The sequence below is a fragment of the Cellulosimicrobium sp. ES-005 genome (assembly GCF_040448685.1).
Classification (GTDB): Bacteria; Actinomycetota; Actinomycetes; order Actinomycetales; family Cellulomonadaceae; genus Cellulosimicrobium; species Cellulosimicrobium cellulans_G.
This window is the reverse complement of sequence record NZ_CP159290.1, coordinates 1,947,066-2,172,980: the sequence shown is the minus strand read 5'-3', so window position 1 is coordinate 2,172,980 and position 225,915 is coordinate 1,947,066. Positions and strand designations below refer to the sequence as shown.

At 75.2% G+C, this 225,915-nt stretch carries 216 protein-coding genes, 1 tRNA gene and 2 riboswitches (1 of these 219 cut by a window edge); of the genes, 133 read left to right on the top strand and 84 right to left on the bottom strand.

What is annotated here, in order from left to right; translation table 11 throughout:
• Nucleotides 1-26: 26 nt before the first annotated feature.
• The 5 genes from ABRQ22_RS09535 (at nt 27) to ABRQ22_RS09515 (ending at nt 5,580) form a co-directional block, all read left to right on the top strand.
• Nucleotides 27-1,343 carry a UDP-glucose/GDP-mannose dehydrogenase family protein gene (locus tag ABRQ22_RS09535; protein WP_253049254.1) on the top strand — a complete coding sequence of 439 codons (1,317 nt, stop codon included), beginning with the start codon at nt 27-29 and terminating at the stop codon, nt 1,341-1,343.
• 65 nt (nt 1,344-1,408) lie between these two features.
• On the top strand, nt 1,409-1,888 hold the full coding sequence (locus ABRQ22_RS09530) for a CAP domain-containing protein (RefSeq protein ID WP_253049256.1): 480 nt from the start codon (nt 1,409-1,411) through the stop codon (nt 1,886-1,888).
• Between the two features lie 130 nt (nt 1,889-2,018).
• Entirely contained in the window at nt 2,019-3,113 is a 1,095-nt protein-coding gene (locus ABRQ22_RS09525; RefSeq protein WP_253050680.1) for an ABC transporter permease, read from the top strand.
• Nucleotides 3,110-4,921, top strand: coding sequence for an ATP-binding cassette domain-containing protein (locus ABRQ22_RS09520; RefSeq protein ID WP_353709348.1), 1,812 nt, complete (start codon nt 3,110-3,112; stop codon nt 4,919-4,921). The genes ABRQ22_RS09525 and ABRQ22_RS09520 overlap by 4 nt, the downstream gene beginning before the upstream one ends.
• Nucleotides 4,918-5,580: a TetR family transcriptional regulator gene (locus tag ABRQ22_RS09515; protein ID WP_353709347.1), complete on the top strand. Its 663-nt coding sequence runs from the start codon at nt 4,918-4,920 to the stop codon at nt 5,578-5,580. The genes ABRQ22_RS09520 and ABRQ22_RS09515 overlap by 4 nt, the downstream gene beginning before the upstream one ends.
• Nucleotides 5,581-5,673: 93 nt before the next feature.
• On the opposite strand, the gene ABRQ22_RS09510 is transcribed toward ABRQ22_RS09515, so the two are convergent.
• Genes ABRQ22_RS09510 through ABRQ22_RS09500 form a run of 3 tightly spaced genes read right to left on the bottom strand, consistent with a single transcriptional unit; the run spans nt 5,674 to nt 7,599 of the window.
• Nucleotides 5,674-6,762 (bottom strand): hypothetical protein, encoded by a 1,089-nt coding sequence (locus tag ABRQ22_RS09510; RefSeq protein ID WP_353709346.1) that lies wholly within the window; start codon nt 6,760-6,762, stop codon nt 5,674-5,676.
• The gene (locus ABRQ22_RS09505) at nt 6,759-7,163 is read right to left on the bottom strand and encodes a hypothetical protein (protein WP_353709345.1); all 405 of its coding nucleotides are present in this window, start codon (nt 7,161-7,163) and stop codon (nt 6,759-6,761) included. The genes ABRQ22_RS09510 and ABRQ22_RS09505 overlap by 4 nt, the downstream gene beginning before the upstream one ends.
• The gene (locus ABRQ22_RS09500; RefSeq protein WP_253049267.1) at nt 7,156-7,599 is read right to left on the bottom strand and encodes a hypothetical protein; all 444 of its coding nucleotides are present in this window, start codon (nt 7,597-7,599) and stop codon (nt 7,156-7,158) included. The genes ABRQ22_RS09505 and ABRQ22_RS09500 overlap by 8 nt, the downstream gene beginning before the upstream one ends.
• A 245-nt stretch (nt 7,600-7,844) precedes the next feature.
• Here ABRQ22_RS09500 and ABRQ22_RS09495 point away from each other — a divergent pair, with 245 nt between their 5' ends.
• The 9 genes from ABRQ22_RS09495 (at nt 7,845) to ABRQ22_RS09455 (ending at nt 16,098) form a co-directional block, all read left to right on the top strand.
• A complete protein-coding gene (locus ABRQ22_RS09495; protein ID WP_141388065.1) occupies nt 7,845-8,024 on the top strand; it encodes a hypothetical protein in 180 nt (59 codons plus the stop codon).
• Between the two features lie 162 nt (nt 8,025-8,186).
• Complete coding sequence (gene thrS / locus ABRQ22_RS09490) at nt 8,187-10,187, top strand: threonine--tRNA ligase (RefSeq protein ID WP_353709534.1); 2,001 nt, start codon at nt 8,187-8,189, stop codon at nt 10,185-10,187.
• Between the two features lie 129 nt (nt 10,188-10,316).
• Entirely contained in the window at nt 10,317-10,859 is a 543-nt protein-coding gene (locus tag ABRQ22_RS09485) for an HIT domain-containing protein (RefSeq protein ID WP_353709533.1), read from the top strand.
• A complete protein-coding gene (pgsA, locus tag ABRQ22_RS09480; RefSeq protein ID WP_253049269.1) occupies nt 10,859-11,521 on the top strand; it encodes a phosphatidylinositol phosphate synthase in 663 nt (220 codons plus the stop codon). The genes ABRQ22_RS09485 and pgsA overlap by 1 nt, the downstream gene beginning before the upstream one ends.
• On the top strand, nt 11,521-12,495 hold the full coding sequence (locus ABRQ22_RS09475) for a phosphatidylinositol mannoside acyltransferase (protein WP_253049271.1): 975 nt from the start codon (nt 11,521-11,523) through the stop codon (nt 12,493-12,495). The genes pgsA and ABRQ22_RS09475 overlap by 1 nt, the downstream gene beginning before the upstream one ends.
• Nucleotides 12,496-12,497: 2 nt before the next feature.
• Nucleotides 12,498-13,703 (top strand): glycosyltransferase family 4 protein, encoded by a 1,206-nt coding sequence (locus ABRQ22_RS09470; protein ID WP_353709532.1) that lies wholly within the window; start codon nt 12,498-12,500, stop codon nt 13,701-13,703.
• Nucleotides 13,700-14,350: a hypothetical protein gene (locus tag ABRQ22_RS09465; RefSeq protein WP_253049272.1), complete on the top strand. Its 651-nt coding sequence runs from the start codon at nt 13,700-13,702 to the stop codon at nt 14,348-14,350. Before ABRQ22_RS09470 ends, ABRQ22_RS09465 begins: the two co-directional genes overlap by 4 nt.
• 180 nt (nt 14,351-14,530) lie before the next feature.
• A complete protein-coding gene (gene pdxS / locus ABRQ22_RS09460; protein WP_308202263.1) occupies nt 14,531-15,472 on the top strand; it encodes a pyridoxal 5'-phosphate synthase lyase subunit PdxS in 942 nt (313 codons plus the stop codon).
• Between the two features lie 62 nt (nt 15,473-15,534).
• Nucleotides 15,535-16,098 (top strand): NUDIX domain-containing protein, encoded by a 564-nt coding sequence (locus ABRQ22_RS09455; protein ID WP_253049274.1) that lies wholly within the window; start codon nt 15,535-15,537, stop codon nt 16,096-16,098.
• 52 nt (nt 16,099-16,150) lie between these two features.
• On the opposite strand, the gene ABRQ22_RS09450 is transcribed toward ABRQ22_RS09455, so the two are convergent.
• Entirely contained in the window at nt 16,151-16,702 is a 552-nt protein-coding gene (locus tag ABRQ22_RS09450) for a hypothetical protein (protein ID WP_353709344.1), read from the bottom strand.
• A 201-nt stretch (nt 16,703-16,903) separates the two neighbouring features.
• On the opposite strand from ABRQ22_RS09450, the gene pdxT reads away from it, so the two are divergent.
• The 11 genes from pdxT to ABRQ22_RS09395 all read left to right on the top strand — a co-directional run bounded on the left by pdxT (nt 16,904) and on the right by ABRQ22_RS09395 (nt 29,075).
• Complete coding sequence (gene pdxT / locus ABRQ22_RS09445; protein ID WP_353709343.1) at nt 16,904-17,554, top strand: pyridoxal 5'-phosphate synthase glutaminase subunit PdxT; 651 nt, start codon at nt 16,904-16,906, stop codon at nt 17,552-17,554.
• A 6-nt stretch (nt 17,555-17,560) separates the two neighbouring features.
• Nucleotides 17,561-18,322, top strand: a complete 762-nt coding sequence (locus ABRQ22_RS09440; RefSeq protein ID WP_141388083.1) for a YebC/PmpR family DNA-binding transcriptional regulator — start codon at nt 17,561-17,563, stop codon at nt 18,320-18,322.
• Nucleotides 18,323-18,532: 210 nt separating this feature from the next.
• The gene (gene ruvC, locus ABRQ22_RS09435; RefSeq protein WP_353709342.1) at nt 18,533-19,102 is read left to right on the top strand and encodes a crossover junction endodeoxyribonuclease RuvC; all 570 of its coding nucleotides are present in this window, start codon (nt 18,533-18,535) and stop codon (nt 19,100-19,102) included.
• Between the two features lie 155 nt (nt 19,103-19,257).
• Entirely contained in the window at nt 19,258-19,896 is a 639-nt protein-coding gene (ruvA, locus tag ABRQ22_RS09430) for a Holliday junction branch migration protein RuvA (protein ID WP_353709341.1), read from the top strand.
• Between the two features lie 2 nt (nt 19,897-19,898).
• Nucleotides 19,899-20,975 carry a Holliday junction branch migration DNA helicase RuvB gene (gene ruvB, locus ABRQ22_RS09425; protein WP_253049284.1) on the top strand — a complete coding sequence of 359 codons (1,077 nt, stop codon included), beginning with the start codon at nt 19,899-19,901 and terminating at the stop codon, nt 20,973-20,975.
• Nucleotides 20,976-21,184: 209 nt separating this feature from the next.
• On the top strand, nt 21,185-21,634 hold the full coding sequence (yajC, locus tag ABRQ22_RS09420; RefSeq protein ID WP_253049286.1) for a preprotein translocase subunit YajC: 450 nt from the start codon (nt 21,185-21,187) through the stop codon (nt 21,632-21,634).
• Nucleotides 21,635-21,712: 78 nt separating this feature from the next.
• Nucleotides 21,713-23,737 carry a protein translocase subunit SecD gene (secD, locus tag ABRQ22_RS09415; protein WP_253049288.1) on the top strand — a complete coding sequence of 675 codons (2,025 nt, stop codon included), beginning with the start codon at nt 21,713-21,715 and terminating at the stop codon, nt 23,735-23,737.
• Nucleotides 23,737-24,852 carry a protein translocase subunit SecF gene (gene secF, locus ABRQ22_RS09410; RefSeq protein ID WP_253049290.1) on the top strand — a complete coding sequence of 372 codons (1,116 nt, stop codon included), beginning with the start codon at nt 23,737-23,739 and terminating at the stop codon, nt 24,850-24,852. The genes secD and secF overlap by 1 nt, the downstream gene beginning before the upstream one ends.
• Nucleotides 24,849-25,454 carry an adenine phosphoribosyltransferase gene (locus tag ABRQ22_RS09405; RefSeq protein WP_353709340.1) on the top strand — a complete coding sequence of 202 codons (606 nt, stop codon included), beginning with the start codon at nt 24,849-24,851 and terminating at the stop codon, nt 25,452-25,454. Before secF ends, ABRQ22_RS09405 begins: the two co-directional genes overlap by 4 nt.
• Nucleotides 25,455-25,528: 74 nt before the next feature.
• Nucleotides 25,529-27,874, top strand: a complete 2,346-nt coding sequence (locus ABRQ22_RS09400) for a bifunctional (p)ppGpp synthetase/guanosine-3',5'-bis(diphosphate) 3'-pyrophosphohydrolase (RefSeq protein WP_253049293.1) — start codon at nt 25,529-25,531, stop codon at nt 27,872-27,874.
• A gap of 94 nt (nt 27,875-27,968) precedes the next feature.
• Complete coding sequence (locus ABRQ22_RS09395) at nt 27,969-29,075, top strand: ATP-dependent DNA ligase (protein WP_353709339.1); 1,107 nt, start codon at nt 27,969-27,971, stop codon at nt 29,073-29,075.
• A gap of 41 nt (nt 29,076-29,116) precedes the next feature.
• Here the strand turns inward: ABRQ22_RS09395 and ligD are convergent, their stop codons facing one another.
• The 4 genes from ligD to ABRQ22_RS09375 all read right to left on the bottom strand — a co-directional run bounded on the left by ligD (nt 29,117) and on the right by ABRQ22_RS09375 (nt 33,605).
• Nucleotides 29,117-30,193, bottom strand: a complete 1,077-nt coding sequence (gene ligD / locus ABRQ22_RS09390) for a non-homologous end-joining DNA ligase (RefSeq protein ID WP_353709338.1) — start codon at nt 30,191-30,193, stop codon at nt 29,117-29,119.
• Nucleotides 30,194-30,203: 10 nt separating this feature from the next.
• A complete protein-coding gene (locus tag ABRQ22_RS09385) occupies nt 30,204-30,836 on the bottom strand; it encodes a hypothetical protein (RefSeq protein ID WP_353709337.1) in 633 nt (210 codons plus the stop codon).
• A 100-nt stretch (nt 30,837-30,936) separates the two neighbouring features.
• Entirely contained in the window at nt 30,937-32,850 is a 1,914-nt protein-coding gene (locus ABRQ22_RS09380; protein ID WP_353709336.1) for a DUF349 domain-containing protein, read from the bottom strand.
• A complete protein-coding gene (locus ABRQ22_RS09375; protein ID WP_353709335.1) occupies nt 32,847-33,605 on the bottom strand; it encodes a peptidylprolyl isomerase in 759 nt (252 codons plus the stop codon). The genes ABRQ22_RS09380 and ABRQ22_RS09375 overlap by 4 nt, the downstream gene beginning before the upstream one ends.
• Nucleotides 33,606-33,815: 210 nt before the next feature.
• On the opposite strand from ABRQ22_RS09375, the gene ABRQ22_RS09370 reads away from it, so the two are divergent.
• From ABRQ22_RS09370 to ABRQ22_RS09360, 3 genes are all read left to right on the top strand, one after another.
• The gene (locus ABRQ22_RS09370; RefSeq protein WP_353709334.1) at nt 33,816-34,625 is read left to right on the top strand and encodes an MBL fold metallo-hydrolase; all 810 of its coding nucleotides are present in this window, start codon (nt 33,816-33,818) and stop codon (nt 34,623-34,625) included.
• Between the two features lie 73 nt (nt 34,626-34,698).
• A complete protein-coding gene (gene hisS / locus ABRQ22_RS09365; protein ID WP_353709333.1) occupies nt 34,699-36,093 on the top strand; it encodes a histidine--tRNA ligase in 1,395 nt (464 codons plus the stop codon).
• A 44-nt stretch (nt 36,094-36,137) separates the two neighbouring features.
• Complete coding sequence (locus ABRQ22_RS09360) at nt 36,138-36,806, top strand: M23 family metallopeptidase (protein WP_353709332.1); 669 nt, start codon at nt 36,138-36,140, stop codon at nt 36,804-36,806.
• A 69-nt stretch (nt 36,807-36,875) separates the two neighbouring features.
• On the opposite strand, the gene ABRQ22_RS09355 is transcribed toward ABRQ22_RS09360, so the two are convergent.
• Genes ABRQ22_RS09355 through ABRQ22_RS09345 form a run of 3 tightly spaced genes read right to left on the bottom strand, consistent with a single transcriptional unit; the run spans nt 36,876 to nt 40,214 of the window.
• Nucleotides 36,876-37,664, bottom strand: coding sequence for an energy-coupling factor transporter transmembrane component T (locus ABRQ22_RS09355; protein WP_353709331.1), 789 nt, complete (start codon nt 37,662-37,664; stop codon nt 36,876-36,878).
• Entirely contained in the window at nt 37,661-39,475 is a 1,815-nt protein-coding gene (locus ABRQ22_RS09350) for an ATP-binding cassette domain-containing protein (protein ID WP_353709330.1), read from the bottom strand. Before ABRQ22_RS09350 ends, ABRQ22_RS09355 begins: the two co-directional genes overlap by 4 nt.
• A 13-nt stretch (nt 39,476-39,488) precedes the next feature.
• Nucleotides 39,489-40,214, bottom strand: coding sequence for an ECF transporter S component (locus ABRQ22_RS09345; RefSeq protein WP_353709329.1), 726 nt, complete (start codon nt 40,212-40,214; stop codon nt 39,489-39,491).
• A 110-nt stretch (nt 40,215-40,324) separates the two neighbouring features.
• Nucleotides 40,325-40,444: riboswitch (TPP riboswitch) on the bottom strand.
• A 183-nt stretch (nt 40,445-40,627) separates the two neighbouring features.
• Between ABRQ22_RS09345 and ABRQ22_RS09340 the strand changes: the two genes are divergently transcribed.
• Nucleotides 40,628-42,289, top strand: coding sequence for an Rv2578c family radical SAM protein (locus ABRQ22_RS09340; protein ID WP_353709328.1), 1,662 nt, complete (start codon nt 40,628-40,630; stop codon nt 42,287-42,289).
• A gap of 61 nt (nt 42,290-42,350) precedes the next feature.
• Here ABRQ22_RS09340 and ABRQ22_RS09335 read toward each other — a convergent pair whose 3' ends face one another.
• Nucleotides 42,351-42,665, bottom strand: coding sequence for a DUF1330 domain-containing protein (locus ABRQ22_RS09335; protein WP_353709327.1), 315 nt, complete (start codon nt 42,663-42,665; stop codon nt 42,351-42,353).
• 35 nt (nt 42,666-42,700) lie between these two features.
• Entirely contained in the window at nt 42,701-43,168 is a 468-nt protein-coding gene (locus tag ABRQ22_RS09330) for a PPOX class F420-dependent oxidoreductase (protein ID WP_353709326.1), read from the bottom strand.
• A gap of 205 nt (nt 43,169-43,373) precedes the next feature.
• Here ABRQ22_RS09330 and aspS point away from each other — a divergent pair, with 205 nt between their 5' ends.
• Entirely contained in the window at nt 43,374-45,170 is a 1,797-nt protein-coding gene (gene aspS / locus ABRQ22_RS09325; protein WP_353709325.1) for an aspartate--tRNA ligase, read from the top strand.
• Between the two features lie 217 nt (nt 45,171-45,387).
• On the opposite strand, the gene ABRQ22_RS09320 is transcribed toward aspS, so the two are convergent.
• Entirely contained in the window at nt 45,388-47,634 is a 2,247-nt protein-coding gene (locus tag ABRQ22_RS09320) for an MMPL family transporter (RefSeq protein WP_353709324.1), read from the bottom strand.
• 126 nt (nt 47,635-47,760) lie between these two features.
• Here ABRQ22_RS09320 and ABRQ22_RS09315 point away from each other — a divergent pair, with 126 nt between their 5' ends.
• The 8 genes from ABRQ22_RS09315 to ABRQ22_RS09280 all read left to right on the top strand — a co-directional run bounded on the left by ABRQ22_RS09315 (nt 47,761) and on the right by ABRQ22_RS09280 (nt 56,373).
• A complete protein-coding gene (locus ABRQ22_RS09315) occupies nt 47,761-49,227 on the top strand; it encodes a replication-associated recombination protein A (protein ID WP_353709323.1) in 1,467 nt (488 codons plus the stop codon).
• A 196-nt stretch (nt 49,228-49,423) separates the two neighbouring features.
• Nucleotides 49,424-50,050, top strand: a complete 627-nt coding sequence (rpsD, locus tag ABRQ22_RS09310; RefSeq protein WP_047234514.1) for a 30S ribosomal protein S4 — start codon at nt 49,424-49,426, stop codon at nt 50,048-50,050.
• 249 nt (nt 50,051-50,299) lie between these two features.
• A complete protein-coding gene (locus tag ABRQ22_RS09305; protein ID WP_253049331.1) occupies nt 50,300-50,695 on the top strand; it encodes a DUF948 domain-containing protein in 396 nt (131 codons plus the stop codon).
• Entirely contained in the window at nt 50,695-51,054 is a 360-nt protein-coding gene (locus ABRQ22_RS09300) for a hypothetical protein (RefSeq protein ID WP_253049333.1), read from the top strand. The genes ABRQ22_RS09305 and ABRQ22_RS09300 overlap by 1 nt, the downstream gene beginning before the upstream one ends.
• A gap of 72 nt (nt 51,055-51,126) precedes the next feature.
• The gene (gene alaS / locus ABRQ22_RS09295; protein ID WP_353709322.1) at nt 51,127-53,814 is read left to right on the top strand and encodes an alanine--tRNA ligase; all 2,688 of its coding nucleotides are present in this window, start codon (nt 51,127-51,129) and stop codon (nt 53,812-53,814) included.
• Nucleotides 53,811-54,347, top strand: coding sequence for a Holliday junction resolvase RuvX (ruvX, locus tag ABRQ22_RS09290; RefSeq protein WP_353709321.1), 537 nt, complete (start codon nt 53,811-53,813; stop codon nt 54,345-54,347). Before alaS ends, ruvX begins: the two co-directional genes overlap by 4 nt.
• The gene (gene mltG / locus ABRQ22_RS09285) at nt 54,344-55,498 is read left to right on the top strand and encodes an endolytic transglycosylase MltG (protein ID WP_353709320.1); all 1,155 of its coding nucleotides are present in this window, start codon (nt 54,344-54,346) and stop codon (nt 55,496-55,498) included. Before ruvX ends, mltG begins: the two co-directional genes overlap by 4 nt.
• Entirely contained in the window at nt 55,495-56,373 is an 879-nt protein-coding gene (locus ABRQ22_RS09280; protein ID WP_353709319.1) for a shikimate dehydrogenase, read from the top strand. Before mltG ends, ABRQ22_RS09280 begins: the two co-directional genes overlap by 4 nt.
• A gap of 49 nt (nt 56,374-56,422) precedes the next feature.
• Here ABRQ22_RS09280 and ABRQ22_RS09275 read toward each other — a convergent pair whose 3' ends face one another.
• Nucleotides 56,423-57,115, bottom strand: coding sequence for an A24 family peptidase (locus tag ABRQ22_RS09275; RefSeq protein ID WP_353709318.1), 693 nt, complete (start codon nt 57,113-57,115; stop codon nt 56,423-56,425).
• A gap of 177 nt (nt 57,116-57,292) precedes the next feature.
• Between ABRQ22_RS09275 and aroC the strand changes: the two genes are divergently transcribed.
• The 3 genes from aroC (at nt 57,293) to aroB (ending at nt 60,335) form a co-directional block, all read left to right on the top strand.
• Complete coding sequence (gene aroC / locus ABRQ22_RS09270) at nt 57,293-58,510, top strand: chorismate synthase (protein ID WP_353709317.1); 1,218 nt, start codon at nt 57,293-57,295, stop codon at nt 58,508-58,510.
• Nucleotides 58,510-59,115, top strand: coding sequence for a shikimate kinase (locus ABRQ22_RS09265; protein WP_253049344.1), 606 nt, complete (start codon nt 58,510-58,512; stop codon nt 59,113-59,115). The genes aroC and ABRQ22_RS09265 overlap by 1 nt, the downstream gene beginning before the upstream one ends.
• A gap of 101 nt (nt 59,116-59,216) precedes the next feature.
• Nucleotides 59,217-60,335, top strand: coding sequence for a 3-dehydroquinate synthase (aroB, locus tag ABRQ22_RS09260; RefSeq protein WP_353709531.1), 1,119 nt, complete (start codon nt 59,217-59,219; stop codon nt 60,333-60,335).
• 27 nt (nt 60,336-60,362) lie between these two features.
• Here the strand turns inward: aroB and ABRQ22_RS09255 are convergent, their stop codons facing one another.
• Both ABRQ22_RS09255 and ABRQ22_RS09250 read right to left on the bottom strand, forming a co-directional pair.
• Nucleotides 60,363-61,145: a glycerophosphodiester phosphodiesterase family protein gene (locus ABRQ22_RS09255; protein ID WP_253049346.1), complete on the bottom strand. Its 783-nt coding sequence runs from the start codon at nt 61,143-61,145 to the stop codon at nt 60,363-60,365.
• The gene (locus tag ABRQ22_RS09250) at nt 61,142-62,164 is read right to left on the bottom strand and encodes an alpha/beta hydrolase (protein ID WP_353709316.1); all 1,023 of its coding nucleotides are present in this window, start codon (nt 62,162-62,164) and stop codon (nt 61,142-61,144) included. Before ABRQ22_RS09250 ends, ABRQ22_RS09255 begins: the two co-directional genes overlap by 4 nt.
• Before the next feature lie 122 nt (nt 62,165-62,286).
• Between ABRQ22_RS09250 and ABRQ22_RS09245 the strand changes: the two genes are divergently transcribed.
• The 24 genes from ABRQ22_RS09245 (at nt 62,287) to ABRQ22_RS09130 (ending at nt 87,874) form a co-directional block, all read left to right on the top strand.
• Complete coding sequence (locus tag ABRQ22_RS09245) at nt 62,287-62,733, top strand: type II 3-dehydroquinate dehydratase (protein ID WP_353709315.1); 447 nt, start codon at nt 62,287-62,289, stop codon at nt 62,731-62,733.
• Between the two features lie 94 nt (nt 62,734-62,827).
• Nucleotides 62,828-63,478, top strand: a complete 651-nt coding sequence (locus tag ABRQ22_RS09240; RefSeq protein ID WP_353709314.1) for a hypothetical protein — start codon at nt 62,828-62,830, stop codon at nt 63,476-63,478.
• Nucleotides 63,475-63,966 (top strand): hypothetical protein, encoded by a 492-nt coding sequence (locus ABRQ22_RS09235; RefSeq protein WP_353709313.1) that lies wholly within the window; start codon nt 63,475-63,477, stop codon nt 63,964-63,966. Before ABRQ22_RS09240 ends, ABRQ22_RS09235 begins: the two co-directional genes overlap by 4 nt.
• Nucleotides 63,967-64,076: 110 nt before the next feature.
• Nucleotides 64,077-64,640: an elongation factor P gene (gene efp, locus ABRQ22_RS09230; protein ID WP_021482610.1), complete on the top strand. Its 564-nt coding sequence runs from the start codon at nt 64,077-64,079 to the stop codon at nt 64,638-64,640.
• 28 nt (nt 64,641-64,668) lie between these two features.
• The gene (gene nusB / locus ABRQ22_RS09225; RefSeq protein WP_253049354.1) at nt 64,669-65,088 is read left to right on the top strand and encodes a transcription antitermination factor NusB; all 420 of its coding nucleotides are present in this window, start codon (nt 64,669-64,671) and stop codon (nt 65,086-65,088) included.
• A 184-nt stretch (nt 65,089-65,272) separates the two neighbouring features.
• Nucleotides 65,273-65,932 (top strand): bifunctional pyr operon transcriptional regulator/uracil phosphoribosyltransferase PyrR, encoded by a 660-nt coding sequence (gene pyrR / locus ABRQ22_RS09220; protein ID WP_353709312.1) that lies wholly within the window; start codon nt 65,273-65,275, stop codon nt 65,930-65,932.
• A complete protein-coding gene (locus tag ABRQ22_RS09215) occupies nt 65,929-67,020 on the top strand; it encodes an aspartate carbamoyltransferase catalytic subunit (RefSeq protein WP_353709311.1) in 1,092 nt (363 codons plus the stop codon). The genes pyrR and ABRQ22_RS09215 overlap by 4 nt, the downstream gene beginning before the upstream one ends.
• A complete protein-coding gene (locus ABRQ22_RS09210) occupies nt 67,017-68,381 on the top strand; it encodes a dihydroorotase (protein WP_253049360.1) in 1,365 nt (454 codons plus the stop codon). The genes ABRQ22_RS09215 and ABRQ22_RS09210 overlap by 4 nt, the downstream gene beginning before the upstream one ends.
• Nucleotides 68,378-69,082 carry a hypothetical protein gene (locus tag ABRQ22_RS09205; protein ID WP_353709310.1) on the top strand — a complete coding sequence of 235 codons (705 nt, stop codon included), beginning with the start codon at nt 68,378-68,380 and terminating at the stop codon, nt 69,080-69,082. The genes ABRQ22_RS09210 and ABRQ22_RS09205 overlap by 4 nt, the downstream gene beginning before the upstream one ends.
• Nucleotides 69,083-69,144: 62 nt before the next feature.
• The gene (gene carA / locus ABRQ22_RS09200) at nt 69,145-70,338 is read left to right on the top strand and encodes a glutamine-hydrolyzing carbamoyl-phosphate synthase small subunit (protein ID WP_253050700.1); all 1,194 of its coding nucleotides are present in this window, start codon (nt 69,145-69,147) and stop codon (nt 70,336-70,338) included.
• A 2-nt stretch (nt 70,339-70,340) separates the two neighbouring features.
• Nucleotides 70,341-73,712 (top strand): carbamoyl-phosphate synthase large subunit, encoded by a 3,372-nt coding sequence (gene carB, locus ABRQ22_RS09195; protein WP_353709309.1) that lies wholly within the window; start codon nt 70,341-70,343, stop codon nt 73,710-73,712.
• Nucleotides 73,709-74,578 (top strand): orotidine-5'-phosphate decarboxylase, encoded by an 870-nt coding sequence (gene pyrF / locus ABRQ22_RS09190; RefSeq protein ID WP_353709308.1) that lies wholly within the window; start codon nt 73,709-73,711, stop codon nt 74,576-74,578. The genes carB and pyrF overlap by 4 nt, the downstream gene beginning before the upstream one ends.
• A gap of 119 nt (nt 74,579-74,697) precedes the next feature.
• Complete coding sequence (locus tag ABRQ22_RS09185; protein WP_353709307.1) at nt 74,698-75,588, top strand: tyrosine-protein phosphatase; 891 nt, start codon at nt 74,698-74,700, stop codon at nt 75,586-75,588.
• A 221-nt stretch (nt 75,589-75,809) separates the two neighbouring features.
• Nucleotides 75,810-76,121 (top strand): integration host factor, actinobacterial type, encoded by a 312-nt coding sequence (gene mihF, locus ABRQ22_RS09180; RefSeq protein WP_021482878.1) that lies wholly within the window; start codon nt 75,810-75,812, stop codon nt 76,119-76,121.
• Nucleotides 76,122-76,182: 61 nt separating this feature from the next.
• Entirely contained in the window at nt 76,183-76,857 is a 675-nt protein-coding gene (gene gmk, locus ABRQ22_RS09175) for a guanylate kinase (protein ID WP_353709306.1), read from the top strand.
• Between the two features lie 176 nt (nt 76,858-77,033).
• Nucleotides 77,034-77,312 (top strand): DNA-directed RNA polymerase subunit omega, encoded by a 279-nt coding sequence (gene rpoZ / locus ABRQ22_RS09170; RefSeq protein ID WP_047234226.1) that lies wholly within the window; start codon nt 77,034-77,036, stop codon nt 77,310-77,312.
• Nucleotides 77,313-77,419: 107 nt separating this feature from the next.
• Nucleotides 77,420-78,709 carry a bifunctional phosphopantothenoylcysteine decarboxylase/phosphopantothenate--cysteine ligase CoaBC gene (gene coaBC / locus ABRQ22_RS09165; protein WP_353709305.1) on the top strand — a complete coding sequence of 430 codons (1,290 nt, stop codon included), beginning with the start codon at nt 77,420-77,422 and terminating at the stop codon, nt 78,707-78,709.
• 63 nt (nt 78,710-78,772) lie between these two features.
• A complete protein-coding gene (gene metK, locus ABRQ22_RS09160; protein ID WP_353709304.1) occupies nt 78,773-79,969 on the top strand; it encodes a methionine adenosyltransferase in 1,197 nt (398 codons plus the stop codon).
• Nucleotides 79,970-80,105: 136 nt separating this feature from the next.
• Nucleotides 80,106-82,430, top strand: a complete 2,325-nt coding sequence (locus ABRQ22_RS09155) for a primosomal protein N' (RefSeq protein WP_353709303.1) — start codon at nt 80,106-80,108, stop codon at nt 82,428-82,430.
• Complete coding sequence (locus tag ABRQ22_RS09150) at nt 82,427-83,077, top strand: HAD family phosphatase (RefSeq protein WP_353709302.1); 651 nt, start codon at nt 82,427-82,429, stop codon at nt 83,075-83,077. The genes ABRQ22_RS09155 and ABRQ22_RS09150 overlap by 4 nt, the downstream gene beginning before the upstream one ends.
• A gap of 545 nt (nt 83,078-83,622) precedes the next feature.
• Entirely contained in the window at nt 83,623-84,576 is a 954-nt protein-coding gene (gene fmt / locus ABRQ22_RS09145; protein ID WP_353709301.1) for a methionyl-tRNA formyltransferase, read from the top strand.
• Complete coding sequence (locus tag ABRQ22_RS09140) at nt 84,573-86,291, top strand: transcription antitermination factor NusB (protein ID WP_353709300.1); 1,719 nt, start codon at nt 84,573-84,575, stop codon at nt 86,289-86,291. The genes fmt and ABRQ22_RS09140 overlap by 4 nt, the downstream gene beginning before the upstream one ends.
• A gap of 87 nt (nt 86,292-86,378) precedes the next feature.
• The gene (locus tag ABRQ22_RS09135; protein ID WP_253049387.1) at nt 86,379-86,606 is read left to right on the top strand and encodes a helix-turn-helix transcriptional regulator; all 228 of its coding nucleotides are present in this window, start codon (nt 86,379-86,381) and stop codon (nt 86,604-86,606) included.
• Complete coding sequence (locus ABRQ22_RS09130; RefSeq protein ID WP_353709299.1) at nt 86,603-87,874, top strand: HipA domain-containing protein; 1,272 nt, start codon at nt 86,603-86,605, stop codon at nt 87,872-87,874. Before ABRQ22_RS09135 ends, ABRQ22_RS09130 begins: the two co-directional genes overlap by 4 nt.
• Nucleotides 87,875-87,971: 97 nt before the next feature.
• Here ABRQ22_RS09130 and ABRQ22_RS09125 read toward each other — a convergent pair whose 3' ends face one another.
• A complete protein-coding gene (locus ABRQ22_RS09125) occupies nt 87,972-88,577 on the bottom strand; it encodes an N-acetyltransferase family protein (RefSeq protein WP_353709298.1) in 606 nt (201 codons plus the stop codon).
• 52 nt (nt 88,578-88,629) lie between these two features.
• Here ABRQ22_RS09125 and rpe point away from each other — a divergent pair, with 52 nt between their 5' ends.
• The 8 genes from rpe (at nt 88,630) to ABRQ22_RS09085 (ending at nt 95,308) form a co-directional block, all read left to right on the top strand.
• On the top strand, nt 88,630-89,298 hold the full coding sequence (rpe, locus tag ABRQ22_RS09120; protein WP_353709297.1) for a ribulose-phosphate 3-epimerase: 669 nt from the start codon (nt 88,630-88,632) through the stop codon (nt 89,296-89,298).
• A gap of 213 nt (nt 89,299-89,511) precedes the next feature.
• Nucleotides 89,512-89,637, top strand: a riboswitch (FMN riboswitch).
• 158 nt (nt 89,638-89,795) lie between these two features.
• Nucleotides 89,796-90,920, top strand: a complete 1,125-nt coding sequence (gene ribD / locus ABRQ22_RS09115) for a bifunctional diaminohydroxyphosphoribosylaminopyrimidine deaminase/5-amino-6-(5-phosphoribosylamino)uracil reductase RibD (protein WP_353709296.1) — start codon at nt 89,796-89,798, stop codon at nt 90,918-90,920.
• A complete protein-coding gene (locus tag ABRQ22_RS09110; protein ID WP_353709295.1) occupies nt 90,920-91,555 on the top strand; it encodes a riboflavin synthase in 636 nt (211 codons plus the stop codon). Before ribD ends, ABRQ22_RS09110 begins: the two co-directional genes overlap by 1 nt.
• Nucleotides 91,556-91,608: 53 nt before the next feature.
• Nucleotides 91,609-92,988 carry a 3,4-dihydroxy-2-butanone-4-phosphate synthase gene (gene ribB, locus ABRQ22_RS09105; protein ID WP_353709530.1) on the top strand — a complete coding sequence of 460 codons (1,380 nt, stop codon included), beginning with the start codon at nt 91,609-91,611 and terminating at the stop codon, nt 92,986-92,988.
• Nucleotides 92,985-93,452 carry a 6,7-dimethyl-8-ribityllumazine synthase gene (gene ribH / locus ABRQ22_RS09100; protein WP_253049397.1) on the top strand — a complete coding sequence of 156 codons (468 nt, stop codon included), beginning with the start codon at nt 92,985-92,987 and terminating at the stop codon, nt 93,450-93,452. The genes ribB and ribH overlap by 4 nt, the downstream gene beginning before the upstream one ends.
• A 73-nt stretch (nt 93,453-93,525) precedes the next feature.
• The gene (locus ABRQ22_RS09095; protein WP_024839663.1) at nt 93,526-93,789 is read left to right on the top strand and encodes a phosphoribosyl-ATP diphosphatase; all 264 of its coding nucleotides are present in this window, start codon (nt 93,526-93,528) and stop codon (nt 93,787-93,789) included.
• 109 nt (nt 93,790-93,898) lie between these two features.
• Entirely contained in the window at nt 93,899-94,753 is an 855-nt protein-coding gene (gene hisG / locus ABRQ22_RS09090) for an ATP phosphoribosyltransferase (protein WP_253049399.1), read from the top strand.
• Nucleotides 94,754-94,813: 60 nt separating this feature from the next.
• A complete protein-coding gene (locus tag ABRQ22_RS09085; RefSeq protein ID WP_253049401.1) occupies nt 94,814-95,308 on the top strand; it encodes a PH domain-containing protein in 495 nt (164 codons plus the stop codon).
• Nucleotides 95,309-95,403: 95 nt separating this feature from the next.
• Here ABRQ22_RS09085 and ABRQ22_RS09080 read toward each other — a convergent pair whose 3' ends face one another.
• Complete coding sequence (locus tag ABRQ22_RS09080) at nt 95,404-97,314, bottom strand: DEAD/DEAH box helicase (protein ID WP_353709294.1); 1,911 nt, start codon at nt 97,312-97,314, stop codon at nt 95,404-95,406.
• A gap of 400 nt (nt 97,315-97,714) precedes the next feature.
• Between ABRQ22_RS09080 and ABRQ22_RS09075 the strand changes: the two genes are divergently transcribed.
• From ABRQ22_RS09075 to ABRQ22_RS09025, 11 genes are all read left to right on the top strand, one after another.
• Nucleotides 97,715-98,341: a CDP-alcohol phosphatidyltransferase family protein gene (locus ABRQ22_RS09075; RefSeq protein ID WP_253050704.1), complete on the top strand. Its 627-nt coding sequence runs from the start codon at nt 97,715-97,717 to the stop codon at nt 98,339-98,341.
• Complete coding sequence (locus ABRQ22_RS09070; protein WP_353709293.1) at nt 98,338-99,309, top strand: DUF881 domain-containing protein; 972 nt, start codon at nt 98,338-98,340, stop codon at nt 99,307-99,309. The genes ABRQ22_RS09075 and ABRQ22_RS09070 overlap by 4 nt, the downstream gene beginning before the upstream one ends.
• Nucleotides 99,306-99,638 (top strand): small basic family protein, encoded by a 333-nt coding sequence (locus tag ABRQ22_RS09065; RefSeq protein ID WP_021483549.1) that lies wholly within the window; start codon nt 99,306-99,308, stop codon nt 99,636-99,638. Before ABRQ22_RS09070 ends, ABRQ22_RS09065 begins: the two co-directional genes overlap by 4 nt.
• Nucleotides 99,635-101,017 carry a DUF881 domain-containing protein gene (locus ABRQ22_RS09060; protein ID WP_353709292.1) on the top strand — a complete coding sequence of 461 codons (1,383 nt, stop codon included), beginning with the start codon at nt 99,635-99,637 and terminating at the stop codon, nt 101,015-101,017. Before ABRQ22_RS09065 ends, ABRQ22_RS09060 begins: the two co-directional genes overlap by 4 nt.
• A 177-nt stretch (nt 101,018-101,194) precedes the next feature.
• Entirely contained in the window at nt 101,195-101,677 is a 483-nt protein-coding gene (locus tag ABRQ22_RS09055) for an FHA domain-containing protein (RefSeq protein ID WP_047234767.1), read from the top strand.
• Nucleotides 101,674-102,435 (top strand): MerR family transcriptional regulator, encoded by a 762-nt coding sequence (locus tag ABRQ22_RS09050; RefSeq protein ID WP_353709291.1) that lies wholly within the window; start codon nt 101,674-101,676, stop codon nt 102,433-102,435. Before ABRQ22_RS09055 ends, ABRQ22_RS09050 begins: the two co-directional genes overlap by 4 nt.
• 109 nt (nt 102,436-102,544) lie before the next feature.
• Complete coding sequence (locus ABRQ22_RS09045) at nt 102,545-103,018, top strand: bifunctional nuclease family protein (protein WP_024839673.1); 474 nt, start codon at nt 102,545-102,547, stop codon at nt 103,016-103,018.
• A 212-nt stretch (nt 103,019-103,230) separates the two neighbouring features.
• On the top strand, nt 103,231-103,821 hold the full coding sequence (locus tag ABRQ22_RS09040; RefSeq protein WP_253049411.1) for a MerR family transcriptional regulator: 591 nt from the start codon (nt 103,231-103,233) through the stop codon (nt 103,819-103,821).
• Nucleotides 103,822-104,017: 196 nt separating this feature from the next.
• A complete protein-coding gene (locus ABRQ22_RS09035; RefSeq protein WP_353709290.1) occupies nt 104,018-107,416 on the top strand; it encodes a pyruvate carboxylase in 3,399 nt (1,132 codons plus the stop codon).
• A gap of 79 nt (nt 107,417-107,495) precedes the next feature.
• Nucleotides 107,496-108,332, top strand: a complete 837-nt coding sequence (locus ABRQ22_RS09030; protein WP_353709289.1) for an MBL fold metallo-hydrolase — start codon at nt 107,496-107,498, stop codon at nt 108,330-108,332.
• On the top strand, nt 108,329-108,592 hold the full coding sequence (locus ABRQ22_RS09025; protein WP_253049417.1) for a DUF2510 domain-containing protein: 264 nt from the start codon (nt 108,329-108,331) through the stop codon (nt 108,590-108,592). The genes ABRQ22_RS09030 and ABRQ22_RS09025 overlap by 4 nt, the downstream gene beginning before the upstream one ends.
• A 59-nt stretch (nt 108,593-108,651) precedes the next feature.
• Here ABRQ22_RS09025 and ABRQ22_RS09020 read toward each other — a convergent pair whose 3' ends face one another.
• The 6 genes from ABRQ22_RS09020 to ABRQ22_RS08995 all read right to left on the bottom strand — a co-directional run bounded on the left by ABRQ22_RS09020 (nt 108,652) and on the right by ABRQ22_RS08995 (nt 114,569).
• Entirely contained in the window at nt 108,652-109,905 is a 1,254-nt protein-coding gene (locus tag ABRQ22_RS09020; RefSeq protein WP_353709288.1) for a phospholipase D-like domain-containing protein, read from the bottom strand.
• Nucleotides 109,906-110,007: 102 nt separating this feature from the next.
• Entirely contained in the window at nt 110,008-110,277 is a 270-nt protein-coding gene (locus ABRQ22_RS09015; RefSeq protein WP_277515497.1) for a Rho termination factor N-terminal domain-containing protein, read from the bottom strand.
• Nucleotides 110,278-110,380: 103 nt separating this feature from the next.
• Entirely contained in the window at nt 110,381-110,746 is a 366-nt protein-coding gene (locus ABRQ22_RS09010) for a PQQ-binding-like beta-propeller repeat protein (protein ID WP_353709529.1), read from the bottom strand.
• A 1,132-nt stretch (nt 110,747-111,878) separates the two neighbouring features.
• On the bottom strand, nt 111,879-112,943 hold the full coding sequence (locus tag ABRQ22_RS09005; RefSeq protein WP_353709287.1) for a tyrosine-type recombinase/integrase: 1,065 nt from the start codon (nt 112,941-112,943) through the stop codon (nt 111,879-111,881).
• Nucleotides 112,944-113,056: 113 nt separating this feature from the next.
• A complete protein-coding gene (locus tag ABRQ22_RS09000; RefSeq protein ID WP_353709286.1) occupies nt 113,057-113,761 on the bottom strand; it encodes a histidine phosphatase family protein in 705 nt (234 codons plus the stop codon).
• 229 nt (nt 113,762-113,990) lie between these two features.
• Nucleotides 113,991-114,569, bottom strand: coding sequence for a hypothetical protein (locus ABRQ22_RS08995; RefSeq protein WP_353709285.1), 579 nt, complete (start codon nt 114,567-114,569; stop codon nt 113,991-113,993).
• Between the two features lie 74 nt (nt 114,570-114,643).
• On the opposite strand from ABRQ22_RS08995, the gene ABRQ22_RS08990 reads away from it, so the two are divergent.
• On the top strand, nt 114,644-115,033 hold the full coding sequence (locus tag ABRQ22_RS08990; protein WP_253049431.1) for a hypothetical protein: 390 nt from the start codon (nt 114,644-114,646) through the stop codon (nt 115,031-115,033).
• 202 nt (nt 115,034-115,235) lie between these two features.
• A complete protein-coding gene (locus tag ABRQ22_RS08985) occupies nt 115,236-115,658 on the top strand; it encodes a hypothetical protein (protein WP_353709284.1) in 423 nt (140 codons plus the stop codon).
• Between the two features lie 48 nt (nt 115,659-115,706).
• On the opposite strand, the gene ABRQ22_RS08980 is transcribed toward ABRQ22_RS08985, so the two are convergent.
• The gene (locus tag ABRQ22_RS08980; RefSeq protein ID WP_253049437.1) at nt 115,707-116,231 is read right to left on the bottom strand and encodes a putative immunity protein; all 525 of its coding nucleotides are present in this window, start codon (nt 116,229-116,231) and stop codon (nt 115,707-115,709) included.
• A gap of 268 nt (nt 116,232-116,499) precedes the next feature.
• Here ABRQ22_RS08980 and ABRQ22_RS08975 point away from each other — a divergent pair, with 268 nt between their 5' ends.
• A complete protein-coding gene (locus ABRQ22_RS08975; RefSeq protein WP_353709283.1) occupies nt 116,500-117,258 on the top strand; it encodes a DinB family protein in 759 nt (252 codons plus the stop codon).
• Between the two features lie 6 nt (nt 117,259-117,264).
• On the opposite strand, the gene ABRQ22_RS08970 is transcribed toward ABRQ22_RS08975, so the two are convergent.
• On the bottom strand, nt 117,265-118,098 hold the full coding sequence (locus tag ABRQ22_RS08970; RefSeq protein ID WP_353709282.1) for a class I SAM-dependent methyltransferase: 834 nt from the start codon (nt 118,096-118,098) through the stop codon (nt 117,265-117,267).
• Nucleotides 118,099-118,189: 91 nt separating this feature from the next.
• Here ABRQ22_RS08970 and ABRQ22_RS08965 point away from each other — a divergent pair, with 91 nt between their 5' ends.
• Nucleotides 118,190-118,630 (top strand): pyridoxamine 5'-phosphate oxidase family protein, encoded by a 441-nt coding sequence (locus tag ABRQ22_RS08965; protein ID WP_353709281.1) that lies wholly within the window; start codon nt 118,190-118,192, stop codon nt 118,628-118,630.
• Between the two features lie 25 nt (nt 118,631-118,655).
• Here the strand turns inward: ABRQ22_RS08965 and ABRQ22_RS08960 are convergent, their stop codons facing one another.
• The 3 genes from ABRQ22_RS08960 to ABRQ22_RS08950 all read right to left on the bottom strand — a co-directional run bounded on the left by ABRQ22_RS08960 (nt 118,656) and on the right by ABRQ22_RS08950 (nt 121,540).
• Nucleotides 118,656-119,405, bottom strand: coding sequence for a hypothetical protein (locus tag ABRQ22_RS08960; RefSeq protein WP_353709280.1), 750 nt, complete (start codon nt 119,403-119,405; stop codon nt 118,656-118,658).
• Nucleotides 119,406-119,555: 150 nt separating this feature from the next.
• Complete coding sequence (locus ABRQ22_RS08955; RefSeq protein WP_353709279.1) at nt 119,556-120,194, bottom strand: FMN reductase; 639 nt, start codon at nt 120,192-120,194, stop codon at nt 119,556-119,558.
• 158 nt (nt 120,195-120,352) lie between these two features.
• The gene (locus ABRQ22_RS08950; protein WP_253049444.1) at nt 120,353-121,540 is read right to left on the bottom strand and encodes an LLM class flavin-dependent oxidoreductase; all 1,188 of its coding nucleotides are present in this window, start codon (nt 121,538-121,540) and stop codon (nt 120,353-120,355) included.
• 368 nt (nt 121,541-121,908) lie between these two features.
• Here ABRQ22_RS08950 and ABRQ22_RS08945 point away from each other — a divergent pair, with 368 nt between their 5' ends.
• The gene (locus ABRQ22_RS08945; protein WP_021483180.1) at nt 121,909-122,253 is read left to right on the top strand and encodes an RNA polymerase-binding protein RbpA; all 345 of its coding nucleotides are present in this window, start codon (nt 121,909-121,911) and stop codon (nt 122,251-122,253) included.
• Nucleotides 122,254-122,421: 168 nt separating this feature from the next.
• On the opposite strand, the gene ABRQ22_RS08940 is transcribed toward ABRQ22_RS08945, so the two are convergent.
• The 10 genes from ABRQ22_RS08940 to ABRQ22_RS08895 form a co-directional block, all read right to left on the bottom strand.
• The gene (locus tag ABRQ22_RS08940) at nt 122,422-123,240 is read right to left on the bottom strand and encodes a polyprenol monophosphomannose synthase (protein ID WP_353709278.1); all 819 of its coding nucleotides are present in this window, start codon (nt 123,238-123,240) and stop codon (nt 122,422-122,424) included.
• A complete protein-coding gene (gene lnt, locus ABRQ22_RS08935) occupies nt 123,237-124,850 on the bottom strand; it encodes an apolipoprotein N-acyltransferase (RefSeq protein WP_353709528.1) in 1,614 nt (537 codons plus the stop codon). Before lnt ends, ABRQ22_RS08940 begins: the two co-directional genes overlap by 4 nt.
• 438 nt (nt 124,851-125,288) lie before the next feature.
• On the bottom strand, nt 125,289-126,929 hold the full coding sequence (locus ABRQ22_RS08930) for an amidohydrolase family protein (protein ID WP_353709277.1): 1,641 nt from the start codon (nt 126,927-126,929) through the stop codon (nt 125,289-125,291).
• A 127-nt stretch (nt 126,930-127,056) separates the two neighbouring features.
• Nucleotides 127,057-130,032, bottom strand: coding sequence for a DEAD/DEAH box helicase (locus ABRQ22_RS08925; RefSeq protein ID WP_353709276.1), 2,976 nt, complete (start codon nt 130,030-130,032; stop codon nt 127,057-127,059).
• 88 nt (nt 130,033-130,120) lie between these two features.
• On the bottom strand, nt 130,121-131,236 hold the full coding sequence (locus ABRQ22_RS08920) for a diacylglycerol kinase family protein (protein WP_353709275.1): 1,116 nt from the start codon (nt 131,234-131,236) through the stop codon (nt 130,121-130,123).
• A 43-nt stretch (nt 131,237-131,279) separates the two neighbouring features.
• On the bottom strand, nt 131,280-132,023 hold the full coding sequence (gene tatC, locus ABRQ22_RS08915; protein ID WP_253050706.1) for a twin-arginine translocase subunit TatC: 744 nt from the start codon (nt 132,021-132,023) through the stop codon (nt 131,280-131,282).
• Nucleotides 132,024-132,059: 36 nt separating this feature from the next.
• The gene (tatA, locus tag ABRQ22_RS08910) at nt 132,060-132,326 is read right to left on the bottom strand and encodes a Sec-independent protein translocase subunit TatA (RefSeq protein WP_353709274.1); all 267 of its coding nucleotides are present in this window, start codon (nt 132,324-132,326) and stop codon (nt 132,060-132,062) included.
• A 57-nt stretch (nt 132,327-132,383) separates the two neighbouring features.
• Nucleotides 132,384-132,710 carry a hypothetical protein gene (locus ABRQ22_RS08905; protein ID WP_353709273.1) on the bottom strand — a complete coding sequence of 109 codons (327 nt, stop codon included), beginning with the start codon at nt 132,708-132,710 and terminating at the stop codon, nt 132,384-132,386.
• 10 nt (nt 132,711-132,720) lie between these two features.
• A complete protein-coding gene (locus ABRQ22_RS08900) occupies nt 132,721-133,734 on the bottom strand; it encodes a WYL domain-containing protein (protein WP_253049460.1) in 1,014 nt (337 codons plus the stop codon).
• Nucleotides 133,727-134,827, bottom strand: a complete 1,101-nt coding sequence (locus ABRQ22_RS08895) for a WYL domain-containing protein (RefSeq protein WP_353709272.1) — start codon at nt 134,825-134,827, stop codon at nt 133,727-133,729. The genes ABRQ22_RS08900 and ABRQ22_RS08895 overlap by 8 nt, the downstream gene beginning before the upstream one ends.
• Before the next feature lie 36 nt (nt 134,828-134,863).
• Here ABRQ22_RS08895 and ABRQ22_RS08890 point away from each other — a divergent pair, with 36 nt between their 5' ends.
• From ABRQ22_RS08890 to ABRQ22_RS08845, 10 genes are all read left to right on the top strand, one after another.
• Complete coding sequence (locus ABRQ22_RS08890; RefSeq protein WP_353709271.1) at nt 134,864-136,033, top strand: DUF3866 family protein; 1,170 nt, start codon at nt 134,864-134,866, stop codon at nt 136,031-136,033.
• Nucleotides 136,030-136,830, top strand: a complete 801-nt coding sequence (locus ABRQ22_RS08885; protein ID WP_353709270.1) for a DUF4129 domain-containing protein — start codon at nt 136,030-136,032, stop codon at nt 136,828-136,830. The genes ABRQ22_RS08890 and ABRQ22_RS08885 overlap by 4 nt, the downstream gene beginning before the upstream one ends.
• A complete protein-coding gene (locus ABRQ22_RS08880; RefSeq protein ID WP_353709269.1) occupies nt 136,827-137,423 on the top strand; it encodes a hypothetical protein in 597 nt (198 codons plus the stop codon). The genes ABRQ22_RS08885 and ABRQ22_RS08880 overlap by 4 nt, the downstream gene beginning before the upstream one ends.
• Complete coding sequence (locus tag ABRQ22_RS08875) at nt 137,420-138,427, top strand: MoxR family ATPase (protein WP_253049470.1); 1,008 nt, start codon at nt 137,420-137,422, stop codon at nt 138,425-138,427. Before ABRQ22_RS08880 ends, ABRQ22_RS08875 begins: the two co-directional genes overlap by 4 nt.
• Nucleotides 138,424-139,779 carry a DUF58 domain-containing protein gene (locus ABRQ22_RS08870; protein WP_353709268.1) on the top strand — a complete coding sequence of 452 codons (1,356 nt, stop codon included), beginning with the start codon at nt 138,424-138,426 and terminating at the stop codon, nt 139,777-139,779. The genes ABRQ22_RS08875 and ABRQ22_RS08870 overlap by 4 nt, the downstream gene beginning before the upstream one ends.
• Nucleotides 139,776-140,330 carry a hypothetical protein gene (locus tag ABRQ22_RS08865; RefSeq protein WP_353709267.1) on the top strand — a complete coding sequence of 185 codons (555 nt, stop codon included), beginning with the start codon at nt 139,776-139,778 and terminating at the stop codon, nt 140,328-140,330. Before ABRQ22_RS08870 ends, ABRQ22_RS08865 begins: the two co-directional genes overlap by 4 nt.
• 103 nt (nt 140,331-140,433) lie before the next feature.
• Nucleotides 140,434-141,012, top strand: coding sequence for a DNA starvation/stationary phase protection protein (locus tag ABRQ22_RS08860; protein ID WP_253049476.1), 579 nt, complete (start codon nt 140,434-140,436; stop codon nt 141,010-141,012).
• 178 nt (nt 141,013-141,190) lie between these two features.
• The gene (locus ABRQ22_RS08855) at nt 141,191-141,679 is read left to right on the top strand and encodes a VOC family protein (RefSeq protein ID WP_353709266.1); all 489 of its coding nucleotides are present in this window, start codon (nt 141,191-141,193) and stop codon (nt 141,677-141,679) included.
• Between the two features lie 735 nt (nt 141,680-142,414).
• On the top strand, nt 142,415-143,857 hold the full coding sequence (argG, locus tag ABRQ22_RS08850; RefSeq protein ID WP_353709265.1) for an argininosuccinate synthase: 1,443 nt from the start codon (nt 142,415-142,417) through the stop codon (nt 143,855-143,857).
• A gap of 142 nt (nt 143,858-143,999) precedes the next feature.
• Nucleotides 144,000-144,656 carry a YigZ family protein gene (locus ABRQ22_RS08845; RefSeq protein ID WP_353709264.1) on the top strand — a complete coding sequence of 219 codons (657 nt, stop codon included), beginning with the start codon at nt 144,000-144,002 and terminating at the stop codon, nt 144,654-144,656.
• A 155-nt stretch (nt 144,657-144,811) separates the two neighbouring features.
• On the opposite strand, the gene ABRQ22_RS08840 is transcribed toward ABRQ22_RS08845, so the two are convergent.
• A complete protein-coding gene (locus tag ABRQ22_RS08840) occupies nt 144,812-145,375 on the bottom strand; it encodes a hypothetical protein (protein ID WP_353709263.1) in 564 nt (187 codons plus the stop codon).
• A 437-nt stretch (nt 145,376-145,812) separates the two neighbouring features.
• On the bottom strand, nt 145,813-147,234 hold the full coding sequence (locus ABRQ22_RS08835; protein ID WP_353709262.1) for a UTP--glucose-1-phosphate uridylyltransferase: 1,422 nt from the start codon (nt 147,232-147,234) through the stop codon (nt 145,813-145,815).
• Between the two features lie 94 nt (nt 147,235-147,328).
• Between ABRQ22_RS08835 and ABRQ22_RS08830 the strand changes: the two genes are divergently transcribed.
• On the top strand, nt 147,329-148,870 hold the full coding sequence (locus ABRQ22_RS08830; protein WP_353709261.1) for a lipase maturation factor family protein: 1,542 nt from the start codon (nt 147,329-147,331) through the stop codon (nt 148,868-148,870).
• Between the two features lie 36 nt (nt 148,871-148,906).
• On the opposite strand, the gene ABRQ22_RS08825 is transcribed toward ABRQ22_RS08830, so the two are convergent.
• Together ABRQ22_RS08825 and ABRQ22_RS08820 are read right to left on the bottom strand one after the other, a co-directional pair.
• On the bottom strand, nt 148,907-149,527 hold the full coding sequence (locus ABRQ22_RS08825) for an L-threonylcarbamoyladenylate synthase (RefSeq protein WP_154798692.1): 621 nt from the start codon (nt 149,525-149,527) through the stop codon (nt 148,907-148,909).
• Between the two features lie 77 nt (nt 149,528-149,604).
• Nucleotides 149,605-150,585, bottom strand: a complete 981-nt coding sequence (locus ABRQ22_RS08820) for a pyridoxal-phosphate dependent enzyme (protein WP_353709260.1) — start codon at nt 150,583-150,585, stop codon at nt 149,605-149,607.
• A gap of 94 nt (nt 150,586-150,679) precedes the next feature.
• Between ABRQ22_RS08820 and ABRQ22_RS08815 the strand changes: the two genes are divergently transcribed.
• Genes ABRQ22_RS08815 through ABRQ22_RS08805 form a run of 3 tightly spaced genes read left to right on the top strand, consistent with a single transcriptional unit; the run spans nt 150,680 to nt 153,624 of the window.
• On the top strand, nt 150,680-151,588 hold the full coding sequence (locus ABRQ22_RS08815; protein WP_353709259.1) for a LysR substrate-binding domain-containing protein: 909 nt from the start codon (nt 150,680-150,682) through the stop codon (nt 151,586-151,588).
• A 48-nt stretch (nt 151,589-151,636) separates the two neighbouring features.
• Nucleotides 151,637-152,767 (top strand): Dyp-type peroxidase, encoded by a 1,131-nt coding sequence (locus tag ABRQ22_RS08810; RefSeq protein ID WP_353709258.1) that lies wholly within the window; start codon nt 151,637-151,639, stop codon nt 152,765-152,767.
• Nucleotides 152,764-153,624, top strand: a complete 861-nt coding sequence (locus tag ABRQ22_RS08805; RefSeq protein ID WP_253049496.1) for a family 1 encapsulin nanocompartment shell protein — start codon at nt 152,764-152,766, stop codon at nt 153,622-153,624. Before ABRQ22_RS08810 ends, ABRQ22_RS08805 begins: the two co-directional genes overlap by 4 nt.
• A gap of 43 nt (nt 153,625-153,667) precedes the next feature.
• Here the strand turns inward: ABRQ22_RS08805 and ABRQ22_RS08800 are convergent, their stop codons facing one another.
• On the bottom strand, nt 153,668-154,522 hold the full coding sequence (locus tag ABRQ22_RS08800) for a UbiA family prenyltransferase (RefSeq protein WP_353709257.1): 855 nt from the start codon (nt 154,520-154,522) through the stop codon (nt 153,668-153,670).
• Between the two features lie 147 nt (nt 154,523-154,669).
• Between ABRQ22_RS08800 and ABRQ22_RS08795 the strand changes: the two genes are divergently transcribed.
• From ABRQ22_RS08795 to ABRQ22_RS08775, 5 genes are all read left to right on the top strand, one after another.
• A complete protein-coding gene (locus ABRQ22_RS08795) occupies nt 154,670-155,806 on the top strand; it encodes a 3-oxoacyl-[acyl-carrier-protein] synthase III C-terminal domain-containing protein (protein ID WP_253049500.1) in 1,137 nt (378 codons plus the stop codon).
• On the top strand, nt 155,803-156,363 hold the full coding sequence (locus tag ABRQ22_RS08790) for an isoprenylcysteine carboxyl methyltransferase family protein (RefSeq protein WP_353709256.1): 561 nt from the start codon (nt 155,803-155,805) through the stop codon (nt 156,361-156,363). The genes ABRQ22_RS08795 and ABRQ22_RS08790 overlap by 4 nt, the downstream gene beginning before the upstream one ends.
• A 10-nt stretch (nt 156,364-156,373) precedes the next feature.
• A complete protein-coding gene (locus ABRQ22_RS08785; protein ID WP_253049503.1) occupies nt 156,374-157,486 on the top strand; it encodes an FAD-dependent monooxygenase in 1,113 nt (370 codons plus the stop codon).
• Nucleotides 157,487-157,516: 30 nt separating this feature from the next.
• Nucleotides 157,517-158,065 (top strand): hypothetical protein, encoded by a 549-nt coding sequence (locus ABRQ22_RS08780; RefSeq protein ID WP_253049505.1) that lies wholly within the window; start codon nt 157,517-157,519, stop codon nt 158,063-158,065.
• Nucleotides 158,066-158,130: 65 nt separating this feature from the next.
• Nucleotides 158,131-158,490: an ACT domain-containing protein gene (locus tag ABRQ22_RS08775; RefSeq protein WP_253049507.1), complete on the top strand. Its 360-nt coding sequence runs from the start codon at nt 158,131-158,133 to the stop codon at nt 158,488-158,490.
• A gap of 69 nt (nt 158,491-158,559) precedes the next feature.
• Here ABRQ22_RS08775 and ABRQ22_RS08770 read toward each other — a convergent pair whose 3' ends face one another.
• Genes ABRQ22_RS08770 through ABRQ22_RS08750 form a run of 5 tightly spaced genes read right to left on the bottom strand, consistent with a single transcriptional unit; the run spans nt 158,560 to nt 167,269 of the window.
• Nucleotides 158,560-159,279, bottom strand: a complete 720-nt coding sequence (locus tag ABRQ22_RS08770; RefSeq protein ID WP_353709255.1) for a GNAT family N-acetyltransferase — start codon at nt 159,277-159,279, stop codon at nt 158,560-158,562.
• The gene (locus ABRQ22_RS08765) at nt 159,276-161,597 is read right to left on the bottom strand and encodes a penicillin acylase family protein (RefSeq protein WP_353709254.1); all 2,322 of its coding nucleotides are present in this window, start codon (nt 161,595-161,597) and stop codon (nt 159,276-159,278) included. The genes ABRQ22_RS08770 and ABRQ22_RS08765 overlap by 4 nt, the downstream gene beginning before the upstream one ends.
• A 1-nt stretch (nt 161,598) precedes the next feature.
• Nucleotides 161,599-164,133: a GNAT family N-acetyltransferase gene (locus ABRQ22_RS08760; protein WP_353709253.1), complete on the bottom strand. Its 2,535-nt coding sequence runs from the start codon at nt 164,131-164,133 to the stop codon at nt 161,599-161,601.
• Nucleotides 164,130-165,704 (bottom strand): SidA/IucD/PvdA family monooxygenase, encoded by a 1,575-nt coding sequence (locus tag ABRQ22_RS08755; RefSeq protein ID WP_353709252.1) that lies wholly within the window; start codon nt 165,702-165,704, stop codon nt 164,130-164,132. Before ABRQ22_RS08755 ends, ABRQ22_RS08760 begins: the two co-directional genes overlap by 4 nt.
• Complete coding sequence (locus tag ABRQ22_RS08750) at nt 165,701-167,269, bottom strand: pyridoxal-dependent decarboxylase (protein WP_353709251.1); 1,569 nt, start codon at nt 167,267-167,269, stop codon at nt 165,701-165,703. The genes ABRQ22_RS08755 and ABRQ22_RS08750 overlap by 4 nt, the downstream gene beginning before the upstream one ends.
• Nucleotides 167,270-167,454: 185 nt before the next feature.
• On the opposite strand from ABRQ22_RS08750, the gene ABRQ22_RS08745 reads away from it, so the two are divergent.
• The 5 genes from ABRQ22_RS08745 (at nt 167,455) to ABRQ22_RS08725 (ending at nt 174,138) form a co-directional block, all read left to right on the top strand.
• A complete protein-coding gene (locus ABRQ22_RS08745; RefSeq protein ID WP_353709250.1) occupies nt 167,455-169,131 on the top strand; it encodes an FAD-dependent oxidoreductase in 1,677 nt (558 codons plus the stop codon).
• A 49-nt stretch (nt 169,132-169,180) separates the two neighbouring features.
• Nucleotides 169,181-170,716 (top strand): ATP-binding protein, encoded by a 1,536-nt coding sequence (locus tag ABRQ22_RS08740; RefSeq protein WP_353709249.1) that lies wholly within the window; start codon nt 169,181-169,183, stop codon nt 170,714-170,716.
• Entirely contained in the window at nt 170,713-172,026 is a 1,314-nt protein-coding gene (locus ABRQ22_RS08735) for a low temperature requirement protein A (RefSeq protein ID WP_353709248.1), read from the top strand. Before ABRQ22_RS08740 ends, ABRQ22_RS08735 begins: the two co-directional genes overlap by 4 nt.
• A gap of 302 nt (nt 172,027-172,328) precedes the next feature.
• Nucleotides 172,329-172,802, top strand: a complete 474-nt coding sequence (locus tag ABRQ22_RS08730; protein ID WP_154798684.1) for an HNH endonuclease — start codon at nt 172,329-172,331, stop codon at nt 172,800-172,802.
• A gap of 196 nt (nt 172,803-172,998) precedes the next feature.
• Nucleotides 172,999-174,138, top strand: a complete 1,140-nt coding sequence (locus ABRQ22_RS08725; RefSeq protein ID WP_353709247.1) for an endonuclease/exonuclease/phosphatase family protein — start codon at nt 172,999-173,001, stop codon at nt 174,136-174,138.
• Here ABRQ22_RS08725 and ABRQ22_RS08720 read toward each other — a convergent pair.
• Nucleotides 174,114-174,824 (bottom strand): nucleoside/nucleotide kinase family protein, encoded by a 711-nt coding sequence (locus ABRQ22_RS08720; protein WP_253049527.1) that lies wholly within the window; start codon nt 174,822-174,824, stop codon nt 174,114-174,116. The two genes, ABRQ22_RS08725 and ABRQ22_RS08720, sit on opposite strands and share 25 nt — an antisense overlap.
• Before the next feature lie 140 nt (nt 174,825-174,964).
• Between ABRQ22_RS08720 and ABRQ22_RS08715 the strand changes: the two genes are divergently transcribed.
• Nucleotides 174,965-175,537 carry a dihydrofolate reductase family protein gene (locus ABRQ22_RS08715; protein WP_353709246.1) on the top strand — a complete coding sequence of 191 codons (573 nt, stop codon included), beginning with the start codon at nt 174,965-174,967 and terminating at the stop codon, nt 175,535-175,537.
• Between the two features lie 18 nt (nt 175,538-175,555).
• On the opposite strand, the gene ABRQ22_RS08710 is transcribed toward ABRQ22_RS08715, so the two are convergent.
• Nucleotides 175,556-176,341 (bottom strand): helix-turn-helix domain-containing protein, encoded by a 786-nt coding sequence (locus ABRQ22_RS08710; protein WP_353709245.1) that lies wholly within the window; start codon nt 176,339-176,341, stop codon nt 175,556-175,558.
• A gap of 172 nt (nt 176,342-176,513) precedes the next feature.
• Here ABRQ22_RS08710 and ABRQ22_RS08705 point away from each other — a divergent pair, with 172 nt between their 5' ends.
• Genes ABRQ22_RS08705 through ABRQ22_RS08695 form a run of 3 tightly spaced genes read left to right on the top strand, consistent with a single transcriptional unit; the run spans nt 176,514 to nt 179,617 of the window.
• Nucleotides 176,514-177,563: an ABC transporter substrate-binding protein gene (locus ABRQ22_RS08705; RefSeq protein ID WP_353709244.1), complete on the top strand. Its 1,050-nt coding sequence runs from the start codon at nt 176,514-176,516 to the stop codon at nt 177,561-177,563.
• Nucleotides 177,563-179,338 (top strand): siderophore-interacting protein, encoded by a 1,776-nt coding sequence (locus ABRQ22_RS08700; RefSeq protein WP_353709243.1) that lies wholly within the window; start codon nt 177,563-177,565, stop codon nt 179,336-179,338. The genes ABRQ22_RS08705 and ABRQ22_RS08700 overlap by 1 nt, the downstream gene beginning before the upstream one ends.
• 57 nt (nt 179,339-179,395) lie before the next feature.
• Complete coding sequence (locus ABRQ22_RS08695) at nt 179,396-179,617, top strand: DUF4440 domain-containing protein (protein WP_353709242.1); 222 nt, start codon at nt 179,396-179,398, stop codon at nt 179,615-179,617.
• 13 nt (nt 179,618-179,630) lie between these two features.
• Here the strand turns inward: ABRQ22_RS08695 and ABRQ22_RS08690 are convergent, their stop codons facing one another.
• Entirely contained in the window at nt 179,631-180,131 is a 501-nt protein-coding gene (locus ABRQ22_RS08690) for a hypothetical protein (RefSeq protein ID WP_353709241.1), read from the bottom strand.
• Between the two features lie 438 nt (nt 180,132-180,569).
• On the opposite strand from ABRQ22_RS08690, the gene ABRQ22_RS08685 reads away from it, so the two are divergent.
• Both ABRQ22_RS08685 and ABRQ22_RS08680 read left to right on the top strand, forming a co-directional pair.
• Nucleotides 180,570-182,186, top strand: coding sequence for an ATP-binding cassette domain-containing protein (locus ABRQ22_RS08685; RefSeq protein ID WP_353709240.1), 1,617 nt, complete (start codon nt 180,570-180,572; stop codon nt 182,184-182,186).
• A gap of 90 nt (nt 182,187-182,276) precedes the next feature.
• Nucleotides 182,277-183,068, top strand: coding sequence for a hypothetical protein (locus ABRQ22_RS08680; RefSeq protein ID WP_353709239.1), 792 nt, complete (start codon nt 182,277-182,279; stop codon nt 183,066-183,068).
• A 7-nt stretch (nt 183,069-183,075) separates the two neighbouring features.
• On the opposite strand, the gene ABRQ22_RS08675 is transcribed toward ABRQ22_RS08680, so the two are convergent.
• The 4 genes from ABRQ22_RS08675 to ABRQ22_RS08660 are packed head-to-tail and all read right to left on the bottom strand — an operon-like array spanning nt 183,076 to nt 185,753.
• Nucleotides 183,076-183,615, bottom strand: coding sequence for a hypothetical protein (locus ABRQ22_RS08675; protein ID WP_353709238.1), 540 nt, complete (start codon nt 183,613-183,615; stop codon nt 183,076-183,078).
• A gap of 34 nt (nt 183,616-183,649) precedes the next feature.
• Nucleotides 183,650-184,051, bottom strand: coding sequence for a hypothetical protein (locus ABRQ22_RS08670; RefSeq protein WP_353709237.1), 402 nt, complete (start codon nt 184,049-184,051; stop codon nt 183,650-183,652).
• 7 nt (nt 184,052-184,058) lie between these two features.
• Nucleotides 184,059-184,937, bottom strand: a complete 879-nt coding sequence (locus ABRQ22_RS08665; protein ID WP_353709236.1) for an RNA polymerase sigma-70 factor — start codon at nt 184,935-184,937, stop codon at nt 184,059-184,061.
• A 57-nt stretch (nt 184,938-184,994) separates the two neighbouring features.
• On the bottom strand, nt 184,995-185,753 hold the full coding sequence (locus ABRQ22_RS08660; protein ID WP_353709235.1) for an SDR family oxidoreductase: 759 nt from the start codon (nt 185,751-185,753) through the stop codon (nt 184,995-184,997).
• 133 nt (nt 185,754-185,886) lie between these two features.
• On the opposite strand from ABRQ22_RS08660, the gene ABRQ22_RS08655 reads away from it, so the two are divergent.
• The 3 genes from ABRQ22_RS08655 to ABRQ22_RS08645 are packed head-to-tail and all read left to right on the top strand — an operon-like array spanning nt 185,887 to nt 187,859.
• The gene (locus tag ABRQ22_RS08655; protein ID WP_353709234.1) at nt 185,887-186,483 is read left to right on the top strand and encodes a GNAT family protein; all 597 of its coding nucleotides are present in this window, start codon (nt 185,887-185,889) and stop codon (nt 186,481-186,483) included.
• 33 nt (nt 186,484-186,516) lie between these two features.
• Nucleotides 186,517-187,023 carry a VOC family protein gene (locus tag ABRQ22_RS08650; RefSeq protein WP_253049556.1) on the top strand — a complete coding sequence of 169 codons (507 nt, stop codon included), beginning with the start codon at nt 186,517-186,519 and terminating at the stop codon, nt 187,021-187,023.
• Between the two features lie 20 nt (nt 187,024-187,043).
• A complete protein-coding gene (locus ABRQ22_RS08645) occupies nt 187,044-187,859 on the top strand; it encodes a MerR family transcriptional regulator (protein WP_253049558.1) in 816 nt (271 codons plus the stop codon).
• 112 nt (nt 187,860-187,971) lie between these two features.
• On the opposite strand, the gene ABRQ22_RS08640 is transcribed toward ABRQ22_RS08645, so the two are convergent.
• A complete protein-coding gene (locus ABRQ22_RS08640; protein WP_253049561.1) occupies nt 187,972-188,388 on the bottom strand; it encodes a VOC family protein in 417 nt (138 codons plus the stop codon).
• 137 nt (nt 188,389-188,525) lie between these two features.
• Between ABRQ22_RS08640 and ABRQ22_RS08635 the strand changes: the two genes are divergently transcribed.
• Nucleotides 188,526-189,545 (top strand): WYL domain-containing protein, encoded by a 1,020-nt coding sequence (locus tag ABRQ22_RS08635; RefSeq protein ID WP_353709233.1) that lies wholly within the window; start codon nt 188,526-188,528, stop codon nt 189,543-189,545.
• A 79-nt stretch (nt 189,546-189,624) separates the two neighbouring features.
• Here the strand turns inward: ABRQ22_RS08635 and ABRQ22_RS08630 are convergent, their stop codons facing one another.
• Nucleotides 189,625-190,467: a helix-turn-helix transcriptional regulator gene (locus ABRQ22_RS08630; RefSeq protein ID WP_353709232.1), complete on the bottom strand. Its 843-nt coding sequence runs from the start codon at nt 190,465-190,467 to the stop codon at nt 189,625-189,627.
• Nucleotides 190,468-190,568: 101 nt separating this feature from the next.
• Here ABRQ22_RS08630 and ABRQ22_RS08625 point away from each other — a divergent pair, with 101 nt between their 5' ends.
• Nucleotides 190,569-191,333, top strand: a complete 765-nt coding sequence (locus tag ABRQ22_RS08625) for an SDR family NAD(P)-dependent oxidoreductase (protein ID WP_353709231.1) — start codon at nt 190,569-190,571, stop codon at nt 191,331-191,333.
• Nucleotides 191,334-191,366: 33 nt separating this feature from the next.
• Here the strand turns inward: ABRQ22_RS08625 and ABRQ22_RS08620 are convergent, their stop codons facing one another.
• The 11 genes from ABRQ22_RS08620 to ABRQ22_RS08570 form a co-directional block, all read right to left on the bottom strand.
• Entirely contained in the window at nt 191,367-192,164 is a 798-nt protein-coding gene (locus ABRQ22_RS08620; protein ID WP_353709527.1) for an SCO1664 family protein, read from the bottom strand.
• 41 nt (nt 192,165-192,205) lie between these two features.
• Nucleotides 192,206-192,754, bottom strand: a complete 549-nt coding sequence (locus ABRQ22_RS08615; protein ID WP_253049571.1) for a DUF3090 domain-containing protein — start codon at nt 192,752-192,754, stop codon at nt 192,206-192,208.
• Between the two features lie 55 nt (nt 192,755-192,809).
• A complete protein-coding gene (locus ABRQ22_RS08610; protein WP_353709230.1) occupies nt 192,810-193,529 on the bottom strand; it encodes a histidine phosphatase family protein in 720 nt (239 codons plus the stop codon).
• Between the two features lie 58 nt (nt 193,530-193,587).
• The gene (locus tag ABRQ22_RS08605; RefSeq protein WP_353709229.1) at nt 193,588-194,181 is read right to left on the bottom strand and encodes a hypothetical protein; all 594 of its coding nucleotides are present in this window, start codon (nt 194,179-194,181) and stop codon (nt 193,588-193,590) included.
• A complete protein-coding gene (locus ABRQ22_RS08600) occupies nt 194,178-194,801 on the bottom strand; it encodes a TetR/AcrR family transcriptional regulator (protein WP_353709228.1) in 624 nt (207 codons plus the stop codon). Before ABRQ22_RS08600 ends, ABRQ22_RS08605 begins: the two co-directional genes overlap by 4 nt.
• A gap of 110 nt (nt 194,802-194,911) precedes the next feature.
• The gene (locus ABRQ22_RS08595) at nt 194,912-195,517 is read right to left on the bottom strand and encodes an ATP-binding protein (protein WP_353709227.1); all 606 of its coding nucleotides are present in this window, start codon (nt 195,515-195,517) and stop codon (nt 194,912-194,914) included.
• A 109-nt stretch (nt 195,518-195,626) separates the two neighbouring features.
• Nucleotides 195,627-195,700 (bottom strand) — tRNA-Pro (locus tag ABRQ22_RS08590).
• A 69-nt stretch (nt 195,701-195,769) separates the two neighbouring features.
• A complete protein-coding gene (locus ABRQ22_RS08585) occupies nt 195,770-197,146 on the bottom strand; it encodes an MFS transporter (RefSeq protein WP_353709226.1) in 1,377 nt (458 codons plus the stop codon).
• The gene (locus tag ABRQ22_RS08580; RefSeq protein ID WP_290444584.1) at nt 197,143-197,787 is read right to left on the bottom strand and encodes a GntR family transcriptional regulator; all 645 of its coding nucleotides are present in this window, start codon (nt 197,785-197,787) and stop codon (nt 197,143-197,145) included. Before ABRQ22_RS08580 ends, ABRQ22_RS08585 begins: the two co-directional genes overlap by 4 nt.
• A 143-nt stretch (nt 197,788-197,930) precedes the next feature.
• Nucleotides 197,931-198,713, bottom strand: coding sequence for a DUF899 family protein (locus tag ABRQ22_RS08575; RefSeq protein ID WP_353709225.1), 783 nt, complete (start codon nt 198,711-198,713; stop codon nt 197,931-197,933).
• Nucleotides 198,714-198,941: 228 nt separating this feature from the next.
• Entirely contained in the window at nt 198,942-199,778 is an 837-nt protein-coding gene (locus ABRQ22_RS08570) for an alpha/beta hydrolase (RefSeq protein ID WP_253049619.1), read from the bottom strand.
• 191 nt (nt 199,779-199,969) lie between these two features.
• Here ABRQ22_RS08570 and ABRQ22_RS08565 point away from each other — a divergent pair, with 191 nt between their 5' ends.
• The 4 genes from ABRQ22_RS08565 to ABRQ22_RS08550 all read left to right on the top strand — a co-directional run bounded on the left by ABRQ22_RS08565 (nt 199,970) and on the right by ABRQ22_RS08550 (nt 206,081).
• Nucleotides 199,970-201,487: an MFS transporter gene (locus ABRQ22_RS08565; protein ID WP_353709526.1), complete on the top strand. Its 1,518-nt coding sequence runs from the start codon at nt 199,970-199,972 to the stop codon at nt 201,485-201,487.
• 198 nt (nt 201,488-201,685) lie between these two features.
• Nucleotides 201,686-202,432 (top strand): cohesin domain-containing protein, encoded by a 747-nt coding sequence (locus ABRQ22_RS08560; protein ID WP_353709224.1) that lies wholly within the window; start codon nt 201,686-201,688, stop codon nt 202,430-202,432.
• A 95-nt stretch (nt 202,433-202,527) separates the two neighbouring features.
• A complete protein-coding gene (locus ABRQ22_RS08555) occupies nt 202,528-204,378 on the top strand; it encodes an amidase family protein (RefSeq protein ID WP_353709223.1) in 1,851 nt (616 codons plus the stop codon).
• A 134-nt stretch (nt 204,379-204,512) separates the two neighbouring features.
• The gene (locus tag ABRQ22_RS08550) at nt 204,513-206,081 is read left to right on the top strand and encodes a GDSL-type esterase/lipase family protein (protein WP_353709222.1); all 1,569 of its coding nucleotides are present in this window, start codon (nt 204,513-204,515) and stop codon (nt 206,079-206,081) included.
• Nucleotides 206,082-206,234: 153 nt separating this feature from the next.
• Here ABRQ22_RS08550 and ABRQ22_RS08545 read toward each other — a convergent pair whose 3' ends face one another.
• The 14 genes from ABRQ22_RS08545 to ABRQ22_RS08480 all read right to left on the bottom strand — a co-directional run bounded on the left by ABRQ22_RS08545 (nt 206,235) and on the right by ABRQ22_RS08480 (nt 218,761).
• Nucleotides 206,235-206,783: a hypothetical protein gene (locus ABRQ22_RS08545; protein ID WP_253049627.1), complete on the bottom strand. Its 549-nt coding sequence runs from the start codon at nt 206,781-206,783 to the stop codon at nt 206,235-206,237.
• Nucleotides 206,784-206,903: 120 nt separating this feature from the next.
• On the bottom strand, nt 206,904-208,001 hold the full coding sequence (locus ABRQ22_RS08540) for a hypothetical protein (protein WP_353709221.1): 1,098 nt from the start codon (nt 207,999-208,001) through the stop codon (nt 206,904-206,906).
• Nucleotides 207,998-209,533 carry a ribosome biogenesis GTPase Der gene (gene der, locus ABRQ22_RS08535; RefSeq protein ID WP_353709220.1) on the bottom strand — a complete coding sequence of 512 codons (1,536 nt, stop codon included), beginning with the start codon at nt 209,531-209,533 and terminating at the stop codon, nt 207,998-208,000. Before der ends, ABRQ22_RS08540 begins: the two co-directional genes overlap by 4 nt.
• Nucleotides 209,534-209,616: 83 nt before the next feature.
• Complete coding sequence (locus ABRQ22_RS08530; RefSeq protein WP_253049634.1) at nt 209,617-209,988, bottom strand: DUF1801 domain-containing protein; 372 nt, start codon at nt 209,986-209,988, stop codon at nt 209,617-209,619.
• 76 nt (nt 209,989-210,064) lie between these two features.
• Complete coding sequence (locus ABRQ22_RS08525) at nt 210,065-210,973, bottom strand: DMT family transporter (protein WP_353709219.1); 909 nt, start codon at nt 210,971-210,973, stop codon at nt 210,065-210,067.
• A 56-nt stretch (nt 210,974-211,029) separates the two neighbouring features.
• Nucleotides 211,030-211,734: a lysophospholipid acyltransferase family protein gene (locus tag ABRQ22_RS08520; RefSeq protein ID WP_353709218.1), complete on the bottom strand. Its 705-nt coding sequence runs from the start codon at nt 211,732-211,734 to the stop codon at nt 211,030-211,032.
• The gene (cmk, locus tag ABRQ22_RS08515) at nt 211,731-212,501 is read right to left on the bottom strand and encodes a (d)CMP kinase (protein ID WP_253049639.1); all 771 of its coding nucleotides are present in this window, start codon (nt 212,499-212,501) and stop codon (nt 211,731-211,733) included. Before cmk ends, ABRQ22_RS08520 begins: the two co-directional genes overlap by 4 nt.
• Nucleotides 212,498-212,860, bottom strand: coding sequence for a chorismate mutase (gene aroH / locus ABRQ22_RS08510; RefSeq protein ID WP_087472142.1), 363 nt, complete (start codon nt 212,858-212,860; stop codon nt 212,498-212,500). The genes cmk and aroH overlap by 4 nt, the downstream gene beginning before the upstream one ends.
• A gap of 75 nt (nt 212,861-212,935) precedes the next feature.
• A complete protein-coding gene (locus ABRQ22_RS08505) occupies nt 212,936-213,985 on the bottom strand; it encodes a pseudouridine synthase (RefSeq protein WP_353709217.1) in 1,050 nt (349 codons plus the stop codon).
• Nucleotides 213,982-214,758 (bottom strand): SMC-Scp complex subunit ScpB, encoded by a 777-nt coding sequence (locus ABRQ22_RS08500; protein WP_353709216.1) that lies wholly within the window; start codon nt 214,756-214,758, stop codon nt 213,982-213,984. The genes ABRQ22_RS08505 and ABRQ22_RS08500 overlap by 4 nt, the downstream gene beginning before the upstream one ends.
• A complete protein-coding gene (locus ABRQ22_RS08495; protein WP_253049646.1) occupies nt 214,755-215,666 on the bottom strand; it encodes a ScpA family protein in 912 nt (303 codons plus the stop codon). Before ABRQ22_RS08495 ends, ABRQ22_RS08500 begins: the two co-directional genes overlap by 4 nt.
• Nucleotides 215,650-216,513, bottom strand: coding sequence for an AAA family ATPase (locus tag ABRQ22_RS08490; protein WP_253050717.1), 864 nt, complete (start codon nt 216,511-216,513; stop codon nt 215,650-215,652). Before ABRQ22_RS08490 ends, ABRQ22_RS08495 begins: the two co-directional genes overlap by 17 nt.
• Nucleotides 216,514-216,748: 235 nt before the next feature.
• Entirely contained in the window at nt 216,749-217,702 is a 954-nt protein-coding gene (gene xerD / locus ABRQ22_RS08485) for a site-specific tyrosine recombinase XerD (RefSeq protein WP_253049648.1), read from the bottom strand.
• 30 nt (nt 217,703-217,732) lie between these two features.
• Complete coding sequence (locus ABRQ22_RS08480) at nt 217,733-218,761, bottom strand: heme o synthase (RefSeq protein WP_308202244.1); 1,029 nt, start codon at nt 218,759-218,761, stop codon at nt 217,733-217,735.
• Between the two features lie 354 nt (nt 218,762-219,115).
• Between ABRQ22_RS08480 and tkt the strand changes: the two genes are divergently transcribed.
• The 5 genes from tkt to pgl all read left to right on the top strand — a co-directional run.
• A complete protein-coding gene (tkt, locus tag ABRQ22_RS08475; RefSeq protein WP_353709215.1) occupies nt 219,116-221,278 on the top strand; it encodes a transketolase in 2,163 nt (720 codons plus the stop codon).
• 115 nt (nt 221,279-221,393) lie between these two features.
• Nucleotides 221,394-222,533: a transaldolase gene (tal, locus tag ABRQ22_RS08470; RefSeq protein ID WP_353709214.1), complete on the top strand. Its 1,140-nt coding sequence runs from the start codon at nt 221,394-221,396 to the stop codon at nt 222,531-222,533.
• Nucleotides 222,534-222,678: 145 nt separating this feature from the next.
• The gene (zwf, locus tag ABRQ22_RS08465) at nt 222,679-224,220 is read left to right on the top strand and encodes a glucose-6-phosphate dehydrogenase (RefSeq protein WP_253049653.1); all 1,542 of its coding nucleotides are present in this window, start codon (nt 222,679-222,681) and stop codon (nt 224,218-224,220) included.
• Nucleotides 224,221-224,332: 112 nt separating this feature from the next.
• Nucleotides 224,333-225,250, top strand: a complete 918-nt coding sequence (opcA, locus tag ABRQ22_RS08460; RefSeq protein ID WP_353709213.1) for a glucose-6-phosphate dehydrogenase assembly protein OpcA — start codon at nt 224,333-224,335, stop codon at nt 225,248-225,250.
• Nucleotides 225,247-225,915, top strand: the 5' portion of a protein-coding gene (gene pgl / locus ABRQ22_RS08455) for a 6-phosphogluconolactonase (protein ID WP_353709212.1). Its footprint extends 120 nt past the window's final position; the window shows 669 of its 789 coding nt (coding positions 1-669); its start codon is at nt 225,247-225,249; its stop codon lies off the right edge, out of view. Before opcA ends, pgl begins: the two co-directional genes overlap by 4 nt.

Below are 225,915 nucleotides of genomic sequence, written 5' to 3'. Positions count from 1 at the left end.
CGGCGGCGACGAGCAGGGGGAACGGCATGAGGATCTCGGTGATCGGCTGCGGCTACCTGGGCGCGGTGCACGCGGCGTGCATGGCGACGCTGGGGCACGACGTGGTCGGGGTGGACGTCGACGCCCGGAAGGTGGGGTCGTTGCGCGACGGGCGGGCGCCGTTCTACGAGCCGGGGCTCGACGGGATGCTCGCGGAGGCGCGGGCCTCCGGACGGCTCACCTTCACGACCGACCTCGCCGCGGCGGCCGACGCCGAGGTCCACTTCGTGTGCGTGGGGACGCCCCAGCGCGCCGACTCGTACGCCGCCGACCTGTCGTCCGTCGACGCAGCCTTCCGGTCGCTCGTGCCGCACCTCGACGCGGACGCGGTCGTGGTGGGCAAGTCGACGGTCCCCGTGGGGACGGCCGCGCGGCTCGCGGACGAGCTCGCCGCGGTCCGTCCCACCGCGACGCTCGTCTGGAACCCCGAGTTCCTGCGCGAGGGGTTCGCCGTCCAGGACACGCTGCGACCCGACCGGCTCGTCTACGGCGTCCCGGACGACGCGGCGGGCGCTCGTGCGGTCGAGGCGCTCGACGCGGTCTACGCCGCGGCCCTCGGCGAGGGTACGCCGCGGCTCGTGGTCGACCGGGCGACGGCCGAGCTCGTCAAGGTCGCGGCGAACTCGTTCCTCGCCACGAAGATCTCCTTCATCAACGCGATGGCGGAGCTGTGCGAGGTCGCCGGGGGAGATGTGACGCTCCTCGCCGACGCGATCGGCCTCGACGAGCGGATCGGGCGGCGCTTCCTCAACGCCGGGCTCGGGTTCGGCGGCGGCTGCCTGCCGAAGGACATCCGCGCGTTCATGGCACGGGCCGAGGAGCTGCACGCCGACCCCGCCGTCAGCTTCCTGCGCGAGGTCGACTCGATCAACCTGCGCCGGCGCGAGCGCATGGTCGACCTCACGGTCGGCGTGCTGGACGGGCGTCCGCTGGCCGGCGCGCGCGTCGCCGTCCTCGGTGCGGCGTTCAAGCCGGACAGCGACGACGTCCGCGACTCGCCAGCGCTCGACGTCGCGGAGCGGCTGCACCACCGGAGCGCGCGCGTGGTGGTGACCGACCCGCGCGCGCTGGCCAACGCGCGCGCCAAGGCCCCCTCGCTGGGCTTCGCCGAGACCGTCGAGGAGGCGGTGGACGGTGTGGACGCCGTGCTGGTCCTCACCGAGTGGCAGGAGTACCGGGACCTGGACCCGGGCAAGCTGTACGGCCTCGTGGCGGCCCCCCGCGTGGTCGACGGCCGCAACGCGCTCGACGCGACCGTGTGGCGCGAGGCGGGGTGGACGTACCGCGCGCTCGGCCGGCGGTGAACGGCGGCCCGGCGGCACGCGCCGGTTCCGGGCCCCGTGCCGGAGCGCGTCGGCTCGCGGCGCTGGTGACGACGCTCGCGAGCCTGTCCCTCGGGGCCTGCGCGCCGGGCCACGACGGTGGGCGCGGGGCTCCGAGCGCCGACGACCCCGCGGCGGCCCGGCCCTGGGAGCCGACGGAGTACGCCGCCCGGCTGCTGGCGGAGACGCAGGAGGAACGCGACGAGGCGGGGGTCCCCCGGCTGGAGGAGAGCGGCTGCGCGACCGAGCAGGCGCTGTCCCGTGCCACGGCGCTCGTCGGCGCCCCGCTCGAGCACGCCCCCCTCGACGAGGTCGTGACGGACTGCGCTCCTGCGAGCGGCACCGCGGCGGAGAACCTCAGCCGGGCCAGCGCCGCGCCGGCCGCGGTCGTCGACGCGTGGATGGGGTCCCCCGGGCACCGGGCGAACCTCCTGGACCCGACGCTGACGTCCGTCGGGATCGCGTGCGTCGCGGACGCCACCGAGGGCGCCGGCGGTCTCGTCTGTGCCCAGGTGTTCCTCGGCTGACCGGCGACCCGAGCCAGGTCCGCACGCCCTTGACCCCTCGACCGCCGCGTCCTATCGTCTGTTTTCAACAGGTGATGAATTCGACCGCGTGCCGGGGCGCGGTCAGGGCCGGGGAGGCATCGTGCGCGCGATGGTCGTCAAGGAGTTCCGCGAGCTGCGCCGGGACCGGCGCACGGTCGCGATGCTCGTCGGGATGCCGTTGCTCCTGCTCGTCGTGTTCGGGTTCGCGGCGAACTTCACGGTCGAGACGCTGACCGTCACGGCCGTGGGCCCGGGTGCCGAGCAGGCGGTCGCCGCGATCGAGGCGAACCCGGCCGCCGCCGACGCGCTCGACGTCGTGAGCGTCGACCCCGCGGGGACGGACGCCGACGCCCGCGCGGCGCTGCGCGACGACCGCAGCGACGTCGCGGTCGTCGCGCCCGCACCGGGGGACGACCGCCCGACCGTCTACGTCGACGGGTCCAACCTCTTCGCCGCGCAGTCGGCGAAGGTGCTCGTCGCGTCCCTCGGGGACGCCGTGGACTCGGAGATCCTCTTCAACCCCGACCTCGACACGTCGTGGGTGATGGTGCCCGCGCTGATCGGCCTCATCCTCACGTTCATCGGGACGATCATCACGTCGATCGGGCTCGTCAAGGAGCGCGAGGCGGGGACGTTCGAGCAGCTCGCGGTGATGCCGCTCGGCCCCGCCGCGGTGATCCTCGGCAAGATCACGCCCTACTTCCTGCTCGCCTGCCTCGACATGGTCGCGGTGACGCTGCTCGGGATGTGGATCTTCGACGTGCCGTTCGCCGGACCGGTGGCCCCGTTCGTGGTGGGAGCCGCGCTGTTCCTCTTCGTCGTGCTCGGCATCGGCGCGCTCATCTCCACCGTGTCGCAGACCACCGGGCAGGCGGTGCAGGTCGCGCTCATGACGATGCTCCCGCAGGTGCTGCTCTCGGGCATGATCTTCCCGCTCGACGCGATGGCGGCAGGGGTGCGCTGGATCGGGTACCTCCTGCCCCTCACGTGGTTCACCGAGGTCTCGCAGGGCGTGATGGTCCGCGGGGCGTCGTGGTCCGCGCTGTGGCTGCCGCTCGCCGTGCTCGCGGTGATGGCCGTGGTCGTGTTCGGGATGGCCGTCCTGCGGCTCTCGCGCGAGCTCTCGCCCGCACGGGAGCACCGCCGACGCCGCGCGGACGCGCTCGCGGCCGTCGCACCCACGACGAGCGGGACGGTCCGGTGACCTGGGGCGCACGCGGTCTCGACGTCACCTTCCGCCCCGGGCGCGGGCACGTGGTCCGCGCCCTCGCGGGCGTGGACCTCGACCTCCCGCGCGGACAGGTCACCTCGGTCGTGGGCGGCGACGGCGCCGGCAAGACCACGCTGGTGCGCGCGCTGCTCGGGCAGCTGCCGGTCGCCGGCGGCACCGTGGACGTCCCGGCGCGCGACCGGGTCGGCTACCAGCCGTCGTCCAGCGGCGTGTGGCCCGGGCTGACCGTGGCGGAGAACGTCGAGCTCGTCGGCGACGCGTACCGCATGCCGGCCGCGCGCCGGGACCGGCGCGCGGACGAGCTGCTCGAGCGCGCGGGGCTCGCCGAGGCGCGGAACCGGCTCGGGTCGCAGCTCTCCGGGGGGATGCGGCAGAAGCTCGGCGTGTGTCTCGCGATGCTGCACGAGCCGGAGGTCCTGCTCCTCGACGAGCCGAGCACCGGCGTCGACCCGGTGAGCCGCGTCGAGCTGTGGCGGCTCGTGGCCGAGTCGGCGGCGTCCGGCGCAGCCGTCCTCGTCACGACGACCTACCTCGACGAGGCCGAGCGGGCGGCCGACGTCGTCGTCCTCGACGCCGGTACGGTCCTCGCCGCGGGGACGCCCGACGACGTGCGCGCCGCCGCCCCCGGCCGGATCACCGTCGCGTCCGTCGCGCCCGCGGGCGCGGCCGACCGGTCGTGGCGACGCGGCCGGACCGTCCGCACCTGGTGGCCCGACGGCTCGTCCTCGCCGACCGGGGGTCCCGTGGACCCCGACCTGGAGGATGCCGTCGTGGCCCTCACGCTCGGTCGCGGCGCGCACGGCACGGCCGGCGCGGAAGAGGCGCACGGCACGGACGACGCCGCCCGCGACGCGGTGGGCCCGGCGCCGCACGGCCCGGGCTGGCTCGCCGCCGGGGCGGACGCTCCCCTCGTGCGGGTCGACGGCGCCGAGCGGCGGTTCGGGGACGTCGCGGCCGTCGACGACGTCTCGCTCGTCGTGCGCCCCGGCGAGGTGGTGGGCCTGCTCGGCGCGAACGGCGCGGGCAAGACGACGCTCCTGCGCATGGTCCTCGGCCTCGACCGGCTCGACGGCGGGCGGGTCGAGGTCCTCGGCGCACCGCCGGACCGCGCGGGCCGCCGGGCGGTCGGCTACGTCCCGCAGGGCCTCGGGCTCTCCGGCGAGCTGAGCGTCGAGGAGAACGTCGAGTTCGTGGCGGCGGTGTACGGGGTGCGGGACGTGCCGATGCTGCCGCCGGCGCTCGCGGCCGTCCGCCGTCGGCCCGTGGCGGAGATCGGGCTGGGGCGCCGGCGCCAGCTCGCGTTCCACTGCGCCCTGCTGCACGCGCCACGCCTGCTGGTCCTCGACGAGCCGACGTCCGGCGTCGACCCGCTCGCGCGGGCGCGCGCGTGGGACGCGATCCACGCGCAGGCGGACGCGGGCGTCGGGGTCCTGGTGACGACGCACTACCTCCAGGAGGCCGAGCAGTGCGACCGCCTGCACGTCCTCTCGCGCGGACGCTCCGTGGCGTCGGGGACCGTCGCCGACGTCGTCGGTGGGCGCGAGGCGGTCGTCGTGCGGTCCCGGGAGTGGCCGGCGGCGTTCGCGGCGCTCGACGCCGCGGGCCTGCCCGTCATGCTCGACGGCCGGGCCGCGCGCGTCGCGGGGACGACGCTCGCGACGGTCCGGGACGCGCTCGCTGCGGCGGGCGTGGTCGCGACCTGCGACGTCGTCCCGGCGACGCTCGAGGAGACCATGGTGCTCGTGGACCGCGCGGCCACGACCCGGGCGGGAGCGGCGTGACGGGCCGGCGGGGGCGGCGCCCGGGCGGGTCCGACACGCGGTCCGACGTCCTGTCCGCCGCGCGGGACGCGTTCGCGGAGCACGGCTACGACCGTGCGACCGTCCGCGACATCGCGGCCCGGGCGGGCGTGGACGCCGCCATGGTGCACCACTGGTTCGGGACGAAGGAGAAGCTCTTCCAGGCAGCCGTCGACGTGCCCTTCGACCCGCAGGAGCTCCTGCTCGACGGTGCGCCCGAGGACATGGCGCGACTGGGGGAGCACGTCGTGCGCACGCTGCTGCGCGCCTGGGACTCCCCGCGCGGCCGGGTCGCCCTCGCGCTCCTGCGCTCGGCCACGAGCTCCGAGCGGGCGGCGCGGATGCTGCGCGAGTTCGTGCTGGCCCGGGTCGTGCGGCCGACCGTCGCGCGGAGCGAGGCGGACCCGCACCGGGCCGCGTGGCGCGGCGCGCTCATGGCGAGCCAGCTCGCAGGGCTCGTCGTCGCGCGGTACGTGCTCCGGGTCGAGCCGCTCGCGGGGTCTCCCGCGGAGACCGTGGTGCGGGCGGTCGGGCCCACGATCCAGGGCTACCTCACCGGTCCGCTCCCGGGCGTCGTCGCCGAGACCGCTCGTGGCACCGGGAACGTTGAGATTTCAACTGAGAGGCATGTTGCGCCGTAGGTGGTCTGTCTGTAGGTTGAGGCCCGCCGGCCGAGGCTCGGCGCGGGGCCAAGCGCGCAGGGGGAGCTTGGCGTCGAGCCACGGCGGCCCGTCTCAGACGCCCACGAGGACGCGGGTCGTCCCCTCCCGGTTCGTCCGGTCGCGCAGCGCACGACCCAGCCGGCGGAGCGCGTCGTCGTCGGCGAGGAGCCCGGACCAGTCGTCCGGGTCGTCGCTCGGGGCGTCACCCCGGGTCTTGCGGATCGCGGCGACCTGGAGCTGGTAGGCGAGGATCACCTCGCGCGGGCTCCCGGGCACGGCGATCCGTACGTGGTCCACGTCGTCGCGGCGCGAGTGGAGCGCGAGCGTGGTGAGCCCGTCGAAGATCTCGATGGTCCGGTGGTACTCGTCCACCGCGGCGCTCGAGCCGCGCAGGCCGCCGTCGCCCACGACGGCGCGGAGGAACGTGTGGAGGTAGCCGAGGTCGCGTCGGCGCTCGCGCGCGAACGCGGCGGACGACGCGAGCTGGCCCACGATGCCGGCGGTGAGCAGGATCGTGGCGGCGAGCACGAGGTACCGCGTCCGCAGGCCGAGGACCAGGTACGGCTCGGTGCTGCCCGGCTCGTGCTGCACCATCGCCACGAAGCTGACGACGGCCCACACGACGGCGACGACCGCGCCCGCCCCCGCCACGTCCATGCCCCAGCGCAGCCGCAGCGGCCGGTCCGAGCGCGTGCGCAGGCAGGAGACGGCGAAGGTCGCGGTCGCCGTCAGGAACGTCCCGTAGTAGAGCGCCCAGTAGCCCCACATGAGGGGGCGGTCGTGGACCTGCGCGTCGAGGTCGTGGGTGGCCCACGGTCCGCTCGCCGCCGCGAGGGCGACCAGGGCGGTCCCCACGGCGACGGCCGCGAGCGCCACGTGCCGGGTGCGCGGAGCCCGGCCGGTGGTCGCGCTGTAGGCCCACACGCCGACGAAGAGACAGCCGATGACGAGCGCGACGTGCTTGGCGACCTCGTGCGTCCCTCCGGGGGCGTGCTCCTTGAGGAGGTCGGCCACGACCGGCGCCCGCAGCGCGTTCGCGACCGCGACGAAGCCCAGGCCGAGGGGGAGGGCCGCGTCGGCGCGCGTGCGCGCGCGCAGGCCGGTCCACACGGCCGCGGTGGCGAAGAGCGCGACGACGAGGACGTCGAGGGCGTGGTTCACCGGTACAGCTCCAGGGACGTGAGCCGGGTCCCCGAGCTGCCGTGGGACGCGATCGAGATCATGAGCTCGCTCGCGAGGCGCTCGACGCGCAGCTCGTCGGGGTCCTCGTACCCGTCGCGGCACGCGCCGACGCGGGGGGCGCCCGCCGTGGCGGCCGCGTCGAGGACGTGCACGAGCTCGTGCGCGACGACGTGGTCGCGGTGCGGGCCGGGCAGGGTCTGGCGCGCGTCGACGAGCACGAGGTCGCGCTCGGGGAAGGCGAGCCAGAGCCCGCTCACGCCGGGGCCGAGGTCGCCCTCGACGACCTCGAGGGGCCGGCCGCGTACCGCCGCGACCAGACGGCAGGCCTCCTCGAGGCTGCGTGCGCGGTCGAGTCCCGCGGCGCGCAGGAGGTCATCCACGGCCGTCGTCCGACGCGGGCGGTGTCACGGGAGGCAGCTGCTCCAGGCGTCGCACGCGGTCGACGATCTCGATGATCGCCCGGACGTTCTCGGGCGACAGGCCCTGGGCGCGCAGCGCGAACTGCTCGACGCCCTCGTCGGCGAGCGCGGCCCGGAGGCGGTCGTCGGGGTTCTCCTCGGGGTCGACGAGGCTGCCCGTGCTCACGTGGAAGAACGCGGCGATGCCCTCGACGACGCGCAGGCTGGGCGAGGTGCGGTGCCCGCCGCGCAGCGCGCTGAGGTACGCCTCGTTGATCGAGTACCCGCGCTCCGTCATCCACTGAGCGGCCTCGCGGTTGGTCACGGGCCGTCCGCCGCGCCCGCGGGCGAAGAGCTCGTTGAGCCGCCGGCGGAAGACCCGCGCCGTCCGCTCGCCGGGTGCCACGTCGTCGTCCATGGCGACGATTGTGACAGGCTGCGGCACGTGGCGGCACGTGGCGGCACGTGGCGGCACGTGGCGGCACGTGGCGGCACGTGGCGGCACGTGGCGGCACGGGCGCGGTGCGGGTGCACGGTGCGGGCGGCCGACGTCGCGGCTCCCGTCGCGGGGCGCCGCGGGCGCGGGTAGCGTTCCGGACGGGCGCGGGACGGTCCGACGCCCGGGCGCGGGACGCGCGCACCACCACCCTCGAGGGAGCCGACATGAGCGAGCAGACACCGAAGGACGAGGGGGGCCTCGGCGACCTTCTCGGCAAGGCGAAGGAGTTCCTCACCGACGACCGGATCGACGACGTGGCGGAGAAGATCAAGTCCGTCGCCCCGGACTCGGTCGACCAGCACGTCGACACCCTGGCCGAGAAGGCCAAGGAGGCGAACGACTGACCTGCAGGTCGGTACGATCGAGGGGCGCCGTCCACGACGGCGCCCTTCGTGCTGTCGGGCAGGGCCCGCCGGCCGCAGGACCTCGACCGGGCGCGCGCCGCGCGCCTCCCGCCAGCAGATCGGAGCACGGACGTGTCTGACGTCGTCTCGTCACCCCTCACCATCACCCTCGACGCCGAGGAGACCACGGTGACGACGGGCACGACGGGGACGGACCTGTTCGCCGCTCGTCGCGACGTCGTCGTGATCCGCGTCAACGGCGTCCTCAAGGACCTCGACACGCCGGTCGCCGACGGCGACGTGGTCGAGGGCGTGACCGTCGACTCGCCGGACGGGCTCGCGGTGCTGCGCCACTCGGCGGCGCACGTGCTCGCCCAGGCGGTCCAGCAGGTCAACCCGGACGCGAAGCTGGGCATCGGCCCGCCGATCACGGACGGCTTCTACTACGACTTCGACGTCGAGACGCCGTTCACGCCGGAGGACCTCAAGGCCCTCGACAAGGCGATGTCGCGGATCGTCAAGGAGGGCCAGACCTTCCGCCGCCGGGTCGTGACCGAGGACGAGGCGCGGGCAGAGCTCGCGCACGAGCCGTACAAGCTGGAGCTCATCGGGCTCAAGGGCTCCGGCACCGCGGACGACACCGAGGGCGCGAGCGTCGAGGTCGGTGGCGGCGAGCTGACGATCTACGACAACGTGCGCGGCGCCGGGCGCGAGAGCGAGACGGTGGTCTGGAAGGACCTGTGCCGCGGCCCGCACCTGCCGAGCACGCGCCTGATCGGCAACGGCTACCAGCTCATGCGCTCGGCCGCGGCCTACTGGCGCGGCAGCGAGAAGAACCCGCAGCTCCAGCGCATCTACGGCACGGCGTGGCCGACGAAGGACGAGCTCAAGGCGTACCTCGAGCGACTCGCGGAGGCGGAGCGGCGCGACCACCGCCGGCTCGGCAACGAGCTCGACCTGTTCTCCTTCCCGGAGGAGATCGGCTCGGGCCTGCCGGTGTTCCACCCCAACGGCGCGACGATCCGCATGGAGATGGAGGAGTACTCGCGCAAGCGGCACGTCGAGGCCGGCTACTCGTTCGTCAGCACGCCGCACATCACCAAGGCGAACCTGTTCCAGACGTCGCGCCACCTCGACTGGTACGCGGACGGGATGTACCCGCCGATGCACCTCGACGAGGAGCTGGACGACGAGGGCAACGTCAAGCGCGCCGGCCAGGACTACTACCTCAAGCCCATGAACTGCCCGATGCACAACCTCGTGTACCGCTCGCGCGGGCGGTCGTACCGCGAGCTGCCGCTGCGCCTGTTCGAGTTCGGCACGGTGTACCGCTACGAGAAGTCGGGCGTCGTGCACGGCCTCACGCGGGCCCGCGGCTTCACGCAGGACGACGCGCACATCTACACGACGCGCGAGCAGATGCGCGACGAGCTGAGCTCGCTCCTGTCGTTCGTGCTCGACCTGCTGCGCGACTACGGGCTCGACGACTTCTACCTGGAGCTGTCGACGCGCGACCCGGAGAAGTCGGTGGGCGACGACGCGACGTGGGAGGAGGCGACCGAGGTCCTACGCCAGGTCGCCACGGAGTCAGGCCTCGAGCTCGTCGCGGACCCGGGCGGTGCGGCGTTCTACGGCCCGAAGATCTCGGTCCAGGCGAAGGACGCGATCGGCCGCACGTGGCAGCTCTCGACGATCCAGCTCGACTTCTTCGAGCCGGAGCTGTTCGAGCTCGAGTACACGGCGTCCGACGGCACGCGCCAGCGCCCGGTCATGATCCACCGCGCGCTGTTCGGCTCGATCGAGCGGTTCTTCGGCATCCTCGTCGAGCACTACGCGGGCGCGTTCCCGGCGTGGCTCGCGCCCGTCCAGGTCGTCGCCGTCCCGGTCGCGGAGCCGTTCAACGACTACGTGGCCGACGTCGTCGCGCAGCTCCGGGCCCAGGGCATCCGCGCGGAGGTCGACTACTCCGACGACCGCTTCGGCAAGAAGATCCGTAACGCGAGCACGCGCAAGGTGCCGTTCGTCCTCATCGCGGGCGGCGAGGACGCCGAGGCGGGCGCCGTGTCGTTCCGCTACCGCGACGGCCGGCAGGACAACGGCGTGCCCGTCGCCGAGGCGGTCGAGCGCATCGTCGCCGCCGTCCGCGACCGCGTCCAGGTCTGACGGCGCGTGAGCGACGAGCGCACGGGGGCGCCCGGCGCGGCCGAGGAGGCCGCGCCGGGCGCCGTCCCCGACCCCGGCACAGGCGCGACGGTCGAGACGCCGGACGCCCACCCGCGGTTCGACGACGGCCTGGACCGGCTCTGGACGCCGCACCGCATGGTGTACATCGGCGGGCAGGACAAGCCGGCGGACGACTCTCGCGGGCAGTGCCCGTTCTGCCGCATCCCGGACCGCTCCGACGAGGACGGGCTGATCGTCGCGCGCGGCGAGACCGCGTACGTCGTGCTCAACCTCTACCCGTACAACCCCGGCCACCTCATGGTCGTGCCCTACCGCCACGTGTCGGACTACACGGACCTCACCGAGGCGGAGACGGTCGAGGTCGCGCACCTCACGCAGACCGCGATGCGCGTCGTGCGCGAGGTGTCGGGACCGGACGGGTTCAACCTGGGCATGAACCAGGGCGCCGTCGCCGGGGCCGGCATCGCCGCGCACCTGCACCAGCACGTGGTGCCGCGCTGGGCGGGCGACGCCAACTTCCTGCCGATCGTCGCGCAGACCAAGGCCGTGCCCGAGCTCCTCGGCGACACCCGGGCGCGTCTCGCCGCCGCCTGGCCGGACCTCGCGGGGCCGGGCGGAGCGGGTGGCCCCGCGGACGGGGAGGGTGCCTGATGTTCGGACGCCTGCGCGCGCTCACGACCCGTCTGTTCACGCCGCTCGCCGCGCTCCTGCTCCGCCTGGGCGTGAGCCCGGACGCGGTGACGGTCGCCGGGACCCTCGGCGTCGTCGTCGGCGCCCTCTGGCTCTTCCCGACCGGACACCTCTTCGCCGGGGTGATGGTCGTCATGGTCTGCGCCTTCGCCGACGTGCTCGACGGCGTCATGGCGCGCCGCGCGGGCCGGTCCGGCCCGTGGGGCGCGTTCCTCGACTCGACGCTCGACCGGCTCGCGGACGCGGCCGTGTTCGTCGGCCTCACCCTGTGGTTCGTCCGGGCGGACGACCCGCGCCTGACCCCCGACCTCGCTGCCTGGGGGACCGGCGTCGCGCTCGCGTGCCTCGCGCTCGGCGCGGTCGTGCCCTACGCCCGTGCCCGGGCCGAGAGCGTCGGCATGACGGCACAGGTCGGGATCGCGGAGCGTGCCGACCGGCTCGTCGCCGCGCTCGTCGCCGCCGGCATCGTGGGCCTGGGCGTCCCGCCCGTCGTGCTCGTCGTCGTCCTCGGGCTGCTCGCGCTCGCGAGCGCGGTCACCGTCGTGCAGCGGGTCGCCACCGTGCGCCGCCAGGCCCTCGCGCTGGTGGCCGCACGCCCCGAGGAGAAGGAGGACGGTCGCTGATGGCCCTCGACGCCGGCAAGGCGTTCACGTTCGCCTGGCGCAACGCGCGCAAGGTCCCCGAACCGGTCCTGCGCGGGCTGTTCACCGCGATCGCCGACGTGACGTGGCTCCTGCGCGGCGGGGGAGTGCGCCAGCTCGAGCGCAACCTCGCGCGCGTGCGCCCCGAGCTCGCGCCGCGGGCCCTGCGCCGGCTCTCGCGCGCCGGGATGCGCTCGTACATGCGCTACTACCGCGAGGCGTTCACGCTGCCCGCCTGGGGCCCCGAGCTCGTCCGGGCCCGGGTGCGGGTGGTCGGGCTCGACAACCTCGCGCCGCACCTCGACGGCGACCGGAGCCCGGTGCTCGCGCTGTCCCACCAGGGCAACTGGGACCTGGCGGGTGCGTACGCGACGCCGAACATCGCGCCCGTGCTCACGGTCGCGGAGCGGCTCGAGCCGGAGGAGCTGTTCGAGGAGTTCCTCGCGTTCCGGAACTCGATCGGCCTCGAGATCCTCGCCCTCGGCGACGGCGACGTCTTCCGCGACCTCGTCCGCGGGGCGAGCAGGCCGGGACGGATCATCCCGCTGCTCGCGGACCGCGACCTCACCCACCGTGGCGTCGAGGTCGACCTGTTCGGCCACCGCGCGCGCGTCGCCGCCGGCCCCGCGGCGCTCGCCGTGACGACCGGCACGCCGCTCGTCCCCGCGGGCATCTACTACGAGCGCCTCCACGGTGCGCGCCGACGCGCCGCGCGGTCGCCCTGGGGCCTCGTCATCCGCTTCTTCCCGAGGGTCGAGGTCGCGCAGGACGTCCCCCGCGCCGAGCGGGTGGCCGCCGCGACCCAGGGCTGGGTCGACGCGCTGAGCGTCGCGATCCGCGAGCACCCCGAGGACTGGCACATGCTCCAGAAGGTGTTCGTCGACGACCTCGACCCCGAGCGGTACGCCCGGACCCGGGTCGCGGCGGGCGAGCAGGACGCGGAGCGCGCCGCATGAGCCTGCGCGTGGGGATCGTGTGCCCCTACTCCTTCGACGCGCCCGGCGGGGTCCAGTTCCACGTCCGCGACCTCGCCGAGGCGCTCATGGCCCAGGGTCACGAGGTCTCCGTCCTCGCTCCCGCGGACGACGACACCCCGGTCCCCGAGTACGTGACGCCCGCAGGAGGCGCGGTCCCGGTCCGGTACAACGGCTCGGTCGCGCGCGTGACGTTCGGGCCGCGCACCGCCGGCCGGGTCCGCCGCTGGCTCGAGGCGGGCCGCTTCGACGTGCTCCACATCCACGAGCCGGTGAACCCGTCGCTGAGCATGGTCGCGCTGTGGATCGCGCAGGGCCCGATCGTCGGGACGTTCCACACCTCCATCGTGCGTTCGCGCGCCCTCCAGGTCGCCTACCCGCTCGTCCGGCAGAGCCTGGAGAAGATCGACGCCCGCATCGCGGTCTCGGAGGACGCGCGCCGTACGCTCGTCGACCACCTCGGCGGGGACGCCGTCGTCATCCCCAACGGGGTGTACGTCGACACGTTCGCGTCCGCGACCGCGAACCCCGCGTGGCAGGGGACGCCCGACGCGCCCACCATCGGGTTCCTCGGACGCCTCGACGAGCCGCGCAAGGGCCTGCCCGTGCTCGCGGCGGCGATCCCGGCGATCCTCGAGAAGGTCCCGGGCGCACGCTTCCTCGTCGCCGGACGCGGCGACGACGGCCGTGAGGCCGCGATCGAGGCGCTGGGGGCGCACGCCGCGTCCGTCGAGTTCCTCGGCGGCGTGAGCGACGAGGACAAGGCGAGCATGCTCGCGTCCGTCGACCTGTACATCGCGCCGCAGACCGGCGGGGAGAGCTTCGGCATCGTGCTCGTCGAGGCGATGAGCGCCGGCGCGTGCGTCGTCGCGAGCGACCTCGGCGCGTTCCGCCGCGTGCTCGACGACGGCGCCGCGGGCGCGCTGTTCGCGGTGGGCGACCCGGACGCGCTCGCCGCCGCGGTGCTCGACGTGCTCGCCGACCCGCCGCGGCGCGACGCCTACCGCGCTCGGGCGAGCGAGTTCGTCCGGCGCTTCGACTGGTCCGCCGTGACCGCGCAGGTGCTCGCCGTCTACGAGACGGTGCTCGCGGCGTCCGAGGCGGTCATCCCGGTCCACGAGGACCCGCGTTCGCGCCGGGGCGGTCGCCTCCTGGGCCGGGCGCGCGACGACGAAGGGGCTCGCCCGTGACCTGGTCCGAGATCACCGTCCTCGTCCTCGTGGTCGCCGCGCTCGTGGCGTGGGTCCTGTGGGTCGCCGCGTCTCGGCTCGACCGGCTCCACCGCAAGGTGATGGCCTCGCGCCTGGCGCTCGACGCGCAGCTCGTGCGGCGTGCCTCGGCCGCCGTCGACCTGGCGGCCTCCGGCGAGCTCGACCCGGCCAGCTCGATGCTCGTCGCCGAGGCCGCGCACGCCGTCCTGGACGACGACGACGACACGCGCCGGCTCGCGGACCAGGTGCCCGGCCTGGCGGGCGGCGAGGGACCCCGGCCCCGACGCCTCCTCGGCGGCATGGCCGAGTCCCGCGCCCTCGCCGAGAGCGACCTCACGGCCACGCTGCGCTCGGCCCTCGAGGACGCCGACGACGTCGCCGAGCTCCGGTCGGGTCCCGTCGGCGACGAGCTCCTCGGCACGCTCTCCGCGGCCTGGTACCGCGCGCAGCTCGCCCGGCGGTTCCACAACGAGGCCGTCGCGCAGGCCGAGCGGGTGCGGCGCAAGTGGTGGGTGCGCCTGTTCCACCTCGCCGGGCACGCCCCGATGCCGGCGACCGTCGAGCTCGACGACGCCGCACCCGACGCCCTCGTGCGCCCGGCCGCGTCCGCCACGACGCCGGACTGACCCCCCGTGCCGGCGGGTGTCAGCGCGCTCCGCGCGAGCCCCGGCGGCCCGGTCGGGTGGACGCCCCGGCGATAGGATGGGAGCGCGTGGGAGCATGTGCCGTCGAGCCTGTTCGACGGCGTCCGCGCGCGTGCGCGCGACGTTCCCCTGACCTGAAGGTGTGAGGTACCGGTGACCAACGTGGCCGACCAGAACGTCCCTGCCGAGAGCGCCCCGGGCGCCGCGACCGCGGAGGGCGCCGGCGCCGTCGGCACCGCCAAGGTCAAGCGCGGGATGGCCGAGATGCTCAAGGGCGGCGTCATCATGGACGTCGTCACGCCCGAGCAGGCGAAGATCGCCGAGGACGCCGGCGCGGTCGCGGTCATGGCCCTCGAGCGCGTCCCCGCGGACATCCGAGCGCAGGGCGGGGTCTCGCGCATGTCCGACCCCGACATGATCGACGGCATCATCGAGGCCGTCTCGATCCCGGTCATGGCGAAGGCCCGCATCGGCCACTTCGTCGAGGCGCAGGTCCTCCAGTCGCTCGGCGTGGACTACGTCGACGAGTCCGAGGTGCTCACGCCCGCCGACTACACCCACCACATCGACAAGTGGCAGTTCACGGTCCCCTTCGTGTGCGGGGCGACGAACCTCGGCGAGGCGCTGCGCCGCATCGCCGAGGGCGCGGCGATGATCCGCTCGAAGGGCGAGGCGGGCACCGGCGACGTCTCCAACGCGACGACGCACATGCGCACCATCCGCGCCGAGATCCGCCGCCTCGCCTCGCTCCCCGAGGACGAGCTGTTCGTCGCGGCGAAGGAGCTCCAGGCGCCGTACGACCTCGTCCAGGAGGTCGCCGCCACGGGCAAGCTGCCCGTCGTCATGTTCACCGCGGGCGGCATCGCGACGCCGGCGGACGCCGCGATGATGATGCAGCTCGGCGCCGAGGGCGTCTTCGTCGGCTCCGGCATCTTCAAGTCCGGCAACCCGGAGCAGCGTGCCGCCGCGATCGTCAAGGCGACGACGTTCTACGACGACCCGGACGTCGTCGCGAAGGTCTCGCGCGGTCTGGGCGAGGCGATGGTCGGCCTCAACGTCGACGAGCCGGCGCGGTCGATCCAGTTCGCCGAGCGCGGCTGGTGACGGAGCGCGCCACGGGCCTGCCGTCCGTCGCAGTGCCGGCGACGGACGGCTGACGCGCGCGCATGGCCGAGGCCGCCGGAGCGCCGTCGTCCCTGGGACCCGACTGGGTTCTCGGGGACGACGGGCTCTACTTCCGTCGGGGCGCCCGCGTCCTGCTCCTCGACGACGCCGACCGGATCCTCCTGGCCCGCGGGCACGACGTGGACCAGCCCGAGCGCTCGTGGTGGTTCACCATCGGCGGGGGCGTCGACCCCGGTGAGAGCGACCGCGACGCGGCGCTGCGCGAGGTCCACGAGGAGACCGGGATCCGGCTCGACCCGGACGCGCTCGTGGGTCCGGTCTACACGCGCAGCGCGATCTTCGACTTCTACCGCCGGCACTGCCGCCAGGACGAGGTGCTCTACCTCGCGCGCACGGACGGCACCACCGCCCGCGGCGAGCTGAGCCGGGACGGGTGGACCGACGTCGAGCACGACGTCGTCGACGAGATGCGCTGGTGGTCGCTCGACGACCTGCGCGGCGTCGAGATCGAGGTGTTCCCCGAGGGCCTGGCCGACCTCGTCGCGCCGCTGCTGCGCGGGTGGGACGGCGTCACGCACCACCTCGGGACAGCTCGCGAGGACTGAGGTCCGGGCCGACGCGGCAGTCCCGCCGCGGCGCGCGAGTGCCTGCCCGGTGCTACGGACGACGGGCGACGACCCGCCACACGATCCCGCCGACGAGGAGCCCCAGACCGAGGACCGCCCCGCCGATCGCGACGAACCACAGCAGGATCGTGCCGCCGACCGTCGCGAAGAACTCGCCGAACCGCCAGCCCTCGGTGACGACGAACGTCGCCCCGGGGGACGCGTCGCCCTGGGCGACGGCCACGGTGCACGTCTGGGCCGACGGCGAGGTCACCTCGGCGACGGTCGTCGCCTCGTGCGAGCCGAAGCCGGAGCTCCCGGAGACGGAGGGGTGCCGCACGTCGAGGTCGCCGTCGGGGCAGGTCACGGTGACGTCGTCGGCGTCGAATCCCTCGGCGCCGATCGGCACGACCGCCCACACGCTGAACGGTCGACCGCCCGAGAGCGCGACGTCCGCCTCGCCCGGGACGTCGCCGGAGGCGAGCGCGGCCGAGCCGGGGGCGCCCGTGCTGTCGACGACGCCCGTCGGCAGCGCCCGCAGGAAGGTCGTGGCGCCCAGGACGCCGGCGACGAGCGCGACCGCCAGCAGGACCGCGCCGACCACGATCAGGACCGTCGCGCCGCGCGTGCTCCGCGGCGGACGGGGCGGGAGACCGGGGTACGGGACCGAAGGACCGGGATACCCGGACGGCGGCTGGGCAGGATACGGCGGTGTCGGTCCGGGGCCGGGCGGAGTGGTCACGACGGCGAGGCTAGCAACCGGTGTGGCGGGGTGCGGGCGGCGACGGACGTATCATTCCCGTTCGTGACGACCACGATCGGAGTCCTGGCGCTGCAGGGCGACGTGCGCGAGCACCGCGCCGCGCTCGAGGCCGCCGGCGCGCGCACGGTCGGCGTGCGGCGCCCCGAGGAGCTCGCCGCGGTCGACGGGCTCGTGCTCCCCGGGGGCGAGTCGACCACCATCGAGAAGCTCCTGCGGATCTTCGAGCTCGACGAGCCGCTGCGCGCACGCATCGCCGAGGGCCTGCCGGTCTACGGCTCGTGCGCCGGCATGATCCTGCTCGCGGACCGCATCCTCGGCGGCACGGCCGACCAGCGGACCATCGGCGGGCTCGACGTGACGGTCCGGCGCAACGCCTTTGGCCGGCAGGTCGACTCGTTCGAGACCGACCTCGCGTTCGCCGGCATCGCCCCCCAGGACGGCGGTCGCGCCGGGGCCGAGGGGGCGGGCACCGTGCACGCGGTGTTCATCCGCGCGCCGTGGGTCGAGGAGGTCGGCCCGGGCGTCGACGTGCTCGCGCGCATCCCCGATCACGAGGCGCCCGGCATCCCCGCGGCCGCCGCCGGTAGGATCGTCGCAGTCCAGCAGGGATCGCTGCTCGCCACCTCGTTCCACCCGGAGATCTCCGGGGACGCGCGCGTGCACGAGCTGTTCGTCAGAATCGCGAAGGGGTAGGAACGCATGTCAGGGCACTCCAAGTGGGCCACGACCAAGCACAAGAAGGCGGCCATCGACGCCAAGCGCGGCAAGCTCTTCGCGAAGCTCATCAAGAACATCGAGGTCGCGGCGCGCACCGGCGGCGGTGACCCCGCGGGCAACCCGACGCTGTTCGACGCCATCCAGAAGGCGAAGAAGTCGTCGGTCCCCAACGACAACATCGACCGCGCCGTCAAGCGCGGGTCCGGCACGGGCGCCGACGCCGTCGACTACCAGACGATCATGTACGAGGGCTACGGCCCCAACGGCATCGCCGTCCTGGTCGAGTGCCTCACCGACAACAAGAACCGGGCGGCCTCCGAGGTCCGCCTCGCGTTCAGCCGCAACGGCGGCAACCTCGCCGACCCGGGCTCCGTGTCCTACCTCTTCTCGCGCAAGGGCCTCGTCGTCGTGCCGAAGGCGGACGGCGTGACCGAGGACGACGTCATGCTCGCCGCGCTCGAGGCGGGCGCCGAGGAGGTCACCGACTCCGGCGAGGTCATCGAGGTCCTGTGCGAGGCGAGCGACCTCGTCGCCGTGCGCACGGCGATCCAGGAGGCGGGGCTCGAGTACGACTCCGCCGACTCGATCTGGCACCCGTCCATGGAGGTCGAGGTCGACGCCGACGGCGCGCGCAAGATCCTGCGCCTCATCGACGCGCTCGAGGACAGCGACGACGTGCAGAACGTCTACGCGAACTTCGACGCGTCGGACGAGGTCATGGCGGAGCTCGAGAACGACGACTGACCGCTGGGTTCGCCCGAGGTGAGGTCTGGTCGCCCTGGGTGCGGGGTGGGTGGGACGCGCGCGGTCTACCATCCGCCGCTCGTCCCTCGCGGCTCCCGCCAGGCCCGCCACGACCGCGCGCGTCCCACCCACCCCGCCGGTGTCGGCTCACCTCGGTGCGTGCCCGCGAGGCGCCGAGGTTCCGTCGTCGGCTCGTGGGAGGCTAGCGGGGTGCGCGTTCTCGGTGTGGATCCTGGGCTGACCCGGTGCGGCGTCGGGGTGGTGGACTCCGCGCGGGGGCGGCGGGCCGAGCTCGTGGCCGTCGGCGTGATCCGGACGGACCCGGACCTCAGCGTGGACCTGCGGCTGCTGCGGATCGCGGAGCGGCTCGACGCGTGGTTCGACGAGCACGTTCCGGACGTCGTCGCGGTCGAGCGCGTGTTCGCCCAGCACAACGTCGGGACCGTGATGGGCACGGCCCAGGCCGCGGGTCTCGCGATGGTCGGCGCGGCAAAGCGGGGCGTCCCCGTCGCGCTGCACACGCCGTCCGAGGTCAAGGCTGCGGTCACGGGGAGCGGGCGCGCGGGCAAGGAGCAGGTCCAGCGCATGGTCGCGAGCATCCTGGGGCTCGCGGAGCCGCCGAGGCCCGCGGACGCCGCCGACGCGCTCGCGCTCGCGATCTGCCACCTGTGGCGACCCTCGGGCGCGCTCCAGGGCGGCGAGCGGCACGAGCTGACGCCGGCGCAGCGTGCCTGGGCCGCGGCCGAGCACGCGGCGAAGGCCCGGCGGGCACCGCGCTGACGGCGCCCGTGTCGGTCGGCCGGGGCGTGGGCGCACCTTGCTAGAGTGACCGCGGTCGTACGGGTGTTCGACACACCTTCTCGGCGCCGTCCGCGGTCGTCGCGCCGGCGGACCATCGGACCAGGTCGGCGGAGCCGACCGGGAGAGGAGCCTGGGTGATCGCGTCGCTGAGCGGAGTCGTGGCGAGCGTCCAGCTCGACCGCGCCGTGCTCGAGGTCGGGGGAGTGGGCTACCTCGTGCACGCCACGCCGGCGACCCTCGCGGGCCTGCGCGTGGGCGAGGACGCTCGGCTCGCGACGAGCCTCGTGGTCCGCGAGGACTCCTTCACCCTCTACGGGTTCGCCGACGACGACGAGCGGACCGTCTTCGAGACCGTCCAGACCGTCAGCGGCGTCGGGCCGCGGCTCGCGCTCGCGATGCTCGCGGTGCACACGCCCGACGCCCTGCGACGCGCCGTGGGAGGTGGCGACATCGCCGCCCTGGTGCGTGTCCCCGGCATCGGCACCAAGGGCGCGCAGCGGATCGCGCTCGAGCTGGGCGACAAGCTCGGGCCGCCCACCGGGGCCGACGCCCCCGGGGCGGGCGCGCCGGCCACCGGGACCGGCCCGCGCCCGGTCGACGACCGTCGGGACCAGGTGGTCGAGGCGCTCGTCGGGCTCGGCTGGAACCTCAAGGCCGCGGACGACGCCGTCTCCACCGTCCTCGCCGAGGCCGGTGTCGACGTCGTCGAGGCGCCCGACGTGGCCGGCGCGCTGCGTGCCGCGCTGCGCGTCCTCGGCGGACCGAGGGGCTGACCGTGGCGAACTTCGACCAGGTGGGCGTGGACGGCTTCGGCGGGGACGGCACGTTCTCGTCCGAGCGGATCGTCGCGGCGGGAGCGGACGACCTCGAGCGCGCCGCCGAGGCGGCGCTGCGCCCCCGCAGGCTCGAGGAGTTCGTCGGGCAGGCCGTCGTGCGCGACCAGCTCTCGCTCGTGCTCCAGGCCGCGCTCGCCCGCGGGAGCTCGCCGGACCACGTGCTGCTGTCCGGGCCACCCGGGCTCGGGAAGACGACGCTCGCCATGATCATCGCGGCGGAGCTCGGGACGTCGCTGCGCGTCACGTCCGGGCCGGCGATCCAGCACGCCGGGGACCTCGCGGCCGTCCTGTCCTCGCTCGAGGAGGGCGAGGTGCTCTTCATCGACGAGATCCACCGCCTCGCGCGGCCCGCGGAGGAGCTCCTCTACATGGCGATGGAGGACTTCCGGGTCGACGTCGTCGTGGGCAAGGGCGCGGGCGCGAGCGCGATCCCGCTCTCGCTGCCGCCCTTCACCGCCGTCGGTGCCACGACGCGCGCGGGCCTGCTGCCGGCGCCGCTGCGCGACCGGTTCGGGTTCACCGGGCACCTCGACTTCTACTCGAGCGAGGAGCTCGAGCGCGTGCTCTCCCGGTCCGCCGGGCTGCTCGGCGTCGTGCTCGACCCGGACGCCGCGCGCGAGATCGCCGGTCGCTCGCGGGGCACGCCCCGCATCGCCAACCGCCTGCTGCGGCGCGTGCGCGACTGGGCGCAGGTCCGCGGCGACGGGAGCATGGACCTCGCGGCCGCGCGCGCAGCGCTCGAGGTCTACGAGGTGGACCCCATCGGCCTGGACCGCCTCGACCGGGCGGTCCTGACGGCCCTGTGCACGCGCTTCAACGGCGGCCCGGTCGGGCTGACGACGCTCGCCGTGACGGTCGGCGAGGAGGCGGAGACGGTCGAGACGGTCGCCGAGCCGTACCTGGTGCGCGAAGGTCTGATCGGACGGACTCCCCGGGGCCGGGTCGCGACGCCCGCCGCCTGGGCGCACCTGGGGCTCACGCCGCCGCGCGAGGGCGGCACCCTGTTCGACGCCTGACGGCGGTCCCGTCGGGAGCCCGGAGGCGAGCCCGTCCGCGCGTCCGGCGCGCGTCCCGTGACGACGGTCACAGGTGCGCCGAACGTGGTCCTAGAATGGGTGGGGCCCGAGCGGGCGGAACTCCCCGGCGGGACGGCTCGTTGGTGAACCGTGCGCGCACGCCTAGACTGCGCGCAGATCCCGCACAGAACAGGACACGAGACTCCGTCATGGATATCAGCTTCATCCTCATCCTCGCCCTCGCGGCGGGCGCGATGTTCCTCATGACCAGCCGCACCCGCAAGCAGCAGCGCGAGGCCCAGAACTTCCGGGCGAACCTCGCCCCCGGGCAGGAGGTGATGACGGGTTCCGGCATGTTCGGCACGATCGTCGACGTCGACGAGGACGCCGACGTCATCACGATCGAGTCGACGCCGGGCAACCAGTCCCGGTGGCTCCGGGCCGCCATCGCGAAGCTCGTCGACCCGCCGGTCGAGCCCGAGGAGGAGGAGTCGGCGTCCGACGAGGCGACCGACGGCGACGCGCTCTACGGCAGCGCGCCGTCCGGGTCCAAGGAGGACGTCGACGACCTCGTCGTCCCCGACGACCTGTCCGGCCTGACCGGCGGGCCCACGGACAAGGACCGTGACCGTCGCGACGAAGGCACCGAGAGCAAGTGACCGTGCGCCGGTCGCCCCGAGCGACCGGCGCCTGACCTGGTCGGCCTCCCGGCCGACCGCACGAGAAGAGACAGACAGTTGGCCAACTCCAGCACGCGCCGTTCCCGGCCCGTCCGGACGATCGTCCTGTTCCTGCTCCTGAGCGTCGTCCTATTCGGCGTGCTCTTCGCAGGGACCAAGACGGACGGCCGCTCGGCGGACAACCCGGGAGGCGCCTCCTTCGCCCCTGCGCTCGCGCTCGACCTCGAGGGCGGGACGCAGATCGTCCTGCAGCCCGTGACGGAGGACGCGTCCGCAGTCACCCCCGAGACGATCAACCAGGCGATCAACGTCATCCGCCAGCGCATCGACGCGCAGGGCGTCTCCGAGACGGAGATCACGAGCCAGGGGCGCGACAAGATCGTCGTCGGCATCCCGGGCCAGCCGTCCCAGGAGACGATCGACCTCGTCAGCGCCTCGGCGCAGATGCGGTTCCGGCCGGTCCTCGCGGTCGGCATGCCGACCGCGACGCCCGCCGAGGACGCGACGGGCGACGAGGCGGCGACGGAGGAGAGCGCGGACCCCGCGACCGAGTCCGCGGACCCCGCGACCGACGAGGCGACGGACCCCGCGGCGGACGAGGCCACGGACCCGGCTGCTGACGAGGCCACCGATCCCGCGGCGGACGAGGCGACGGACGCCCCCGCCGACGACGCGACGACCGGGACCGACACGGAGGCGACCCGCCCGGAGAACCCCAGCGACCTGGCGCAGATCACGCCGGAGCTGCAGGCGGAGTTCGACGCGCTCGACTGCACCCTGCCGGAGAACCAGGTCGGCGGCGACAGCGGCCCGACCGACTCCGCGTTCGTCTCGTGCGCCGACGACGGCTCGGCCAAGTACATCCTCGGCCCAGTCGAGATCGAGGGCACCGACATCTCGAACGCGAACTCCGGCCTGCGCGTCGGGCAGAACGGCGTCGTCACGAACGAGTGGGTCGTCAACCTCGAGTTCGACTCCGAGGGCACCAAGGAGTTCCGCGAGGTCACCACGCGCCTCACGTCGCTGCCGGCCCCGCAGAACCAGTTCGCGATGGTCCTCGACGGGCTCGTCATCTCCGCCCCGGTCTCCCAGGCCGTCATCCCCGACGGCAAGGCGGAGATCTCCGGCAGCTTCACGCGCGACTCGGCCGCGACGCTCGCCAACCAGCTCAACTTCGGCGCCCTCCCGCTGACGTTCGAGGTGCAGAGCCAGGAGCAGATCTCGGCGACGCTCGGCAGCGAGCAGCTCCAGAAGGGCCTCATCGCCGGAGTCATCGGTCTGCTGCTGGTGTTCATCTACTCGCTCTTCCAGTACCGGATGCTCGGGTTCCTCACCATCGCGTCGCTCATCGTGGCGGGCGTGGTCACCTACCTGACCATCGCGCTCATGTCATGGGGGATCGGCTACCGGCTCTCCCTGGCGGGCGTCGCGGGCCTCATCGTCGCGATCGGCTTCACCGCGGACTCGTTCATCGTGTACTTCGAACGTATCCGCGACGAGCTGCGCGACGGGCGCACGCTCCAGCAGGCGGTCTCCAAGGGCTGGGGGCGTGCCCGCCGCACGATCCTCGCCGCGAAGGCCGTCAACCTCATCTCCGCGATCGTGCTCTACTTCCTCGCGGTGGGTGGCGTCCAGGGCTTCGCCGTCACACTCGGTCTCACGACGATCATCGACGTCGCCGTCGTCTTCTGGTTCACGCACCCGGTGATGGAGCTCGTCGCGCGCGTCCCGTTCTTCCGGGACGGGCACAAGTGGTCGGGCCTCTCGCCGGACCGGCTCCAGACCCGCGGACCGCGCTACGTGGGCGCGGGGAAGGTGGTCGGGCCGGGTCAGCCCGCCGACCGTCGCACCCCCACGGCCGCGCAGGAGCCCACCGGTGCGAAGGGCGAGGACGAGCTCGTCCTCGCCGGCTCCGCCCCGCGGACGCCGGCGCGCACCGAGGACGGACGACGACTGACGATCGCCGAGCGGCGCGCGGCCGAGCGTCGCGCGGCCGCCCAGGAACCGGCACCCGGTGGAACGGACGGGCCGGCGGACGCCGCGCCGTCCGCCATCGACGGTGAGAACGAGGAGAACCGCTGATGGCCGCCCGTAGCTTCGCGCAGTGGGGCAACGACCTCTACACGGGGCGCAAGTCCTACCCGATCGTCCAGCAGCGCAAGCGCTGGTTCATCGTCGTGGGCGTCCTCAGCCTGCTGTCCGTCATCGTGATCGCCGTCCAGGGGCTCAACCTGGGTCTCGACTTCCGCGGCGGCTCGGAGTTCACGGTCACGAGCATCACGGACAAGTCACAGGAGCCGGCCGTCGACGCCGTGCACTCGGTCGCGCCCGACGCCGAGCCGCGCGTGTCGAGCGTCGGCGAGAGCGCGCTGCGCGTCCAGACCGCCGAGCTCGCCGACGAGGACCAGGTCAACGCGGTGCGCCAGGCGCTGGCGGACGCCTACGGCGTCGACGTGAACGAGGTCGCGAGCGCGTTCGTCGGCCCGACCTGGGGCGCCGACGTGTCGTCGCGCGCGCTGTGGGGCGTCGTCGTGTTCATCGGTCTGGTCGCGGTCTTCATGGCGATCTACTTCCGCGCCTGGCGCATGTCGCTCGCCGCGATCATCGCGCTGCTCGCCGACCTGCTCATCTCGGCGGGCGTCTACGCCGCGGTGGGGTGGGAGGTCACGCCGTCGACGATCATCGGGTTCCTCACGATCCTGGGCTACTCGCTGTACGACAAGGTCGTGGTCTTCGACAAGGTCCGCGAGAACACGGCGGGCATCCTCGACCAGACCCGCAGCACCTACGCCGAGCGGGCCAACCTCGGTGTGAACCAGACGCTCGTCCGGTCGATCAACACCGGAGTCGTCGCGCTGCTCCCGGTCGCGGGCATCCTCTTCATCGGTGCCTTCGCCCTCGGTGCGGGGACGCTGCGGGACATCTCGCTCTCGCTCTTCGTCGGCATCGCCGTGGGCACCGCGTCGTCGATCTTCCTCGCGACGCCGCTCGAGGTCTGGCTCCGCACGCGGGAGCCGGCGATCGCCGCGCACACGCGCAAGGTCGAGGCGCTGCGCGCCGAGCGGCTCGCGGACGCGGGCGAGGAGTCGGACGACGACGCCGTGCTCGCCGCGGCGGGCGTGGCGGGTCACCGTCAGCTCCAGCCGGGCGAGCACCTGGGCAACAAGGCGCAGCCGCGTCGCCGTCGTCCCCGATGACGGACCTGCACCACACGCCGACCGGCGAGGTGGACGGCCTGCGGGCCGTCGGCCTCGCCGGTCTCGGCGCACAGCGGGCCTCCCGCGTGCTCGAGCTCGTCCGCGCCGTGCCCGACTACCCCGGGCCCGGCATCACGTTCCGCGACATCACCGGGCTCCTCGCCGACGGCGCCGCCTTCGGGCACGTCGTCGAGGCGCTCGGGGACGTGGCCCGCGCGGCGGGCGGCATCGACCTCGTCGCGGGCATGGAGGCGCGGGGCTTCCTGATCGGAGCCCCGCTCGCGACGCACCTGGGCGTCGGCTTCGTGCCGCTGCGCAAGGCCGGCAAGCTGCCGCCGCCGACGGACGCCGTGACCTACGACCTCGAGTACGGCACCGCGACGATCGAGCTCCGGTCGGGAACACTGCCGCCCGGTGCGCGTGTTCTGGTGGTGGACGACGTGCTCGCGACCGGGGGCACGGCGGCCGCAGGCGCCGAGCTCGTCGAGCGCGGGGGAGGCGTCGTCGTCGGCCTCGCGTTCCTCCTGGAGCTCGAGGGACTGGGTGGTCGGGAGCGGCTCGCGGGCCGCGACGTGGCCACGCTGGTCCACGTCGAGTCGTAGGATTGCCACTCCGGTCGTCTCGGCTGGTCGCCGACACGGTGTCGGCGATCGCCGGCCTGCGGAAGGAGGCGCGCATGAGCGAGAACACCCGGACGTCGCGCGCCCCGGAGAAGGCGGGCGCGCAGCCCGCTCCCGGCGCGGGCGGTTCCGGCGGTCGCGGGGTGCGGTCGCGCCTCGTCCGCTTCGGTGCCCGACCGAACGCGGGCAGCCCCGCGCTCGAGCCCGTGCTCCAGGCCGTCCGCACCAACCACCCCCGGACCGACCTCACGGTCATCGAGCGCGCCTACGAGACCGCGGAGCGTGCGCACCGGGGTCAGCTGCGCAAGAGCGGCGACCCGTACATCACGCACCCGGTCGCCGTCGCGACGATCCTCGCCGAGCTCGGCTTCGACGGGTCGACGCTCGCCGCCGCGCTGCTGCACGACACGGTCGAGGACACCGACTACTCGCTCGCGCAGCTCACCGAGGAGTACGGCGAGGAGATCGCCATGCTCGTCGACGGCGTGACCAAGCTCGACAAGGTGACGTACGGGGACGCCGCGCAGGCCGAGACGGTGCGCAAGATGGTCGTCGCCATGGCGCGCGATATCCGCGTGCTCGTCATCAAGCTCGCCGACCGCCTGCACAACGCGCGCACCTGGAAGTACGTGTCGTCGTCGTCGGCGGGCCGCAAGGCGCGCGAGACGCTCGAGATCTACGCGCCGCTCGCGCACCGGCTCGGCATGAACACGATCAAGTGGGAGCTCGAGGACCTGTCCTTCCAGGCCCTGTACCCCAAGGTCTACGACGAGATCGTGCACCTCGTGGCGGAGCGGGCGCCGGCGCGCGAGGAGTACCTGGCCGTCGTACGGGAGCAGGTCACGGCGGACCTGCGCAGCGCGAAGATCAAGGCGACGGTCACCGGCCGGCCCAAGCACTACTACTCGATCTACCAGAAGATGATCGTGCGCGGGCACGACTTCGCGGAGATCTACGACCTCGTCGGTGCGCGCGTCCTCGTGGACAGCGTCCGGGACTGCTACGCGGCGCTCGGCGCGCTGCACGCGCGGTGGAACCCCGTGCCCGGGCGGTTCAAGGACTACATCGCGATGCCGAAGTTCAACATGTACCAGTCGCTGCACACGACGGTCATCGGCCCCGGCGGCAAGCCGGTCGAGATCCAGATCCGCACGCACGAGATGCACCGGCGCGCGGAGTACGGCGTCGCGGCGCACTGGAAGTACAAGGAGACCGCCAAGTCGGGCGGGAAGACCGCGAAGGACGACACCGCCGCGAACGACATGCGGTGGCTGCGCCAGCTCGTCGACTGGCAGCGCGAGACGGCGGACCCCGCGGAGTTCCTCGACTCGCTGCGGTTCGAGATCGGCGGCGCCGAGGTCTACGTCTTCACGCCCAAGGGCGACGTCATGGCGCTGCCCGCCGGCTCGACCCCGGTCGACTTCGCGTACGCGGTGCACACCGAGGTCGGGCACCGGACCATGGGCGCGCGCGTCAACGGGCGCCTCGTGCCGCTCGACTCGACGCTCGAGAACGGCGACTCGGTCGACGTCCTCACCTCGAAGTCGGAGAACGCGGGCCCGAGCCGGGACTGGCTCGCGTTCGTCAAGAGCCCCCGCGCGCGCAACAAGATCCGCCAGTGGTTCTCCAAGGAGCGCCGCGAGGAGGCCGTCGAGCACGGCAAGGACGCGATCGCCAAGGCGATGCGCAAGCAGAACCTGCCGATCCAGCGCCTGCTGTCGCACGAGTCGCTCGTCGCGCTCGCCAACGAGCTCCGCTTCGCCGACGTCACGGCGCTGTACGCCGCGATCGGCGAGGGGCAGGTGTCGGCGGCGAACGTCGTCTCCAAGCTGGTCCAGGCGATGGGCGGCGAGGAGGGCACGGTCGAGGACGTCGCGGAGACCGCGCGCCCCGGGCACACCGCGCGCCGCGTGCGGACCGGCGACCCGGGAGTCATGGTCAAGGGCGTCGACGACATCTGGGTCAAGCTCGCCAAGTGCTGCACCCCCGTCCCGGGCGACGAGATCATCGGGTTCATCACGCGCGGCCAGGGCGTGAGCGTGCACCGCGCGGACTGCGGGAACGTCGTCGGGCTGCGCAACCAGCCGGAGCGCATCGTGGACGTCTCGTGGACCACCGGCAGCAACGCGATGTTCCTGGTCCAGATCCAGGTCGAGGCGCTCGACCGGGCGCGCCTGCTCTCCGACGTCACGCGCGTCCTGTCCGACAACCACGTGAACATCCTCTCGGCCACCGTGTCGACCTCGAACGACCGCGTCGCGATGTCGCGCTTCGTCTTCGAGATGGCCGAGCCGGCGCACCTCGCGCAGGTGCTCAGCGCGGTCCGCAAGGTCGACGGCGTGTTCGACGTCTACCGCATCACCGGGACGAAGGCCGCCGAGGCGACGCAGCTCCCGGCCTGACCCGGCGCCGCCCGCCCGCGCAGCGCGGCATCCCGGAGCGGCGCCCCGGCCGCGTCGTCGTGCCGCGCCGCGCGCCCGGTGGCAGCATCGGCACATGGACCTGCCCGTGATGCCTCCCGTGCTGCCCATGCTCGCGAAGTCCGTGCCGGCGGTGCCCGAGCCCGACGCGGTCGAGGGCGGGTACGTGTACGAGCCGAAGTGGGACGGGTTCCGCGCGATCGTGTACCGCGACGGCGACGAGGTACGGCTCGACAGCCGCAACGCGCGACCGATGGAGCGCTACTTCCCGGAGGTCGTCGAGGCGGTGCTTGCGGCGCTCCCGGCGCGCTGCGTGGTCGACGGCGAGATCGTCGTCGCGCGCGGCGGTCGCCTCGAGTTCGAGGTGCTGCAGCAGCGCATCCACCCGGCGGCGTCCCGCGTGCGCCTCCTCGCCGAACAGACGCCGGCCGCGCTCGTCGTCTTCGACGTGCTGGCCCTCGGCGACGACGACCTGACGGGTCAGCCGCTCGCGCGCCGCCACGAGGTGCTGGACTCCCTCGGCCTCGACGGCCCGGACGTGCACGCCACCCCGCGGACCCGCGACGTCGCGGTGGCGCGCGACTGGTTCGACACGTTCGAGGGGGCGGGCCTGGACGGCGTGGTCGCCAAGCCGCTCGACGGGACGTACCAGCCGAACAAGCGCGCGATGCTCAAGATCAAGCACGGGCGCGAGGCGGACGTCGTGCTCGCCGGGTACCGGCTGCACAAGACGTCGACGCCCGCGAAGCCGCTGCTCGGGTCGCTGCTGCTCGGCCTGTACGACGACGCCGGCCAGCTCCAGTTCGTGGGCGTCGCCGCGTCGTTCCCGGCGGCGCGCCGGGCGGCGCTCGTCGCCGAGCTCGCGCCGCTCGTCGTCGAGCCGGGCACGCCGGAAGCCGACGCGCACCCCTGGTCCGGCTGGGAGAACCCCGCGGGCGAGCGGATGCCCGGCGCGGTGTCGCGGTGGAGCTCCGGCAAGGACCTGTCGTTCACGCCGCTGCGCGTCGAGCGCGTCCTCGAGGTCGCGTACGACCACATGGAGGGCACACGGTTCCGGCACACGGCCCAGTTCCGGCGCTGGCGCGACGACCGCGACCCGTCGTCGTGCACGTACGACCAGCTCGAGGAGCCGGTCAGCTACGACCTCACCGACATCCTGCCAGGCGCTCCCGGCGTCGACTGACGGGTGGGTCGTGCCGCGGCCGGGCGTCGGGACGCTCGGGGCTAGGCGCGGGGCCGGTCGCGATCCTTGCTCGGTTGGACGCGCTTGGGCTCGCCCGGCATCTTCGGGTACTCCGGGGGATAGGGGAGGTCGCCGAGCCCGTGCTCGGCCTCGTCCCTCCGGGACAGCTCGAGCGCTGCCTCGAGCGACGCCCCCGCGTCGTCCCGGTCGGCGCGCAGCGGCGTGAAGAGGTCGCCTACCTCGGCGAAGCGCGCGGGCATCGACAGCACGTCGAAGTCGTCCGGGTGGACGTCGCCGAGCTCCTCCCAGCGCAGCGGCGCCGAGACGGTCGCGCGCTGGTTGGAGCGGATCGAGTACGCCGAGGCGATGGTGCGGTCGCGCGCCATCTGGTTGTAGTCGACGAAGATCTTGGCGCCGCGCTCCTCCTTCCACCACTTGGTGGTGACCTGGTCGGGGAGGCGACGCTCGAGCTCGCGCCCGATCGCGATCGTCGCGCGCCGCGCGGCGACGAAGTCCCACTCGGGCGCGATCGGCACGAAGACGTGGATGCCGCGGCCGCCGGACGTCTTCGGGTAGCCGGGCAGGCCCAGCTCGTCGAGCAGCTCGCGCAGGTGCGGCGCGACGCGCACGGCGTCGTCGAAGTCGGTCCCGGGCTGGGGGTCGAGGTCGATGCGGAGCTGGTCCACGGCCTCGACGTCCTCGCCCCGCACGGGCCACGGGTGGAAGGTCAGGGTCCCCAGGTTCGCGGCCCAGGCGACGACGGCCAGCTCGGTCGGGCACACCTCGTCGGCGGTCCGCCCGCTCGGGAAGGCGATGCGGGCGGTGCGCACGTAGTCCGGCGCGCCCTTGGGGACGCGCTTCTGGTAGAACGCGTCGCCGGTGTTGTCGGTGCGCGTGCTCATCCGTGCACCCTCGAACACGCCCTTGGGCCAGCGTTCGAGCGTCGTCGGACGGTCGACCAGGGCGCCGAGGATCCCGTCCCCGACGCTGAGGAAGTACTGCACGACGTCGAGCTTGGTCACCCCGCGGGCAGGGAAGACGACGCGGTCCGGGCTCGTGACGCGCACGGTCCGGCCGCGGACGTCGAGCTCGACGGGAGGGGTCGTGGCTGCGGCCATGCCGACCAACCTAGACCGGGTCCTCCTCCCCGGCGAGCAGGAGCGCGAGGGTGCGCCGTGCCTGCGGCCGTCCGGCCCACCGGTGGCGCAGCTCGAGCGACCGGGTCGCGACCCGCGGCTCCAGCCCGCACACGTCGCGTAGCCGGCGGAGGGTCGTGAGCGCCTCGGCGGGCTCGCAGCGCGTGGCGACGTCCAGGGCGGTCCGCACGACCGACGTCACCAGCACCCCCGCGACCAGGGTGCGGTCGTCGCGCAGCACGTGGGACTGGCGCGGAGCGCGTCCCGCGAGCGGCGCGGGACGGTGCCGACCGGGCGGGTACACGACGTCGAGCACGCGCGGCGCGGTCGACCCGCACAGCACCCAGGCCGCGGCGCTCCCGGCGAGGACGGTCCCCGGCGGGACGAGGTCGCGGACGGCGAGCGCGCGGAGGGTCGGCGTGTCCGGCACCCGCGCGGGCGCGCCGACCTCGCCCCAGAGGCGGCGGAGCGCGCCGGACCGCACGAGGTCCTGGAAGGCCGCGCGCCCCCCGACGTCGGCCGGGACGACCAGGAGCCCCACATCCGTGGTGCGGGGCGCGAGGAGGCGCGCCAGGGTCGCGGCGGCTCCGGCAGCGGGTGCGGCGGTGGGAGGGGCGGGAGGCATGCGCACACCGTGCACCATCGGCCCGGGCACGCGGAAGGGGCCGGCGCTCGCCTGTGGACGAGTGCCGGCCCCTCCGGACCGAGAGCAGAAGGACGGCGCGTCAGCCGCGCGAGTCCTCCGCCGCGCGCACGACCTGCTCGAGCCAGGCGCGGCGCGCGGTCAGCGCGGTCTCGAGATCCTTGACCGCGCGGGCGTCGCCACGGGACTGCGCGGCCGCGAGGTCCGCCTCGAGGCCCTCGATCGCCGCCTCCAGCTGCGCCGCGGCACCCTCGGCGCGCGCACGCGTCTCGGGGTTGGTCCGCGTCCACTGCGCCTGCTCGGCGTCGCGGACGGCGTTCTCGACGGCGCGCAGGCGACCCTCGACGCGCTGCAGGTCGCCGCGGGGCACGCGGCCGGCCTCCTCCCACCGCTCCTGGAGGTCGCGCAGCGCGGCCTTCGCCGCCCCGAGGTCCTTGACCGGGACGAGCTTCTCCGCCTCGGTCAGGAGCGCCTCCTTGACCTCGAGGTTGGCGGCGTACTCCGCGTCCGTGGCCGAGTTCACCGCGTCGCGGGCCTGGAAGAACGTGTCCTGCGCGGCGCGGAACCGGGCCCACAGCGCGTCGTCGTCCTTGCGGCTCGCACGTCCCGCGGCCTTCCAGCGCGCCATGAGGTCGCGGTACGCGCCGGCGGTCGGGCCCCAGTCGGTGCTCGACGAGAGCGCCTCGGCCTCGGCGACCAGCTTCTCCTTGGCGGCCTTGGCGGAGGCGTTGCGCTGCTCGAGCTCGGCGAAGTAGTGCCGGCGCTCCCGGTCGAACGCGGTCCGCGCGTGGCTGAACCGCTTCCAGAGGGCCTCCTCGCTCGCCCGGTCGATGCGCGGGCCGGAGCGCTGCGCCTCCTTCCAGCGGTCGAGCAGGCCGCGCAGCTCCTCGCCGGCGGGACGCCACTGCATGCGGCTCGGGTCGGTCGCGGCGATCTTCTCGGCCGCCTCGATGATCTCGGTCCGCGCCTCGAGGGCCGCGGCCTTCGCGGCGGCCCGCTCCGCCTCGAGCTGGCCGCGGCGCTCGGCCGCGGCACCGCGCAGCGACTCGACCTGCGCGCGCAGGCCGTCGAGGTCGCCGACGGCGGACGGCTCGGCGGTCTCCTCCGTCAGGCGGGCGATCGTCTGGTCGATCTCCTTGACCGACAGGTCCGTGCTCGTCAGCCGCGCCTCGAAGAGCGCGACCTTCGCCTGGAGGTCGAGGTAGCGCCGCACGTACAGCGCGAGCGCCTCGTCGGTGTCGACGCCGGGGAACTGACCCACGGAACGCTCGCCGGCGCTCTCGCGGACGTAGACGGTGCCGTCCTCGTCGACTCGGCCGAACTCGGCCGCGGCCTTCGCCGCCGCGGAGTCGTCGGCGAGCGCCGGGACGGCGGGCACCTCGGGCACGGCGGCCGGCGCGGCCGGGGCGCCCCCGGCCGCGGGAGCGGGCTTGCGCGGCGGGCGGGGTACGGCCGAGGGCTTGGGGCGCGGGCCCGGCCGCGGGGCGGCGGGCTTCGCCGCAGCCGGAGCCTCGGCGGAAGGCGCGGTCTCGGTCTCGGCCTCGGCGGGTGCCGGGTCCTCGGCTGTCTCGGCGTCCTGCGCGACGGTGGTCGACGCGTCGCCGGGCTCGGTCTCGACGGCGGCCTCGTCCGTCGGCTCGGCGCCGGCGGCGGTCTCGGCGACGGCCGGCGCGGTCTCCTCGCCGCTCGGCGCGGAACCCGGCGCGTCGGCTGCCTCCGAGGCAGCGTCCGGCCGCTGCTCGGTGACGACAGGCTCCTCGGCGGGTTGCTCGGTCGTCGGCGCCTCGGCGGGCTCCTCGGCCGCGGGCTGCTCGGCCGCGGGGACCGGGGTCTCGGTCGTCGAGACCTCGCTCGCGTCGGCGCTCCCGGCGGAAGCGTCGGTGACGGCCGCGGAATCCGTCGTCTCCACGTCTGTCGCGTCGACCCGTCCGGTCTCGCTCGCCTCCGCGGGCTCCGGTGCCGGTGCGCTCGCCTGGTCCTTGGCGGGATCGCTCACTGGGTCTCAACTCCTTCGATGGTGACCGGGGTGGCGGGGGACCCGTCGCCGGATCCGTCCTGCGTCCCCGCGTCAGCGACTGCCTGGACGACGTCCAGGCCGGACGTGATGGTGCCGAACACCGTGTAACCACCCGCCGCGTCGGACGGGATGGTCGAGTCCTCGTAGACGAGGAAGAACTGGGAGCCCATCGACTCGGCGTTGCCGCCCTGGCGCGCCATGGCGACGGTCCCCGCGGGGTACACGTCGTCGGACGGAGGGTTCTCGATGGGGCCGAACGAGTAGCCCGGGCCGCCGGTTCCGGTGCCGGTCGGGTCGCCGCACTGGAGCACGTAGATGCCGGACGTGGTGAGGCGGTGGCACGTCGTGCCGTCGAAGTACCCGGACTCGGCGAGGGACACGAAGCTCGCGACGGCCTGCGGCGCGTCCGCTCCGTCGAGGGTGAGGGTGATGTCGCCCGCGCTCGTGGTGAGCGTCGACGTCCAGTCGCGCCCCTCGGCGGCGGAGGCCGGGGGCAGGGTGTGCTCGCCGGACGCCGACGGAGCGGTCGCGTCGCCGTCGCCGCCGGCGTCGGTGCCGGGTGCCTGGGTGGCGGACAGCGCCCACCACACGGCGACGCCGATCACGACGAGCGCCGCGACGACGCCGACGATCGACCAGGTCCGCTGGCGCTTCGCGCGGAGCTGGGCCACGTGGCGGTCCCACTTCTCCTCACGACGGCGCGCCTGCTCGCGCTCGCGACTCTTCGTCGACACCCCAGCTCCTTCGTCCGGCGCCGTCGTGGCGCGCACGGTCGACCCCGGTGCGGCCGCGGTCGGTACGGGACAGTCTAGGCACCGAGCGCCCTGGTGGCGGGTGGATTTGCCGCGCGCAGGTCACGGTCCGGTATCGACCGCTCCGGCCCCGCCCGGGCGCGAGCCCGTCGCCGGAGACCGGGCGAGGCGGCGCGGGCTACCCTCGGGCGCGTGGACCGACCCCGTGGCAACCCGCCCACGCCCCCGTCCGACGCCCCCTCCGACGAGCCCGGTGCCGAGCCCCGCGACGTGCCCGCCGTGACGGTGCGCGTCGTCGTGGCGCCCGTCTTCGGGACGAACTGCACGGTGCTGAGCGCCCCGGGCGGCGACTGCGTCGTGGTCGACGCCGGCGCGGGGGTGGTGGACGCGGTCGTCGCCCTGGTCGAGTCCGCGGGGCTCGTCCCGCGCGCCGTGCTCGCGACGCACGGGCACGTGGACCACACGTGGGACGCCGCGGCGCTCGCGGACCGGTTCGACGTGCCCGTCGTCCTGCACGCGGCCGACGCCTACCGGCTCGCCGACCCGTTCGGCAGCCTCGAGCACGGCTCGCCCACCGGCGACCGGGGCGCGCGCTCGCTCGTCTCCGGTCCGCTCGGCGCGGCCCTCGCCGCGGCCGGGGCCCGGCCGGAGGACTACCGCGAGCCGACCCGCGTGGAGACGTTCGACGTCGCGGCGGGTGAGGAGCGGGTGCTGCGCTGGGGCGACCTCGTGCTGCGCGCCGTCGGGGCCCCCGGGCACACCGAAGGGTCGACCCTCTACCTCGTGGGCGAGCCCGGGACGGGGATCGTGCTCAGCGGCGACGTGCTCTTCGCGGGCTCGGTCGGCCGCACGGACCTGCCCGGCGGGGACGGCGCGACGATGGCCCGCACGCTGCGCGACGTCGTCGGGCGCCTCGACCCCGCGTGGGACGTGCTGCCGGGCCACGGGCCCGCGACCGCGGTCGCGCGCGAGCTCGCGACCAACCCGTTCCTCGCGGCCTGACGTGCGCGGGCCGGCCCGTCCGTCGGCCGGGACGATGCGGACGACCGTGCCAGCGTCTGGGAAGATCTGACCCATGGCCAGGCCCACACCCCTCTCCGGTTTCCCCGAATGGCTCCCCGACGGTCGGATCGTCGAGCAGCACGTCCTCGACACCCTGCGCCGCGTGTTCGAGCTGCACGGGTTCGGGGGGATCGAGACGCGCGCGGTCGAGCCGCTCGACCAGCTCCTGCGCAAGGGCGAGACGTCCAAGGAGGTCTACGTCCTGCGGCGCCTGCAGGAGGAGGCCGGCGACGCCGACGACACCCGCCGGGACAAGGGCGACAAGCAGCTCGGCCTGCACTTCGACCTCACGGTCCCCTTCGCGCGCTACGTGCTGGAGAACGCCGGGCACCTCGCCTTCCCGTTCAAGCGCTACCAGATCCAGAAGGTGTGGCGCGGCGAGCGCCCCCAGGACGGACGCTTCCGCGAGTTCACCCAGGCCGACATCGACGTCGTCGGCGCGGGCGAGCTGCCGTACCACTACGAGGTCGAGCTGCCGCTCGTCATGGCGGAGGCGCTCGGCGCGCTGCGCGACATCGGCGTGCCCGAGGTCCGCGTCCTGGTCAACAACCGCCGGGTCGCCGAGGGCTTCTACCGCGGTCTCGGGATCGACGCCGTGGACGAGGTCCTGCGCCAGATCGACAAGCTCGACAAGATCGGGCCGGAGAAGGTCGCGGGGCTCCTCGTCGCCGAGGCGGGCACCACCCCGGAGCAGGCCGAGGCGTGCCTCGCGCTCGCGGCGATCAGCGGGAGCGACACGGGCGTCGTCGACCGCGTGCGGGCGCTCGCGGCCGAGCACGGCGTGGTGAGCGATCTGCTCGAGACGGGTCTCGGCGAGCTCGGCGCGCTGGTCGAGGCGGCGAGCGTGCGCGCCCCGGGCGTCGTCGTCGCCGACCTCAAGATCGCGCGCGGGCTCGACTACTACACGGGCTCGGTCTACGAGACCGTGCTCGTCGGGCACGAGCAGCTCGGGTCCATCTGCTCGGGCGGCCGGTACGACACGCTCGCGTCCGACGGCGCGAACACCTACCCCGGGGTCGGCCTGTCGATCGGCGTGTCCCGCCTCGTGTCGCGCCTGCTCTCGGCGGGCCTGGTCCGGGCGACGCGCTCCGTGCCGAGCGCCGTCGTCGTCGCGGTGACGAGCGAGGAGACGCGCGGCGCGTCCGACGCCATCGCGACCGCGCTGCGGTCGCGGGGCGTCCCGGTCGAGGTCGCGCCCGCCGCCGCCAAGTTCGGCAAGCAGATCCGCTACGCCGACCGGCGCGGGATCCCGTTCGTCTGGTTCCCGGGGCGCGCCGAGGAGGACGGGACGCGCTCGCCCGACCAGGTCAAGGACATCCGCTCGGGCGAGCAGGTGGACGCCGACGCCGCGACGTGGGCGCCGCCCGCCGAGGACCTGCACCCGCGGGTGGTGCCGGCGGGCGGCTGACGGACCGACCGGACGGCGTGCGGGGCGAGGGGAGGCGCGACGACGTGGCGGACGCGGTCGAGCTCGCCCTGCCGTTCGCGGGCACGTGGCTCGTGCAGAACAGCCCGGCGCGGCGCGTCCCGAGCCACGGGACGCACCTGTTCGCCACGACCTACGCGATCGACTTCGTCGCGGTCCGCGGCCGCCGCACCGCGGACGTGCGCGACTGGCGCACCGCGCTCGGCACCGAGCCGCCTGAACGGTTCCTCGGCTTCGGCCTGCCCGTCCTCGCGCCCGGCACGGGCACGGTCGTCGCGGCGCACGACGGCGAGCGCGACCACGAGGCCCGGCGCTCGCCGCTCGCGCTGCTCGGGTACGCGCTCACGCAGGCGTCCCGGGCGCGTGCCGGCGGCGCGGCGCTCGCGGGCAACCACGTGGTGCTCGCGCTCGACGTCCCGGGCGTGTTCGTGGTCCTGGCCCACCTGCGTCGCGGGTCGGTCGAGGTGCGCCCCGGGCAGCGGGTGGGGCCGGGCGACGTGGTGGGTCGGTGCGGGAACTCGGGGAACTCGACGCAGCCGCACGTGCACGTGCAGGCCATGGACGGGCCCGACGCGCACGTCGCGCGCGGCGTGCCGCTCGCGTTCCGCTCCTATCGCGAGCACGGGCGTGACGGCGGCGTCCGTGCGGTCGCGCTCGGGGTCCCGGGCGAGGGGACGGTCGTCGAGCCCGCGTGAGGCTGCTCGCCCGTTGGCCGGTCGATCGGTCGGCCGGGTTCGCCCGGGAGCGTCGGCGGCGGTGTCGCCTCAGGCAGTGAGCGCGCCGATCCCGGTCACCCACCCCCCGAGGACGCCCGCCGCGACCACCGCGCCGGCGACGGCCAGGACGGCGCCTGCCGCGACGACGTCGGGCACGCCGAGCGGGACGGGCCGTGAGGACGTCCGGGGTCCGGAACCCAGCCCGCGCGACTCGAGCGCGACCGTGAGCCGCTCGGACCGGCGCACCGCGCCGACGAGGAGCGCGAAGGCGGCCGCACCGAGCGACCGCGGCGACCGAGGGAGCGTGCCCCGGCGCCGCCGGGGGTCGCGGACCGCCTGGGCGCAGCGGATCGTGTGCCACGCGTCGGGGAGCTCGACGAGGAGCCGGTGCGCGGCGAGCACCGCGAACGTCCAGGTCGCGGGCAGGCGCGCGTGCTGGTGCAGGCTCGTCATGAGGCGGACGGGGTCGGTCGTGAGGACGAGCGCGAGGGACAGCGCGCCGACGAGCAGGGTGCGCAGCGCGAGCGCCGCGCCGATCGTCAGCCCGTCCGCGCCGACGGTGAGCGGACCCAGCGGGACGGCGTCGCCCCCGGGCCGGGTGGCGACGTTGACGACCAGGAGGCTCGTCGCGAACACCGCGAACGGGACGTGGGCGAGCGCGAGGGTCCGCACGGGGACGCGTCCGAGCGTCAGCAGCGCGGTGACGGTGAGCACCCAGCCGATCGTCGGGGTCACCGGGTCGGTGACGAGGAGTGCGGCCGTCGAGACGACGAGCACCGTCGCGAGCTTGACCGTCGGGTTCCAGCGTTCGAGCGCGGTCGGGCGGGGGCCGGTCACGGGGCGACCTCCGCGGCGACCGCGGCCGTGGGCGCGAGTCTCGCCGTCCCGGGATCGGCGCCCGGCACGACGTCGTGCCGGGCGTCGAACGCCGCGTCGAGCGCGCGGACGAGCGCCCCCGGGTCGACGCCGCGACCGCGGCCTACGCGCGCCCACCAGTCGAGCAGCGGGGGTCGGCGCAGGCCCGCCAGCGCGCACAGCGCGTCGTCGGCGAGGACCGCCGACGGCTCCGCGACCGTGGCGAGCGTGCCGTCCACGACCACGGCGACCTGGTCGGCGAGCGCCGCGACGAGCGAGAGGTCGTGCGAGACGACGACCACGGCGCCGCCCGCGTCGGCGCGCCCCCGCAGCACGTGGGCGACCGTGGCGGCCTGGGCCCGGTCCAGCCCGAACGTGGGCTCGTCGGCGAGGAGGACCGGCGGGTCCAGGACGGTCGCGGTCGCCAGGGACAGGCGCCGCTGCTCGCCGCCCGAGAGCCGGTACGGGTTCGCGTCGGCGAGGTGCGCGAGCCCGAACGCGGCGAGGGTCCGGGCCACGCGCGCCTTGACGTCGTCGACGCGGGCGAGCCGGGCCGACCAGGCGACCTCCTCGCGCACCGTGCGGGCGACGAGCTGGTGCTCGGGGTCCTGGAACACCATCGCGACGGGCTCGCCCGTCGCGGTCGCCACCTCGCCCGTGGTGCGCTCGAGCCCGGCCAGGCCGCGCAGGAGCGTTGACTTGCCGCCCCCGTTGGGACCGACGACGGCGAGCACCTCGCCCGCGCGGACGTCCAGGTCCACACCGCGCACGACGGCCGGGTCGTCGCTCCGGGACCGCCCGGCGCGGAGTCCGCTGCGGCGGACGGAGAGACCGCGCGCCCGGAGCGCGACCGGTCGCGCCGTGCCGGACGGGGGCCGGTCCGTGGTCGTCGAGCGCGACGGCGAGGACCGCACGAGGTCGACCAGCCAGTCGTCCGTCTCGGGGGAGCCGAGCGCCCCGGGCGCGCCCGCCTGCTCGAGGCGGACGGCGAGGGGTAGCCAGCACCCCAGCCCGGAGAGGTCGTGCGCGTGCTCGCGCAGGACGCGGTCGGTGGGGCCGTGCGCGACGACCCTGCCGTCGCGCCCGAGGACCAGGGTCGCGTCCGGCAGCGCGCCCAGGTCGTCCAGGCGGTGCTCGACGAGCACGACCGAGCGGTGCCGCGGCGCGGCGTCGTCGCCGCCGTCGGGTCCGGGGCGGCGCGCGAGGCCGGCGACGAGGGCCCCGACGTCGTGGGCGGCGGCGGGGTCCAGCAGCGCGGTGGGCTCGTCGAGGACGAGGAGCTCCGGCTCGGCGACGAGCGCCGCGGCGACCGCGACGCGCTGCGCCTCGCCGCCCGACAGCGCGTGGGTCGCGCGGTCGTGCAGGTGCGCGGCGCCGACGGCGGCGAGCGCCGCGGTCGCGCGGGCGTCCGTGGTGCGGGGGTCGGCGCCACGGTTCTCGAGCGCGAACCGCAGCTCCTCGTCCACGCGCGCCAGGCAGAGCTGGTCGCCGGGCCGCTGCTGGACGAGGCCCACGCGGGCGGCGAGCACGGGCGGTGGCACCTCGCGCGGGTCGGCGCCGGTCACGCGGAGGCCGCCCAGGACGACGCCCGGGAGGGTGTGCGGGACGACACCGACCAGCGCGCGCAGGAGGGTCGACTTCCCGCACCCGGACGGGCCGAGGACCAGCAGGCTCGTCCCGGCCGGGACGGTGACGTCGACGCCGTCGAGCACCCGGGTGCCATGGTGCCCGAGGTGCACGGTCACGTCGGCGGCGGTGACAGCGTCGCGCGCGTGCGCGGTCACGTCAGCCACGTGCGCGGTCGCCTCACCCACGGCGGGCCGCGCCGATCGCGAACGCGTCGAGGGTGCCCGTGCGGGCGAGCGCGTCGCCGAGGAGGCGGGCCGCGAGGCCGCACAGCACGACGCACGACACGACCTGGATCCCGAGCCGGAGCATCGCGTAGTCCTGACCGATCCAGCCGAAGCGCACGGCGTTGAAGGCGAACGTGACGAGGGCCGCGCTCACGCCCGACGCGACGAAGACCCACCATCCGAACCGGCGGTAGCGCGTGAGCGCGAACGGCAGCTCGGCGCCGACGCCCTGGACCAGGCCCACGACGAGCAGCAGCGGCCCCGCGGGGGACGCGAGGAAGACGACCTCGACGAGCGCGGCGAGGGTCTCGGCAAGGATGCCGACCCCCGGCTTGCGCACGATGTACGTGGCGAGCGGGCCGACGACGATCCACGCGCCCGCGAGGACGTTCGCGGCGAGGTCCGCGAGGGGGCCCATCGCGAGCTGGAGCGGGGCCCAGAGCTGGACGAACGCCCAGTACACGAACCCGAAGACGACGCCGAGGACGGCGACGAGCACCGTCTCGTGGAGCGTCAGCCCGCGGCGCCGTGCGGGGCGCCCGGTCGGGCGGACCGCGAGACCGGGCACCCCGCCGGCCGACAGGTCGGCCGGCACGCCGGCCGATCCGGTGGGCGGCTGGTCGGTGGGTGCGGCGGCGGTCGGGGTCGCCTGCTGCGGGGTGGTGCGGGGCTCGGCCATGCGGGTTCCCTCCGTCGGGCCCCCGGGGCGAGGGGTGCACGACGGCGCGCCACCGCCGGGCCCGGCGCGCCCGGCCGCGTGCGGGGCGCACGGGCACGAGCGCGCAGGGGACGGTGACGTCGGCCCTGCTCCCTTCGCTGGTACGAACCAGATCAGGTTCCACGGGTCTGCAGGTGGGACGGGTGTCCGGCCTGCACTCTCAGCGCTCGTGCGCTCCCCGGGGGCGTTCGGCCCGACCCTAGGCCCTCGGGGCCACGCGGACAATCCCGGCGTCTCAGCCCGCGGGACGGGCCCTGGGCCGCCCGTGCACCGGCCCTGCGCAGGGTGCGGGTCGCCGCTGACGCGGAGCAGGCGTCCCCCGGGGAGGACCGCGGGGCTTGACCTGGAGATCGAACACCTGTTCGAATGTGCGGGTGAGGTGGGACGGACAAGCGCTCGGCGCGGACGACGGCGCTCTCCCGGGGCTGGAGCGGGCGGGCCTCGTGCGCAGCGTGCGCACGCCCGACTTCGCGGGCATCACGTTCCACGAGGTGACGGCCAAGAGCGCGCTGTCGAAGGTCCCGGCGATGTCGCGCATGCCGTTCCGCTGGACGGTCAACCCGTACCGCGGGTGCAGCCACGCCTGCTCCTACTGCCTCGCGCCGTCCACCCCGGTGCTGCTCGCCGACGGCACGCAGCGACCGATCGGCGAGCTGCGGGTCGGCGACGAGATCGTGGGGACCGCGCCGCACGGCGCCTACCGGCGCTACGTGCGCACGCGCGTGCTCGACCGCTGGACCACCCGCAAGCGCGCGTACCGCGTGACCCTCGCGGACGGCACGCGCCTCGTCGCGAGCGGTGACCACCGGTTCCTCACCGAACGGGGCTGGCGCCATGTCGTCGGCGGGGCCGGGCGCCGCGCCCACCTGGCGCTGGGCGACGTCCTCGTCGGCCCGGGGGCGGCCGCGCTCGCGGGCGGCCGGGTCGCGCTCGAGGGCCGGGACGTCACGGGCGACGAGGCGCTGCGCGTCGACTCGCTCGAGGCGCTCGACGGGCCGGGGGAGGAGACCGAGCTCGTCGACATCACCACCGGGACGCGGGACTTCGTCGCCGCCGGGGTCGTGAGCCACAACTGCTTCGCCCGGCCCACCCACCAGTACCTCGACCTCGACGCGGGCGACGACTTCGACCGCGAGGTCGTGGTCAAGGTGAACGTCGACGAGGTGCTGCGCGCCGAGCTCGCCCGCGCGTCGTGGGGCCGCGAGCCCGTCGCGCTCGGCACGAACACGGACCCCTACCAGCGGGCCGAGGGGCGCTACCGCCTCATGCCGGGCATCATCGACGCGCTCGCGGGCTCCGGCACGCCCCTGTCGGTCCTCACCAAGGGCACGCTCCTGCGCCGCGACCTGCCGCTCCTCGCCGACGCCGCCTCGCGCGTCGAGGTCGGGATCGGCGTCTCGCTCGCGCTGCTGGACCCGACGCTCCAGGCGAGCGTCGAGCCGGGCACGCCCTCACCGCGCGCCCGCCTCGACCTGATCCGCGCCGTCCGCGAGGCGGGCCTGCCGTGCGGCGTCATGGTCGCGCCCGTGCTGCCGTGGCTCACCGACTCCACGCGCGCGCTGACAGACCTGCTCGACGCCGTGAAGGACGCCGGGGCCACGGGGGTCACCGTGCTGCCGCTGCACCTCAAGCCCGGGACGCGCGAGTGGTACCTCGGTTGGCTCGCGCGGGAGCACCCGCAGCTCGTCCCCGGCTACGAGCGGGTCTACGCCCGTGGCGCGTACGCCTCGAAGGCGTACCGCTCGTGGCTGTGGGACCGCGTGCGCCCGATGCTCGAGGCGCGCGGCTTCTCGGTGTCCGGCCACCGCGGTCCCGCGGGCGTCGAGGGGCGGTACCGCCGGGGCGAGCTCGGCGGTCTCGGGGACGGTCACCGCGACCCGGGGCCGCCGACGGACGGCGCCTACCCGAGGGGGAGCCTCGCCGGGTCGCCTCAGGAATCGGACGGGCGCGGCCACGGCGGCGCGCTCGCGGGCATGCCGGTCGACGGCGGGGGTCTGGACGTCGTCGGCGGGGGAGTGGAGCAGGTCCTGTTCTGACCTGGTGGCACCGTCCGGGCGACACCGCGACCGCGACGCCGGCGCGCGTCCGGCGGCTGGATCAGGAGGGCTGGTCGCGGTGCGGGACGGCACCGACACGGACGATGTCCGTCCGTGCCACAGCCCGGTCCCTGAGGTCGGCCAGCGCCACCCGGGCGGGGTCGGCCAGGTACGCGGCGAGCGCGTCGTCATCGGGCAGCTCGATGACCTGCACCTCGGTCGGCAGCGACGCCTCCTGACCGGGCAGCGCGCGCACGCGCGACAGCACGCGCCCGCCGTGCGCGGGCACGAGCGCGAGGACGTCGTCCTCGTACTCGCTCAGCAGGTCGGCGCTGCCCTCGGTGGGCCACAGCATCACGCACAGGGTGATCGGCATGGTCGGCACGCTACGCCGCCGCGCCGGCGGGATCGTCAGCCGTCCGCGAGGCGCGCCGGGAACCCGCCCGTCGCGACCGGGCCCCAGCGCGTGATCGTCAGGCGCACGAGCGACTTGCCCTGCGTCACCATGGCCTCGCGGTACTCGTCCCAGTCCGGGTGCTCGCCGCTGACGGAGCGGTAGTAGTCGACGAGCGGCTCGACGGACTCGGGCAGGTCGATCACCTCGGCCTCGCCGTCGACCTGCACCCACGGGTCCGAGAAGCGCTCGCCCAGCGAGAGCAGCGACGCGCGCGGGTCGCGACGCACGTTGGCCGCCTTCGCGCGCTCCGGGTAGGTCGACACGACGACCCGGCCCGCGTCGTCGACCCCGTACGTGACGGGGCTGAGCTGTGGCCGCCCGTCGGCGCGCGTCGTGACGAGGACGCCGTCGTGCCGGGACCGCAGGAACTGCTCGAGCTCGTCGCGCTCGACGCGCCGGTTCGTCGCGATGGTGCGTGCCACGATCACCCCTTCTGTGCGGGCGGCGGGCCGGTCGGCGCGCGCCGGTGCCGCCGGCCCGGACGCACGACACGGTCGGAACGCTGGTGGAGCGGCGGCACCGCCACGGTATCCGGTCGAGCAGCGCGCCCGCCCGCACTAGACTCGTCCGGACGCGCGCCCGCCCCGGGAGCGCGACCCCCCACCGCCCACCTGGAAGGAACCCTCCGTGCTGCGCACCCGAACGGCCGGCTCACTGCGGGCCGAGCACACCGGTCAGACCGTCACCCTCACGGGCTGGGTCGACCGTCGGCGCGATCACGGAGGCGTGGCCTTCATCGACCTGCGGGACGCGTCCGGCATCGCCCAGGTCGTCATCCGCGACGAGGCCGTCGCGCACCCGCTGCGCAACGAGTTCGTCCTCCAGGTCACCGGCGAGGTCTCGCGCCGGCCCGACGGCAACGAGAACGCGGCCCTGCCCACGGGCGAGATCGAGGTCGTCGCGAGCGACGTCGTCGTGCTCAACACGTCCGAGGCGCTGCCGTTCCAGGTCTCCACGGCGCTCGCGGACACCGAGACGATCGGCGAGGAGGCGCGCCTCAAGCACCGCTACCTGGACCTGCGCCGCCCCGCGCCCGCGCACGCGCTGCGCCTGCGCGCCAAGGTCAACCAGGCCGCGCGCCGCGTGCTCGACGCGGAGGAGTTCGTCGAGATCGAGACGCCCACGCTCACGCGCTCGACGCCCGAGGGTGCGCGCGACTTCCTCGTGCCCGCGCGTCTCGCGCCCGGCTCCTGGTACGCGCTGCCGCAGTCGCCGCAGCTGTTCAAGCAGCTCCTCATGGTCGCGGGCATGGAGCGCTACTACCAGATCGCGCGCTGCTACCGCGACGAGGACTTCCGCGCCGACCGGCAGCCCGAGTTCACGCAGCTCGACGTCGAGATGAGCTTCGTCGAGCAGGACGACGTCATCGCGCTCGCCGAGAAGATCCTCGTCGCGCTGTGGGAGCTCATCGGATACACGATCCCGACCCCGATCCCGCGCATGACGTTCCACGACGCCATGCGCCTCTACGGGTCGGACAAGCCGGACCTGCGGTTCGGCAACCCGCTCGTCGAGCTCACGGACTACTTCGAGGACACGCCGTTCCGCGTGTTCCAGGCGGAGTACGTCGGCGCGGTCGTCATGGCGGGCGGAGCGTCGCAGCCGCGTCGCCAGTTCGACGCGTGGCAGGAGTGGGCCAAGCAGCGCGGCGCTCGCGGCCTCGCGTACGTGACGTTCGGCGAGGACGGCACGCTCGGCGGCCCCGTCGCGAAGAACCTGTCCGACGCCGAGCGCGAGGGTCTGCGCGACGCGACCGGCGCGCAGCCGGGCGACGCCGTGTTCTTCGCCGCGGGCAAGACGTCGGACTCGCGCGCCCTGCTCGGCGCCGCGCGCCAGGAGATCGCGAAGCGCACGGGTGCCATCGACGAGGACGCCTGGGCGTTCGTCTGGATCGTGGACGCGCCGCTGTTCAAGCCGACGGGCGAGGACGACGACGTCGATCTCGGCAACTCCGCCTGGACCGCCGTGCACCACGCGTTCACGTCGCCCACGCCCGACTGGGTCGACACGTTCGAGCAGAACCCGGGCGAGGCGCTCGCGTACGCGTACGACATCGTCTGCAACGGCAACGAGATCGGCGGCGGCTCCATCCGTATCCACCGCCGCGACGTGCAGGAGCGCGTGTTCGACGTCATGGGCATCGGGCCCGAGGAGGCGCAGGAGAAGTTCGGCTTCCTCCTCGACGCGTTCAAGTTCGGCGCGCCGCCGCACGGCGGGATCGCGTTCGGCTGGGACCGCATCGTCGCGCTGCTGACGAAGTCGGACTCGATCCGCGACGTGATCGCCTTCCCGAAGTCGGGCGGCGGGTTCGACCCGCTGACGCAGGCGCCCGCGCCGATCACGCCCGAGCAGCGCAAGGAGGCGGGCGTCGACGCGAAGCCCGTACCGAAGAGCGACCCGGGCGAGCCGACGCCGGAGGCGTGACGACCCGCACCGCGCGCGAGGGCGCGCCGACCCGCGACGACCGGGTCGGCGCGCCCTCGCGCGTCGTACCGAGCCTCGGCCGCTGGGCGGACCACCCGGCCCGGGCGGAGCGGGACGGCTGGGACGTCCTGGACGTCGTGGCGCGCGACGACGCGCTCGTCGGAGGAGTTCGAGCGCCGCTGAGGGCGGCGTCCGGCGGTGCGGCCCGCGCGGACGCTCAGTGCGTGATCGCGAGCCTGCGGTGCACCCAGCGCAGCGGGCGGGGCGCCCACCAGTTGAACCGGCCGAGCAGCGTCATCGTCGCGGGGACCAGGAGCAGGCGGACGATCGTCGCGTCGATGAGCACCGCGACGGCGAGCGCGAACCCGACCTCCTTGATGACGAGGAGGTCGCCGAAGACGAAGCCCGCGAAGACGACGATGATGATCGCCGCCGCGGACGTGATGATCCGCCCGGAGCGCTGGAGCCCGAGGCGCACCGCCTCGTCGTTCGGGTGGCCGGCGTCGAAGAGCTCCTTGACGCGCGCGAGCAGGAACACCTCGTAGTCCATCGCGAGGCCGAACGCGAACGCGACGACCAGCGCGACCACGTAGGTCTCGATCCCGCCGACCGAGGAGAAGTCGAGCAGGCCCTCGAGGTGCCCCTCCTGGAACACCCACACGAGCACGCCGAGCGAGGCCGCGAGCGAGAGCGCGTTCGTGAGCAGCGCCTTGACCGGCACGACGACCGATCCCGTCATGAGGAACAGCAGCACGAGCGTCGCGCCCACGACGATCCCGACGGCCCACCACACGCGCTCGCCGAGCGCGTCGAGGAAGTCGACCTGCCCGGCCGCCTGCCCGGTGACCCACACCTCGAACCCCGGGTCGGTAGCACGGACCTCCCGCACGACCGACACCGCCTCAGGCCCGCCGGCGTCGTCCGCGTCGACGTGCACGCCGACGACGGCGTAGTCGCCGAGCGGTGCCGCGGGGTCGACGCTCGCGACGCCGTCGAGCCCCGCGACCTCGTCGGCCCACGCCTGGGCGTCCTCGACGCTCGCGTCGACCACGGCCACGACCTGGGCGCTCTCGCTCGACGGGTACTGCGCGGCGAGCTCGTCGACGAACTCCCTCTGCGGGGACCCCTGGGGCAGCAGCTCGATGCCCGAGTTGCGCATGTGCAGGCCGAGCACGGGCAGCGCGAGGACGACGAGCACGACGACCGTCGTCAGCAGCACCCACACCGGGTGGCGCTGCACGCGCGCGGCGAGGCGGGAGAAGGCACCCTCGTCGGACTGCACGTCCGCGGTCCGGGCGAGGACGCGGCGCAGACCGGGGATCCGGCCGAGGATCCCCGGCTTCGCGAGGCGGCGGCCGGAGAACGCGAGGAGCGCGGGGACGAGCGTGAGCGCCGTCGCCACCGCGACGAGGACGACGCCGAGGCCGCCCGCGCCGACCGACCGCAGGATGTCCGGGCGGAACACCATGAGCCCGGCGATCGAGATCGCGACCGTGAGCGCCGAGAACGCGACCGTGCGGCCCGCCGTCTCCATCGTCCGGATCAGCGCGGCGTGGACCACGCCGTCCCCGCGACGTCGGCGCAGGGACGGGTCGTCGCCGGCGGCGACCAGCCGGTGCAGCTCCTCCCGGAACCGCGACACGACGAGCAGCCCGTAGTCGATCGAGAGCCCGAGCCCGAGCAGGGTGACGACGTTGACCACGGACGCGTCGACGTCGAGCACGTACGTGAGCCCCAGCAGCACGCCCAGGCCCGTCCCGATGGACGCGACGGCCCCCGCCATCGGCATCGCGGCGGCGAGGAAACCGCCGAAGACAAGCACCATGATGAGCAGCGCGACCGGCAGCGCGACCTTCTCGCCCGTCGTCAGGTCCTCCTCGACCTGCCCCGTGATGGCGTCGACGATGAGCGCGTTCGAGCCCACGAGGCCCGTCGCGTCCCCGGCCGCGTCCGGAGCCGCCTCCGCGAGGACGCCGGGCACCGCCTCGAGCTGCTCGACGACGCGCTCGGCCACGGCGTCCGTGCGCTCGGCGTCGAGGTCGGTGCGCAGCGTCACCACGGTGAGGAACCCGTCCCCGTCGCTCGCGACGAGCGACTGCGCGGCCGGGTCCTCGACCCCGCCGGGGATCACGTACGGGTTGATGACCGTGTCCACGCCCTCGATCGCCACGAGGTCCGCGTTCACCCCGGTCATGGCCTCCACGACCTGCGCGTCCCCCGGGTCGACCTCGCTCACCAGCAGCGTGATCTCGGGACCGCCCTCGTCGTTCTCGGCGAGGATCTCGGTCGCGCGCTCGCTGTCCGAGCCGGGGATGGAGGGCGCCCCCGTGGTCACCCGGTCGAACACGCTCTCCCCGTGCACGCCGAACAGCGCGAGCGCGAACCCGAGCCCGGTGAGGACGACCCACACGACGACCGTGAGGCGGGGATGGCGGGCGACACGACGACCGAGGCTCGAGAACACGAGCGCCAGCATCCCATCCGTCCGCGCCGCGTGTCAGATCCCTCGCGGCGCTGTGGACGACGTTCACCCGACCTCCCCACGCCGGCGGCGTCCGGGCGCGTGGGCGGCGGTGCGTAGGCTCGGGGCATGTCCACCGGTGATCTGTTCGGCGGCGACCTCTTCGGCGCCGCCACCTCCGGCGCGCAGGGCACGCCGCGACCCGGACCGGGGGCCCCGCTCGCCGTGCGCATGCGTCCCGCCGCCCTCGACGAGGTCGCGGGCCAGGCGCACCTGCTCGTCCCCGGCTCGCCCCTGCGGCGCCTCATCGAGTCGGACGCGTCCGGCGGCCGGGCCGCGCCCGGCTCCGTCATCCTCTGGGGCCCGCCCGGCACGGGCAAGACGACGCTCGCCTACCTCATCGCGACCGCGTCCGGCCGCCGCTTCGTCGAGCTCTCCGCCGTCACCGCGGGCGTCAAGGACGTGCGCACCGTCGTCGAGGACGCCCGCCGCCGCCTCGCGACCGGCGGCGAGGAGACCGTCCTGTTCATCGACGAGGTGCACCGCTTCTCCAAGTCCCAGCAGGACGCGCTCCTGCCGAGCGTCGAGAACCGCTGGGTCACGCTCGTCGCGGCGACCACCGAGAACCCGAGCTTCTCCGTGAACTCGCCCCTGCTCTCCCGCTCGCTCCTGCTCACGCTCCAGCCCCTCGGGGACGACGACGTCCGCGCCCTCGTGCGCCGCGCCGTCGCCGACGACCGGGGGCTGGGTGGTCTCGTCGCGCTCACCGACGAGGCGGAGGACCACCTCGTGCGCCTCGCGGGCGGCGACGCGCGCAAGGCGCTCACCGTGCTCGAGGCGGCGGCCGGCGCCGCGCTCTCCGACGCCCCGGTCCCGGTCCCCGTGGCGGCCTCCGAGGACGCGACGACCGACGAGGACGGCGAGCCCGGCCCGGCGGACGGCTCGCCGGTGAGCGTGGACCTCGAGGCCGTCGAGCGCGCCGTGGACGTCGCCGCCGTGCGCTACGACCGCGACGGCGACCAGCACTACGACGTCGTGTCCGCGTTCATCAAGTCGATGCGCGGCTCCGACGTCGACGCCGCCCTGCACTACCTCGCCCGCATGATCGCGGCGGGGGAGGACCCGCGCTTCATCGCCCGACGCATCGTCATCGCCGCCGCGGAGGACGTCGGCATGGCCGACCCGTCCGCGCTCCAGACCGCCGTCGCCGCGGCCCAGGCCGTCCAGCTCATCGGCATGCCTGAGGGACGGATCGTCCTCGCCGAGGCCGTGGTGCACCTCGCGACCGCGCCCAAGTCCAACGCCGCCTACCTCGGCATCGACGCGGCGCTCGCGGACGTGCGTGCCGGGAAGGCCGGGTCCGTCCCGCCGCACCTGCGCGACGCGCACTACCCCGGTGCCAAGCAGCTCGGGCACGGCACCGGGTACCGGTACGCGCACGACGCGCCCCACGGCGTCGCGGCGCAGCAGTACCTGCCCGACACGCTCGTCGGGTCGCGGTACTACACGCCGACCGACCGCGGGTACGAGCGCCAGGTCTCCGACCGCCTCGGGCGGATCCGGGACATCCTGGCGCAGGACGAGCCGGCGCGCTGACCCGTCGGGGGATCGCCGCCCCGGGCGTGCGGTAGACTTCTCAGGTTGCCTTCACGGTGACCACCTGGGACCTCGGCCCCGACCCGCACTCTCCCTCGGAGAAGCGCGCGGTCCATCGGCTGGTCCCGCACCCGGACCCGGACTCCCGGGACCAGGTGTGACGTCAGTACCCACACGACAGGAATGAGATATCGCTGTGACGTCTGTCAAGCGTTCGCGCCGCCAGGTCCGCCTGAGCCGCGCCCTGGGCATCGCCCTCACCCCGAAGGCCGTCAAGCACTTCGAGAAGCGCCCGTACCCCCCGGGTGAGCACGGCCGCGCCCGCCGCCGCACCGAGTCGGACTACGCGGTCCGTCTCCGCGAGAAGCAGCGTCTGCGCGCCCAGTACATGCTCCGCGAGAAGCAGCTCGCGCGTGCGTACGAGGAGGCCCGCAAGGACAAGGGTCTGACCGGTGAGGCGCTCGTCGAGAACCTCGAGACCCGTCTCGACGCGCTCGTGCTGCGCGCCGGCTTCGCCCGTACCATCCTGCAGGCGCGCCAGGCGGTCACGCACCGCCACATCCTCGTCGACGGCAAGATCGTGGACCGCCCGTCGTTCCGCGTGAAGCCCGGCCAGACCCTCCAGGTGAAGCCGAAGAGCCAGGCGACCACGCCGTTCCAGGTCGCGGCCGCGGGCGCGCACCGCGACGTCCTCCCGGCCGTCCCGGGCTACCTGGACGTCCAGCTCGAGAAGCTGAGCGCGATCCTCACGCGTCGCCCGAAGCGCGCCGAGGTCCCCGTGCAGTGCGAGGTCCAGCTCGTCGTCGAGTACTACGCTCGCTGACCCTCGCTCCGGACGCCTCGCTCACCGCTTCGTCGGCGAGCGAGGCGTTCGTGCGTCCGGACCGGTACGCGCGCCGCACCGCGGCGACGGCGTCGTCGTGTCGTGCCCGACGGCGGTCCCCGCCCTGGTGCGGGTAGTGTTTCGCGGAGTCGTGGGCACGTCCGCGAGGACCCCGCGACGAGGAGGACCGTCCCGCGCACGACGCGCGACGTCCGTGCACGACGCACCCTGACTGGCACTGGAGGAAGAATGTCCCTGGGAGACGTGGCCGGCCTCATCGCAGCCATCGCGTTCGTGCTGCTCGTCGGCCTGCTCGCCGTGCCGCTCCTCAAGCTCGGCCGCGTGCTCGACGAGGCGCGCGCGAGCATCAAGGAGGTGACGGACCATTCGGTCCCGATCCTCGACGAGGCCGCGACCACGGTCGCCACGACCAACAGCCAGCTCGTCAAGGTCGACACGATCACGACGTCGGCCGCCCAGGTGAGCGAGAACGTGTCCGCGCTCACGGGGCTGTACGCCGCGACGTTCGGCGCCCCGCTGGTAAAGGTCGCCGCGTTCACCTACGGCGTGCGCCAGGCGGCCGCCCGCTCGTTCGGCCGACGCCGTTCGTCGGACGGCACCGGACGTGCCGAGGGATCGCGCTGATGCGCCGCGTCTTCTGGATCGGCGTCGGGGTCGCGATCACGGTCGTGGTCGTCGTCCGCGGGAAGAAGATCCTCGCGCGGTACGCACCCGCGTCGCTCGTGGACCAGGCGACGGAGCAGGTCAACGGTCTGGGCGAGAAGGTCGTCGAGATCGCCCGCGACTTCCGCACCGAGTTCACGCTCGCGCGCGACGCGCGCGAGCAGGAGCTCATGGCGGCGCTCCTCGCGGAGGGCCAGGAGGACCCGGACGTCGTCCGAGCGCGGCGCGCGGCCGGCCGCCACACGCGCCCGGCCGCGGGAGACCCCAGCCCGTTCGACGACACGGACGACGTCGAGGACCTCCTCGGTTACTCCTTCTAGGACCCGCGCGGCCCGGCCGCCGCGACCCACAGCAAGCACCCCGCACGACCCACCGACTGCCCGAAGGACATCATGCGCACCGCCGAGATCCGCAAGCGCTGGCTCGACTACTTCGCCGACCGCGACCACACCGTCGTGCCCTCGGCGTCGCTCGTCTCCCCGGACCCGTCCACGCTGTTCACGATCGCGGGCATGGTCCCGTTCATCCCGTACATGACGGGCGAGCAGACCCCGCCCTGGGACCGCGCGACGAGCGTCCAGAAGTGCGTGCGCACGCTCGACATCGACGAGGTCGGCAAGACGACCCGTCACGGCACGTTCTTCCAGATGAACGGCAACTTCTCCTTCGGTGACTACTTCAAGGAAGGCGCGATCACCTACGCGTGGGACCTCGTCACGGGTTCGCGCGAGGAGGGCAAGTACGGGTTCGACCCGGAGAGCGTCTGGGTGACCGTCTACCACGACGACGACGAGGCGCGGCAGCTCTGGAAGCGCATCGCCGGCCTGCCGGACGAGCGCATCCAGGCCCGCGGGAAGAAGGACAACTACTGGTCCACGGGCCAGCCCGGTCCCGCCGGCCCGTGCTCGGAGATCTACATCGACCGCGGCCCGGAGTTCGGTCAGGAGGGTGGCCCCGTCGTCGACGAGGACCGCTACCTCGAGATCTGGAACCTCGTGTTCATGCAGTACGCGATCGACGACGTGAAGTCCAAGGAGGAGTTCCGGATCGTCTCGGAGCTCGCGCGCAAGAACATCGACACGGGCATGGGCCTGGAGCGCGTCGCCTACCTGCTCCAGGGCAAGGACAACCTCTACGAGATCGACGAGGTGTTCCCCGTCATCGCGGCCGCCGAGGCGCTCTCGGGCCGGCGCTACGGCGCGAACCAGGAGGACGACGTGCGCATGCGCGTCGTGGCCGACCACGTCCGCTCGGCGCTCATGATCATGAGCGACGGCGTGCGTCCCTCCAACGAGGGTCGTGGCTACGTCCTGCGCCGCCTGCTCCGCCGCTCCGTGCGCGCGATGCGCCTGCTCGGCGTCGAAGACCGCGCGATGCCCGCGCTGCTCCCCGTGAGCCGCGACGCGATGGCGCCGTCGTACCCGGAGGTCGCGACCGACTTCGAGCGCATCTCGAACGTCGCCTACACGGAGGAGGACGCGTTCCGCCGCACCCTCACCTCGGGGACGACGATCCTCGACACGGCCGTCTCGAAGGCGAAGTCCGCGGCGGGGACCGGCGGGGTGCCGGTGCTCGGGGGCGACCAGGCGTTCGCGCTGCACGACACCTACGGCTTCCCGATCGACCTCACGCTCGAGATGGCCGCCGAGCAGGGCGTCCAGGTCGACGAGAAGGCGTTCCGCGCGCTCATGGCCGAGCAGCGCCAGCGCGCCCGGGCCGATGCGCTCGCCAAGCGCTCGGGCGGGGTCGACACGGCCGCCTACGAGTCGCTCGCGTCGGAGCTGTCCGCTCCGGTGGAGTTCCTCGGCTACACCGAGTCCTCGGCCGCCGTGCGCGTGGCCGGGCTGCTCGTCGACGGCGTGCCCGCGCCCGCCGCGACCGCGCCCGCCGACGTCGAGGTCGTGCTCGACCGCACGCCGTTCTACGCGGAGGCCGGCGGCCAGCTCGCCGACCACGGCACGATCGTGCTCGACGGCGGCGCGACCATCGAGGTCGACGACGTCCAGCGCCCGATCAAGGGCCTGTCGGTGCACCGCGGCCGCCTCGTCGAGGGGACCGCGGCGCTCGGCGACCCGGGCACCGCGACGATCGACCGTGACCGTCGCAAGGCGATCAGCCGCGCCCACTCGGCGACGCACATGATCCACAAGGCCCTCCAGGAGTCGCTCGGCAAGGACGCGACCCAGGCCGGGTCGGAGAACGCGCCGAGCCGCATCCGGTTCGACTTCCGGCGCTCGTCCGCCGTTCCGGCGGGCGCGCTGTCGGAGATCGAGGAGCGGGTCAACACCCAGCTCCAGGAGAACCTCGAGGTCACGGACCAGCTCATGCCGATCACCGAGGCGCGCGCGCTGGGCGCGATGGCGCTGTTCGGCGAGAAGTACGGCGACGTCGTGCGCGTCGTGTCGATCGGCGGCGACTGGTCGCGCGAGCTGTGCGCGGGCACGCACGTGCGGCAGACGGGCCAGCTCGGCCTCGTCACGCTGCTCGGCGAGTCGTCGATCGGCTCGGGCGTGCGTCGCGTCGACGCCCTCGTCGGCGACGGCGCGTACGGCTTCCAGGCCAAGGAGCACGCGCTCGTCGGCCAGCTCACCGGTCTGCTCAACGTGCGGACCGAGGAGCTCCCGGACCGCGTGGGCGCGCTCGTGTCCCGCCTGCGCGACGCGGAGAAGGAGCTGGCGCAGCTCCGGCAGTCCCAGCTCCTCGCGGTGGCGGGCACGCTCGCCGCGGGTGCGGAGCTCTCGGGCGGCACGCGCGTCGTCGTGCACGACGCCGGCGAGGTCGCCTCCGCGGACGACCTCCGTGCGCTCGCGCTCGACGTGCGCGGCCGCCTCGGCGAGTCCGAGCCGGCCGTCGTGGCGGTCGGGGGGGTCGCGAAGGACCGCCCGCAGGTGGTCGTCGTGACCAACGCGTCGGCCCGTGCCGCGGGCCTTCGCGCCGGCGTGCTGGCCAAGGCGGCCGCCCAGACCCTGGGTGGTGGTGGCGGCGGCAAGGACGACATGGCCCAGGGCGGCGGCACGGACGTGTCGGCGCTGCCGGCCGCCCTCCAGGGCGTGCGCGACGGCGCCGCGGCGGCCGCGTGACGGCCGTCCCTCCACCGCCCGGTGACGACGGGCGCGTCCCCCTCCCGCGGGGGGCGCGCCTCGGCGTCGACGTGGGCAGCGTGCGCGTCGGCCTCGCGGCGAGCGACCCCGACGGGCTCGTCGCGACGCCCGTCGAGACGCTCGCGCGCGACACGAAGGCCGGGGCTGCGGTCCCGGCGGACGTCGCGCGGATCGCCGCCGAGGCCGACGAGCGCGGCGCCCAGGTGGTCTACGTCGGCCTCCCACGGCACCTCTCCGGTGGCGAGGGTGCCGCCGCCCAGGGGGCGCGGGCGTACGCTGGACTCGTGGCACGCGCCGTCGCGCCGGTGCCGGTCCACCTCGTCGACGAGCGGATGACGACGGTCAGCGCGCACCAGGCGCTGCACGCGTCGGGGCGCGCCGGTCGCAAGCACCGGAGCGTCGTCGACCAGGCAGCCGCCGTTATCATTCTGCAATCCGCTCTCGACGCCGAGCGGGGCGCGGGGGCGCGCGCCGGAGAACCTGTAGACCCGACAGGAGACCACCGACCGTGACCGACCTGTTCGAACGGCCCGCCGTCCAGGGCGAGCAGCAGCCCGCGCGCTCGTCGCGCTCGGAGCAGCGCGCCCGCCGTGCGGCGAAGAAGCGACGCCAGCGCCGGCGTCGCCGCGCCCTCGTGGTGCTGCTCGTCTCCCTCCTCGTGGTGGGCGGCGCGGGGTACCTGCTGCTCGACAACGCTTCCGACCTCTTCGGGTTCGACAACCCGCTCGAGGCCAAGGACTTCGAGGGCCCGGGCACCGACCCGGTCGACGTCGTCATCGAGCCCGGCTCGACCGGCCGCGACATGGGCGCGGTGCTCACCGAGGCCGGCGTCGTCGCCAGCTCGGCGGCCTTCGCGAAGGCGTTCGAGGAGAACCCGAACGCGGGGAAGATCCAGCCGGGCACCCACACGCTGCTCCTCGGCATGTCGGCCAAGGACGCCGTCGCGCGCCTCGTGGCGAACGACTCGCGCGTCGAGACCAAGATCACGATCCCCGAGGGCTACACGGTCAAGCAGATCCTCGAGCGCTCGTCGTCGGTCACCGGGATCCCGGTCGCGGACTTCGAGGCGGCGATGGCCGACACCGCCGCCACCGGCCTGCCGGCCGAGGCCAACGGCAACTACGAGGGCTGGCTCTACCCCACGACGTACGTCCTCGAGCCGGGAGACGTCAACGCGACAGGCATCATCCAGGGCATGGTCAGCCAGACCACGAGCGAGCTCGCCGATCTCGGGGTCCCGCCGGAGCGCTTCCAGGAGGTGCTCACGATGGCGTCGATCGTCGAGTGGGAGGGGAAGAACGCGGAGCAGCGCGGGATGGTCGCGCGCGTGATCTACAACCGCATCGAGGACGGCATGCCGCTCGGCATGGACGCGATCGACGTCTACGGGCTCGGCAAGCCGGCCGACCAGATCACGACCGAGGAGTTCCAGAACCCCGACCTGCCCTACGCGTCGCGCGTCCACCAGGGCCTGCCCCCGACGCCGATCGGCAGCCCGAGCCGCGAGAGCGTGGAGGCGGTCATGAACGCCCCCGAGGGCCCCTGGCTCTGGTACGTGACCGTCAACCTGGACACGGGCGAGACGAAGTTCACCGACACGTACGCCGAGTTCGAGCAGTTCAAGCAGGAGTACCGGCAGTGGCTCGCGGAGAACGGCGGGTGAGCGCCGCGCGCGCTCCGCGACGGGCGGCCGTCCTCGGCCACCCCGTCGCCCACTCGCTGTCCCCGGTGCTGCACCGGGCCGCGTACGAGGCGCTCGGCCTCGACGGCTGGTCGTACGAGGCGATCGACACGACCGAGGAGCAGCTCCCGGCGCTGGTCAACGGGCTCGACGCGTCGTGGGCGGGCCTGAGCCTGACCATGCCGCTCAAGCACGCCGTGATCCCGCTGCTCGACCACGTCGACCCGCTCGCGAGCGTCGTCGGCGCGGTGAACACGCTCGTCGTGCAGCCCACGGGCGGGCGGCGCCCGACGTTCGTCGGGACGAACACCGACGTGCACGGTCTCGTCGCCGCGCTCCGTGAGGGACTGGGGGAGCGGGGTGCCCGGACTGCCGTCGTGCTCGGCGCCGGCGCGACCGCCGCGTCGACGCTCGCGGCCCTCGCCGAGCTCGGCTGCACCGCGCCGACGGTCCTGGTGCGCTCGCTCGGGCGCACGGGCACCCTCCAGCGCGCCGCGCACCGCATGGGCGTCGAGCCGCGTTTCGAGATCCTCGACCCGTCGTCGCCCGCGCTCGTCGCCCGCCTAGCGCAGGCCGACGCGGTCGTCGCGACCCTTCCATCGCGTGCGGCCGACCCGGTGGCCGAGGCGCTGGCACAGGCGGCCCCGCGCGTGACGGGAGTGCTGCTCGACGTCGTCTACGACCCCCGTCCCACGGCGCTCTCGGCCGCCTGGGCTGCGGCGGGAGGCATCGTCGTGGGCGGCGAGCGCATGCTCCTGCATCAGGCGGCCGAGCAGGTGCGCCTCATGACGGGAAAGGTGGCCCCGCTCGCCGCGATGGACCAGGCGCTCGAGGCCGCGCTCGGCGTCGCGGCCTGACGGCCGGTCGGAGACCGTCGGACAGGGTCGCGCGCGCCGGACGCCGCTGTCAGGCGATCGCGTACGCCCGGAGCGCTGCGCCGCCGAGCACGGCGGAGACCCCCGCTCCGACGACCATGAACGGGCCGAAGGGGACCGCGGTGTCACGGCGCGCGCGCTGCGTGACGACGAGCGCGAGCGCCCACACGCCGCCGAGCACGAACGGCAGGACGAGACCGGCGACGAGCTCGCCCCACCCGAGCCAGGCGAGCGGCGTGCCGAGCATCCCCGCGAGCTTCACGTCGCCGAAGCCGAGGCCCGGCGGGTAGGCGATCCGGAGCGCGGCGTAGGCCCCGAAGCCCAGGACGCCGCCGGCGACGGCACGGCCGAGGGCGGCGCCGTCACCGGTGCCGGCCGCGCCGGCGCCGATCAGGAGCACGGACGCGAGCCAGGACGGCAGGACGATCACGTCGGGCAGCCGGTGCGTGCGCGCGTCGACCACGGCGACGACCGCTCCGGCCGCGGCCACGAGCACGAGGGCCGGGGCCCACGACGGACCCGACCACCACGCCGCGCCGGCCGCGGCGAGCCCCGCGAGGACGGCCCCGAGCCGCCCGGCGATCCGGAGCTCGCGGACGAGGTCGTCGCCCCGGAGTCGCACCCAGGGCGGCTCGTCGTCGGCCGTCACACGCTCGACCGCCTCCGGTGCGGCGACCCGCGCCGGCGTGCCGTCCGTCGTCGTCCCGTCCCCCTGCTGGACCATGCGCGGCACCGTAGCGTGCCCGCCACCGCGCGCGCCGCCGTCGTCCACAGCGGGCCGGACGGTGTCTCCGCCTCCCCGATCCCCGGGTGTCGGCCGTCCGGGACCTCGTCGGCGACCGCCGGTCCGCACTGCGGGCGCCCGCCGGGACGTGGGTGCCGACGTGGGAGGATGGCGATCATGCTGCGTTGGTTGACATCGGGTGAGTCGCACGGTGAGGCGCTGGTCGGGATCCTCGACGGGCTGCCTGCTGGCGTCGAGCTCACGACGGACGACGTGAAGGCCGCGCTCGCGCGCCGTCGCCTCGGGTACGGGCGCGGGTCGCGCCAGAAGTTCGAGCAGGACGTGCTGCGTGTCCTGGGCGGGCTGCGCCACGGCGTGACCCAGGGTGGCCCGATCGCGCTCGAGATCGCGAACTCCGAGTGGCCCAAGTGGGTCGACGTCATGTCCGCGGACCCGGTGCCGCCCGAGGCGCTGCTGGTCGACGCCGGCACGGGCGACGCGCGCGAGATCGCGCGCAACCGTCCGCTCACGCGCCCGCGCCCCGGCCACGCCGACCTCGTGGGCATGCGCAAGTACGGCTTCGATGACGCCCGCCCCGTGCTGGAGCGCGCGTCGGCGCGCGAGACGGCGACGCGCGTCGCTCTCGGCGCGGCGGCCGCGAAGTTCCTCGAGCAGGCGCTGGGCGTCCGCCTCGTGTCGCACGTCGTCGGCATCGGTCCCGTCGAGGTCCCCGAGGACGCCGCGGTGCCGGGGCCCGACGACGTCGCCGCGCTCGACGCCGACCCGGTGCGCTGCTTCGACGCCGCCACGTCCGCGGCGATGGTCGCCGAGATCGACGCGTGCCAGAAGGCCGGTGACACGCTCGGCGGCGTCGTCGAGGTCCTGGCCTACGGCGTCCCGTCCGGGCTCGGCACCTACGCGCAGAGCGACCGGCGCCTCGACGCGCGGCTCGCCGCGGTGCTCATGGGCATCCAGGCCATCAAGGGCGTCGAGGTCGGCGACGGCTTCCGCACCGCGCGCCGCCGCGGGTCCGCCGCGCACGACGAGATCGAGCGCGGCGCCGACGGCCTGATCCACCGCCTGAGCAACCGTGCGGGCGGCGTCGAGGGCGGCATGTCGAACGGTGAGGTCGTGCGCGTGCGCGCCGCCATGAAGCCCATCTCGACGGTGCCGCGCGCGCTCGCGACGGTCGACGTGGTCACGGGCGAGGTCGCCAAGGCCCAGCACCAGCGCTCGGACGTGTGCGCCGTCCCGCCGGCGGCGGTCGTCGCCGAGGCGATGGTCGCGCTCGTGCTCGCGGAGCAGGCGCTCGAGAAGTTCGGCGGTGACTCCGTCGCGGAGGTCCGCCGCAACGCCGAGGCCTATCTCGCCGCGATCCCGGAGCTGCAGCGCTGATGACGCCCGTCCCTCCGGGCACGCGCCCGGTCGTCGTCCTCGTCGGCCCGCCCGGCAGCGGCAAGTCGACGGTGTCGCGCCACCTCGCGGACCTGCTGGGCCTCGCGCAGCGCGACACGGACACCGACGTCGAGACCACGGCGGGCAAGCCGGTCGCCGACATCTTCGTCGACCACGGCGAGCCGCACTTCCGCGAGCTCGAGCGCGAGGCCGTGACGACGGCGCTCGCGACCCACGACGGCGTGCTCGCCCTGGGCGGCGGCGCCGTCCTCGACGAGCACACCCAGGCCGCCCTCGCGGCGTACGTCGCGGCGGGCGGCGCCGTCGTGTTCCTCGACGTGAGCCTCGCGCACGCGGCCCCGCGCGTCGGGCTCAACCAGTCCCGCCCGCTCCTGCTGGGCAACCCCCGGGCGCGGTGGGCCGCCCTCATGGAGGCGCGTCGCCCCGTCTACGAGCGGGTCGCGACGCTGCACGTCGTCACCGACGCGCGCACGCCCGCGCAGGTCGCCCAGGAGATCCGTGCGCACCTCGCGGGCGGCGCCGACGCGGACCGCGCCGCGGCGCCCACCCCCGCCGACACCCCGGCCGAACAGGAGAACGCGTGAGCGACACGACCCCCGCCCCCGACGCCCAGGCTGGCACCCGGGCAGCCACCGAGCCCGTCGACGGGCCGACCGACGCGCAGCCCACCTCCGTCCCGACGCGCGTGCGGGTCGCCGGGGACCAGCCGTACGACGTCGTCGTGGGACGGCACCTGCTCGGCGAGCTGCCCACCATGCTCGGCGACCGGGTGCGCCGCGTGCTCGTGGTCCACCCCGCGGCCCTCGCCGCGACGGCGGAGGTGATCCACGAGGACCTCAAGGCGTCGGGGTACGAGGCGTACGTCGCGGAGGTCCCGGACGCGGAGGAGGCCAAGACCGCGCAGGTCGCGGCGTTCCTGTGGGGCGTGCTGGGGCAGCTGGACTTCACGCGCACGGACGCGGTCGTGACGGTCGGCGGCGGCGCGACGACCGACCTCGGCGGGTTCGTGGCCGCGACCTGGCTGCGCGGCATCCGCGTGGTGCACGTGCCGACGACGCTGCTCGCGATGGTCGACGCGGCGGTCGGCGGCAAGACGGGCATCAACACCGCCGAGGGCAAGAACCTCGTCGGGTCGTTCCACCCGCCCGCGGGCGTGCTGTGCGACCTCGCAGCGCTCGAGTCGCTCGGGCGCTGGGACTTCGTCGCCGGCATGGCGGAGGTCGTCAAGACGGGCTTCATCGCCGACGAGCGCATCCTCGAGCTCGTCGAGGAGCACGCGGACGCGCTGAGCGCGTGGGGCACGCGCCCGACCACGGACGAGACGTGGGCCGTCGTCGCCGAGCTCGTAGAGCGCTCGATCGCGGTCAAGGCGCGCGTCGTGGGGGAGGACCTCAAGGAGGCCGGCCTGCGCGAGATCCTCAACTACGGGCACACGCTGGGCCACGCGGTCGAGCTCACGGAGCGCTACCAGTGGCGCCACGGCGCGGCGGTGTCCGTCGGCATGGTGTTCGCGGCCGAGCTGTCGCGCCTCGCCGGGAAGCTCGACGACGCGGTCGTCGAGCGGCATCGCGCGATCCTGGGCTCGCTCGGGCTGCCGCTCACGTACCGCGGCGACCGCTGGGAGCATCTCCTGTCCGCCATGCGCCGCGACAAGAAGTCGCGCGGCGACCTCCTGCGCTTCGTCGTGCTCGACGACGTCGCGCGGCCCACGCGGCTCGAGGGCCCGGACCCGACGCTCCTCGCCGCGGCGTACGCCGAGATCGCGGCCGACGCGCCGGTGGGACGCGGCCCCGTCGCCCTCTGACGCGGCGCCCGGGGAGCCCGGAGCCGCTCACGCCCACAGGCCGCGTGCGCGGAGCACGTCGCGCAGCAGGTCCGCGCGGTCGGTGACGATCCCATCGACCCCGAGGTCCAGCAGTCGGTGCATCGTCGCGCGGTCGTTCACGGTCCACGCGTGCACCGCGACGCCCGCCCGGTGCGCGGCCCGGACGAACCCCGAGTCGACGACGCGCACCCAGCCCCCGCGCACGGGGACCTGGAGGCAGTCGACCGAGCGCGCCGCGAGCCGGGCCAGGGCGTCGGTCCGCGCCCGCCCGGCGAGGAACATGCCCAGGACCGCGCCCCGCGCCCCCGACACGGTGACGGGGCGCGAGAGCCGTGCCACCGTCGCCTCCCGGCGCGACGCCGCGAACGACGCGACGCACACGCGGTCGTGCGCGCGCGTGCGCTCGATCGCCCGCGCGACCGGCTCGGCGGCCGCCGCCGACTTCACATCGACGTTCACGCGCAGGTCCGGCCACGTGCCCAGCACGTCCTCGAGCGACGGCACGGGCTCGGTCCCGCCGATCCGGGCCGCGCGCACGGTCCGCCACGGGAGGTCGGCGACGAGCCCGCGCGCGTCCGTCGTGCGGTCCAGCGACGCGTCGTGGAGCGCGACCGCCACGCCGTCCGACGTCGCGTGGGCGTCCGTCTCGACGTACCGCAGCCCGAGGTCGCGGGCGGCGGCGAAGGCCGCCATGGAGTTCTCCAGGCCCGCGCGCGAGAAGCCGCGGTGCGCGAGCGCGACGAACGGCGCCTCCAGGTAGCCGCCGGTGCGGCCCGCGGCGACGCTCACGCCGCCACCCGCACGACGCGCTCGTCGAGCCAGCCGGCGAGGGCCCCCAGGTAGCTCGCGCGCGGTCCGTCGGCGGAGAGCGTGAGGTCGTGCACCGCGCAGGGGACGACGAGCTCCGTCACGTCGCGCCCGAGCCGCGGGGCGAGCCGGGCGATGTGGGCGACGTCGAGCACGGTGTCGCTCGCGTCGAGGTCCCGCTCGCGGTCCGGGCTCGTCGGGTCGTCCGTCCCGGACCGCTCGGCCCGGGCGACGAGCACCGGGCACGCGACCTCCAGGCCGCGCGCCACGCGCGCGTGCCCCTGCCGCACCGCCCGCAGCCAGCCGGCCCGCACCGGCACGCCCTCGGGGCGCTTGAGCGTGGTGTCGAAGGTCCACCGGCCGCCCCGGTCCGCGAGCAGGTGCCCGGTGTACGCGGAAGGCCCCGCGCTGACGACCGTCAGCGGGCTCCACGGCCCGACGGCGTCCAGCACCCGCGTCCCCACGGTCCGCTCGACCCACGACGCGCGCAGGTCGAGGAACGGGCTGTCGAGCACGAGCGCGTCGCACCCGCCCCCACCCCGGTGGGCGTGGGCCCACAGCGCCGCGACCAGGCCGCCCGTCGAGTGCGCGTGCACGACCACCGGGCCCGGCGTCCGCCGCGCGGCCGCGACCGCCACGCCGAGGTCCGCCGCCGTCTCGCGCAGGTCGTCCACGTAGTGCGGCACCTGCCCGGGACGCAGCGACCGGCCCGCACGCCGCAGGTCGACGCCCAGCGCGTCCCACCCCGCCTCGGCGAGCGCCCCGACGACGTGGTCCTGGAAGACGTAGTCGTTGTAGCCGTGGACGAGGACGACCGTCCCGACAGCGCGTACCGGCCGGTGCGCGCGCCGCACGAGCGTCAGGACCGGCGGGACCGCCTCGCGCGCGCTGCCCGGGGTGGCGACGCCCGGCAGCCGCGGGGCCGGGAGCCCGAGCGACTCCCACCCCTCGACCAGCGCGTCGGGCTCCCAGCGGGCACGGGGGACGGCGACGAGGCTCACCCCGCCAGCGTGCCCGACGGCGCCGGCCGCCGCGCGTCGAGAAGCCCGTCGCGTGCCGTGGGCCCGACCACGGCACGAGCACCCACGCGCCGCGCCCCGCGGCGCCGCTAGGCTCGGGCGCCATGGAACGCGTGCTGGTCCTCAACGGACCCAACCTCGGCCGGCTCGGAGTGCGCGAGCCGGAGATCTACGGCTCGGCGTCGATGTCCGACCTCCAGGAGTCCGCCCTCGCGTGGGGGAGCGCGCTCGACCTCACGGTCGACGTGCGGCAGACCGACGACGAGTCCGAGCTGGTGGGCTGGCTCCACGAGGCCGTCGACGCCCGCGCCCACGTCGTGCTCAACCCGGCCGCGTTCACCCACTACTCCTACGCGGTGCGCGACGCGGCGGCGCAGGTCACGACCTCCGGCCTCCTGCTCGTCGAGGTGCACCTGAGCAACCCCGCGGCGCGCGAGGCGTTCCGCAGCCACTCCGTCGTCGGCGCGGTCGCCACGGGGACGATCGCGGGGTTCGGGTTCGACTCGTACCGGCTCGCGCTCGAGGCGCTCGCGGCCCGGCTGCGGGGCTGACGCGGCGCCCTCCCGTGCCGACCGTCGGCCTTGATCCCTCTCCATCAAGCCCCCATGCTTGATTCGATCCCCTCAAGGGCCTAGCCTGGATCGCATGTTCGTCCTCACCGTCGACCAGCGCGGGAGCACGGGGCACCCGGACCGGGTGCCCGAGGTGCTCGCGCGCCTGGGCGAGCTCCTCGACGCACGCCCCGGCGTCGTGGTGCCGTTCGACCGCACCGTGGGCGACGAGGTGCAGGGCGTGCTCGACGACGCCGACACCGTGGTCGAGGTCGTGCTGGACCTGCTGCGCGACGGCGGCTGGAGCGTCGGCGTCGGCGCCGGGAGCGTCGACGAGCCGCTGCCCGCGGTCTCGCGCGAGGCGTCGGGGGAGGCGTTCGTGCGGGCGCGCGAGGCGGTCGAGCAGGCCAAGTCGCGCGCGGCGACGGCGCCCGTCGCCGTCCGGGGCGAGCCGCCGGCGCGCGCCGCCGAGGTCGAGGCGCTCCTGCGCCTCCTCGCGGCGGTCGTGGACCGGCGTACCGCGCCGGGGTGGGAGGCCGTCGACACGCTCGCGCGCGTGGGTGGCACCCAGAAGGATGTGGCCCGCGTGCTCGGGGTCTCCGAGCAGGCCGTGAGCCAGCGGCTGCGCGTCGCGCTGTGGCCCGAGGAGGCGGCGGTGCGGCCCGTGGTGGCGAGGCTGCTGGGCGAGCTCGGGGCGAGCCGACGGGGTGAGCCGTCGGAGGATCTGCGGGAGGGCGGGAGATGACGGACCCGGTGTCGGTCGTGCTGGTCGTGCTGGTGTGGGTCGTGGCGCTCGCGGTGAGCGTCCTCGGCGGAGGGACCGTGACGCAGTGGGTGCTGCGCGCCGCTGCCCGCTCCGGCGACCCGGCCCGGGCGGGCTCCCGGCGGGCGGGGCGCGTGAGGTCGCGGGCCGCCGCGGCGGACCCGGCCTCCGTCCCCGTCCCCCCGCCGCCGCCTCCCACGACGGGACCCATCGGGACCGAGGCCGTGAAGGCGCTGCGCGGTGGCACGTGGATCGGGATCCTCGAACGGTTCGCCATCACCGGCTGCCTCCTCGCCGGGGAGCCCGGCGGGATCGCCTTCGTCGTGGCGATCAAGGGCCTCGGGCGCTACCCGGAGCTGCGGGAGCACCCGGTCGCGTCCGAGCGGTTCGTCATCGGCACGCTCGCCTCGATGTGCTGGGCGGCGACCGTGGGCGTGGTCGCGAACGCGGTCCTCGTCGCGCTCCGGTAAGATCGTCAAGGCCCATTTCCGCATCCCGTCCTCGAGGACCCTGTCGTGCCGTCCCGGCACGCGGCTCCGCGTGGGGCGGAGACCGCAGACCCTCCGACAGGAAGACGAACGTGGCGACCACCAACGACATCAAGAACGGCACCGTGCTGCGACTCGACGGCCAGCTGTGGACCGTGATCGAGTTCCAGCACGTCAAGCCCGGCAAGGGTGGCGCGTTCGTCCGCACCAAGATCAAGAACGTCATGACGGGCAAGACGATCGACAAGACGTTCAACGCCGGCCTCAAGATCGAGACGGCCAACGTCGACCGCCGTGACTTCCAGTACCTGTACCAGGACGGCGCGGACTACGTGTTCATGGACACCTCGACGTACGACCAGATCACGGTGGGTGCCGAGATCGTGGGCGACGCCAAGGACTACATGCTCGAGAACCAGAACGTCCTCATCGCGTCGAACGACGGCCAGCCGCTCTACATCGAGCTGCCCGCCTCGGTCGTCCTCGAGATCACGTACACGGAGCCGGGCCTCCAGGGCGACCGCTCCACGGGTGGCACCAAGCCGGCCACGCTCGAGACGGGCGCGCAGATCCAGGTCCCGCTCTTCCTCGAGCAGGGCACCAAGGTCAAGGTCGACACGCGCGACGGCTCGTACCTCGGCCGCGTGAACGACTGACCGCCGGCACGACGGGCTGACGACACACATGGCCGCACGCACCAAGGCGCGCAAGCGCGCGCTCGACGTCCTCTTCGAGGCGGAGCAGCGCCAGGTGGACCCGGCGACCCTCCTCGCGGAGCGCGTCGCCGACCCCGGCACCGCGCAGACCGCCCTGCCGCAGTACGCGGTCGACATCGTCGAGGGCGTGCTCGCGCACCGCGACCGCATCGACGAGCTGATCGAGACGTACTCCCACGGGTGGACGCTCGAGCGAATGCCGGCGGTCGACCGGGCCCTGCTGCGCATCGGCGGCTGGGAGATCCTCTTCAACGACGACGTCCCGGACGTCGTCGCGATCGACGAGGCCGTCGACCTCGCGCGCTCCCTGTCGACCGACGACTCGCCGTCGTTCGTCAACGGGCTGCTCGCCCGCATCGTCGAGATGAAGCCGACGATCACGGCCTGAGCGCTCCACGGCCCTGCTGCGGGCCGGCGCGACCCTCGACGCGGCGTCGGTCACGGGTGTGACCGACGCCGCGTCTTATCCGGCGGGACGCGTACCCGCCGCCGCGGCCCGCGGCGGTAGGGTGGGTGACCGTCAGACATCCTTTAAGGCCCGTCCCGTGAGGCGGGGAAGGAGGTCGCCGGACATGAGCTCTGGCGCTGCTGTGCCCACACCACCCCCATCGACCCCGGAGACGACGCCCGAGGCCGGGACCGTCGTCCTGACGGCCGCCGACATCTCCCGCGCGCTGACGCGCATCGCCCACGAGATCGTGGAGCGCAACAAGGGGGCCCACGACCTCGTCCTCCTCGGGATCCCGACGCGCGGCGTCCCGCTCGCGACGCGGCTCGCCGAGCGCCTCGCCGCGATCGAGGGGACGCCCGCCGACGGCGCGCCGGACCCGCACGCCATCGTCGGCGAGCTCGACGTGACGATGTACCGCGACGACCTGCACCGCCACCCGACGCGGACGATCGGCGCGACGCGCCTGCCCGGGTCGGGCATCGACGGCAAGGTCGTGGTCCTCGTCGACGACGTGCTGTACTCCGGGCGCACGATCCGGGCCGCGCTCGACGCGATCAGCGACCTGGGCCGCCCGCGTGCCGTGCAGCTCGCCGCGCTCGTCGACCGCGGCCACCGCGAGCTGCCGATCCGCCCCGACTTCGTCGGGAAGAACCTGCCGACGTCGACGTCCGAGCGCGTCAGCGTGCGCCTCGCCGAGGTCGACGGCGCGCCCGCGGACGGGTCCTCGACGGACGCGGTCGTGATCCGGTCCGCCACCACCGGGACGGAGGCCCCCGCATGAGGCACCTGCTGTCCACCCAGGACCTCGCGCGCGCCGACGCGGTGCGCATCCTCGACACGGCCGCGCAGATGGCCGCGACGCAGGCGCGCGAGATCAAGAAGCTCCCGACGCTGCGCGGCCGCACGGTCGTCAACCTCTTCTACGAGGACTCGACGCGCACCCGCATCTCGTTCGAGACGGCGGCCAAGCGCCTGTCGGCCGACGTCATCAACTTCTCGGCCAAGGGCTCGAGCGTGTCCAAGGGCGAGTCGCTCAAGGACACGGCGCTGACCCTCCAGGCGATGGGCGCGGACGCGGTCGTCGTGCGGCACCAGGCGTCCGGCGCCCCGCACCTGCTCGCCCACGCGGGCTGGCTCGACGCCGCGGTCCTCAACGCCGGCGACGGCACGCACCAGCACCCGACGCAGGCGCTGCTCGACGCGTACACGCTGCGCCGCCACCTGTCCGGGACGGGCCTCACCGCTCCCGGCGCGAGCGGCCCGGACGACGCCGCCGCGCGCGGCGCGGGCCTCGACGGGCGTCACGTGGCGATCGTCGGGGACGTGCTGCACTCGCGCGTCGCGCGCTCCAACGTGCACCTGCTGCACACGCTCGGTGCGCGCGTGACCCTCGTCGCCCCGCCGACGCTCCTGCCGGTCGGCGTCCAGACGTGGCCGTGCGCGGTCTCCTACGACCTCGACGCGACCCTCGCCGGCGACACCGCGCACGGCGGCCCGGACGCCGTGATGATGCTGCGCGTGCAGCGCGAGCGCATGAGCGGCTCGGGTGCCGGCGGGGGAGCGTTCTTCCCGAACCCCCTCGAGTACAGCCGCAAGTACGGGCTCGACGCCCGGCGCCTCGGGCTGCTCGCCGAGCACGCGATCGTCATGCACCCCGGCCCGATGAACCGCGGGCTCGAGATCTCCGCGCAGGCGGCGGACTCGCCGCGCGCCGTCATCGTCGAGCAGGTCGCGAACGGCGTCGCCGTGCGCATGGCCGTGCTCTACCTCCTCCTCGCGGGCAGCGACGAGACCGACGCCGCCCCTGCCACAGCCGTCCCGCACCCGCCCGTCCAGCCTCCCGTCGTCGAAAGGGTCCCCGCCTCGTGAGCAGCGCCGCAACCACCACGTACGTCCTGCGCGGCGCGCGCCCGCTCGGGGGCGACCCCGTCGACCTCGTGCTCTCGGGCGGCGTGATCGCCGAGATCGCGCCGGTCGGTGCCGCGCGGGCTGGGTCCGCGGACGACGAGACGGTGGTCGTCGACGCGACCGGCCTCGTCGCGCTGCCCGGCCTGGTCGACCTGCACACGCACCTGCGCGAGCCGGGCCGCGAGGACGCCGAGACGATCGAGTCCGGCACCCGCGCCGCCGCGGCGGGCGGGTTCACCGCCGTGCACGCGATGGCGAACACGACGCCCGTCGCGGACACGGCCGGCGTCGTCGAGCAGGTGTGGCGCCTCGGGCGCGACGCGGGCTGGGTCGACGTGCACCCGGTCGGCGCCGTCTCCGTCGGCCTCGCCGGCGAGCAGCTCGCCGAGCTCGGCGCGATGGCCGACTCCGCCGCGCGCGTGCGCGTGTTCTCCGACGACGGCAAGTGCGTCGACGACCCGATCCTCATGCGACGGGCGCTGGAGTACGTCAAGGCGTTCGACGGCGTCGTCGCCCAGCACGCGCAGGAGCCGCGCCTCACCGAGGGCGCCCAGATGAACGAGGGCGTCGTCTCTGCCGAGCTCGGCCTCGCGGGCTGGCCCGCGGTCGCCGAGGAGGCGATCATCGCGCGCGACGTGCTCCTCGCGGAGCACGTGGGCTCGCGCCTGCACGTGTGCCACCTGTCCACCGCGGGCTCGGTCGAGATCGTGCGCTGGGCCAAGGGCCGCGGGATCGACGTCACGGCCGAGGTCACGCCGCACCACCTCGTCCTCACCGACGACCTGGCGCGCGGCTACGACCCGACGTTCAAGGTCAACCCGCCGCTGCGCACGGCCGCGGACGTCGAGGCGGTGCGCGAGGGCCTGGCCGACGGCACGATCGACATCGTCGCGACCGACCACGCGCCGCACGCGCGCGAGGACAAGGACTGCGAGTGGGCGGCGGCAGCCTTCGGCATGACCGGCCTGGAGACGGCGCTCAGCGTCGTCCAGCAGACCATGGTCGACACCGGCCGACTCACGTGGGCCGACGTGGCGCGCGTGCTCTCGAGCGCGCCCGCGCGCATCGGCCGCATCGACACCGGCGCGCGCGCCCAGGGCCGCCCGCTCGAGGTCGGCGAGCCCGCCAACGTGACGCTCGTCGACCCGGCCGCGCGCCGGGTCGTCGACGGTGCGGGGCAGGTCACGGCGAGCACCAACACGCCGTTCCAGGGCCGCGAGCTGCCCGGCGCCGTCGTCGCCACGTTCCTGCGGGGGCGCGCGACCGTGCTCGACGGCGCACCCGTCCCGGCACCCGCGGACGCGCAGGGGGTGGGGGCGTGAACCTGCCCCAGCCCGTCGCGGTCGGCATCTGGGTCGTCCTCGGCGTCGTCCTCCTGACGCTCGTCCTCGTCGGCCGCCGGCGCCTCGTGCGTCGCTCGGCCGGCGTCGTCCCCACGCCCCCGGCGGTGCCCGCCGAGGCCGCGCGGGGTGCCGTGGTGCTCGGGCCGCTCGACGCGCTCTACGTGTCCAGCACGCTCGCGGGCGACTGGCTCGCCCGCGTCGGGGCCCACGGGCTCGGCGACCGGTCCCAGGCCCAGGCCACCGTGCACGACGGCGGCCTGCTGATCGAGCGCAGCGGCGCCCCGGACCTGTGGGTGCCCGCCGCCGCGGTCGGGGGCGTGGCCCTCACGCCCGGGATGGCCGGCAAGTTCGTCGGCAAGGAGGCCATCGTCGTCGTGACGTGGACCGTGCCCGGGGAGCCGGTCCCTGCCGACGCGCCCGAGGCTCCGGCGAACCCCGAGGTTCGGCTCGACACCGGCCTCCTGCCCCGCCACGACCACGACGTCGCGCGCCTCCTGGAGGCCGTCCGCGGCCTCGCCGGACGAGCCGACGCCGACCGCGACGAACCCGTAGCCGCCGGCACGCACGAGCGACGACCCGGGGCGCCGAGCGGCGCCGCCCCCGCAGACCCCGCAGACCCGGCGCCGACGCGCGAGAGCGCGGCCCCCGGCACCGACGAGAACGACGAGGAAGCACCGTGACCGCCCCAGTGAACACAGCGACCACCCTGGCCTCAGCGACCGCACCGCCCGCCGAGCGGGCCCTGATCGTCCTCGAGGACGGAACCGTGCAGACCGGGCGCGCCTACGGCGCGCGCGGCACCACGGTCGGCGAGATCGTCTTCAACACCGGCATGACCGGCTACCAGGAGACGCTCACCGACCCCTCCTACCACCGGCAGATCGTCGTCATGACGGCGCCCCACATCGGGAACACCGGCGTCAACGACGAGGACCCCGAGTCGGGCAAGATCTGGGTCGCCGGGTACGTCGTGCGCGACGCGGCCCGCCGCGCGTCGAGCTGGCGCGCGCAGCGCACCCTGGACGAGGAGCTCGCCGCGCAGGGCGTCGTCGGCATCAGCGACGTCGACACGCGCGCCCTCACGCGCCACCTGCGCGAGCTCGGCGTGATGCGCGCCGGCATCTTCTCCGGGGACGCGCTCGTGCGCGACGGCTACCCGCGCACCGTGGAGGACCTCGTCGCCGAGGTGAAGGCGGCGCCCGCGATGGCCGGCGCCGACCTCGCGCGCGAGGTGAGCACGGACACGGCGTACGTCGTCGAGCCCTTCGAGGGCACGACGCCCGACGGCGAGCCCGTCGCCACCGTCGTCGCCGTCGACCTCGGCATCAAGTCCATGACGCCGCAGCGCCTCGCCCAGCGCGGCGTGCGCGTGCACGTGGTCCCCGCCGCGTCGACGATCGAGGACATCGAGGCGTACGCGCCCGACGGCGTGTTCTTCTCCAACGGCCCGGGCGACCCCGGGGCGGCGACGCACGAGGTCGAGCTGCTGCGCGGCGTCCTGGACCGCGGCACCCCGTTCTTCGGGATCTGCTTCGGCAACCAGATCCTCGGACGTGCCCTCGGGTACGGCACGTACAAGCTCGCGTACGGACACCGCGGCATCAACCAGCCCGTCATGGACCGCCGCACCGGCAAGGTCGAGGTCACCGCGCACAACCACGGGTTCGCCGTGGACGCGCCGCTGGACGGCGAGTCCGTCGCCCCGCACGACGGCGGCCGCTACGGGCGCGTCGTCGTGTCCCACGTCGGGCTCAACGACCAGGTGGTCGAGGGGCTCGAGTGCCTCGACCTGCCCGCGTTCTCCGTCCAGTACCACCCCGAGGCCGCGGCCGGCCCCCACGACGCCGCGTACCTCTTCGACCGCTTCGTCGAGCTCATGGCGTCCCGACGCGCTCAGAGCTCCGCAGCCGCCGACCAGAACACCAAGGAGAGCTGACCGTGCCTCGCAGAACCGACATCTCCAGCGTCCTGGTCATCGGGTCCGGCCCGATCGTCATCGGCCAGGCGTGCGAGTTCGACTACTCCGGCACCCAGGCGTGCCGCGTGCTCAAGGAGGAGGGCCTGCGGGTCGTCCTCGTGAACTCGAACCCGGCCACGATCATGACCGACCCCGAGTTCGCCGACGCGACGTACGTCGAGCCCATCACGACCGAGGTCCTCACCTCGATCATCGCCAAGGAGCGCCCCGACGCGCTCCTGCCCACGCTCGGCGGGCAGACCGCGCTCAACGCGGCGATCGCGCTCGACGAGGCGGGCGTCCTCGCCGAGTACGGCGTGGAGCTCATCGGCGCGAACATCGAGGCGATCCAGAAGGGCGAGGACCGCCAGCAGTTCAAGGACGTCGTCGAGAAGTGCGGCGGCGAGTCGGCGCGCTCGGTCATCGTCCACACGGTCGACGAGGCCGTCGCGGCCGCGGGCGACCTCGGCTACCCGATGGTCGTGCGCCCGTCGTTCACGATGGGCGGCCTCGGCTCGGGCTTCGCGTACGACGAGGAGGAGCTGCGCCGCATCGTCGGGCAGGGCCTGCACTACTCCCCGGTGACCGAGGTGCTCCTCGAGGAGTCGATCCTCGGCTGGAAGGAGTACGAGCTCGAGCTCATGCGCGACAAGCACGACAACGTCGTGGTCGTGTGCTCGATCGAGAACGTCGACCCCGTCGGCGTGCACACGGGCGACTCGATCACGGTCGCGCCGTCGCTGACGCTCACGGACCGCGAGTACCAGAAGCTGCGCGACATCGGCATCGCGGTCATCCGCGAGGTCGGCGTCGACACGGGCGGCTGCAACATCCAGTTCGCCGTCGACCCGGACACGGGGCGCGTCATCGTCATCGAGATGAACCCGCGCGTCTCGCGCTCGTCGGCGCTCGCGTCCAAGGCCACCGGGTTCCCCATCGCGAAGATCGCGGCGAAGCTCGCCGTCGGCTACACGCTCGACGAGATCCCCAACGACATCACGCAGGTCACGCCGGCCTCGTTCGAGCCGACGCTCGACTACGTCGTCGTCAAGGTGCCGCGCTTCGCGTTCGAGAAGTTCCCGGCCGCCGACCCGACGCTCACGACGACCATGAAGTCCGTCGGCGAGGCCATGGCGCTCGGGCGCAACTTCACGGAGGCGCTCGGCAAGGCGCTGCGCTCGATCGACAAGGGCGGCTCGGTCTTCCACTGGGACGGCGACCCCGTCTCCGGCGCGGACCTCGACGACCTCCTGGTGCGCATCGCGCGCCCCACGGAGAACCGGATCATCGGCGTCCAGCAGGCGCTGCGCGCCGGGGCGAGCGTGGAGCAGGTGTTCGAGGCCACGAAGATCGACCCGTGGTACCTCGACCAGATCCAGCTGGTCAACGAGGTGGCGGCGGCCGTCGCCGACGCGCCCGCGCTCACGGAGGACGTGCTGCGCGAGGCGAAGAAGCACGGCCTGTCCGACGCGCAGGTCGCGCGCCTGCGCGGCATGGGCCCCGCCGGCGAGGCGACCGTGCGCGAGGTGCGCTACGCGCTCGGCGTGCGCCCCGTCTACAAGACGGTCGACACGTGCGCGGCCGAGTTCGCGGCCCGCACGCCGTACCACTACTCGTCCTACGACCTCGAGACCGAGGTCGCCCCGCGCGAGCGCGAGGCCGTGATCATCCTCGGCTCGGGCCCCAACCGCATCGGCCAGGGCATCGAGTTCGACTACTCGTGCGTGCACGCGGCGCTCACGCTGCGCGAGCGCTACGAGACGGTCATGGTCAACTGCAACCCGGAGACGGTCTCGACCGACTACGACACGTCCGACCGTCTCTACTTCGAGCCGCTCACGTTCGAGGACGTGCTCGAGGTCTACCAGGCCGAGCTCGCCGCGGGGCCGGTCAAGGGCATCATCGTGCAGCTCGGCGGGCAGACGCCGCTCGCGCTCGCGCAGCGCCTCGCGGACGCGGGCCTGCCGATCCTCGGCACGAGCCCCGAGGCGATCGACGCCGCCGAGGACCGCGGGGAGTTCGGCCGCGTGCTCGTCGAGGCGGGCCTGCCCGCCCCGGCGTTCGGCACGGCGCGCTCGCTCGACGAGGCGAAGGACGTCGCGGCCGGCATCGGCTACCCGGTGCTCGTGCGCCCGTCCTACGTGCTCGGCGGGCGCGGCATGGAGATCGTCTACTCGGCCGAGCAGCTCACGGGCTACGTCGAGCGTGCGCTCGCCGCGGCCGCCGCCGAGGACCGCACGGCAGGCACGCTGCCCGCGCCGCTGCTCATCGACCGCTTCCTCGACGACGCGATGGAGATCGACGTCGACGCGCTCTACGACGGCACCGAGCTGTTCCTCGGCGGCGTGATGGAGCACATCGAGGAGGCGGGCATCCACTCCGGCGACTCGGCGTGCGTCCTGCCGCCCGTGTCCCTCTCGGAGCAGGAGATCGAGCGCATCCGCCGCTCGACCGAGGCCATCGCCCAGGGCGTCGGGGTGCGCGGCCTGCTCAACGTGCAGTACGCGCTCGTCTCCGACGTGCTGTACGTCCTGGAGGCCAACCCGCGCGCGTCGCGCACGGTGCCGTTCGTCTCGAAGGCGACGGGCACGTCGCTCGCGAAGGCCGCGGCGCGCGTCATGGCGGGCGAGTCGATCGCCGAGCTGCGGGCCGCGGGCGTGCTGCCCGCCGAGGGCGACGGCGGCACGCTCCCGCTCGACGCGCCGATCGCGGTCAAGGAGGCGGTCCTGCCATTCAAGCGCTTCCGCACCGCGGACGGCGCCGTCGTGGACACGGTGCTCGGCCCGGAGATGCGCTCGACGGGCGAGGTCATGGGCTTCGACCGTGACTTCCCGCACGCGTTCGCCAAGTCGCAGGCCGCCGCGTTCGGCGGGCTGCCGACGTCGGGCCGCGTGTTCGTCTCGGTCGCGGACCGCGACAAGCGCTCGATCGTCTTCCCGGTCAAGCGCCTCGCGGAGCTCGGGTTCGAGATCCTCGCGACGGACGGCACGTCGAGCGTGCTGCGCCGCAACGGCATCGCGTCGCGCGTGGTGCGCAAGTTCTCCGCTGGCCGCGGCGCCGACGGGGAGCCGACGATCGTCGACCTCATCACGGCCGGCGAGGTGGACATGGTCATCAACACCCCGTCCGGCCAGGGCGCGCGCGCCGACGGCTACGAGATCCGCGCCGCCACGACGGCGGCCGACAAGCCGATCGCGACGACGGTCGACCAGCTCGCCGCGGCGGTGCAGGGCATCGAGGCGGTTCTCGCGGGCCCGTTCGCGGTGGCCAGCCTCCAGGAGCACATGGCGGGCGAGGGCCTGACGGCCGGCGTCACGCTGCCTACCGCCGCCGCGGAGCGGGTGGGCGCGTGAGCGGGGGCTTCGGCGCGCGGCTCGCTGCCGCGACGGACGACCACGGGCCGCTGTGCGTCGGGATCGACCCGCACCCCGGCCTGCTCGCGGACTGGGGCCTGCCCGACGACGCGGCGGGGCTGCGCGAGTTCGGGCTGCGGGTCGTCGAGGCGGTCGGCGGGCGCGTGGCGGCGGTGAAGCCGCAGTCGGCGTTCTTCGAGCGGCACGGGTCGCGCGGCGTCGCGGCGCTCGAGGAGGTGCTGGCGGCGGCCCGCGCGGCGGGCACGCTCGCGATCATGGACGCCAAGCGCGGCGACATCGGCTCGACCATGGCCGCCTACGCCGACGCGTACCTGCGCGACGGCTCCCCGCTGGCGGCGGACGCGCTGACGGTCTCGCCGTACCTCGGCTTCGGTTCGCTCCAGCCCGCGGTGGACGCCGCCCTGGAGACCGGGCGCGGGCTGTTCGTGCTGTGCCTCACCTCGAACCCCGAGGGGGCCGAGGTGCAGCACGCGCGCCGCGGCGCCGGAGCCGACGTGGAGTCGGTCGCGGCGCACGTGGCGCGCGAGGCCGCGCGGCTCAACGCGCCCGTCGTCGAGTCGGGCGACGCGCTCGGACCGGTCGGGCTCGTCGTCGGTGCGACCATCGCCGACGCCGCGGCCCGCACCGGCACGGACCTCGCGGCGGTGCGGGGCCCGCTCCTGGCCCCCGGCGTGGGTGCGCAGGGCGCGGGAGCGGCCGAGCTCGCCGCCGTGTTCGGGGACGCGCGGCGCCAGGTGCTCGCGTCCTCCTCGCGCGGCGTCCTGCGTGCAGGACCGGACGCCGACGCCCTGCGCGCCGCGGCGCGAGCGGCCACGGACGAGGCGGCGCAGGCCCTGCGCGGCTGAGAGACCGACCCGGGCGGCGGGGCCGGCACCTGCGGGTGCCGGCCCCGCCGTCGTTCCGGGACGTGGTCGGCGAGGGTCCGGGCACGCTGGTCGTCGTCGTGCCGTGCGAGACTGCGCCCATGACCTCCCACGACACGTCCCACGACGCGGGCCCGCGCGGCTCCGGCACGCCCACGGAGGCGGCTGCCGCCGTCCCCGCACCCGAGGGCGCGGCCGTGCCGGGCGCGCTGGACCTGCCGGGCACGTGGAACGCGCGCGACGTCGGAGGCCGGGCGGTCCCGATCGGCCACGACGAGCCCCTGCGCACCGGCGTCCTGCTGCGGACGGCGAGCCTGTCGCGCCTGACCCCGGCGGGCCAGGCGGCGCTCTCCGACCTCGGGGTGACGACGGTCCTCGACCTGCGCGGGGACGACGAGCTCGAGCGCGACGGTGCGGACGCGGTGCCGGGCGGCGTGCGGGTGCTGCGCCGCGGCATGGACCCCGCGCAGGGCCTGCAGGCCGGGGGCGGCGGGGGAGCGTCGGCCGACCCCGCGGCGCTGATCGCGGGCCTGCTGGCGGCGGACGACCCGACCGCGGTCGCGCGCCGCATGATGCACGGCGTGTACGCGACGTTCGTCCAGGACCCGGGCATCCGCGCGACGGTCGGGCGCGTGCTCGGCGAGGTCGCGTCGTCGGACGGCGCCGCGGTCGTGCACTGCTCGGCGGGCAAGGACCGCACCGGGTGGGTGGTCGCCCTCGCCCAGTACGTCGCGGGCGTCGGGGAGGAGGACCGCCGGGCGGAGTACCTCGCGAGCCGGTCGGCCGTGGGTGGACTCGCCGCGCTCGTCCCGCCCATCCCGGGCCTGTCCCCGGACGCGCTGGCCCCGGTCCTCACGGTGGAGCCGGAGTACCTCGAGGCGGCGTGGGAGCTCGCCGCCCGCGAGCACGGGAGCGTGGACGGCTACCTCGTCGCGTGCGGGGTGACCACGGCCGTGCGCGACGCGCTCGTCGCGCGCCTCGTGGCGTCCTGACGGTCCCCTCGGTCACCTCACGACGCCCCTCGCTGCGCCGACGGCGCGCGACGCGCCCTGCCCAGTCGTTGCCCGATCGGTCGAGGCTCGCTACTTTCGAGGGGTCGGCTCCGTGCGTCGGCGCAGGTCGCCCGGGTGATTCACCCGATTAGGGCTCCTCGTCGGGGCACGCCGGGACGACTGAGTGGGCCCATCCGCCTGACGACGAGTAGGTGACTTGCGTGGCACTTCCACCCCTGACCCCAGAACAGCGCGCGGCGGCGCTCGAGAAGGCCGCAGAGGCCCGACGCGTGCGCGCCGAGGTGAAGAACAGGCTCAAGTACTCCCAGGGCTCCCTGAAGGAGGTCATCGAGCGCGGGCAGACGGACGACATGATCGGCAAGCTCAAGGTGGTCTCGTTGCTGGAGTCCCTGCCCGGCGTGGGTAAGGTGAAGGCTCGGGCGATCATGGAGGAGATCGGGATCGCCGAGACACGTCGTGTCCGCGGCCTCGGCCCCCACCAGTCCGCGGCCCTCATCGAGAGGTTTGGCTGACATTTCCGCGCACCCGTCCGACCCGACGCCGCACGCCCCCGCCGAGGGGACGTCGGCGTCGGTGGTCTCACCCGGCCCCGCCCGCCTGACCGTCCTTGCCGGTCCGACCGCCGTGGGGAAGGGGACGGTGTCGGCGGACATCCGGGCCCGGTACCCGGAGGTGTGGCTGTCCGTGTCCGCCACCACGCGCGACCCGCGGCCGGGGGAGGTGGACGGCGTCCACTACCTGTTCGTCGGCGCCGACGAGTTCGCCCGCATGGTCGCGGACCGGGAGCTGCTCGAGTGGGCGGTGGTGCACGGTCGCAACAGCTACGGCACGCCCCGGCGTGCGGTCGAGGAGAAGCTCGCCGCGGGCGTGCCGGCGCTCCTGGAGATCGACCTCCAGGGCGCCCGCCAGGTGCGGGCCTCGATGCCCGAGGCGCGCTTCGTGTTCCTCGCCCCGCCGAGCTGGGACGAGCTGGTGCGCCGGCTCGTCGGCCGCGGCACGGAGGACGCGGAGGAGCGCGAGCGTCGGCTCACGACGGCGCGGGTCGAGCTCGCGGCGGAGTCGGAGTTCGACCACGTCATCGTCAACGACGAGGTGCACCGCGCGACGGACGAGCTCGTGCGCGTCATGGGGCTCGAGCCCCGGCCCGTCGTGGGCGGGACGGGTGACGCCGCGCGGTCGGCGGATCCCGCGCCGCCCGAGCGCACCGAGCAGCGCACCGAGCAGCACACTCAGCAGCACACCGAGTAGACTGTCCTGCGGTGCCCGCGCGCGGGCCCGCTCCCCGGTGGGCCGCAGGCCCGGTCCGCGGACCCGGCGACTGCCCGGGGCCGCGCCGCCCGGCCCCGGACGGAGCGGTCGGCGCGCCGCCGCCATCGACCAGCTGCAGCCGTCGGCTGCAGACCCTTGAACCCACGGAGCGAACTGTGTCCGGAACCGTCGCCGCCCCCGAGGGCATCACCGACCCGCCGATCGACGACCTGCTGGAGCACGTCGACTCGAAGTACGCGCTCGTCATCTACTCGGCCAAGCGCGCGCGCCAGATCAACGCGTACTACTCGCAGCTCAGCGAGGGCCTGCTGGAGAACGTCGGGCCGCTGCTCGAGACGCGCAACCAGGAGAAGCCGCTGTCGATCGCGATGCGCGAGATCAACGCGGGCCTGCTGACGATCGAGGCCGAGCCCGACGAGGCCGACGAGGCCTGAGCCCGTACGCCGCGCCCCTCACGACGAGGGCGCGGCGTTCGTGCGTCCACGGCCGTCCGCCCCCGGGGTGGACGCGGAGTTCGAGCGGGACCGGCGGGAGGAGCGACATGCGGATCGTGCTCGGGGTGAGCGGCGGGGTCGCGGCGTACAAGGCCGTGCTGCTGCTGCGGCTGCTGCGCGAGCGAGGGCATCGGGTGCGCGTGGTGCCCACGGCGTCGGCGCTGCGGTTCGTGGGCGCGCCCACGTGGGAGGCGCTGTCGGGCGAGCCCGCGACGGACCAGGTGTTCGAGGACGTGGAGCACGTGCCGCACGTCGCGCTGGGCCAGGGCGCCGACCTGGTGGTCGTGGCGCCCGCGACCGCGGACCTGCTCGCGCGGGCGGCGTCGGGCCGGGCGGACGACCTGCTGACCTCGACGCTGCTGACCGCGCGCTGCCCGGTCGTGATGGCGCCCGCGATGCACACCGAGATGTGGGAGCACCCGGCCACGCGCGCGAACGTGGCCACGCTGCGCGAGCGCGGCGTGCACGTGATCGAGCCGGCGTCGGGCCGTCTGACGGGTGCCGACACGGGCCCGGGGCGCCTGCCCGAGCCCGACGAGATCGCGCGTGTCGCCCTGGCCGTCGCGGGGGGCGCCGACGACGAGGCGGGCGCCAGCGGGGAACCGGCGCCGGTGCGCGACCTCGCGGGTCGTCGGGTCGTGGTCTCCGCGGGCGGCACGCGCGAGCCGATCGACCCGGTCCGCTTCATCGGCAACCGGTCCAGCGGGCGCCAGGGGGTCGAGCTCGCGCGGGCGGCGCGGGCGCGGGGCGCCCACGTGACGCTCGTCGCGGCGAACCTGGCCCCGGACGTCGCCGCGCTGGTGCGGGACGCCGGCCTGGACGACGTGGTCGGGGTCGAGACGACGGCCCAGCTGCGCGACGCGGTGCGCGCCGCGGCGGCGTCGGCGGACGTCGTCGTGATGGCCGCTGCGGTCGCGGACTTCCGCCCGGCGCACGCACCCGGGGCGAAGATCAAGAAGGTGCCGGGCCGCGGGCCGGAGCCGATCGCGCTCGTCGAGAACCCGGACGTGCTCGCCGAGCTCGCGCACGACCGGCTGCGCGCCGGCCAGGTCGTCGTGGGGTTCGCGGCCGAGACGGGCGACGCGGACGGCTCGGTGCTCGACCACGGCCGGGCGAAGGCGCGCCGCAAGGGCGCGGACCTGCTCGTCGTGAACGCGGTGGGCGAGAGCCTCGGGTTCGGCGTCGACGCGAACGACGTGACCGTCGTCGACGGGTCCGGCGACGTCGTCGCGACGGCGGGGGGCACCAAGCGCGCGGTGGCGGACGCCGTGTGGGACGTCGTCGCGGGCCGGGTGGCCGCGGCGACGGCGGACGACGGGGTCGCACGGGTCGAGTGACCCGCGTCTCGTCTCGCCTACCGGATGCCCGCGCCCACGCCTCGGGACAGTAGGCTGTGCGGCATGGCTGATCTGCGTCTGTTCACGTCCGAGTCCGTCACCGAGGGGCACCCGGACAAGGTCTGCGACCAGATCTCCGACTCCATCCTCGACGCGCTCCTGACGCAGGACCCGACGTCCCGCGTGGCGGTCGAGACAATGGTCACCACGGGCCTCGTGCACGTCGCGGGCGAGGTGACCACGGACGCGTACGTCGAGATCCCGCAGATCGTGCGCGACGTCGTGCGCCGCATCGGGTACACGTCGTCCGCGATCGGCTTCGACGCGGACTCGTGCGGCATCTCCGTGTCGATCGGGCAGCAGTCGCCCGACATCGCGCAGGGCGTCGACAAGAGCCTCGAGGAGCGCGACGACCAGCGCGACCACGACCCGCTCGACGCGCAGGGCGCGGGCGACCAGGGCCTGATGTTCGGGTACGCGAGCGACGACACGCCGAGCCTCATGCCGCTGCCGGTCTGGCTCGCGCACCGCCTCGCGGAGCGTCTCGCGCTCGTGCGCCGCGACGGGACGGTGCCGGGCCTGCGCCCGGACGGCAAGACGCAGGTCACCATCGGGTACGACGGCGACCGTGCGGTCACGCTCGACACCGTCGTCCTGTCCACGCAGCACGACCCGGACGTGCGGCAGGACGCGCTGCACCGGCTCGTCGCGGACGACGTCGTCGCGCCGGTCCTCGAGGCCGCGGGCGTCGACCTCGACACGCGCGAGACGCGCCTGTTCGTCAACCCGACGGGCACCTTCGTCGTCGGCGGCCCGCAGGGCGACGCCGGCCTGACGGGCCGCAAGATCATCGTGGACACCTACGGCGGCATGGCCCGCCACGGCGGCGGCGCCTTCTCCGGCAAGGACCCGTCGAAGGTGGACCGCTCCGCCGCGTACGCGACGCGCTGGGTCGCGAAGAACGTCGTCGCGGCGGGCCTCGCGCGCCGCTGCGAGGTGCAGGTCGCGTACGCGATCGGCAAGGCGCACCCCGTGGGCCTGTACGTGGAGACGTTCGGCACGGAGAAGGTGCCGGTCGAGCGCATCACGGCCGCGATCCGCGAGGTGTTCGACCTGCGGCCCGCGGCGATCATCCGCGACCTGGACCTGCTGCGCCCCATCTACGCCGCGACGGCCGCGTACGGGCACTTCGGGCGCGAGCTGGACCAGTTCACGTGGGAGCGCACGGACCGCGTCGCGGACCTGCAGTCCCAGGTGTGACGAGCCCGGCCCGGCTTCGCACGGCCGCGCCGGCTCGCCTGCCGGTCGACCTGCTGGCGTGCCCGAGCGTCCGCGCGCTCGGCGAGGTGCCGCCCGCCCGCCCGGTCGTGACGGCGGCGCGTGGTTCGATGACGTCGTGAGCGAGCCCGAGGACACGGCGCAGGCGGTGCAGGACACCCTGCCGGGCGTCTCGGCGCCCGCGGCACGGCGCCCGGCCGTCCCGGCGTCCCAGCAGGTCGCGGCGCACCTGCCCGTCGCGCGCCTGGCGCTCGACCTGGCGCCCCCGCACCTGGACCGCGCGTTCGACTACCTCGTGCCCGCCACGATGTCCGACGACGCGCAGCCCGGCGTGCGGGTCAAGGTGCGGTTCGCCGGACGCGACGTCGACGGGTACGTCCTGGAGCGGACCGAGCGCTCCGACCACGACGGCCGCCTGCTGCCGCTGCGCCGGGTCGTCTCGCCGGAGCCGGTGCTCTCGCCGGCCGTGGCGCGGCTCGCGCGCTCGGTCGCCGACCACTACGCGGGCACTCTGTCGGACGTGCTCCGCCTCGCCGTCCCGCCCCGGCACGCGCGCGCCGAGCAGGCGCTCGCGGCCGCCGTCGCCGCGGCACCCGGGAGCGGCGCCGCGGGGGGCACGACGCCGGTGGGCGAGTCCGGCGCGGCACACCCCGCCCCGTCAGAGGCCGCAGGGTCCGGTGCGGCGTCCGGCGGGTCCGTGTGGGCCCCGTACCGCGCCGGCGCGGCGTTCCTCGCGCACGTCGCGGGCGGGGGCGCGCCACGGGCGGTGTGGACCGCGCTGCCGGGCCTCGCGCCGCCCGCCCCTCCTGCCTCGGTGCCGGGGCCGGTCGAGCGCGGGAAGGGTGCCGCGCGGGTGCGCCGGGCGGCGGACCCGCTGCCCGTGACGCACTGGGCCGCGGCCGTCGCGGAGGCGGTGCGCGCGGCCCGGTCGGGCGGCCGGGGGGCGCTCGTCGTCGTGCCCGACGCGCGGGACGTGGACCAGGTCTGCGCCGCCCTGGACGCCGCGGGGCTGCCCCCGTGGGACGCCGCGACCGGGGGCGAGGTGGTGCGCCTCACCGCGGACGAGGGACCGGCGCCGCGGTACCGCGGCTTCCTCGCGGTGCTGCACGGCCGGGCGCGGGTCGTCGTGGGGACCAGGGCGGCGGCGTTCGCCCCGGTGGCGGACCTCGGTCTCGTGGTGTGCTGGAACGACGGCGAGGACACGCTCGCCGAGCCGCGTGCCCCCTACCCGCACGCGCGCGAGGTGCTCGCGCTGCGCAGCGACCAGGAGGGTGCCGCGTTCCTCCTCGGGTCGCACGGCCGCACGGTCGCGGCGCACGCGCTCGTGACCCGGGGCTGGGCGCACGATCTGGCGGCGCCGCGCGATGTCGTGCGGGCACGGGCGCCCCGGGTCCGCGCCCTGACCTCCGTGGAGCTCGCCGCCGAGGGCCCGGGCGCCGCGGCCCGCATCCCGACCGCGGCGTGGCGCGCGGCTCGCTCCGCGCTCGAGCAGGGGCCGGTGCTGGTGCAGGTGCCCCGCTCGGGGTACGTGCCCGTCGTCGCGTGCGGGCGCTGCCGCACGCCGGCGCGCTGCACCGTGTGCCACGGCCCGCTCGCGCTGTCCGGCCCGCAGGCGACGCCGCAGTGCGCGTGGTGCGGGGCGCTCGCGGGCGGCTGGTCGTGCGCGGAGTGCCACTGGACGGGGCTGCGGTCGGTGCGCGTGGGGTCGCAACGCACGGCGGAGGAGCTGGGACGCGCGTTCGCGGGCGTGCCCGTGCAGGTGTCCGGCGCGGCCGCGGCGGGCGGCGTGCTGGGCGCGGTGTCGTCCCGACCGGCGCTCGTCGTCGCGACGCCGGGTGCGGAGCCGGTCGCCGAGGGCGGGTACGCGGCGGCGCTCCTGCTCGACGCCGCCGTGAGCACCGCGCACGTCGGGCTGGACGTCGCGCAGGACGCGCTCGCGCGCTGGCTCGCCGCGGCGGCGCTCGTGCGTCCGGCGACCGCGGGCGGGCAGGTGCTGCTCGTCGGCGACGCCGCCCCGGCGCCGACCAACGCGCTCGTGCGCTGGGACCCGGCGCTCCTCGCGGACCGGGAGCTCGACGAGCGGGCCGAGCTGTCCCTGCCGCCCGCCGTCCGGGTGGCGGCGGTGACGGGGGACCGCCCGGCCGTCGCGGCGCTGCTGGGGCGGGTGGAGCTGGCGCGGCCCGACGCCGTCCTCGGTCCCGTGGAGGTGCCCGCGCCCCCGCCGCGCGGGCGGGCGCCGGGGGCGGGCGGCCCAGGGAGCGGGGCCGTCGACGGCCCGGGGCCGGGGATGCTGGACGCCCCACCCGTGCGCGCCGTCGTGCGGGTGCCCGTGCGCGACGGCCGGCGGCTCGCGCGTGAGCTCGCCGCGTCCCTCGCGGTGCGGTCGGCGCGCCGGGAGCCGGGTAGCGTGCGGGTGGAGCTCGACCCGAAGGAGATCCTGTGACGACTCACCACCCCGCGCCGACCAGCGGCACCCCCGAGCGCGCGATCGACGCCGTGCTGTACGACTTCGGCAACGTGCTGGTGGGCTGGGACCCGTACGGCGCGTACGCCGGGCTGGAGCGGGAGGTGGTCGACGCGTTCTTCGCCGACGTCGACTTCCGGGTCCTCAACCACGAGCGCGACGCCGGGGCCACGTGGGCGGACGCGCGCGCCGCCGTCGCGGCGTCCCACCCGCACCACGTGGCGCTCCTGGACCGCTACGTCGCGGAGTTCCCCGCGACGCTCACCGGCCCCGTGGAGGGCTCCGAGGAGCTGGTGCGCGAGCTGCGCGACCTCGGGCTGCGCCTCTACGGGCTGACGAACTGGTCCGCCGAGCTGTACCCCCACGCCGGGCCCGCCGCCCCGGCCACGACCCTCATGGAGGACGTCCTCGTCTCCGGGCGCGAGGGTCTCGCCAAGCCCGATCCCGCGATCTTCGCGCTCGCGGTCGACCGGTTCGGCCTCGACCCGGCGCGCACGCTCTTCACCGACGACAGTCCCGCGAACATCGACGCCGCGGCCCGGCTCGGCCTGCGCACGCACCTCTTCGACGGCACGCCCGGCCTGCGCGCCGCCCTGCGTGACCTCGGCGTGCCCGTCGCGCGGTGACGGTCGCCGCGGGCGTCCGTGGCGCGTCCCGCACCGCGCGGGCCGGAGGTGGTCGACCGGGGTCCCTGGGCTGACGGGCGCCGACCCTTCCGCGGGTGCGCGGCGTCTGCTGGGATGAGAGCCGTGCTCCCCGCTCGGCGACCGGCCCTCATGGCGTCCGCGCTGCTCGTGGTGGCGGCGCTCGCGGCCTGCTCCGACGGCGCGCCGAGCGCGACCGCACGGTGGCACGTCGCTCCGGACGCGGACCTCGCGGGGGACGTGCTGCCGATCGTGGTCGAGCACGGCGCCGCCTGCGAGGAGTACGCGGGCGTCGACGTCGTCGAGAGCGACGACGCGGTCGAGATCACCGTGCGGGTGGTCGTCCGGCGACCGGAGGAGGGTTCGTGTGCCCCGAGGCGGCGATCTCGCGCCGGGTGGACGTCCCCTGGACGTGCCGCTCGGCGCGCGGACGGTGGGCGGACCAGGGCACGAGGAGACTCCCGCGCTCGGGTAGCGCGGCTCCCGACCGCGCGGTCGGGAGCGCCGCGCGACCTAGACTCGGGCCCATGCGCCTGCTGTTCGCCGGGACCCCGGATACCGCGGTCCCGTCCCTCGACGCCCTCCTCGACTCCCGCCACGACGTCGTCGCCGTCCTCACGCGCGCCGACGCGCCGTCGGGCCGGGGACGGCGCCTGACCCCGAGCCCCGTCCGCGTGCGCGCGGAGGAGGCCGGGATCCCCGTGATCACCGACCGCCCCCGCGGCGAGGAGTTCCTCGCGCGCCTCGCGGAGCTCGACGTCGACGCGGCACCCGTCGTCGCGTACGGGGAGATCCTGCGCCCCGACGTGCTCGCCGTGCCGCGGCACGGGTGGGTCAACCTGCACTTCTCCGTCCTGCCGGCCTGGCGCGGCGCCGCGCCCGTGCAGCGCGCGATCATCGCCGGGGACGAGGTCACCGGCGCCACGACGTTCCTCATCGAGGAGGGCCTGGACTCCGGCCCCACCCTCGGCACGACGACCGAGACCATCCGTCCTCGCGACACCGCCGGGGACCTCCTCGGCCGCCTCGCCGTGTCCGGCGCGGGGCTGCTCGTCGCGACGCTCGACGCGCTCGAGGACGGGACCCTGCGCCCGCAGCCCCAGCCCGCCGACGGCGTCTCCCACGCCGCGAAGCTCACGCCCGCCGACGCGGAGGTGCGCTGGGACCACCCGGCGCTCGCGGTCGACCGCCTCGTGCGGGGCTGCACCCCGGCGCCGGGCTCCTGGACCACGGTCCCCGGTCCCGACGGCGCGCGCGCCCGCCTCGGCCTCGGCCCGGTGACGCCGCGCCCCGACGTCACGGACCTCGCCCCCGGGCAGGTGCGCGCCGGGAAGAAGGAGGTGCTCGTCGGCACCGCGACGCACGCCGTCCGGCTCGGGGACGTCGCGCCCGTCGGCAAGAAGCAGATGCCCGCCGCCGACTGGGCGCGCGGGGCACGCCTCCCCGAAGAGCTCGTGCTCGGCGCGGAGGTCGCCCGATGAGCGGCGGCACGCCCGCGGACCGCGACCGCGACGCCATGGACCGCCCGCCGTCGACCAGGGGATCGAACGCACGTTCGAACGATCGGGCGAACGGACCCGCGCGGGACGACCGCGAGTCGAACGCGCGTTCGAATGCGCGCGGAGAGGCCGAGCGCAACGGCTCGAACGCCCGTTCGAACAGGTCCGCCGGTGGCCAGGACCGCCGTGCCGACGCGCGCCGCGACGCCCGCGGCCGCCAGCGCGGCGCCGCCCGCTCCCGGGGCGAGACGTCCCGCAGCGCGCACGCACCCTCCCAGCGCCGCAAGGGCACCGACCCTGCCCGCGCCGTCGCCTACGACGTCCTGCGCCAGGTCGACGGATCCGACGCCTACGCCAACCTCGTCCTGCCCCCGCTGCTGCGCGAGCGCGGCATCCGCGGCCGCGACGCCGGGTTCGCCACCGAGCTCGCCTACGGCACCCTGCGCCTGCGCGGGCGCTACGACGCGATCCTCGCGCTGTGCCTCGACCGCCCCCTCGACCGCCTCGACCCGCCCGTGCTCGACGTCCTGCGGCTCGGCGCGCACCAGCTCCTCGGCATGCGCGTGCCCCAGCACGCCGCCGTGTCCGAGACCGTCGGCCTGGCCCGAGAGCGCACCGGCGCCGGCAGCGCCCAGCTCGTCAACGCCGTCCTGCGCCGCGTCGCCCGCACCCCCCTCGACGACTGGCTCACCACCATCGCCGACGACGCCCCGGACGCCCTCGCGGCGCTCGCGGCTACCCAGAGCCACCCCGTGTGGATCGCCCGCGCTCTGCGCGACGCCCTCGCCGGCAACGGGCGCCCCGTCGACGAGCTCGACGCCCTCCTCGCCGCCGACAACGACGCCCCCCGCGTCACGCTCGTCGCCCGTCCCGGCCTCGCCGCCCCCGACGAGCTCTCCGACGGCGACGACCGCGTCACCCCCGCCCGCTGGGCGCCCACCGCCCTCACCCTTGACGGTGGCGACCCCGCCGCGTTCGGCGCCGTGCGCGACGGCCGCGCCGGCGTCCAGGACGAGGGCAGCCAGCTCGTCGCGCTCGCGCTCGCCGCCGCACCGCTCACCGGACCGCAGCCCGGCTCCACCGGCGACGACGCGCGCTGGCTCGACCTGTGCGCCGGCCCCGGCGGCAAGGCCGCGCTCCTCGCGGCGCTCGCGGCCGAGCGCGGGGCACGCCTCGTCGCCAACGAGGTCCAGCCGCACCGCGCACGCCTCGTGGAGAACGCGCTCGCCGCCGTGCCCGCGGACGCCGTGGAGGCCGTGCGCACGGGCGACGGGCGCGCCGTCGGGCAGGACGAGCCGGGTGCGTACGACCGCGTGCTCCTCGACGCCCCCTGCACCGGCCTCGGTGCGCTGCGCCGTCGTCCCGAGTCCCGGTGGCGGCGCACCCCGGCGGACCTCGCGACCCTCACCGGGCTCCAGCGCGAGCTCCTCGACTCCGCGCTCGACGCCGTCCGGCCCGGGGGAGTGGTCGGGTACGTCACGTGCTCGCCGCACCTCGCCGAGACCCAGGTCGTCGTCGCCGACGTGCTCCGCCGCCGCGACGACGTCGAGGTCCTCGACGCCCCGGCCGTCGTGCGCGACGTCGTGCGCCCCGAGGCGCGCGACGCGATCGAGCTCGGCGACCGCCAGGACGTCCAGCTCTGGCCGCACGTCCACGGCACCGACGCCATGCACCTCACGCTCCTCCGTCGCGTCTGACCAGGCCACAGTGCCTTTGTCAGGATATTCGGCGGAAGTCCGTGTCATGATAGTCGGACATGGTTCGCTGGCAGGAGGGAAGACGCGATGACAGGACACTGGACGGGCGCCCGGAGCGCGCGCGACATCGGCGCGGCCGTCCGCAGGGTACGGCGAGCGCAGGGCATCACTCAGGCGGAGCTCGCCGACGACCTCGGAATCACTCGCCAGTATCTCTCCGAGCTCGAGAACGGCGTCGACAACCTCTACATCACCCGGCTCTTCGAGGTCCTCGACCACCTCGACATCTCCCTCCGCCTCGAGGACCGATCGTGAGACGGGCCGAGGAGCTCGACCTCTGGCTCTACGGGACTCACGCCGGGCGCTTCACGCGACGACGAGACGATCGCGTCGACCTCACATGGACAGACGAGGCCTACGAACGGTGGGGGATCGGCGCGCGAACGCTGTCCCACCTCCTCCCGATGGAACCCGACGAACCACCACACCCCGCCCGGGCCACCGCATGGCTCGACGGGCTCATGCCCGAGGGCCGCGCCCGCGACCAGATGGCCATGGAAGCCGCCGTCGACCCCGAGGACCACCTCTCGTTCTTCACGGCGTACGCAGGCGACACCATCGGGGCCGTAGAGCTGCGCCCTCCAGGCCAAGCCGGCCATCGATCCGTTCCCGCCGAACGGCTCGACGACGCCGCGGTCGCCAGGCTCCTTCGAGAAGGCGTCGCGCGATTCGGCGGCGTCGGACGAAGCAAGCACCTCACCAGCTCCCTGCCCGGCATGGAACCCAAGATCACCCTCCTCCACGACGAGCACGGCTGGGCCCGCCCCCACGGATCCGCCCCCACCACCCACATCCTCAAGGTCGCCCGCCCCTCCGACTCACCCACCGCCGACCTCGTCAACACCGAAGCCGCCGCCCTCGACCTCGCCCGCCGCGTCGGCCTCACCACCGTCGACGCGCACGTCACCGAGTTCGACGGCGAACGCGCCATCGTCGTCACCCGCTACGACCGCATCCCCGACCCCCGCGAACCCAGCGGCACCGCCCGCCTCCACCAGGAAGACGCCGCCCAGGCCCTCGGCATCAACACCCGCGACCCCGAACGCAAGTTCCAGCACGGACGCCGCTTCCCTTCCCTCGCCGCCATCGCCCGCACCCTCCGCGACGACGGCACCCGCCCCGACCCCCTCCTCGCCCTCACCACCTTCAACCTCGCCCTCGGCAACACCGACGCCCACGCCAAGAACATCTCCGTCCTCCGCCACGCCGACGGCACCGTCCGCCTCGCCCCCGCCTACGACGTCTCCATGCACCTCCACCACGACCACGCCTCCCGCGTCTTCGCCATGGACGTCGCCGGAGAACGCGACATGGACCGCCTCACCGCCGACCACCTCGTCACCGAAGGCACCACCTGGGGCCTGCCCCGACGCCGCGCCCAGCGCGCCGTCACCCAGACCCTCGACGCACTCCTCGCGGCGCTCGCGGACGTCGACCGCGACGCCCACCCCGGCGTGAGCCGCCACGCCTGGCGCACCGTCGAGCAGCGCACCACCGACCTCCGCCGAGGCATCCTCGCCTGATCCCGGCTCGCCGAGGTAGAGCCCTGGTCGTGCCCGACGGCACGACCACGCCTCTACCTCGGCGCGTCGGGCGGGCTGTGAGGGTCTCGTCGCCGGGTCAGAGGGAGCGCTGGAGCAGGATCGTGTCGACCCAGCGGCCGTGCTTGAAGCCGACGGCGGTGAGGCGGCCGGTCTCGACGAAGCCGAAGCGCCGGTGGAGGGGGAGCGAGCCCGCCGCCTCGGGGACGTCGGCGACGACCGAGACGACCTGCCGGACGCCTGCGGAGACGCACGCGTCGAGCAGCGCGCCCAGCAGCGCGGTGCCGATCCCGTGCCCGGTGTGGTCGGGGTCGAGGTAGATCGTGTCCTCGGCGGTGTGTCGGTACGCGGGCTTCGGGCGCCATGCGGACGCGTAGGCGTAGCCAGCGACCACCGGGTGGCCCGTGCCGTCCGGACCTGGCGGCCCGTCGACCTCGGCGACGAGGAACGGCAGGCCGCGAGCGGTGACGTCGTCGAGCTTGCGCTCCCACGCGGGGACGTCCCAGACCTCCTCCTCGAACGTCACGCACGTGTCGCGGACGAAGGGCGCGGCGATCGCGGCGACGCGGCCGAGGTCGGCCCGCGTGGCGGCGCGCACCCGGACGCCCGCGGGGACCGGTGTCGGCCCTGTCGGCCCTGTCGGCGCAGGTGGGCGTCGGGTGCCGGGGGAGGGGAGGCTGCTCACGGGACGAGCCTACGAGCGTCGGGGGCGGGCGGAGGCACCCTAGGCTGGAGCCATGGCAGCCCTCATCGCACCGAGCATCCTGTCCGCCGACTTCGCGAACCTCGAGCGCGACCTGAACGCCATCTCGACGGCGGACTACGCGCACGTCGACGTCATGGACAACCACTTCGTGCCGAACCTCACGCTCGGGCTGCCGGTGTTCGAGCGCCTGGCGCAGGTGTCGCCGGTGCCGATCGACGCGCACCTCATGATCGAGGACCCGGACCGCTGGGCGCCGGCGTACGCGGAGGCGGGTGCCGCGTCGGTGACGTTCCACGCCGAGGCCGCTGCCGCCCCTGTGCGGCTCGCACGCGAGCTCCGGCGCCTCGGGTCCCGTGCAGGCCTCGCGCTGCGCCCTGCGACGCCCGTGGAGCCCTTCCTGGACCTCCTGGCGGAGGTCGACATGATCCTCGTCATGACGGTCGAGCCGGGCTTCGGCGGGCAGTCGTTCATCGAAGGGACCCTCCCGAAGATCCGACGGGCGCGCGAGGCCGTGAGTGAGTCCGGGCTGGACGTGTGGATCCAGGTCGACGGGGGAGTGTCGCGCACGACCATCGAGCGGGCGGCCGACGCGGGGGCCAACGTCTTCGTCGCCGGGTCGGCGGTGTACGGGGCGGAGAGCGTGCCGGGTGAGATCCAGGCGCTGCGCGAGCTGGCGGAGGCGTCGGCGCACGCACACTGACGACCGGCCGAGAGGGAGCCCGCACTTCGGGCTCCCTCTCTCGTAGCGACAAAAATAGTGTGCCAAGCGGTCATGACGACCCCGACCTACCGAGGCCGGTCACCACACAGCACGGAGGGGAGGGGTCGTTCGGTCACGTCTGCTCGGCAGGCGGACAGGCGGGCCCCGGGGAATGCGCGAGTAGCATGCTCGGTTGGAAGCAGCAGTACGCACGAACGTGCTCCGGGGTCGGTGCAATTCCGAGCCGGCGGTGACAGTCCGCGACCCGCGCCCACGCGCGGTTGACCTGGTGGAACTCCAGGACCGACGGTGACAGTCCGGATGGGAGGAAGCACGTGCGGCGCGGCCACGCCTGGGCGTGGTGCTCCGGCGACCCGTCGGAGCACCCGTCCGTGACGGCGACGGCCTCGCCGTGGTGAGCGACGCCGTCGGGCCCGTCCAGGCCTGACCCCGCCGCCCGCCCTCACCCCGGAGCACGCGTGCCCGGGAGGAGGACGATGGGCGAGCACCCCAGGACCCTGACGATCGACGCCGCGATGACGCGCGCGCTCGAGCTCGCGGGACGCGGACCCGCGCACGGACCCAACCCCCGGGTCGGCTGCGTCCTGCTGGGGCCCGCCCCGCACGGCCCTGCCCTGCCCGACGGCGCCGCGCCCGACTCGGTGGACCCGCACCCGCGGCCGGTCCTCGCCGAGGGATACCACACAGGTGCGGGGACGCCGCACGCCGAGGCCGCCGCCCTCGCGGACGCCCGGGCGCGCGGCGTCGACGTCACCGGCGCGACCGCCGTCGTGACGCTCGAGCCGTGCGCCCACACCGGCCGCACGGGGCCGTGCGCGGACGCGCTCGTGGCCGCGGGGGTGGCCGAGGTCGTGCACGCCGTCGACGACCCGAACCCCGTGGCGACGGGTGGTGCGCACCGCCTGCGCGCGGCCGGGGTGCGCGTCGTGCGCGGCCTGCGCGCCGCCGAGGGCGAGGAGCTCCTCCGGGTGTGGCTGACGTCCGTGCGACGCGGTACGCCGTACGTGACGCTCAAGACGGCGACGACGCTCGACGGGTACGTCGCGGCCGAGGACGGCACGAGCCGCTGGATCACCGGGCCGGCGGCCCGCGAGCACGCGCACCGCGTGCGCGCCGAGGTCGACGCGATCGTCGTCGGCACGGGCACGCTCCTCACGGACGACCCGGCGCTCACCGCACGGGTGCGCACGCACGACGCCGCGAGCGCCGAGGCCCTCGCGGCGCACCAGCCCCTGCGGGTCGTCGTCGGGCTGCGGGGGATCCCGCCGGCGGCGCGCGTGCGCGGGGAGGGCGGCGAGCTGCTGCACCTGCTGACGCGCGACGTCGGGCACGTGCTGGAACGGCTCGGGGAGCGCGAGGTGCGGCACGTGCTCGTGGAGGGCGGCCCGACGCTCGCGACGGCATTCCTCGCGGCGGGCGTGGTGGACGAGCTGCACGCGTACGTGGCCCCGGTGCTGCTGGGGAGCGGTCGGCGGGTCGTGGACGGGCTGGGCGTGGCGACGATCGCCGACGCGCACCGGTTCCGCACGGTCGAGGTGAGGCGGGTCGGGGACGACGCGCTGGTGGTGTCCAGGACGAGCACGGAAGGACGGGTCGGCTGATGTTCACGGGGATCGTGGAGGAGATCGGGAAGGTTCGGGACGTCGGGTTCCCGGGCGGCGAGGGAGCGGATGCGGTGCTCACGGTGGAGGGGCCGCTCGCCACGTCGGACGCGGCGCCGGGGGACTCGATCGCGGTCAACGGGGTGTGCCTGACGGTGACGGGCCTGGGCGGCGACGGGTCGTTCACGGCGGACGTGATGCCGGAGTCGCTGCGCCGGACCGCCCTGGGCGACCTCGTGGCGGGCTCGCCGGTGAACCTGGAGCGTGCGGTGCGGGCGGACGCGCGGCTGGGGGGTCACGTGGTGCAGGGTCACGTGGACGGTGTGGGGACGCTGGTGAGCCGCGACCCGGGCGAGCGCTGGGACGACCTGGTGTTCTCGGCGCCTGCGGGCTTGACGCGATACGTCGCGGAGAAGGGCTCGATCGCGGTGAGCGGGGTGTCGCTGACGGTGACGCGGGTGGACGGCGGGACGTTCGGCGTCTCCCTCATCCCGACGACGCTCGAGGCGACGATCCTCGGCGGGCTCGTCCCGGGCGACCGGGTGAACCTCGAGGTGGACGTGCTCGCGAAGTACGTCGAGCGCCTGCTCCAGTCGGGCTCCGGTGCCGGCACCACCTCCGGGAGCGCGTCGTGACGGGCGGACGCGCGCCGTCCGCGAGCGCCGCCGTGCCGGAGGGGTCGGGGGGCGTGCGCCTGGGGTCGGTCGAGGAGGCGCTGGCGGAGATCCGGGCGGGGCGGCCGGTGCTGGTGGCGGACTCGCCGGACCGGGAGAACGAGGCGGACGTGGTGTTCGCGGCGCAGGGGGTGTCGGCGGAGTGGGTGGCGTGGACGATCCGGCACTCGTCGGGGTACCTGTGCGCGCCGATGCCGGCGTCGCGGGCGGACGCGCTGGAGCTGCCGTTGATGGTGCCGCACAGCCAGGATCCGCGGCGCACGGCGTACACGGTGACGGTGGACGCGGCGACGGGGGTGACGACGGGGATCTCGGCGGAGGACCGGGCGCGGACGTTGCGGGTGCTGGCGGATCCGGCGTCGGGTCCGGTGGACCTGATCCGGCCGGGTCACGTGCTGCCGTTGCGGGCGGTGCCGGGGGGTGTGCTGCACCGTGCGGGGCACACGGAGGCGGCGGTGGACCTGGTGCGCCTGGCGGGGAGGGGCGAGGTCGGGGGCATCGCGGAGCTGGTGCACGACGACGGGACGATGATGCGGCTGGGGGACGCGGCGGCCCTGGCGGAGCGTGACGGGCTGGTGCTCCTCACGATCGCGGACCTGGTGGCGTGGCGGCGCGTGCACGACCCGGCACCGGCGGCGGCTGTGGAGGTGCCGGACCGTGAGGCGCTGGCGCGGCGGGTGCACCGGACCGCCTCGGCGGAGCTTCCGACGGCGCACGGCCGGTTCCGGGTGGTGGGGTACCGGGACCTGCGGACGGGGGCGGAGCACGTCGCTCTCGTTCCTGCGGTCGCCCCGGCCGGCTCGGTAGACCGCGGTGAGGCCGGTGCGGAGGCCGCGAGCGCCGTGGGGCCGGAGGTGGTGCCGGTGGTGCGGGTGCACTCGGAGTGCCTGACGGGGGACGCGTTCGGGTCGTTGCGGTGCGACTGCGGTCCGCAGCTGCAGGCGGCGATGGGGCGGGTCGCGGCGGAGGGCGGTGCGGTGGTGTACCTGCGGGGGCACGAGGGGCGTGGCATCGGGTTGCTGGCGAAGATCGGGGCGTACGAGCTGCAGGACGCGGGTCTGGACACGGTGCAGGCGAACCTGGAGCTGGGGTGGCCCGTGGACCGCAGGGAGTACGGGGCGGCGGCGGCGATCCTGGCGGACCTGGGGCTGTCGCGGGTGCGGTTGCTGACGAACAACCCGGCGAAGGTGACGGGGCTGGTGGCCTCGGGCATCGACGTGGTGGGGACGGAGCGGATCGAGGTGGGTCACGGTGAGCACAACCGGGCGTACCTGGTGACGAAGAAGGTGGCGATGGGTCATCTGCTGGACACGGTGGCGGTCCCGGACGGGGCTGCCCGGGGAGGGCCGGACGACGGGTCCGGTGCCGAGGAGTCGAAGGAGGACGAGGGATGAGCGGGGCAGGTGCGCCGTCGATCAGCGTGGACGGGTCGGGGCTGCGGGTGACGGTGGTCGCGGCGAGCTGGCACACGGAGGTGATGGACGGGTTGCTGGCGGGTGCGCGCCGGGCGTTGGCGGCGGCGAACGTGTCGCACGTGAGCGTGGTGCGGGTGCCGGGGTCGTTCGAGCTGCCGGTGGCGGCGGCGCGCGCGGTGGAGCACGGCGCGGACGCGGTGGTGGCGCTGGGGGTGGTGATCCGTGGGGGGACGCCGCACTTCGAGTACGTGTGCCAGGCGGCGACGTCGGGTCTGACGGACGTGAGCGTGCGGACGGGGGTGCCGGTGGGGTTCGGCGTGCTGACGTGCGACGACGAGCAGCAGGCTCTGGACCGGGCGGGGCTGGAGGGGTCGCGCGAGGACAAGGGTGCGGAGGCCGCGGAGGCGGCGGTCGCGACGGTGGTGGCGCTGCGCGACCTGTGACGGACCGGGTCGGGGCGTGCCCGCTGGGCGGACCGCGCCCCGGCCCTGCCCGGGCGGCGGATACCCTGGGCGCGTGAAGACGTTCGAGTCCCTGTTCGCGGAGCTGTCCGAGAAGGCCACGACGCGACCTGCCGGTTCCGGCACGGTCGCGGAGCTGGACGCCGGCGTGCACGCGATCGGGAAGAAGGTGGTCGAGGAGGCCGCCGAGGTGTGGATGGCCGCCGAGTACGAGGGCGACGTGAAGACGGCGGAGGAGATCTCCCAGCTCCTCTACCACCTGCAGGTCCTCATGCTGGCGAAGGGTCTGAGCCTGCAGGACGTGTACGAGCATCTGTGAGCGGCCGTGCCGGTGAGCGTCCCCGCTCCCGGCCGCGAGCGCCGCTCGCCCCTCGCACGTCCCTGCTGTTCCCCGCTCCTTGCCCGATCCCCTGAACGAAGGTCCTGTCATGCTGCGTATCGCCGTCCCCAACAAGGGGTCCCTGTCCGAGCCCGCCGTCGAGATGCTGCGCGAGGCGGGGTACCGCCAGCGTCGTGACTCGCGCGAGCTGGTGCTGGCCGACCCGGACAACGATGTCGAGTTCTTCTTCCTGCGCCCGCGCGACATCGCCGTGTACGTGGGGTCGGGCACGGTCGACGTGGGGATCACGGGCCGCGACCTGCTGCTGGACTCGGGCGCGGACGCGGTGGAGCACATGCAGCTCGGGTTCGGGGGGTCGACGTTCCGGTACGCGGCCCCGGCGGGCACGGTGACGTCGCTGGAGCAGGTGCAGGGGCTGCGCGTCGCGACGTCGTACGAGGTGCTGGTCGAGGGGCACCTGCGCTCGCACGGGGTGGAGGCCACGGTCGTGCACCTGGACGGCGCGGTGGAGTCGGCGGTGCAGCTCGGGGTGGCGGACGTCGTCGCGGACGTCGTCTCGACGGGCACGACGCTGCGGGGCGCGGGCCTGGAGGTGTTCGGCGACCCGATCCTCGTGTCGGAGGCGGTGCTGATCCGTCCGCGCGCGGTCGCGGAGGCGGACGTCCCGGCGGGGGTGGAGGTGCTGAGCCGGCGCCTGCAGGGCGTGCTCACGGCGCGCCAGTACGTCCTCATGGACTACGACGTGCCGGTGTCGCTCGTGGAGCGTGCGGTCGCGATCACGCCGGGCCTGGAGTCGCCGACGGTGTCGCCGCTGCACGACCGCGACTGGGCGGCGGTGCGGGCGATGGTGCGTCGCGACCAGACGAACCAGGTCATGGACGCCCTGTACGACGTGGGTGCGCGTGCGATCCTCGTCACCCGGATCCACGCGTCCCGCCTCTGACACCGCTCGCCCCGGGGCGCGGCGCCGGTGGGCGTCGTGCGGGTGTGAGACGGTGGCGGCATGAGCACCGACCCGTTCCCTGATCCTGGCCTGCCGGGGGAGCGCCACGACGACCCCTACCGGCCGTTCCGGCCCCGGTTCGGCCTGGTGTCGGCGTGGGCGACGGGTGTCGTCGTGGTCGGCGGGTGCGTCGTCGTCGGGCTGTCGGCGACGGGCCCGCTCGGCACGTCGTGGGTGAACCGCCTCTCGCTGGCCGCGTTCGCCCTGTTCGCGGCGTGGCTGCTGTGGCGCCTGGGGGGCGTGCACGCTGTCCCGACGCGCGAGGGGCTGCGGGTGCGCAACGTCATCTACACGCGTGAGCTCGAGTGGGCGCAGGTCGTGTCCGTCCGGTTCGGCTCCGGCGACGCGTGGGTGCGCCTGGACCTCGCGGACGGGTCGACGCTCGCCGTCATGGGGATCCAACGGGCCGACGGCGCGCGCGGGGACGCGGAGGCGCGCCGCCTGGCGGCACTGGTCCAGGCGCACGGCGAGGCGCACGAGGGCCCGCGGACCTGACGCGCGACGGCACAGGGGCAGAACACGGACGGCCCCGGATCCAGCGGATCCGGGGCCGTCCCTCTGCTCGCGTCGCCGACGGCGACGCGGGTGCGTCAGTACGCCGTGCGATGACGGGGCTTGCGCTCGCCCCGGTCGTCGGCGCGGTCGAAGCGGTCGCGACGCTCGTCGCGACGGCCCGACGGGCCGTGACCGCCGCGCGGGCCGCGCGAGGCGGGCGCGCCCTCGTCCACGCGGATGCGCAGCGCCTTCCCGGCGACCCGGGCACGGGAGATGCGGTCCATGGTCTCCGCGTCGAGCGGCGCGGTGATGTCCACGAGGGAGAACGACGGGAAGATGTCGATCTTGCCGACGTCCGACCCGGCCAGGCCGGCCTCGTTCGTCAGCGCGCCGACGATCCCGCCGGGCATCACGCCGTCCTTGTGGCCCACGGACAGGCGGTAGCGGGTCCCGACGGCGTCGCGGCGGATGCCGCGCGTGCCGTCGCCCTCGCGGCGGCCCGACGCGCGCTCGCCGCGCGGGCGCTCGCCCGTGCGCTCGGTGCGGCGTGCCTTCGCCTGCTCGCGCGCGGCGGCGCGCTCGGCCTCGAACCGCTCCTGCTCCTCGCGGGCGCGGGGGCCGTCGTCGCCGACCGCGAGCGCCGCCATGGCCGCCGCGAGGTCGACCGGGTCGACGTCGTGCTCGGCGAGGAAGGTGCGCACCATGTCGGCGTACATGGACAGGCGGCCGGCCTCCTGGCGGGCCGGGACCTGGCCGAGGAGGGTGCGGACCTTGTGCGCGGACACGTCCGCGGGGGAGGGGATCTCGATCTCCTGCAGCGGGGTGCGGGTCGTGCGCTCGATGGCGCGCAGACGGCCCCGCTCGTGCGGGGTGACGAAGCTCAGGGCCTCGCCGGTGCGTCCGGCACGGCCGGTGCGGCCGATGCGGTGCACGTACGCCTCGGGCTCGCCCGGCAGGTCGAAGTTCACGACGAGGCCGATGCGGTCCACGTCGAGGCCGCGCGCGGCGACGTCGGTCGCGACGAGGACGTCGAGCGCGCCGGAGCGCAGGCGCTCGACGATCTTCTCGCGCTCCTTCTGCGCGACGTCGCCCGAGATGGTGGCGGCGGAGATGCCGCGCTCGACGAGCGCGGACCCGACCTCCTCGGCGGCGCCGCGCGTGCGGGTGAACACGATCGCGGCCTCGGCGTCGGAGGTGGCGAGGACGCGCACGAGCGAGCCGGTCTTGTGCCGGAACGGGACGACGGCGTACGTCTGGCGCACGCTCGTCACCGTGGAGGACTGGCGGGCGACGGCGATCTCGACCGGGTCGGTGAGGTGCTCGTTCGCGACGCGGCGGATCGGGGCGGGCATCGTCGCGGAGAAGAGGGCGACCTGACGCTCGCGCGGGGCGCGGGAGAAGATCGTGTCGACGTCCTCCGCGAAGCCCATGCGCAGCATCTCGTCGGCCTCGTCGAGGACGAGGAAGCGCACGTCGTCGAGCACGAGGGTGCCGCGCTCGATGTGGTCGATGACGCGCCCGGGCGTGCCGACGACGACCTGCGCGCCGGCCGCGAGCGCCCGCTGCTGCGGCTGGTAGGGCGAGCCGCCGTACACGGCGACGACGTCGACCTTGGGCAGGTGGGTCGCGAACGACTCGACGGCGTCGGCGACCTGCATGGCCAGCTCGCGCGTCGGGGTCAGGACGACGGCCTGCACGCGGCGCAGGGACGGGTCGATCGCGGCGAGCAGCGGGAGGCCGAACGCGGCGGTCTTGCCGGTGCCGGTCTGCGCGACGCCGGTGATGTCGCGGCCGGCGAGGAGCGCCGGGATGGCCTCGGCCTGGATCGCGGACGGGGTGACGAAGCCGAGGTCGGCGACGGCGCGCTCGAGGGGAGCGGGCAGGCCGAGGTCGGCGAAGACGGGACCGGCGGGAGCGGCCGGCTCGGGGCGCGTGCGCTCCGCGCGCTCGGGGGCGTCGGCGGACTGGTCGAGGGCGTGCGAGGGCGCGAGGACGTCAGCAGTCATGAAGGGGTGAGGACCGTTCGTTTCGGGGTGTGGAGTGGCGTGCGGTCACCAGGACGGTTCTCGCAGGTCGCACTCCCGAACACACCAGGCCGGCCACCAGGACGATCAGGGACGATCGAGGGGGACGGCCGCTCTCACGGACACACGCGGGACGAGCGACGAACTCCAGAGGTGTGCCCATCCTACCGGAGGTCGCGGCGGGCTCGCGGGCCGGCCCCGGTGACCTCCCTCACCGCGGCCGCCACCCGGTCGCCGGGCACGACGGACGAAACGGGTGATTTCCGCCCGCCGCGGGCGCCGCGCCGCGAAATGAGGGCCCGGGTGCGCGGGCCCGGTACGTAGGATGGTCCGCGCGCGGCAGGTCGCCGCGACGGCGCGACGTGAGCACGGGGCGGTGGGTGTGTCAGCAGGGCAGCAGGTCAGCTCCCGCGTCCTGACCGTCCCGAACGTCATCAGCCTCCTCCGGCTGCTCCTCGTGCCCGTGTTCGCGGTCCTCATCGTGCGCGGCGACGACGTGTGGGCGCTGGTCGTGCTCGCGGTGTCGGGGGCGTCGGACTGGCTCGACGGCGTCCTCGCGCGGCGCCTGGACCAGGTGAGCCGCCTCGGGCAGATGCTCGACCCGGCCGCGGACCGGCTCTTCATCCTCGTCACCCTCCTGGGGCTCGCGTGGCGCGACGTCGTGCCCGTGTGGCTCGTCGTGGTCATCGTGGGACGCGACCTGCTCCTCGCCGGTCTCCTGCCGCTGCTGGCGCGCCACGGGTACGGGCCCCTGCCGGTGAGCTTCGCGGGCAAGGCCGGGACGTTCGCGCTGCTGTACGCGTTCCCGCTCCTGCTCCTGGCCGAGATGCCGGGCTGGCTGGGCGACGTCGCCGCGGTCACCGGGTGGGCGTTCACCTGGTGGGGCGTGGGGCTGTACTGGCTCGCGGGCGCGCAGTACGTGCTGCAGACCCGTTCGCTCGTGGTCCGCGACCGGGCGGCCGCCGCGGAGGGCGACGAGACCGGCACGACGACGCGGGAGGCGCCGTGAGCGAGAACCGTCAGGACCCGGGTGGCGCCGCGCGCCGCGCCCCCGTCGACGCGTCGATGACGCTCCTCAACGAGGTCATGCACCGCCCGCTCGACCCCGGGTACGCGGACGCCGCGGCGCGCCGGGCCGCCGGGCGGGCGCCGCACCGTGGTCGCACCGGCACGTTGGTCCTCGTCGCCCTCGCGGTCGCGCTCGGAGTCGTGACGACGGCGGCGGCCGTCGAGCTGCGCGCCCCGCAACCGGGCGTCATCGCGGCGCGCGAGACCCTGGAGCAGGAGATCCTCGACCGGCAGGGCGCCGCGGAGGAGCTCGCCGCCCGCGGGGCGGAGCTGTCCGCGGAGATCGAGCAGCTCCAGGGCGCGGCGCTCAGCGGCGCGAGCGCCGACGTGCTGCAGGGACTCCAGGCGGAGGGCGCGCTGACCGGCACGCAGGCGGTCGAGGGCCAGGGCGTCGTCGTCACGCTCGACGACACGAGCGGCGGCCTGTCCTCCGACACCGTGGACTCGAGCTCGCTCGTGCACGACTCCGACCTGCAGCGCGTCGTCAACGCGCTCTGGGCCGGCGGCGCGGAGGCGGTCGCGATCAACGACCAGCGACTCACCGGGCTCTCGGCGATCCGCTCCGCCGGGGACGCGGTGCTCGTCGACCTGCAGCCCCTCGTCGGCCCGTACCGGGTCGAGGCGATCGGGGACCCGGACTCCCTGCGCACCTCGCTCCTGCGCTCCGGCACGTCGGACTACCTGCAGATCCTGGGCACCCAGTACGGCATCCGGTCGAGCGTGACGACGCAGAGCCGCCTCGACCTGCCCGGCCGGCCCGCGCCCACGCTGTTCTTCGCGAAGGCCCCGGCGGCGACCGTAGACTCCGACACGCCCGCCGGGAGCACCGACGGCACGACGGACGGCACGACCGACGGGTTCGGGACGGGCCCGGAACCGCACGAGACAGGGCAGGAGATCGTCGAATGATCGCAGTCGTCGGACTGGTGGTGGGCATCGTCGCGGGCCTCGTCCTGCAACCCACCGTGCCCGTGTCGCTGCAGCCCTACCTGCCGATCGCCGTCGTGGCCGCGCTCGACGCGCTGTTCGGGGGCCTGCGGGCCCGGCTCGACGGGCTGTTCGACGACAAGGTCTTCCTCGTCTCGTTCCTCTCGAACGTCGTCGTCGCCGCCCTCATCGTCTTCCTCGGCGACCAGCTCGGCGTCGGGAGCCAGCTCTCCACCGCCGTCGTCGTCGTGCTCGGCATCCGCATCTTCTCCAACGCCGCCGCGATCCGGCGCCACATCTTCAAGGCGTGAGCGTGACCCGCGACCCCCAGGACCCGCGCGACGCGGCCACCGACGACGTGACGCCGGACCCCGCCCCGGACGACGCCCACGAGACCACGGACCCGACCGCCCGGCGGACCGCCGGCGACGCCGCGACCGCCCGGCCGTCCCCCGCGGACCCGGACGAGGGCGCCGTCGAGGCGGACAGCGAGCCCGAGCGTCAGCCCGAGGGCCAGGAAGAGCCCGCCGCCGCGCACGCGGGCACCGGCGATGCGGTCGACGGCGCGCCGGACGCGACCGGCGTCGAGGACGACGCCCCGACCGACGGTCCCGCGCGCGAGCCCGACGCCGCTAGCGGGGCAGCGGACCGGGACACCGACCAGGACGACGCGATCGGCGACGACTCCTCGGTCGACGACGAGCGCGGCGAGCCCTCGACCCCCGTGACGGGCGAGGAGCCCGAGGACGACCCGACCGGCACCGCACCGCCGGAGAACAGCGACGAGGACCCGGAGACCCCGGACCGCGCCCCCTTCGCCGCGGCCGACGCACCGCACCCCGCCCCGCCGCACGACGACACGACCACCGGCGGCTCCGCCAGCACCGACGCGTCGTCGCCGGCGGAGCCGCCCGCGACGACCGGGACGATCGGCGCCGTGGGCCGCCACGGCGCCCCCACCCGGCCGGAACCGCGGGGCCTGCGCGGGCTCGGCCGCGCGCTGCGCCCCCGCGCGTCCCGGTCCCAGATCGTCGTCGGCGTCCTGTGCGCGCTCCTCGGCTTCGCGCTCGTGGTCCAGGTGAGCCAGACGCAGGAGGACCAGCTCTCGTCCCTGCGCCAGAGCGACCTCGTGCGCCTGCTCGACGACGTGACGCAGCGTTCCGGCGAGCTCGAGGACCAGGTCTCCTCGCTCGAGTCGACGCGCGACGAGCTGCAGTCGGGGACCGGGCGCGAGCGCGCGGCGCTCGAGCTCGCCGAGCAGCAGGCCGAGACGCTCGGCATCCTGTCCGGTCGGCTCCCCGCGGAGGGCCCGGGCGTCGAGATCGAGGTCGTCGAGGGCGCGGAGGCGCTCGACGCGTTCTCGCTCTTCAACGTGCTCGAGGAGCTGCGCAACGCGGGCGCGGAGGCGATGGAGGTCAACGGGGTCCGTCTCGTGGCGAGCAGCTACTTCGAGGACTCTGCCGAGGGCGTCGTCGTCGACGGGCAGACGATCTCCTCGCCGTACCGGTGGAACGTGATCGGCGACCCGTCCACGCTCGAGACGGCCCTCGAGATCCCCGGCGGCGCGATGGCGTCGCTGCGCGCCGACGGTGCGCGCACGACGATCACCCAGCAGGACCGGGTCGAGGTCGCCGCGACCGTCGAGCCCGCTGCGCCGCAGTACGCCACCCCGGTCCCGGCCGACGAGTGACCGCGGCTTCCCGCATCCCCGCAGGCCGGGGTAGGTTGGGACGACCGTGGGTCGCGCGCACCGCGTGACCTGCGGGTGTAGTAGTTTTCGAGCACGATTCCCGCGCGGCGGGGCCACGGCCCCGCGGTGCGGTGTTCCGAGGTCGAGCACGACGTGCGTGAGCCCCGAGGAGGCGAGATGAGTGTCCCAGGCGGTCCTGAGGTGCCGAACCGGGCGGGTAGCGACACGACGGTCAGCTTCGGCCGGATCGAGGCCCCGATCGAGGAGGGCGTGCAGCCCGGCGGCCTGAGCCCCGAGGAGCACGCCGCGGTCGCGGCCCTGCCGCGCCACTCCGCCCTGCTCATCATGCAGCGCGGTCCCGGGCAGGGGTCCCGCTTCCTCCTGGACGCCGAGCGCACCGTCGCCGGCCGGTCGGAGCGCGCGGACATCTTCCTCGACGACGTCACCGTCTCGCGCAAGCACGCCGAGTTCGTGCGCGAGGGCGAGCACTTCCTCGTGCGCGACGTCGGGTCGCTCAACGGCACGTACGTGAACCGCAGCCGCATCGACGCCGTCGCGCTCTCGACGGGCGACGAGGTGCAGATCGGCAAGTACCGGCTCACGTTCCACGCCAGCCCGCACGCGGGGGCACCGGCGGGCGGCACGGCCCCCCGGTCGTGAACGCCTCGACGGGCGCGGCGCACGCCACGGTCCCCGAGCCCCCCGACGGCACGGAGCCGTGGCCGCAGGGCATCTCGCGCCGCGCGACCATGCGCATCTCCGACGTGCTGCGCGCGCTGCGGGCCGAGTTCCCGAACGTCAGCCACTCCAAGCTGCGCTTCCTCGAGGAGCAGGGCCTCATCGAGCCCGTGCGCACCGCGTCGGGCTACCGCCAGTACAGCCCCGCGGACGTCGAGCGGCTGCGGTTCGTGCTCGTCGAGCAGCGCGACCGGTACCTGCCGCTCAAGGTCATCAAGGAGCGCCTCGCCGCGCTCGACGCCGGCACCGAGGTCGAGGTCCTCGCCCCGCGCCTGGCGACGAACGACGGCGAACCCGGCTCGGCGACCGTCCGCCAGCGGTACACGGTGGACGCGCTCGTGTCCGCGGCGGGGGTGGAGCGCGACCTCGTCGAGGGGCTCATCGAGGCCGGCGTGCTGCGCCAGGCGCCCGGAGGCCAGCTCGACGCGCGCTCGCTCGACGTGGTCGTGCTGGCCGCCGGCCTGTCGGAGTACGGCATCGAGCCGCGGCACCTGCGCTCCCTGCGCACCGCCGCCGACCGGCACGTGAGCCTCGTGCACCAGGTCGTCTCCCCGTGGCGCGGGCAGCAGAGCGCGTCCGCCCGCGCCCACGCCGGCACCGTGGCCTCGGAGGTCGGGGAGCTGTGCGCGCAGCTGCACACGGTGTTCGTGCGCCAGGGGATCGACGACCTCACGCGCTGACCGTCGCACCGGTTCCCCGGTCCCGCGAGGCACCCGGACGAGACGGGCCTCAACCCCTGCCGGATGACGGAGGGCGACGTACCGTGGAGTGGTGAGCGACGACGTCCCGATGGTCCCCGTCGAGGTGCTGGGGGTCCGTCAGCAGCAGCGCGACCAGGAGATCGTGGTGCTGCTGCTCGACGACGCGTCCGAGCTCGTCGTGCCGATCGTCATCGGACCACGGGAGGCGAGCGCGATCGCCATGGCGCAGGCAGGCCTGCCGACACCGCGGCCCATGACCCACGACCTGCTGCGGGACCTCCTCGACGCCGTCGGGGTGCGCCTGGAGCGGGCGGAGATCGTCGCGCTCGACGGCGGCATCTTCTTCGCCGAGCTGGTCCTGAGCAACGGGGTCCGGCTCGACTCGCGCGCCTCGGACGCCATCGCCGTCGCGGTGCGCACCGGGAGCCCGGTGCTGTGCTCGGCGGAGGTCGTCGCGACGGCGGGGGTCGAGGTCGTCGACGTCGCGCAGCAGGAGGAGGTCGAGAAGTTCCGCGACTTCCTGGACCACGTCCAGCCGGAGGACTTCTCGGTGGACGAGTAGAGGGCGGTCCGCGCGGGACGGGCCGACCGTCGGGCGAGGACCAGCCCTCCGGACACAACGGACAAGGCAGACGTTCGACCTCAGGTCGAGGGTTGGGCGGCCGGACCGCCGGACGTGCGGGCGCGACACGCCCGCACGCTCGGGTCGTCGGTCGTTGACGACCCCCGACGGCGCCCATAGCGTGGTCGTGGACATCACCCCAGGAGGCGACAGTGAACAGCAGCGGTGAGGCGAGCGTCGGTGCCGGCGCGGCAGTTCCCCACGGTGCGCAGGGCCTCCTCTTCGGGGAGGACATCACCGAGCAGGACACCACGACCGGCTACCGCGGCCCGACCGCGTGCCGCGCCGCAGGCATCACCTACCGCCAGCTCGACTACTGGGCCCGCACCGGGCTGGTCGAGCCCACCGTGCGACCCGCCTCGGGGTCGGGCTCCCACCGCCTGTACAGCTTCCGGGACATCCTCGTCCTCAAGGTCGTCAAGCGGCTCCTGGACACCGGGGTCTCGCTGCAGCAGATCCGCACGGCGGTCGAGCACCTGCGCGAGCGCGGCGTCGACGACCTCGCGCAGATCACCCTCATGAGCGACGGGGCGAGCGTGTACGAGTGCACGTCCCCCGACGAGGTCGTGGACCTCGTCCAGGGTGGTCAGGGCGTCTTCGGCATCGCGGTCGGGCGCGTGTGGCGCGAGGTCGAGGGCACGCTCGCCGAGCTGCCCACCGAGTCGCTCGACGACGAGGACGACACGACGGCGAGCCCGCAGGACGAGCTCGCGCAGCGCCGTCGGGCCCGCTCCGCCGGCTGACGACCGCGAGCGCCGCCGGCTCCTGAGGCGGGCGGGGAACACCGGGCCCGCCGAGGCCGGACGCCGTGACACCCGGCTGTGGAGCACGTCACAGTCGGTGCGACGGCCTGCCCCGTGGGGCCGTGGGAGGATCGCCCGGTACGCGGCGCGTCACGCTCTCCCCGGCAGCGCCGCACGGTCGACGGATGGAGTGCCGGTGTTCTCGAAGGTCCTGGTCGCCAACCGCGCGGAGATCGCCGTCAGGGCGTTCCGCGCCGCCTACGAGCTGGGGGCCCGCACCGTCGCGGTGTTCCCGCAGGAGGACCGCAACTCCGAGCACCGGCTCAAGGCCGACGAGGCGTACCTCATCGGGGAGCCCGGTCACCCGGTGCGTGCGTACCTCGACATCGAGGAGATCGTGCGCGTCGCGCGCGAGGCGGGGGCGGACGCGGTCTACCCGGGGTACGGGTTCCTCTCGGAGAACCCCGACCTGGCGCGCGCGTGCGCGGATGCCGGGCTGACGTTCGTCGGTCCGCCGCCGGAGGTGCTCGAGCTCGCGGGCAACAAGGTGCGCGCGCTCAAGGCCGCGCGCGAGGCCGGGCTGCCGGTGCTCGCGTCGAGCGAGCCGTCGTCGGACGTCGACGAGCTCGTCGCGGAGGCGGACGCGATCGGGTTCCCCGTGTTCGTCAAGGCGGTCGCCGGCGGCGGCGGTCGCGGGATGCGCCGCGTGGACACGCGGGAGGACCTGCCCGAGTCGCTGGCTGCCGCGATGCGCGAGGCCGACGGCGCGTTCGGTGACCCGACGGTGTTCCTGGAGCAGGCGGTGCTGCGCCCGCGGCACATCGAGGTGCAGATCCTCGCCGACGGCGCAGGGAACGTCGTGCACCTGTACGAGCGGGACTGCTCGCTGCAGCGCCGGCACCAGAAGGTCGTCGAGATCGCGCCGGCGCCCAACCTCGACCCGGCGGTCCGGGACGCGCTGTGCGCGGACGCGGTGAAGTTCGCCCGGCACATCGGGTACCAGAACGCGGGCACGGTCGAGTTCCTCGTGGACACCGTGGGGGAGCGCGCCGGGCAGCACGTGTTCATCGAGATGAACCCGCGCATCCAGGTAGAGCACACCGTGACCGAGGAGGTCACCGACGTCGATCTCGTCTCGGCGCAGATGCGCATCGCGTCGGGGGAGACGCTGGAGGACCTGGGCATCCGGCAGGAGGACGTGCGCGTCAACGGCGCCGCCCTGCAGACCCGCATCACGACGGAGGACCCGGCGAACGGGTTTCGTCCCGACACGGGCCGCATCATCGCCTACCGCTCCCCGGGCGGGGCGGGGGTGCGGCTCGACGGCGCGACGGCGACGGCCGGGTCCGTCGTGTCGGGCCACTTCGACTCGATGCTCGTCAAGCTGACGTGCCGCGGCCGTGACTTCCCGACGGCGGTGCGGCGCGCGCGGCGGGCCCTCGCCGAGTTCCGCATCCGCGGCATCCGCACCAACATCCCGTTCCTGCAGGCCGTGCTCGCGGACCCGGAGTTCGTCGCGGGCAACGTCGCGACGTCGTTCATCGACGAGCGGCCCGAGCTGCTGGCCGCGCGCGAGAGCGCCGACCGGGGCACGCGCCTGCTCGCGTACGTGGGGGACACGACGGTCAACCGCCCGCACGGCGAGCCGCGGCGCACGACGGACCCCGCGACGAAGCTGCCCGCGGTCGACCTGTCGGTCGCGCCGCCGCCCGGGACGCGCCAGCAGCTCCTCGAGCTGGGCCCCGAGGGCTTCGCGCGCGCCCTGCGGGGCGAGCAGCGGCTGCGGGTCACGGACACCACGTTCCGCGACGCCCACCAGTCCCTGCTCGCGACGCGCGTGCGCACGCACGACCTGGCCGCCGTCGCGCCGTACGTGGCGCGGGCGACGCCGCAGCTGTGGTCGGTCGAGGCGTGGGGCGGGGCGACGTACGACGTCGCGCTGCGGTTCCTCGGCGAGGACCCGTGGGAGCGGCTCGCGACGCTGCGCGAGGCGATGCCGAACCTCGCGATCCAGATGCTCCTGCGCGGCCGCAACACGGTCGGGTACACGCCGTACCCGACGCGCGTCACCGAGGCGTTCGTCGCGGAGGCCGCGGCGACGGGCATCGACGTGTTCCGCATCTTCGACGCGCTCAACGACGTCGACCAGATGCGGCCCGCGATCGAGGCGGTGCGCGCCACGGGCACGACCGTCGCGGAGGTCGCGCTGTGCTACACGGGCAACCTGCTGGACCCGGCCGAGGACCTGTACACGCTCGACTACTACCTGCGCCTCGCGGACCGCATCGTCGGCGCCGGCGCGCACGTGCTCGCGATCAAGGACATGGCGGGGCTGCTGCGCCCCGCGGCGGCGACGCGCCTCGTGACCGCGCTGCGCGAGCGCTTCGACCTGCCGGTGCACCTGCACACGCACGACACGTCCGGCGGTCAGATGGCCACGCTGCTCGCCGCGGCGGCCGCGGGCGTGGACGCGGTGGACGCCGCGAGCGCCGCCATGGCGGGCACGACGAGCCAGCCGTCGCTGTCGGCGCTCGTCGCGGGCCTGGAGCACACCGAGCGGGACACGGGCCTGTCGCTGACCGCCGTCGCGGACCTGGAGCCGTACTGGGAGGCGGTGCGTCGCGTCTACGCGCCGTTCGAGTCGGGGCTGCCCGGGCCGACGGGGCGCGTGTACGAGCACGAGATCCCGGGCGGGCAGCTGTCGAACCTGCGCCAGCAGGCGATCGCGCTGGGCCTGGGGGACAAGTTCGAGCAGATCGAGGCGATGTACGCCGCGGCGGACCGCATCCTGGGGCGCCTGGTGAAGGTGACGCCGTCGTCGAAGGTCGTGGGCGACCTCGCGCTGCACCTCGTGGCGGCGGGCGCGGACCCGGCGGAGTTCGCGGCCTACCCGCAGGCGTTCGACATCCCGGACTCGGTGATCGGGTTCCTCGGCGGCGAGCTCGGCGACCCGCCCGGGGGTTGGCCCGAGCCGTTCCGCTCGCGCGCGCTCGCCGGACGTGCCGCGCGCGGCGGCGTGACCCCGCTCTCGTCGGAGGACGAGGCCGAGCTCGCGCAGGCCGGGGAGGTGCGGCGCCGGCGGCTGAACCACCTGCTGTTCGCGGGCCCGACCAAGGAGTTCGAGCAGGTGCGCCTGGCGTACGGCGACGTGTCCGTGCTCGACACCCCCACGTACCTGTACGGGCTCGAGCCCGGCCAGGAGGTCGCGGTCGCGCTCGGCAAGGGCGTGCGCCTGCTCGTGGGGCTCGAGGCGATCGGGACGCCCGACGAGCGGGGCATGCGCACGGTGATGTTCACCCTCAACGGTCAGCTGCGCCCGATCCAGGTGCGCGACCGTGCGGTCGACGTCGACGCGCGCACGGCGGAGAAGGCGGACCCGTCGCAGCCCGGGCAGGTCGCGGCGCCGTTCGCGGGCGCGGTGACGCCGGTCGTCGTGGCCGGTGACGTCGTCGAGGCGGGGCAGACGGTCGCCACGGTCGAGGCGATGAAGATGGAGGCCGCGATCACGACGCCCGTCGCGGGCACGGTCCAGCGCGTCGCGATCGGGGCGGTGCAGCAGCTCGAGGGCGGCGACCTGGTCCTCGTCGTGGGCTGAGCGGTGGGCGCTCTCGTGATCGGGGTGGCAGCCTGAGGCGACGGCCGTCGCGCCGGGCAGGGTGAGCTGAGGAGGATCCATGCGAGTCACGTTCCACGGCCACGCGTGCGTGTCGGTGCGCCACGGCGGGCAGGTCGTCGTGATCGACCCGGGCACGTTCAGTGACGCGGCGACCGCGCTGCGCGACGCCGACACGGTGCTCGTCACGCACCAGCACCCGGACCACGTCGACGCGGCCGCGCTCGGCGCCGCCCTCGCCGCGCGGCCCGGGCTCGTGGTGTGGGGGCCCGAGGCGGTCGTCGCCGCGCTGCGGCCGTCGCTGCCGGAGGGCGCGTCGGCGCGCGTGGTCGTGCCGGGTGACGGGCTGGACCTCGGCGGGCTGGAGGTCGTGGTCGGCGGCGGGCAGCACGCGGTGATCCACCGTGACGTGCCCCGGATCGCGAACGTGACGTACCTCGTCCGCGGGGACGGCGCGACGCTCCTGCACCCGGGCGACTCGTTCGACGCGCCCGACGACGCCGCGCTCGAGGGAAGGCGGCTCGACGTGCTCCTCGCACCGGTGGCCGCGCCGTGGCTCAAGCTCGCCGAGACGATCGACTTCGTGCGCGGGCTCGACCCGCGCGTCGTCGTCCCGATCCACGACGCCCTGCTCTCGGCGGCCGGGCACGGCCTCGTCGACCGTCTGCTCGGCGAGCAGCGCACCGGCGGGACCTACGCGTACCGGCCCCTCGCGCCCGGCGAGGCGCTCGACGTCGCCGCGGGGAGCCTGGACGGGACCGCGGACGCCGCGGCGCGGGCCCTGCGCGACGAGCACCCCGAGTACGGGGAGGTGACCCTGCTCGAGGCCGACGAGACCGTGCCCCCGCGCCCCGAGGAGGAGGCGGCCGACGTCGCCCGCGCGGAGACCGGCCGGTGAGCGGCCCCCCGGTGCCAGGCTGGTATCCGGACCCGTGGGGCGTGCGAGCCGAGCGGTGGTTCGACGGGCGCGCGTGGACGCCGCACGTCCGGGACCGTCCCGCGGGCGCGGGCGGCCCTCGCACGATGCACCCCGGGGCGATCGTCGCGATCGTGCTGGGCGTGCTCCTCGCCCTCGCGGTCGTCGCCGCCGTCGTGGTGTTCTTCGTCCTCATGGTGCAGGGCGTCGTCTGCGGCGAGGCTCCCCACTACTGCGACTGACGCGGCGCTGGTCCCGCGCCGGGCCCGGTCGGGACTCGTGACCCGTGCGGGCCCGCGCGTCAGAGCAGCGGACGCAGGGGCGTCAGGACGACCTCGCTGAGCTTCGCCGCCACCGAGCGGGAGTCCCACTCGGCGAGCGTCAGCTCGCGCGAGTTCGACAGGTCGACCTCGAACACCTTCTCCATCTGCTCGGCCACCCCGGGGTCGGTGATCTCGAGGTTCACCTCGTAGTTGCCCGTCAGGGAGAGCCGGTCGATGTTCGCCGTCCCGATCGTCGTCCACGCGCCGTCGATCGTCGCCGTCTTCGCGTGCACCATCGCGTCCCGGTACAGGTGGATGCGCACCCCGCCCTTGAGCAGCGCCGTGTACAGGCCGCGCGAGAGCCAGTCGGCGAGCACGTGGTTGGAGCGCTCGGGCACCAGCACGCGGACGTCGACCCCGCGGGCGGCGGCGGCGAGGAGCGCCGCGAGGATCTCCCGGTCGGGGATGAAATATGCCTGCGTGATGTAGACGTGCGAGCTCGCGCGGTCGATCGCGTCGAGGTAGATGCCGCGGATCGGGAAGACGAGGTGCGCGGGTGCGTTGCGCGCCGCGCGCAGGCGCGGCTCCCAGTGCACCGACCCCGGGTCCGCGAGGAGCGGCTGGCCGGGCTTGCGGTTCGCGTTCCAGAAGTCGACGAACGCGTTGCGCAGCTCCCACGCGCTCGGCCCCACGAGGCGCACGTGCGTGTCCCGCCACTGCGTCGCGTACAGGGCTCCGAGGTTGTACCCGCCGACGAAAGCGATCTCGTCGTCGACCACGAGGATCTTGCGGTGGTCCCGGCCCGACTTGCGCACGTTGAGCATGAGCACGCCCGGGCGGAACACCGGGTAGCGGATCACGTGGATCGGCTCCGGCAGGTCGAAGAACGACTGCGGGACGACGAGGTTGGCGAACCCGTCGTAGACGACGAACACCTCGACGCCGCGGTCGCTCGCCTCGACCAGCGCCTGCTTGAACTCCTCGCCGAGCGCGTCGGCCTTCCAGATGTACGTCTCCAGCAGGATGCGGCGCTGCGCCTCGCGGATCGCCCCGAGCATCTCCCGGTACACGTCCTCGCCGTACGTGAAGACCGTGGTCGTGGTGCCCGCGACCTCCACGTCGGCGGGGGAGGAGCGGGGGAACGACGCCTCGGTCGTGTTGCGACGCTTGCGGATCGCGTCGGCGGTGACGAGCACGCCTGCCACCGTGACGGGCGCCGCGACGGCGACCACGAGCGCACGGGAGAGCAGACGGCGGGCGGTGCGCAGGGCGGAGTCGGCGGACAGGTGCACGGACTCACCGTAGCGGGCGCGCCTCCCGGCGCGACCCGAGGGCGTGCGCGCCGCGGGTGAGATCTCGCACCCCCACCGCCGCCGGGGTCGACGAGCGTCCGGTCAGTGGGAGCGCAGGGCCTTGATCAGCTCGGCCTTGCGCATCGAGGAGCGGCCCTCGATGCCGATCTCCGCGGCGCGCTTGCGCAGCTTCTCGACCGTCCAGTCGTCGTAGTCGCCGGCCTTGCCGCCCTTGCGGCCGACGCTCCGGCGGGACGAGCCCGCCGCGGCGTTCGCGATGCGCGCCGCCTTCTCCTTCGAGTCGCCCTCGTCCCGCAGCTTCTCGTACAGCTCGGGGTCCTTCACGCTGGGTCCCGGGTCGCGCTTCGGCACGGCGTCCTCCCTCGTCTCGGCCCGGCCGCATCGGGGCGCGGCCGGTCTCCCGTCAGGCTCGCCCCGACGCCGCGCGCTCGCACGCGGACCTCGCGCGGGCACCTCACCCGAGCACGACGACGCGCGACGTGCCCGGGTCCACGTGCACGACCCGCCCCGTCACCGCGGCGAACCCGTGCGGGTCCGCGTCGTACCCGGCCTGCCAGCGCACCCCGCCGTCGTGGAGCGACAGGCCGACCAGGAGCGAGCGCCGCGAGGAGTCCGGGTCGGGCACGACCACGGCGAGCGTCGCGCCGTCGGAGAACGCGGCCGTCACGCCGCCCGCGAGGTCCGGCCGGGTCCCGGGCTCGCCCGCGGACGTTCCCGGGGTGGACCCCGACCACGACCACACCCGCTCGCCCGTGCGGGCGTCCAGGGCGACGAGCGCGCCGCCGGTGGCGAGGACCGCGCGGTCGTCCGCGAGCGCCACGGCCTGCACGACGGGCACGTCGGCGCGCCACAGCTCGCGCGGGGCGCGAGCCACGCCGCCGGGGACGCGAGCGCGCGCACCCCGCCCGGGGTCGTGACGAGCCAGGTGGTCGCGTCGCGGCCCGGTCCGGCGAGCGGGACGAGCAGCCGCCCGGAGACGGCGACGCGGACCGTTCCGTCGGGAGCGAGGAGCTGGGTGGACCCGGTGCGGTCCGGGGGTCGGGCGGTCGTGCGCCAGAACGTGCCGTCGGCGCGGGGCGTGACGGTCGTCGTGATCGCTTCGCCGGCGGCGTCCAGCCGGGTCCCGGCGAGAGTGAGGACTGCGCTGAGGCGGCAGCCGCGCACGACGAGCAGGTCGTCCTCGACGGTGACGGCGGCCTGGCCGGCGACCTGGGGCCGGCACATCGCGGTGCGCTCCGCGTCGTCGGGCCGGACCTCCTGCTGCCAGCGCACGCCTGCGGTGCGGGCGTCCTGGAGCGCGAGGTGGACGACGCCGCCGGTGCGCGACCAGCGCAGCACGGTCGCGCCGGGGGCGGGGACCGCGCGCCCGAGCTCGTCGCCGAGGGGGACCGGGTCCGTCGTCGGTCCTCCCGGGCCGAGGACGTGCGCGACGGGTGCGAGGGCGGGGCCGGTCAGGCACGTGATGACAGCCGGGTGGGGAGCCGGGGCCGACGTCTCGTCGGCGGCAGGCCCGCACCAGGCCGTCGGGTCGAGCGCCCGCCAGCGCCGCGCGCCGGACCCGACGTCGTACGCCTCCACGCCCGCGCCGGTGACCACGGCGAGGGCCGCGTCGTCGCCGTCACCGACCACGGACAGCCGGGGCGCGGCGGCGTCCGTCTCCCAGTCGGGCGCCGGCGCCACCGCGAGGGAGGCGACGGCGCCGGGCCGGGCCAGGCGTTCCCGCTCGGCCGTGGTCGTGCGCCACGTCCCGACGGCGACGAGGGCGAGGACGAGGAGGACGAGCGGCGCGACGACGCGCAGGAGCAGCGCACGTCGTCGGGCCGGTGCCGCGGGCCCGTGGGCCCCCTCCGCGGGTGCGCCGCGCCCGGCCGGCGCGGGCTCGTCGTCCGGGACGAGCTCCACCCGGTGGAGCGAGGCCATACCGGTGACGCTACGCGCCCGCCGGGCCGGCGTCAGGTCTCGGCGGGCTCGAGCGCGGCCGAGAGGGGGTGGGCACGGATCGCCGCGGCGAGCTCGCCCTCGATCCGGTCGAGGTACACGCCGGTGGTCGCGATGGACGCGTGCCCGAGGAGCTCGGCGACGACCTTGACGTCCCACCCCTCGGCGGCGAGGAGGGTCGCGGTCGTGTGGCGCAGGGCGTGCGGCGTCGCCTCGCGCCGGTACTGCGCGGGCATGCGCGCGACGCAGCGTCGCAGGAGGCCGCGGACGGCCTGCGCGTCGATGCGGCGGCCCCGCCAGGACAGCAGGAGCGCGCGCCGCGCGTCCGGGTCGTCCGGGCGGCGGGCGAGCAGTGCGGGGCGCAGGCGCTCCAGGTACTCCTCGAGCGCCGCGGCGAGCGGGGGAGAGAGCGTCACGGTGCGGACGTGCCCGCCCTTGCCCTGGATGCGCCAGCGCGTCTGGTCGGGCTCGCGGGAGAAGTCGTCGAGGTTCGCGCGCTCGAGCTCGGAGACGCGGGGGCCGAGGACCAGCAGGAGCGCGACGACGAGTCGGTCGCGCAGCTGGAGGTCCTGGTCGCGGCGCGCCGCCGCGGCCGGGTCTCCTGGGGCCCGGGCGGCGGAGACCTCGAGCAGCGACGCCGCCGACCCCGCGGACAACGCGGTGCGCGCGACGCGCAGGCCGTCGCGCACGCGGGCCGGGGGAGAGGCCCACTGCATCGGGTCGGCCTGGACCCACCCCTCGCGCGCCGCGTGGGAGAAGAAGCGGGTGACGGACTGGCGGAACCGGTTGACCGTCATGGCGGAGCGGCCCGAGCTCCCCGGCTTGCGCGACGCGTCCGCGTACCGGCCGTCGGGCGTCGTCTGGTAACGCAGGAGGACGTCGTCGACGTCCTCGCCGGCGACGTCGTCCAGCACCCGGGTCGGGCCGGCGAGCCGCGCGAACTCGGCCACGTCCCGCTCGTAGCTGCGGCGCGTCGTCGGCGACAGGACGCCCCGGAGGGTCTGCGCGGCCACGGACGCGAGGTAGCGGTCGGCCGCCTCGGCGACGGTGATCCGCTCGAGGCGGGGCGGGGCGACCATGAGCGAGCCTCCTTCGGGGTGCGGTCGCGGCCAGCCTAGGTCGTGCCACCGACAACGACGCGGCCGGGCGGCGCCCTGACCTGCACCGACGCCGGAACCGCGGGGTCGACGGCTCAGTGCCCCTCGTCGAGGTGCGCGACGTCCCCGACGCTCAGCACGGCACGGTTGTGAAAGAACCCGTCCTCGCGCAGGGTCGTGATGCTCCCGGAGGCGACCGGGAACGCGACGTGCCCGGCGGCCTCGACCGGCATCCCGATCCACGCCGCGACGACGAACGTCGCCGCGAACCCGTGCGTGACCACGACCTGGTGGTCCGCGGCGCGACGGAGCAGATCCGTGGTCGCCGCGTACACGCGCAGCGCGACCTCGAGCCTCGTCTCCGCGCCGACGATGCCCACGTCGTGCCGCAGGCGGTCGCCCACGGCCGGCGGCGGCACGAACCGGGCGTCAAGCCAGGACTGTGGCCGCCCGCCGGCGTCGCCGTAGGACGCCTCGCGCAGCCGCGCGTCCGGCGACGGCACGACGCCGAGCGCCTCGCCGATCGCGGTCGCGGTGCGGCGCGTGCGCAGGAGGTCGGACGTGACGACGTCGACGGCGGCGTCGTGCTCGATCCGGGCACGCAGCGCCGCGGCGACCAGGGCCGCCTGCCGTGCGCCGCGCGCGGTGAGGTCGGAGTCGTGGACGCCGCCGACCAGGCCCGCGACGTGGTGCGTCGCCTCGGGATGGGTCACGACGTGCACCGTGCGCTCGCGCGCGCCGACGACGTCGGGCAGGGGCGGGGGAGGGAAGGCGGTCCGGGAGCGGGTGGAGTCGAGCACGTGCCCAGGCTGACACACGCTCGGGCGTCGGGACGCCGGAGGCGGTGCGGTCGGCCAGAGGGCAGGGGACCGGGCGTGGGCGCGATCCCGGCGTGGGCTCGGTCGGACGCAGCGACGTGCCCGCCGCTGGTTACCGGACCGCGGCGGACTGCCGAGGCCCGCCGGCCCGGCGATGCTGCGTCACCATGCTGTTGACCTAAACACAATGGTTTGCGTTGTATGTCCGATTCTAGGCATCGTAGCCCAGCGTGCGGTCGCGCACCAGACGTCGTCGAGGCGCTCGGACGCCTGGCGCGATCGACGGCTCGAGCTCGTCCCGTGGCGCGTCGACGTCGTCGGGCCCGGACCGCGGCGCCCGCGCGGGGGACACCGAGCGCCAGACCCACACGGCGACGGTCGCCGCGCCGGCGGCGGCACCGACGAGCACGAACGCCACGAGAGTCAGGACGAGGGCCGGGACCCAGGCCAGCGTCACCAGCGTCGCCGTGACGAGGCGTCGCGGACGACGGCCGTCCGGTGCGAGCCCGGTGAACGGCGACGTCGCCGCGAACGTCCTGGAGACGGTTCCTGACGACGCCCGGGACGGCGCGAGCGCCACCAGACCTGCGAGCGGCCGCCGGCCGGCGCGTCGGTCCGTGCTCGGTGCGCCCGGGCGGCGCATGCCGAGCCGGGGTGCGTACGTCGTCGTGCTCATGACGAAGGGGAGTGTGCGCGGGCCCTCCGTGATGCGTCGGAGCGACTCGTCCGACCTCAAAATGACATAATGTACATTATCGGCGCCCTGTCGGTGCAGGTGTCCGTAGCTCACCAAGGCTTCGCGCTGACGGACGATTCTCGGGAAGCCACCGTCAGTGCAGTCATCGCACCCGGGATACTTCATCCGTGAGCTCGCAGGCAGGAATCCCACAGGCACCGCGGTCGGTCCCGTGGTGGCGTGCGCTGCTCGGCCTGTTCGTGGCCGTCCTCGGCACCGTCGCGCTGTTCGTCCCGGCCGCGCTCTCGTTCGGCGTCGCGAAGGACTTCCAGAACGGCACCTGTCGGGAGTCGGGGCCGATCCCTGACACGTGCGACCACACGGCAGCTCAGGGGTATGCAGAGTCGATCGTGATGCTGGTCGCGCCCACCGTCGTCGGGCTCCTCATCACACGCCCCAGGCACGTGGGCAAGGTCGTTACCGTCATCCTCGCCGTCGCCCTGGTCATCTACCTGCTGCTGACGTTCACCGGCGAGACCACCCCACCGCCACCGGTCGAGCCGACCTACGGCGCGTAGTGGTCGTCACGGGGGTCGAGAGGGTCGCCCTTCTCGGTCTGCCGACGGATGTCGAGACGTGACGCCCGGGCGACGTACCAGCCGATCAGGAGGGCCAGGACGATGATGCCGCCACCGAGCACGAGCCACCCGCTGCCGTCCCCACCACCTCCATGAGCCCGACCGTACCGCGCCGGTAGGGCCGGGGTGTCTACTGAGACCTATGGATTCCTCAGGCGTCGCTCCGACGAGCCGGTGCGCGATCGACGCCGTCACGGCGCTGCGCCTGGTGCGCGACGACGTCGGCCTCGGTGCGCGGCGCCCGCTCGTCGGCCCCGTCGTGCTGCGCAGCCACGCGCTGTCGATGCTCTACCGCGACGTGCGCCGCGGCGTGCTCGACGAGACGACGGCACGCGCACGCCTGGAGGGCCTCGCCACGCTGAAGATCCGCCTGCTCGGCGACCGCGTGTCGCGGGCCACGGCGTGGCGGATCGCGCGCGAGCTCGACGCGGACGACACGGCGCTGACCGAGTACGTCGCCGTGGCCGTGCTGCAGGCCGACGTCCTCGTCGCCGGCGACGAGCGCGTCGCGGCCGCCGCGGACGGCCGGGTTCCCCTCGTCTCCTACGACGACCTCCTGCGCTGAGTCCCCCCGCGACGACCGCTCCGGTCTCGCCTGCCGACCGGTCCGGTCTCAGTCGTCGAACACGTCCCAGCAGATCGCGCTGCGCCGCCTCTGGTCGTCGAGCACGAGCTCGCGCAGCTCCGCCGGGATGCGCTCGCGCTGCCAGTCCCGCTCCGCGAGCCGTGCGGCCTCCGGGTCCTCGCCCCGGGCGGCGGCGTCCGCGGCGGCAGCCCGGATCGCGTAGGCCGCGGCGCCGAGGTCGTGCGCCGCGACGTGCGCGACCGCGACGGCCTGCCCGGCCGCGAGCGCCGCGAACTTGACGGGTGCGGGCTGGTCGCGGCCGGCGGCGTTGGCGACGAACGCGGTGCTGTGGGCGGTCTTCATGGGGACGTCGCCGCGGATCCAGGCGCGGGCGACGTCGAGGGCGTCGCGGGGTCGGGTGTCGTCGGGCCGGGCGTGCTCGAAGATCGGCAGGACGTGCTCGGTGCAGTCGACGGCCCACTGGGCGAGCTGGCGGTGGTGGTCGTCGGTGAGGGTGCCGCCGCGGCGGACGGTGACGAGTCGCGGGTCGCGTGCGGTGGGCAGGATCGGCATGGTCCGATGCTCCCGCAGGTCGACGCCTGCCGACCACCCTGGTGGCCGTTGCGACGAGAGCGGTGGGGTTGCGGGGTCGCGTCCCCCTCTGGTGGGCGTGGGTGGCGGGGCGTACGGTGCGTTCGTCGTCCCCGCTCGTCGTGACCGTCGCCGAGGTGCACGCCCCTCCCCCGCCCGGGTGCCCCCGGTGCGGCGCTGTCGCCGCACGGAGGCCGCTCCCCCGGGCTGGTCGGCTGCTGCGGGCGGGTCGCTCCCCGAGGAGGCGTTCATGGCCCGGTTCACCCGCTCTGACGACCTGCGCGGCGCGAGGTTCGACGGTGCGGACCTGCGCGGTGCGCGGTTCGTGGAGTCCGATCTGTCCGGTGCGGTGATGCGGGGCGTGCAGGTGGAGGGTGTCGACATCGACGCGCCCTGGCTCGCGGACGGCGACGCGTCGTTCCGGGTGAACGGGGTGGACGTGACGGGTTTCGTGGAGGCGGAGCTGGACCGCCGGTTCCCGGGCCGGGAGCTGCGTCGTGCCGGTGACCCGGCGGGGCTGCGCGCGGCGTGGTCGGCGCTGGAGTCGACGTGGGCCGCGACGCTGGACCGGGTGGCGGCGCTGCCCGCGAGCGCCGTGGACGTGTCGGTGGACGGTGAGTGGTCGTTCGCGCAGACGGTGCGGCACCTGGTGCTGGCGACGGACGCGTGGTTGGGGCGGGCGGTGCTGGGGATCGCGCAGCCGTTCCACCCGTTGGGTCAGGCGGGGCCGCAGGCGGCGGAGGACGGGCTGGACCTGTCGTTGTTCGTGACGGGGACGCCGCCCTACGGGGAGGTGCTGGAGGCGCGTGCGGGCCGGGTGGCGATGGTGCGGGAGTTCCTGGCGGGCGTGACGCCGGAGGAGCTGGTGGTGGTGCGGCGCAACCCGTGGTCGCCGGAGTATCCGGAGACGACGTTGTCGTGCCTGCACGTGATCCTGGAGGAGGAGTGGGAGCACCACCGCTTCGCGGTGCGGGACCTGGAGGCGGTGGAGGCGTCCTGGGGTGCGTGAGGAGGTCTATCGTCCGCCGTCGACGACGTGGTCCTCCGGGTACGACGGCTCCCCGCCGGTCGATGCGACGTCTGTGGTGGGGCGGCGGTACACGGACACGTGGGAGCGGGACTCGGCTGTGAACGGCTCCCCTGCCCATCCGGCGTGCCGGGTCTCGGGCTCGAGCCCGGCGAGGCGGGCCATGAGGTCGAGCTCGGCGGGCCAGACGTACCGGTGGGGCGAGCGTCCTACCGTGGCGCTGCCGTCGTCGTCGAACTGGACGTGGTGGGACACGACGCGCTGGTGGAGGACGTCGTAGGTGTCGACGCCGAGGTAGCCGGGCTCGTCGTGCCAGACGGTCGCGGTGCGCCCGGGCGGGAGGGCGCGCAGCTCGGGGACCCAGAGCTCGACGACGAACCGGCCCCCGGGGGCGAGGTGGCGGGCGGCGTTGCGGAAGCACTCGACCTGGGCTTCCTGGGTGAGCAGGTTCGAGATCGTGTTGTCCACGAGGTAGACGAGCGCGTGCTCCCCCGGCACCCGGGCGGTGGCCATGTCGCCGACGACGACGGGCAGGGTCGTCTCGTCGGCCTTCTCACGCAGCCGGGCGACCATGTGCCGGGAGATCTCGATGCCGGTGACGGGCACGCCGCGTGCGGCGAGCGGGATCGCGACGCGGCCGGTGCCGACGGCGAGCTCGACGGCGCTCCCCCGGCCTGCGAGCGCCGCGAGCCGGTCGACGGCGGGGTCGAGGACGTCGGGGGCGAACATGCCCTCGCCGGGGGTGTCGTACCGGGCGGCGGCGACGGCGTCCCAGAGGCGTTCCTGGTCGGTGCCGGCGAGGTCGGTGCGGGGGTGGGCCATCGGGTCGACGGTGCCAGGTGGCGTCTGCGGTGGTCCAGGGTTTTCGTGTCGTCGCGCCTCGTGTCGGGAGCGCGGCCGCTACGGTGGCGGCATGGATCGTGAGGCGTTCGTCGGCTATGTCCGTTCGCAGGGGTGGGGCGTCGTGGCGTCGTTGGGCGACGACGGCGGGCCCCAGGCCGCGTTCCTCGCGGTGGCCGCGACGGGCGCGGGCGAGCTGGTGTTCGACGCGCGCGCGACGTCGCGCAAGGTGGCGAACCTGGCCCGGGACGCGCGGGTCGCCGTGACGGTGGGCGGGACGGACGGGACGACGCTGCAGTGCGAGGGCCTGGCGGACGTCCCGGTCGGGGCGGACCGGGACCGGTGCGCGGCGGCGTACGCTGCGGCGTTCCCGCAGTTCGCCGCCTCGCTGACCGACGAGGGCATCGTGCTGCTGCGCGTCGCGGTGACGTGGGCGCGGTACGGGGACTTCCGCGACGGCCGGTCCGTCATGACGGAGCTCGACGTGACCGGGTGGGGTCCGCTCGCGGACTGACGGCCGCCCGTCCTCGATCGACTCCTCAGCCGAGCAGCGCCTGCTTCGCGCGCGCGAACTCGGTGTCGGTGAGGTCGCCGGCGCGGTGCAGGGCGGCGAGCCGTTCGAGGCGGCCGACGAGGGCTGCTCCCCCATCGCCCGTGGTGGCGCTCGCGGCGGGTGCGCCGCGCCCGACGACGCGCCACAGCGCGCGGGCGAACACGCCCGGGCGCCGGGTGGTGCCCGCCTGGCCGGGGTGCAGGCGCGGTACGCGCGGCGAGGGCACGGTCCGGTCGTCGACGACGATGCTCCCGGGGCGCGTGTCGGCGAGCGAGCGGGCGAAGCGTGCGAACCGGGCGGACGACCCGTCGAGGAGGACGGCGCGGGTGGTCCGGGCCCCGGGGTGCTCGTCCCGCCAGGTCACGACGACGGTGGGCCCGTCGCCGGTGACGGTCACGACGGGTCGCCCGGCGGGCTCGAGCACGGTGTCGTCGCCGCGGACGAGGCGCAGCCGTGCGCCGTCCCACACGAGCCGGCCGCCCGCGACGTGGAACATGGCCGGGTAGCGGGGCGCGGCGGCGAAGCGCGACGTGTCGGGCGCGCGGCCGGGGATCGTGACGACGCCGACGGTCCGCCGTCGGGGCGGGACCGCGGGGGTGGTTCCGTGCGCGTGCGCCGCGAGGGTCTCCACGACGGGGACCGCGACCGTGACGGGGGCGACGGGCTCGGCACCGGGCTCCGGGGCGGGTCCTGCCGGGTGCTGCCCGGCGTGGTCCTCGGTCGCGCTCGTGCTCATGGTGCTCCCCCGTCGTCGTCGGTCCTCCGATCCTGCCGCGCGACCCCTGCGGAGAGCAACCCCTCGGGTGGTGTCGCCGCAGGTCAGGGAGACATGAGCGCGCCCCCGGCCGGGAGCACCGGTGGCCGGGGGCGCGCAGCGTGGGGGCGGTCAGAGCCCGCCGAGGAGCGCCGTGAAGTCGGGCGTGGCGGCGAACGGGTCGGCGGGCCCGGAGTTCTTGCGCAGGGCGACCTTCTCCGCGAGCTCGCGGCCCGCGCGCGCGATCCGGGCGGGCAGACCGCCACCGGAGTCGGACTCGGCGGCCGCCCAGTCGTCGGTGGCGGCGAACACGGACGTCGTGGCGACGTCGGCCCGCAGGTAGGTGAACAGCGGGCGCAGGGAGTACTCGAGCGCGAGCGAGTGGCGGGCGGTGCCGCCGGTCGCGCCGAGCAGGACGGGCGTGCCGGTGAGCGAGTCCTTGTCGAGGACGTCGACGAACGACTTGAGCAGCCCGGAGTACGTGGTCGTGAACAGCGGGGTCGTCACGACGATCCCGTCGGCGGCGGTGAGGCGCTCGAGGACCCCGGCGAGGTCGCCCGTGGGGAACCCGGTGAGCATGGCGTCCACGACGGCGTGCGCGTGGTCGCGCAGCTCGACGGTCTCGACCTCGGCGCTCACGCCGAGACCCTGCAGCTCGCGCACCGTGGCCTCGCCGAGCCGGTCGGCGAGCAGGCGCGTGGAGGACGGCTTGGACAGCCCGGCGGACACCACGACGAGGCGGCGGTCCGGGGCGGGGGTGCTGGCGGTCATGCGGTGCTCCTGAGGTCTGGCGTGCGGTGCGGGTGCGGCCCGTCACCGGGCCGGGTGGTGCGGTCGCCCGGGTGCGCGGGGCACCTGTCGACCGTACTCCGTCGGGCGGGTGGTCGTGCGGCTCGTGCGCCCGGGTGGGCGCGGGCCGCGAGGTCCGGCTACAGGCCGAACGCGGCGCCGGCCTTCGCCGGCTCCTGGTCGTCCTCGGCGGTGCGCCCGGTCCAGCGGTCCTCGGTGCCGCCGACGTGCGCGGCGCCCTCGGTCCCGGAGGCCCTGGCGGCGGCGACGCGCTCGGCGTGGCTCGGCGGGTTCGCCGGCACGTGCGCGGGGCGCGCGGCCTCCATCTCCTTGCGGAGCACGGGCACGACCTCGCCCGCGAGGAGGTCGATCTGCTCGAGCACCGTCTTGAGCGGCAGGCCGGCGTGGTCCATGAGGAACAGCTGGCGCTGGTAGTCGCCCACGTGCTCGCGCATCGCGGCGTACCGGTCGATGACCTGCTGCGGGGAGCCGACGGTGAGCGGCGTCTCGCGCGTGAAGTCCTCCATCGACGGGCCGTGCCCGTACACGGGCGCGTTGTCGAAGTAGGGCCGGAACTCGTCCCACGCCTTCTGGGAGTCCTTGCGCATGAACACCTGGCCGCCGAGCCCGACGATCGCGGTGTCCGCGGGGCCGTGGCCGTGGTGCTCCCAGCGCTGGCGGTAGAACTGCACCATCTGCTTCGTGTGGCTGATGGGCCAGAAGATGTTGTTGTGGAAGAACCCGTCGCCGTAGTAGGCGGCCTGCTCGGCGATCTCGGGGCTGCGGATCGACCCGTGCCACACGAACGGCGGCACGCCGTCCAGCGGCCGCGGGGTCGAGGTGAAGCCCTGCAGCGGGGTGCGGAACTTGCCCTCCCAGTCCACGACGTCCTCGGTCCACAGGCGGCGCAGCAGCGCGTAGTTCTCGATCGCGAGCGGGATCCCGTTGCGGATGTCCTGACCGAACCACGGGTACACCGGGCCCGTGTTGCCGCGGCCCATCATGAGGTCCATGCGGCCGTCCGAGATGACCTGGAGCATCGCGTACTCCTCCGCGAGGCGCACGGGGTCGTTCGTCGTGATGAGGGTCGTGGACGTCGACAGGACGATGTTCTTCGTCACACCGGCGAGGTAGCCGAGCATGGTCGTCGGCGAGGACGGCACGAACGGCGGGTTGTGGTGCTCGCCCGTGGCGAAGACGTCCAGGCCCGCCTCGTCCGCGTGCTTCGCGATCGTCAGCATCGAGCGCACGCGCTCGGTGTCGTCGGGGGTCCGGCCCGTCGTGGGGTCCGTCGTGACGTCGCCGACGGTGAAGATGCCGAACTGCATGGTGTGCTCCCGTGAGTCCTAGGTCGATGCGTTTGCATGTACATGCGCCTCAACCGGGTGTCCCCCGGGTTTGTTCCCGGGCCCTCCCGGCACGGGTGTGAGCGTGCGCACGTCGGGGGCCGTGGCGACCGTGACGAGTTGCGTCGGGCATCGAAACCCGGGAGCCTGGGACCGCGACGCGCCGAGGCGGACCGGCTCGACGCCGTGGGCGGCGGCCAGGCCGTGGACACACCCCGCGACGTTCACCGGACCTTCACGGCGTGCCGGAACACCGACCGACGGTGAGGCGTTGCCTCTCGTAGACCGGGCCGCTGCCCGCACCCACCGGGCGCGCCCACCCACCCCCGAAGACCCCTCAGGAGGACACCATGGCCGACCGTTCGCTGCGCGGGATGAGCATCGGTGCGAAGAGCATGGAGTCGGACGAGGGCGTCGACTTCGCCCCCCGCTTCCAGGCGCACTACGACTGCCCCAACGGGCACACCATCATCCTGCCGTTCTCGACCGACGCCGAGGTCCCCCCGGTGTGGGAGTGCCGCTGCGGCGCCGAGGCGCTCCTGCGCGACGCCGAGCGCCCCGAGCCCAAGGCCGGCAAGCCGGCCCGCACCCACTGGGACATGCTGCTCGAGCGGCGCACGATCTCCGAGCTCGAGGAGCTGCTCGACGAGCGCCTCGGCCTGCTGCGCGCCGGCAAGCTGCGCCGCAGCGCCTGACCGCCCGCGACCACTGAGAGGCCCGGACCCCCGCGGGGGTCCGGGCCTCTCTGCGTCGCGGCCGGGGCCGTCGCCCTCGCACGGGCCCGTGCGCGCCGACGCGGCCCGGCACGGCACGGACTCGCTCGGCACGTCGCGGACTCACGCGGCCCGCACCACGGCGACGCCTCAGCGCGTGCCGCGCCGCCCCGCGACCGACCGCGCGAGGCTCGCGAGCTGGGCCGCGCGCCGTCGAGCACCCCAGACCGTGACCTTCCACAGCGCCTCGGTGACGATCGCGCGGCTCATCTTCGACCGCCCCGCCGTGCGCTCGACGAACGTGATCGGCACCTCCGTCGCGCGACCCCCCGCCCGCACGACTCGCCACGCCATGTCGACCTGGAAGCAGTACCCGTGCGACTCGACGCTCGCGAGGTCGACGGCGCGCAGCGCGGACGCGCGGTAGGCGCGGTAGCCCGCCGTCGCGTCGCCCAGGTGCAGCCCCAGCGCGAGGCGCACGTACGCGTTGCCCGCGCGCGAGAGCACCTCGCGGTGCCGCGGCCAGTTCTCCACGCGCCCGCCCGGGACCCAGCGCGACCCGATGACGAGGTCCGCGCCGTCGTGCGCGCCGTCCCCCGTGGCGGGGCCGAGGGCGGCGAGCAGGGACGGCAGCTGCTCCGGCTGGTGGGAGCCGTCGGCATCCATCTCCACGAGCACGTCGTACCCGGCGTCCAGGCCCCACCCGAACCCCGCGACGTACGCGGCGCCCAGGCCCTCCTTCCCGGCCCGGTGCAGCACGTGCACGCCCGGGTCGACGGCGGCGGCGGCGTCGGCGAGGTCGCCCGTCCCGTCCGGGCTGGCGTCGTCCACCACGAGCACGTCCGCGTCCGGGACCGCGGCGCGCAGGCGTGCCAGCGTGCCCGGCAGGGTCAGCGCCTCGTCGTACGTGGGCACGACGACGAGCACGCGCCCGCCCGGGACGCCGCCCTCCCCCGCAGGCCCGCTCACGGCGCCTCGTCTCCGGCCGGGGCCGCGGCGGTCGGGGTGCGGCGCTCGCGGACCGCGGTGACGACGCCCGCGGCGAGGAGCCCGAGGGCGAGGAGCTCGACGACGCGGCCCGGCCAGTCCCCCGCCCGCACGGCGGGCGTGAGGCTCGTGCGCAGCGGCAGGTCGGCGACCATCTGGTCGGCGGTGAACAGGTCGGTGCTCTGCAGGAGCTCGCCGTCGGGGGCGATGACGCCGCTGACGCCGACGGTCGAGACCTGCACGGTCGCGCGCCCGGTCGACACGGCGCGCAGGCGCGACATCGCGAGCTGCTGCGTGGACTCGGCGGTGTACCCGAAGGAGGCGTTGTTGGTCTGGACGACGAGCACCTCGGCGCCCGCGTCCACGGCGTCGTTCACGAGGCCGTCGTAGGCGACCTCGAAGCAGATGACGACGCCGAGCGGCACGGTGCGCCCGAGGCGCTCGGACGCGAGGTCCACGACCCCGGTCTCGGTGCCGCGGATCATGTCGATGGTGACCCGGTCGACCTGGTCGGAGAAGATCCGCAGCAGGGACCGCAGGGGGATGTACTCGCCGAACGGCGCGGGGTGCTGCTTGGCGTAGCGGTCCACGACGCCCGCGCCGGGCTCCCACAGCAGCGACACGTTGTACCGGCCGCCGGTGTCGGGGTACTCCTGCGCGCCGACGAGGATCGGGGCCTCGACCTCGCGCGCGGCGTCGTCGATGGCGCGCGCCACGTCGGGCGCGGTCTGCGGGTCGAGGTCGGAGCCGTTCTCGGGCCACAGCACCACGTCGAGGTCGCCGGGCTCCACCTGGTCCAGCAGCGCGACCGTCCCCTGCAGGTGGTTGTTGAGCACCTCGGCCCGGTTCGCGAACGACCCGAGCCCGGGCTCGCCCACGTTGCCCTGCACCGCCCCGACGGCGAGCGTGCCGGCCTCGGCACGCGTGTCGAGCGGCACGAGCAGGGGCGCGGCCACGAGCGCACCGGCCACGGCGGCCGGGACGACGGCGCCCGGGACGACGGCGCCCGTGACGACGTCGCGGCGGCGCACCAGCGCGAGCACCGCGACCGCGAGCAGCGACCCGGCGAGCGCGACGAGCAGGGACACGAGGACCTCGCCCCCGAGCCAGGCCGCGCGCCCGAGCGGGGAGTCCGCCTGGGAGAACGCGAGCCGGCCCCAGGGGAAGCCGCCGAACGGGACCTCGGTGCGCGCCTGCTCGACGCCGACGAACAGCAGCGCGAACGCGACGGCCTGCGCCCCCGGGCGCCCGGCCAGCCACGACCACCGGCGGGCCCAGGCCCAGGCGGCACCGAGCACGGCGACGAAGCACGCCTCCATGACGGACAGCGCGACCCACGGCACGGTCTCGGTCGCGTAGTTGGCCCACCACAGGTGCGGCAGGAAGAACGCCAGACCCCACACGAGCCCGACGAGGAAGCCCCAGCGGGCGCCGTCGCGCCGCAGCCCCCAGAACAGCGCGGCGACGCCGACGAACGCGAGGGGCCACCACCCGCGGTCGGGGAAGGCCGCGTCGGTGGCGAGGCCGCCCGCGAGGGCCAGGAGGAGCGAGAGCGGCCGCGACGGGGGCCCGACGGGGCTGCCGCCGTCCACCACCGCGGGGGTCCCGCGTCCGTTCTCGGCGCGCACCGGCGCGGGGGGCGCCGGGGACGAGGCGTGCGACGACGGGGTCTCCGGTCCTGAGGTGGCCGGTCCTGCGGGGCGGGGTCGCCCGGCCGGGGTGGCCGCGGGCTCGGGGGCGTGCACGGGTGCACCCTACGCCACGCACCTGCGCGGACCGGGGTCCGCGGCGTCGGCCCGGCGGGTGATCCGCAGGCGGCCCGAGGGTGGTGTGTGCGGGCTCGCACGCCCTTCGGCCCGTACGCCGCCGCCACCGGCGGAGCACGTTTTCTACTGAGCGCGCGAGCCCGGCCAGGTACCCGGCGCGGAACGCCGAGGGGTCGTCGTCGGTGGCTGATCCCCCTGCGGCCGCGGGGGCCGGAACACCCTGTCGAACCTACTCCGGCTCACGGCCCTGTCAAGCGGTAGCGGTCACACGAACGTGTCGAACAGGGGGACGCCGTCGCGCACCGTCTGCAGGCACCGGGGTCGCGGCACGTCGGGGCCGAGCTCCGGCAGGAGCGGCTGCCCGGCGCGCGCGTCCGTGCTCCACGACGACGTCGTGCGCCCGAGCGCGCCCTGCACCACGAGGTGCTCGCCCCGCCACACCGCGAGGTGCGCGGGCGCCCCGACGCGCAGCTGGCCGGCCCCCGTGTGGTCCAGGCCCGCGATGCGCCACCCGCCGCGCGTGTGCGCGCGGAACGCGGCCCGCGCCGAGATCTGCTGGTCGGGGTCCACGTGCGACATCGCGGCCAGCACGCCCGCCCACGGGTCGAGGCGCGTGACGGGCGCGTCCGACCCGAACGCGAGCGGGACGCCCGCCCCCGCCAGGTCCGCGAACGGGCTCAGGCCCTCGGCCCGGGTCGCGCCCACGCGCGCCGCGTACATGCCCTGCGGCCCGCCCCACGCGGCGTCGAACCCCGGCTGGATGCTCAGGCTCACGCCGAACAGCAGCAGCGACGCCAGCGCCGTCGCGTCCACGAACAGCGCGTGCTCCACCCGGTGCCGCGCCGCGCGCACCGCGCCCTGGCCGTGGACCTGCGCGGCGACCTCGAGCCCGAGGACGAGCTCGTCCATCGCGCGGTCCCCGATGACGTGGAAGCCGCCCTGCGTGCCCGCCGCCCCGACCGCGGACAGGTGGTTCGCGATCTGCTCCGCGCTCAGGTAGAGGTTCCCCCGGTCGGTGGGGTCGGGCCCGTCCTGGTAGGGCAGGCGCATCGCCGCGGTGCGCGACCCGATCGACCCGTCCACGTTGAGGTCGCCCGCGAGCCCCGTCAGTCCCGGCACGTCCGCGAGGACCTCGCGCGCGTCGTCGACCGTGGTGCACAGCTCGCCCCGGTACCCGACGACGTGCGCCAGCCCCGAGGACGCGTCGCTTGTGAGCGCGAGGAGCTCGCGCAGCCCGGCGCGCGTGTCGATGTGCGGGGCGCTCATCTCGTGCACCGACACGATCCCCTGCTCCGCCGCCGCGCGCAGCGCCGCCCGGTACAGGGCGGTGCGCCGCGCGGGCGACACGTCGCGCGCGACGTCCCGGGCGACGTGGTGCGCCTCCCCCGTGACCCAGCCCGACTCGTCCCACCCGGGGCGCTCCGCCAGGGCGCAGCGCCGCGCGAGCGTCGTGGAGACCACGGCGGAGTGCACGTCGACCCGCGCCGCGTACACCGCGCGCCCGCCCGCGGCCGCGTCGAGCTCGTCGCGCGTCGGCGGACGCCCCTCGGGCCAGGACCGCTCGTCCCACCCGAACGCCAGCACGACGTCGTCGTCCCCGACGCCCGCCGCGGCCTTCGCGACCGCCTCCAGCGCCGCCGCGAGCGTCGTCACGCCGGCGCTCGCGGACAGGTCGACGCCCGCGAGGGCGAGCCCGATCTCGAACAGGTGGACGTGCGCGTCGACGAACCCGGGCGCGACGAGCGCGCCGTCGAGGTCGATCACGCGGTCGGCGCGGGCGGCGAGCCCGTCGGCCGTGTCGTCGGCGCCGATCCAGGCGATGACGCCGTCGTCGACGAGGAGCGCTTCTGCGAACGGGTCGGCCTGGGAGTGGATCACGCCGCCGCGGTACAGGGTTGAGGCCACAATCCTTCACGATACCGCCACAACCGCCCGAACCTCGCCGTTCCGGCGCGACGTCCGCGCAGGTGGCGGCGGGTGTCGCGCACGTCACGCGCCCGCGCGGGCTCCCGGCGGTGCGGGCGCGGGCGGCTCAGACGCTCGAGTACGCGACGACGCCGCGCCGCAGCTTCTCGATCGCCTGGTGCGCGGTGCGCCGCACGGCGGGCGTGGGCGCGGCGGTCGCGACCTGGTCGAGGACGTCGATCACCTGCTTGCACCAGCGCACGAAGTCGCCGGCCGCGATCTCCGAGCCGCGCAGCACGGCGTCGAGGCTGCGGCCCACGGCCCACCGGTGCACGGCGGTGACGAGGCCCTCGTCGAGGGCGCCGGTGGCGTCGATGTCGTGGGCCTCCTCGAGGTCGTCCACCTCGGACCACACGCGCGTGGTCGCCTCGAGCGCACGGGCGAGCGTGCCGTGCGGCCCGCCGGGGACGTCGGGCTCGCCGCGGTCCTCACGCCGTCCCGCGTACACGCACGTGGACACCACCGCGGCGAGGGCGGGGGCGTCGAGGTCCTCCCACACGCCGCGGCGCAGGCACTCGGCGAGCAGCAGGTCGTTCTCGGCGTACAGGCGCCGCAGCCACTGTCCGTCGCGCGTGACGCGCAGCCCGGCCCGCCCCGCGCGGTCGCGCTCGCCGCCGGCCCGGGCCCCGTGGGCGGGCTCCTCCGCGTCCAGGGCGTCCTCGAGCGGTGCGGCCGGGTCGTCCGCGACCTCGCCGGGGGCGAGGTAGCCGAGCGTGAGCAGGACGTCGCAGATGCGGTCGAACACGCGCGCGATGGACCCGGTGCGGCCCTCGACGCGGCGCACGAGCTGGTCGTGCTCCTTCTTGAGCCGGGCCCACCGCTCGGCCCAGCGGGCGTGGTCCTCGCGGTCGGGGCAGTCGTGGCACGGGTGGGCGCGCAGCTGCGCGCGCAGGCGGGAGAGCTCGGCGTCGTCCGCGGCGGCGGACCGGGTGCGGGTGGTGCGCCCGGGTCGCGTGCCGGGCTCGTCGAGCGCCCCGAGGGCGTTGCGCAGCGTGGACGCGAGGTCGCGCCGCTGCGCCGGGACGCGCGGGTTGAACGACTTCGGCACCCGGACCGTGGCGACGGTGCGGATGCCGCCGGGCGCGTCGGCCACGGTGAGCTTCTTCACCTGCCGGTCCTGCGTGAGCACGGTGGGGCGCGGGCCGTCGAACCCGGCCCCCTCCCCCGGGTCGAGCACGACGACGTAGCCCGCGCGCCGCCCCGACGGCACCTCCACCACGTCCCCGGGCCGCAGCCGCTCGAACGCGGCCACGACCTCCGCGCGCCGGGACCGGCTCGCGGCGCGCGACAGGTCGCCCTCGCGCGCGGTGATGCGCCGCCGCAGCGCCGCGTACTGGGCGAAGTCGCCCCGATCGCACGTCATGGCCTGCGCGTACCCGTCGAGCGCCTCGGCGTGCGCCTGCGCCTGCTTCGCGAGGCCGACGACCCCGCGGTCGGCCTGGAACTGCGCGAACGACGTCTCCAGCACCTCGCGCGCCCGGTCGCGCCCGACCTGCGCGACGAGGTTGACCGCCATGTTGTACGTGGGCCGGAAGCTGGAGCGCAGCGGGTACAGGCGCTTGGACGCCAGGCCCGCGAGGTGCACGGGGTCGAGGCCCGCGTGGTCGACGACGACGGCGTGCCCCTCGACGTCGATGCCGCGCCGCCCCGCCCGGCCGGTGAGCTGGGTGTACTCGCCGGGGGTGACGTCGACGTGCGCGGTCCCGTCCCACTTGACGAGCTTCTCCAGCGCGACGGACCGGGCGGGCATGTTGATGCCGAGCGCGAGCGTCTCGGTGGCGAACACGACCTTGACCAGGCCGCGGTTGAACAGCTCCTCGACCGTCTCCTTGAACACGGGCAGCAGGCCGGCGTGGTGCGCCGCGATCCCGCGCGCGAGCGACTCCGTCCACGTCCAGTACCCGAGCACCTCGAGGTCCTCCGCGGGGATGGTCTCGGTGCGTTCCTCGGCGACGCGCCGGATCTCCGCCTCCTCCGCGGGCGAGGTGAGGCGCAGCCCCGCCGCGAGGCACTGCTGCACGGCGCCCTCGCACCCGGCGCGGGAGAAGATGAAGTAGATCGCGGGCAGCAGCCCGTCCGCGTCCAGGGCGTCCACGACGGCGAACCGCGCCGGGGTGCGGCGCGCCCCGAGCCCCGACCGGTCGGGACCGGGGCGCCGCCCGCCCCGCCCCCGGTACCCGCGGTCGCCCGCGCCGCGCCGCCCGCCCGGGCCCGACGCGCTCGTGCGCGGGGCCGCGCGGAACGCGGCCAGCAGGTCCGGGTTGATGGGCGGGTTCACGCCCGGGTCCGTGGGGTCCACGTGCCCGGCGTAGAGGTCGAGCAGGTCCGCGCCGAGCGCCCGCCCGCCGCCCGCGTGCGCGACCCCGGTCGCCGGGTTCGCCGACGCGACGAGCACGTGCTGCCACAGCGGCACGGGCCGGCGCTCGCTGACGACGACGGTGGTGTCGCCGCGCACCATCTCCAGCCAGTCGCCGAACTCCTCGGCGTTCGACACGGTCGCGGACAGGGACACGAGCTGGACGTCGTCGGGCAGGTGGATGATGACCTCCTCCCACACCGGCCCGCGGAACCGGTCGGCGAGGTAGTGCACCTCGTCCATGACGACGAACGCGAGGCCGTCGAGCGTGCGCGAGCCCGCGTACAGCATGTTGCGCAGCACCTCGGTCGTCATGACGACGACGGGCGCCTCCCCGTTGATCGTCGTGTCGCCGGTGAGCAGACCCACGGAGTCGGCGCCGTAGCGGCGCACGAGGTCGCCGTACTTCTGGTTCGACAGCGCCTTGATCGGGGTGGTGTAGAACGCCTTGCGCCCGCCCGCGAGGGCGAGGTGGACGGCGAACTCGCCCACGACCGTCTTGCCCGCGCCCGTCGGCGCGGCGACGAGGACGCCGCGGCCCTCCTCGAGCGCCTCGCACGCGCGCTCCTGGAAGTCGTCGAGGGGGAAGTCGAGGACCTGCCGGAACTCCGCGAGCCGGGTGCGGGACGCCGCCTGGCGGGCCCGGGACGCGGCATAACGGGCGGCGGGCGATTCAGCGGCCGTCATGGTGCCAGCCTACGGTCCACCGCCGACCTCGCCGGTCGGCGCGCGGGCCGCCTCGCCGACCGGCCGCCTCCCGGTCGCCGGCGGGGTGTCAGCGCTGCGCGGCGGGACGGGCCGGGGCGTCGAGGACGTGCAGCGCGCCCGGGACGACGTCGACCCGCAGCGGCAGGGGGCCGAGGTGCTCCCCGTCGGCGAACGCGTGCGGCGGGGTCGCGCCCGCCTCGGTCGCCGCGACCGTCACCGACGTCGCGCGCAGCGTCCCCACGCCCGGGTTCGCCAGGTGCCGCCCCGCGTACATGCCGGGGAAGATGCGCGTCGCGCCCCAGCGCCCGAACGGGCCTGCGACGACGACGTCGAGGAGGCCGTCGTCGAGCGCCGCGCCCGGCGCGATCCGGATGCCGCCGCCGATCCGCGGACCGTTCGCGACCGACACGAGCGCGCCCGGCGACTCCCACACCACGGTCCGCCCGCCCTGCGTGCCGCCGCCGTCGGGGCTCGTCCCGACGGCGGCGCCGTCGAGCAGGAGGGGCGCCCCGGCGAGCAGGTCGGGCAGCTGGTCGCCCGCGGGGACGCCGTGCAGCGTGACCCGGTACCCGTAGGGGCGGTAGCGCGTGATCTCCGTGAGGGCCGAGCGCGCGTACCGGGACCGGCCGCGGGGCCACGTGGCCGCGTTCGCGTGCGCGTTGACGGCGGCGTCGATCCCCGCGGACAGCACGCCCGCGTACCAGCGGGGCGCTGCCAGGTGCTCGCCCGTGACGCGCGCGGCGTCGACCGCGCGCACGGACGGCGGCGCGCTCGCCGAGGACACGGTGCTCGTGGCGGTGCCGAGGGCCGCGAGGAGGGCGTCCACGCACCGGTCGGTGCGGGTCGTGGGCAGCCCGAGGCCGTGCGCGAAGTCGTTGCCCGTCCCGACCGCGACGATCCCGAGCGGGACGCCGGTCCCGGCGGTCGCGTTGACGCCGAGGTGCACCATGCCGTCCCCGCCCACGACGACGAGCGCGTCCACCCCGGGCCGTGCTCCCGCGCCGTCGCCGCCCGGGCCGCGCACGGCGGCGTCGGCCGACTCCTGGGCGAGGGGCAGGCTCGGGGCGCTGAGGTCGACGACGGCGTGCCCGGCGGCGCGCAGCGCGTCGGCGGTGCGGTCCCCGGCCGCGCGGCCGCGGCCGCGCCCCGCCGTCGGGTTGACGACGAGGGCGACCGTGCTCACGCGCGACCCCCGCGCCCGCGGGGGCGCGGCCGGGGCGGGGCGCTCACAGGGCGAGCCGTGCGGCGTCGAGCTTGTCGACGCGCCGGTCGTGGAGGTAGCTGATGCCGAGTGCCGCGAAGTACAGGCCGCAGATCGGCAGCGCCACGAAGATCATCGTCAGCGCGTCCGGGGTCGGGGTCATCACGGCCGCGAACACGAAGGCGATGAGCACCGCCCACCGCCAGCCCTTGGCCATCGCGGACGCCCGCAGGATCCCGGCCGCGTTGAGCGCGACGAGGACGACGGGCAGCACGAACGCGAGTCCGAACGCCAGCACGAGGCGCATGACGAAGCTCAGGTAGCCCTGCGCGTCGGCCAGGTTGGTCGCGCCGTCGGGCACGAACCCGGCGAGGATGTCGACCGCGTGCGGCAGCACCCACCAGGCGAGGAACGCGCCCCCGAGGAACAGCGGGACCGACGCACCGAGGAACGCGAACGCGTACCGCTTCTCCCGGGTGGTCAGGCCCGGTGTGATGAACGCCCACAGCTGGTAAAGCCACCACGGGCAGGTGACGATGACGCCGAGGAAGAGGGAGACCTTGACCTTCATGTCGAGCGCGGAGGCCAGGCCCGAGAAGTTCAGGCTGATGACCTTGCCCTGCTCCTCCGCCGCCTTGAGCAGCGGCGCCTGCAGCGCCTCGAGCAGCGGCTCGTAGAGGAACCACCCGACGATCGCGCCGACCACGAGGCCGCACGCGGCGAGGAACAGCCGCTTGCGCAGCTCCAGGAGGTGCTCGCGGAGCGGCATCCGCCCCTCGGGGTCACGGGACGTACGTGACACCGACTATCCCTTCGAGGTGTCGCCCGGTTCGGGCGACGTCGTCCCTCCGGTCACGGTCGGCGAGGACGTGCCGGTCGACGCGGACGACGACCCGGCGCCACCCGCCGCGGGCGGCGTGGCGTCGTCCTCGCGCAGGTCCTTGACCTCGCTCTTGAAGATCTTCAGCGACTGCCCGACGCTCTTGGCCAGGTCGGGGAGCCGACGCGCACCGAACAGGAGCAGGATGACGACGACCAGCACGATGATGTGCCAGGGCTTGAGCATGCCCATGGGCTAACTCCTCCTCGAGGCGAACGGCGCTACGCGAGCGAGTCTACGTGGTGAACCCTACGCGTTGAACCGGCGCCAGCGGGACCAGACCTGCTCGTCGCGCCGGCGCCGCTGGACACGCCGCTCCGCCCGCTCGGCGCGCAGCAGGTCCACGCGCTCCTGGAGCGCGACCGGGTCGTCGAACAGGGTCGGCGCGGTCGACGGCTGCGCCTCCTCCAGGGCGCGCGACAGCTCGTCCGCCCGCGCGCTCATGTCCGCCGCCACCTGCGACGCGCGCGACAGCTCGCGCCCCAGCCCCTTCACGGACCGCCACAGGCGCCGCGCGAGGAAGAACGCGCCCACGAGCGTGCCCACGACGAGCAGCGTCCAGACCCAGAACCACATGCCGCCCACCCTAGCCAGCAGCCGTGCCGCCGGACGCGACGCCGCCCGACGCGCCGTCGGGCTCGCCCGGCAGGTGCGCGTACGCGGACAGGGCGGCGCTCGCGGCCTCGCGCACGTCGCGCGCGACCGAGGCCGGCTCGACGGCGAGCACGTGCCGCGCCCGCTCCGTGAGGAGCTGGCGCAGCCACACCGGGTTGGTGACGCGCAGGCGCACCTCGAACGCGCCGTCGGGCAGGTTGCGCACGGACTCGACGGGGACCTGCTCCGCGACGGCGCGCGCGGGGCTGGCGAACGTGATCGTCGCGAGCGGCGCGTCGCCGGTGGGCGTGAAGTCGACGTCGGGGTCGACGTCGTGCCCCTCGACGGGCTGGTCGAGCTCGGTGGCGGCGAGGATCCGGTCGACGCGGAACGTGCGCCGGCCCTGCGCGCGGTGGCACCAGGCGAGCAGGTAGGCGTGCTCGTCCTGGGTGTGCAGGGACACGGGGTCGACCTCGCGCTCCGACTCCTCGTCGGCGGCCGTCACGTACCGGATGCGCAGGCGGTGGCCCGCGACGAGCGCGCTCGTGATCGCCGCGACGACGCGCGGGTCGCCCTCGGGGGCGAGCTGCACGTCGAGCGCCGCCGCCGCCTCGCCCGTCGCGTCGGTGAGCTTGCGCAGCACCGACTCGACGACGCCCGCGCGCTCGGGGTCGGCCTGCACCGCCGCCGTCTCCCGCATGGCGCGCAGCGCCGCGATGAGCGCCACCGCCTCGCGCGTGCCCAGGCGCAGGGGCCGGGTCATGCCGCGCGCCTCGGTGAGCCGCACGACGCCGCGCTCGATCGAGTCGGCGTCGAAGTCGATGAGGTCGTCCGGCCAGTACCCGGGCGTGCCGGACACCCACAGGGCGTCGACGTCGTCCAGGACCTGGCGCTCGCTCACGCCGAAGTGCCGGGCGAGCTCGCCCACCGGCACCGGGCCCGCCCCGTCCAGGTACGCGACGATGCCCAGCAGGCGCACCAGCCGGTCGTCCGCGCGCTCAGCCACGCCCCGCCACCTCCGTCGACCCCTCGCCCTGCCCGGAACCCGGCACGGGTGCCGACGACGATCCCAGCGCCGCCGCGTCCCGCAGCCGGCGCACGACCGCCGCGCGCAGGTCCGGCGGCCCGAGCACGAGCACCGCGTCGCCGTACCCCACGACCTCGTCCGCCAGCGCGTACCGCACGTCGTACGCCACCTCCAGCACGTCGCGGCCCGCGCCGTCGCCCGCCCGCGCGTCCGGCACCGACCCCACGACCGTGCCGCGCGCCCGCAGCGCGCCCGCACGCTCCGGCACCACCGCCAGACGCGCCACCCCGCCCGCGTCGCGCGTGCCCAGCGCCGCGTCCACGTCCACCTCCGCCGGCACCTCGAACGCGTCGCGCGGACCCGTCGCCCGCACCCGGCCCTCGACCCGGCTCAGCCGGTACGACCGCGGCGCCCCCCGGTCCAGGTCGAACCCCACGAGGTACCAGCCGCCGCGCCGCGCCGCGATCCGCCACGGCTGCGCCCGCCGCGCCCGCACCTCGCCCGTGCTCGCCGCCCGGTACGTGAACGACACCGCGCGCCGCGCCGAGATCGCGTCCATCAGCGTCGCGTACGCGTCCCCCACCGGCCGCACCTGCGGCGCCAGACCCGCCACCACGTCCATCGCGGTCTCCCCCGCGCCCGCCGCCCGCAGCTTCGTCAGCGCCCGCGAGATGTCCGTCCGCAGCGTCTTGTCCTGCCAGAACTGCGCCGCCAGCGCCAGCACCCCCAGCTCCGCCGGCGTCAGGTCCACCGCGGGCAGCGCGTACGCGTCCTGGTCGATCCGGTACCCCACCTCGTCCGCGTGCCCGCCCGCGTCCACCGTCACGATCGGGATCCCCAGGTCGCGCAACGTGTCCTTGTCGCGCTCGAACATCCGTTCGAACGCGTCCGGGGACGGGGCGTCGCCGTATCCCGCCACGCTGACGCGGATCTGCTGCTTCGTCATCGACGCGTTCGTGTTCACCAGCGCGATCACCAGGTTCAGCAGACGCGCGGCCGGGTTCGTCGGCGACGACCCCGACGACGACGGCGCAGGGTCGGGCACGGACGAGGGGGGCGTGGGCTCGGACATCGGGCACCACGCTAGTCGGTCGATAGGGTGTGCCGCGTGATCACGTGGCGGACCGCGACCGTGGTGTCGCACGCGAAGACCTGGACCGGCGCCCAGGAGCTGCACGTGCGGCTCCACACCCCCCTGCCCGGGCGCGACGACGACCCCGACGCGACCGTGCGCGCCCTCGCCTACACCCAGCTCGTCGGCACCCCCGGACCCGGCGACCACGTGCTCCTCAACGTCTCCGCCCTCGCCCGCGGCCTCGGCACCGGCGGGTACGCCCTCGTCGTCGGCCCCGCCCAGCCCGGCACACCCCTCCCGCCCGACCCCGCGCCCGGGCCCGGCCACCTCGTCAAGGCCCGCTACACCCCTCTCCAGGCCCTCGTCCTCGGCGTCGACGAGCAGGAGTCCCCCCACCACGACACCCTCCGCGACGCCGACGACCTCGACGGCACCCCCGTCGTCGTCGCGGACCTCCACTCCGCCCTGCCCGCCGTCGTCGCCGGCGCCCGGCACGCCGCGGCGCTCGCAGGCCGCCCCACGCCACGGGTGGCCTACGTCATGACCGACGGCGGCGCCCTCCCCGCCGCGTTCTCCCGCACCGTCGCCACCCTGCGCGACACCGGCTGGATCGACACCTGCCTCACCGTCGGGCAGGCGTTCGGCGGAGACCTCGAGGCCGTCACCGTGCACACCGGACTCCTCGCCGCCCGCCACGTCACCGGCGCCGACCTCGTCGTCGTCGCCCAAGGACCCGGCAACCTCGGCACCGGCACCCGCTGGGGCTTCTCCGGCGTCGCCGCCGGCGAGGCCCTCAACGCCGTCGCCGCCCTCCGCGGCCGCCCCGTCGCCTCCCTGCGCGTCTCCGGCGCCGACGCCCGCGACCGCCACCTCGGCGTCTCCCACCACTCCCTCACCGCCTACGGCCGCGTCGCCCTCGCCCCCAGCGACGTCCCTGTGCCCGTCCCCGCGCCCGACCTCGAAGCCCTCACCGGGTGGGGCGCCGACCTCACCCGCCGCGTCACCCAGCAGGCCGCGACCCTCGCCGCCCCCACCGGGCGCCACCACCTCGTCGCCGTCCCCGCCGACCCCGACCTCCTCGACGCCCTCCACGACGCCCCCGTCCGGCTCTCCACCATGGGCCGCGGCCTCGACGCCGACCCCGCCGCGTTCGTCGCCGCCGCCGTCGCCGGAGTCCACGCAGAGTCGCTCCGACCCGCATGACCGCACCGCAGGGGGACGACCACCGCCGGCCCGGACCGGCCCGCTTCGCCGCCGTCACGGCGCTGGCGCTCGCGGCCGTGCTCGCCGCGGCCGTCGGCGCGCCGTGGGGCTGGGACGCGCCCGGCTGGTTCGACGACGTCGCGCGGGACCCGGTCGCGCCGCCGCCGGACACCGCCGCGACCGACGTCCTGTCGCAGGAGCGGGAGGACCTCCGGGCACTGACCGACACCGGGGGCCTGTCGTTCGACACGTACCTGCTCTGGTCCCTGGGCGCGGTCGTGCTCGTGGTCCTCGTCGTGCTGGCGCGCCGCTACCTCCCGGCCCTCCTCGTGCGGCGACGCCGACGCGACCTCCTCGTCACGGCGCCGGGCGACGTCTCCGTCCACGCTGCGGAGGACCCGGTCGTGCCGGAGCTGCGGGCGGCGGTCGAGCGGGCGCACGACGACCTGCGTGCGCCGGACGCGGACCCGCACGACGCCGTCGTCGCCGCCTGGGTCGCGCTCGAGCGCGCTGCGGAGCGGGCAGGCACCCGGCGCGACCCCGCACAGACGCCCACGGAGTTCACGACCGCGGTCCTGGCGAGCACCCGGGTGGACGCGGACGCGGTCGCGACGCTGCGCGGCCTGTACCACCGGGCCCGGTTCGGCGAGACGCCGCTCGGGGAGAGCGACCTGGAGGCGGCGCGCGCGGCGCTCGCCCGCATCGCGGCGGACCTCACGACGCGGGTCGTCGGCACCGGGGACCCCGCCACGGCCGCGTCCCACGACCGCCCGCTCCACGACGAGGCGCGGCCGTGAGGGCGCGCGGACGCTGGGACCGGCTGCGCCCGGCGGACCGGCGCGCCCTGCTCGCGGCCACCACCGCCGTCGGGTTCGGCGTCGTCCTCGTGCTGCTCGGCTCCTCGCCCGCGCACGCCCTCATGCTCACCGCCCTCGGCGTCGCGGGCGTCGTGCTGTGGCACCGCACCGGGTACGCCGGGGACACCGTGTGGCCGCGCGTCCCCGACGTGCGGCGCGACGGCAACCGGCGCGACGTGTCCGACCTCGGCTGGTCGGTCCTGGGCCGCGACGGACGCGTCACGGTCGGCGCCGCCCGCCGGGTGCGCCACCTCACGGAGCGTCGCCTGTCACGCCACGGGATCGACGATCTCGCCGACCCCGGAGCCGCGACCGACGTGGCCCGTCTCCTCGGCCCCCGCGTCGCGCGCACCGTCCATGACCTCGTCGCCGACGGGCGCCTCCCCACGCCCGCCGAGCTCGACGCCTGGCTCGCTGCGCTCGACCGGCTCGACCGGCTCGACCGGCTCGACCGGCTCGACCGGCTCGACCGGCTCGACCCGACGACCATCCACGACCGCCCGGACCGCCCCGACGGAGGGACACCCCGATGACCGCCGACCCCGCCCCCCGCACCGCCGGACCGGGCACGACCCTCGACGTGCCCACCGTCGCCGCGCACGGCCGCGCCGTCCTCGACGAGGTCGCGACCGCCGTCGTCGGCGCCCGCGAACCCCTGACCCTCGCGCTCGCCACGGTCCTCGCCGGCGGGCACGTGCTGTTCGAGGACGTCCCCGGGCTCGGCAAGACCCTCGCCGCCCGCAGCCTCGCCCGGGCCCTCGGCCTCGACTTCACCCGCCTGCAGTGCACCCCCGACCTCCTGCCGTCGGACGTCACCGGGTCCTCCGTGTACGACCCCGCGACCCGCACGTTCGAGTTCCGGCCCGGGCCCGTCTTCACCGGGCTGCTGCTCGCCGACGAGATCAACCGCACCGCCCCCAAGACGCAGTCCGCGCTGCTCGAGTCCATGGCCGAGCGCCAGGTCACCGTCGAGGGCACCACCCACGCGCTGCCCCGCCCCTTCCACGTCGTCGCGACGTCCAACCCCGTCGAGCACGAGGGCACCTACCCGCTCCCCGAGGCGCAGCTCGACCGCTTCATGGTGCGTCTCTCCGTCGGGTACCCCGGCCGCGACGAGGAGCGCGAGGTCCTCACCCGCCGCATCGCCCGCCGCCACGACGACCCCGTCGTGCGCCAGGTCGTCGACCGCGACACCGTCCTCGCCATGCAGGCCGCCGTCGAGCAGGTCGACGTCCACCCCGACGTCGTCGCCTACTGTGTCGACCTCGCCGCCGCCACCCGCACCCACCGCGACCTCGAGGTCGGCGCGTCGCCCCGCGGCTCGCAGAACCTCGCTCTCCTCGCCCGTGGCGTCGCCGTCCTCGACGGACGCGACGTCGTCCTGCCCGAGGACGTCAAGCGCGTCGCCGTCCCCGTGCTCGCCCACCGCCTCACCCTCACCCCCGGGGCCTGGGCCGCCGACCTGCGGCCCGAGACCGTCGTCGCCGGCATCCTCCAGACCGTCCCCGGACCCGCCACCGTCGGCGACCGCGGATGAGCACCACCACGGCGGACCGCGACACCGACGCGCCCCGCTGGCGCACCACCGTCCACCTCGCCGCCGGCGTCCTCCTCGGCACCACCCTCCTCGCCCTCGGCGTCCTCCTCCGCCGCCCCGACGCCGCCCTCCTCGGGGTCGCGCCCCTCCTCGGCGCCGTCTGGGGCTGGACCCGCCGCCCCCACGGACCCGTCACCGTGCGCGTCGTCCTCGACGCCGACGCCCCACCCGGCACCCTCGCAGCCCGCACCGTCGCCGACGTGCCGCCCGGCGTCGAGCTCCTGCGGCTGCGCGCCCTCGCCCCCGGTGGCCTCGTTACCGAACGCCTGGTCCGCACCACGGCCGGAACCCGCGAGCTCACCTGGCGCGCGCCCTCGGCGCGCACCGGCGTCACCGACACCCTCCGCGTCGACTACGCCGCCTACGGGCCCGACGGCGTCGAGGAGCAGGTCCCCCGCGTCGCCCGCGGACCACGCCGCCTCGTCCTGCCCCGCCCGCTCCCGCTCGGACGCCTGCCCATCGCCTCCCGCCTGCGCGGCCTCTCCGGGCCCCACACCTCCCGACGCCCCGGCGACGGCACCGAGCTCCGCGACGTCGACGTCTTCCGCCCGGGCGACCGGCTCCGCCGCATCGACTGGCGCGCCACCGCCCGCCGCTCACCCACCCTCGACACGCTGTACGTCCGCCGCACCTTCGGCACCGCCGAGGCGACCGTCGTCCTCGTCGTCGACTCCCGCGACGAGGTCGCCCCCGACCTCGCCACCTGGAGCGGCGTCGGCGCCCAGCGCCCCGACGAGGCCACCTCCCTCGACCTCGCGCGCCACGCCGCCGCGTCCGTCGCCCAGACCGTCCTCGCCGACGGCGACCGCGTCGCCCTCGACGACCTCGGCCGCCTCGCCCGGCCCGTCCGCGCCGGCGGAGGACGACGCCACCTGCGCCGCGTCCTCCACGGCCTCGCCCTCGCCCGACCCGTCGGCGACCCCTCCGCGCGCCTCCGCCCGCCCCAGGTGCCCGCCGGCGCCGCCGTCTACCTCTTCTCGACCCTCCTCGACGACGAGGCGCCCCGCCTCGCACGCCAGTGGCACGACACCGGGCACGTGGTCGTCGTCGTCGACGTCCTCCCACCGGTCTCCCTCGCCGAGGTCGACGACCACGTCGCGACCGCCTGGGCCGTCACGCGCCACGAGCGCGCGGACCGCGTGGACGACCTGCGCGAGCGCGGGATCGTCGTCGCTCGCTGGCACGACGGCACACCCGGCGCCGACGGCGCTCGCGGAACGCTCGAGCTCGCGGCACGACGGCTCGACCGGCAGGGCCCCGGTCGACCGGGCCCTCTCGGGGGTGCCCGATGAGACGCCTCGTCCGACGCGAGGTCGTCACCGCAGGGCCGCGTCCCCGCCTCGAGGTCGAGACCGGGCGCGCCGTCGCGGGCTGGTGGCCGCGCGTCGTCCTCCTCGTCCTCGCCACCGCCTTCACCGGAGCCGCGCTCCAGACGACGGGTCTCGCACCGTCGTTCGTCGGGGGCACCGCCGTCGCCCTCGGGACCGCGACGGCCTTCCTCCCCGCGCCGCCGGTCCCGCACGTGCTCGTGCTCCTCGGCGGCCTCCTCCTGATCGTGGAGGGGGACGGCCCCTTCGACCCCATCGTGTTCGCGCTCCTCCCGCTGGGCCACCTCGTCCTGCGCGCCGCCTGGTGGGCGGACCACGTGCCACCCGACGCGCGCGCCGAGCTGCGGGCGGTCCTGCCGGACCTCCGTCGGGTCGTCGTGCTGCAGGCCGCGCTGCTCGTGGTGGCGCTCGGCGTCCAGGCGGTCACCGCGCGAGAGGTCTCGTCCGCGGTCGCGACCGCGCTCGGCGGTGTCGTCGTGCTGGGCCTCGTGCTGCTCGTCACGCCGCGGGACTGACCTCGCCCTGCGAGCGGCCGAGGACCGCCCGACGATGGCGGGGACGGCACCCGAGACCGTCCCGCCGCCGCCGCGGCGCACGAACCGACCCGAGGAGGCACCCATGGCCGCTCGCTCCGACCTGCCGAAGTACACCGTCCCGTCGCTCACCCCCGAGGAAGGGGCGAAGGTCGCCGGGATCCTCCAGGAGCGCCTGCACGCGCTCAACGACCTGCAGCTCACGCTCAAGCACATCCACTGGAACGTCGTCGGGCCGCACTTCATCGCGGTGCACGAGATGATCGACCCGCAGGTCGACGCCGTCCGCGCGATGGTCGACGCCGTCGCGGAGCGCATCGCGACCCTCGGCGTCTCCCCGAAGGGCACTCCCGGCGCGCTCGTCGCGGAGCGGACCTGGGAGGACTACTCCCTCGGCCGCGCCTCGACCATCGCCCACCTGGGGGCACTCGACGAGGTGTACGTCGGGGTCATCACGGCGCACCGCGAGGCGGCGTCCGCCACCGAGGGCCTCGACGACGTCACGAACGACCTGCTCATCGGACACCTGCACGACCTCGAGCTGTTCCACTGGTTCGTCCGGGCGCACCTCGAGTCGACCGGCGGCGACCTCTCCACCGACGGCGCGCGCACCGAGACGGGCGCGGCGCGCAAGGCCGAGCAGGCGGCCGCCGGCCAGCCCTGACGCCCGCTCCCCTGCCGGACCGCTGCTCCACAGCTCAGAGCCGGCCGCGCGCCACGGTCCACCCGACCCGGCGCGCGGCCGGCTTTTCCGTGCTGTGTGGTGAGTTGTGTCCGGTGGGTGGGGTTGGTTGAGGGCGCTTGGCACACTATTTTTCTCCGATGTGACGTAGTGTCGCCGGATGAGCGACAACACTCCTCGCCAGCCCACCGTCCGCCAGCTCCGTCTCGTCGTGGAGGCGGAGGACTACGACGCCGCTCTCGCCTTCTATCGCGACGTCCTGGGCCTCCCCGAGCGCATCGCGTATGCCGACGGTGAGGAGGACCGGGTGGCGATCCTCGACGTCGGGCACGCGACGCTCGAGATCGCGAACCCGGCCCACAAGCGGGCGATCGACGACGTCGAGGTCGGGCGCCAGGTGGCCGGCCACCTGCGCGTGGCGTTCGAGGTGGACGACGCGCGGGCCGCCACCGAGCGCGCGGTCGAGGCCGGGGCAGACCTCGTCGCTCCCCCGACCCGCACCCCGTGGGGCTCGCTCAACTCACGGCTCGACGCCCCCGCCGGCCTCCACGTCACCCTGTTCCAGGAGCTCGGCGGCGAGGAGGGCGTCCCGCCCGGCGTCGTCGCCGAGCCCGGGACCGGCGACGATCCCGCTGCCGACGGGCGCTGACGCCTCGACCCACGCCCGCCGGACCTGCTCGAAGCGCGTCGGCAGCGGAGCCCGCACGGCGCCGTAGCGGGCGTTCGTCCGGTGCACGAACCGCCGCCACGAGAGCACGAGACCCTGCTTGGTGATGGGCAGGCCGCTGGAGACGGTCACGCCGTTGTCGTGCGTGTGGTGCACCGTGAGCAGCAGCGCGCGCGGCACCGACCCCTCGAGGTCCGCCGCGAGCACCTCGCGCACGGCCATCCAGCGCCGCAGCACGACGACGACGCTCGCGCTGAGCACGTGCTCGCGCACCGTGCGGTGCTTGCCGTGCGTGAGCACGACCCTCCCCTCCCCCGCCCGCGCCGTCGCGGGGCCGAGGTCGATCGCGTCGGCGGTGCAGCGCAGCAAGTCGCCGTACCGGGCGCCCGTCGCGCGCGTGAGCCCCGCGATCACGGCGAGCCGCACCGTCTCCGGCTTCGCCGACTCGACCATCGCCTCGGTGGCGAGCGTCCGCCACACCCACTCGGCCTCGTCCAGCGAGACCGTCGGCCGGGGATAGCGAGACGGGGAGGCCGCGGGGTCGGCACCCGTGCGGTCGGGGCCTTCGGAAGGTGAGATGGCGGAGTCGGTGGTCACGCTCGAGAACGTACTCCGCTTGGCACACTATTACGACTGAGACACGCCGGCACCGGCGCGCGAGAGCCCGACCCGTCGGGCGAGATTGAATACCTATGCAGATTCGCGCATACTTTGAGCATGTCCAAGGTTCTCACCTCCCTCCCCGTCGGCGAGCGCGTCGGGATCGCGTTCTCCGGCGGCCTCGACACGTCCGTCGCCGTCGCCTGGATGCGCGACAAGGGCGCCGTGCCCTGCACCTACACCGCCGACATCGGCCAGTACGACGAGCCCGACATCGCGTCGGTGCCGGGACGCGCCACGGCGTACGGCGCGGAGGTCGCGCGCCTGGTCGACTGCCGCGCGGCGCTCGTCGAGGAGGGCCTCGCGGCCCTGGCCTGCGGTGCGTTCCACATCCGCTCCGGCGGGCGCGCGTACTTCAACACCACTCCCCTGGGCCGGGCCGTCACCGGCACCCTGCTGGTGCGCGCGATGCACGAGGACGACGTCCAGATCTGGGGCGACGGCTCCACGTTCAAGGGGAACGACATCGAGCGGTTCTACCGCTACGGCCTCCTCGCGAACCCCGCCCTGCGCATCTACAAGCCGTGGCTCGACGCCGACTTCGTCGCCGAGCTCGGGGGCCGCAAGGAGATGTCGGAGTGGCTCCTCGCCCACGACCTCCCCTACCGGGACAGCACCGAGAAGGCCTACTCGACGGACGCCAACATCTGGGGCGCCACGCACGAGGCGAAGACGCTCGAGCACCTCGACACCGGCATCGAGACCGTCGAGCCCATCATGGGCGTCCGGTTCTGGGACCCCTCGGTCGAGATCGCGGCCGAGGACGTGACGATCGGCTTCGTCCAGGGCCGCCCCGTCACGATCAACGGGCAGGAGTTCGAGTCCGCGGTCGCCCTGGTCCAGGAGGCCAACGCGATCGGCGGCCGCCACGGCCTCGGCATGTCCGACCAGATCGAGAACCGCATCATCGAGGCCAAGAGCCGCGGCATCTACGAGGCGCCCGGCATGGCGCTCCTGCACGCCGCGTACGAGCGCCTCGTCAACGCGATCCACAACGAGGACACGCTCGCGCAGTACCACACCGAGGGCCGCCGTCTCGGTCGCCTCATGTACGAGGGCCGCTGGCTCGACCCCCAGGCGCTCATGATCCGCGAGTCCCTCCAGCGCTGGGTCAGCACCGCCGTCACGGGCGAGGTCACGCTGCGCCTGCGCCGCGGCGAGGACTACTCGATCCTCGACACGACCGGGCCCGCGTTCAGCTACCACCCGGACAAGCTCTCGATGGAGCGCACCGAGGACTCCGCGTTCGGTCCCATGGACCGCATCGGCCAGCTCACCATGCGCAACCTCGACATCGCCGACTCGCGCGCCAAGCTCGAGCAGTACGCCGGCATCGGCATCGTCGGCACCGCGCACGCGGCGCTCATCGGAGCCGGGGCGACGACCGAGCTCATCGGCGCGATGCCCGAGGGTGGCGCCGAGGTCATCGCCTCGCGCGGCATGGCCGAGGGTGACGACGCGCTCCTCGACCGCGCCGCCATGGAGTCCGGCACGGACTGACCCCGGTGGCCACACCCGCCGAGAGAGCGACGGGCGACCGCACGGAACGCCGGTTCCGCACGGTCGCCCGTCGCTCTCTCGGCGGCAGGCCGCTCGCTCGCCGGTTGCTCCGGGCGACCGCACCCACGGATAGGCTCGCGGGATGAGCGCGGGCACCGGTGAGCTGTGGGGGACGATCGCCGGACCCGTCGACCACGAGCTCGTCGTCAAGAAGTCCCGGTTCCTCGCGCACCTCTCCCCGGTCACGTCGGTCGCCGACGCCGACGTCGTGATCGCGCGCGTCCGCAAGGAGCACTGGGACGCGCGGCACCACTGCGTCGCGCTCGTCGTCGGCGCCCACGCCGACCAGCAGCGCTCCACCGACGACGGCGAGCCCTCCGGCACCGCGGGCGTCCCCATGCTCGAGGTGCTGCGGCACCGTCAGGTCACGGACGTCGTCGCCGTCGTCACGCGCTACTTCGGGGGCGTCCTGCTGGGCGCGGGCGGGCTCGTCCGGGCGTACTCGTCCGCGGTGAGCGAGGCGCTCGACGTCGCGCGCCCCGTCCGTCGCGCGGTGCTCACCGAGGTGCGCGTCGACGTCCCGCACGCCGACGCCGGCCGCCTGCACGGCGTCCTGCGCGACTGGTGCGCTCAGCACGACGGCACCCTCGACGACGTCACGTACGGCACCGAGGCGCGGTTCACCGTCCTCGTCCCGCCCACCGAGCTCGACCGTTTCGACGCCGACCTCGCCGCCGCCACCTCGGGCGCCCTCACCGCCTGGCGCGGCACCGACCGCGTCGTCGACCTCCCCGCCTGAACACGATCCGCCGAGATAGAACCGTGGTCACCCGCGGCAAGAACCCTGCTCGCCGTGCTTCGCGGCTCACTGTATGAGTTGGTGGTCGCGGCGGGTCGTGATGCGGCATCCGTCATCCGCCGCTCGTCCGTGCGGCCGCTCGCCCCAGCGATGGTCTACTCGCCCGCGCGCCACCTGCCGACGATCGTCTCAGTGGGGCGACCCCAGTCGTCATCGATCCAGAGGCAGTCGTCGAACGCATCCGCGGGAGCCGGTGCGACTCCTTGACGCCGAGCGAACGCGACCACCGTGGCCAGCTCGCTGAGTGACCATCTGCTCTCGAGCCGACCGAACAGTCCGCCGTAGGTGATCTCGATGAGAGAGTCGATGACCGACCTGAGTTCCTCTGGCTCGATGCCGGACGCTTCGAGCGTGCGGAGCAGCGACACAGGTAGCGGCTCGGACGAGCCCAGTCGTGCCAGGGGATCGGCCTCGTGCCACTCGTCGAACGTCTCAGGGGTGACGAGCGCATACTGCCACAGATGCTCCTCGAGCGCGTCGAGCTCGGGGGCGGTCAACCCGACGGAAGCTCGCCAACGGCGAAAGGTCACGAGGCCCGCCGCCTGGCGGGCTCGAACCGAGAGGTCGGAGTACGCCGCCGGACGCGCCAAGGTCAGGTTCTCTCGGCCGACCGCGTAGACGACGTCATCGTCACCGATCCCCCAGGGTGACAAGTCCACGACGTTGACCCGGCCCCTGGCGTCGAGACCGGGGTACTGCGTGCGAGGTCGGCAGGCGAGGTCGGCAGGCGAGGTCGACAGTGATCGGAAAGCTCCCATCGCGACGGACGGCCCCGGTCGAGTCGACGATCGCGGACTTCTCGACGAGGCGGTGCGTGCGGCCCTCGACATCGTCGAGCTGGATCTCGACCAGCCCTGGCTGCGGCACGTCGGTCAACCACCGCGTGACACGAGCCCTCACGAGAATCATGTCAGCATCCTCCCAGTGGGGCAGGCTCGCTCTCCCTGCCTCCGGCTCGCCAAGGCTTCTTCCCGGGGGCCGAAACTCTGGGCGCGATCCTCGACGTCGTGCACAAAGCACCGGCAGCCCTGCTACGACGAAGATCCCTCCTCCAGCGAAAGGGCTCTTCCTCGGCCCACCGCGAGTCTCCCCCGGGTCAGTCGCTGACTCCGTCCGGGCCGACGACCGCGCCGTCGGGGACGCGCGAGGAGCCGCCCGGGTCGGCGAGCTCGGCGTCGCCGGTGACGGTGACGCCCGAGCCGAAGGTCCAGTCGCCGCGGACCGTGAGGGAGCGTGCGGCGCGCAGGGACGGGGTGCCGTCGTCGAACCGGGCGTCGAACGCCGCGATGGTCTTGTAGTGGGCCGGGTCGAGGTCGACGAGCGGCGCGTCGGTCCGGGCCACGAAGCGGTAGTGGTCGTCGAGGTCGTAGACGTCGGAGCGCAGGACGAGGAGGTCGTTCGTCGTCTTGACGGGCAGGAACCGGTCGCGCCCGACCTCGATGGCGGCGGCGCCGTCGAACACCTCGACGGCGGCGCCCATGGCGGACTCGATCTGCACGACCTCGGGCGACGACGGGTCGGTCGGGTCGACGGTCTTGGTGTTCTTGATGAGCGGGAGCTCGAGCACGCCGCCGGTGCGGTCGAGCTCGGCCGCGAGCGCGTCGAGGTCGAACCAGAGGTTGTTGGTGTTGAAGTACCGGTGCGTGCTGATGTCGGCGGCGGCGTCCTGGTCGTCGGCGGGGGTCTGCGCGGTCTCGCGCAGGACGAGGCGCCCGTCGCTGCGGCGCACGACGAGGTGGCCGCCCTTGCGGTCGGCGGGGGTGCGGCGCGCGACCTCGGCGGCGAAGGGGGCGCCGCTGGCGGCGAACCAGCCGGCCATGGCGGCGTCGGGGCCGGCGCCGAGGTTGTCGGAGTTGGAGACGGCGGCGTAGCGGTAGCCGGCGTCGAGGAGGGCGCGGAGCGCGCCGGAGGCGTAGAGGGCGGTGTAGAGGTCGCCGTGGCCGGGCGGGCACCATTCGAGCTCGGGGTCGGCGGGCCAGTCGACGGGGGTGAGGTCGTCGGCGCGGAGCTTGGGCTCGCGGTTCTGGAGGAAGTCGAGCGGGAGCCCGGCGACGGGGAGGTCGTCGTGGGGGGCGAGCGCGGCGAGGGTGTCGTCCTGGGTGCGGAACGAGTTCATGAGGAGGAGCGGCAGGGGTGCTCCGGTGGTGTGCCGGGCGGCGCGGACCTGGGCGACGATGACGTCGAGGAAGGTGAGGGGGCCGCTGTCGGGGCGCTGCGGGTCGGCGTCGCGCACGGTGAGGAGGGACTTGGCGCGGTCCATGCCCATGGAGGTGCCGAGGCCCCCGTTGAGCTTGATGATCGCGGTGCGCTGGAGGGCGTCGCGGGCGGCGGCGTCGGGGACGTCGAGCTGGTCGCGGTGGGCGACGTCGGTGAGGGGCTCGACGTCGGTCTCGGGGATCATGCCGGTCGCGCCGGACTCGAGGAGCCGGTAGAAGCGCGTGAAGACGTCGATGGCGGCGGGGGCGACTCCGGCGTCGCGCATGCGGTCGGTGGACTGGGTGAGGCCCTGGCTGCTCATGCCCCGATCGTAGGGGCGGGGCATGGTCCGGGGCAGGGCGGCGGGTGCTCACCGCGGCCGGGTGAGACACGGGTCACACGCCTACCGTGGAGGGATGGCGGACGGGTGGCCCGGCCGCGTGGCGACGTGGCTGGGGTCGTGGTTCTGGGCGCCGGACTACGACGTGGCGCGCGAGGTGCTGCAGCGGGGCACGGCGGCCGTGCTCGTGGTGGCGTTCGTCGTCGTGGTGCGGCAGTGGCGGCCGCTGCTGGGCGAGCACGGGCTGCTGCCCGTGGCGGCGTTCGTGGACCGCACGTCGTGGCGGGACGGGCCGAGCGTGCTCCGGTGGCGGTGCGGCGACCGGTTCGTGACGGGGATGGCGTGGTGCGGGGCGGTCCTCGCGGGGCTGCTCGTCGTGGGGCTCCCCCAGCGCGGCCCGTGGTGGGTGACGACGCTCGCGTTCCTGCTCCTGTGGGCGGCGTACCTGTCGGTGGTGAACGTCGGGCAGCGGTTCTACGGGTTCGGCTGGGAGTCGCTGCTGTGCGAGGTGACGTTCCTCGTGGGCTGGCTGGGGTCGTCGGGCGGGGGCGTCGCTCCCCCGGTGCTGGTGCTGCTGGCGGCCCGGTGGTGCCTGTTCCGGGTCGAGCTGGGCGCGGGGCTCATCAAGATCCGCGGCGACCGGGTCTGGCGTGACCTGACGGCTCTGTACTACCACCACGAGACGCAGCCGCTGCCCGGCCCGTTCTCGTGGCACGCGCACCACCTGCCGCGGTGGTGGCACCGGGTGGAGGTGGCGGGCAACCACGTGACGCAGCTCGTGGTGCCGTTCGCGCTGTTCGCGCCGCAGCCGGTGGCGAGCGTCGCGGGCGGCGTCGTGGTGCTCACGCAGGCGTGGCTGCTGGTGACGGGGAACTTCGCGTGGCTGAACTGGCTGACGGTCGTGCTCGGGCTGGGGGTGGTGAGCGACGGCGCGTGGGCGGCGGTGGGGTCGTGGCTCGTGCCGGCGTTCGGGCGAGGCGAGGCGCCGGTGCCCGACGGCGGGACGGGCCTGGGCGGTCCGGTGTCCCTGGTCCTGGCGGTGCTCGGCGTGTCGGCGCTGCTGCTCGTACTGAGCGTGCGCCCGGCGCGCAACCTGGTCGCGCGCCGGCAGCTCATGAACGCGAGCTTCGAGCCGTTCCGGCTCGTCAACGCCTACGGGGCGTTCGGGTCGGTGTCGCGGCGACGGGACGAGGTCGTGATCGAGGGGTCGACAGCCGGTTCCCCCGGGCCGGACGACTGGGTCGAGTACGCGTTCCGCGGCAAGCCCGGCGACGTGGGGCGGCGCCCGCCGCAGGTCGCGCCGTACCACCTGCGACTGGACTGGCAGATGTGGTTCCTCGCGCTCGGGTCGCCGGGCACACGGTGGTTCGAGGTGCTGCTGCTGCGCCTCCTGGAGGCCGACCGTGCGACCCTGCGCCTGCTCGCCGCAGACCCGTTCGCGCTCGACCCGGAGGGACCCGCGCCCCAATGGGTCCGGGCCCGCGTGTTCCGCTACCGCTACACCACGCGCGACGAGCGTCGCCGTTCGGGCGACTGGTGGGTGCGCGAGGCGCGCGGCACCCTCGTCGACCCGGTCGACCTCGCGCGCCTGCGCCGCCTCCTCGGTCCCGGCGCCTGAGCGGCCACGGTCTCGTGCCGCCTGAGCGGGCGATCCCTACTCGAAGCGGGAGGGGTCCCCCGCACCCACGCGGACGACCTCGGGGGCGCCGTCGGAGAAGTCCACGACCGTCGTCGGCGCGCTGCCTCGCTCGCCGCCGTCGACGACGGCGTCCACGACGTGGTCGAGCTCTTCCTTGATCGCCCACCCGTCGGTGAGCGCCTCGGCGGAACCGGGGAGGATGAGCGAGCTCGACAGGATGGGCTCGCCGAGCGCGGCCACGATGGCCTGCGCGACCGTGTCGTCGGGGATGCGCACGCCGACGGTCTTCTTCTTGGGGTGGGCGAGGCGCCGCGGCACCTCGGACGTCGCGCGCAGGATGAACGTGTACGGGCCGGGCGTGGCGGCCTTGATGGAGCGGAACGCGGAGTTGTCGACCATGACGAAGTGGCCGAGCTGCGCGAAGTCGGCGCACACGAGCGTGAAGTGGTGCCGGTCGTCGAGGTGCCGGATCCGGCGGATGCGGTCCGCGCCCTCCCGGTCGTCCATGCGGCACCCGAGGGCGTAGCCGGAGTCGGTCGGGTAGGCGACGAGCCCGCCGTCCTCGAGGAGGGCGACGACCTGCGCGATCGCGCGCGGCTGCGGGTTGTCGGGGTGGACGTCGAGGTAGCGGGCCATGGCCCCGAGCCTAGGCCCGTCCAGCGGGAGGGCCCGGTGCGCGTGCCCGGCGTGCCGTGACCGCGACGCGACCCGAGCTACCCCGGCAGGTGCGCGGCGACCCGGCGCAGCTCCGCCGGGCTCGCGTTGCCGCCCGAGCACACGACCCCGACCCGACGTCCGGCGAACCGCTCCGGGTCGGCGAGCACGGCGGCGAGCGCCGCCGCTCCCGCGCCCTCGGCGACGGTGCGCGCCGCGGTGAGGTAGATCGCGGCGGCGCGGTCGATCGCGTCGTCGTCGACGAGGACGAAGTCGGCGAGGTGCTCGCGCAGCATCGCCTGGGTGAGCGCGAAGCCGGTGCCGGTGGCGAGGCCTTCGGCGCGCGAGGCGTTGGGCCGCGCGAGGAGGTCCCCGGCGCGCCAGGAGTCGTGCGCGGCGGGCGAGGCGGTGGACTGCACGGCGACCACGTCGAGGTCGGGGGCGAGCGCGCGGGCGACGAGGCACGCGGCCGCGGCGCCGCTGCCCCCGCCGACGGGCACGACGAGCACGTCGAGGTCCGGCGCGCGTTCGAGCAGCTCGAGGTAGGCCGTCGCGACGCCGGCGACGAGCAGCGGCTCGTTGGCGGCGCTGACGAGCCGGGACCCGTCGTCGGCCGCGAGCGCCGTGGCGTGCTCGCGCGCGTCGTCGAACGTGGTGCCGGCGAGGACGAGGCGGGCGCCGAGGTCGCGGACGGCGTCGGCCTTGGTGGGGTTGGGGCTCGTGGGCATGACGATGGTGCAGGGGGTGGCGGTGGTGCGGGCGGCGTGGGCGACGGCCTGGGCGTGGTTGCCGGTGGAGAACGCGGTGACGCCGCGGGCGCGCTCGTCGGGCGTGAGGCGCTGGAGGAGGTTGAGGGCGCCGCGGACCTTGAACGCGCCGGTGGGCTGGAGGTTCTCGTGCTTGACGACGACGTGGGCGCGGGTGGCGTGGTCGAGGGCCGCGTAGGTGCGCGCCGGGGTGGGGTCGAGGTGTGCGGCGAGGAGGCGGCGGGCGTCGAGGACGTCGCGCATCGTGGGCGGGGCGAGGTCTGCGGGGGCCATGCGTCCACGGTGACGGGTGCCGTCCCATAGGTCCAATGCCTGTTCTGAGTGGATCGATCGATCGGATCTATGCTTCGTCGGTGAGGGAGTCGAGATGGACCTGACACGGCTGCGCGTCCTGGCGGCCGTGGCCCGCGAGGGGTCGGTGACGGCCGCGGCGCGGTCGCTGCACTACGCGCAGCCGTCGGTGAGCCACCACCTGGCGCGGCTGGAGGCGGAGGTGGGCGTGCCCCTGCTGGAGCGGCACGGGCGCGGGGTGCGACTGACGGCGGCGGGGCGGCTCCTGGCGACGCGCGCGGAGGAGATCCTGGGGCGCGTGGGCGCGGCACGGGACGAGCTGGACGCGCTGGTGTCGCTCTCGGCGGGGCGGGTGCGGCTGGCGGCGTTCCCCTCGGCGCTCGCGACGCTCGTGCCCGACGTCGTCGCGCGGCTCGCGGGGGACCATCCGGGCCTGGGCGTGGGCCTCGTGGAGGCGGAGCCGCCGGAGGCGCTGGAGGCGCTGCGGCGTGGCGCGGTGGACGTGGCGCTGGTGTTCGAGCACGACCGCTCCCCCGTCGACGTGGAGGGCCTGCGCGCGGTGCCGGTCCTCGCCGAGGAGCTGTTCCTCGTGCGGGCGGCGGACGGCGCGCCGACCCCCGGCGGGCGCGAGCGCGTGCCGGGGGCGGACGCCGCGCCGGGGGACCTCGCGACGCTCGCGGACGCGGCGTGGATCGCGGGCTGCGAGCGGTGCCGCGCCGACCTGGTGGGCCGGTGCGAGCGCGCGGGCTTCACGCCACGGGTCGCGTTCGAGACGGACGACTACGTCGCGGTGCAGTCCCTCGTGGCGGCCGGGGTCGGGGTCTCGCTCCTGCCCGCCCTGGCGCTGCGCGCCCACCGCGACCCGCGCGTGGACGTGCGGGCCCTGCCCGGCGCGGCCCGCCGCGTCCTCGCGGTCACGTACGGGGACCGCCCCGCGCCGGGCACGGCGGCCGTCGTCGAGGGCCTGGTGCGCGCGGCGGCGTGACGCCGCCGCGCGGGTGCGCTCCCCCGGCACGCGTGGCACGCTCGCCTCGTGCCGCAGAACACGACCCAGGGAACCGGCGCGAGCATCGGCGTGCCGGCCGACGTCCCGGAGCCGCAGCCCGTCCTGGGCGGTCTGACCGAGTCCGCGGTGTTCCTCGTCGTCAGCGCGACGGGCTCGCCCGGGTCGCGCGAGCGCCTGCTCGACGTCGCCTCGTCGGTCAACGACCTGGTGCGCGCGGTGGGGTTCCGCCAGTCGGCCGCGGGGCTCACGTGCGTCGTGGGGCTGGGTGCGGCGTTCTGGGACGCCGTGCGCCCGCCCGGGGCGCCGCGGCCCGACGGCCTGCACCCGTTCCGCGCCGTGCAGGGCGCCGTGCACGACGCCCCCTCGACCCCGGGAGACGTGCTGTTCCACGTCCGGGCCGACCGCGCCGACCTCACGTTCGAGCTGACCCGGCAGGTCATGGCCGCTCTCGGCGACGCGGTGCGGGTCGACGACCACGTGACGGGCTTCCGCTACTTCGACTCGCGCGACCTGCTCGGCTTCGTCGACGGCACCGAGAACCCGACGGGCCGCTCGGCCGCGGGCGCCGCGATCATCCCGGACGGCCCGTTCGCGGGCGGCAGCCACGTCGTCGTGCAGAAGTACGTGCACGACCTCGCGGCCTGGGGCGCGCTGCCCGTCGAGGCGCAGGAGCGCATCATCGGGCGGACCAAGCTCGACGACGTCGAGCTCGCGGACGACGTGCAGCCCCCGGACTCGCACGTGTCGCTCAACACGATCGTCGACGACGACGGGACCGAGCGTGACGTCCTGCGCGACAACATGGCGTTCGGCGACCCGTCGACCGGAGAGTTCGGCACCTACTACATCGCCTACGCCGCGGACGTCGGCGTCGTGGAGCGCATGCTGGACAACATGTTCGTGGGGAACCCGCCGGGGCGCTACGACCACATCCTCGACGTGTCCACCGCGCTGACCGGGACGTCGTTCTTCGTCCCCTCGCTCGACCTGCTCGAGTCGCTGGCCGACGACGCCCCGGACGAGGCCGGACGGCCCGCGCCCACCGCACCCGGCACCGCGACCGCGACCGCGACCGCGACCGCGCAGCCTGCCGCACCCGCCACCACCGCGCCCGTCGGGACTCTCGCGATCGGGTCGTTGAAGGGAGAACCGTCGTGAGCACCTCGGAACCGGACCTGGGCTCGGTCGTCCCCACGAGCGGCGCGGGCGCGCCCGGGGACTCGAACCTGCACCGCTGGCTCGCGCCCGTCACGGACGCCGCGTGGGAGGAGATCGCGGACGAGGCGCGGCGCACGTTCGTGCGCAACGTCGCCGGGCGCCGCGTGGTCGACGTGACGGGCCCGCTCGGCTTCGGCACGGCGTCCGCCCGCACGGGACACGTGACCGACGTCGAGGCCCCGCACGACGGCATCCGGGCGCGCCTGCGCGACGTCGTGCCGCTCGTGGAGCTGCAGGTGCCGTTCACGGTGTCGCGGCAGGCGGTCGACGACGTCGCGCGCGGCTCGAAGGACTCCGACTGGCAGCCGGTCAAGGACGCCGCCACGGCGCTCGCGCGCGCCGAGGACCGGGCCGTGTTCGAGGGGTACGCGGCCGCCGGGATCCGCGGCATCGGCCCCGGGTCGGACAACCCGCCGATCGCGGTCCCCGCCGACCCGCGCGACCTGCCCGACGCCGTCGCCGCCGCGCAGACCGAGCTGCGCCTCGCGGGCGTGGAGGGACCCTACGCCCTCGTGCTCGACGCCGACCTGTACACGGCGGTGTCCGAGACCCGCGACCACGGGTACCCGATCCGCGAGCAGCTCGAGCGCATGGTGCAGCGCGACATCGTGTGGGCGCCCGCGCTGCGCGGCGGGTACCTGCTCACCACGCGCGGCGGCGACCACGAGCTGACGATCGGGCAGGACGTGTCCATCGGCTACCTCGACCACACGGCCGACGAGGTCCGCCTCTACCTGTTCGCCTCGCTCACGTTCCAGACCTACACCGCCGAGGCGTCCGTCCACCTCACGCGCTGACCCGCGTCCGGGGCTCGCGTCGGTCGCCTCCTGCGCCGCCCGCTCAGCCCGCGACGACGACGGCGGGCGCCGCGAGCACGAGCAGCACGACGCACACGCCCGCCACCGCCATCGACAGCGCGAACGGGGCCCGGCTGCGGGGCCGCAGCACGCCCACGACCCCCGCCGCGACGGCGAGGAGCAAACCTGCCCCGGCCAGCACCCAGGCCGCGGCGTCCGGCGCACCCGGGGGCGCCAGGACGACGAGGAGCGCGGCCACGCCGAGCAGCGCGGGCGCGAGGACGCTGCTCGCGCGCCGCCCGAGACGGTGCGGCAGGCCGCGGACCCCGGTCGCGGCGTCGTCCTCGAGGTCCGGCAGCGTGTTCGCGACGTGCGCGCCCACGCCGAGCAGCACCGCGGCGGCCACCGCCCACGGAGCCGGCCGGCCGTCCCCGGGCGCGGCGAGCACGACGAACACCGTGAGCAGCCCGAACGAGAGGGCGTACGGGGCCCAGGACCACCACGTCGCCTTGAGCGCCGCGTTGTACGACCATGCGATCGCGACGGCGACGACGTGCACGAGCCCCGGCACCACGCCGGTCGCGAGCGAGAGCACCACGCACGCGCCGAGGGCCGCGAGCGCCGCCGTGCGCAGGGTCGCGGGCGTGACGAGTCCGGTCACGACGGGCTTGTCGGCACGCCCCACCGCGAGGTCGCGGCGCGCGTCGAGCCAGTCGTTGCTCCACCCGACCGAGAGCTGGCCGGTGAGGACCGCGAGCGCCACGAGCGTCGTCGTGCGGGCACCCGCACCGATCCCGGCCGAGAGCGCGAGCGCGAACAGGGTGACCATCACCGTGGGCGGGAAGTGGCTCGCGACGACCAGCCCCCGCACGAGCCCCCGCGACCGCCCCGACGCCATGGCCGCACCGTAGTCCGGCTGCGGGTGCGGTGCCCGCCGTCGGGACGCCTGAGCGCGGCTCGTCACCCGTCGGACGTCGACGCGGCCGACCGCGCGGCGCGGCTCGCCCCCCGCGCGGGCGGCGCAGGCCGGTGGGACGATGCGGGCATGTCGCGCGTCGTCGCCGTCGGGACCTCGCTTCCCGACCATGCGTACCGCCAGGACGAGATCTCCCGGGTCACGAGCGAGCTGCTCACGGACGACCCGGTGCGGCGTGCGCTCACGCGCCGCCTGCACGCCCACGCGGGAGTGGAGACCCGTCATCTCGCCCTGCCGGTCGAGGACTACGGCGGGCTGTCGTTCGGGTCGGCCAACGACGTGTTCCTCGCGCTCGGCACGGACCTCGCGGAGCGGGCGTGCCGGGCGGCGCTCGACGACGCGGGGCTGCGCGCGGACGCGGTGGACCACGTCGTCCTGACGACCGTCACGGGCGTCGGCGCGCCCACGCTCGACGTGCTGGTCGCCGCCCGGCTGGGCCTGCGCTCCGACGTGCGGCGCACGCCGTCGTTCGGGTGGGGCTGCGCCGGGGGCGCCGCGGGCCTGGCGCGAGCGGACGACCTGCTGCGGGGCCGGCCGCGCGACGTCGCGCTCCTCGTGGCGGTCGAGCTGTGCTCCCTGACGCTGCAGCGCGGCGACCCGTCGACGGCGAACCTCGTCGCGTCGGGCCTGTTCGGCGACGGCGCGGCGGCGGCGGTCCTCGTGGGCGACGAGCACCCGCTCGCGCGGCGCCCCGGTCCGTACGGGCGGGCCGCGCGCGACGGGGGGCGGGCGTGCGGCGCGCGCGTCGTCGACTCGCGCTCCCACCTGCACCCCGGCACGACGGGCGACCTCGGGTGGCGCGTGGGCGACACGGGGTTCGAGATCGTGCTGTCCGCGCGCCTGCCGGAGCTCATCGGGGCGCACCTGCTCGGGGACGTCAAGGCGCTCCTCGCCGAGCACGACCTCGAGCCGGCCGACGTCGGAGCGTGGGTCGTGCACGCGGGCGGCCCCCGCGTCCTGGACGCCGTGCGCGACGCGCTGGGCCTCGCCGAGGAGGACCTCGCGCTCAGCCGCGCGTCCCTGCGCGACGTCGGGAACCTGTCGTCGGCGTCCGTGCTGCACGTGCTCGCCGCGACGCTCGGACGCGACCGCACGCCGCCCGGCACGCCCGCCGTCCTCCTGGCGTTCGGCCCCGGGGTCAGCACCGAGCTCGTGCTCCTGCGCCTCGACGGGCGCGGTGCACCCCGCGCGGGGGCGGACGGATGAGCCTCGCCTGGTACGTCGTGCTCGTCGGCGCCACGGCGGTGGAACGCCTCGCGGAGCTCGTGGTGTCCGCGCGCAACGCGCGCTGGTCCTTCGCGCGCGGCGGCGTGGAGTCGGGCCGGGGGCACTTCCCCGCCATGGTCGCCCTGCACATCGGGCTCCTGGTCGCGTGCGTCGCCGAGGCGTGGCTCGCGGACCGGCCCTTCCTGCCCTGGCTCGGCTGGCCCATGCTCGCCCTGGTGCTCGCGAGCCAGGGGCTGCGCTGGTGGTGCATCGCGACGCTCGGACCGCGGTGGAACACGCGCGTCATCGTCGTGCCCGGCCTCCCGCTCGTGGCGCGCGGTCCGTACCGGTGGCTGCGTCACCCCAACTACGTCGCGGTCGTCGTCGAGGGTTTCGCCCTCCCGCTCGTGCACTCGTGCTGGGTCACGGCTCTCGCGTTCACCGTCCTCAACGCCGTGCTGCTGGCCCGGTTCCGCATCCCCGCCGAGGAGCGTGCGCTCGCGCTCGCCACCGCGGCGGGGGCGAGCGCCGACGGCCCGCCGCGCCCCCGGTCGTGACGGGCGCGACGTGAGCGTCCCGGCACGCACCGAGGTCCTCGTCGTGGGCGGCGGCCCCGTCGGCCTGGCGGCGGCGCTGCACGCCCGGCGGGCCGGGCGCGAGGTCGTCGTGGTCGACCGGCGCGCGGGCGTCATCGACAAGGCGTGCGGGGAGGGCCTGCTTCCCGGCGCGCTCGCCGCCGTGCTCGACCTCGGCGTCGACCCGCCCGGGCACCGGCTCGCGGGCATCAGCTACCGCGACGCGACCCGCCACGCCGACCACCCCTTCGCCGCCGGACCGGGGCGCGGCGTGCGACGCACCGCCCTGCACGCGGCGCTGCGCGAGCGCGCGCTGGCCGAGGGCGTCCTGATCGAGCAGGCGACCCTCCGCGGGCTGAGCCAGGACGACCGCGGCGTCGACGTCGCGCTCGACACCTCGCCCCGCGCCGCGCACCGCCTCGGCCAGGACGCGGGCGGCACACGCACGCACGTGCGCGCGTCCTGGGTGCTCGGGTGCGACGGCCTGCACTCCACGGTCCGGCGCCTCACCGGGCTCGACGCCCCCGCCCACGGCCGCGCCCGGTTCGGGCTGCGCACCCACTACCGCACGACGCCGTGGAGCGACCTCGTCGAGGTGCACTGGGCCCCGCACGCCGAGGCGTACGTGACCCCCGTCGCGCCCGACGTCGTCGGCGTCGCCGTGCTGGCGCGGCGCGGCGACGCGAGCCCGGCGCGGGGGGACGGCGACGGCGCGCGGGCGGGGCTCGACGCGTTCGCCGAGCTCGCCGACCGGCTGCGCGACGCCCCCGCGGTGGGGCAGGTGCGCGGCGCCGGGCCGCTGCGCCAGCGCGCCCGACGGCGCACCGCCGGGCGGGTGCGGCTCGTCGGCGACGCGTCCGGGTACGTCGACGCGCTCACGGGCGAGGGCGTGCGCGTCGGGCTCGCCCAGGCCGACGCCGCGGTGCGCCACCTCGACGACGCGGGAGCGTACGAGCGGGCGTGGTCGCGCGCCACGCGGGACTACCGCGTCCTGACGACCGGCCTGCTCGCATGGGCGGGCAGCCCGGCCCGCGGGGCGATCGTGCCCGCGGCGAGCGTCGCCCCGTGGCTGTACGGCGCGGTCGTCGAGCGCCTCGCCCGCTGACGAGCCGCGCCCGGCCGGTAGGGTCGGCGCGTGACACGGTCCCGGCAGCGCCTCGGCGCGGGCGCGCGCGGCCAGTGGTGGGCGCTCGTCGCGGGCGTCGTCGGGCTCGGCGCCGTCGAGGTGCTCACGGTGCACCTCGTCGCGGGGGCGCTGCTGCCGGACGTCGCGGCCCTCGTCGTCGACGTCGTCCTCGGCCTCGCGACGCTCGCCCTGGTCCTCGCCCTCGCCTCGCCCCTCTGGGCGTCGGTCCGCCTCGGCCCCGACGCGCTCGTCGTGCGGTTCGGCTGGGTCGGCGGCGTCGTCGTGCCCCGGGCGGACGTCGTGGCCGCCGGCACCTGGACGGGGACAGCAGTGCGGCCCGTCGAGATCGGCGCGGGTCACGACGACCCGGCGGACGGCGGGGAGCGCACCGGCGCGCACGGCGTCGTGTCGTTCGTGCGGTCCGCGCGCTCACCCGTGGTCCGCCTCGACCTCGCCGCCCCGGTCGCGGCCCGGGTCGCGGGGACCCGTCGCGTGACCGCGACCACCGTCCTCGTCGGGGTCGACGACCCCGAGCCGCTGCTCGCGCTCGCCCCGTAGCGCACGCGCCCGCGGACGCCGGGGCGACGACGGCCGTGTGGGCGCAGGCGGATACCGTCCCGCGCATGACCTCGCTCGACCTCCACGTCGTCCCCGACCGCTTCCTCCTCGCCCACGTCCCCGGCGCCACGTTCCCCGAGGACGACGAGTGGGTCGCGCTCGTGCGTGCCCCCGAGGGCCTGACGGTCGTGCGGCACGCGTCGCCCTTCGACGACGCCGAGCGGTGGGCCGGGTTCTACGGCTCGGCGCACGACCTGACGACGACCGGGGTGCTCGCCTCCGTCGTCGGGCCCCTCGCCGACGCGGGCATCGCCGTGTTCGTCGCGTCCACGTTCCACGCGGACCTCGTGCTCGTGCCCGAGGACCGCCTCGACCAGGCCACGCACGCTCTCCGCGACGCCGGTCACGCCGTCGCCCCCCGCTGAGGCGCGCACCGGGACGGGGGCACCGCGCGCCCCCGCGCCCGACCCCGTCGACGACGTCGCGCGCGGGAGTCAGTCGCGCGACACCGCCGCCGCCGCGGCGAGGAGGTCCCGGGCGCGCTCGCGGGTGAGGAACGCGAGCACCGCGTCCTTCTCCCCGACGCGCACGCGGCCCGCGGTCTCGAAGCCGAGCGCGCGCATCCGGGCGTGCGCCCTCGCGTTCGCCGCGTCCGGCTCGACGACGACGCGGTCGACGCGCGGGTTCGCGAAGCAGAACGCGACCATCAGCGGCCCGACGGCACCCCACAGGTCCGCGCCGCGGGGGCCCCGCGCCCCGAGCAGGAGGTGCGCGCCCACGTCGCCGGGCCGCACCGGGTACGCCTCGCCCACCGGGTCGTGCTCCGGCTCGTACGTCTGCAGCAACGCGACGGGCGTCTCGTCCCACCGCACGAGGAACGCGTGGTGCGTGGGCAGCGAGCCGACGTACGCGTACAGGTCGCGCAGCTCGGCCCGGGACATCTCCGCCAGACCCCAGAAGCGCGCCCGCGGCCGGGTCACCCAGTCGTGCAGCACGTCGAGGTCGGCATCGGGGTCGAGCACGCGCAGCGTCAGCCGGCCACCGCCCGGGGCGGCGTGCGTCAGCAGGAGCTCGCCCGGCGCCCCCGTCCGCAGCCGCCTGCTCCCGGGGGGAGCGACGTCGCCAGCGGGAGCGGCGAGGTCGGCCTCGCCACCCGGTCCGGTCGGCACGTCGGGGAAGGTCGCGGTCGTCGCGGTCCTCGCGGGGGTCGTCATCGGGTCTCCTCGTGGCGCAGCAGGGTCCAGTCGGTCACGACGGGCACGGTCTCCCCGACCGCCCACGCCGTGAGCTGGTCGGCGAAGTGCGGCGAGCGCGGGTCCCCGCTCGCGCCGAACGGCACGCCCCAGCGGCTCGCGTCGCGGTCGGCCAGGTCCCACGCCCAGCGCGCGACCGAACCGCGCACGCACACGTCGCTGATCCCGGGCACGCTCGCGGTGCAGCACACGGTGTCCGTGTCGCCGCCGAGCGGCAGCGACGGCACGCGCGGCGCCGTGGCGCCCGGGACGTCGAGGAGCACGTGCAGGCCGAGCACGCGGTGGGTCGCGCCCCACACCGGCACGGTGCTCGCGGGCACGGTGCTCGCGCCGTCGGGGTCGGGCGGCACCCGGTCCGGCCCGTCGGGGCCGTCGACACGCGCGCCCGCGGGAGCACGCACGACCTCGCGCAGCGCGGCCCACGCCTCGCCCGTCCCGTCGATCCCCAGCCACGCGGCGGCGAGCAGCGCCGGCAGCGCGTCCGCGACGCGTGCCGTGACCGACAGCCACGGGGCGAAGACGGTGTCGAGCCCGTGCGGCGCGTGCAGGGGCGCCAGGGCGGGATGCGTGGCGACCCGGCGCACGAGCGCCGCACGCCACGCGGCGAACAGGGCTGCGTCCGCGCTGTCCGCGTCCATGCGACGGTCCCACGCGCGCAGGCGGCGGGCCGCCCGCGCCGATGCGGGGTCCGTCGCGCCGACGGTCGTACCGGACGCGCCCTCGCCACCCGTCTCCCCGCCGCGCCCGGACCCGCCGCCCGCGGACCGGCCGAGCCAGCGCAGCAGGTCGTCCGCGCCGCCGAGCAGCGCGTCCGCGTGCACCCGGGTCTGGTCCGCTGCCGTCCCGTCCTCGCCCGCGGCGTCGAGCAGCGCGCGGATCCGCCGCGCGCGGTGGGGCGGCGCGTAGGTGTGGCCCAGGTCGAGCCCCGGTCGTCCCGGGCGTTCGTTCGCGTCGACCGCGACGTCCTCGACGACCACGGGAGCGGGCGGCACGACCCACGGCCGGGCGCGCGCGGCGTCGGACCACGCGAGCAGGGGCAGCGCCCGTTCCGCACGGTCCCGGCGGGGCACGCGGCCGGCGGTGACCGACAGCACCGTGTCGCGGTCCGCCGCGAGCACGCGGTCCACCGGGTCGACCCACGTGCCGAACGCGTCGGTGACGTCGCGCGCCGACCGCGCCCGCAGCAGCCGCCGCCACGCCGCGACGCCGAGGTCGGCGTCCACGCGCGCGGGCAGGCGGAGCGCGAACGTGCGGCCCGGTTCCTCCGGACCGCCGGTCACCACGACGCCGCGCGCCGTCTCGACCGTCTCCACCCGGTGCTCCACGGGTCCCCCCGCGGCGCGCACGCGCACCGTGGCGACCACGACGTCCGCGAGCTCCGGTCCCTCCGGACCCCGTGCCTCCACCCGGCCGTCGTCCGTCCGGCGCAGGCTCTCGGCGATCACGTCGACGTGGTGCGCCATCGCGTTCGTCACGCCCCAGGCCGCGGCGCCGGCGTGGCCGAAGTGCGGGAGGCCGGGCACGCCGGGAAAGGCGAGACCGACGACGTCGTAGTCGTCGCACGCGAGCCGCACCTGCTGGTACACGCCCGGCAGCTCGAGCAGGCGGTGCGGGTCGCCCGCGAGCAGCGGCGCCCCGCTGCGCGTCCGCCCGCCCGCGAGCGCCCACGCGTTCGACCCCGAGCCGGGACCGCCATCCACGGCGAGCAGGTCGAGCACGGCGTCGAGCGGCACGTCGGGACGCGAGCGGGCGAGGTCGGCACCGAGGGTCCGGGCGACGTGGTCGCGCCACAGCACGTGCGGGAAGCCGGAGAACAGGACGTGCGCGACGAGGAAGACGCCGAGCGGCGCCCACGCGGGCCACGGCTCGTGCGGCGGCAGGTCGGCGCCGCCGGGCCACGCCGGGTCGGCGAGCGCGCGCAGCTCGGGCACGTCGCGGCCCCGGACCAGGCCCTCGTTGACGCCCGCCGTGTACGCGTCGACCCAGGCGCGGTCGTCGGCCGCGAGCGCCGCGTAGGCGCGGCGCGCGGTGTCGGCGAGGCGGACCCGGTGGGCGAACCGGTCCCACGCGAGTCCGGGCTCGCCCAGGCGCTCGGCGAGGCGGCCCTCGGCGCGCCACCGGTCGACCTCGATCTGCCAGCCGCGGTCGAGCGCGGTGACGTACCCCTGGCCGCGGGCGAGCGCGAGCTCGTCGGCTGCGCGCACGTGCGGCACGCCCCACGCGTCGCGGTGCACGGCGAACCCGCCGGGCGGGACGCCCGGTACCCCAGAAGTCCCCACGTCAGGCGTCCCGCGCGGCGGGGTTGGCGAGCGTGCCCGCGTACAGGAGGGACGCGGACTGGTCCGCGAGGTCGACCATCTGGAGCGTGTTGCGCAGCTGGAGGCGGTTGAGGCACGAGTGCGCGAACCGCGGGGCGCGCAGGTCGACGCCGGAGCGCAGGTCGGGGTGGTCGGCGCGGTGCGCGTCGAGGCACTCCGCGACGAGGCGCCAGAACCGGTCCTCGGGCAGCACGCCGTCGCCGGCGAGGATCGCGGCGAGGTGGCGCAGCACGCCGTCGAACACGTCGGTGAAGATCGCGAGCGCCTTCTCCTCGTCGTCGACGACGGCGCGCACGCGCTCGACGTCGGGCGGGAGCGGGGCGTCGCCGAGGACGGCGATCTCCTCGCCGAGGTCCTTCATGACCGCGCGGACCACGACGTGGTCGCGGAGGACGAGGATGAGGTTCTCGCCGTGCGGCATGAACGCGAGGTCGTGCGCGAGGAGCGCGTGGGCGAGCGGGCGCAGGTAGGCGTCGAGGTAGGCGCGCACCCAGTCGGCGGGGTCGAGCCCGGAGGCGCGCACGAGCGCGGTCGCGTGCGCGGCGCCGTCGGGGTCGCGGTGCAGGAGCGCGGCCATGGTGGCCAGGCGCTCGCCGGGCGCGGTGCGCGGCACGGGGCTCTCGCGCCACAGGGCGGCGAGCATCTTGCGGTGCGCGGACGGCGTGGCGGTGCGGTGGTAGACGTCGCCGGTGTACCCGATCGAGGCGAGCTCGCGCAGGACGGTGAAGCCGCGCCCGCCGAGCTCGGGGTCGGCGGCGACGAGGTCGGCGACCCAGTCGTTGATGGCGGGGGTGTCGCGCATGTAGGCGGGCGACAGCCCCCGCAGGAAGCCCATGTTCTGGATCGCGAGGGCGACCTTGACGTAGTGGCGGCCGGGCCGGGTGAGGTTGAACAGCGTGCGGATCGACTGCTGCGGCTGGTACTCGTCGGCACCCTGGCCGACCGGCACGAGGTCGCCGCGCGCGACGTCGGCGGCGAACGTGATGGGCACGCGGTGCTCCCACTGCCACGGGTGCACGGGCAGGTAGAGGTAGTCGGCCGGTTCGAGGCCGCGCGCGGCGAGCCGGTCCGCGAACGCGGCGCGCTCGTCGTCGGACAGCTCACCCGCGTAGTGCGACGCCTCGTCGAGCCCCGCGCCGAGCGCGAGGTGCGTGTGCTCGCGCCGGGCCGCGAGCCACACGAGGCGCACGCGCCCGCCGTTCTCGGGCGCGTACGCGCGGTACTCCGCGAGTCCGAACCCGATGCGCCCGTTGTTCGCGACGAACCCCGGGTGCCCCTCCGTCATGGCCGCCTCGACCTGCTGGAACGACGCGCCGAGGAGGTCGGTGGCGCTCGGCCCGCCGGTGCGCTCGTACCGCTCGAGCTTCGCCGTCGCGCTCGCGAGCGTGGACGACACCTCCTCGAGGTAGGTGGCGAGCAGGTCGTCCGGGATGCGCAGGTCGGGCTGGAGCTGGACGACGAGGTCGAGCGCGTCGACCGGCAGCTCACGCCGCGCGCCCGTGCCGCCCGCACCCGCGGGGTCGCCCGCCTCGGCCGTCCGGTTCGCCGCGCCGTGTCCGGCCCGCGCGGTGCGCCGGATCGACGCCTCATCGAGCACCCAGTGCTCGAGCGCGTACCGCCGCGCGACGAACCGGTACTCCACCGAGCCCTCCGCGACGGGCAGCACGTACTCGCCCGGACCGTTCGCCGCGTCCGGCCGGACCACGGCGCGCGGCGCGAGCAGGCGCTCGTGCGTGAGCTCCGCGATCGCCTTGGCGACGAGGTGCCGGTGAGCGCGGTCGGCCAGGTCGGGGCGCAGGTGGGGGGCGAGGTCGACGCCGTCGCCGAGCGGGCTCGCGTCCAGGTCCGCGCGCGTCGCGACGGCGAGGTGCGCCGTCTTGCCGGGCAGCTCGAGCTCGCGCAGCACGCGGAACCCGGCCGCGGCGTTCTTCGCCGCGATCGCGGCGTTGCGCACGTCCGGCTCGACGACGACGCGCCGCGCCCCGCGCCCGGCGGGGTCGAGGCAGAACCGCACGACTGCACCCATCACCGCGGACGTGAAGCCGCTGCGCGCGGGTCCCGCCGGCGGCGCGACGAGCAGGTGCATCCCGACGTCGCCCGGCTCCAGGAGCGCGACGGCGGCCGGCGCGTCAGCGAGCGTGACCCGCGCCGGGTCGTAGGTCTCGACGAGGAACGCGGGCGCGCCGTCGACGCGCCCGAGCCACGCGTCCTGGTGCGGGTCGGCGGCCACGTCCTCCAGGTAGGCGCGCGCCCCGTCCACGTCGAGGTGGCCGAGCTGCCAGAACACCGACCGTGGGTGCGCGAGCCAACCGTGCACGAGCGCGGCGTCGCGCGCCGGGTCGACGGCCCCGAACGAGACGTCCGCGTGACCGCTGCCGAGCCGGACCCGCACCGCGAAGGCGGCGCCCACGCGCGCGACCGACGCCGCGACGTCCGGCGACGCGAGGTCGGACGACGGCACGGCCGACGTCGCCGTCGTCACGGCCGGGGCGCTCATCGGGCCTCCCCTCCCGGGCGCCCGCCCGCCACGACGCGGGCCGCGTCCGACGGGGTGAGAGGCGTGGTCGGAGACCGGTCGGCCGAGGGTGCGGCGGCGTCGGGCAGCCCGAACGTCTGGAACGCGATGCGCTCCTCGACGGGGTACACCTCACGGCCCGTGACCGTGCGCAGCACGACGGCGTTGCGCCACGCGGCGAACCCGAGGTCCGGCGCGGTGATGCCGTGCGTGTGCTCCTCGCCGTTGAGCACGTGCACGCGGCGCGCGTCGTCGACCGTGTAGTCGCGCGCGACGTCGAACCGGCCGAGCTCGTCGAACCGCAGCAGGTGGCGCACCGGGTCGAGGAACGCGGGGACCGCCGCGGCGTAGCCCGTCGCGGCGACGAGCGCGCGCGTGCGGCGCTCGACCTCCCGCCCGAGCTGCGCGTGCCGCAGGCGCAGCACGTACTCCCCCGCCGCGTCGGGGTGCCCGGCCGCGCTCTCGTCGTCGCGCCCGTGGCTGGCCGGCTCGTAGCGCGCGGCCACGACCTCGGTGTCCGTGAGCAGTGTCGTCGGCACCGGGCGGTCGAGGCTCAGGCGGTACAGCGCGTCGTAGATGTCGTCCACGAGGTCGCCGCTGATGCCCTTGTACAGGCCGCGCTGCTCGCGGCCGAGGAGCTGGCGCAGCTCGAGCGGCAGGGCGTGGAAGTGGTCGGTGTACTCCGGCGAGGTCATCTCGAGCGTGAGCTTCGTGTACTCCATGGGGAAGAAGCGCGGCGAGCGCGTCACCCAGTCCAGCCGGTAGCCGGGGCGCCGCGCGTCGCCGTGCACGCCGTCGAGCAGGTCGCGGTAGACCTCGGCGGCCGACTGGCCGCTGCCCACGACCGTGACCGAGCCGGCGGCGGCGAGCGCGTCGCGGTGCGGCAGGTACTGCGCGCTGTGCACGAGCGGCCCGGCGCCCGGGTGCTCGCCGCGCGCGACCTCGTCCGCGAGCGCCCGCAGCGCGGGCGGCAGCACCGGCGCGGTGCCGACGCCGAGGACGAGGTGGCGGCCCCGGTGCTCCTCGGTGCGTGTCACGGCACCGTCGTCGTCGAGGACCTCGGCCCGCACGACGAAAGCGTCGGCGGCCGGGTCGTGCTCGACGGCGACGACGCGCCGCGACCAGCGCAGCGAGCCCAGGCGGGCCGCGACCCAGCGGCAGTACGCGTCGTACTCGGCGCGGAGCGGGTAGAAGGACTCGCGGATGTAGAACGGGTAGAGCCGGCCCGTCGCCTTGAGGAACGCGAGGAACGAGTACGGCGACGTGGGGTCCGCCATCGTGACGAGGTCGGCGAGGAACGGGACCTGGATCGTCGCGCCCTCGATCATCATCCCGGGGTGCCAGCGGAACTCGGGCGCGGCGTCGAGGAACACGGCGTCGACGTCGTCGAGGGGCGCGGACAGCGCGGCGAGGCCGAGGTTGAACGGCCCGATCCCCACGCCGACGACGTCGCGCACGCGCGCCGGATCGTGGGGCGCCGGGGCGGGGCCGCTCGTCCTGGGAGCCGGCACGGGGTTCGTCGCCGAGGTCGTCCTCGGGGTCGTCGTGGTCATCGGGTCACCGCCCGGGCGGTCGCGAGGGACGCCACGAGGTCCGCGGCGTGCGTCGCGACGTCGTCGTCGTGCAGCAGCGCGTCGCGCTCGACGAGCGCCTGAGCCGTCGTGCGGACGAGGTCGAGCACGTGGCGCACGTCCGCGAGCGTCACGGTCGGGTTGAGCAGCGTGAGCTTGAGGCACGGGACGCCGTCGAGCACGGTCCTGGCGACGACGGCGCGCCCGGACTCGAACAGCACGCGCCGCACGAGCGGCACGAGCCGGTCGGCGTGCTCCGCGGCCAGCCCCGGCGGCTCGTAGCGGAACAGGACCGTGGACAGGTCGGTACGACCCAGCACGCGCAGGTCGGGGTCGTCCGCGAGGTCGGCGTGCACCGCGGCGGCGAGGTCGCACACCGCGTCGACCATCGCGCCGACCCCGTCGGGGCCGAGGGCGCGCAGCGTCGCCCAGAGCTTGAGCGCGTCGAAGCGCCGGGTCGTCTGCAGCGACACGTCGACCTGGTTCGGCTCGGGGTTCTCGCGCGGGTTGAGGTAGTCCGCGTGGTGCGCGACGCGCTCCAGGTCGGCGCGCTCGCGCACGACGAGCGCGCTCGCGGACACGGGCTGGAAGAACGCCTTGTGGTAGTCGACCGTCACCGATCGCGAGCGTTCGATCCCGTCGAGCAGGTGCCGGCGGGTCGGCGACACGAGCAGCCCGCAGCCGTAGGCGGCGTCGACGTGCAGCCACACGTCGGTCGCGTCGCACACGTCCGCGACCTCCGCGAGCGGGTCGACGCAGCCGCGGTCGGTCGTGCCGGCGGTCGCGACGACCGCCATGACCACGTCGCCCGCGGCCCGTACCGCGCCGATCGCGGCCGCGAGCGCCGCGGGGTCGAGGCGGCCGTCGGCGTCGGCCCCGACCCGGACCACGGCGTCGTCCGCCAGGCCCAGCAGGAGCGCCGACCGCGCGACGCTGAAGTGGCTCGACGCCGCCGCGAGGACCCGCAGGCGCGGCAGCACGGCGGACCGGCCGGGACCGCCCGCGCGGGCCGCACGAGCGACCGCGCGCTCGCGGGCCAGGAAGAGGGCGTGCAGGTTGGACTGCGTGCCCCCGGACGTGAGCACGCCGTCGCCCGCGGCGTACCCGACGCGACCCGCGGTCCACGCCACGACGCGCCGCTCCATGAGGGTCGCCACCGTCGACTGGTCGAACGTGTCGACGGACGTGTTGATCGCCGCGAGCATCGCCTCGGCGCCGACGGCGGGCAGCGCGACCGGGCAGTTGAGGTGGGCGGCGTACGCGGGGTCGTGGAACCACACCGCGTGCGTCGCGTACAGGTCGGCGGCCTCGCGCAGCGCCGCGTCGGTGCCGATGCCCGGAGCGTCGAGGTCGACGCGGTCCACGAGCGTCGCGAGCTGCGCGCGGCTCGCGCCCGACCAGGGCTGCGTCACCGCCGCGACCCGCGACGCCACGTCGTCGACGACGCCGTGCAGGGTGCTCGCGTAGTCGCCCGCGGTCGTGCCGGTGAGCAGGGCCGGGGCGGTCGAGGTACCGTGCGCGGGCGCGACGGATCGTGCTGAGAGCATGGCGAGGCTCCAGGTACGGGGAGAGGACCGCCGCGGATCGCGGCGAGGCAACCTGAGGTTTGCCTTGCCTAACTTAGCGCAGGCAAACGACCCGTCAAGAGTGACCTGCGCCACGCCGCCGTGGACGCGGGACCGTGGCGGCGGGAGGATGGCACTCGCCCGTCTGTGGCTCCCGAGGAGGCCGTGTGGAACCCACCGTCGCGACGACACGCCCCGCGATCGTCACCGTGGACGACGACCCCGGGGTCTCGCGCGCGGTCGCGCGCGACCTGCGCCGCCGCTACGGCGACCGGTACCGCATCGTGCGCGCCGAGTCCGGTGCGGAGACGCTCGAGGCGCTGCGCGAGCTCGCGCTGCGCGGCGAGGACGTCGCCGTCGTGCTCGCCGACCACCGCATGCCCGGCATGACGGGCGTCGAGCTGCTCGAGCAGGCCATGGACCTCTTCCCCGCGGCGCGGCGCGTCCTGCTCACCGCCTACGCGGACACCGAGGCCGCCATCGAGGCGATCAACGTCGTCGACCTCGACTACTACCTGCTCAAGCCGTGGGACCCGCCCGAGGAGAAGCTCTACCCCGTCGTCGACGCCCAGCTCGAGGCGTGGTCCGCGACCGACCGGCGCCGGCCCGCCGAGACCGTCGTCGTCGGGCACCGGTGGTCCGCGCGCTCGTCGCAGGTGCGCGAGTTCCTCGCGCGCAACCGCGTCCCCTACCGGTGGTACCCGTCGGAGTCCGCCGAGGGCGCGCGCCTCCTCACCGCCGCCCAGACCGACGGCGACACCCTCCCCCTGGTCGTCACGCCCGAGGGCGAGGCGCTCGTCGCGCCCGACGACGCCACGCTCGCCGAGCGCGTCGGGCTCGCCACGCGCCCCGCGGCGGACTTCTACGACCTCGTCGTCGTGGGCGGCGGGCCTGCGGGGCTCAGCGCCGCCCTGTACGGGGCGTCCGAGGGGTTGCGGACGGTGCTGGTCGAGCGCACCGCGACCGGCGGCCAGGCCGGGCAGAGCTCGCGCATCGACAACTACCTCGGCTTCCCCGACGGGATCTCGGGCGCACAGCTCGCCGAGCGCGCACGGCGACAAGCGGTGCGGTTCGGTGCCGAGATCGTGACGACGCGCGACGCGATCGAGCTCGACGTCGACGGACCCGCGCGCAGCGTCCGCTTCCCCGACGGGACGTCGATCGACGCCCACACGGTCATCCTCGCCTCGGGCGTCTCCTACCGGCTGCTCGACGGACCGGGGCTCGGCGACCTCGTCGGGCGCGGCGTGTTCTACGGGTCGGCGCTCACCGAGGCCACGGCGTGCCACGACCAGGAGGTGTACGTCGTCGGCGGCGCCAACTCCGCGGGGCAGGCGGCGCTCTACCTGGCCCGTGAGGCCAAGCAGGTCACGCTCGTGGTCCGGGGCGACTCGCTCGCCCGGTCCATGTCCTCCTACCTCGTCGAGCAGGTCGAGGCCCACCCGCGCGTGCGCGTCCTGACCCGCACGGAGGTCGTCGCGGCGTCGGGCGACGACCACCTGGAGCACCTCGAGCTGCGCGACGTCGAGACCGGCCGGACCGCGCGCGTCGAGTGCGGCTGGGCGTTCGTGTTCATCGGCGCCGCGCCCCGCACCGACTGGCTCGACGGCGTCGTCGCGCGCGACCCGCGCGGGTACGTGGTGGCCGGTCCCGACCTGCTGCGCGACGGCGCCCCGCCCGCCGGGTGGACGCTCGACCGCCCGCCCTACCACCTCGAGACGTCCGTGCCCGGCGTGTTCGCCGCCGGGGACGTGCGCGCGGAGTCCGCCAAGCGCGTCGCGTCCGCCGTGGGCGAGGGCGCCATGGCCGTCATGCTCGTGCACCGCTACCTCGAACAGCTCTGACCACCACCGGCCCGCGACACGACCCCGACCCGCACCCGGAGGCGACACCGTGACCAGCACCGAGGACCCCACCACGACCCCGCCCGCCGAGGACCCCACCACGACCCCGCCCGCCGAGGGCACCACTCCGGCAGCCGCGCGCGGGTGGCTGCCGTGCGACGTCGACGAGCTGCGCGCCACGTTCCTGTTCGAGCACCTCACCGACGACCAGCTCGCGTGGCTGTGCGCGACCGGGCACGTCGAGCGCCACGACGCGGGCTGGCTGTTCCACGAGGGCACGCCCGCCGAGGCGTTCTACGTCCTGCTCGACGGCGGCGTCGCGCTCTACCGGCGCGTCGGCGAGGACGAGGTCGAGGTCTCGCGCACCCACCAGGTCGGCGTCTACCTCGGCGCGTGGAACGCCTACCTCGGCGACCGCCTCCCCCAGACGTACCTCCACTCGGCGCGCGCCCTGGAGACGTCGCGCTTCTTCGTGCTCGAGGCGCACGACTTCGCCAAGCTCATGACCGAGTGGTTCCCCATGGCGGTGCACCTGCTGGAGGGCGTGTTCTGGGGGACCCGGGACGCGCAGCAGCTCGTCGGGCAGCGCGAGCGGCTGCTCGCCCTCGGGTCGCTCTCGGCAGGTCTGACGCACGAGCTCAACAACCCCGCCGCCGCCGCGGTGCGCGCGACCGGGACCCTCCGCGAGCGCGTCGCCGCCATGCGGCACAAGCTCGCGCTCATCGCCGACGGCCCCTACGACCGCGCCACCCTCGCCGAGCTCATCCGGCTCCAGGAGGAGGCGCTCGAACGGTACGCGGACACCCGGACGGCGGACGCCGTCGGGGCGCTGGAGACCTCCGACCTGGAGGACCGCCTCACCGACTGGCTCGACGACCACGGCCTGCCCGAGGGCTGGCGCGTCTCCCCCGCGCTCGTCCAGGCCGGGATCGACGAGCCCTGGCTCGACCGCGTCGCCGAGCGCGTAGACGCCGGCGCGCTCACCGGGGCCGTGAGCTGGCTCGCGTACACGATCGAGACCGAGCAGCTCATGGCCGAGATCGAGGACGCGACCGTGCGCATCTCGACCCTCGTCGGCGCGGCGCGCCAGTACTCCCAGCTCGACCGGGCGCCGTTCCGGCCCGTCGACGTGCACGAGCTGCTCGACTCCACGCTGACGATGCTCGACCACGCGCTCGCGGGCGTCGAGGTCGTGCGCCGTTACGACACCGGCCTGCCGCCCGTGCCCGTCTACGCGGCCGAGCTCAACCAGGTGTGGACCAACCTCGTCGAGAACGCCGCGCAGGCGATGGGCGGGTCCGGCACGCTGACGGTCACGACGCGGCGCGTCGACGACCGCGCCGAGGTCGAGATCGCCGACACCGGGCCCGGCATCCCCGACGACGTGCGGCCCCGCATCTTCGAACCCTTCTTCACGACCAAGCCGGTCGGGCAGGGCACGGGGCTCGGCCTCGACATCTCGTGGCGGATCGTCGTCAACAAGCACCACGGGGACCTCACGGTGACGTCCGTGCCCGGCGACACGCGGTTCGTCGTGCGCCTCCCGCTGGAGCCCGCGCAGCCCGCGCAGACTCCGCAGCCGTGACCGCCCCCGCCCCCGCGGGGACGTCGCCCGTCGGCGAGGAGCGCCACGCGTCGTGGCTCGAGCTCTTCTTCGACCTCGTCGTCGTCGCGGGCATCGGGATGCTCGCCCACCTGCTGCAGGAGGACCACGACCGCGGCGGGCTCGCGCTCTACGTCATCGCCTACACCGCGTTCTGGCTCGTGTGGGCGTGCTTCACCACGTACGGCAACGTCGCGGGCGAGGGCGCCCGGGCGCTGCCGATCCTCGCCGGGATGGCGGCGCTCGCCGTGATGATCGCGGCGGTGCCCGGCATCCACGACGAGCACGCACAGCCCTTCGCGGTCGCGTACGTCGTGGGCCGGCTCGTCGCCGCGCGACCGTGGCGCCGCACGACCGTCGTCGTCGACCTGCCGGTGGTGCAGGCGCTGACGGGGGTCGTGCCGTGGATCGTGTCGTGGTGGTTCGACGGGCAGACGCGGTACACGCTCTGGGCGGTCGGCCTCGCGATCGACCTCCTCCTGCTCCTCACCCTCTCGGGCGAGCGCCTCGTGCGACGCGCGCAGGAGCGCCTCGACGAGGTCCGCGAGCGCCGGGGTCGCGGACCGGGTGCCCGGCGCGACCGTCCGGGGCGCGGCGACCGGGAACGCCCGCTGGAGAGTTCCGCGCGGCGCACGGCCGGGCGGACCGGACGGGGCGGACGGCGGGGCGCGGACGCCGTCGAGGTGCCGACGACGGTCGACGCGGCCGTGACCGACGTCCCGCACCTCGGGGAGCGGCTGGGACTCTTCGTCATCATCGTGCTCGGCGAGGGCCTCATCCAGGCGATCGACGCCGCGAGCGGGGCCGAGTGGGACCGGACGCTGCTCGTGGCAGGCGCGGGGGCGTTCACGCTGCTCGTCGCCCTGTGGGCGCTCACGGTGCGGTCGGGCTACGCGGGCGTCACGCTGCTGCGCCCCGCGGGGGTGCCGCCACGGTCGGCGTGGTTCCTGCACCTCGTGACGACCGGCGCCCTGGCCACCCTCGCGGGCGCGCTCGGAGGCGTCCTGGACGAGCCCGCGCGGGCGCTCGACCCGGGCGAGCTCGCGCTGCTCGTCGGCGCGTTCGCCGTGCACGGGCTCGTGTCCGCCGGGGTGCACGCCGTGCTGCGCGACGTACGCACCGCCGTCGTGCTCGCCGTGCCCGTCGTCGTCGCCGGGGCGGTCGCGTGGCTCGCCGGCGGCACGATCTCGGCCGCGGGGCTGGTCTGGGTGCTGTCGGGCGCGCTGCTCGTCCAGCTCGCCCTCGCCGGGCGGCCCCGCGCGGCGAGCGCCCCGGCCGGGGCCGACGCCTGACGCCGGCGACGACCTGCCGGGTCAAAACCGTGGACGTCGGGCGGTCGCGGGCATAGCCTCGTGGCGTCCGGTCGAACCCGCCCGGACGCACGATCATGACGACCGGTGAAGGGGAGGTGGACCCGCGTGCTGCACCAGTGGTCCACCGACTCGTCCCGAAGGGCGCTCCTCAGGTAGACGACGCACGTCGTCCACCTGCAGAGCCGTCCTGGGGCACCGTCCTGGGGCGGCTCTCGTCGTCACCGCCCCAGGTCACGGCCGCCACGGCCGCCACGGCCACCGACACGACAGGAGGCGCGACGATGAGCGAGGTGGTCATCTACAACCTCGGCGGCAGCCAGGAGCTCGGCCGCGTGTCGTTGCGCCACGCCATCCGCATGCTGCACCGGCGGGTCGCCGAGGTCCTCGAGGCGGTCGAGGGCGAGACGTTCGGCCCCTACCAGCGGCCCCGGTCGGTCGCGCTGGTGCGGTACGTCCACGCACGCTGGGTGTACGAGCGCCAGGGCCGCGTGCCGTACTCGCGCGCGGCGCTGCTGCGCCGCGACCGGTACCGCTGCGCGTACTGCGGCGGGACCGCGACGACCATGGACCACGTGGTCCCGCGGTGCCAGGGCGGGACCACGACGTGGCTCAACGCCGTCGCGGCGTGCGAGCCGTGCAACGCCGCCAAGGGCGGACGCACGCCCGAGCAGGCGGGCCTGCGGATGCTCAGACGCCCGTTCGAGCCCGCGTTCCGCGACATCTACCCGTCGGCGCCCGCCCCGCGCAGACGCTGACGGGTCCACCGACCGGTCCCCGGTCGGCTCCCCAGGCCGCCCGGCCGGTGGCGGTGACACCGGCCGGGCTTCCCCCTCCCCCTCACGATCGCCGCGTCCCGAGGTCCCGGACCGGGCGTCGTCTCCCTCCCTCCTCGTAGAGCCGGTCCGCGTCTCGCACCCACCCCGGGTCCCGGACCGCGCGAGGGAGACCACGATGGCGAGGTTCCGGGTCGGGACGTTCAACGTCGAGAACCTGTTCGAGCGCCCGCGCGCGATGGCAGGCCCGCTCACCGGCGGCAACGCGGTCCTCGCGGCCCACGCCCGGGTCAACGCGCTGATCGCCGAGGAGCAGTACGGGCCGGGCGTGCGGGCGGAGATCCTGGAGCACCTGGAGACCCTCGGCCTGCTGCGCTCCGACTCCGCGGCGCTCGCGGTGCTGCGCCAGGTCCGGGGGCGGCTCGTGCGCCGCACCGGCTCTCAGGCGGCGGGCACGGCGCGCACCGAGGTCGTCGCGACCGGGCGCGGCGACTGGGTCGGCTGGGTCGACCTCGTCAAGGACCGGGTCGACGAGCTCGCCATGACGCACACCGCCCGGGTCGTCGCCGACGTCGACGCCGACGTCCTGGCCGTCGTCGAGGCCGAGAGCCGGGTCGCGCTCAAGCACTTCACGGACGCGGGCGTCGTCACGCCGTCCGGGCGTCCCGTCTACCCGCACGTCATGGTCATCGACGGCAACGACGACCGCGGCATCGACGTCGGGCTGCTCACCACACGGCCGTACCGGATCGGGTCCGTCCGCTCGCACGTCGACGACCGCGACTCGCGCGGGCGCCTGGTGTTCGGCCGCGACTGCCCGGAGTACGCCGTCGAGCTGCCCGACGGCGGCACGCTCACCGTGCTGGTCAACCACTTCAAGTCCAAGGGCTACGGCACGCAGGCCGAGTCCGACGCGACCCGCCGCCGCCAGGCGACCCGCACGGCCGCGATCTACGCGGGCCTGCGCGCCCGCGGCGAGGAGAACGTCGTGGTCGTGGGCGACCTCAACGACACGCCGTCGTCGACCCCGCTGCGCCCCCTGCTGGAGCGGACCGACCTGCGCGACGTGAGCGAGCACCCCGCGTTCCGCGGCGACGGCCGGCCGGGCACGTACGGCAACGGGACCGCGAGCCAGAAGATCGACTACGTGCTGCTGTCCCCTGCGCTGTTCGAGCGCACCGTCGGCGGGTCCGTGTTCCGCAAGGGCGTGTGGGGCGGCGCGAACGGGACCCTGTTCCCCCACTACGACACGATGACGTCGGCGACGCACGCGGCGTCCGACCACGCCGCCCTCTACGCGGACGTGGACCTCGCCTGAGGGGCGAAGGCGATCGCCCCGGACACGACGAGGTCGGCGCGCGACCGCGTCGACTCGACGAGGAGCGCGTTGCGCCCGTCGACCTCGGTGGCCCAGGCGGTCGCGGCCTCGACCGTGCGGCCGTGGCGGGTGTGCCGGTCGACGAGACGACGCTCGCGCTCGGCGTCGCCGGTGCTGCAGAACCACGCCTCGTCGAGCAGGTCGCGCACGCGCCCCCAGGGCTCCTCGCCCACGAGGAGGTAGTTCCCCTCGACCACGACGACGCGGTGCCCCGGGTCGACGGCGATCTCCCCGGCCACGGGCTCGTCGACCTCGCGGTGGAACGACGGCGCGTACACGGTGCGGTCGCGCTCGTCGCGCACCCGGCGCAGCAGGGCGACGAAGCCGTCGCCGTCGAACGTGTCGAGCGCGCCCTTGCGGTCGTGACGGCCGAGCCGGTCGAGCGTCGCGTTCGCGAGGTGGAAGCCGTCCATCGGCAGGTGCACCGCCTCCGGACCGAGCGCCTCGACGAGTCGGAGCGCGAGCGTCGTCTTGCCCGCACCGGGGCTGCCGGTGATCCCGACGACGACCCGACCGTCCCCCGACCGTTCCGCCAGCGCGCGCACCCGCGCGACGAGCGCAGCCAGATCGGCGAGCCTGGCGGGGGTGCAGGGCAGGTCGGGCGAGGCGTCGTACTCGGCGGTCATGGACCCAGTGTCCCGTGGTCGACGACGTCGCCGCGCCGCGTCCGTGCGGCGGGCCGCCGCGCGGTCGATGAGTCGCGCGTCCCGGTCGGGTCTCACCCTCGACCGACGGAACACGGAGCACGGAGCACGAAGGAGACGACATGGCCACGGTGGTCGCAGGAGCGGCGGTCTCGCTCGACGGGTACGTCCAGGACGCCGACGGGAGCATCGAGGCGCTCTACTCGGACTTCGAGGAGCTGCGGCGCAGCGCGTACCTGCGGGCGCTCCAGGAGCGGACCGGCGCCGTCCTCATGGGCCGGCGCACGTACGACATGGCTCCGGACCCCGACGGCTACGCGGACGGCTACGAGTTCCAGGTGCCGATCTTCGTCGTCACGCACACGCCCCCGGCCGTCGCCCCCCAGCGCAACGAGCGGCTGTGGGTCACGTTCGTCACGGACGGCGTCGAGTCGGCGGTCCGGCAGGCCCGCGACGCCGCGGGCGAGCGCGACGTGACGTTCATCGGGGGCGCGGACCTGTTCCACCAGCTCCTGGCCGCGGGGCTCGTCGACGAGCTCGCGGTCGAGGTCATGCCGGTCCTGCTCGGGGGCGGCGTGCGCCTGTTCGACGGCGACGCGCCGGCGGTGCTGGAGAAGGTGCGCGTCGAGGAGGTCGGGGCGCGCACCGCGCTGCGCTACCGGATCGTCAGGACGGCCCCGACCGGGCGGGAGTAGGCCCGGCGCGGGGCGCCGTCAGGCGCTCGCCGCCACGACCCGCGCGCCCGCGGCCTCGCCGTGCGGGGCCGCGAGCGCCGCGACCGGGTCGCGCGCGAGGTCGGCGACGGGCAGCCCCGTCTCCCGGCTCAGGGCACGCAGCAGTCCGGCCCGGGAGGCGTACCCGGCGGCACGCGCGGCGGCGTCGAGGTGCGAGCCGCCGCGCAGCCGCGCGATCGCGACGTTGAGGTGCGCCCGCGTGCGCCAGCGGCCGAACGCGAGCCCGGTCTCCTCGACGAAGAGGCGCTGGACGTGCCGCGCGCTCGCGCGCCGCCGTTCGGCGAGCTCGTCGAGCGTCGCGATGCCGCGGCGCGCGTCCTGGGCGACGGCCCGCGCGACCGGGTGCACCGGCAGCCGCAGGACGAAGTAGTCGCCCGCGAGGCCGCGCAGGACGTCCTCGAGGGCGGCGCGGAAGGGAGCGACCTGCGCGGGCGTCGCCGGGGCCGCGCACAGCACCGCCGTGAGGACGGTGGTCAGCGCGGGCACGACGCCGAGACGGTGGACGCGCGCGGGCGGCTCGACCCCCGGGGAGAGCACGGGACCGAGCGCCATCGAGTCGCCGGGAAGGCGCATCGCGTGCGGGACGCGCGGGCCGAGCCAGAGGTTCTCGTGCGTGCGCAGGGTCAGGGGCGTGCCGTCCACGACGAGCTCCGCGGTGCCGGTGACGACATGCACGAGGTGCGGCTCGTCGTGGGCGTGGGTGTCGTGCCCGAGGAAGCGGACGGAGTGCTCGGGGACGACGGCGCCCAGCGCGGTCGGCGTCATGCGCGCTCCTCTCCCCCGGGCCCGGCTGGTCCGGGTCGGTGTGTCGTGTCCGGGACGGGCCGTGTCACGTTCGGACGCGGTTCGTCGCTCAGGTGTGGTTAGCCTAACCTCGCGAGGAGCGCCCCGGTACGCCGTGCGGGCCCCGCGTCCCTGCTGCCGAGTGTGAGGTTCCATGCTGTCGTCACGCCGTCCCGCCCGCCGTCCGCTCACCGCGCTCACCGCGCTGGCCGCGCTCGCCGCCGCGTCGCTCGCCCTGGCGGGCTGCTCCGCCGGGACGACGCCGTCCGGCTCCGGTGCCGAGCCGTCCGGCGGTCCCGGCTCGGCCGCGTCCGAGACCGCCGCCGAGCGGGTCGTGGCGACCGACCAGGGCGACGTCACCGTCCCGACCGACCCGCAGCGCGTCGTCGTGCTCAATCACGCCCTGGCGGGCTACCTGTACGAGCTCGACGTCCCCGTGCTCGCGACGGTGCCCGAGGTGACGGACGACCCGGACCCGAGGTTCTCACCGTTCTGGGAGGACCAGGCCGAGGCGGACGGCACCGAGCTCATCGAGTGGAGCGCCGACGGCTTCAACCTCGAGGCGATCCTCGCCCTGGAGCCCGACCTCATCGTGGGCGGCGGGTGGGGCTTCCCGCTCAAGCAGGCCACCGACGTCTACGACGGCCTGAGCCAGATCGCCCCGACGGTGCTCGTGAGCGGCACCTACACGACGTGGCAGGAGCAGTTCGAGTTCCTCGCCGTCGACGTGTTCGACGACACCGAGCGGTTCGAAGAGCTGACCACGGGGTACGACGAGCGCCTCGCCCAGGTGGGCGAGTCCATCACCGTCCCCGCGGGCGAGACGGCGTTCCTCGCGCTCACGTCCGAGGGCAAGACGTTCGCGCTCAACGAGCGCGAGGGCCTGCCCGCGATCTTCGAGCGGCTCGGGTTCGCGGTCCAGCCGATCCAGGCGCAGACGGGCGCCGAGCCGTACACGCCGGGCGGCGACATGTTCGAGGTGTCGGCCGAGCAGGTGACGTCCGTGGTCACGGCGCCGAACGTGTTCGTCATCGGCTTCAACGGCGCGGAGATCGACGTCGACGCGCTCGCCGCCGACCCGGTGTTCGCGGTCCTGCCGTCGTTCTCCGCGGGCCACGCGCACGAGCTGCCGACGTGGACCATCCGCGGCGACTACCACGAGGCCATGGGGCTCCTCGACGTCGTCGAGGAGCAGTTCTCCTGATGGCCCAGCACCGCCTGCGCACGCACCCGCTGGTGCTGCGACGCGTCGAGGTGGCGCGCGTCGTCGACGTGACGCCCCGCATGCGCCGCGTGACTCTCGCCGGGCCCGAGCTCGGGGCGTTCGAGCGCGACGGCCTGCCGATGCCCGCGTTCGACGCGCCGTGGTTCGACGACCACGTGAAGATCGTCCTCGCGTCCGACGGCGACGTCGCGTCCGCGCTGCCCGTGCAGCGCGCGCACGGGATCGACTGGCCGCCCGCGCCGAACCGGCAGGGTCGCGACTACACGCCGCGCCGCTGGGACGCGGCGGCGGGCGAGCTCGACCTCGACCTCGTGCTGCACGGCGACGGTCCGGCCGCGGCGTGGGCGCAGACGGCGCGCCCGGGCAGCGAGCTGTGTTTCGTCGGGCCCAAGGCGTCGACCGTCTGGCCCGACGACGTCGACTGGGCGCTGCTCGCCGGCGACGAGACGGCGCTGCCCGCGATCGGGCGCTTCCTCGACGAGCGGCCGGTCGACGTCCCCGTCCAGGTCGTCGTGACCATCGGTGCCGAGTCCGCACGGCAGGACCTCGCGCTGCGCGCGGGCGACACCGTGCGGTGGGTCGTCGCGCCGGAGGGCGACCGCGCCGCGCTCGACGAGGCTGTGCGCGCCCTCGAGTGGTGGCCCGGCCAGGTCTACGCGTGGGCGGCGAGCGAGAGCCGCGCGCTCCTGCCGGTGCGGCGCTACCTGACGCGCGAGCGCGCCGTGCCGCACACCCACGTCGACGTCACGGGCTACTGGCACGCCGAGCCGGCGCCCTCCCCCGCACCCGCTCAGGGGCCGGCGGCCGAGGCGGAGCCGCAGCCCACGGGGGTCCCGTCTCCCGTGCCGTGGTTCGCGACCCGCGCCGCGCTGCAGCTCGGCCTGCTCGACGAGCTCGGCGCGGGGCCGCGCGACCTCGCGGCCCTCGCCGGGGCGGCGCACCTCGCGCCGGGCGCGGTGCGCGCCCTCGCGGACGTGCTCGCGGCGTCGGGCGTGGTGACGCTCGACGGCGACACGGTCGCCCTGGGCGACGCGGGCGAGGACCTCCTCGACGACGAGCACGAGCGCGAGGAGTACGTGGGGCTGGAGGCGGACGCGATCCTGGCGCTCGCGGCGCTCGCCCCCGCGCTCCGCGACGGCGTCCCGGCGTGGTCGCGCTCGCGCGGCCGGACGCTGCGCGCCGAGGTCGAGACCGACGCCGCGCGCGCCACGGAGGTCGTCGAGGGCGCCGACGTGCTCCCGTACGTGCTCACGGGACTCGCGACCTGGCCGGTGTGGGCGGACGCGCGGACCGTCGCGCTCGGCGGACCCGGCGCGCTCGTCGTCGCCGACCTGCTCGTCGAGGTTCCCGGCGAGCGCACGACGACGCTCGTCGAGGACGCCGTCCCGCTCGAGGTCCTGCGCGAGCAGGCGGGGTCCGGCACGGCGCACGCCGCGGCCGTGGCCTGGCCGGTCGCCGACGTCGCCGTGTGCGCGCTCGGGGCCGGCCACCGCACCGACGACGAGGTCGTCGACCTCCTCGCCGCGATGCGCGCCGCCGCCCCGCGCGCCGTCCTCGTCGAGGACTTCACGCCCGACGGGCTCAGCCCCCACGCGCGCGAGCACGCGCTGCTCGCCCTGGCCACGACCGGGGCCGCGCCGCGCACGCCCGACGACGTCGCACGCCTCGCCGAGTGCGCGGGCTGGGGCGTCGTCCACCACGAGGCGCTCGGCTGGGGCGTCGAGCGGGTCGAGCTCACGGCCCGCGACGCCTGAGGTCGGTCGTCCTCGTCGGGCGCGTGACCAGCACGAACGGCGCCGAGGCACCGAGGCGTGCCCGCCTCCGGACGGATCACCCGCCTGGAGGAGGAGTCCCTCGACGTCCAGGAGGATGCCGCGAGCGGGGTAATCCGGCTGGTCGCCGCCGCCGTGGAGGCGATCCAGGACGGCACCGCAGCAGCCGCGCGGTCGACCTGCACGCGCGTCTGGGTGCGCACGGGCGGGGGCTGGCGCGTCCTGGCCGCCACGCTCGCTCCCGCGGCCGACCCTGCCTGAACGGGCCCTCGCGTCACCCGCCGGTGAACATGGCGATGGTGAGCGGCGCGCCGACCGCGTCGCACGCGTCGCCGAGGTCGCTCGCGGCGGCGTCCCACTCCGCGGAGCGCACGCCGGTCGGCTCCGCGGAGGCCCCGGAGGCGACCGGAGCGGCCGCCTGCAGCTCGCCGATCGCCGTCTGCACGGCGCTGTCCCCGCCGGAGGGCAGGCGGTCGAGCACGCGGGTCGCCAGCCGGTACCAGCCGTCGTGCTCCTGCGCGTCCATGCGGCCGTCGGCGAGGGCGACGTCGGCGTTCTCCACGATCGTCAGCACGTCGCCGAACGCGGTGCAGAGGTCCGCGTCGTCCGGGGCGCCGCCCTCCGGCGCGACGCCCGGCGAGTCCGCCTGAGCCGCGGCACCGGACGGGGCCGCCTCGACCTCCCCTGCCGAAGCCCCGCCGCCGGCGCTGCAGCCGCCCATCGCCGCAGCGCTCAGCACCACCGCCGAGAGCGCTGCCCACCGTCGTGCTCGCATCCGTGCCTGCTCCCCGATCTCGACATCTGCTGGGTCCGACGTACGGCCGAGAGTCTGCCGCCGTTCCCCCCTCGACGCGAGGGTGACACGCGCGAGCAGGCCCCGCCGCCGAACCCGGGATCGCTCCCCGCCGGACGTCGCGGGTGAGGAGGAAGCCCGGGCTCGTGCGCGCTCGGGATCGTGCCCACGCCTCGCCGACAGGCGGCGCTGATAGCATCGGCACGTGCTCATCGAGGTCGACAGACTCTAGCCGCCGAGCCGTCGGCGGCCCGTCCCAGCGCACCCTCTCGCCCCGGCTCCGTGACGGAGTCTCCGCGGGCGACCCCTCCTGGCTCTCGCCGAGGCCTCGTCGTGCCTGGACCCGCCGCACCGCTCCGCGCCGCCCTGTCCTCCCCCGGCACGACCCTGCCCGCGCCACGCGGGCCCGAGGAGCTCCTCATGTCCACCCTGCACCGCTCCGCGGTGACCCTCACCGACCTCACGTTCGAGTGGCCCGTCGGCACCGTCGCGCTCTCGCACCTCACCGGCACGTTCGGCGTCGGCCGTACGGGCCTCGTCGGCGACAACGGCGCCGGCAAGTCCACCCTCCTGCGCCTGGTCGCGGGCCTGCTCCGACCGACCGCGGGGCGCGTCACGACGACCGGAGACGTCGCCTACCTCCCCCAGACCCTGACCCTCGGCCGGGACGCGAGCGTCGCGCGCCTCCTCGGCGTCGACGGCACGCTCGCCGCGCTGCGCGCGATCGAGTCCGGCGACGTCGACGAGCGGCACTTCGACGCGGTCGGCGACGACTGGGACGTCGAGGCGCGCGCCACGCAGGCGCTCGCCGAGATCGGGCTCGACGGCGTGGGCCTCGACCGGCGCGTGGGCGAGCTGTCCGGCGGAGAGTCGATGCTCGTCGCGATCAGCGGGCTGCGCGTGCGGCGCAGCGCGATCACGCTGCTCGACGAGCCGACGAACAACCTCGACCGCGGCACCCGCGCGCGGCTCGCGGCGCTCGTCGACGACTGGCCCGGGACGCTCGTCGTCGTGAGCCACGACCTCGACCTGCTCGAGCACATGGACGAGACGGCGGAGCTGCACGCCGGCCGCCTCACCACCTTCGGCGGACCGTACAGCGCCTGGCGCGACCGGCTCGAGGCGGACCAGGCCGCCGCGGCGCAGGCCGCGCGGACGGCCGAGCAGACGCTGCGGGCCGAGAAGCGCCAGCGTGTCGAGGCGGAGACCAAGCTCGCGCGCCGCGAGCGGACCGCGCGCACCGCGCAGGCGAACCGCACGGGGTCGCGCATCTCCATGGGGCTGCGCGCGTCCGCCGCGCAGGTGTCCGCGGGCTCGATGCGCCAGGGCCTTGACGCGAAGGTCCAGGCCGCGCAGGACGCGCTCGACGCCGCGGCGGCCCGCGTGCGCGACGACGAGCACGTGCACCTCGTGCTCCCCGACCCGGACGTGCCGCGCGGTCGCCGCCTCGCGGAGCTGCACGGGACGAACGGGACGGTCGTCGTGCAGGGGCCGGAGCGGGTCGCCCTCGTCGGCGCCAACGGGACGGGCAAGACGACGCTGCTGGAGAACCTGCTCGCCGGGCGCGCACCGGAGCCGGGGCGCGCGGGCGGCACGCTGCTCACGGACCGCGTCGGCTACCTGCCCCAGCGCCTGGACGGGCTCGACGACGCCCGCAGCGCGCTCGAGAACGTGCGCGACGGCGCACCCGACGCGGCGCCGGGGACGATCCGCAACCAGCTCGCGCGCCTGCTGCTGCGGGGGTCGAGCGTGGACCGCCCGGTGTCGACGCTGTCGGGCGGCGAACGGTTCCGCGTCTCGCTCGCCCGGCTCCTGCTCGCCGAGCCGCCCGCCCAGCTCCTCGTGCTCGACGAGCCGACGAACAACCTCGACGTGCGCAGCGTCGACCGGCTCGTCGAGGCCCTGTCCGGCTACGCGGGCGCGCTGCTCGTCGTCAGCCACGACGACGGCTTCCTCGCCCGGCTCGGCGTCGACGTCGTGCTCGTCGAGCTGGGCGCGGACGGGACGCTCCACCGCGTCCCCGGACCCGGGCGCTGAGACCCGGCCGGGGCGTCCCGCTCGCCGGGGCGCCCCGGGACCGGCGACGATGGGCCGACAGAGCGTCGGCCGCGCCCGGGAGGTGCACCCGTGGACTGGTACACCGAGCACGTCGTCGACACCGGGCGCGCGCCGGCCCTGTTCGCGCTCGCGGGGTTCGTCGTGACGTTCGTCGTCGTGCGGTCGATCACGCGCCGCATCCGGGCGCGCCGCGAGGCGGGCCCGCCTCCCCCTCCCGGGCCCGGTCCGGCCGCACGGCCCCGGCGTGCCCTGCTGGGCGACGTGTCCGTCGGGGGCGTCCACGTGCACCACCAGGTGTGGGGCATCCTCCTCGTGCTGCTCACGGGGATGCTCGAGTTCCGGTACTCCCCCGGTCACCCGTGGTCGGAGGTGCTCGCCCTCCTGTTCGGGGCGGGCGCGGCGCTCGCGCTCGACGAGTTCGCGCTCTGGTTGTACGTCGACGACGTCTACTGGTCGCAGGAGGGCCAGCGCTCGATCGACGCGATCCTCGTGGGCGGCGCGCTCGGCGGTGCGCTGCTCCTGTCCGCCTCGCCGATCGGGGTCGCGGCCGACGGCTCGCAGGACGGCTGGCTCGCGTACACGGTGACCGTCGTGGTCCACCTCGCGCTCGCGTTCGTGTGCATCCTCAAGGGCAAGCTGGCGACGGGCCTCGTCGGGATCGTCGTCCCGGTCGTGGCGTTCGTCGGGGCGGTCCGCCTCGCCAAGCCGACCTCGCCCTGGGCCCGACGGCGGTACGCGCACCGGCCCCACCGGCGCGCCCGCGCGCAGGCACGGTTCGGTGCGCGGTACCGGGCGCGGTGGGAGCGGGTGCGCACCCTCGTGGGCGGTCGCGCCGACGACGACCCGCCGCAGACGACGTAGCGCGGCCTCAGGCCAGGCCGGGCGCGTCCCGCACGACGGCGGCCATCGCGGCCGTGGCGGCGGCGTCGTCGTCCGCGTACGGCCAGTCCGGGCTCGTGGCGCGCGCGTGGTCGTTGAGCGCGCCCAGCACGTCGAGCGCCCGGGTGCCCACGGCGCGGGCGTGCGGCGTGAGGCCGCCCCGGATCTTGAGCTGGCCGAGCACGATCGCCACCTGCGCCCGCGCCTCCGCCGCGAGCGCCGCCTCGTCGAGCGCGCCGGAGCGGAGCCCGTCGGACGCGGCCTCGCGCCCGGCAGCCCAGACGTCCTCCGGCACCCCGAGGTCCCAGGCCGCGAGGAGGCCGTCGACGAACGCGGGCAGCGCGTCGTCGCGCCCGTCGGCCGCGTACCACTCCTCGAGGTCCCGCAGCGCGTCGTGCCCGGAGTCGTTGCCGAACGGCGAGAAGTCCTCGCCCTCGTCGTAGAACGGCTCGGGCGCGAGAGACACGAACGCCGGGTGGCTCGTCGCGGGTGACAGGCCCTCGTCACGGTCGTCGAGGTAGAGCGTCATGGAGCGACACTAGACCTCTGCCGGCTCAGGCGCGTCAGTCGCGGTTCCATCGTTCGAGCTTGGGCGGGCTGAGCACGACCCAGGCCTCGGAGACCCGGTCCGACCGCACCGCCACGCTCACGACCCCCGTCACGACGCCGTCGTGGCGCACGACGAGGCCGTCCGCGCCGTTCACCGAGCACACCGCGACCTCCACCCCCGGCCCCGGTCCCAGGACCCGGCACAGCGCCCGCGCCGTCTCGTCGCCGCCCTCGGCGGCACCGGGGGTCGCGTCGTCGCTGCCGGCGGCGTCGACCCACAGGGTCGCGGCGGGCGCGACGAGGGCGCGCACGGCGTCGCGGTCACCCTCGCCCGTCGCACGGCGGAGCGCGGCGACGACGCGAGCGTGCTGCGCCCCGGCCTCGTCCGGCCCCCTCGACCCGACTCGCTGCGACATGCCGCGCCTACGCGGAGACGGCCGCGAGCTTGTGCGGGTTCATCATCCACAGCACGCGGTCGATGCCGTCGGCGGTGGCGCGGACCGTGAGCACGGCGAAGAGCTCCCCGTCGCGCGACAGCGTGACGGCCGGGCGGCCGTTGACGTCGGCCGGTTCGACGTCGACGCCCGCCCAGAAGCGCTCGGCGAACGCGTGGTGATACTTCGCGACGCGCGGCCGGCCCACGACCGGGAACTTCGAGGCCCGGACCGCTCCCCCACCGTCGGAGTAGGAGACGACGTCCTCGGCGAAGAGCTGCTCCAGGAGCGCGACGTCACCCGCCTTCGCGGCGGCGACGAACGCGGTGAGCAGGCGCCGCTGGGCCTCCGGGGCGACCGGCGCGCGGCGCTCCTCCCCCAGGTGGCGGCGCGCCCGGCTCACGAGCTGGCGCACGCTCGCCTGCGAGTGCCCGACGATCTCCGCGATCTGCTCGTACGGGTAGTCGAACGCCTCGCGCAGCACGTACGCCGCGCGCTCGGTCGGGGTGAGCTTCTCCAGCAGCATGAGGAGCGCGACCTCGAGCGCCTCGCCCCGCTCGGCCCCGAGCGTCGGGTCGGCGCTCGTGTCGACGGGCTCGGGGAGCCACGGTCCGATGTACGTCTCGCGACGCACGCGCGCAGACTGCGCGACGTTGATCGCGAGCCGCGTCACCGTCGTCGTGAGGAACGCGTCGGGGTTCCGCACCGTGGAGCGGTCGTACGTCTGCCAGCGCACCCATGCGTCCTGGAGCACGTCGTCGGCCTCGGCCGCGCTCCCGAGGATCCGGTACGCGATCCCGAAGAGCCGTCGCCGCGCCGCGCTGAACTGCTGCTCCGCCTGCGCCAGGTCCGTCGCTCGGTCGTCCACGCCCGCCATCCTCGTCGTCCCCCGCATCGTCGGCACCACCGGCCCGTCCGCCCGGCGCTACCGCGCCGTCACCGACCGCTGCCGGCGCCAGTCGGCGAGCCGGGTGCCGCCGACCACCGCGCCGGCTCCCGGGACGAGCGAGTCCTCGGCGAGCGGTGCGCCGAAGTAGCGCGCGTCCGGGTCGGCGACGACCTCGCGCGGGTCGTCGAGCGACGCGAGCGTGGTCCGCACGAGCTCGTCGAGGCGGAACTCCTCAGGACCCGCGACCTCCACGATGCCGCGCACCGGCGTCCCCGTGGCCACGTCCGCCACCGCGACGGCGACGTCGGCGGCGGCGACCGGCCGGAACCGCACCGGTGCGAGGTGCACGACGCCGTCCTGCGTGGCGCCGTCGGTGATCGCCTGGAGGAACTCGAAGAACTGCGTCGCGTGGACGATCGAGTACGGCACCGGCGAGCCCGTGATCAGCTCCTCCTGCGCGATCTTCGCGCGGAAGTACCCGCTCTCGGCCAGGCCCTGGGTGCCCACGACGGAGAGCGCGACATGGTGCCCGACGCCCGCCGTCGCCTCGGCCGCCAGGAGGTTGCCCGTCGAGGTGCGGAAGAAGTCGAGGACCGCCTGGTCCTCGAACGAGGGCGAGTTCGAGACGTCGACGACGACGTCGGCGCCCTCGAGCACCTCGGCGACGCCCTCCCCGGTGAGGGTGTCGACGCCCGATCCGGGCGAGGCGGGGACGGCCTCGTGGCCGCGGTCCCGCAGCACGGTGACGAGCTTCGAGCCGATGAGCCCCGTACCGCCGATCACGACGATCTTCATGGTGTCCTCCTGTCGCTGGGTGAGGCACGTGCCGCCCTGTCACCCCTGTCGACCGGACGCCCCCGCCGCGCGTGACACGTCCCGGCGGCAATCTGCTCGATCCCCGTCCGGGAGGCGTGCCAGGGTGGTGCCCATGGCCGACACCACCGACGTCCGTCCGGACGCCCTCGACCGGGTCGCGTGGCCCGTGGCGACCCCGCGCCTCTCGCTGCGCCGCGCCCGGCCCGACGACGCCGACGCGCTCTTCGCCTACCGCAGCCTGCCCGCGGTGGACCGATGGCTCTCCCGGCGGTTCGTGAGCGTCGAGGAGTGGCGCGTCCACCACGGCGAGCCCGACCGGCTCGCGACGACGCTCGTCGTGGAGCACGACGGCGAGGTCGTGGGCGACCTCTACCTCGCGGTGCGCGACGGCTGGGCGCAGCAGGACGTCGTCGACCGCCCCCGACCGGACGAGGCGGAGATCGGCTGGGCGTTCTCGCCGTCGCACCAGGGACGCGGCTACGCGACGGAGGCCGTCCGCGCCCTGCTGGAGGTGTGCTTCGAGGACCTCGGCCTGCGGCGGGTCGTCGCGAACGCGTTCGCGGACAACGAGCCGTCGTGGCGCCTCATGGAGCGCGTGGGCATGCGGCGCGAGGGCGTGGGCGTGCGGGACTCGCTGCACCGCGACCTCGGCTGGGTCGACGGCGTGACGTACGCGCTGCTGGCCGACGAGCCGCGCGACGGCGCTTGACCCTCACGCGGCGTCAGGGCGCACGCTCGCCGCATGACCGACACGTACCCCGCCTTCGACCTGTCCCCCGTCCCCGCCCCCGGGCCCGACGCCGTCGCCCCCGAGCCGTTCCGCGGCATCTACGGCATGCCGCAGTTCGTCACCGTCCCGACGGCGGACCTCGCCGCGTCCGTCGACCTGTGGACCCGCGGCCTCGGGTTCTTCGACCTCTTCTCCGTCCCGGGCGGCGTCGTGCACCTGCGGCGCTGGGCGTTCCAGGACGTCCTGCTCGTCCCGGGGACGCCCGCGCCCGGGCCGAGCGCGCTCACCGTCAGCTTCTCGTGCGTGCTGTCGCAGCTCGACGGGATCGTCGCCGCGTGCGAGGACGTCTCGCCCGGGAGCACGACCGGTCCCCGCGAGATGCCGTGGGGCTCCGTCGAGGTCGAGGTCCGCACGCCCGAGAACACGCGGGTCGTCATGACCGCGGCGCGACCGTACGACCCCGACAGCGACGCCGCGCGGTTCCTCGACGGCATCGGGATCGAGGCTCCCCGGTCGTGACCGCTGAGACACTGGGACGCGTGACCTCGGACCCCCGGCCTCGTCGCGTCGGCGACGCGCTCACCGTCGGCGACGCGGCGGCCGCGGTCGGTGTCACCGTGCGGACGCTGCACCACTGGGACGCCGTCGGGCTCGTCCGCCCGTCGGCGCGCACCTCGGCGGGCTACCGGCTGTACGCGCCGACCGACGTCGCGCGCCTGCGCCGGGTCGCGGCGTACCGCGAGCTCGACGTCGCGCTCGAGGACATCCCCGAGCTGCTCGACGCGCCCGGGGACGACGCTGTCGATGCCCTGCGCCGCCACCGCGCGCTGCTCGGCGAGCGCATCGCGCGCATGGAGCGGACGGCGCACGCGCTCGACCGGCTCCTCGACGCCCGGGAGCGCGGCCTGCTCCTGACCCCGGCGGAGCAGGTCGCGCTGTTCGGCGAGACGTGGGACCCGGCGTGGCCCGCCGAGGCGCGCGAGCGCTGGGGAGACACCCCGCAGTGGGCGCAGTACGCGGAGCGGTCCGCCGAGCGGTCGCTCGACGACTGGCAGGACCTCGCCCACACCGTCGCCATGCTCGAGGCCGACCTCGCCGCCGCGTGCCGGGACGGCGTCGAGCCGACGTCCGCGCAGGGTCTGGCGCTGGCCGAGCGCCATCGCGCCTCGATCGGCGCGCACTTCGACTGCACCCCGGCCCGGCACGTGTGCCTGGCCCGGCGGTTCGTCGAGGACGAGGGGTTCCGGGCGCACTACGACGGTCTGGCGCCCGGCCTGGCCACGTGGCTCCGCGCCGCGGTCGAGGCGAACGCACGCTCCTGCGGCGTGGACCCCGCGACGGCCACCTGGGACTGACGACGGCGGCACCGGACACGACCCGCCGCCGTCCGCCACGACGCGTGCACGCCGCGCGCCACGCCGCGGCTGCGGCCGGAGCGCCCCGGGCGAGGGGCGCCCCGGCTCCGGGTCAGCGGCTCGCCGCGACGTCGAGCACCCAGGTCACGCCGAACCGGTCGGTGAGCATCCCGTACGCGGGCGCCCAGTCGGACGACGCCAGGGGCGCGACGACGGTCGCCCCGTCCACGAGCGCGTCCCAGTAGCCGCGGACCTCCTCGACGTCGTCGCCACGCACGGAGACGAAGAACGGTGCCTCGCCCGGGCTCCAGGGGCGTCCCGCCGGGACGTCGTACGCCATGACGCGGAACCCGCTCGGCGCGCTGACCTGGCCCCAGACGACGAGGTCGGCCTCGCCCGGGTCCGGGGCCTGGCCCAGGTCGCCGTACGTGGTGAGGACGAGGTCGCCGCCGAACACCGAGCGGTAGTGCTCGAGCGCGGCGCGGGCGTCGCCGCGGAAGTTGAGGTGCGGGGTCGTCTGGACGGACATGGTGTCTCCTTCGGGTCGGTCGTCGGGGCCGCGGGTCGCGGCGCCCGAGCTCCCGGGCTCGCCGCCCGGGCTCATGACGACGACTCTTCCGGCCAATGCGGGCGGATAGCGCCCGCATGGTGCGCGAGCATGGGGGCATGACCGAGACGTCGCGCCGGACCCTCCTCCTGCTCTCGCTCCTCCAGGCGCACCCGGACCGGACGGGCCCCGAGCTCGCGCACCGGCTCGGCGTCGACCCTCGGACCGTGCGCCGCGACGTCGAGCGCCTCCGCGACCTCGGTTACCGCGTCGTCGCGACCCGCGGGCGCGACGGCGGGTACCGCCTCGACGCGGGCGCCGAGCTCCCGCCCCTGCTGTTCGACGACGCGCAGGTCGTCGCGCTGGCGGTGGCGCTGCGGACCGTCGCGACGAGCGGGTCCGGGGACGCGATCGCGGAGGCGTCGGTGCGGGCGCTCGCGACCGTGCGCCAGGTGCTGCCCGCGCGGCTGCGCCACCGGGCCGACGCGGTCGACGTCGTGCCGGTGCCCGCGGGTCCCGGCCGCTCCACGCCCGCCGTCGACCTCGACGTGCTGCTCGCGGTGAGCGCCGCGGTGCGCCGACGCGAGGTGCTGCGCCTCGACTACGCGGCGCCGGGCCCTACGGGTGAGCACGACGGCCGGGCTGCTGCGCCCGCGGCGCCGCGCCGCGTGGAGCCGCACCACGTCGTCGTGCGCGACGGGCGCTGGTACCTCCTCGCGTGGGACCTCGACCGTGACGACTGGCGCACGTTCCGCCTCGACCGGACGACGCCGCGCGTCCCGACCGGGCCGCGCTTCACGCCCCGCGAGGTGCCGGGCGGGGACGCCGGCGCGTTCGTCGCGGCCCGGTTCGCCGGCTCCGGGCGGGCGCCCGCCCCGGGCTGGTCGTGCACGGGGTGGGTCGAGCTCGCCGCGCCCGCGCCCGCCGTCGCGCCGTTCGTCGAGGACGGCACGGTCGAGGCGCTCGGCCCGGACCGGTGCCGGGTCGTCCTGGGCTCGTGGTCGTGGGTCGCGCTCGCCGCCCGCGTCGCGGCGTTCGACGCCGACGTCCTCGCCGCCGGCCCGGACGAGCTCGTCGCGGCGTGCGCGACCGTCGCCGAGCGGCTGGCGCCGCACGACATGACCGCACCCGCGTCGTAGGGTGCGATCCGCTCCCCAGGACGCCGCCGAGTCGCCGACGCGCGCGTCCGTCCTGGTCGACGCGTCAGCGGGCGCGACCCTAGACGGCCAGGCCCTGCGTCCCCACGACCGCGAGCAGGCGGATCCTGTCCTCCGCCTCCGTGCCCGGTGCCGCCGTCAGCACGAGCAGCACCTGCTGCTGGTCCTCCGTCAGCAGCGCCTGGCAGTCGACCTCGATCTCCCCCACGACCGGGTGCACGAGGACCTTGTGGTCGACGAAGCGTCGCGCGACCTCCTGCCGCTCCCAGAGCTCGGCGAACTCGGGGCTCGTGCGCCGCAGCTCGCGCACCAGCCGCCCGGCACGCGAGTCCCGGCCGAGCACCGCGACCGCCGAGCGCAGGCTCGCCACGAGCGCGCGCCCCTGGCGTTCCCTGTCGTCCTCGGGATAGATCGTGCGCGCCGTCTCCGGGTGAGCGAACCACCGGTAGATCTCGCTGCGGTCCCACCCCGTGTACGCCGTCGCGTCGCCGTACAGCGCACGGGCCAGGTCGTTCTGCGCGAGCGTCTCGCCGAGGGGGTTCAGGATCAGCGCCGGGGTGTCGCCCAGCCGGTCGAGCACGCGCTGCAGCGCGGGCGCCACGTGGCCGGGGTCGGTCGCCCGGTCGGGGACCCCGTGCCCGCCGACCCGGAAGAGGTAGTCGCGCTCGTCGTCGGACAGGCGCAGCGCCCGCGCGATCGACGCGAGCATCTGGGTGCTGGGCTGCGGGCCGCGCTGCTGCTCCAGGCGCGTGTAGTAGTCCGTCGACATGAGCGCGAGCTGCGCGACCTCCTCGCGGCGCAGCCCCGGTGCCCGACGGCGCAGCCCCGGCGGGAGGCCGACGTCCCCCGGCTGCAGAGCCTCCCGGTGGCGGCGGAGGAAGTCGGCGAGCGCGGCGCGGTCCATGCGTCCCATCGTCCGGGGCGCGCGGCGCGCGTGCCAGGGATCGCCGGTCCCCCGTTCACCGGACTCTGCCGCGCGCGTCGCCGCGCGCCCAGGATCGAGGCATGGACCTCACGAACAGCACCGTCTTCATCCCCGGCGCGACGAGCGGCATCGGCCTGGCGCTCGCCGTCGCGCTCCACGAGCAGGGCAGCACCGTCGTCGTCGGCGGCCGCCGCACCGCGCTGCTGGAGCAGATCGCGGCCGAGCACCCCGGCATCGACACCGTGCGCGTCGACACGACCGACCCGGAGAGCATCGCCTCCGCCGCGAAGGAGGTGCTCGAGCGGCACCCCGACCTCGACACGCTCGTCGCCATGGCGGGCATCATGCGCGTCGAGGACTGGCACCACCCCGAGGGGTTCCTCGACACCGCCGAGGAGATCGTCACGACGAACGTGCTCGGGCCGATCCGTCTCGTCGGTGCGTTCGTCGAGCACCTGCAGACCCGGCCGCGCGCGACCATCGTCACCGTGTCGTCCGGGCTGGCGTTCGCCCCGCTCGCGGTCACGCCGACGTACGACGCGTCCAAGGCCGCGATCCACATGCTCAGCGAGGCGCTGCGGCTCCAGCTCGCGGACACGAGCGTCGACGTCGTCGAGCTCGTCCCCCCGTCGGTGGCGACCGACCTCATGCCCGGCCAGCGCGAGAGCGCGTTCGCCATGCCGCTCGACGAGTTCGTCGCCGAGGTCGTCGAGCTGCTGCGCACGCAGCCCGACGCGCACGAGATCCTCGTGGAGCGCGTGAAGTTCCTCCGGTACGGCGAGGCCCGCGGCGACTACGACGAGGTCGTGCGCGTGCTCAACGCCTCGGACCCGCACGGCCGCTGAGCCGCGGGACGTCGGGCGCGTGCGATCGGGAGGTCAGAAGAGCGGCCACGGGACGGCGGGCATGCCGCCCGACGGCGCCGGGAACCGTGCCGCCCCGAGCAGGCGGTCGCAGCGCTCGGCGAGGGCCGTCACCTCCTCGGGCGCGAGGAGCTCCGCGAGCCGGCGGCCGAGAGCACCGTCGGGGTCGGCGCCGCCGCCCGTGCCGAGGCTCGCGCGCACGCGCTCCACGCCCGCGAGCTCGTCGGCGTCGAGGCTCTCGCCGAGCCAGCCCCAGAGCACCGTCCGCAGCTTGGGCTCGACGTGGAAGGTGACGCCGTGGTCGACGCCGAGGCGCCGCCCGTCGGACAGCGGCAGCACGTGCCCGCCCTTGCGGTCCGCGTTGTTCACGACCGCGTCGAACACGGCCATGCGCCGCAGCGCGGGTGTGTCCTCGTGGACCACGCTCACCGGGCGGTCCTCCTCGTCGACGCCCTCGAGCACCGTCCGCACGCCGTCCGGCGGGACGTCGCCCGTCGGGACGACGTCGACCGGCGACTGCGTCGCGTCGACCTCCTGCCAGAGCTGGACCATGCCCGGACCCAGCGGGCCGTCGCGCAGCCACGTGCGCGGCACGATCCCCCAGCCGAGCGACTCCGAGACGAGGTACGCGGCCACCTCCCGGGCCGCGAGGGTGCCGTCCGGGAAGTCCCACAGCGGCTTCTCCCCCGCCACCGGCTTGTACACGACCGAGACCTCGCCGACCCGGGCGAGGAAGGTCGCGTTCGACGCGGCACGGATGCGTCCGACGACCTCGAGCGGCGCGGTGTCGAGCGGCGTCGTGTCGGGCGGCATCGCGTCGAACGGCGTCGTGTCGACGCCGTCGTGCGGGGACGTCACGCCTCGTCGGGCAGCGCGCACTCGTGCCCGTCCGGGTCGACGGGCCGACCGCAGCGCGGGCACGCCGGTCGCCCGGCCTGCACGACGGCGCGCGTGCGCTGGGCGAAGGCGCGCGCCGTCCCGACGGGCATGCGGATGAGGAACGACTCGGCGGGCTCGGGCTCGTCCGCGTCGGGATCGAGCTCGTCGTCGTCGACGAGCGGGAACGCCTCGACGACGACCTGCGCCGTCCGGGGGTCCCAGCTCAGCCGCATCGACCCGGTGCGGAACTCCTCCTCGACGGGGAGGTCCAGCGGGTCGTCGTCGACGAGCTCGGCCGCCACGTCGACGGGGACGCTGTACCGGTTGTCGGGCGCCTCCATCAGCTCGTCGAGCAGGCGCTGGATGGTGTCCGCGAGGACGGCGGACTGCTCCTTCTCCAGGGCGACGCTCGTCGTGCGGGTGCCCGTCCGGGCCTGGAGGTAGAAGGTGCGGGAGCCGGGCATCCCGACGGTTCCCACGACGACGCGGTCGGGCCAGTCGTGCTCGTGGACGAGAGGGGGCATGACCCCACTCTACGAGCGCCCGCGCGCGACCCGCCGGGTGGCCGCGGGTCGGATGTCAGGACGGCTGCGGCTCGCTCGCGCCGTCGTGCTGCGCCGGGCCCGCGCCGCCCCCGACCGGCGCGTCGCCGACCGGCGCCGCCGTGGCGAGCCACGAGAGGTCGCCGGAGTCGGTGTTCACGGCCACCACCTCCGGGCGGTGCGGCCCGTACCGGACGATCGAGATCGACGCCGGCCCGACGACGATCCGCTGGAACAGGTCCAGGTGCGTCCCGAGCGCGTCGGCGAGCACGGACTTGATGACGTCCCCGTGCGACACCGCGGCCCACACCGCGTCCGCCCCGTGACGCTCGGCGACCTCGGCGTCGTGCCGGCGGACGGCCTCGACGCCTCGCGCCTGCATCGCCGCGAGCGACTCCCCGCCCGGGAACACGGCCGCCGACGGCTGCGTCTGCACGACGGACCACAGCGGCTCCGTGGCCAGGTCCTCGAGCGCGCGCCCCTGCCACTGGCCGTAGTCGCACTCGGTGATGCCCTGCTCGGTGACGGACTCCGGCGTGGCCACCTGGCGGTCGAGCAGGGCCTGCGCCGTCTGCCGGCACCGCTCCAGCGGGCTCGTCACGACGCGCGCGAGCGGCACTCCCGCGACGCGCTCGGCCGTGCGGGCCGCCTGGTCGCGACCGACCGCGTCCAGCCGGACCCCGGCAGACCGCCCGGCGAGGATCCCCCCGGCGTTCGCGGTGGTGCGGCCATGACGGACGAGGAGGACGGTCGGCATGCCCTGAGCGTAGGCGGGACCGCCGACCCGTGCGGACGGCGCGGGCGGCGTCCCGGCCTCAGGCGGCGAGGGCGAGCACGACGACCGCCGCCCCGAGGACGGCGTCGAGCGCGCAGCAGAACGCCGCGAGGGACGCCGAGACGACGCGGCCCGTGCGCAGGTGGTGCACATCCCATGCCGCATGGGCGAGGAGCCCCGCGCCGACGAGCAGCCCGGCCCACGGCTGACCGAGGAGGGCGACGGCGACCGCGACGCCCACGACGACGGCCATCGCCGCGGCCTGCAACGGCAGCCCCCACGCAGGGCGGGCCGCCCCGCGCGCGAGGCCGTAGACCGCCAGCACGACGACGACGCCGAGCATCGCCCAGAACGGGTCGAAGCCGGGGAGCGCGAAGCCGACACCGATGAGCACGAACGTGAGCCCGAACAACGGCCACGCGGCGTCGCGGCGACCGAGCGCGGCCGCGCCGAGGTAGACGAACGCGGCGGCGGTCAGGACGAGCGAGGACTGCGCGGTGTCGGAGAAACCGACCCATGCGGCCACGGCGAGCGCGCCGCCGAAGAGCGCACCCGTGACGACGGGCCACCACGCGGCGGGCCGGGCGAGAGCGCGCCCCGCGGTGCGCGCGGGGGTACGGTCCGCGGCGGTCATCGCGCCACCTCGTCCGGAACCGCGGGCACCGGCGTGCCGGGCGGGGTGAACGCGGCGAGGACCGTCGCGGTGATGGTCGTCGCCGCGTCGTCGGGCGCGAGCCGGCCCGCGTCGATCTCCTCCGCGGCGCCGTGCATCACCCGGTGCAGGGTGCCGACCAACCAGGATGTCGGCAGGTCGGCCCGGAACACCCCGTCCGCGCGACCCCGCTCGACGAGCCGCTCGACCCGGGACGCCGGCCGCGCGTGCAGCGCGAGCACCCGCTCGGGCCCGAGCGCCTCCGTCGCCGCGGTCAGGAGCGAGCCGACCTGCACGATCGTCAGCCAGCTCTGCCGGACGAGGCGCACCAGCGCGTCGCGCGGGTCGCCGGTCAGGTCGACGGCGTCGAGCGCCGCGTCACCCTCCTCGATCGCGCGCGCGACGACCGCGTCGACGAGCACCGCCCGGTTCGCGAAGTGGCCGTAGAGCGTGACCCTGCCGACTCCCGCGGACCGCGCGATCTCGGCGACGCTCGCGTCGGGGTCACGGCTCAGGCACACGGCCGCCGCGTCGAGGATCGCCTCGAGGTTCCGGCGCGCGTCGGCGCGCCGGGTCTGCTGCTGGGTGGGTTCTCCGGGCACGTCGCCCTCCGTAGTCGAACACCGCTGTACGAGTTACAGGACCGACTCCACCCGAAGTTCGGGGCAGAGTCAAGGGTTCGGCAGCGGATTCCTGAGCGCGGCCGAGCGCGTCAGCCGATCACGCGGACCGACAGACCCTGCGACGCGAACGCCGTGACGCGCTCGCGCAGCCGCTCGACGTCGACGTGCGTCGCCAGTCCCAGCGCGGGGTCGACCTCGAAGCGCACCGTCGTCCCCGTCGAGCCGTCGTCGGCGACCGGGACCAGGTCCGTGACCGGGACGCCCCGCGCGTAGCGCTGGGTCCACGAACCGTTCAGCCGGCGGTTGGTGTGCACCAGCTCGGCGCTCAGCGCGCTCACGACGGACATCCCGCGTCGCGCACGCCCGTCCGGAAGCACCGGCGGCCGCGTCGCGTCGAAGAACCGCAGGTCCCGCGTCGCCATCACCGGCTTCTTGACGAACCTGCCCGCGTCGTCCGGCAGCGTCGCGGTGCCACGACCGTCGTCCGCGACGGTGGCACCCGAGGCGTGCAGGGCCACGACGGCGGAGCCCCCGCCACGGTCCTCGGCCTCCTCCGCGGCATACGCCAGCACCTCCAGCACCAGGTGCTCCACACCGCCCGGTGCCAGCTCGTGCGCACGACGCCGCACGTCTGCGAGGTGCTCGTGGTCGACCGACGCCGACCAGTCGTGCGTCGTGCTCGTCCAACCCGTCACGGCCTTCCCCCTCGGTGACGCCACGGATGCGAATCTCTCACGACTGAAGGGGATGCGCGACGGTGCGCAAACACGGAGAGGGACCGGCCGAAGCCGATCCCTCTCGATGTCGGGCTGACAGGATTTGAACCTGCGACCCCCTGACCCCCAGTCAGGTGCGCTACCAAGCTGCGCCACAGCCCGTGGCTGGATCACCAGGCGTAACACTCGACCTAACATCGCGTGTCCCGGCCCCGTGAAGCCTCGGATACTCTACCCCATCCGCGACGCCGCCAGCGCACCGTTTGCCCCGGTCGGGGCTGTGCGGTCGGTCTCGTCGGCAGCACCCGGGGTGCCGTCCCGCTCCCCCGTCGGCAGGTGGGCGCGCCACGCGCTGGCGACGATCGCCAGGCAGACGGCGGCGATGACCAGTCCGCCGAGGAACATCTGCGTGTACGTCCACCGCACGGACAGCGCCGCGAGCGCCACGGGCACGCAGAACCCGACGTAGGTGATCGAGTAGTAGACCGCCGTGAGGCCGGCGAGGTCGTCGGGTGTCGCGATGCGCTGGACCTCGCTGAGCCCGGCGACGAGCGCGAGCCCGTACCCGGCGCCGAGCACGGCGGCGGCGACGAGCGCCGTCGGGAGGTCGAGCCGGGCCGCGGCGTAGGCGCCGAAGCCCATGCCGACGACGACGATCGACATCGCGACGACGGACGCCCGCGCGCTGCGGCGGGTGTCGATGAGGCGCCCGAGCACCTGGATCCCGACGCCGCAGCCGAGGCCGAGCACGGTCATGAGGCCGGAGAACGCGATGGGCGCGCTCCCCGCGCTCGCGGACACGAGCCCGGGCAGCACGGCGTAGGCGCTGCCCGCGCACCCGAACACCCAGGGCGCCACGGGCACGACGACGCGCAGGAACCGCCGGTGCGCGACGGCCGGTACGCGCAGGTCGTCCCGCAGCCGGCCGCGGGACGCACCGTCGGGCGCTGCCCGCGTCTCCGGCACGCCGAGCACCCACACCCCGGCGCCGACGGCGAGCACGGCGTGCAGCAGGTAGGCCGTGTGCGTGGGCCAGGGCGCCCACTGGGCGAGCACCGCCGCGACGCCGGCGCCGACGAGGAACCCCAGCGTGAGGGCGAGGCCGGCGCGCCGGGCTCCGGAGCCGCCGTCGGGCACCCCGGACGCGACCGCCGCCGTGTCGGTGAGCTCCTTGACCCACGTCGTCCCGACGGCCATGACGAGCCCGAGCGCGACGCCGCAGAGCACGCGGCCGGTGGCGAGCAGCGCCGCGGACGACTCCCCCGCAGCGAGCACGAGCGACCCGACGAGCGCGATCGGCGCCGCGGGCAGCAGCAGGGGCCGGCGCCCGTACCGGTCGGACAGCGGTCCGCCGAGCAGGAGCGCCGGGATGATGCCCAGCACGTAGGCGGCGAGCAGCGCGTCGACCGTCACGGCCGAGAAGTGCCCCACCTCCCGGTACATGACGAGCAGCGGCGTGAACTCGTTGCCGCCCCAGGCGACGGCGAACATGACGGCGGCGACCGCCACCCAGGCCCGCGGCCCGACGACGGTCCCCGCCCCGCGCCCGGACGGGGCGGTCTCGTTCTCGGTCCGCTCAGACCCAGGCACGGAGGTCGCTGCGCTCACAGACCGGCCCTCGCGTCCTCGAGGTGGCGCTGGATGCGGCGCTTGTAGGTGCGGGTGTCGCGCACCTCGAGCGCGTCGACGAGGGCGCGGTGCCCGGCGACGAAGGTCGCGGCGCGGCGCGGGTCCCACCGGACGCTGTGCGCGACCATGCGCTGCTGGCGCTCGCGCAGGCTCACGGAGAACGTCGTGAGGAGCGCGTTGCCGCCCGCGGCGACGATCTCCTGGTGGAAGCGCGCGTCGAGCGTCGCGTACTCGGCGACGTCGCCGTCGGCGACCGCCGCCTCCTGCGCGGTGACGAGGTCGCGCAGCAGCGCGACGAGCGTGGCGAGCTCGGTGTCGGGGAGCCGGACGACGTTCTGCGCCGCGTGCGTCTCGACGAGCAGGCGCGCGTCGAGGACGTCGTCCGCCTCCCCGGGCGCGACCGGGACGACGAGCGCGCCCCGCTTCGGGTAGAGGCGCAGCAGCCCCTCGGTCTCCAGCCGCAGGAACGCCTCGCGCACGGGCGTGCGGCTCACGCCGAGCTGCTCGGCGATCTCGCCCTCGCTCGTCATGGACCCGCCGGGCAGGCTCCCGTCGAGGACGAGGGACTTCACGTGTCGATAGGCCTGCTCGGTAGCAGAACCGCTGGTCGTTCGAGGCATGGATACATGATGCATCTATCTGGTGCGCGACATCGACCGGAGTCGCACCGCGCGCCCGTGGCGCTCGCCACACCCGCGCACCAACCTTCACGTGATGCTTCAGGACGAGGGATCCGGCGCCGCCGAGCACGCCCTTGCGCGCCTCAGTGGTGGTGCCCGCTCCGGCCGAGCGTGGCCTCCGGCGTCGCACCGGGACGGGTCCACTGGGGCACGGGGCGCGTGGTCGGGCCCCAGCCCGCGACGCCGTCGGCGTCCGCGCGCCAGTACCAGCACGCGCCCTCGCCCTCGGGCCAGCCGTCGGGGGTGTCCTCCCACGACTCCCTGCGCCCGTAGGGCGTCATGTCGAGGAGAGCGAAGTGCGGGCTGGTCGGCTCGTTGCCGCGACCCGTCGTGCGGTACGTGAGGAACACGTGGTCGCCGTCGCGCAGGAAGCAGCTCACGTAGCCCATCTCGCCGCCGACCGGCTCGTCCAGCCCGCGCACCGAGTACCACGGCTGGGTGTAGCCCATGAACTCGACGTACGGCTCGACCTCCTCCCAGCGGCCGACGGTGAGGATCGCGAACGAGACGCCGCGCGCGTTGAGGTAGACGGCGTCCCGCAGGGCCCACGCCGTCCACGTGCACCCCTCGCACTGTCCCTGGTGCGGGGCGCCGTCGTGCCACATGTGCTGGTAGACCACGAGCTCGTCGCGTCCCTGGAACAGGTCGACGAACGGGACCGCCCCGTCCGGGCCGACGACCTCCACCGCGCCGTCGATCTCCACCATGGGGAGCCGCCGGCGTGCCGCCGCGATGGCGTCGCCCTCACGGGTGTGCGCCTTCTCCCGGACCAGGAGCTCGTCCCGGGCGGTCTGCCAGGTGGCGAGGTCGACGACGGGTGGTCGGCCGGGCAGGGAGACGGTGGGGCCGCTGGTCGTGGTCGTCATGGTGTCCTCCACGGATGTCGGTGCCGGTCGGCGCAGGCCGCCCGACGAGGTCACCCGCAACGACCCGACGGGCGACCGGAACTCATCGGCCCGTGCCGGCTCGCTCGACCTTCCGGCCCTCCACACCGCTCCCTCGGTCGACGACCACCGCCCGAGCGGCTCGTCCGCGCCGGGCGCGCGCCTGCGCACAGATGGTCGCCACGTCCGCAGCCGCTCGAGACGCTCCCGTCAGACCACGGGGCCGGAGCCCTGAGCGATCTGGAGCACGCGGGAGACCCCCGGCTGGTCGGGGTCGTCGGTGATCTCACGGCCGTCGAGCCAGCTCTCGACGACGTGGGCGAGCTCGCCGGGGTGGCTGAAGTTCATGGCGTGGGCGGCGCCGTCGATCGCCACGATCGTCACGTGCGGGGGCGCGAGCGTGCCGACCTCGTGCACGCGCCGGGGCGGCGGCATGAGCGGGTCGCGCGTGCCGATCACCGCGAGGGTGGGGACCGGGACGCGGATCACGCGTTCGAGCGACGGGAACCGGACGAGCTCGGAGAACAGGTGCAGCGCGTTGACGGCACCGAAGCGCGCGTAGTCGGGCACGGCGATGCGCGCCATCCGCGGGCTCTCCCGGCCGGCGTCCCGGGCGAGCTGGGTGAGCGCGCGGGCGAACGGCTGGTTGTGCACGCCGCCGGCGGGCGAGGCGAGGACGATCCCCGCGACGCGCTCCGGTGCGGAGTGCGCGACCTCCAGGCTGATCGGGCCGCCCATGGAGTTGCCGACGAGGATCACCCGCTCGAGCTCGAGCGCGTCGAGCAGCGAGAGCAGCGCCCACGCGAGCGACGGGATCCCGAGGGTGTGACCCCAGCGCTCGCTGCGCCCGTAGCCGGGCAGGTCCGGCACGACGGCGGTCGCCCGGTGCGCGAGGCGCTCCGCGGTCGGGAGCAGGTACGTGCCGGAGACCGCGAACCCGTGCACGTGCACGATCGGGACGGCGCCCGGCACGTCCGGGCCGATCCGCACGAACACGTCGTGCCCCTCCACCTCGACGTGGCGCGAGCGCCACCCGTCAGCAGCCATAGGCCGATGGTGGCAGAGCGGACGCCGCGGCGCCCGGGCAGCGGGAGCACCCGCGGCGGGTGAGGCGTGCGCCGGGCACGGCCGGTGAGCATGGACGGCGGACGGGGGTCGACGTGGAGCAGAGCACCGAGAACACCGCCGGCCGGCCGACCGCGGCCGCCCGGCGTCTCGCGCTGCTCCTCGCCGCGGCGATGTTCGTCCTCGTCGTCGACACGTCGTTCATGAACGTGTCGATCTCGGCCGTGGTCCGCGACCTGGGCACGACCGTGAGCGGGGTGCAGACGGCCATCGCGCTCGAGGCGCTCGTCTCCGCGTCGTTCATCCTCGTGGGCAGCAAGGTCGGCGACCTCGTCGGGCGCCGCCGCGCGTACGTCGTCGGGCTGCTCGCGTACGGGGCGGGCGCCGTCGCGATGACCATGGCCCAGAGCCTCGTGGCCGTCGTGGTCTTCTGGTCGGTCGTCGGCGGCCTGGGCGCCGCGCTGCTGCTCCCGGCCATGCAGTCGCTCGTGCACGGGAACTTCGACGGCGCCGCGCGCAAGTCCGCCTACGCGCTCGTGGGGGCCGCGGCGTCGATCGCGGCGGCCGTCGGGCCGCTGCTGGGCGGCGTCATCACGACGACCCTGTCGTGGCGCGTGGCCTTCGGTCTCGAGGCCGTGGTCATCGTGGTGGTGCTCCTGGGGGTGCGGCTCGTGCGCGACGTCCCGTACACCGGCGACCGCGCGGTCGACGTCGTGGGGACCGTCCTGTCGGTCGTCGGGATGGGCGGCATCGTCCTCGGCGTCCTCGTCTGGCAGGAGGGCGGCGAGGCGGTCGGGGCGTTCGTGGTCGTCGGTGCCGCGGGCCTCGTGGGGCTGGCGGCCTGGCTCGTGCGGCGCGCGCGGGCGGGGCGGACGACGCTCGTCGACCCGGGGCTGTTCCGCTCCCCCGCGTTCCGCGTCGGGGTCTCGCAGCAGCTCTTGCAGCAGGTCGCGCTCGGCGGCGCGATGATCGCGCTGCCGATCTTCCTCCAGATGGCGCTCGGCTACGACGCGCTCCTGGCGGGCCTCTCGCTCGCGCCGCTGTCGCTGACGATGTTCGCCGCGGCCCTGGTGGCGGGCAAGCGTCCCGGCCGACGCCGCCCGGCCACGCGCGTGCTCGCCGGGTTCGCGCTGCTCGTCCTCGGCATCGCGGCGGCCGTCCTCGTGGTGCCGCGCGCGACGTCGGGCTGGTGGCTGGCGCTGCCCCTCGTCGTCGCGGGCGCCGGGCTCGGGCTGCTCGTGTCGCAGCTCAACGCGTACACGCTCTCCCCCGTCCCCGAGGAGCGCGCGAGCGAGGCCGCGGGCGTCAGCTCGGCGGCGGGGTCGTTCGGGCTCTCGCTCGGCCTCGCCGTCGCCGGTGCGGTGATGCTCGCGTCGCTCGCCGCCGGGTTCACGGCACAGGCCGAGTCGAGCACCGTCCTGCCCCCGGACGACAAGCAGCAGGTCGCGACGGTGCTCGAGGACGACGCCGAGATCATGAGCGACGCCCAGCTCGTCGAGCTGCTCGCCGACGAGCCGCCCGAGGTGCAGGACGAGATCCTGCGCATCAACGACGACGTCCGGGCCCGCGCGCTCCAGGTCGCGCTCCTCGTGCCGCTCGTCGCGGGACTGCTCGGCGTGGTCGCCGCGCTGCGCATGCGACGGATCCCCGATCCCGAGGTGCGCGAGGACGCGCCCCCGGCCCTCGGCTGACGTCCGACGACCGGCACCGCAGGTCGGCTCGCTCCGCACGGTCCGTGACCGGACCGAGACTCCCTTCGTCGCTCGCGCTAACCGCCGCGAAACTCCCGGGAAACAGCGACTTGTGAGCATCGGTCCCGGCAGGGGGCTCCACCACCACCGCGGTCGTGCGCGCAGTCCGGCGCGCGCCGAGGAAGGACCAGCTCCCCCATGACCCGCTTCCCTTCGCGCCGACGGCTCGGCCGGCGCGCCGCGCTCGTCGGCGGCCTGGCGGTCGCCGCGACCGCTCTCACCGCCCCGGCTCACGCCGCGCCGTCGGTCTCCGACGCGACCCTCGACGCACCGTCGAGCGTCGAGGTCGGCGCCCCGATCACGGTGACCGTCGCTGCGGCCGGTGCCGTCGACCTCTACGCCTACGACCTGGCGGTCTCCTACGACCCGGATCTCGTCGAGCTCGTCGAGGACTCCGTGGTCACGCCCGACGGCGGGTTCTCCGACGTCGCCGACGACGCGGCCGGGACCGTCTCCGTCACGCACACGCGGCTCGGCACGTCCCCCGGACTCGCGGGCGACGTCACGCTCGCGACGCTCACGTTCACCGCCGTGGCCGACGGCGACGCCCCGTTCGCCGTCCCCACGGCCACCCTCGTCGGCGCCGACGCCACGACGGCGTCGCTGACGGACGCCGCGGCCGCCTCGACGACCGTCACGGCCGTCGTGACGGCACCGCCCACGGACGACCCGACGGACGGCACGACCTCTCCGTCTCCGACCGGTGACGGCTCGGCCGCTCCCGGGGCCGACGGCGCGTCCGACTCGCCGTCGACCTCGGCCGGACCGGGCTCGCTCGCCTCGACGGGCGCGAGCGTCGCGTGGTTCGTGGGGGCGGCCCTGCTCGCCGTCGCGGCGGGCGTCGGGATCCTCTGGGCACGCCGTCGGGCGGTGGCCTCGCGATGACTCTCGAGACGACCCCCGACCTGACGAGCACCCGCCCGACCGCCGCGCCCGGCGCGCCCGCGCCCCGGGTCCGTCACACCTCGAAGGAGCAGCCCGTGCCCACCATCCACCGACGCGCCGCGGCGGGCGGGCTCGCCGCGCTCACGGCGACAGGGCTCGTGCTCGCCGTTGCCACGGCTCCCGTCGCGACCGCGGCTCCCGCCGCGACCCCGCTCCTCGCCCCGTACTGGACGGAGCTCGACCTCACGGGCGACGACCAGGTCACCTCGGACGACCTCGCCGTCGTCGCCGCGGCGCTCGGCGCGACGACCGACGACGCCGCGTGGGCCGACGTCGCGACGGCCGACACGGACCGCGACGGCACGATCACCGTCGCGGACCTCGCCGCCGTGTCCCAGCGGATGATCTACGACGACGGGTCGTTCGAGCTCGTCGAGGCCTCGGTGCTCGACATGCAGGCCGCGATGAACGCGGGGGTCACGTCGTCCGTCGCGATCACCCAGGAGTACCTGGACCGCATCGCGGCCTACGACACGACCCTCGTCGACACGGGCGCGGGCGGGCGGCCACTGCACTCGATCGTCACGACGAGCGACGTGGCGCTCGAGGCCGCCGCGCGCGCGGACGCGGCCCGCGCCGCGGACGGCATGACGAGCCTGCTGCTCGGCGTGCCCGTCGCGCTCAAGGACAACTACGACACGAAGGACATGCCGACGACGGGCGGCTGCGGCTGCTGGGACGGCAACCGGACCGCGACCGACGCGACGATGGTCGACGGGCTGCGCGCCGACGGGGCCGTCGTCCTGGCCAAGGCGAGCCTCGACGAGTTCGCGTTCGGCTTCGTGTCCGAGTTCTCCTCGTACCAGGACGCGGGGACGAGCACGCTCGTCGCGAGCCCGTACGTCACGAGCCGCACGGCCGGCGGGTCGAGCGGCGGCACGGGCGCGGCGATCGCCGCCAACCTCGCCGGGCTCGGGTTCGGCACGGACACGGGCGGCTCGATCCGGGTGCCGTCGTCGTACAACCAGCTCGTGGGCGTGCGGCCGACGGTCGGGCTCGCGAGCCGCGACGGCATCATCCCGCTCGCACTGAGCCAGGACACGGGCGGCCCCATGGCACGCAGCGTCCTGGACGCGGCCGTCGCGCTCGACGCGGTCGTGGGCGTCGACCCGGCGGACCCCGTGACCTCGCGCCAGGAGGGAGCGGTCCCCGCCTCGTACACGCAGTACCTGGACGCGGACGCGCTCGACGGCGCCCGCATCGGGTACGTGCCGTCCATGCTGGGGAGCAACGCCACGACCCTGCGCCTCTGGGCGCAGACGCGGGCCACGCTGGAGTCGCTCGGCGCCACCGTCGTCGAGGTGACGCCGCCCTCGACCTGGTCGCCGGTCCTCCCGAACGGGTTCGCGAGCGTGCTCAGCGAGGGCTCGGGCTCGACGAACGAGTTCAAGCACGACCTGGACGAGTACGTCGCGCACCACCTCTCGACCGACGTCACGGCGCGGTCGCTGGCGGGCATCGTCGAGTCCGGGCGGTACGTCCCGTCGCGGCGCAGCACCTACGTGTCGCGCGACGCCGTCACCCCGGAGACGTACCAGGCGTGGGCCGGGCCCGCGGGCACGCACACGAAGGTCCTCGCCGAGGGCAAGCAGCTCGTCACCGCGATGCTCGACGACGCCGACCTCGACGCGCTCGTCTACCCCAGCGCGAACCCGTACGGGACCATCGGCACCAACCTGCGGCTCAGCCCCAACACGGGCCTCCCCGCCGTGACGGTGCCGATCGGACAGGCGACCGAGGCCGACGCGACCGTCACGGGCGGAGGCGTCAATCTCGAGCTCCTGGGCCGCGACTTCGAGGAGGGCCCGCTCTTCGGCCTGGCGTTCGCGCTCGAGCAGGCGACGCACGCGCGCACGTCGCCGGCGCTCTACGGTCCGCTCGGCTGAGCCCGGGTACTGCGCTCCTGCCGGACGGCGACCGGTCCCTCGCGGGTCCGGCCGCCGTCCTCGCGTCGGACCGGTCGAAGGGTGCTAGGTTCCTCCTGACACCGCTATCAACCTCAACGCCGAGGGACGCCCGGATGCCACTCGTTCACACCCCAGCCACCCGCACCGCGCGTCCTCTGCGGCGCAGGCTGCGCACGCTGCTCGCCGCCCTGACCACCGTCGGGCTCCTCCTGACCGGCCTCGGGACGGCGTCCGCCACCGACGCGCCCGCGCCCGACGCCGCGGGCTGGTTCACGAGCTGGGCCCAGTCCCAGCAGCGCGTCTCCACCAAGAACTTCGCGAACCAGTCGATGCGGATGGTCACCCGCCTGAGCCAGGGCGGGGACGCCGTGCGGATCCGGCTGCAGAACCAGTTCGGGGTCGGGCCGGTCGTCATCGACCAGACGTCGCTCGCCCTGAGCGCCGGAGGACCCGCGATCGTCGCGGGCACCGACCGCGTGCTCACCTTCGGCGGGGCCGAGAGCGTCACGATCCCCGTGGGCGGGGAGGTCTGGAGCGACCCGACGAGCATCGCCACCGACGACCTCGACGAGGTCGCCGTGACCTTCTACCTCGCCCGGCCGACCGTGACGAGCCTGCACGACCGCGCGGGCCGCAACAACTACGGGGCGCCGACCGGGTCGGGGAACCTCAACGCCGAGGTCTCCGGCGCGTCGTTCACCGAGAACCTGCCGTGGACCTACTTCGTCAGCGCGGTCGACGTGTACGACGCGGACGTCGCGGGCACGATCGTCGCCTACGGGAGCTCCGTCGTCGACGGCGTGGGCAGCGAGAACTGCGGGCCGGGCTGCGACGCGTTCGGCCAGGACCGACGTTGGACCGACGACCTCGCGCGGCGCGTCGCGGCCGAGCTGCCGCCGTCGCGGCAGGTCGCGATCGTCAACGAGGGGATCAGCGGCACGACCTCCTCGCCCGCGTGCGGGGGCGGCGGGAACGACGGCGTCTCGCGCCTCGAGCGCGACGTGCTCGCCCTGCACGGGGTGACCGGCGTGATCTTCTACTACGGCACCAACGACCTGGCGAACGGCTGCACGGACGCGACGATCCTGGCCAGCTACGAGCAGATCTTCGAGCGGCTGCGCGCCGAGGGCATCAAGGTCTTCGTCACCCCCATCACCCCCCGCCCCGGGTACACCGCGCTGCAGAACCAGTACCGCCGCGCCGTCAACGACGTCGTGCGGGCGGGCGGCGACTGCAGCGGCACGTGCGACGGCGTCCTCGACTTCGACGCGGTCCTGCGGGACCCGGCGAACCCCGACTCGATCTACCCGCCCTACGACACCGGGGACGGCGTCCACGCCAACGTCGCCGGGCAGCAGGCCATCGCCGACTCGATCCCGCTCGACCTCCTCGTCGGCGACCGGCCGTCGGTCGCGACGAACGTCCGCCTGCGCTGCCTCGCCGGCACCCCGTACGTCGCGGTCCGCGTCGCCAACACGGACGACGTCGCGCTCGACGTCGACGTGGAGACCGCCTACGGGTCGAGGTCGTTCACCGGCGTCGCGCCCGGGTCGAGCGCGTACCAGTCGTTCGCCGTGCGGACCGCACCGAGCGGCGGCGTCGTGACGGTCACCGCGCGCACGGCGGGAGGTGGCGGCGCCGAGCGGGTCGAGCAGGTCGAGCACGCCGCGCCGGCCTGCTGACGGACGCGCGAGGCGCCGAGCCGGGCGGGCGTCGAGCGCGTCGTCGTGCACAGCAGCGAGCGTGCCGTCCGCGCCGACGACCGGGCGGGCATCACGTCCGACGCGAGCGCTTGCGCCACCGGCGACTGCGCCCGGTCGACGCTCCTCGTGACGTCAAGGGCGCGTGACGTCGAGGAGGGCGTCGATCGACCCGGCCTCCTCGACGAGCCCCGACCACCCGACCCGCGAGGCGGTCTGCGCCTCCGCGTCCGTGAGCAGCCGCAGCGTGCGGATGTGGCCGACCACGTTCCCCGCGGCGTCGATCACGTCGTCCAGCGCGGCTCCCCACCGCGAACCCGTGGCCATGATGGCGGAGATCTGCGTCCCGGTCAGGAACGGGTCCCGGTTGCGCCACGGCGTCTCGAACGGCGGCGTGCGGCGGTTGACCGCGATGTCGTCGCACACGATCCGCAGGGCGACGAGCGCGGCGCCCTCCTGACCCTCGGGCACCTCGACCGCCAGCTCGACGGGAGGCCCGGCGTCAACCGGCAGCCGGGAGACGCCCGCGGTGAGGAGCGTGATCGGCCCGTCCGTCGGCTGCTTGGCCACGACCATGACGGAGCCGCCGATGCGCTCGTCGAGCAGGGCCGGCGGCACGCCGAACGCGTCGAAGACGTGGTTCGGGAAGGCGTCGTGGCTCCGAGCGAGCGGGAGGTCGGTCATGGGCACCGATCCTCGGGGCGGCGGGCCGCAGGCTCGCCGCCCGACGCCCCCGAGATGGCGACGTACGGCGCTCGACTCCGGGCCCGAGCGGTCGCGCGTCGCCATCTCGGCGGCACGCCGCTATCTCGGGGCAGCACGTCCGGTCCTCGGGGTGGTCCGGGACCGGGCCCGACGGTCGTCGTCGCCGCCCAGAGCGGCGCCGAGAGCGGACAGCACCAGCAGGTCGACGGCCAGGCCCGCGACGCCGACCCACTGGAGCGCGCGGAACACGAGGAGCTGGGTGAGCAGCAGCGACACGAGCACGCCACGGCGGACCCAGACCGCGCCCGCGCGGTGGTCCTCCGGACTCCCGCCGCGGGCCACGACGACGCCCGCCACGACGCACGCGACCGTCCCCGCGACCCCGACGACGATCCCGGCGCCCACCCACGTCGGCACGTCGATCCCGCCGGTGAGCACGCGGACGCCGGCGAACAGCGACCCGAGCGCGGTGCCCAGCACGAGGACCACGACCACGGCGGCCGCCCAGGGCCGCCCCAGGGCCGCGGCGAACCACGCGGACGCACGGCGGACGAGCGCGCGCACGGGGTCGGGCACGTCGACGTCGTCGCGCGGCACGGCCTCGACGAGCGCGGACACCTCCGCCGCGGCGGGCTCGCCCCGGCCCCGCGCCGCGAGCGTCCGTGCTTCGTCTCGCGCGTCGTCGGTGAACCCGCCCGCGACGCCCGCGACCGCGCGATCGGTCGCGACGGCCAGGTACTCGGCGGGATGATGCCGGCGCCGCCCGTGCAGCGCCTCGACCACGAGCACGAGGACCACGACGGTCGCATAGATCAGCGCCGCCGTCGGCTGGTAGAAGTAGTCGTTGTCCGCGGTGACGAACTTGCCGATCTCGTCGACGAACAGCCCGAACCCGACGCCGCCGACGACCGCACCGAGCGAGCGCAGCGCGGGCCCGACGAACGACAGCAGCACGACGACCGCGAGCGCCATCCCGAGCCCGCCCCAGACCACGTGCGCGACGTGCAGGTCTCCCCCGCCGACCTGCGGGTACCCGGAGGCGGCGAGCAGGAAGCGCGTGACGAGCACGGTCGCGACGGTCACGACGAGGAACGTCACGAGGTGGCGCGTGGCGGCGGTGTCGCGTGCGACGCCGAGGCGCAGCGCACGCCCCCGCCGGGTGACCCCCGCGGGGACGCGTGCGGCGCCGTCGCTCACCGCTTGCGCTTCTCCCGCACGCGGACGCTGATCTCGATGGGCGTGCCCTCGAACCCGAACGTCTCGCGCAGGCGGCGCTCGATGAAGCGCCGGTACCCGGCCTCGAGGAAGCCGGTCGCGAAGATGACGAAGCGCGGCGGGCGCGTGGATGCCTGGGTCGCGAAGAGGATGCGGGGCTGCTTGCCGCCGCGCAGCGGGTGCGGGTGGGCGGCGACGAGCTCGCCGAGGAACGCGTTGAGGCGCCCGGTCGGGATGCGCGTGTCCCACGAGTCGAGCGAGCGCTGGATCGCGGGGACGAGCCGGTCGGTGTGCCAGCCGGTGCGCGCGGAGACGTTGACGCGCGGCGCCCACTGCACCTGGACAAGGTCCTTCTCGATCTCGCGCTCGAGGAAGGGACGACGGTCCTCGTCCATGAGGTCCCACTTGTTGTACGCGATGACGAGGGCGCGCCCGGCGTCGACGACCTGCGAGATGACGCGCGTGTCCTGCTCGGTGAGCGGGACGGACGCGTCCACCAGCACGACGGCCAGCTCCGCCTTCTCGATCGCGGCCTGCGTGCGCAGCGACGCGTAGAAGTCGGCCCCCTTCGTCTGGTGCACGCGGCGGCGGATGCCCGCGGTGTCGACGAGGACGTACGGGACGTCCTTGATCGTCACGAGCTCGTCGACGGGGTCGCGGGTCGTCCCCGCGGTCTCGTCGACGACGACGCGGTCGGCGCCGGCGATCTTGTTGAGCAGCGACGACTTGCCGACGTTCGGCCGCCCGACGAGCGCGACGCGGCGCGGCCCGGTCGGACGCACCTCGCCGTGGGCGGACTCGGTCGGCAGCGCGGCCATCGCGGCGTCGAGCAGGTCCCCGGTCCCGCGCCCGTGGAGGGCGGACACGGGGTAGGGCTCGCCGAGGCCGAGGCTCCAGAGGTAGGCCGCGTCCGCCTCGCCCGACTGTCCGTCGACCTTGTTGGCGCACAGCACGACCGGCTTGCCGGACTCGCGCAGCAGGCGGACCACGCGCTCGTCGGTCGCGGTGGCGCCGACCGTGGCGTCCACGACGAACAGCACGGCGTCGGCGAGCGAGATCGCGACCTCCGCCTGCTCGGCGACCTTGGACTCGATGCCGGCGACGTCGACCTCCCACCCGCCGGTGTCGACGAGCGTGAAGCGCCGCCCCGCCCACTCGGCGGGGTAGCTGACGCGGTCTCGCGTGACGCCGGGCTTGTCCTCGACGACGGCCTCGCGGCGCCCGATGATGCGGTTGACGAGCGTCGACTTGCCGACGTTCGGCCGGCCGACCACGGCGAGCACGGGCAGCGGCGCCTCGGGCTCGTAGCCCTCGATCACCTCGCCGTCGGCGTCCAGGAGGACGAGGTCGGTGTCCTCGAGCTCGTAGTCCTCGAGTCCGGCGCGCAGCGCGCGCTCGCGCGCCGCGTCGTCCGCCGAGTCCGCGAGGTCCGCGGGCGCCAGGGGCTCCTCGGCCTGCCCGGCGGCGTCGATCTGTCCGGGCGTGCCGGGCTGGGCGGGGTCGGGTGTGGTCATGGCATCCATTCTCCCAGGCCGCGGGCCGGGCTCCGAACCGCCCGCCCCGGCGCGGCGCGCGCGTCCTCTCCGAGCGGCCCGCGTCAGCCGGCGGCGCCGTCGCGGCGCGCGGCCAGGCGCTCGACGACGGCCCGCACGACGTCGTCGGGCACGGGCTCCGCGAGCGGGAACCGCAGCGTGCCCTTGCCGTCCTGGTAGCGCACGATGCGGCGCGCGAGCGCGTCGTCGACCTCCGGGACGGGGTACAGCGAGACGTGGTGCGCCCACCCCGCGAGGTAGACGACGTAGCGGTCGTCGAGCGTGAACGTCGGGATGCCGTAGCTGATGCGCTCCCCGAGGCCGGGCACGGTGTCGTGCACGACGGCGCGCAGGTGGGCGACGACGTCCCGCGCCGGCGGTGCCAGCGTCGCGAGGTACTCGTCCACGGTCGTGGGCTTGCCCGGAGCATCGGTCATCCGCACTCCCCCTCCGTGTGCTCGCTCGCGTCCGCGGCCTCGCGGCGGCGCGCCGCACGACCGGCTACGCGCGAACCTACCGCGCGGCGGGCGACCCCGCGAGGCGCACGAGCACCACGCCCGCGACGACGAGGACTCCACCCGCCGCCTGCACGAGCGTCGGCACCTCGCCGAGGAGCAGCCACGCGATGACGACGGCGAACAGCACCTCGGACAGCCCGACGAACGACGCGAGGCGCTCCCCCATGCGCACGGTCGCGGCCACGCCGGAGACGTAGGCGAACGCCGTCGCCACGAGGACGACGACCACGAGCGGCACGTACCAGGGGGTCGACGCGCCGAGGAGCGCGACGTCGACGAACGGCGCGGCGAAGGGCAGCACGCCGACGAGGCCGGCGGCGCCGAGCGCGAGCGCCCCGACGCCCAGCCCCGACGCGGCGAGCGCGACGGCCGGCAGCCGGGTGGGGCGCGCGGAGAGGACGAAGTAGGCGCCGAGGCCCACGGCCGCGCCGAGGGCGAAGAGGACCCCGACGAGGTCGGGGCGCGCACCCGCGGGGTCGACGACGAGCACGAGCCCGGCGACCGCGACGACGCAGCCCGCGAGCGTGAGCCGCGGCGGGACGTGCCGCGTGCGCAGCCACGCGAGGCCCACGAGCAGCACGGGTGCGAGGTACTCGACGAGCAGCGCGATGCCGACCGGCATGCGCGCGACGGCCGCGAAGTAGCAGAGCTGCGTGCCGGCGACCGCGACGAGGCCGAACCCGAGGACGAGGCGCCACTCCTCGCGCAGCAGCCGGTGGCTGCCCCGCAGCGCGACCGCCGCGACCGGGGCGAGGACGAGCGCCGAGCACAGCGCCCGCGCGAAGACGGCCGCGCCCGGCGTCCACCCGGCCTCGAGCAGCGGCTTGACGAACGGGCCGCTCGCGCCGAACGCGAGCGCGGACGCGAGGCCGACGAGGATGCCCGTGCCCGGCCGATCGCCCACGACGTGCGCCGTCGTAGGCCCCGCCGGCCCGTCGAGGCGCCCCTGCGGCGACGCGGTCACGGCGTCGCCCGCCGCTCCCGGTTCGGGTCGTCCGTGGGCAGCGCCACGCCGGTGCGGGCGACGGTGTCCGCGACGAGGTCCGCGAGGGCGGTGCGGATGCGCTCGTTCGCGTCCTCGAGCGCCTGCTTGCCGCTCACGCCGGGCGCCCGCTCGACGGCGAACGGCTCGCCGAACCGGACGACGAGGCGGCGACGCAGGCCCGGGATCCGGTTCACGCCCTCGCCCGTGCGGCGCGTGCCGAGCACGGCGACGGGGACGACGCACGCGCCCCCGTTGAGCGCGAGCCACGCGACGCCCGCACGCGCGGACGTCGCGTCGCCGCGCCCACGGTTGCCCTCCGGGAACACGCCGACGGCCCCGCCCCGGCGCAGCACGCCCAGCCCGGTCGCCAGCGCGCGCCGGCCGCCGCTGCGGTCGACGGGGATCTGGCCCGCGGCCCGCAGGACCCACCCCACCGGACCGACGAACATCTCCTCCTTCACGAGCACGTGCAGCGGGCGCGGCGCGACCCCCAGCACGATCGGCCCGTCGACCACCCCCGTGTGGTTCGCCGCGAGCACGACCGGTCCCTCGGTCGGCACGTTCTCCGTCCCGAGCACCCGGGTCGACCAGACCACGCGGGCGAGGAAGCGACCGACCCAGCGCGACCAGGCCGGCCCCGCGGGCGAGGGCACCCGCACGCCGGGCGAGCCCGCGCTCACGAGCCCTGGCGCGGGCCGACCACCCGCCCGGTGACCTGCTCGACGACGGCGAGCACGGCGTCGATCGTCTGCTCCAGGTCCAGCTCGGACGAGTCGACCGTCACGACCCCGTCGGCCGCGACCTGGAACTGCGAGACGGTCGCGTCGTCCCGGTCCCGACGCAGCACCTGGTCCTTGGTCGCCTCGACCGCGGCGGCGTCCGCGGTCCCGTGCACGTCGAGGGAGCGGCGCGCCAGGCGCGCCTCCTCGCTCGCGGTGAGCAGGACGCGCGCGTCCGCGTCGGGCGCGACGACCGTCGTGATGTCCCGGCCCTCGGCCACGACCCCGCGCCCCCCGGCGAACCCGGACGGCGTGCGCTCGACCTCGATCACCGCGCGCTGCAGGCGCCGCAGCTCCGCGCGGACGTCGAGGTTGGTCGCCACCGCGCTCACGGCCGTCGAGATCTCCGTGGAGCGGATGGCCTCGCCCACGTCGGTCCCGTCGACGTGCACCGTCGGCCCGGCCGGGTCCAGCCCCATGACGAGCGGCATGACGCGCACCGCGTGCGCGACCGCCGCCTGGTCGGCGAGGTCCTCGCCCCGGTGCAGGCACCACCAGGTCGCGGCGCGGTACATCGCGCCGGTGTCGAGGTACGCGAGCCCGAGCCGGCGCGCGACGCCCTTGGACACGCTCGACTTGCCCGACCCGGAGGGCCCGTCGACGGCGATCGTCAGCGCGGCGCCCCCGGTGCCCCCGATGCCCGAGGCGCCCCCCTTCCCCCCGCTCACTGGGCCAGGTCCTTGCGCAGCGACGTGGCGCCGTGCAGGTACACGTGCTGGACGGCGGACCGCTCGACGTCGAGGTCGGCGTGCGCCATGAGCCGCACGACGCGCGGCAGCGCGCCCGGCACGGCGATCTCCGTCGCGCACATGAGCGGCACGTCGCCGAGCCCCATCTCGCGCGCCGCGGCGGCCGGGAAGTCGGCGACGAGGTCGGGCGTGCAGGTGAAGAGGATGGAGATCAGCGCGTCGGTGTCGACGGCGTTCGCGTCGAGCACCTCCTGGACGAGCTCGCGCGTGCGCTCGAAGAGGTGCTCGCGCTCGTCCACGTCGAGCTGGGTCGCGCCCCGGATCGCCCGGACCGGCATGGGTGGTGCTCCTTCTCGCGGGACGGCCCGCCTCACGGCGGTCCGTCGGGTGGTCGTACGGGCGTGGTCCGGGCGCTAGAGCCCGACGCCCGCCATGAGGCTGCCGAGCTCGGTGCGGCCGAGGACGCGCGTCGTCCCCGGGCGCAGGTTGCCGAGCGCGACGGGTCCGATGCGCGTGCGCACGAGGCGCGTCACGGGGAAGCCGACCTCCTCGAACATGCGCCGCACGACGCGGTTGCGCCCCGAGTGCAGCACGACCTCGATCATCGTCTGGTCCGCGACCTGGTCGACGACGCGGTACGCGTCCGCGCGCACGACGCCGTCCTCGAGCTCGATGCCGTGCAGGAACTTGTTGGCGACGTTGCCCGGCACCTTGCCGCGCACCGTGACGAGGTACGTCTTGGCGACCTCGTGCGAGGGGTGGGCGAGGTGGTTCGCGAGCTCGCCGTCGTTCGTCAGCAGGAGCAGGCCCTCGCTGTCGGCGTCGAGCCGCCCGACGTGGAAGAGCCGCTCGGGACGGTCCGCGACGAGCTCCGCGATCGAGGGTCGACCCTCCGGGTCGTGCATGGTCGACACGACGCCGCGCGGCTTGTTGAGGGCGAGCGTCACGCGCGACGAGTCGAGCTGGAGCCGCATCCCGTCCACGTGCACGACGGCGCGCGCCGGGTCGATCCGCACGCCCAGCTCGGTGACGCGGACGCCGTCGACCTCCACCCGCCCCTGGGAGATGAGCTCTTCGCACGCGCGGCGCGAGCCGAGCCCCGCCGAGGCGAGCACCTTCTGCAGGCGCACGCCGTCCTCGACGTGCACGTCCCGCTGCGGCGCCGCAGGCCGCTGCCCACGGCGCGGCCGCCCGGGCTGCTGCCGCCCGGGCTGCTGTCCCCCGGGCTGCTGTCCCCCGCGCGACGGCGCCGCGCCGCGACCCGCGCCCTGGCCACCGCGGCGGGCGCTCGCGCCACGGCCCGTGGACGTGCCCGCCGACCCGGAGCCCGCCCCTCGCGGGGCACCGCCCGAGCGTCCGGCGTCGCCGCGTCGCGGGCCGCCCCGCCGCGCGTCGCCGTCCCCGTCGCGCGGAGCGCGCCCGCGCCCCCCGTCACCGGGCTGGCGCCCGTCCTTCGAGCTCATGCGTGTCCTTCGTCCGTCGTGTCCTGCGCGGCGTCGAGCGCCACGTCGTGCAGCGTCGGGGCCGACGCCGGTGCGTCGTCCCCGTGGTCAGCCGCGCCGTCGGAGAGGCCCGACGAGGACGCGACCGCGCCCGCCCGCGCGCTGCCACGCAGGTCGGCGAGCCCGTCCAGGCCTTCGAGGTCGTCCATGTCCGGCAGGTGCGGCGCGAGCGGGGGCAGCTCGTCGAGCGACGTGAAGCCCATGCGCTCGAGGAAGTAGCCCGTGGTGCCGAACAGGCCGGCGCCGGTGTGCGGGTCCTGGCCGACCTCGGCCACGAGCCCGCGCGCCACGAGAGTGCGCACCACGCCGTCCACGTTGACCCCTCGCACCGCCGACACCTGGCCGCGGCTGACCGGTTGACGGTACGCGATCACGGCCAGAGTCTCCAACGCCGCCTGCGTGAGCCGCGCCGTCTGGCCGCCCTGCACGAACCGGCCCACGACCTCCGCGTGCGCGGGCGCGGAGTACACGCGCCAGCCGCCGCCCGCCTCGCGCAGCTCGAACCCGCGCGGCCGGGCGCCGTCGTCGCCGCGGTACTCGGCGGCGAGGTCGTGCAGCGTGCTCAGCACCTCGTCGACGGGGACCGCGAGCGCCGCGGCGAGCTCGACGACCGGGATCGGCTCGTCCGCGACCATGAGCACGGCTTCCAGGGCGGCGGGCAGGCCACCCGGGAGGTCGTGCACGGCGGGCGCGAGGACCTCGTCGAGAGCGGGGGCGCCGTCGGGCTGCGTCACGCGGGGACCTCCTGGTCGGTGGGTGCGGGGGCGCCGACCGGCTCGGGGTCGTCCCCTTCGTCGAACTCGCTGCCCACGTCGGCGAGGGCGGGCTCCGGAGCGTCGTCGCCCGACCACCGCACGGTGAGCTCGCCGAGCGGCGTCACCTGGTCGAACGCGACGAGCGCCTGGCGGAACAGCTCGAGCAGCGCGAGGAAGCGGGCCACCACGACGGCCGTCTCCCCCGCGTCCGCGACCAGGGCCCGGAACGTCGTCGTGCCGTGGCTGCGCACGCGGTCCACGACGATGCCCGCCTGCTCGCGCACGCTCACCGCGGGTGCGTGCAGGTGGTCGAGCGAGACGCCGGGCGGCGGCGCCTTGGGCGCGAGCGCGCGGGCCGCGAGCGCGGCGAGCTGCTCGGGCCCCATGGTCCACACGAGCTCGGGCAGGAGCGCGGCGAGGTGCGGCTCGAGCTGCACGACGCGCGGGAAGCGCCGACCCGCGCTCTCGAACCGCTCCGCGAGGACGCCCGAGACGTCCTTGTACGCGCGGTACTGCAGGAGCCGGGCGAACAGGAGGTCGCGCGCCTCGAGGAGGGCGAGGTCCTCGTCGTCCTCGACGCTGCCCGTGGGCAGCAGGCGCGCGGCCTTGAGGTCGAGCAGCGTCGCGGCGACGACGAGGAACTCGCTCGCGGTCCCGAGGTCCCACCCGGGGTGGTCCTCGCCGGCGGCGCGCGCGGCGGCGGCCGCGCGCTCGGCGTCGCGGATGTAGGCGATGAAGTCGTCCGTCACGCGCGCGAGCGCGACCTCGGTGATGTCGAGCTTGTGCTTGGTGATGAGCGACAGCAGCAGGTCGAACGGGCCGCTGAAGTTGTCGAGGCGGACCTCGAACCCTCGACGCGCCGGCTCGGTCTCAGGCGGCGTCGCCACGGGCGACCAGCTCCCGGGCGAGCTGCCGGTACGCGACGGCGCCGGGGTGGGTCGGCGCGTAGACGGTGATGGGCTCGGCCGCGACGGACGCGTCGGGGAACTTCACCGTGCGTCCGATGACGGTCTGGAGCAGCTTGTCGCCGAACGCCTCGTGCACGCGCGCCACGACCTCGCGCGAGTGGAGCGTGCGCGAGTCGAACATCGTCGCGAGGATCCCGTCGATCTCCAGACGCGGGTTGAGCCGGTCGCGCACCTTCTCGATCGTCTCGACGAGCAGCGCCACGCCGCGCAGCGCGAAGAACTCGCACTCGAGCGGGATGAGGACGCCGTGCGCGGCGGTGAGCGCGTTGACCGTGAGCAGGCCGAGCGAGGGCTGGCAGTCCACGAGGATGACGTCGTAGTCGTCGACGACGGGCCGCAGCACGCGCGACAGGACGGACTCGCGCGCCACCTCGCCGACGAGCTGGACCTCGGCGGCCGACAGGTCGATGTTCGCGGGCAGGAGGTCGAGGTTCTCGACGTCCGTCGGGACGAGCACGTCGTGGATGTCCGCGCCCCGCTCCATGAGCAGGTTGTAGACCGTGCGGTCGAGCTCGTGCGGGTTGACGCCGAGCCCGACGGACGCCGCCCCCTGCGGGTCGAAGTCGACGAGCAGGACCTTGCGGCCGTACTCGGCGAGCGTCGCACCGAGGTTGATGGTCGTCGTCGTCTTGCCGACGCCGCCCTTCTGGTTGCACATCGCGATGATGCGTCCGGGGCCGTGCGCCGCGAGCGGCGCGGGGACCGGGAACTCGGGCAGGGGCCGGCCGACCACGTCGGTGGGCGCCTCGGCGGAGTCGTGGCTCACGCCGTTCGTGGCGTGGTCGACGACGGGTGCGTCGTCGCGCTCGGCGGAGGTCACGGGGGCGGCCGGACGGACGGCGTCGCCGTGCGAGCTCTGCGCGCCGCGCGTCTCGGGCTGGGTCTCGGCCTGGCTGCTCACGTCCGCCACGGTATCGCAGGACCTCGCCGCCGCTCGTGCGCACGCGCCCGCGCGCCGCGTTCCCGGCGACGGGCCTCCGGACGACGGGCGAGCGCCCCGGTCAGCCGAGCGCGCGGGGGTGCGCGGCGGCGTACACCTCGCGCAGCGTGTCCGGGGTGACGAGCGTGTAGATCTGGGTCGTCGTCACCGACGCGTGCCCGAGGAGCTCCTGGACGACGCGCACGTCGGCGCCGCCCGCGAGCAGATGGGTCGCGAACGAGTGCCGCAGCGTGTGCGGCGAGATCCGCTCCGGGTGGTCGATCCCCGCGCGCTCGGCCGCGGTGCGCAGCACGGCCCACGCGCTCTGCCGCGACAGGCGCGCCCCGCGCGTGTTGAGGAAGACGGCGGGTGTCCCCCGGCCCTGCGCGGCCAGCCCCGCACGCCCGCGCACCAGGTACGCGTCGAGCGCGCGCCGCGCGAACGAGCCGACGGGGACCACGCGCTCCTTGCCGCCCTTCCCGAGCAGGCGGACCGCACCGGTCCCGAGGTCGAGGTCGTCGACGTCGAGGCTCACGGCCTCGGAGATGCGGGCGCCGGTCGAGTAGACGAGCTCGAGCAGCGCGCGGTCGCGCAGGGGCCCGGGGCCGTCGCCGACGCCCGCGGCGTCGAGGATGCGCGCGACCTCGTCGGTCGAGATCGCCTTGGGCAGCCGCTTCCCCTGCGCGGGCGGGCGCACGTCGGCGGACGCGTCCGCGTCCGCCAGGCCCTCCGCCGCGCAGAAGCGGTGCCAGCCCCGCACGGCAGCCACGGACCGCGCCGTGGACGACGGCGAGAGGCTCGCCCCGCCGTCGGCCCCGGTGCGCAGCGCGGTGACGTACGCGGCGACGTCGTCCGCCTCGACCTCACGGACGGCGTGGTTGCCCCGGGAGGCGAGGAACGCGACGTAGCGCGCGAGGTCGCGCCGGTAGGCGGCGACGGTGTTCGCGGACAGGCCCCGCTCGACGGCGAGGTGCGCGAGGTACTCGCGCGCGGCACGGTCCAGCGCCTCGGGCACGTGCGCCTCGCCGGAGCCCATCGTCCTACCGTCCTCCCGGCACGGCCGGGCTCACAGGGGGAGGAAGACGTCGACCGCGACCGCCACGAAGAGCAGGGTGAGGTACGTGATCGACGCGTGGAAGACCTTCATCTCCCCGACCTTGCCGCCCTTCCCGTCGGCCTTCTCCCGGGCGCGGCGCAGCATCGTCACGCACGAGGACAGGAACCAGACCCCGAGGACGGTGGCGACGACGCCGTAGACCCAGGTCATGCCGGCGAGCGGCCACAGCGCGAGCGACGAGGCGACCATGGCGACGCCGTAGACGATCATCTCGCGCGCGACCCTGCGGTCGTCCGCGACGACCGGGAGCATCGGCACGCCGGCGTTGGCGTAGTCGCGCTTGAACTTCATGGACAGCGGCCAGTAGTGCGGCGGCGTCCAGAAGAAGATGACGAGGAACAGGGCGAGCGCCGCCCAGCTCAGCGAGCCCGTGACGGCGGACCACCCGATGAGCACCGGCATGCAGCCCGCGATGCCGCCCCAGACGATGTTCTGCGGCGTGCGGCGCTTGAGGATCATCGTGTAGCCGACGACGTAGATCGCGATCGCCGCGAACGTGAGCCACGCCGAGACGACGTTGACCAGGAGCGCGAACCAGACGAGCGACACGACGCCGAGGACGGTCGCGAACACGAGCGCGGCCCGCGGCGTCACCTCGCCCGTGACGAGCGGTCGCCGCTTGGTGCGGTTCATGACCTCGTCGATGTCGCGGTCGAGATAGCAGTTGTAGACGTTCGCCGAGGCCGCCGCGAGCGTCCCGCCCACGAGCGTCGCGAGGATCAGCCCGATGCCCGGCAGCCCGCCCTGGGCCAGGATCATCGTCGGGACCGTGGTCACGAGGAGGAGCTCGATGATGCGCGGCTTGGTCAGCGCGACGTAGGCACCGAGGCGCTCGCGCAGGGCGAGGGTCGCACGCGCGGCCTCGGCCGTCGGGGCGACGGAGGTCGCGGGGCTCGTCGGCGAGGACGGCTGCTGGGTCGACGCGGCGCCAGACGGGCTTCCGGTCCCGTCGATCGGTGCCTGGCTCGTGGTGTGCACGCGCTTCGGTGTTCCGTTCTGAGGTGGGGGGCGAGCTGGGGACGGACCGCCGGTCGTCCTCGCTCATCGTACGGCCCCGCCCGCGCCGGGGCCGACCGGACGGGCCGGGCGATTGTGTGACATCCGACCGAAATCCAGCACGTGGGCACCGCCCGGGCGCGAACGGCGTCCGCGTATAGGCTGGACCTGCAACCGTCCCGCGTCGGACCGCTCGTCGAGACCTGTGGCCCGCGGACGACGTGACCGGCACCGGGCCGCCCCGCCCCCTGAGGCGTGAGGCCGGGAAATGTTCAACGGTTGTTTCGAGTTGTCGCGAGGATCCGGGGCGCGCGCTCCGGACGGGAATGAGGTTCGGTGAACGCGTTGTCCCCTGCTCACACGCCCCTGGACTGGACGGACCTGGACGACCGGGCCGTCAAGACGATCAAGGCGCTCGCCGCCGACGCGGTGGAGAAGGTGGGCAACGGCCACCCCGGCACCGCGATCTCGCTGGCCCCGGCCGCCTACCTCCTGTTCCAGAAGGTCATGCGCCACGACCCGTCGGACGACCACTGGGTCGGCCGCGACCGGTTCGTGCTCTCGGCGGGCCACTCGTCGCTCACGATCTACCTCCAGCTCTTCCTCGCCGGGTACGGCCTGGAGATGGCGGACATCGAGGCCCTGCGCACGTGGGGCTCCAAGACCCCCGGCCACCCCGAGTACAAGCACACCAAGGGCGTCGAGATCACGACCGGCCCGCTCGGCCAGGGCCTCGCGTCCTCCGTCGGCATGGCCTTCGCGGCCCGCCGCGAGCGCGGTCTGCTGGACCCGTCGACCGCCCCGGGCGAGTCGCCGTTCGACCACCACGTGTACGTCATCGCGTCCGACGGCGACCTGCAGGAGGGCGTGACGAGCGAGGCGTCCTCGCTGGCCGGCCACCAGCAGCTCGGCAACCTCGTCGTCATCTGGGACGACAACAAGATCTCCATCGAGGACGACACGGACATCGCGTTCACCGAGGACGTCCTCGCGCGCTACGCGGCGTACGGCTGGCACACCCAGCGCGTCGACTGGACCAACGGCGGCACCGGCTACGCGGAGGACGTCGACGCGCTGCACGCCGCGATCGAGGCCGCCAAGGCCGAGACCGGCAAGCCGTCGATCATCGCGCTGCGCACGATCATCGGCTACCCGTCGCCGACCAAGCAGAACACCGGCGGCATCCACGGCTCGGCCATGGGCGCGGACGAGATCAAGGGCCTCAAGATCGAGCTCGGCCTCGACCCCGAGGCGAGCTTCGCGATCGACGACGAGGTGCTCGCGTACACGCGCGCCGTCGGCGAGCGCCAGGGCGACGCGCGCGCCGCCTGGGAGACCGCCTTCGCCGCGTGGAAGACCGCGAACCCCTCGGGCGCCGAGCTCCTCGACCGGCTCGAGAAGCGCGAGCTGCCCGCGGGCTGGGAGGACGCGCTCCCCACGTTCGAGGCGGGCAAGGCCGTCGCGACGCGATCCGCGTCGGGCAAGGTCCTCACCGCGCTCAAGGACGTGCTCCCCGAGCTGTGGGGCGGCTCGGCCGACCTCGCCGGCTCCAACAACACGACCATGGACGGCGAGCCGTCGTTCGTGCCCGTCGAGCACGCGACCAAGAAGTTCCCCGGCCACGAGTACGGGCGCACGCTGCACTTCGGCATCCGTGAGCACGCCATGGGCGCGATCCTCAACGGCATCGTCCTGCACGGCGGCACGCGCGCCTACGGCGGCACCTTCCTCCAGTTCAGCGACTACATGCGTCCCGCGGTGCGGCTCGCCGCGCTCATGGAGATCCCGACGACGTTCGTGTGGACGCACGACTCGATCGGCCTGGGCGAGGACGGCCCGACGCACCAGCCCGTCGAGCACCTCGCCGCGCTGCGCGCCATCCCGGGCCTCGACGTCGTCCGCCCGGCCGACGCCAACGAGACCTCGTGGGCCTGGCGCACGATCCTGGAGAACACCGAGCGCCCGGCGGGCATCATCCTCACGCGTCAGAACGTCCCGACGTTCCCGCGCGGCACCGAGGGCTACGCCGACGCCTCGGGCACCGCCCGCGGCGGCTACGTGCTGCTCGACACCGAGGGCACGCCCGACGTCATCCTCATCGGCACCGGCTCCGAGGTGCAGCTCGCCGTCGAGGCGCGCGAGATCCTCGCGGGCGAGGGCGTGCAGGCGCGCGTCGTCTCCCTCCCGAGCCGCGAGTGGTTCGACGGTCAGGACGCCGCCTACCGCGAGTCCGTCCTGCCGGCCGCCGTCCGCGCGCGCGTGTCCGTCGAGGCGGGCGTGGCGCAGGGCTGGCGCGAGCTCGTCGGCGACGCCGGCCGCTCCGTGAGCCTCGAGCACTACGGCGCCTCGGCCGACTACCAGGTGCTGTACAGCGAGTTCGGCATCACGTCCGAGGCCGTCGCCTCGGCGGCGCGCGAGTCGATCGCGGCGGCGCGCGGCGACGACGCCCCGGGCGCCGCGCCGACGCCGTCGGAGGGCGGCACTGGCGACCAGCGCTGACCCTTCGTAGATTCCGAGGTGGGGCCGTGCGCGGCCCCACCTCGGGCTGCCCCGGGGTGTCACGCACGGCCCGGGGCGCACGCCCGCAGCGAGAGCACCACCGAGAGGAAGTCCGATGACGCAGTCCCCCACCGTCCCCGGCCCCATCGAGCAGCTCACGGGAGCGGGCGTGTCGATCTGGCTCGACGACCTCTCCCGAGAACGGCTGCGCACCGGCAACCTCGCCGACCTCGTGGCGACGCGCGGCGTCGTCGGCGTGACCACGAACCCCACGATCTTCGCGGCGGCGCTCGCGAAGGGCGACGCCTACGACGCCCAGCTCGCCGAGCTCGCGCCCGCCGGCGTGGACGACGCGGCCGTGGAGGCCGCCGTCGAGCGGATCACGACGGACGACGTGCGCGCCGCCGCGGACCTGCTGCGCCCGGTCTACGACGCGACCGACGGCGTCGACGGGCGCGTCTCGATCGAGGTCGACCCGCGCCTCGCGCACGACGCCGACAAGACGGTCGTCACGGCCGAGCGCCTGTGGGCCACCATCGACCGGCCCAACGTCTACATCAAGATCCCCGCGACGGTCGCCGGCCTCGACGCGATCTCCCGCACGCTCGCGCAGGGCATCAGCGTCAACGTGACGCTCATCTTCTCGCTCGCGCGCTACCGCGCCGTCATGGACGCGTTCGCGATCGGTCTCGAGCAGGCGCGCGCGGACGGCATCGACCTCGCGCCCGTCGGCTCGGTCGCGTCCTTCTTCGTCTCCCGCGTCGACACCGCGGTGGACGCCGCGCTCGAGAAGGTCGGCACCCCGGAGGCGCTCGACCTGCGCGGCCAGGCCGCGATCGCCAACGCCCGGCTCGCGTTCGAGGCCTACGAGGAGTTCCGCCAGACGGACCGCTGGCGCTCGCTCGCCGCGTCCGGCGCGCACCCGCAGCGCCCGCTGTGGGCCTCGACCGGCGTGAAGAACCCGGAGTACCGCGACACCATGTACGTCGACGAGCTCGTCACGGACGGGATCGTCAACACCATGCCCGAGGCGACGCTGCAGGCGTTCGCCGACCACGGCGTCGTGACGGGCGACACGGTCACCGGCACGGCGTCCGCCTCCCGCCGCACCCTGGAGACGGTCGAGTCCTTCGGCGTCTCGCTCGTCGAGGTCACCGACCGCCTCGAGGAGGAGGGCGTGCGCAAGTTCGAGGACAGCTGGACCGACCTCCTCGCCACGACGCGCGACGGCCTGCGCGACGCCGCCGGCTCCTGACCCGCCGACGCGTGCCCGCCCCGACGGGCACGCGTCCGACCAGCGGGAACGACGGCGCGCCCGTCCGGGCCGCCCGTATCATCCCGCACACGCCTCAGTCCTTCTGCAGTCCTCCCGACCCCTCGAAACGGAACGGTGCCACCAGGTGAGACCGGCCAAGATCACGCCAGAGCACAACCCGCTGCGCGACCCCCTCGACCTGCGCCTGCCCCGGATCGCGGGCCCCTGCGGGCTCGTCATCTTCGGCGTCACGGGCGACCTCGCCCGCAAGAAGCTCATGCCCGCGGTGTACGACCTGGCCAACCGCGGCCTGCTCCCCCCGGGCTTCGCGCTCACGGGCTTCGCGCGCCGCGACTGGGCGGACCAGGACTTCGCGCAGGTGGTGCACGACGCCGTCAAGGAGCACGCGCGCACGCCGTTCCGCGAGGCCACCTGGCGCCAGCTCTCCGAGGGCATCCGGTTCGTCCAGGGGTCGTTCGACGACGACCAGGCGTTCGAGCGCCTGCGCGAGACGGTCGAGACGCTCGACGCCGAGCGCGGCACGGGCGGCAACCACGCCTTCTACCTCTCCGTGCCGCCGAGCGCGTTCCCGGTCGTGTGCCGCCAGCTCGCCGAGTCCGGGCTGTCGCGCTCGCAGGAGGACGCGTGGCGCCGCGTCGTCATCGAGAAGCCGTTCGGGCACGACCTCCAGAGCGCACGCGAGCTGGACGCCGTCGTGTCGGAGGTCTTCCCGCCCGACTCGGTGTTCCGCATCGACCACTACCTCGGCAAGGAGACGGTCCAGAACCTCCTCGCCCTGCGGTTCGCCAACCAGATGTTCGAGCCGATCTGGAACGCGAACTACGTGGACCACGTGCAGATCACCATGGCCGAGGACATCGGCATCGGCGGTCGCGCGGGCTATTACGACGGGATCGGCGCCGCGCGCGACGTCATCCAGAACCACCTGCTCCAGCTCCTCGCGCTCGTCGCGATGGAGGAGCCGGTGTCGTTCGACGCCCCGTCGCTGCGCGCCGAGAAGATCAAGGCGCTCTCGGCCGTGCGCCTGCCGCGCGAGCTGTCGAAGCACACCGCGCGCGGCCAGTACGCCGCCGGGTGGCAGGGCGGCGAGGAGGTCATCGGCTTCCTCGACGAGGACGGCATCCCCGCGGACTCGACGACCGAGACGTACGCCGCGATCCGCGTGGACATCGACAACCGCCGCTGGGCGGGCGTCCCGTTCTACCTGCGCACGGGCAAGCGCCTCGGGCGCCGCGTGACCGAGGTCGCGGTCGTGTTCAAGAAGGCCCCGCATCTGCCGTTCGAGACCTCGCAGGCCTCCGACCTCGGCAACAACGCCCTCGTCATCCGCGTCCAGCCCGACGAGGGCGTGACGATGCGGTTCGGCGCGAAGGTCCCGGGCACTGCCATGGAGGTCCGCGACGTCACGATGGACTTCGGGTACGGGCACGCGTTCACCGAGTCCTCCCCCGAGGCCTACGAGCGGCTCATCCTCGACGTCCTCCTCGGCGACCCGCCGCTCTTCCCGACGCGCGAGGAGGTCGAGCTCTCGTGGAAGATCCTCGACCCGATCACCGCGCACTGGGCCGCCAAGGGCACGCCCGACCAGTACCGGTCCGGCACGTGGGGGCCCGAGTCGGCCGACACGATGCTCGCGCGGGACGGCCGCTCGTGGCGGCGCCCGTGACGGCCGCCGTCCCCGCGCCGGCCCCGCGGAGCGCGGCGCCCCTGAGAGAGACCCCCCGACCCCGTCGTGCGCCGCAGGGCCGCACGACCTCCCGACCGGCGAGGACCCCGCGATGATCATCGACCTGCCCGACACGACGACGAACGCGGTGAACAAGCGCCTCGTGCGGCTGCGCGACGAGGGCGGCGCGATCGCGCTCGGCCGCGTCCTCACGCTCGTCGTCATCGCGCGCGAGTCCGACGTCGAGACGTCGATCGAGGCGGCGAACGACGCGAGCCGTGAGCACCCGTGCCGCGTCATCGTCGTCGCGCCCTCCGGTCGGAGCACCGTCCCGCACCTCGACGCCCAGATCCGCGTGGGCGGCGACGCCGGCGCGTCCGAGGTCGTCGTGCTGCGGACCGCGGGCCCGCTGCTCGAGCACGCCGACACGCTCGTCATGCCGCTCCTGCTCCCGGACGCACCGATCGTGGTGTGGTGGCCGGGCCAGCCGCCCGCGTCCGTCGACGACGACCCCGTCGGCGCGATGGCTCAGCGCCGCATCACCGACTCGATCACGTCCAAGGACCCCGAGGCGACGCTCGCGCAGCTCGCGACGTCGTACGGCCCCGGGGACTCCGACCTGGCGTGGGCCCGCGTCACGCTGTGGCGCGGGCTCATCGCCGCCGCACTCGACCAGCCGCCGTACGAGCCGGTGACGAACGTCCTGGTCGAGGGGCAGGCGAAGCACACCTCGCTCGACCTGCTCGCGGCGTGGCTCGGCTCTCGGCTGCGCTGCCCCTCGCAGGTCGTGCGCCGTCGCGGCGCCGAGGCGATCACGCGCGTCACGCTCGAGCGCAAGAGCGGGCCGATCATCCTCGACCGCCCGGACGGGCGCATCGTGACGATCAGCCAGCCGGGCAAGCCCGACCGCCGCGTCGCGCTGCCGATCCGGACGCTGAGCGAGGCCCTCATCGAGGAGCTGCGCCGCCTCGACCCGGACGAGATCTACGGCGAGGTGCTCACCAAGGGGCTGCAGAAGGTGGGCGCGTGACCGCCACCCGGCCCGGGGACGCGCACGCGTCCCACGGGCGCCTCGTGGTCGTGCACCCCGACGCCGGCGTCCTCGCCGAGGCCGTCGCGTCGCGGCTCGTGACGCGCCTGCTCGACGTGCAGTCGGTGCGCAGCCCGGTGCACGTCGTGCTCACCGGCGGCACCGTCGGCATCGCGAGCCTCGCGGCGCTCGAGCGCCACCCGGCCCGCGACGCCGTCGACTGGTCGGGCGTTCACCTGTGGTGGGGCGACGAGCGCTTCCTGCCCGCCGGGGACCCGGATCGCAATGAGACGCAGGCACGCGACGCGCTGCTCGCCCACCTGCCCCAGCTCCCGGCCGGGAACGTGCACCCGATGCCCGCGGCGGACGTCGCAGCGACCCCCGAGGAGTCGGCCACGGCCTACGCGGCGACGCTCGCCGCGTACGCCCCGGACGGCGCCGAGGTGCCCGCGTTCGACGTGCTCCTGCTCGGGATGGGACCCGACGGCCACGTCGCGTCGCTCTTCCCCGGGCACCCGGGGCTCGACGTGACGGGCGTCCCGACCGCCGGCGTCCACGGTTCGCCGAAGCCGCCGCCGGAGCGCGTGACGCTGACCTTCGAGGCCATCGCGCGAGCCCGTCAGGTGTGGGTGGTCGCCGCGGGTGCGGAGAAGGCACCGGCCGTC

Excerpts from the sequence above, each read along its gene's own strand:
- hisG (WP_253049399.1), top strand. The coding sequence starts at position 93,899 with ATGCTGCGTATCGCCGTCCCCAACAAGGGGTCCCTGTCCGAGCCCGCC.
- nusB (WP_253049354.1), top strand. The coding sequence starts at position 64,669 with ATGGCCGCACGCACCAAGGCGCGCAAGCGCGCGCTCGACGTCCTCTTC.
- ABRQ22_RS08660 (WP_353709235.1), bottom strand. The coding sequence starts at position 185,753 with ATGAAGATCGTCGTGATCGGCGGTACGGGGCTCATCGGCTCGAAGCTC.
- ABRQ22_RS09345 (WP_353709329.1), bottom strand. The coding sequence starts at position 40,214 with ATGGCCGAGCCCCGCACCACCCCGCAGCAGGCGACCCCGACCGCCGCC.
- ABRQ22_RS08800 (WP_353709257.1), bottom strand. The coding sequence starts at position 154,522 with ATGGCGTCGGGGCGGTCGCGGGGGCTCGTGCGGGGGCTGGTCGTCGCG.
- ABRQ22_RS08830 (WP_353709261.1), top strand. The coding sequence starts at position 147,329 with ATGGCGGACGGGTGGCCCGGCCGCGTGGCGACGTGGCTGGGGTCGTGG.
- ABRQ22_RS09305 (WP_253049331.1), top strand. The coding sequence starts at position 50,300 with ATGTCCCTGGGAGACGTGGCCGGCCTCATCGCAGCCATCGCGTTCGTG.
- ABRQ22_RS08685 (WP_353709240.1), top strand. The coding sequence starts at position 180,570 with ATGTCCACCCTGCACCGCTCCGCGGTGACCCTCACCGACCTCACGTTC.
- tatC (WP_253050706.1), bottom strand. The coding sequence starts at position 132,023 with ATGCCGCTCCGCGAGCACCTCCTGGAGCTGCGCAAGCGGCTGTTCCTC.
- rpe (WP_353709297.1), top strand. The coding sequence starts at position 88,630 with ATGGCAGCCCTCATCGCACCGAGCATCCTGTCCGCCGACTTCGCGAAC.
- ABRQ22_RS09440 (WP_141388083.1), top strand. The coding sequence starts at position 17,561 with ATGTCAGGGCACTCCAAGTGGGCCACGACCAAGCACAAGAAGGCGGCC.
- ABRQ22_RS08670 (WP_353709237.1), bottom strand. The coding sequence starts at position 184,051 with ATGTCGCAGCGAGTCGGGTCGAGGGGGCCGGACGAGGCCGGGGCGCAG.
- ABRQ22_RS08845 (WP_353709264.1), top strand. The coding sequence starts at position 144,000 with ATGAGCGCGGGCACCGGTGAGCTGTGGGGGACGATCGCCGGACCCGTC.
- ABRQ22_RS08550 (WP_353709222.1), top strand. The coding sequence starts at position 204,513 with ATGCCACTCGTTCACACCCCAGCCACCCGCACCGCGCGTCCTCTGCGG.
- tatA (WP_353709274.1), bottom strand. The coding sequence starts at position 132,326 with ATGGGCATGCTCAAGCCCTGGCACATCATCGTGCTGGTCGTCGTCATC.
- ABRQ22_RS08705 (WP_353709244.1), top strand. The coding sequence starts at position 176,514 with ATGCTGTCGTCACGCCGTCCCGCCCGCCGTCCGCTCACCGCGCTCACC.
- ABRQ22_RS09275 (WP_353709318.1), bottom strand. The coding sequence starts at position 57,115 with ATGGTCCAGCAGGGGGACGGGACGACGACGGACGGCACGCCGGCGCGG.
- ABRQ22_RS08650 (WP_253049556.1), top strand. The coding sequence starts at position 186,517 with ATGACCGACACGTACCCCGCCTTCGACCTGTCCCCCGTCCCCGCCCCC.
- ABRQ22_RS09135 (WP_253049387.1), top strand. The coding sequence starts at position 86,379 with ATGACAGGACACTGGACGGGCGCCCGGAGCGCGCGCGACATCGGCGCG.
- ribD (WP_353709296.1), top strand. The coding sequence starts at position 89,796 with ATGGGCGAGCACCCCAGGACCCTGACGATCGACGCCGCGATGACGCGC.
- ribH (WP_253049397.1), top strand. The coding sequence starts at position 92,985 with ATGAGCGGGGCAGGTGCGCCGTCGATCAGCGTGGACGGGTCGGGGCTG.
- ABRQ22_RS09535 (WP_253049254.1), top strand. The coding sequence starts at position 27 with ATGAGGATCTCGGTGATCGGCTGCGGCTACCTGGGCGCGGTGCACGCG.
- ABRQ22_RS08865 (WP_353709267.1), top strand. The coding sequence starts at position 139,776 with ATGAGACGCCTCGTCCGACGCGAGGTCGTCACCGCAGGGCCGCGTCCC.
- ABRQ22_RS08960 (WP_353709280.1), bottom strand. The coding sequence starts at position 119,405 with ATGAGCACGAGCGCGACCGAGGACCACGCCGGGCAGCACCCGGCAGGA.
- ABRQ22_RS09005 (WP_353709287.1), bottom strand. The coding sequence starts at position 112,943 with ATGGTCGCCCCGCCCCGCCTCGAGCGGATCACCGTCGCCGAGGCGGCC.
- ABRQ22_RS08750 (WP_353709251.1), bottom strand. The coding sequence starts at position 167,269 with ATGCTCTCAGCACGATCCGTCGCGCCCGCGCACGGTACCTCGACCGCC.
- ABRQ22_RS08835 (WP_353709262.1), bottom strand. The coding sequence starts at position 147,234 with ATGAGCAGCCAGGGCCTCACCCAGTCCACCGACCGCATGCGCGACGCC.
- tal (WP_353709214.1), top strand. The coding sequence starts at position 221,394 with ATGACGCAGTCCCCCACCGTCCCCGGCCCCATCGAGCAGCTCACGGGA.
- ABRQ22_RS09110 (WP_353709295.1), top strand. The coding sequence starts at position 90,920 with ATGTTCACGGGGATCGTGGAGGAGATCGGGAAGGTTCGGGACGTCGGG.
- alaS (WP_353709322.1), top strand. The coding sequence starts at position 51,127 with ATGCGCACCGCCGAGATCCGCAAGCGCTGGCTCGACTACTTCGCCGAC.
- ABRQ22_RS09300 (WP_253049333.1), top strand. The coding sequence starts at position 50,695 with ATGCGCCGCGTCTTCTGGATCGGCGTCGGGGTCGCGATCACGGTCGTG.
- ABRQ22_RS09400 (WP_253049293.1), top strand. The coding sequence starts at position 25,529 with ATGAGCGAGAACACCCGGACGTCGCGCGCCCCGGAGAAGGCGGGCGCG.
- ABRQ22_RS09215 (WP_353709311.1), top strand. The coding sequence starts at position 65,929 with ATGAGGCACCTGCTGTCCACCCAGGACCTCGCGCGCGCCGACGCGGTG.
- ABRQ22_RS09080 (WP_353709294.1), bottom strand. The coding sequence starts at position 97,314 with ATGACTGCTGACGTCCTCGCGCCCTCGCACGCCCTCGACCAGTCCGCC.
- ABRQ22_RS08895 (WP_353709272.1), bottom strand. The coding sequence starts at position 134,827 with ATGTCCGAGCCCACGCCCCCCTCGTCCGTGCCCGACCCTGCGCCGTCG.
- ABRQ22_RS08725 (WP_353709247.1), top strand. The coding sequence starts at position 172,999 with ATGGCGAGGTTCCGGGTCGGGACGTTCAACGTCGAGAACCTGTTCGAG.
- aroH (WP_087472142.1), bottom strand. The coding sequence starts at position 212,860 with ATGCCGGTCCGGGCGATCCGGGGCGCGACCCAGCTCGACGTGGACGAG.
- ABRQ22_RS08760 (WP_353709253.1), bottom strand. The coding sequence starts at position 164,133 with ATGAGCGCCCCGGCCGTGACGACGGCGACGTCGGCCGTGCCGTCGTCC.
- ABRQ22_RS09185 (WP_353709307.1), top strand. The coding sequence starts at position 74,698 with ATGACCTCCCACGACACGTCCCACGACGCGGGCCCGCGCGGCTCCGGC.
- ABRQ22_RS08975 (WP_353709283.1), top strand. The coding sequence starts at position 116,500 with ATGGCCCGGTTCACCCGCTCTGACGACCTGCGCGGCGCGAGGTTCGAC.
- hisS (WP_353709333.1), top strand. The coding sequence starts at position 34,699 with ATGGCCAGGCCCACACCCCTCTCCGGTTTCCCCGAATGGCTCCCCGAC.
- ABRQ22_RS08630 (WP_353709232.1), bottom strand. The coding sequence starts at position 190,467 with ATGGACCGCGCCGCGCTCGCCGACTTCCTCCGCCGCCACCGGGAGGCT.
- ABRQ22_RS08755 (WP_353709252.1), bottom strand. The coding sequence starts at position 165,704 with ATGACCACGACGACCCCGAGGACGACCTCGGCGACGAACCCCGTGCCG.
- ABRQ22_RS09475 (WP_253049271.1), top strand. The coding sequence starts at position 11,521 with ATGGCCCTCGACGCCGGCAAGGCGTTCACGTTCGCCTGGCGCAACGCG.
- ABRQ22_RS08565 (WP_353709526.1), top strand. The coding sequence starts at position 199,970 with ATGTTCGTCCTCGTCGTCGACACGTCGTTCATGAACGTGTCGATCTCG.
- ABRQ22_RS08720 (WP_253049527.1), bottom strand. The coding sequence starts at position 174,824 with ATGACCGCCGAGTACGACGCCTCGCCCGACCTGCCCTGCACCCCCGCC.
- aroC (WP_353709317.1), top strand. The coding sequence starts at position 57,293 with ATGCTGCGTTGGTTGACATCGGGTGAGTCGCACGGTGAGGCGCTGGTC.
- ligD (WP_353709338.1), bottom strand. The coding sequence starts at position 30,193 with ATGGCCGCAGCCACGACCCCTCCCGTCGAGCTCGACGTCCGCGGCCGG.
- argG (WP_353709265.1), top strand. The coding sequence starts at position 142,415 with ATGTCCAAGGTTCTCACCTCCCTCCCCGTCGGCGAGCGCGTCGGGATC.
- ABRQ22_RS08870 (WP_353709268.1), top strand. The coding sequence starts at position 138,424 with ATGAGCACCACCACGGCGGACCGCGACACCGACGCGCCCCGCTGGCGC.
- ABRQ22_RS08625 (WP_353709231.1), top strand. The coding sequence starts at position 190,569 with ATGGACCTCACGAACAGCACCGTCTTCATCCCCGGCGCGACGAGCGGC.
- ABRQ22_RS08820 (WP_353709260.1), bottom strand. The coding sequence starts at position 150,585 with ATGGCCCCCGCAGACCTCGCCCCGCCCACGATGCGCGACGTCCTCGAC.
- ABRQ22_RS08925 (WP_353709276.1), bottom strand. The coding sequence starts at position 130,032 with ATGACGGCCGCTGAATCGCCCGCCGCCCGTTATGCCGCGTCCCGGGCC.
- ABRQ22_RS08985 (WP_353709284.1), top strand. The coding sequence starts at position 115,236 with ATGGATTCCTCAGGCGTCGCTCCGACGAGCCGGTGCGCGATCGACGCC.
- ABRQ22_RS09265 (WP_253049344.1), top strand. The coding sequence starts at position 58,510 with ATGACGCCCGTCCCTCCGGGCACGCGCCCGGTCGTCGTCCTCGTCGGC.
- ABRQ22_RS08655 (WP_353709234.1), top strand. The coding sequence starts at position 185,887 with ATGGCCGACACCACCGACGTCCGTCCGGACGCCCTCGACCGGGTCGCG.
- ABRQ22_RS09240 (WP_353709314.1), top strand. The coding sequence starts at position 62,828 with ATGTTCGTCCTCACCGTCGACCAGCGCGGGAGCACGGGGCACCCGGAC.
- ABRQ22_RS09500 (WP_253049267.1), bottom strand. The coding sequence starts at position 7,599 with ATGGACGACGACGTGGCACCCGGCGAGCGGACGGCGCGGGTCTTCCGC.
- ABRQ22_RS09315 (WP_353709323.1), top strand. The coding sequence starts at position 47,761 with ATGTCCACCGGTGATCTGTTCGGCGGCGACCTCTTCGGCGCCGCCACC.
- ABRQ22_RS09395 (WP_353709339.1), top strand. The coding sequence starts at position 27,969 with ATGGACCTGCCCGTGATGCCTCCCGTGCTGCCCATGCTCGCGAAGTCC.
- ABRQ22_RS08700 (WP_353709243.1), top strand. The coding sequence starts at position 177,563 with ATGGCCCAGCACCGCCTGCGCACGCACCCGCTGGTGCTGCGACGCGTC.
- pyrR (WP_353709312.1), top strand. The coding sequence starts at position 65,273 with ATGAGCTCTGGCGCTGCTGTGCCCACACCACCCCCATCGACCCCGGAG.
- ABRQ22_RS08970 (WP_353709282.1), bottom strand. The coding sequence starts at position 118,098 with ATGGCCCACCCCCGCACCGACCTCGCCGGCACCGACCAGGAACGCCTC.
- ABRQ22_RS08530 (WP_253049634.1), bottom strand. The coding sequence starts at position 209,988 with ATGACCGATGCTCCGGGCAAGCCCACGACCGTGGACGAGTACCTCGCG.
- ABRQ22_RS09335 (WP_353709327.1), bottom strand. The coding sequence starts at position 42,665 with ATGCCGATCACCCTGTGCGTGATGCTGTGGCCCACCGAGGGCAGCGCC.
- ABRQ22_RS08730 (WP_154798684.1), top strand. The coding sequence starts at position 172,329 with ATGAGCGAGGTGGTCATCTACAACCTCGGCGGCAGCCAGGAGCTCGGC.
- ABRQ22_RS08875 (WP_253049470.1), top strand. The coding sequence starts at position 137,420 with ATGACCGCCGACCCCGCCCCCCGCACCGCCGGACCGGGCACGACCCTC.
- ABRQ22_RS08860 (WP_253049476.1), top strand. The coding sequence starts at position 140,434 with ATGGCCGCTCGCTCCGACCTGCCGAAGTACACCGTCCCGTCGCTCACC.
- metK (WP_353709304.1), top strand. The coding sequence starts at position 78,773 with ATGGCTGATCTGCGTCTGTTCACGTCCGAGTCCGTCACCGAGGGGCAC.
- ABRQ22_RS09245 (WP_353709315.1), top strand. The coding sequence starts at position 62,287 with ATGGAACGCGTGCTGGTCCTCAACGGACCCAACCTCGGCCGGCTCGGA.
- ABRQ22_RS08955 (WP_353709279.1), bottom strand. The coding sequence starts at position 120,194 with ATGACCGCCAGCACCCCCGCCCCGGACCGCCGCCTCGTCGTGGTGTCC.
- ABRQ22_RS08715 (WP_353709246.1), top strand. The coding sequence starts at position 174,965 with ATGGCCACGGTGGTCGCAGGAGCGGCGGTCTCGCTCGACGGGTACGTC.
- ABRQ22_RS08575 (WP_353709225.1), bottom strand. The coding sequence starts at position 198,713 with ATGACGACCACGACCAGCGGCCCCACCGTCTCCCTGCCCGGCCGACCA.
- ABRQ22_RS09235 (WP_353709313.1), top strand. The coding sequence starts at position 63,475 with ATGACGGACCCGGTGTCGGTCGTGCTGGTCGTGCTGGTGTGGGTCGTG.
- ABRQ22_RS09525 (WP_253050680.1), top strand. The coding sequence starts at position 2,019 with ATGGTCGTCAAGGAGTTCCGCGAGCTGCGCCGGGACCGGCGCACGGTC.
- ABRQ22_RS09065 (WP_021483549.1), top strand. The coding sequence starts at position 99,306 with ATGATCGCAGTCGTCGGACTGGTGGTGGGCATCGTCGCGGGCCTCGTC.
- ABRQ22_RS08675 (WP_353709238.1), bottom strand. The coding sequence starts at position 183,615 with ATGACGCTCTACCTCGACGACCGTGACGAGGGCCTGTCACCCGCGACG.
- ABRQ22_RS08905 (WP_353709273.1), bottom strand. The coding sequence starts at position 132,710 with ATGTGGTTCTGGGTCTGGACGCTGCTCGTCGTGGGCACGCTCGTGGGC.
- ABRQ22_RS08620 (WP_353709527.1), bottom strand. The coding sequence starts at position 192,164 with ATGCCGCCCGACACGACGCCGCTCGACACCGCGCCGCTCGAGGTCGTC.
- ABRQ22_RS08825 (WP_154798692.1), bottom strand. The coding sequence starts at position 149,527 with ATGGCCCGCTACCTCGACGTCCACCCCGACAACCCGCAGCCGCGCGCG.
- ABRQ22_RS08795 (WP_253049500.1), top strand. The coding sequence starts at position 154,670 with ATGTCGCGCGTCGTCGCCGTCGGGACCTCGCTTCCCGACCATGCGTAC.
- ABRQ22_RS08965 (WP_353709281.1), top strand. The coding sequence starts at position 118,190 with ATGGATCGTGAGGCGTTCGTCGGCTATGTCCGTTCGCAGGGGTGGGGC.
- ABRQ22_RS09055 (WP_047234767.1), top strand. The coding sequence starts at position 101,195 with ATGAGTGTCCCAGGCGGTCCTGAGGTGCCGAACCGGGCGGGTAGCGAC.
- ABRQ22_RS08605 (WP_353709229.1), bottom strand. The coding sequence starts at position 194,181 with ATGACCGCCGCGGACCGTACCCCCGCGCGCACCGCGGGGCGCGCTCTC.
- opcA (WP_353709213.1), top strand. The coding sequence starts at position 224,333 with ATGATCATCGACCTGCCCGACACGACGACGAACGCGGTGAACAAGCGC.
- ABRQ22_RS08690 (WP_353709241.1), bottom strand. The coding sequence starts at position 180,131 with ATGCGAGCACGACGGTGGGCAGCGCTCTCGGCGGTGGTGCTGAGCGCT.
- ABRQ22_RS08775 (WP_253049507.1), top strand. The coding sequence starts at position 158,131 with ATGACCTCGCTCGACCTCCACGTCGTCCCCGACCGCTTCCTCCTCGCC.
- ABRQ22_RS08770 (WP_353709255.1), bottom strand. The coding sequence starts at position 159,279 with ATGACGACCCCCGCGAGGACCGCGACGACCGCGACCTTCCCCGACGTG.
- ABRQ22_RS09495 (WP_141388065.1), top strand. The coding sequence starts at position 7,845 with ATGAGCGAGCAGACACCGAAGGACGAGGGGGGCCTCGGCGACCTTCTC.
- der (WP_353709220.1), bottom strand. The coding sequence starts at position 209,533 with ATGACCACACCCGACCCCGCCCAGCCCGGCACGCCCGGACAGATCGAC.
- ABRQ22_RS09455 (WP_253049274.1), top strand. The coding sequence starts at position 15,535 with ATGGCCGAGGCCGCCGGAGCGCCGTCGTCCCTGGGACCCGACTGGGTT.
- ABRQ22_RS09405 (WP_353709340.1), top strand. The coding sequence starts at position 24,849 with ATGACGGACCTGCACCACACGCCGACCGGCGAGGTGGACGGCCTGCGG.
- ABRQ22_RS08635 (WP_353709233.1), top strand. The coding sequence starts at position 188,526 with ATGACCGAGACGTCGCGCCGGACCCTCCTCCTGCTCTCGCTCCTCCAG.
- ABRQ22_RS08885 (WP_353709270.1), top strand. The coding sequence starts at position 136,030 with ATGACCGCACCGCAGGGGGACGACCACCGCCGGCCCGGACCGGCCCGC.
- ABRQ22_RS09385 (WP_353709337.1), bottom strand. The coding sequence starts at position 30,836 with ATGCCTCCCGCCCCTCCCACCGCCGCACCCGCTGCCGGAGCCGCCGCG.
- ABRQ22_RS08610 (WP_353709230.1), bottom strand. The coding sequence starts at position 193,529 with ATGCCGACCGTCCTCCTCGTCCGTCATGGCCGCACCACCGCGAACGCC.
- ABRQ22_RS08980 (WP_253049437.1), bottom strand. The coding sequence starts at position 116,231 with ATGCCGATCCTGCCCACCGCACGCGACCCGCGACTCGTCACCGTCCGC.
- ABRQ22_RS08790 (WP_353709256.1), top strand. The coding sequence starts at position 155,803 with ATGAGCCTCGCCTGGTACGTCGTGCTCGTCGGCGCCACGGCGGTGGAA.
- ABRQ22_RS09045 (WP_024839673.1), top strand. The coding sequence starts at position 102,545 with ATGGTCCCCGTCGAGGTGCTGGGGGTCCGTCAGCAGCAGCGCGACCAG.
- coaBC (WP_353709305.1), top strand. The coding sequence starts at position 77,420 with ATGCGGATCGTGCTCGGGGTGAGCGGCGGGGTCGCGGCGTACAAGGCC.
- ABRQ22_RS09030 (WP_353709289.1), top strand. The coding sequence starts at position 107,496 with ATGCGAGTCACGTTCCACGGCCACGCGTGCGTGTCGGTGCGCCACGGC.
- ABRQ22_RS08570 (WP_253049619.1), bottom strand. The coding sequence starts at position 199,778 with ATGGCTGCTGACGGGTGGCGCTCGCGCCACGTCGAGGTGGAGGGGCAC.
- ABRQ22_RS08615 (WP_253049571.1), bottom strand. The coding sequence starts at position 192,754 with ATGCCCCCTCTCGTCCACGAGCACGACTGGCCCGACCGCGTCGTCGTG.
- yajC (WP_253049286.1), top strand. The coding sequence starts at position 21,185 with ATGGATATCAGCTTCATCCTCATCCTCGCCCTCGCGGCGGGCGCGATG.
- ABRQ22_RS09085 (WP_253049401.1), top strand. The coding sequence starts at position 94,814 with ATGAGCACCGACCCGTTCCCTGATCCTGGCCTGCCGGGGGAGCGCCAC.
- ABRQ22_RS08560 (WP_353709224.1), top strand. The coding sequence starts at position 201,686 with ATGACCCGCTTCCCTTCGCGCCGACGGCTCGGCCGGCGCGCCGCGCTC.
- xerD (WP_253049648.1), bottom strand. The coding sequence starts at position 217,702 with ATGGGCTCCGGCGAGGCGCACGTGCCCGAGGCGCTGGACCGTGCCGCG.
- ABRQ22_RS08545 (WP_253049627.1), bottom strand. The coding sequence starts at position 206,783 with ATGACCGACCTCCCGCTCGCTCGGAGCCACGACGCCTTCCCGAACCAC.
- fmt (WP_353709301.1), top strand. The coding sequence starts at position 83,623 with ATGCGCCTGCTGTTCGCCGGGACCCCGGATACCGCGGTCCCGTCCCTC.
- ABRQ22_RS08505 (WP_353709217.1), bottom strand. The coding sequence starts at position 213,985 with ATGAGCTCGAAGGACGGGCGCCAGCCCGGTGACGGGGGGCGCGGGCGC.
- ABRQ22_RS08855 (WP_353709266.1), top strand. The coding sequence starts at position 141,191 with ATGAGCGACAACACTCCTCGCCAGCCCACCGTCCGCCAGCTCCGTCTC.
- ABRQ22_RS08945 (WP_021483180.1), top strand. The coding sequence starts at position 121,909 with ATGGCCGACCGTTCGCTGCGCGGGATGAGCATCGGTGCGAAGAGCATG.
- ABRQ22_RS08580 (WP_290444584.1), bottom strand. The coding sequence starts at position 197,787 with ATGCCTCGAACGACCAGCGGTTCTGCTACCGAGCAGGCCTATCGACAC.
- ABRQ22_RS09140 (WP_353709300.1), top strand. The coding sequence starts at position 84,573 with ATGAGCGGCGGCACGCCCGCGGACCGCGACCGCGACGCCATGGACCGC.
- ABRQ22_RS08710 (WP_353709245.1), bottom strand. The coding sequence starts at position 176,341 with ATGACGCCGACCGCGCTGGGCGCCGTCGTCCCCGAGCACTCCGTCCGC.
- secF (WP_253049290.1), top strand. The coding sequence starts at position 23,737 with ATGGCCGCCCGTAGCTTCGCGCAGTGGGGCAACGACCTCTACACGGGG.
- ABRQ22_RS08950 (WP_253049444.1), bottom strand. The coding sequence starts at position 121,540 with ATGCAGTTCGGCATCTTCACCGTCGGCGACGTCACGACGGACCCCACG.
- ABRQ22_RS08815 (WP_353709259.1), top strand. The coding sequence starts at position 150,680 with ATGGACCTGACACGGCTGCGCGTCCTGGCGGCCGTGGCCCGCGAGGGG.
- pgsA (WP_253049269.1), top strand. The coding sequence starts at position 10,859 with ATGTTCGGACGCCTGCGCGCGCTCACGACCCGTCTGTTCACGCCGCTC.
- ABRQ22_RS08640 (WP_253049561.1), bottom strand. The coding sequence starts at position 188,388 with ATGTCCGTCCAGACGACCCCGCACCTCAACTTCCGCGGCGACGCCCGC.